Annotated in this window: 183 protein-coding genes, 2 tRNA genes, 3 rRNA genes and 27 pseudogenes (2 of these 215 only partly in view); 112 read left to right on the forward strand and 103 right to left on the reverse strand. The window is 63.1% G+C overall.

Annotated elements, in window-relative coordinates; all coding sequences use genetic code 11:
• The 16 genes and pseudogenes from phnS to tnpC (OKW45_RS04730) form a co-directional block, all read left to right on the forward strand.
• A protein-coding gene (gene phnS / locus OKW45_RS04655; protein ID WP_429466254.1) for a 2-aminoethylphosphonate ABC transporter substrate-binding protein crosses the window boundary here: on the forward strand, nucleotides 1-363 show its 3' end. Its footprint begins 729 nt before the window's first position; the window shows 363 of its 1092 coding nt (coding positions 730-1092); its start codon lies beyond the left edge, outside the window; its stop codon occupies nucleotides 361-363.
• A 73-nt stretch (nucleotides 364-436) separates the two neighbouring features.
• Nucleotides 437-1537, forward strand: a complete 1101-nt coding sequence (gene phnT, locus OKW45_RS04660; protein ID WP_018425040.1) for a 2-aminoethylphosphonate ABC transport system ATP-binding subunit PhnT — start codon at nucleotides 437-439, stop codon at nucleotides 1535-1537.
• On the forward strand, nucleotides 1515-2477 hold the full coding sequence (locus OKW45_RS04665; RefSeq protein ID WP_429466255.1) for a 2-aminoethylphosphonate ABC transporter permease subunit: 963 nt from the start codon (nucleotides 1515-1517) through the stop codon (nucleotides 2475-2477). The genes phnT and OKW45_RS04665 overlap by 23 nt, the downstream gene beginning before the upstream one ends.
• The gene (gene phnV / locus OKW45_RS04670) at nucleotides 2467-3330 is read left to right on the forward strand and encodes a 2-aminoethylphosphonate ABC transport system, membrane component PhnV (protein ID WP_018425042.1); all 864 of its coding nucleotides are present in this window, start codon (nucleotides 2467-2469) and stop codon (nucleotides 3328-3330) included. The genes OKW45_RS04665 and phnV overlap by 11 nt, the downstream gene beginning before the upstream one ends.
• Before the next feature lie 96 nt (nucleotides 3331-3426).
• Nucleotides 3427-4182 (forward strand): phosphonate utilization associated transcriptional regulator, encoded by a 756-nt coding sequence (locus OKW45_RS04675; protein ID WP_429466257.1) that lies wholly within the window; start codon nucleotides 3427-3429, stop codon nucleotides 4180-4182.
• 118 nt (nucleotides 4183-4300) lie between these two features.
• On the forward strand, nucleotides 4301-5566 hold the full coding sequence (gene phnA / locus OKW45_RS04680; RefSeq protein WP_429466259.1) for a phosphonoacetate hydrolase: 1266 nt from the start codon (nucleotides 4301-4303) through the stop codon (nucleotides 5564-5566).
• 195 nt (nucleotides 5567-5761) lie between these two features.
• Nucleotides 5762-6048 (forward strand): annotated as a pseudogene (locus OKW45_RS04685) (aldehyde dehydrogenase family protein); the annotation flags it as partial.
• A gap of 3 nt (nucleotides 6049-6051) precedes the next feature.
• On the forward strand, nucleotides 6052-6612 hold the full coding sequence (locus OKW45_RS04690) for a phosphonate degradation HD-domain oxygenase (protein ID WP_429466261.1): 561 nt from the start codon (nucleotides 6052-6054) through the stop codon (nucleotides 6610-6612).
• Between the two features lie 501 nt (nucleotides 6613-7113).
• Nucleotides 7114-8646: ribosomal RNA gene (locus tag OKW45_RS04695) — 16S ribosomal RNA — on the forward strand.
• A 79-nt stretch (nucleotides 8647-8725) separates the two neighbouring features.
• Nucleotides 8726-8802 (forward strand) — tRNA-Ile (locus OKW45_RS04700).
• Nucleotides 8803-8855: 53 nt separating this feature from the next.
• Nucleotides 8856-8931 (forward strand) — tRNA-Ala (locus tag OKW45_RS04705).
• Between the two features lie 346 nt (nucleotides 8932-9277).
• Nucleotides 9278-12161: ribosomal RNA gene (locus OKW45_RS04710) — 23S ribosomal RNA — on the forward strand.
• Between the two features lie 225 nt (nucleotides 12162-12386).
• Nucleotides 12387-12500 (forward strand): 5S ribosomal RNA (gene rrf / locus OKW45_RS04715).
• Together the 16S, 23S and 5S rRNA genes with 2 tRNA genes alongside form the textbook arrangement of a ribosomal RNA operon.
• Before the next feature lie 159 nt (nucleotides 12501-12659).
• On the forward strand, nucleotides 12660-13088 hold the full coding sequence (tnpA, locus tag OKW45_RS04720; RefSeq protein WP_429466263.1) for an IS66-like element accessory protein TnpA: 429 nt from the start codon (nucleotides 12660-12662) through the stop codon (nucleotides 13086-13088).
• Nucleotides 13085-13429 carry an IS66 family insertion sequence element accessory protein TnpB gene (tnpB, locus tag OKW45_RS04725; protein WP_429466265.1) on the forward strand — a complete coding sequence of 115 codons (345 nt, stop codon included), beginning with the start codon at nucleotides 13085-13087 and terminating at the stop codon, nucleotides 13427-13429. The genes tnpA and tnpB (OKW45_RS04725) overlap by 4 nt, the downstream gene beginning before the upstream one ends.
• Before the next feature lie 30 nt (nucleotides 13430-13459).
• Nucleotides 13460-15016 (forward strand): IS66 family transposase, encoded by a 1557-nt coding sequence (gene tnpC, locus OKW45_RS04730; RefSeq protein ID WP_429466267.1) that lies wholly within the window; start codon nucleotides 13460-13462, stop codon nucleotides 15014-15016.
• 90 nt (nucleotides 15017-15106) lie between these two features.
• Here tnpC (OKW45_RS04730) and OKW45_RS04735 read toward each other — a convergent pair.
• The 5 genes and pseudogenes from OKW45_RS04735 to istA form a co-directional block, all read right to left on the reverse strand.
• Nucleotides 15107-16341: pseudogene (locus tag OKW45_RS04735) on the reverse strand (IS66 family transposase).
• A 152-nt stretch (nucleotides 16342-16493) separates the two neighbouring features.
• Nucleotides 16494-16715, reverse strand: a complete 222-nt coding sequence (gene tnpB / locus OKW45_RS04740; protein ID WP_018420754.1) for an IS66 family insertion sequence element accessory protein TnpB — start codon at nucleotides 16713-16715, stop codon at nucleotides 16494-16496.
• The gene (locus tag OKW45_RS04745; protein ID WP_429466269.1) at nucleotides 16712-17104 is read right to left on the reverse strand and encodes a transposase; all 393 of its coding nucleotides are present in this window, start codon (nucleotides 17102-17104) and stop codon (nucleotides 16712-16714) included. The genes tnpB (OKW45_RS04740) and OKW45_RS04745 overlap by 4 nt, the downstream gene beginning before the upstream one ends.
• A gap of 211 nt (nucleotides 17105-17315) precedes the next feature.
• Entirely contained in the window at nucleotides 17316-18086 is a 771-nt protein-coding gene (gene istB, locus OKW45_RS04750) for an IS21-like element helper ATPase IstB (protein ID WP_429466271.1), read from the reverse strand.
• On the reverse strand, nucleotides 18083-19699 hold the full coding sequence (gene istA / locus OKW45_RS04755; RefSeq protein ID WP_429466273.1) for an IS21 family transposase: 1617 nt from the start codon (nucleotides 19697-19699) through the stop codon (nucleotides 18083-18085). The genes istB and istA overlap by 4 nt, the downstream gene beginning before the upstream one ends.
• Nucleotides 19700-19853: 154 nt before the next feature.
• Here istA and OKW45_RS04760 point away from each other — a divergent pair.
• The 3 genes and pseudogenes from OKW45_RS04760 to tnpC (OKW45_RS04770) all read left to right on the forward strand — a co-directional run.
• Nucleotides 19854-19985: pseudogene (locus tag OKW45_RS04760) on the forward strand (transposase); the annotation flags it as partial.
• Complete coding sequence (gene tnpB, locus OKW45_RS04765; protein WP_162633968.1) at nucleotides 19961-20227, forward strand: IS66 family insertion sequence element accessory protein TnpB; 267 nt, start codon at nucleotides 19961-19963, stop codon at nucleotides 20225-20227. The pseudogene OKW45_RS04760 and the gene tnpB (OKW45_RS04765), both read left to right, overlap by 25 nt.
• A gap of 113 nt (nucleotides 20228-20340) precedes the next feature.
• A pseudogene (gene tnpC / locus OKW45_RS04770) lies at nucleotides 20341-21651 on the forward strand (IS66 family transposase); the annotation flags it as partial.
• A 183-nt stretch (nucleotides 21652-21834) separates the two neighbouring features.
• On the opposite strand, the gene OKW45_RS04775 reads toward tnpC (OKW45_RS04770), so the two are convergent.
• Nucleotides 21835-22812: a LysR family transcriptional regulator gene (locus OKW45_RS04775; protein WP_018420759.1), complete on the reverse strand. Its 978-nt coding sequence runs from the start codon at nucleotides 22810-22812 to the stop codon at nucleotides 21835-21837.
• A 199-nt stretch (nucleotides 22813-23011) separates the two neighbouring features.
• Here OKW45_RS04775 and OKW45_RS04780 point away from each other — a divergent pair, with 199 nt between their 5' ends.
• The 3 genes from OKW45_RS04780 to scpC all read left to right on the forward strand — a co-directional run bounded on the left by OKW45_RS04780 (nucleotide 23012) and on the right by scpC (nucleotide 27259).
• Nucleotides 23012-25225: an FUSC family protein gene (locus tag OKW45_RS04780; protein WP_429466275.1), complete on the forward strand. Its 2214-nt coding sequence runs from the start codon at nucleotides 23012-23014 to the stop codon at nucleotides 25223-25225.
• A gap of 138 nt (nucleotides 25226-25363) precedes the next feature.
• The gene (locus tag OKW45_RS04785; protein WP_429466277.1) at nucleotides 25364-25582 is read left to right on the forward strand and encodes a hypothetical protein; all 219 of its coding nucleotides are present in this window, start codon (nucleotides 25364-25366) and stop codon (nucleotides 25580-25582) included.
• Nucleotides 25583-25759: 177 nt separating this feature from the next.
• On the forward strand, nucleotides 25760-27259 hold the full coding sequence (scpC, locus tag OKW45_RS04790; protein WP_018420762.1) for a succinyl-CoA:acetate CoA-transferase ScpC: 1500 nt from the start codon (nucleotides 25760-25762) through the stop codon (nucleotides 27257-27259).
• Between the two features lie 104 nt (nucleotides 27260-27363).
• Here scpC and OKW45_RS04795 read toward each other — a convergent pair whose 3' ends face one another.
• From OKW45_RS04795 to OKW45_RS04805, 3 genes are all read right to left on the reverse strand, one after another.
• Complete coding sequence (locus OKW45_RS04795; protein WP_018420763.1) at nucleotides 27364-27618, reverse strand: GlsB/YeaQ/YmgE family stress response membrane protein; 255 nt, start codon at nucleotides 27616-27618, stop codon at nucleotides 27364-27366.
• 162 nt (nucleotides 27619-27780) lie between these two features.
• On the reverse strand, nucleotides 27781-28488 hold the full coding sequence (locus tag OKW45_RS04800; RefSeq protein WP_429466279.1) for an MgtC/SapB family protein: 708 nt from the start codon (nucleotides 28486-28488) through the stop codon (nucleotides 27781-27783).
• A gap of 476 nt (nucleotides 28489-28964) precedes the next feature.
• Nucleotides 28965-30128: a metallophosphoesterase gene (locus OKW45_RS04805; RefSeq protein ID WP_018420765.1), complete on the reverse strand. Its 1164-nt coding sequence runs from the start codon at nucleotides 30126-30128 to the stop codon at nucleotides 28965-28967.
• Nucleotides 30129-30520: 392 nt separating this feature from the next.
• On the opposite strand from OKW45_RS04805, the gene OKW45_RS04810 reads away from it, so the two are divergent.
• Entirely contained in the window at nucleotides 30521-30868 is a 348-nt protein-coding gene (locus tag OKW45_RS04810; RefSeq protein ID WP_018420766.1) for a hypothetical protein, read from the forward strand.
• A gap of 58 nt (nucleotides 30869-30926) precedes the next feature.
• Here the strand turns inward: OKW45_RS04810 and OKW45_RS04815 are convergent, their stop codons facing one another.
• Nucleotides 30927-31511: a malonic semialdehyde reductase gene (locus OKW45_RS04815; RefSeq protein WP_429466281.1), complete on the reverse strand. Its 585-nt coding sequence runs from the start codon at nucleotides 31509-31511 to the stop codon at nucleotides 30927-30929.
• A gap of 140 nt (nucleotides 31512-31651) precedes the next feature.
• Here OKW45_RS04815 and OKW45_RS04820 point away from each other — a divergent pair, with 140 nt between their 5' ends.
• The 5 genes from OKW45_RS04820 (at nucleotide 31652) to yjfF (ending at nucleotide 37447) form a co-directional block, all read left to right on the forward strand.
• On the forward strand, nucleotides 31652-32254 hold the full coding sequence (locus OKW45_RS04820) for an alpha-ketoglutarate-dependent dioxygenase AlkB family protein (protein ID WP_018420768.1): 603 nt from the start codon (nucleotides 31652-31654) through the stop codon (nucleotides 32252-32254).
• A gap of 181 nt (nucleotides 32255-32435) precedes the next feature.
• A complete protein-coding gene (locus OKW45_RS04825) occupies nucleotides 32436-33422 on the forward strand; it encodes an ABC transporter substrate-binding protein (RefSeq protein ID WP_184008341.1) in 987 nt (328 codons plus the stop codon).
• Nucleotides 33423-33675: 253 nt separating this feature from the next.
• Nucleotides 33676-35313: a sugar ABC transporter ATP-binding protein gene (locus OKW45_RS04830; RefSeq protein WP_429466283.1), complete on the forward strand. Its 1638-nt coding sequence runs from the start codon at nucleotides 33676-33678 to the stop codon at nucleotides 35311-35313.
• Nucleotides 35310-36353, forward strand: a complete 1044-nt coding sequence (locus tag OKW45_RS04835; RefSeq protein WP_018420771.1) for an ABC transporter permease — start codon at nucleotides 35310-35312, stop codon at nucleotides 36351-36353. The genes OKW45_RS04830 and OKW45_RS04835 overlap by 4 nt, the downstream gene beginning before the upstream one ends.
• Entirely contained in the window at nucleotides 36350-37447 is a 1098-nt protein-coding gene (gene yjfF, locus OKW45_RS04840; protein WP_429466285.1) for a galactofuranose ABC transporter, permease protein YjfF, read from the forward strand. The genes OKW45_RS04835 and yjfF overlap by 4 nt, the downstream gene beginning before the upstream one ends.
• A 98-nt stretch (nucleotides 37448-37545) precedes the next feature.
• Here yjfF and OKW45_RS04845 read toward each other — a convergent pair whose 3' ends face one another.
• Complete coding sequence (locus OKW45_RS04845) at nucleotides 37546-37884, reverse strand: phosphatase PAP2 family protein (RefSeq protein ID WP_429469248.1); 339 nt, start codon at nucleotides 37882-37884, stop codon at nucleotides 37546-37548.
• A gap of 416 nt (nucleotides 37885-38300) precedes the next feature.
• Here OKW45_RS04845 and OKW45_RS04850 point away from each other — a divergent pair, with 416 nt between their 5' ends.
• Nucleotides 38301-39248 carry a polyphosphate kinase 2 family protein gene (locus OKW45_RS04850; protein ID WP_184008592.1) on the forward strand — a complete coding sequence of 316 codons (948 nt, stop codon included), beginning with the start codon at nucleotides 38301-38303 and terminating at the stop codon, nucleotides 39246-39248.
• A 44-nt stretch (nucleotides 39249-39292) separates the two neighbouring features.
• The gene (locus tag OKW45_RS04855; RefSeq protein ID WP_429466288.1) at nucleotides 39293-42046 is read left to right on the forward strand and encodes an HAD-IC family P-type ATPase; all 2754 of its coding nucleotides are present in this window, start codon (nucleotides 39293-39295) and stop codon (nucleotides 42044-42046) included.
• Nucleotides 42047-42069: 23 nt separating this feature from the next.
• Here the strand turns inward: OKW45_RS04855 and OKW45_RS04860 are convergent, their stop codons facing one another.
• Nucleotides 42070-42879, reverse strand: a complete 810-nt coding sequence (locus OKW45_RS04860) for a class I SAM-dependent methyltransferase (protein ID WP_429466290.1) — start codon at nucleotides 42877-42879, stop codon at nucleotides 42070-42072.
• 518 nt (nucleotides 42880-43397) lie between these two features.
• Between OKW45_RS04860 and OKW45_RS04865 the strand changes: the two genes are divergently transcribed.
• Together OKW45_RS04865 and OKW45_RS04870 are read left to right on the forward strand one after the other, a co-directional pair.
• Entirely contained in the window at nucleotides 43398-43823 is a 426-nt protein-coding gene (locus tag OKW45_RS04865; protein ID WP_018420777.1) for a ribbon-helix-helix domain-containing protein, read from the forward strand.
• A 45-nt stretch (nucleotides 43824-43868) separates the two neighbouring features.
• Nucleotides 43869-44966, forward strand: coding sequence for an extracellular catalytic domain type 1 short-chain-length polyhydroxyalkanoate depolymerase (locus OKW45_RS04870; RefSeq protein WP_429466292.1), 1098 nt, complete (start codon nucleotides 43869-43871; stop codon nucleotides 44964-44966).
• Between the two features lie 740 nt (nucleotides 44967-45706).
• Here OKW45_RS04870 and mdcH read toward each other — a convergent pair.
• The 8 genes from mdcH to OKW45_RS04910 are packed head-to-tail and all read right to left on the reverse strand — an operon-like array spanning nucleotide 45707 to nucleotide 52794.
• Nucleotides 45707-46639, reverse strand: coding sequence for a malonate decarboxylase subunit epsilon (gene mdcH / locus OKW45_RS04875; RefSeq protein ID WP_429466294.1), 933 nt, complete (start codon nucleotides 46637-46639; stop codon nucleotides 45707-45709).
• Entirely contained in the window at nucleotides 46639-47337 is a 699-nt protein-coding gene (locus tag OKW45_RS04880; RefSeq protein ID WP_429469250.1) for a malonate decarboxylase holo-ACP synthase, read from the reverse strand. Before OKW45_RS04880 ends, mdcH begins: the two co-directional genes overlap by 1 nt.
• Entirely contained in the window at nucleotides 47337-48158 is an 822-nt protein-coding gene (gene mdcE, locus OKW45_RS04885) for a biotin-independent malonate decarboxylase subunit gamma (RefSeq protein WP_018420781.1), read from the reverse strand. Before mdcE ends, OKW45_RS04880 begins: the two co-directional genes overlap by 1 nt.
• Nucleotides 48155-49039: a biotin-independent malonate decarboxylase subunit beta gene (locus OKW45_RS04890; RefSeq protein ID WP_429466296.1), complete on the reverse strand. Its 885-nt coding sequence runs from the start codon at nucleotides 49037-49039 to the stop codon at nucleotides 48155-48157. The genes mdcE and OKW45_RS04890 overlap by 4 nt, the downstream gene beginning before the upstream one ends.
• On the reverse strand, nucleotides 49036-49359 hold the full coding sequence (locus OKW45_RS04895) for a malonate decarboxylase subunit delta (RefSeq protein ID WP_429466298.1): 324 nt from the start codon (nucleotides 49357-49359) through the stop codon (nucleotides 49036-49038). The genes OKW45_RS04890 and OKW45_RS04895 overlap by 4 nt, the downstream gene beginning before the upstream one ends.
• A gap of 5 nt (nucleotides 49360-49364) precedes the next feature.
• Complete coding sequence (locus OKW45_RS04900) at nucleotides 49365-50330, reverse strand: triphosphoribosyl-dephospho-CoA synthase (RefSeq protein ID WP_429466300.1); 966 nt, start codon at nucleotides 50328-50330, stop codon at nucleotides 49365-49367.
• Between the two features lie 2 nt (nucleotides 50331-50332).
• Nucleotides 50333-52003 carry a malonate decarboxylase subunit alpha gene (gene mdcA / locus OKW45_RS04905; protein WP_429469253.1) on the reverse strand — a complete coding sequence of 557 codons (1671 nt, stop codon included), beginning with the start codon at nucleotides 52001-52003 and terminating at the stop codon, nucleotides 50333-50335.
• Between the two features lie 20 nt (nucleotides 52004-52023).
• Complete coding sequence (locus tag OKW45_RS04910) at nucleotides 52024-52794, reverse strand: GntR family transcriptional regulator (RefSeq protein WP_429466302.1); 771 nt, start codon at nucleotides 52792-52794, stop codon at nucleotides 52024-52026.
• Nucleotides 52795-53000: 206 nt separating this feature from the next.
• Between OKW45_RS04910 and OKW45_RS04915 the strand changes: the two genes are divergently transcribed.
• Nucleotides 53001-54299, forward strand: coding sequence for an MFS transporter (locus OKW45_RS04915; protein WP_184008596.1), 1299 nt, complete (start codon nucleotides 53001-53003; stop codon nucleotides 54297-54299).
• Between the two features lie 21 nt (nucleotides 54300-54320).
• Here OKW45_RS04915 and OKW45_RS04920 read toward each other — a convergent pair whose 3' ends face one another.
• Nucleotides 54321-55253, reverse strand: a complete 933-nt coding sequence (locus OKW45_RS04920) for a DMT family transporter (RefSeq protein WP_184008382.1) — start codon at nucleotides 55251-55253, stop codon at nucleotides 54321-54323.
• A gap of 102 nt (nucleotides 55254-55355) precedes the next feature.
• On the opposite strand from OKW45_RS04920, the gene OKW45_RS04925 reads away from it, so the two are divergent.
• Nucleotides 55356-56213, forward strand: a complete 858-nt coding sequence (locus OKW45_RS04925) for a LysR substrate-binding domain-containing protein (RefSeq protein ID WP_018420789.1) — start codon at nucleotides 55356-55358, stop codon at nucleotides 56211-56213.
• A 99-nt stretch (nucleotides 56214-56312) separates the two neighbouring features.
• Here the strand turns inward: OKW45_RS04925 and OKW45_RS04930 are convergent.
• Both OKW45_RS04930 and OKW45_RS04935 read right to left on the reverse strand, forming a co-directional pair.
• A pseudogene (locus tag OKW45_RS04930) lies at nucleotides 56313-56642 on the reverse strand (hypothetical protein); the annotation flags it as partial.
• 9 nt (nucleotides 56643-56651) lie between these two features.
• On the reverse strand, nucleotides 56652-58175 hold the full coding sequence (locus tag OKW45_RS04935) for a carbohydrate porin (protein ID WP_429466304.1): 1524 nt from the start codon (nucleotides 58173-58175) through the stop codon (nucleotides 56652-56654).
• 327 nt (nucleotides 58176-58502) lie between these two features.
• On the opposite strand from OKW45_RS04935, the gene OKW45_RS04940 reads away from it, so the two are divergent.
• The 4 genes from OKW45_RS04940 (at nucleotide 58503) to hutC (OKW45_RS04955) (ending at nucleotide 61709) form a co-directional block, all read left to right on the forward strand.
• Nucleotides 58503-59180, forward strand: a complete 678-nt coding sequence (locus OKW45_RS04940; protein ID WP_429466306.1) for a hypothetical protein — start codon at nucleotides 58503-58505, stop codon at nucleotides 59178-59180.
• Nucleotides 59181-59271: 91 nt separating this feature from the next.
• Nucleotides 59272-60108, forward strand: coding sequence for an arylamine N-acetyltransferase family protein (locus OKW45_RS04945; RefSeq protein WP_429466308.1), 837 nt, complete (start codon nucleotides 59272-59274; stop codon nucleotides 60106-60108).
• Nucleotides 60109-60131: 23 nt separating this feature from the next.
• Nucleotides 60132-60812 carry a methyltransferase family protein gene (locus OKW45_RS04950; RefSeq protein ID WP_026225859.1) on the forward strand — a complete coding sequence of 227 codons (681 nt, stop codon included), beginning with the start codon at nucleotides 60132-60134 and terminating at the stop codon, nucleotides 60810-60812.
• A gap of 111 nt (nucleotides 60813-60923) precedes the next feature.
• Nucleotides 60924-61709 carry a histidine utilization transcriptional repressor HutC gene (gene hutC / locus OKW45_RS04955; RefSeq protein WP_018420796.1) on the forward strand — a complete coding sequence of 262 codons (786 nt, stop codon included), beginning with the start codon at nucleotides 60924-60926 and terminating at the stop codon, nucleotides 61707-61709.
• A gap of 27 nt (nucleotides 61710-61736) precedes the next feature.
• Here hutC (OKW45_RS04955) and hutC (OKW45_RS04960) read toward each other — a convergent pair whose 3' ends face one another.
• The 5 genes from hutC (OKW45_RS04960) to OKW45_RS04980 all read right to left on the reverse strand — a co-directional run bounded on the left by hutC (OKW45_RS04960) (nucleotide 61737) and on the right by OKW45_RS04980 (nucleotide 65704).
• Nucleotides 61737-62549, reverse strand: a complete 813-nt coding sequence (gene hutC, locus OKW45_RS04960; RefSeq protein WP_429466310.1) for a histidine utilization transcriptional repressor HutC — start codon at nucleotides 62547-62549, stop codon at nucleotides 61737-61739.
• On the reverse strand, nucleotides 62546-63433 hold the full coding sequence (locus tag OKW45_RS04965; protein WP_429466312.1) for an amino acid ABC transporter ATP-binding protein: 888 nt from the start codon (nucleotides 63431-63433) through the stop codon (nucleotides 62546-62548). The genes hutC (OKW45_RS04960) and OKW45_RS04965 overlap by 4 nt, the downstream gene beginning before the upstream one ends.
• Nucleotides 63434-63446: 13 nt before the next feature.
• Nucleotides 63447-64109, reverse strand: a complete 663-nt coding sequence (locus OKW45_RS04970) for an amino acid ABC transporter permease (RefSeq protein WP_429466314.1) — start codon at nucleotides 64107-64109, stop codon at nucleotides 63447-63449.
• A 28-nt stretch (nucleotides 64110-64137) separates the two neighbouring features.
• Nucleotides 64138-64788 (reverse strand): amino acid ABC transporter permease, encoded by a 651-nt coding sequence (locus tag OKW45_RS04975; protein ID WP_018420800.1) that lies wholly within the window; start codon nucleotides 64786-64788, stop codon nucleotides 64138-64140.
• Nucleotides 64789-64876: 88 nt separating this feature from the next.
• A complete protein-coding gene (locus OKW45_RS04980) occupies nucleotides 64877-65704 on the reverse strand; it encodes a transporter substrate-binding domain-containing protein (RefSeq protein WP_026225860.1) in 828 nt (275 codons plus the stop codon).
• 241 nt (nucleotides 65705-65945) lie between these two features.
• On the opposite strand from OKW45_RS04980, the gene OKW45_RS04985 reads away from it, so the two are divergent.
• Complete coding sequence (locus tag OKW45_RS04985) at nucleotides 65946-66920, forward strand: isopenicillin N synthase family dioxygenase (RefSeq protein ID WP_429466316.1); 975 nt, start codon at nucleotides 65946-65948, stop codon at nucleotides 66918-66920.
• Nucleotides 66921-66931: 11 nt separating this feature from the next.
• Nucleotides 66932-68374 (forward strand): FAD-binding oxidoreductase, encoded by a 1443-nt coding sequence (locus tag OKW45_RS04990; protein ID WP_429466318.1) that lies wholly within the window; start codon nucleotides 66932-66934, stop codon nucleotides 68372-68374.
• Nucleotides 68375-68601: 227 nt separating this feature from the next.
• Here the strand turns inward: OKW45_RS04990 and OKW45_RS04995 are convergent, their stop codons facing one another.
• The gene (locus OKW45_RS04995; protein ID WP_429466320.1) at nucleotides 68602-72018 is read right to left on the reverse strand and encodes an alpha/beta fold hydrolase; all 3417 of its coding nucleotides are present in this window, start codon (nucleotides 72016-72018) and stop codon (nucleotides 68602-68604) included.
• A 253-nt stretch (nucleotides 72019-72271) separates the two neighbouring features.
• The gene (locus tag OKW45_RS05000) at nucleotides 72272-73063 is read right to left on the reverse strand and encodes a hypothetical protein (protein WP_184008402.1); all 792 of its coding nucleotides are present in this window, start codon (nucleotides 73061-73063) and stop codon (nucleotides 72272-72274) included.
• A 404-nt stretch (nucleotides 73064-73467) separates the two neighbouring features.
• On the opposite strand from OKW45_RS05000, the gene OKW45_RS05005 reads away from it, so the two are divergent.
• Complete coding sequence (locus tag OKW45_RS05005; RefSeq protein ID WP_429466323.1) at nucleotides 73468-75360, forward strand: ATP-binding response regulator; 1893 nt, start codon at nucleotides 73468-73470, stop codon at nucleotides 75358-75360.
• A 46-nt stretch (nucleotides 75361-75406) separates the two neighbouring features.
• Here OKW45_RS05005 and OKW45_RS05010 read toward each other — a convergent pair whose 3' ends face one another.
• The 4 genes from OKW45_RS05010 to OKW45_RS05025 form a co-directional block, all read right to left on the reverse strand.
• On the reverse strand, nucleotides 75407-76186 hold the full coding sequence (locus tag OKW45_RS05010; protein WP_429466325.1) for a response regulator: 780 nt from the start codon (nucleotides 76184-76186) through the stop codon (nucleotides 75407-75409).
• Between the two features lie 331 nt (nucleotides 76187-76517).
• A complete protein-coding gene (locus OKW45_RS05015) occupies nucleotides 76518-76715 on the reverse strand; it encodes a hypothetical protein (RefSeq protein WP_429466327.1) in 198 nt (65 codons plus the stop codon).
• Nucleotides 76690-77694: a cytochrome d ubiquinol oxidase subunit II gene (gene cydB / locus OKW45_RS05020; protein ID WP_429466329.1), complete on the reverse strand. Its 1005-nt coding sequence runs from the start codon at nucleotides 77692-77694 to the stop codon at nucleotides 76690-76692. Before cydB ends, OKW45_RS05015 begins: the two co-directional genes overlap by 26 nt.
• A 24-nt stretch (nucleotides 77695-77718) precedes the next feature.
• Nucleotides 77719-79143, reverse strand: a complete 1425-nt coding sequence (locus OKW45_RS05025) for a cytochrome ubiquinol oxidase subunit I (protein WP_018420810.1) — start codon at nucleotides 79141-79143, stop codon at nucleotides 77719-77721.
• Between the two features lie 762 nt (nucleotides 79144-79905).
• Here OKW45_RS05025 and OKW45_RS05030 point away from each other — a divergent pair.
• The 3 genes from OKW45_RS05030 (at nucleotide 79906) to OKW45_RS05040 (ending at nucleotide 83224) form a co-directional block, all read left to right on the forward strand.
• On the forward strand, nucleotides 79906-80727 hold the full coding sequence (locus tag OKW45_RS05030) for an alpha/beta fold hydrolase (protein WP_018420811.1): 822 nt from the start codon (nucleotides 79906-79908) through the stop codon (nucleotides 80725-80727).
• A 358-nt stretch (nucleotides 80728-81085) separates the two neighbouring features.
• Nucleotides 81086-81880, forward strand: coding sequence for an NAD-dependent epimerase/dehydratase family protein (locus tag OKW45_RS05035; RefSeq protein WP_018420812.1), 795 nt, complete (start codon nucleotides 81086-81088; stop codon nucleotides 81878-81880).
• A 45-nt stretch (nucleotides 81881-81925) separates the two neighbouring features.
• The gene (locus tag OKW45_RS05040) at nucleotides 81926-83224 is read left to right on the forward strand and encodes an MFS transporter (RefSeq protein WP_429466331.1); all 1299 of its coding nucleotides are present in this window, start codon (nucleotides 81926-81928) and stop codon (nucleotides 83222-83224) included.
• 243 nt (nucleotides 83225-83467) lie between these two features.
• Here the strand turns inward: OKW45_RS05040 and OKW45_RS05045 are convergent.
• A pseudogene (locus OKW45_RS05045) lies at nucleotides 83468-84781 on the reverse strand (IS5 family transposase).
• A gap of 568 nt (nucleotides 84782-85349) precedes the next feature.
• Here OKW45_RS05045 and OKW45_RS05050 point away from each other — a divergent pair.
• Nucleotides 85350-85568 carry a hypothetical protein gene (locus tag OKW45_RS05050; protein ID WP_429466333.1) on the forward strand — a complete coding sequence of 73 codons (219 nt, stop codon included), beginning with the start codon at nucleotides 85350-85352 and terminating at the stop codon, nucleotides 85566-85568.
• Nucleotides 85569-85645: 77 nt separating this feature from the next.
• Here the strand turns inward: OKW45_RS05050 and OKW45_RS05055 are convergent, their stop codons facing one another.
• Nucleotides 85646-85816 (reverse strand): hypothetical protein, encoded by a 171-nt coding sequence (locus OKW45_RS05055; protein WP_429466335.1) that lies wholly within the window; start codon nucleotides 85814-85816, stop codon nucleotides 85646-85648.
• A gap of 71 nt (nucleotides 85817-85887) precedes the next feature.
• Here OKW45_RS05055 and OKW45_RS05060 point away from each other — a divergent pair, with 71 nt between their 5' ends.
• The 9 genes from OKW45_RS05060 (at nucleotide 85888) to OKW45_RS05100 (ending at nucleotide 96439) form a co-directional block, all read left to right on the forward strand.
• A complete protein-coding gene (locus OKW45_RS05060; protein WP_429466337.1) occupies nucleotides 85888-87879 on the forward strand; it encodes an iron-containing redox enzyme family protein in 1992 nt (663 codons plus the stop codon).
• Nucleotides 87880-87916: 37 nt separating this feature from the next.
• Nucleotides 87917-89758: a carbamoyltransferase family protein gene (locus tag OKW45_RS05065; RefSeq protein WP_429466339.1), complete on the forward strand. Its 1842-nt coding sequence runs from the start codon at nucleotides 87917-87919 to the stop codon at nucleotides 89756-89758.
• A 51-nt stretch (nucleotides 89759-89809) separates the two neighbouring features.
• Nucleotides 89810-90031 carry a hypothetical protein gene (locus OKW45_RS05070; protein WP_429466341.1) on the forward strand — a complete coding sequence of 74 codons (222 nt, stop codon included), beginning with the start codon at nucleotides 89810-89812 and terminating at the stop codon, nucleotides 90029-90031.
• A gap of 20 nt (nucleotides 90032-90051) precedes the next feature.
• The gene (locus tag OKW45_RS05075; protein WP_429466343.1) at nucleotides 90052-90717 is read left to right on the forward strand and encodes a hypothetical protein; all 666 of its coding nucleotides are present in this window, start codon (nucleotides 90052-90054) and stop codon (nucleotides 90715-90717) included.
• A complete protein-coding gene (locus tag OKW45_RS05080) occupies nucleotides 90714-91145 on the forward strand; it encodes an SGNH/GDSL hydrolase family protein (RefSeq protein WP_429466345.1) in 432 nt (143 codons plus the stop codon). The genes OKW45_RS05075 and OKW45_RS05080 overlap by 4 nt, the downstream gene beginning before the upstream one ends.
• A gap of 267 nt (nucleotides 91146-91412) precedes the next feature.
• Complete coding sequence (locus tag OKW45_RS05085; protein WP_429469256.1) at nucleotides 91413-92966, forward strand: carbamoyltransferase C-terminal domain-containing protein; 1554 nt, start codon at nucleotides 91413-91415, stop codon at nucleotides 92964-92966.
• A gap of 78 nt (nucleotides 92967-93044) precedes the next feature.
• Nucleotides 93045-94394: an ATP-grasp domain-containing protein gene (locus OKW45_RS05090; RefSeq protein WP_429466347.1), complete on the forward strand. Its 1350-nt coding sequence runs from the start codon at nucleotides 93045-93047 to the stop codon at nucleotides 94392-94394.
• Between the two features lie 23 nt (nucleotides 94395-94417).
• Nucleotides 94418-95620, forward strand: a complete 1203-nt coding sequence (locus tag OKW45_RS05095; protein ID WP_429466349.1) for an MFS transporter — start codon at nucleotides 94418-94420, stop codon at nucleotides 95618-95620.
• Nucleotides 95621-95683: 63 nt separating this feature from the next.
• The gene (locus OKW45_RS05100; RefSeq protein WP_429466351.1) at nucleotides 95684-96439 is read left to right on the forward strand and encodes an alpha/beta fold hydrolase; all 756 of its coding nucleotides are present in this window, start codon (nucleotides 95684-95686) and stop codon (nucleotides 96437-96439) included.
• 1715 nt (nucleotides 96440-98154) lie between these two features.
• Here the strand turns inward: OKW45_RS05100 and OKW45_RS05105 are convergent.
• Nucleotides 98155-99084, reverse strand: coding sequence for a 2-hydroxy-3-oxopropionate reductase (locus OKW45_RS05105; protein WP_429466353.1), 930 nt, complete (start codon nucleotides 99082-99084; stop codon nucleotides 98155-98157).
• Nucleotides 99081-99881, reverse strand: coding sequence for a 2-dehydro-3-deoxyglucarate aldolase (garL, locus tag OKW45_RS05110; protein ID WP_429466355.1), 801 nt, complete (start codon nucleotides 99879-99881; stop codon nucleotides 99081-99083). The genes OKW45_RS05105 and garL overlap by 4 nt, the downstream gene beginning before the upstream one ends.
• 232 nt (nucleotides 99882-100113) lie before the next feature.
• Here garL and OKW45_RS05115 point away from each other — a divergent pair, with 232 nt between their 5' ends.
• Entirely contained in the window at nucleotides 100114-101697 is a 1584-nt protein-coding gene (locus OKW45_RS05115; RefSeq protein ID WP_429466357.1) for an aldehyde dehydrogenase (NADP(+)), read from the forward strand.
• A gap of 141 nt (nucleotides 101698-101838) precedes the next feature.
• Here OKW45_RS05115 and OKW45_RS05120 read toward each other — a convergent pair whose 3' ends face one another.
• The 3 genes from OKW45_RS05120 to kdgD all read right to left on the reverse strand — a co-directional run bounded on the left by OKW45_RS05120 (nucleotide 101839) and on the right by kdgD (nucleotide 105233).
• The gene (locus tag OKW45_RS05120; protein WP_018420817.1) at nucleotides 101839-102582 is read right to left on the reverse strand and encodes a FadR/GntR family transcriptional regulator; all 744 of its coding nucleotides are present in this window, start codon (nucleotides 102580-102582) and stop codon (nucleotides 101839-101841) included.
• Between the two features lie 184 nt (nucleotides 102583-102766).
• Nucleotides 102767-104125, reverse strand: a complete 1359-nt coding sequence (locus tag OKW45_RS05125) for an MFS transporter (protein WP_429466359.1) — start codon at nucleotides 104123-104125, stop codon at nucleotides 102767-102769.
• Nucleotides 104126-104315: 190 nt separating this feature from the next.
• Nucleotides 104316-105233: a 5-dehydro-4-deoxyglucarate dehydratase gene (gene kdgD / locus OKW45_RS05130; protein WP_018420819.1), complete on the reverse strand. Its 918-nt coding sequence runs from the start codon at nucleotides 105231-105233 to the stop codon at nucleotides 104316-104318.
• Nucleotides 105234-105487: 254 nt separating this feature from the next.
• Between kdgD and garD the strand changes: the two genes are divergently transcribed.
• The 7 genes from garD to OKW45_RS05165 all read left to right on the forward strand — a co-directional run bounded on the left by garD (nucleotide 105488) and on the right by OKW45_RS05165 (nucleotide 113932).
• Nucleotides 105488-107077 (forward strand): galactarate dehydratase, encoded by a 1590-nt coding sequence (garD, locus tag OKW45_RS05135; RefSeq protein WP_429466361.1) that lies wholly within the window; start codon nucleotides 105488-105490, stop codon nucleotides 107075-107077.
• Nucleotides 107078-107177: 100 nt separating this feature from the next.
• Nucleotides 107178-108032 (forward strand): NAD-dependent epimerase/dehydratase family protein, encoded by an 855-nt coding sequence (locus OKW45_RS05140; RefSeq protein ID WP_429466363.1) that lies wholly within the window; start codon nucleotides 107178-107180, stop codon nucleotides 108030-108032.
• Nucleotides 108029-108958: an SMP-30/gluconolactonase/LRE family protein gene (locus OKW45_RS05145; protein ID WP_018420822.1), complete on the forward strand. Its 930-nt coding sequence runs from the start codon at nucleotides 108029-108031 to the stop codon at nucleotides 108956-108958. Before OKW45_RS05140 ends, OKW45_RS05145 begins: the two co-directional genes overlap by 4 nt.
• Before the next feature lie 611 nt (nucleotides 108959-109569).
• Nucleotides 109570-110562, forward strand: coding sequence for a TRAP transporter substrate-binding protein (locus OKW45_RS05150; protein WP_429466365.1), 993 nt, complete (start codon nucleotides 109570-109572; stop codon nucleotides 110560-110562).
• A gap of 177 nt (nucleotides 110563-110739) precedes the next feature.
• Nucleotides 110740-111249 (forward strand): TRAP transporter small permease, encoded by a 510-nt coding sequence (locus OKW45_RS05155; RefSeq protein ID WP_035470962.1) that lies wholly within the window; start codon nucleotides 110740-110742, stop codon nucleotides 111247-111249.
• Nucleotides 111250-111262: 13 nt separating this feature from the next.
• Nucleotides 111263-112615, forward strand: coding sequence for a TRAP transporter large permease (locus OKW45_RS05160; RefSeq protein ID WP_018420825.1), 1353 nt, complete (start codon nucleotides 111263-111265; stop codon nucleotides 112613-112615).
• A 78-nt stretch (nucleotides 112616-112693) separates the two neighbouring features.
• Nucleotides 112694-113932, forward strand: a complete 1239-nt coding sequence (locus tag OKW45_RS05165) for a porin (RefSeq protein ID WP_429466367.1) — start codon at nucleotides 112694-112696, stop codon at nucleotides 113930-113932.
• 231 nt (nucleotides 113933-114163) lie between these two features.
• Here OKW45_RS05165 and OKW45_RS05170 read toward each other — a convergent pair.
• Together OKW45_RS05170 and OKW45_RS05175 are read right to left on the reverse strand one after the other, a co-directional pair.
• Nucleotides 114164-114292: pseudogene (locus OKW45_RS05170) on the reverse strand (tautomerase family protein); the annotation flags it as partial.
• 143 nt (nucleotides 114293-114435) lie between these two features.
• Nucleotides 114436-114738 (reverse strand): annotated as a pseudogene (locus OKW45_RS05175) (urea transporter); the annotation flags it as partial.
• 186 nt (nucleotides 114739-114924) lie between these two features.
• Between OKW45_RS05175 and OKW45_RS05180 the strand changes: the two are divergent.
• The gene (locus tag OKW45_RS05180; protein ID WP_429466369.1) at nucleotides 114925-115479 is read left to right on the forward strand and encodes a putative glycolipid-binding domain-containing protein; all 555 of its coding nucleotides are present in this window, start codon (nucleotides 114925-114927) and stop codon (nucleotides 115477-115479) included.
• Here the strand turns inward: OKW45_RS05180 and OKW45_RS05185 are convergent.
• From OKW45_RS05185 to OKW45_RS05195, 3 genes are all read right to left on the reverse strand, one after another.
• A complete protein-coding gene (locus OKW45_RS05185) occupies nucleotides 115476-116063 on the reverse strand; it encodes a GNAT family N-acetyltransferase (protein WP_429466371.1) in 588 nt (195 codons plus the stop codon). The two genes, OKW45_RS05180 and OKW45_RS05185, sit on opposite strands and share 4 nt — an antisense overlap.
• A 76-nt stretch (nucleotides 116064-116139) precedes the next feature.
• Nucleotides 116140-117060, reverse strand: coding sequence for a sap1 transcriptional regulator SapR (gene sapR / locus OKW45_RS05190; protein ID WP_429466373.1), 921 nt, complete (start codon nucleotides 117058-117060; stop codon nucleotides 116140-116142).
• Between the two features lie 118 nt (nucleotides 117061-117178).
• Nucleotides 117179-118066 (reverse strand): DMT family transporter, encoded by an 888-nt coding sequence (locus tag OKW45_RS05195; protein WP_429466375.1) that lies wholly within the window; start codon nucleotides 118064-118066, stop codon nucleotides 117179-117181.
• A gap of 111 nt (nucleotides 118067-118177) precedes the next feature.
• Here OKW45_RS05195 and OKW45_RS05200 point away from each other — a divergent pair, with 111 nt between their 5' ends.
• A complete protein-coding gene (locus OKW45_RS05200) occupies nucleotides 118178-119617 on the forward strand; it encodes an aminotransferase-like domain-containing protein (protein ID WP_429469259.1) in 1440 nt (479 codons plus the stop codon).
• Nucleotides 119618-119662: 45 nt separating this feature from the next.
• Here OKW45_RS05200 and OKW45_RS05205 read toward each other — a convergent pair whose 3' ends face one another.
• The 3 genes from OKW45_RS05205 to OKW45_RS05215 form a co-directional block, all read right to left on the reverse strand.
• Nucleotides 119663-120736, reverse strand: a complete 1074-nt coding sequence (locus OKW45_RS05205) for a TAXI family TRAP transporter solute-binding subunit (RefSeq protein ID WP_184008452.1) — start codon at nucleotides 120734-120736, stop codon at nucleotides 119663-119665.
• A 256-nt stretch (nucleotides 120737-120992) separates the two neighbouring features.
• Nucleotides 120993-122168 carry a hypothetical protein gene (locus tag OKW45_RS05210; protein WP_429466377.1) on the reverse strand — a complete coding sequence of 392 codons (1176 nt, stop codon included), beginning with the start codon at nucleotides 122166-122168 and terminating at the stop codon, nucleotides 120993-120995.
• Nucleotides 122169-122600: 432 nt separating this feature from the next.
• A complete protein-coding gene (locus OKW45_RS05215) occupies nucleotides 122601-124136 on the reverse strand; it encodes an MDR family MFS transporter (protein ID WP_429466379.1) in 1536 nt (511 codons plus the stop codon).
• A 117-nt stretch (nucleotides 124137-124253) separates the two neighbouring features.
• Here OKW45_RS05215 and OKW45_RS05220 point away from each other — a divergent pair, with 117 nt between their 5' ends.
• Nucleotides 124254-125024: a TetR/AcrR family transcriptional regulator gene (locus tag OKW45_RS05220; protein WP_429466381.1), complete on the forward strand. Its 771-nt coding sequence runs from the start codon at nucleotides 124254-124256 to the stop codon at nucleotides 125022-125024.
• A gap of 48 nt (nucleotides 125025-125072) precedes the next feature.
• Here the strand turns inward: OKW45_RS05220 and OKW45_RS05225 are convergent, their stop codons facing one another.
• Entirely contained in the window at nucleotides 125073-125804 is a 732-nt protein-coding gene (locus OKW45_RS05225; protein ID WP_429466383.1) for a ribonuclease activity regulator RraA, read from the reverse strand.
• Between the two features lie 515 nt (nucleotides 125805-126319).
• Here OKW45_RS05225 and OKW45_RS05230 point away from each other — a divergent pair.
• Nucleotides 126320-126844 (forward strand): response regulator, encoded by a 525-nt coding sequence (locus OKW45_RS05230; RefSeq protein ID WP_018420838.1) that lies wholly within the window; start codon nucleotides 126320-126322, stop codon nucleotides 126842-126844.
• Nucleotides 126845-126927: 83 nt separating this feature from the next.
• Here OKW45_RS05230 and OKW45_RS05235 read toward each other — a convergent pair whose 3' ends face one another.
• Together OKW45_RS05235 and OKW45_RS05240 are read right to left on the reverse strand one after the other, a co-directional pair.
• A complete protein-coding gene (locus tag OKW45_RS05235; protein WP_429466385.1) occupies nucleotides 126928-127527 on the reverse strand; it encodes a Fur family transcriptional regulator in 600 nt (199 codons plus the stop codon).
• Nucleotides 127528-127732: 205 nt separating this feature from the next.
• On the reverse strand, nucleotides 127733-128359 hold the full coding sequence (locus OKW45_RS05240; RefSeq protein ID WP_018420840.1) for a glutathione S-transferase family protein: 627 nt from the start codon (nucleotides 128357-128359) through the stop codon (nucleotides 127733-127735).
• A gap of 181 nt (nucleotides 128360-128540) precedes the next feature.
• Between OKW45_RS05240 and OKW45_RS05245 the strand changes: the two genes are divergently transcribed.
• On the forward strand, nucleotides 128541-130208 hold the full coding sequence (locus OKW45_RS05245; protein WP_429466387.1) for an ATP-binding domain-containing protein: 1668 nt from the start codon (nucleotides 128541-128543) through the stop codon (nucleotides 130206-130208).
• Nucleotides 130209-130248: 40 nt separating this feature from the next.
• Here the strand turns inward: OKW45_RS05245 and OKW45_RS05250 are convergent, their stop codons facing one another.
• Nucleotides 130249-131196 (reverse strand): phosphoribosyltransferase, encoded by a 948-nt coding sequence (locus OKW45_RS05250; RefSeq protein WP_429466389.1) that lies wholly within the window; start codon nucleotides 131194-131196, stop codon nucleotides 130249-130251.
• Nucleotides 131197-131466: 270 nt separating this feature from the next.
• On the opposite strand from OKW45_RS05250, the gene OKW45_RS05255 reads away from it, so the two are divergent.
• Nucleotides 131467-132036, forward strand: a complete 570-nt coding sequence (locus OKW45_RS05255; RefSeq protein ID WP_429466391.1) for a putative pterin-binding protein — start codon at nucleotides 131467-131469, stop codon at nucleotides 132034-132036.
• Entirely contained in the window at nucleotides 132006-133853 is a 1848-nt protein-coding gene (locus tag OKW45_RS05260; protein ID WP_429466393.1) for an ATP-binding response regulator, read from the forward strand. The genes OKW45_RS05255 and OKW45_RS05260 overlap by 31 nt, the downstream gene beginning before the upstream one ends.
• 51 nt (nucleotides 133854-133904) lie before the next feature.
• On the opposite strand, the gene OKW45_RS05265 is transcribed toward OKW45_RS05260, so the two are convergent.
• The 3 genes from OKW45_RS05265 to OKW45_RS05275 all read right to left on the reverse strand — a co-directional run bounded on the left by OKW45_RS05265 (nucleotide 133905) and on the right by OKW45_RS05275 (nucleotide 136761).
• On the reverse strand, nucleotides 133905-134759 hold the full coding sequence (locus OKW45_RS05265) for a helix-turn-helix domain-containing protein (protein ID WP_429466395.1): 855 nt from the start codon (nucleotides 134757-134759) through the stop codon (nucleotides 133905-133907).
• Nucleotides 134760-135164: 405 nt separating this feature from the next.
• On the reverse strand, nucleotides 135165-136505 hold the full coding sequence (locus OKW45_RS05270) for a type II toxin-antitoxin system HipA family toxin (RefSeq protein WP_429466397.1): 1341 nt from the start codon (nucleotides 136503-136505) through the stop codon (nucleotides 135165-135167).
• A 1-nt stretch (nucleotide 136506) separates the two neighbouring features.
• The gene (locus tag OKW45_RS05275; protein WP_018420847.1) at nucleotides 136507-136761 is read right to left on the reverse strand and encodes a helix-turn-helix domain-containing protein; all 255 of its coding nucleotides are present in this window, start codon (nucleotides 136759-136761) and stop codon (nucleotides 136507-136509) included.
• A 218-nt stretch (nucleotides 136762-136979) separates the two neighbouring features.
• On the opposite strand from OKW45_RS05275, the gene OKW45_RS05280 reads away from it, so the two are divergent.
• The 5 genes from OKW45_RS05280 (at nucleotide 136980) to OKW45_RS05300 (ending at nucleotide 143096) form a co-directional block, all read left to right on the forward strand.
• On the forward strand, nucleotides 136980-138320 hold the full coding sequence (locus tag OKW45_RS05280; RefSeq protein WP_429466399.1) for an NAD(P)/FAD-dependent oxidoreductase: 1341 nt from the start codon (nucleotides 136980-136982) through the stop codon (nucleotides 138318-138320).
• 47 nt (nucleotides 138321-138367) lie between these two features.
• A complete protein-coding gene (locus tag OKW45_RS05285; RefSeq protein WP_429466401.1) occupies nucleotides 138368-139000 on the forward strand; it encodes a cysteine peptidase family C39 domain-containing protein in 633 nt (210 codons plus the stop codon).
• Nucleotides 139001-139129: 129 nt separating this feature from the next.
• Nucleotides 139130-140062: a bifunctional Delta(1)-pyrroline-2-carboxylate/Delta(1)-piperideine-2-carboxylate reductase gene (lhpI, locus tag OKW45_RS05290; protein ID WP_429466403.1), complete on the forward strand. Its 933-nt coding sequence runs from the start codon at nucleotides 139130-139132 to the stop codon at nucleotides 140060-140062.
• Between the two features lie 236 nt (nucleotides 140063-140298).
• Nucleotides 140299-141780: a glucose-6-phosphate dehydrogenase gene (gene zwf, locus OKW45_RS05295; RefSeq protein WP_429466405.1), complete on the forward strand. Its 1482-nt coding sequence runs from the start codon at nucleotides 140299-140301 to the stop codon at nucleotides 141778-141780.
• 170 nt (nucleotides 141781-141950) lie between these two features.
• Nucleotides 141951-143096: a nucleoside hydrolase gene (locus OKW45_RS05300; RefSeq protein ID WP_429466407.1), complete on the forward strand. Its 1146-nt coding sequence runs from the start codon at nucleotides 141951-141953 to the stop codon at nucleotides 143094-143096.
• Nucleotides 143097-143129: 33 nt separating this feature from the next.
• Here the strand turns inward: OKW45_RS05300 and OKW45_RS05305 are convergent, their stop codons facing one another.
• Nucleotides 143130-144086, reverse strand: a complete 957-nt coding sequence (locus OKW45_RS05305) for a LysR family transcriptional regulator (RefSeq protein WP_026225868.1) — start codon at nucleotides 144084-144086, stop codon at nucleotides 143130-143132.
• Between the two features lie 740 nt (nucleotides 144087-144826).
• Nucleotides 144827-145879, reverse strand: a complete 1053-nt coding sequence (locus OKW45_RS05310; protein WP_018420855.1) for an NAD(P)-dependent alcohol dehydrogenase — start codon at nucleotides 145877-145879, stop codon at nucleotides 144827-144829.
• A 337-nt stretch (nucleotides 145880-146216) separates the two neighbouring features.
• Between OKW45_RS05310 and OKW45_RS05315 the strand changes: the two genes are divergently transcribed.
• Nucleotides 146217-147185, forward strand: coding sequence for an AraC family transcriptional regulator (locus OKW45_RS05315; protein ID WP_429466409.1), 969 nt, complete (start codon nucleotides 146217-146219; stop codon nucleotides 147183-147185).
• Here the strand turns inward: OKW45_RS05315 and OKW45_RS05320 are convergent.
• The 3 genes from OKW45_RS05320 to OKW45_RS05330 are packed head-to-tail and all read right to left on the reverse strand — an operon-like array spanning nucleotide 147182 to nucleotide 149320.
• Complete coding sequence (locus tag OKW45_RS05320; RefSeq protein WP_429466411.1) at nucleotides 147182-147988, reverse strand: molybdopterin-dependent oxidoreductase; 807 nt, start codon at nucleotides 147986-147988, stop codon at nucleotides 147182-147184. The two genes, OKW45_RS05315 and OKW45_RS05320, sit on opposite strands and share 4 nt — an antisense overlap.
• The gene (locus OKW45_RS05325; RefSeq protein ID WP_429466413.1) at nucleotides 147985-148635 is read right to left on the reverse strand and encodes a cytochrome b/b6 domain-containing protein; all 651 of its coding nucleotides are present in this window, start codon (nucleotides 148633-148635) and stop codon (nucleotides 147985-147987) included. The genes OKW45_RS05320 and OKW45_RS05325 overlap by 4 nt, the downstream gene beginning before the upstream one ends.
• Nucleotides 148636-148678: 43 nt before the next feature.
• The gene (locus OKW45_RS05330) at nucleotides 148679-149320 is read right to left on the reverse strand and encodes a hypothetical protein (RefSeq protein ID WP_429466415.1); all 642 of its coding nucleotides are present in this window, start codon (nucleotides 149318-149320) and stop codon (nucleotides 148679-148681) included.
• A 232-nt stretch (nucleotides 149321-149552) separates the two neighbouring features.
• Here OKW45_RS05330 and OKW45_RS05335 point away from each other — a divergent pair, with 232 nt between their 5' ends.
• The 3 genes from OKW45_RS05335 (at nucleotide 149553) to OKW45_RS05345 (ending at nucleotide 152043) form a co-directional block, all read left to right on the forward strand.
• Nucleotides 149553-150224 (forward strand): heavy metal response regulator transcription factor, encoded by a 672-nt coding sequence (locus OKW45_RS05335; RefSeq protein ID WP_018420860.1) that lies wholly within the window; start codon nucleotides 149553-149555, stop codon nucleotides 150222-150224.
• Entirely contained in the window at nucleotides 150221-151621 is a 1401-nt protein-coding gene (locus OKW45_RS05340) for a heavy metal sensor histidine kinase (RefSeq protein WP_429466416.1), read from the forward strand. The genes OKW45_RS05335 and OKW45_RS05340 overlap by 4 nt, the downstream gene beginning before the upstream one ends.
• Before the next feature lie 119 nt (nucleotides 151622-151740).
• Nucleotides 151741-152043: a putative quinol monooxygenase gene (locus tag OKW45_RS05345; RefSeq protein WP_018420862.1), complete on the forward strand. Its 303-nt coding sequence runs from the start codon at nucleotides 151741-151743 to the stop codon at nucleotides 152041-152043.
• Between the two features lie 46 nt (nucleotides 152044-152089).
• On the opposite strand, the gene OKW45_RS05350 is transcribed toward OKW45_RS05345, so the two are convergent.
• On the reverse strand, nucleotides 152090-153568 hold the full coding sequence (locus OKW45_RS05350; protein WP_429466418.1) for a sensor domain-containing diguanylate cyclase: 1479 nt from the start codon (nucleotides 153566-153568) through the stop codon (nucleotides 152090-152092).
• A gap of 123 nt (nucleotides 153569-153691) precedes the next feature.
• Complete coding sequence (locus OKW45_RS05355; protein ID WP_429466420.1) at nucleotides 153692-154450, reverse strand: GntR family transcriptional regulator; 759 nt, start codon at nucleotides 154448-154450, stop codon at nucleotides 153692-153694.
• A 269-nt stretch (nucleotides 154451-154719) separates the two neighbouring features.
• Between OKW45_RS05355 and OKW45_RS05360 the strand changes: the two genes are divergently transcribed.
• The 5 genes and pseudogenes from OKW45_RS05360 (at nucleotide 154720) to OKW45_RS05380 (ending at nucleotide 160371) form a co-directional block, all read left to right on the forward strand.
• Complete coding sequence (locus tag OKW45_RS05360) at nucleotides 154720-155061, forward strand: UxaA family hydrolase (protein WP_018420865.1); 342 nt, start codon at nucleotides 154720-154722, stop codon at nucleotides 155059-155061.
• Nucleotides 155062-155071: 10 nt separating this feature from the next.
• A pseudogene (locus tag OKW45_RS05365) lies at nucleotides 155072-155431 on the forward strand (Ldh family oxidoreductase); the annotation flags it as partial.
• Nucleotides 155432-155651: 220 nt separating this feature from the next.
• Nucleotides 155652-158603, forward strand: a complete 2952-nt coding sequence (locus OKW45_RS05370; protein WP_429466422.1) for a molybdopterin-dependent oxidoreductase — start codon at nucleotides 155652-155654, stop codon at nucleotides 158601-158603.
• Between the two features lie 21 nt (nucleotides 158604-158624).
• A complete protein-coding gene (locus OKW45_RS05375; protein ID WP_429466424.1) occupies nucleotides 158625-159395 on the forward strand; it encodes a 4Fe-4S dicluster domain-containing protein in 771 nt (256 codons plus the stop codon).
• A gap of 19 nt (nucleotides 159396-159414) precedes the next feature.
• Nucleotides 159415-160371, forward strand: coding sequence for a dimethyl sulfoxide reductase anchor subunit family protein (locus OKW45_RS05380; RefSeq protein WP_429466426.1), 957 nt, complete (start codon nucleotides 159415-159417; stop codon nucleotides 160369-160371).
• Between the two features lie 58 nt (nucleotides 160372-160429).
• Here OKW45_RS05380 and OKW45_RS05385 read toward each other — a convergent pair whose 3' ends face one another.
• Nucleotides 160430-163015 (reverse strand): adenosylcobalamin-dependent ribonucleoside-diphosphate reductase, encoded by a 2586-nt coding sequence (locus OKW45_RS05385; protein ID WP_429466428.1) that lies wholly within the window; start codon nucleotides 163013-163015, stop codon nucleotides 160430-160432.
• A gap of 284 nt (nucleotides 163016-163299) precedes the next feature.
• A complete protein-coding gene (locus OKW45_RS05390; RefSeq protein WP_013091570.1) occupies nucleotides 163300-163587 on the reverse strand; it encodes a DUF3331 domain-containing protein in 288 nt (95 codons plus the stop codon).
• A 342-nt stretch (nucleotides 163588-163929) separates the two neighbouring features.
• Here OKW45_RS05390 and OKW45_RS05395 point away from each other — a divergent pair, with 342 nt between their 5' ends.
• Complete coding sequence (locus tag OKW45_RS05395; RefSeq protein WP_429466429.1) at nucleotides 163930-165024, forward strand: AI-2E family transporter; 1095 nt, start codon at nucleotides 163930-163932, stop codon at nucleotides 165022-165024.
• A 57-nt stretch (nucleotides 165025-165081) separates the two neighbouring features.
• On the opposite strand, the gene OKW45_RS05400 is transcribed toward OKW45_RS05395, so the two are convergent.
• Entirely contained in the window at nucleotides 165082-165954 is an 873-nt protein-coding gene (locus tag OKW45_RS05400) for an alpha/beta hydrolase (protein ID WP_429466431.1), read from the reverse strand.
• A gap of 212 nt (nucleotides 165955-166166) precedes the next feature.
• A complete protein-coding gene (locus OKW45_RS05405) occupies nucleotides 166167-167276 on the reverse strand; it encodes an OpgC domain-containing protein (protein WP_429466433.1) in 1110 nt (369 codons plus the stop codon).
• Nucleotides 167277-167802: 526 nt separating this feature from the next.
• On the opposite strand from OKW45_RS05405, the gene OKW45_RS05410 reads away from it, so the two are divergent.
• Nucleotides 167803-168981 carry a porin gene (locus OKW45_RS05410; protein WP_018420875.1) on the forward strand — a complete coding sequence of 393 codons (1179 nt, stop codon included), beginning with the start codon at nucleotides 167803-167805 and terminating at the stop codon, nucleotides 168979-168981.
• A 429-nt stretch (nucleotides 168982-169410) separates the two neighbouring features.
• Nucleotides 169411-170331 (forward strand): peptidoglycan DD-metalloendopeptidase family protein, encoded by a 921-nt coding sequence (locus tag OKW45_RS05415; protein ID WP_429466435.1) that lies wholly within the window; start codon nucleotides 169411-169413, stop codon nucleotides 170329-170331.
• 250 nt (nucleotides 170332-170581) lie between these two features.
• Here OKW45_RS05415 and OKW45_RS05420 read toward each other — a convergent pair whose 3' ends face one another.
• Nucleotides 170582-170980 (reverse strand): hypothetical protein, encoded by a 399-nt coding sequence (locus OKW45_RS05420; RefSeq protein WP_018420877.1) that lies wholly within the window; start codon nucleotides 170978-170980, stop codon nucleotides 170582-170584.
• 361 nt (nucleotides 170981-171341) lie between these two features.
• Here OKW45_RS05420 and OKW45_RS05425 point away from each other — a divergent pair, with 361 nt between their 5' ends.
• The 4 genes from OKW45_RS05425 to OKW45_RS05440 all read left to right on the forward strand — a co-directional run bounded on the left by OKW45_RS05425 (nucleotide 171342) and on the right by OKW45_RS05440 (nucleotide 176970).
• Nucleotides 171342-171797 carry a (2Fe-2S)-binding protein gene (locus OKW45_RS05425; RefSeq protein ID WP_018420878.1) on the forward strand — a complete coding sequence of 152 codons (456 nt, stop codon included), beginning with the start codon at nucleotides 171342-171344 and terminating at the stop codon, nucleotides 171795-171797.
• A gap of 1 nt (nucleotide 171798) precedes the next feature.
• Nucleotides 171799-174051 (forward strand): xanthine dehydrogenase family protein molybdopterin-binding subunit, encoded by a 2253-nt coding sequence (locus OKW45_RS05430; protein WP_429466437.1) that lies wholly within the window; start codon nucleotides 171799-171801, stop codon nucleotides 174049-174051.
• Between the two features lie 17 nt (nucleotides 174052-174068).
• Nucleotides 174069-175373 (forward strand): c-type cytochrome, encoded by a 1305-nt coding sequence (locus OKW45_RS05435; protein WP_429466439.1) that lies wholly within the window; start codon nucleotides 174069-174071, stop codon nucleotides 175371-175373.
• Between the two features lie 274 nt (nucleotides 175374-175647).
• Nucleotides 175648-176970, forward strand: a complete 1323-nt coding sequence (locus tag OKW45_RS05440) for an MFS transporter (protein WP_429466441.1) — start codon at nucleotides 175648-175650, stop codon at nucleotides 176968-176970.
• A gap of 25 nt (nucleotides 176971-176995) precedes the next feature.
• On the opposite strand, the gene OKW45_RS05445 is transcribed toward OKW45_RS05440, so the two are convergent.
• The 7 genes from OKW45_RS05445 to OKW45_RS05475 all read right to left on the reverse strand — a co-directional run bounded on the left by OKW45_RS05445 (nucleotide 176996) and on the right by OKW45_RS05475 (nucleotide 183459).
• Nucleotides 176996-177652, reverse strand: a complete 657-nt coding sequence (locus tag OKW45_RS05445; RefSeq protein ID WP_429466443.1) for an amino acid ABC transporter permease — start codon at nucleotides 177650-177652, stop codon at nucleotides 176996-176998.
• A 2-nt stretch (nucleotides 177653-177654) separates the two neighbouring features.
• Nucleotides 177655-178419, reverse strand: coding sequence for an amino acid ABC transporter permease (locus tag OKW45_RS05450; RefSeq protein ID WP_429466445.1), 765 nt, complete (start codon nucleotides 178417-178419; stop codon nucleotides 177655-177657).
• A 62-nt stretch (nucleotides 178420-178481) separates the two neighbouring features.
• Nucleotides 178482-179303, reverse strand: a complete 822-nt coding sequence (locus tag OKW45_RS05455; RefSeq protein WP_429466446.1) for a transporter substrate-binding domain-containing protein — start codon at nucleotides 179301-179303, stop codon at nucleotides 178482-178484.
• A gap of 62 nt (nucleotides 179304-179365) precedes the next feature.
• A complete protein-coding gene (locus OKW45_RS05460; protein WP_429466448.1) occupies nucleotides 179366-180460 on the reverse strand; it encodes an ABC transporter ATP-binding protein in 1095 nt (364 codons plus the stop codon).
• Nucleotides 180461-180485: 25 nt separating this feature from the next.
• A complete protein-coding gene (locus OKW45_RS05465) occupies nucleotides 180486-181379 on the reverse strand; it encodes an ABC transporter permease (protein WP_429466450.1) in 894 nt (297 codons plus the stop codon).
• Entirely contained in the window at nucleotides 181376-182359 is a 984-nt protein-coding gene (locus tag OKW45_RS05470) for an ABC transporter permease (RefSeq protein WP_018420887.1), read from the reverse strand. The genes OKW45_RS05465 and OKW45_RS05470 overlap by 4 nt, the downstream gene beginning before the upstream one ends.
• A 5-nt stretch (nucleotides 182360-182364) precedes the next feature.
• A complete protein-coding gene (locus OKW45_RS05475) occupies nucleotides 182365-183459 on the reverse strand; it encodes an ABC transporter substrate-binding protein (protein ID WP_429466452.1) in 1095 nt (364 codons plus the stop codon).
• A gap of 492 nt (nucleotides 183460-183951) precedes the next feature.
• Between OKW45_RS05475 and OKW45_RS05480 the strand changes: the two genes are divergently transcribed.
• Nucleotides 183952-184845: a LysR substrate-binding domain-containing protein gene (locus OKW45_RS05480; RefSeq protein ID WP_429466454.1), complete on the forward strand. Its 894-nt coding sequence runs from the start codon at nucleotides 183952-183954 to the stop codon at nucleotides 184843-184845.
• Between the two features lie 35 nt (nucleotides 184846-184880).
• On the opposite strand, the gene OKW45_RS05485 is transcribed toward OKW45_RS05480, so the two are convergent.
• A complete protein-coding gene (locus OKW45_RS05485; protein ID WP_429466456.1) occupies nucleotides 184881-185963 on the reverse strand; it encodes a calcium:cation antiporter in 1083 nt (360 codons plus the stop codon).
• Between the two features lie 312 nt (nucleotides 185964-186275).
• Nucleotides 186276-186635 carry a BON domain-containing protein gene (locus OKW45_RS05490; protein WP_429466458.1) on the reverse strand — a complete coding sequence of 120 codons (360 nt, stop codon included), beginning with the start codon at nucleotides 186633-186635 and terminating at the stop codon, nucleotides 186276-186278.
• Between the two features lie 369 nt (nucleotides 186636-187004).
• On the opposite strand from OKW45_RS05490, the gene OKW45_RS05495 reads away from it, so the two are divergent.
• Both OKW45_RS05495 and OKW45_RS05500 read left to right on the forward strand, forming a co-directional pair.
• Nucleotides 187005-187634: a DNA-3-methyladenine glycosylase gene (locus tag OKW45_RS05495; protein ID WP_429466460.1), complete on the forward strand. Its 630-nt coding sequence runs from the start codon at nucleotides 187005-187007 to the stop codon at nucleotides 187632-187634.
• Nucleotides 187635-187936: 302 nt separating this feature from the next.
• Nucleotides 187937-188278, forward strand: coding sequence for a DUF4148 domain-containing protein (locus tag OKW45_RS05500; RefSeq protein WP_429466462.1), 342 nt, complete (start codon nucleotides 187937-187939; stop codon nucleotides 188276-188278).
• 254 nt (nucleotides 188279-188532) lie between these two features.
• On the opposite strand, the gene OKW45_RS05505 is transcribed toward OKW45_RS05500, so the two are convergent.
• Nucleotides 188533-188976, reverse strand: coding sequence for a CBS domain-containing protein (locus OKW45_RS05505; RefSeq protein ID WP_018420894.1), 444 nt, complete (start codon nucleotides 188974-188976; stop codon nucleotides 188533-188535).
• A gap of 338 nt (nucleotides 188977-189314) precedes the next feature.
• Here OKW45_RS05505 and ribA point away from each other — a divergent pair, with 338 nt between their 5' ends.
• The 3 genes from ribA (at nucleotide 189315) to OKW45_RS05520 (ending at nucleotide 192248) form a co-directional block, all read left to right on the forward strand.
• Nucleotides 189315-189965 (forward strand): GTP cyclohydrolase II, encoded by a 651-nt coding sequence (ribA, locus tag OKW45_RS05510; RefSeq protein ID WP_018420895.1) that lies wholly within the window; start codon nucleotides 189315-189317, stop codon nucleotides 189963-189965.
• 221 nt (nucleotides 189966-190186) lie between these two features.
• A complete protein-coding gene (locus tag OKW45_RS05515; RefSeq protein ID WP_429466464.1) occupies nucleotides 190187-191461 on the forward strand; it encodes a tyrosine-type recombinase/integrase in 1275 nt (424 codons plus the stop codon).
• Between the two features lie 553 nt (nucleotides 191462-192014).
• Nucleotides 192015-192248, forward strand: a complete 234-nt coding sequence (locus tag OKW45_RS05520; RefSeq protein WP_429466466.1) for a helix-turn-helix transcriptional regulator — start codon at nucleotides 192015-192017, stop codon at nucleotides 192246-192248.
• 659 nt (nucleotides 192249-192907) lie between these two features.
• Here the strand turns inward: OKW45_RS05520 and OKW45_RS05525 are convergent.
• The 3 genes and pseudogenes from OKW45_RS05525 to OKW45_RS05535 all read right to left on the reverse strand — a co-directional run.
• A pseudogene (locus tag OKW45_RS05525) lies at nucleotides 192908-193137 on the reverse strand (IS6 family transposase); the annotation flags it as partial.
• A 102-nt stretch (nucleotides 193138-193239) separates the two neighbouring features.
• Nucleotides 193240-193483 (reverse strand): annotated as a pseudogene (locus OKW45_RS05530) (hypothetical protein).
• Between the two features lie 210 nt (nucleotides 193484-193693).
• On the reverse strand, nucleotides 193694-194431 hold the full coding sequence (locus OKW45_RS05535; protein WP_018420919.1) for an IS6 family transposase: 738 nt from the start codon (nucleotides 194429-194431) through the stop codon (nucleotides 193694-193696).
• Nucleotides 194432-195071: 640 nt separating this feature from the next.
• Between OKW45_RS05535 and OKW45_RS05540 the strand changes: the two are divergent.
• Together OKW45_RS05540 and OKW45_RS05545 are read left to right on the forward strand one after the other, a co-directional pair.
• Nucleotides 195072-195504 (forward strand): annotated as a pseudogene (locus tag OKW45_RS05540) (transposase); the annotation flags it as partial.
• A 177-nt stretch (nucleotides 195505-195681) separates the two neighbouring features.
• On the forward strand, nucleotides 195682-196338 hold the full coding sequence (locus OKW45_RS05545; protein ID WP_429466468.1) for a TetR/AcrR family transcriptional regulator: 657 nt from the start codon (nucleotides 195682-195684) through the stop codon (nucleotides 196336-196338).
• A 100-nt stretch (nucleotides 196339-196438) separates the two neighbouring features.
• On the opposite strand, the gene OKW45_RS05550 is transcribed toward OKW45_RS05545, so the two are convergent.
• Nucleotides 196439-196720 carry a transposase gene (locus tag OKW45_RS05550; RefSeq protein ID WP_162633971.1) on the reverse strand — a complete coding sequence of 94 codons (282 nt, stop codon included), beginning with the start codon at nucleotides 196718-196720 and terminating at the stop codon, nucleotides 196439-196441.
• A gap of 53 nt (nucleotides 196721-196773) precedes the next feature.
• Entirely contained in the window at nucleotides 196774-197178 is a 405-nt protein-coding gene (locus tag OKW45_RS05555; RefSeq protein WP_429466470.1) for a hypothetical protein, read from the reverse strand.
• Nucleotides 197179-197385: 207 nt separating this feature from the next.
• On the opposite strand from OKW45_RS05555, the gene OKW45_RS05560 reads away from it, so the two are divergent.
• The 4 genes and pseudogenes from OKW45_RS05560 to OKW45_RS05575 all read left to right on the forward strand — a co-directional run bounded on the left by OKW45_RS05560 (nucleotide 197386) and on the right by OKW45_RS05575 (nucleotide 201574).
• Entirely contained in the window at nucleotides 197386-197952 is a 567-nt protein-coding gene (locus OKW45_RS05560) for a cupin domain-containing protein (RefSeq protein ID WP_429466472.1), read from the forward strand.
• Nucleotides 197949-198953: a fumarylacetoacetate hydrolase family protein gene (locus OKW45_RS05565; RefSeq protein ID WP_429466474.1), complete on the forward strand. Its 1005-nt coding sequence runs from the start codon at nucleotides 197949-197951 to the stop codon at nucleotides 198951-198953. Before OKW45_RS05560 ends, OKW45_RS05565 begins: the two co-directional genes overlap by 4 nt.
• Nucleotides 198950-199902, forward strand: a pseudogene (locus OKW45_RS05570) (NAD-dependent epimerase/dehydratase family protein). Before OKW45_RS05565 ends, OKW45_RS05570 begins: the two are co-directional and overlap by 4 nt.
• Before the next feature lie 679 nt (nucleotides 199903-200581).
• Nucleotides 200582-201574, forward strand: a complete 993-nt coding sequence (locus tag OKW45_RS05575) for an IS5 family transposase (RefSeq protein ID WP_018422560.1) — start codon at nucleotides 200582-200584, stop codon at nucleotides 201572-201574.
• Between the two features lie 132 nt (nucleotides 201575-201706).
• On the opposite strand, the pseudogene OKW45_RS05580 reads toward OKW45_RS05575, so the two are convergent.
• From OKW45_RS05580 to OKW45_RS05590, 3 genes and pseudogenes are all read right to left on the reverse strand, one after another.
• Nucleotides 201707-201818 (reverse strand): annotated as a pseudogene (locus OKW45_RS05580) (carbon-nitrogen hydrolase family protein); the annotation flags it as partial.
• A 119-nt stretch (nucleotides 201819-201937) separates the two neighbouring features.
• Entirely contained in the window at nucleotides 201938-207352 is a 5415-nt protein-coding gene (locus OKW45_RS05585; RefSeq protein WP_429466476.1) for an AAA family ATPase, read from the reverse strand.
• A gap of 263 nt (nucleotides 207353-207615) precedes the next feature.
• Nucleotides 207616-208372: pseudogene (locus OKW45_RS05590) on the reverse strand (site-specific integrase); the annotation flags it as partial.
• 160 nt (nucleotides 208373-208532) lie between these two features.
• Between OKW45_RS05590 and OKW45_RS39625 the strand changes: the two are divergent.
• Entirely contained in the window at nucleotides 208533-209063 is a 531-nt protein-coding gene (locus OKW45_RS39625) for a reverse transcriptase domain-containing protein (RefSeq protein WP_503129147.1), read from the forward strand.
• A 430-nt stretch (nucleotides 209064-209493) separates the two neighbouring features.
• Here the strand turns inward: OKW45_RS39625 and OKW45_RS05600 are convergent.
• Nucleotides 209494-209757, reverse strand: a pseudogene (locus OKW45_RS05600) (DUF4148 domain-containing protein); the annotation flags it as partial.
• Between the two features lie 78 nt (nucleotides 209758-209835).
• On the opposite strand from OKW45_RS05600, the pseudogene OKW45_RS05605 reads away from it, so the two are divergent.
• The 3 genes and pseudogenes from OKW45_RS05605 to OKW45_RS05615 all read left to right on the forward strand — a co-directional run.
• Nucleotides 209836-209976, forward strand: a pseudogene (locus tag OKW45_RS05605) (IS6 family transposase); the annotation flags it as partial.
• 124 nt (nucleotides 209977-210100) lie between these two features.
• Nucleotides 210101-211120, forward strand: a complete 1020-nt coding sequence (locus OKW45_RS05610; RefSeq protein WP_187639731.1) for an IS110 family RNA-guided transposase — start codon at nucleotides 210101-210103, stop codon at nucleotides 211118-211120.
• Nucleotides 211121-211394: 274 nt separating this feature from the next.
• Nucleotides 211395-211972 (forward strand): annotated as a pseudogene (locus tag OKW45_RS05615) (IS6 family transposase); the annotation flags it as partial.
• A 104-nt stretch (nucleotides 211973-212076) separates the two neighbouring features.
• On the opposite strand, the gene OKW45_RS05620 reads toward OKW45_RS05615, so the two are convergent.
• The 10 genes and pseudogenes from OKW45_RS05620 to OKW45_RS05665 form a co-directional block, all read right to left on the reverse strand.
• The gene (locus OKW45_RS05620; RefSeq protein WP_429466478.1) at nucleotides 212077-213906 is read right to left on the reverse strand and encodes an ABC transporter ATP-binding protein/permease; all 1830 of its coding nucleotides are present in this window, start codon (nucleotides 213904-213906) and stop codon (nucleotides 212077-212079) included.
• A 5-nt stretch (nucleotides 213907-213911) separates the two neighbouring features.
• Nucleotides 213912-214802, reverse strand: a complete 891-nt coding sequence (locus OKW45_RS05625; RefSeq protein ID WP_018420950.1) for an extracellular solute-binding protein — start codon at nucleotides 214800-214802, stop codon at nucleotides 213912-213914.
• 360 nt (nucleotides 214803-215162) lie between these two features.
• The gene (locus tag OKW45_RS05630; RefSeq protein ID WP_429466480.1) at nucleotides 215163-217409 is read right to left on the reverse strand and encodes a xanthine dehydrogenase family protein molybdopterin-binding subunit; all 2247 of its coding nucleotides are present in this window, start codon (nucleotides 217407-217409) and stop codon (nucleotides 215163-215165) included.
• Nucleotides 217410-217880 carry a (2Fe-2S)-binding protein gene (locus OKW45_RS05635; protein WP_429466482.1) on the reverse strand — a complete coding sequence of 157 codons (471 nt, stop codon included), beginning with the start codon at nucleotides 217878-217880 and terminating at the stop codon, nucleotides 217410-217412.
• Nucleotides 217877-219130, reverse strand: a complete 1254-nt coding sequence (locus OKW45_RS05640) for a cytochrome c (protein WP_429466484.1) — start codon at nucleotides 219128-219130, stop codon at nucleotides 217877-217879. Before OKW45_RS05640 ends, OKW45_RS05635 begins: the two co-directional genes overlap by 4 nt.
• Nucleotides 219131-219167: 37 nt before the next feature.
• Nucleotides 219168-219551 (reverse strand): annotated as a pseudogene (locus OKW45_RS05645) (glutathione binding-like protein); the annotation flags it as partial.
• On the reverse strand, nucleotides 219467-219907 hold the full coding sequence (locus OKW45_RS05650) for a heme-binding beta-barrel domain-containing protein (RefSeq protein ID WP_429466486.1): 441 nt from the start codon (nucleotides 219905-219907) through the stop codon (nucleotides 219467-219469). The gene OKW45_RS05650 and the pseudogene OKW45_RS05645, both read right to left, overlap by 85 nt.
• A gap of 204 nt (nucleotides 219908-220111) precedes the next feature.
• Entirely contained in the window at nucleotides 220112-221065 is a 954-nt protein-coding gene (locus OKW45_RS05655) for an IS5 family transposase (protein ID WP_018418938.1), read from the reverse strand.
• Between the two features lie 968 nt (nucleotides 221066-222033).
• Nucleotides 222034-223104, reverse strand: a complete 1071-nt coding sequence (locus OKW45_RS05660) for an SDR family NAD(P)-dependent oxidoreductase (RefSeq protein ID WP_429466488.1) — start codon at nucleotides 223102-223104, stop codon at nucleotides 222034-222036.
• A gap of 599 nt (nucleotides 223105-223703) precedes the next feature.
• On the reverse strand, nucleotides 223704-224696 hold the full coding sequence (locus tag OKW45_RS05665) for an IS5 family transposase (RefSeq protein WP_018422560.1): 993 nt from the start codon (nucleotides 224694-224696) through the stop codon (nucleotides 223704-223706).
• A gap of 441 nt (nucleotides 224697-225137) precedes the next feature.
• On the opposite strand from OKW45_RS05665, the gene OKW45_RS05670 reads away from it, so the two are divergent.
• Nucleotides 225138-225332 (forward strand): hypothetical protein, encoded by a 195-nt coding sequence (locus OKW45_RS05670; protein WP_429466489.1) that lies wholly within the window; start codon nucleotides 225138-225140, stop codon nucleotides 225330-225332.
• A gap of 81 nt (nucleotides 225333-225413) precedes the next feature.
• Here OKW45_RS05670 and OKW45_RS05675 read toward each other — a convergent pair.
• Nucleotides 225414-225611, reverse strand: a pseudogene (locus tag OKW45_RS05675) (IS6 family transposase); the annotation flags it as partial.
• Nucleotides 225612-225650: 39 nt separating this feature from the next.
• Between OKW45_RS05675 and OKW45_RS05680 the strand changes: the two are divergent.
• A pseudogene (locus OKW45_RS05680) lies at nucleotides 225651-226169 on the forward strand (IS6 family transposase); the annotation flags it as partial.
• 258 nt (nucleotides 226170-226427) lie between these two features.
• Here OKW45_RS05680 and OKW45_RS05685 read toward each other — a convergent pair.
• The 4 genes and pseudogenes from OKW45_RS05685 to OKW45_RS05700 all read right to left on the reverse strand — a co-directional run.
• A pseudogene (locus OKW45_RS05685) lies at nucleotides 226428-226812 on the reverse strand (IS6 family transposase); the annotation flags it as partial.
• Nucleotides 226811-226964: pseudogene (locus OKW45_RS05690) on the reverse strand (IS110 family transposase); the annotation flags it as partial. The pseudogenes OKW45_RS05690 and OKW45_RS05685, both read right to left, overlap by 2 nt.
• Nucleotides 226965-227035: 71 nt before the next feature.
• Nucleotides 227036-227419 (reverse strand): hypothetical protein, encoded by a 384-nt coding sequence (locus tag OKW45_RS05695; RefSeq protein WP_429466491.1) that lies wholly within the window; start codon nucleotides 227417-227419, stop codon nucleotides 227036-227038.
• 72 nt (nucleotides 227420-227491) lie between these two features.
• Nucleotides 227492-227848: a DUF4148 domain-containing protein gene (locus OKW45_RS05700; RefSeq protein ID WP_084754120.1), complete on the reverse strand. Its 357-nt coding sequence runs from the start codon at nucleotides 227846-227848 to the stop codon at nucleotides 227492-227494.
• A 299-nt stretch (nucleotides 227849-228147) separates the two neighbouring features.
• Between OKW45_RS05700 and OKW45_RS05705 the strand changes: the two are divergent.
• The 4 genes and pseudogenes from OKW45_RS05705 to OKW45_RS05720 form a co-directional block, all read left to right on the forward strand.
• Nucleotides 228148-228287: pseudogene (locus tag OKW45_RS05705) on the forward strand (IS6 family transposase); the annotation flags it as partial.
• 124 nt (nucleotides 228288-228411) lie between these two features.
• A complete protein-coding gene (locus OKW45_RS05710; RefSeq protein ID WP_187639731.1) occupies nucleotides 228412-229431 on the forward strand; it encodes an IS110 family RNA-guided transposase in 1020 nt (339 codons plus the stop codon).
• A 310-nt stretch (nucleotides 229432-229741) separates the two neighbouring features.
• A pseudogene (locus OKW45_RS05715) lies at nucleotides 229742-229927 on the forward strand (DDE-type integrase/transposase/recombinase); the annotation flags it as partial.
• A gap of 126 nt (nucleotides 229928-230053) precedes the next feature.
• Nucleotides 230054-230221 (forward strand): annotated as a pseudogene (locus tag OKW45_RS05720) (IS110 family transposase); the annotation flags it as partial.
• A gap of 37 nt (nucleotides 230222-230258) precedes the next feature.
• Here OKW45_RS05720 and OKW45_RS05725 read toward each other — a convergent pair.
• Nucleotides 230259-230686 (reverse strand): annotated as a pseudogene (locus OKW45_RS05725) (IS3 family transposase) (it continues 806 nt past the right edge of the window).

The raw sequence follows: 230686 nt of genomic DNA on the forward strand, positions 1-230686 counted from the left end.
TCGCTGAAACCGGTGTTCCTCGCCGCCACGCCCGGCGGTCAGCCGACCACGTTCCAGCTGCCGTACGCGATCGCGCTGATCAAGAACGGTCCGAACCAGGCCGAGGGCAAGAAGCTGATCGACTATCTGATGTCGACGCAAGTGCAGTCGAAGGTGCCGGACATCTTCGGCATTCCGGCTCGCAGCGACGTGCCGCTCGCCGGCAAGAACGGCGAAGCGGTCAAGCAGGCGATCAGCGGCGTCAAGCTGATTCCGGTCGACTGGAACCACGTGATGGCGAAGAAGGCCGACTGGACCGCGCGCTGGAAGAGCGACGTGATCGGTTCGTCGGGCAAAGAGATCGAAGTGGTCAAGCCGAAGTAAGTCGATTCAGTCGGCGCTTCGCACGTAATGCGCGGCGCCGCATCAGCATTAATCCTGTTGGAGGACGACTCCGGTGAATACGGCCAGTCTCGCTCACCCCACTGCGCCTGGCGCTCCGCTGGATGCGCTCGACGCCGCGCGTTCGGACGCGCCCGGCGGCGTGCAGATCGATCACCTGACGGTGCGCTTCGGCGCGCGCACGGTGCTCGACGATCTGTCGTTGACCATCCGGCGCGGCGAGTTGCTCACCGTGCTCGGGCGCAGCGGCTGCGGCAAGACGACCTTGCTGCGCTTCATCGCGGGCTTCATCGAGGCCGACGGTCTGGCCGGCACGCTGACGGTGGCCGGCCGCGATCTGACGCACATGCCCCCGCACAAGCGCAACCTCGGACTGCTGTTCCAGAGCTACGCGCTGTTTCCGCATCTGACGGTATTCGAGAACGTCGCGTTCGGGTTGCGCGCGCGGCGTATTCCGGCGCGCGACGTCGCGCGCCGCGTCGCCGAGGTGCTGAAGCTCGTGCAGCTCGGCGATGCCGGTCACGTGATGCCCGCGCAACTGTCGGGCGGCATGCAGCAGCGCGTGGCGCTCGCCCGCGCGCTCGTGATCGAGCCCGACGTGCTGCTGCTCGACGAACCGCTGTCCGCGCTCGATGCCAATCTGCGCGCGTCGGTGCGCTCCGAACTGAAGGCGCTGCATGAACGTCTGCCGAATCTGACGATCGTCTGCGTGACGCACGATCAGGACGACGCGCTCGTGCTGTCCGACCGCACGCTGCTGATGCGCGATGGCCATATCGCGCAGCTCGGGACGCCGCAGCAGCTGTACGACTCGCCGGCCGACGGCTTCGTCGCGCGCTACCTCGGCGCGGCCAATCTGCTGCCGCCGCAGGTCGCGTTCGGCATGGACGACGCGCGCTACAACGAGCGCGAACGTGTCGCGTGTCTGCGTCCGGAGGCGCTGCGCATCGTGCCGCTCGGAGAGGGGCAGTTGCACGGCGCGATCGCGTCGGTCGAGTGGTACGGCGCGGCCTTGTCGGTATCGGTCGTGCTCGATGCGCTGCCGAACGACCCCGTGCTCGTCACGATGCAGCGTGGTCTCGGCATGACGCCGGAGAAGGGCGCGCGTGTTTCCCTGCGTTACGAGGCTGGCGATGTCGTCCTTATCAAGCCCTGATACGTCCAACCCGCTCGACCTTGCCACGCAAGCCGAGGTCGAAGCCGCCGCCGCGCGCCGTCTCGCGAGCGCGGCGGCGCACGCGGCCGCCGTCAAGCGGCGCGAGCGCCTCGCGCAATGGCATCTGCTGTTCATTGCAGTCGTGGTGCTCGGACCGCTCGTCATCTATCCGCTGGTGCGGCTCGTGATGCTGAGTCTGACCGGCGCGCATGGCCTGTCTGGCCACGCGTACGTAATGTTCTTCGGTAACCCCGAAACGCGCGGCGTGATCGGCACCACGCTCGGCATCCTGTTCGCGAGTGCGAGCCTGGCGTCGCTGCTCGGCGTGGCGCTCGCGTCGCTGCTGTTCTTCAAGCCGTTTCCGGGCGCGCGCCTGGTCACGCGCTTTCTCGAACTGTTCGTCGCGTTCCCGTCGTTTCTGGTCGCGTTCACGCTGATCTTTCTGTACGGCTCGCAAGGCTCGGTCAGCATCGGGCTGCAGCGGCTGTTCAATCTGCAGGCGCCGCCGCTCGATTTTCTGTTCGGCATCGGCGGCGTGATTCTCGCGGAAGTCGTGTTCTATACGCCGTTCGTCGTACGTCCGACGTTGGCATCGTTCGCGCTGCTCGACCAGCGACTGATCGAAGCCGCGCGCAGCCTCGGCGCGAACGGCCTGATGGTCGCGTTCAAGGTGATCCTGCCGCTCGCGTGGCCGGGCATCGCGGCCGGCACGATCCTGTGTTTTCTGCTGACGCTCAACGAGTTCGGCATTCTGCTGGTGCTCGGCAGCGCCCATCTGATCACGCTGCCGGTCGCGATCTACAGCGCCGCCACTGTCGATCTCGATCTGCCGACCGCCGCCGCCGGCGCGGTCGTGATGCTGTTGATGTCGTTGTCGTTGTACGCGTTGTACCGGCGCGTCAATCGTCGCAAGGTGAAAGGAGCCGGTCATGGCCGTTGAACTCGATCCGACCGTGCTGCCGGTCATGCACAAGAAGGGCCGGCCGGTGCGGCACAGTCTCGCGGTGCGACTGCTCGGCGGTCTGTTTCTCGGCTTTGCCGCGCTGCTGTGCTTCTGGCTGTTCGTGCTGCCGGTGTTGGTCGTCGCGCTATCGAGCGTCGCGTCGCACTGGTCCGGCACGATCCTGCCCGACGGCTTCAGCATGCGCTGGTTCGAGCGCCTCGGTTCGAGCGACTTCGACGCGCTGACCACCAGCCTCGAAGTCGGCATGGGCGTCGCGGTGCTCGGCACGATCCTCGGTTTGTGGCTGGCGCTCGCGCTCGAAGGACGCGACCGGCGCGGCCTCGGCGCCGTCGTCGACACGATCGCGATGATGCCCAACGGCGTGCCGAGCGTCGTGCTCGGCCTCGCGGTGCTGATCGCGTATCACAAACGGCCGCTCGATCTGTCGAGCTCGGCGGCGATCGTGGTGTTCGTGCAGCTCGCGCTGGTACTGCCGTTCTGCTACCGCTGCGCGGCCGCCGCGCTGCGCCCGGAGCTGACCGTGTTGCGCGAAGCGGCCGCGAGCCTCGGAGCGCCGCCGTCGATGGTGCTGCGTCGCGTCGTGTTGCCGCAACTGGTGCCGGCGATACGCGCGAGTCTCGCGCTCGGCTTTGCGCTGTCGCTCGGCGAACTCGGCGCGACGTTGACCGTATATCCGCCAGGCTTCGCGACGGTGCCGATCGTCGTCGTCGGGCAGGTGGAACGCGGCTATTACCTGCCGGCTTCCGCGCTGTCGCTGATTCTGCTGCTGGTCTCGCTGGTCGCTCTGCTGCTGATCGCGGCGCGCGCTCCGCGGCGCCGGATCGACTGAGCCGACTGAGCCGACTGATCGGCGAACGATTTGGTTGATCCGAAGCACGCGCGCGAACCGGTGAGCATCGATGTAGATGTGGCAAAAGTTGCCAAAATGACCGAATATATGCACTCTGCTTCCGTCGATCCGATCGAGGTCGTGCGCCGCCACTCGCTGACGACGCTGGTGCGCGACGAGATCGAGCGGCATATCGTCGGCGGCATGCTGGCGCCGGGCGACAAGCTCAACGAAGCCGACTGGGCGGCGCGATTGCTGGTGTCGCGCGGGCCGGTGCGGGAGGCGTTTCGCGCGCTAGAGCAGGCGGGTCTGGTGCGCACCGAGAAGAATCGCGGCGTGTTCGTGCGGACGGTGTCGCTCGCGGAGGCGGACGAGATTTACGCGGTGCGCGCGGTGCTCGAAGAGGGGGCGTGCCGGATGCTCGCGTCGAGCATCGATGCGGGCAAGCTCGCGGTGCTGCGCGACTGGGTCGACGCGATGCGCGCGGCGCTCGCGTCGCACGATCACGATGCGTATGCGCGCGCGAACCTCGCGTTTCACGATGGGCTGGTCGCGGCGGCGGGCAACACGAAGTTGTACGACACGTATCGCAGGCTCGTCAGCGAGTTGAGCCTGTTTCGGCGAGCGGCGCTAAACGTGCAGGCCGACGCGATGGCGCGCTCGCTCGCCGAGCATCGCGCGATTCTGACAGCGCTCGCGTCGCGCGATGCGGAGCAGGCCGCGCAGTCGATGCGCGCGCATGTGCAGGGCGGGTTGCAGCGCGCGCATGCGGCCTGCGAGGCGGCGGGCGATGCGGCGCACGAGCAGCGCCTCCCGGCGGGCACGCGAGCGGCCGGCTCGCGCGGGCGATGACGGCGCGGCGATGAAGCCGAGGCAAGCGCACCGGCAAACGCCGCGGCAGCTTCGCCCCACGAACAGACAGCCCGGCGATGAAGCCTTCAATGACAACCCGGCAATGGAAAACCACGCGATGACACACCCCGAGCAACGCACGATCGAAGTCAACGGCCGGAGCTACCGGCTGCCTTCGCAACCGACGGTCGTCGTCTGTGTCGACGGCTGCGAGTTTGCGTATCTGGAAGCGGCGGTCGCGGCCGGCGTCGCGCCGTTCATCGCTTCGATGCTCGAGGGCGGCGCGGCGTTTCGCGGCGACTGCGTGATCCCGTCGTTCACGAACCCGAACAACCTGTCGATCGTGACCGGCGTATTGCCGTCCGTGCATGGCATCTGCGGCAACTACTTCTGGGACACCCACGCGAACGACGGCGCGGGCGCGGCGGTGATGATGAACGATCCCGCCTACCTACGCGCGCCCACGCTGCTCGCGGCCGCCGCCGACGCGGGCGCCGCGGTCGCCGTCGTCACCGCGAAGGACAAGCTGCGCGGGCTGCTCGGCTCGCAGTTGAAGGGCATCTGCTTTTCGGCGGAGAAAGCCGACAAGGTGACGCGCGAGGAAAACGGCATCGACGACGTGCTCGATCTGGTTGGCCTGCCATTGCCCGACGTGTATAGCGCGGGGTTGTCGGAATTCGTGTTCGCGGCCGGCGTGCGGCTCGCGCGGACACGCAAGCTCGACCTCATGTATCTGTCGACGACCGACTATATCCAGCACAAATGGGCGCCCGGCACCGAAGGCGCGAACGCGTTCTACGCGATGATGGACGGCTATCTCGCGAAGCTCGACGCGCTCGGCTGGGTGATCGGCCTCACCGCCGATCACGGTATGAACGCGAAGCACGATCCGCAAACCGGCGAGCCGAACGTGATCTATCTGCAGGACTTGCTCGACGACTGGCTCGACGCCTCGACGGCGCGCGTGATTCTGCCGATCACCGATCCGTACGTCGTGCATCATGGCGCGCTGGGTTCGTTCGCGACGGTCTATTTGCCGCGCGAGGTCGATGCTGCGTCCGTGATTGCGCGGATCGGCCGCCTGCCGGGAATCGAAGTCGTGCTCGATCGACGCGCCGCGTGCGCGCGCTTCGGGCTGCCTGAGGATCGCATCGGCGATCTGGTCGTGATCGGCACGAAGCATGTGGTGCTCGGCACGCGGCGCGACGAGCACGACCTGTCCGGGCTCACCGTGCCGTTGCGCTCGCACGGCGGGATTTCCGAGCAGGAAGTGCCACTGCTGTTCAACCGGCGCGTTCAGCCATCAGCCACCGGCAGCGAAGGCAAACGGCTGCGCAATTTCGATATCTTCGACGTCGCGCTCAATCGCGTGTCGACATCATGAACACGGCGCCGCGGGACCATCCTGAGTTCCGCGCCGAAGCGCTGCGGTTGAGCGGCGAGCGCGCGACGCGCGCCCGGACGCTCGACGTGTTCGATCCTTATACCGGCATGCGCGTCGGCACGGCGCCCCTCGCCAGCATCGACGTTCTCGCAGCGCGAGCCGCTCGCGGGCGTGATCGGCCGCGTCGCCGACTTGGTGTCGCCGGTCATCGCGTTCGACACGCTCGACGATGCGATTCGCATCAGCAACGGACGCCGTTCGGGCTGTCGTCGTGCGTGTGTACGAACCGGCAGGACGCGATCACGCGGTTCATTAATGAGCTGCGCGTGGGCACCGTCGACGTGTGGGAAGTGCCGGGCTACCGGATCGAGATGACGCCGTTCGGCGGCATCAAGGATTCAGGGCTAGGCTAGAAGGAAGGCGTTCAGGAAGCGATGAAGAGCTTTACCAATCTGAAGACGTTTTCATTACCTTGGGAGTAACAGGTGGCATTGAGTCTCGACGATATCCGTGTGCTCTTCGAGCGACACGGCAGCCTCGCGTATAGCGGCGAGCCGGTGACGCAGCTCGAACACGCGTTGCAGAGCGGCGTGCTCGCCGAGGCGGAAGGCGCGAGCGACGAACTGGTCGCCGCGGCGTTCTTGCACGACCTCGGCCATCTGCTGAACCTTCAAGGGGAGACGCCGACGGAACGGGGTGTCGACGATCTGCATCAGTATTTCGCCTTGCCGTTTTTGCGGCCGGTGTTGTCGGATGCGGTGCTGGAGCCGATTCGTCTGCACGTCGACGCGAAGCGCTGCCTGTGCGCGATCGACGCCACCTATTTTGGCCAGCTGTCCGCCGACTCGGTGCGCAGCTTGCAATTGCAGGGCGGGGTCTTCAGCAGGGAAGAGGCGCAGGCGTTTATTCAGAAACCGTACGCCGAAGACGCGATGCGTTTGCGCCGATGGGACGATCGCGCGAAAGAGCAGGATCGCGCGACGCCGGGGATCGACCATTATTTGGCCGTGGTCGAACGGGCGATGCGCGCGCATGCGACTGCATGAGTCGAGGTGATTTGGGTCGCGGTAGGTTGCGCGCCGCGCGGTCAAAATATCGCTTGCAAGTCCCGATGTCGGCGACTAGAATTCCGCTCTTTCGTGCTCCGGACGCCGGGGTGCGGAGAAGCGGGAAGCCTTTGATGGCGAGGGTTTCAGCGGGGTGGGCAGGTAAGCGGGTGATAAAAACCTGTTGACGATCCGGCGGAAGTTCTCCATAATCCCGTTTCTCTGCTGCAGACGCAGCGACGCAAACGAAGCAGTGCCGGGCAGGAGTGGTTCAGGCGCGGCGGGTTTGGCGGACCGATCTTTAAAAACTAACAGCCGATAAGTGTGGGCGCTTGATGCGGAATGCGGCGGCGGATTCTCCGGAGTCTGCTGCCAGGCAGAAGTATCAGCAGCCTCACACAGTATTAGAGGAAGGTTTGTCTGTCGGAAGGCGGACTGATCATCGTCAGTACGTTGAGTGAGCGACCGGGTTCGAGAGAGCCCGAAAACAGTAACAGGTTTGAACTGAAGAGTTTGATCCTGGCTCAGATTGAACGCTGGCGGCATGCCTTACACATGCAAGTCGAACGGCAGCACGGACTCCGGTCTGGTGGCGAGTGGCGAACGGGTGAGTAATACATCGGAACGTGTCCTGGAGTGGGGGATAGCCCGGCGAAAGCCGGATTAATACCGCATACGCTCGGGAGAGGAAAGCGGGGGATCTTTCGGGACCTCGCGCTCAAGGGGCGGCCGATGGCAGATTAGGTAGTTGGTGGGGTAAAGGCCTACCAAGCCGACGATCTGTAGCTGGTCTGAGAGGACGACCAGCCACACTGGGACTGAGACACGGCCCAGACTCCTACGGGAGGCAGCAGTGGGGAATTTTGGACAATGGGCGCAAGCCTGATCCAGCAATGCCGCGTGTGTGAAGAAGGCCTTCGGGTTGTAAAGCACTTTTGTCCGGAAAGAAAACCTCGTGGCTAATATCCGTGAGGGATGACGGTACCGGAAGAATAAGCACCGGCTAACTACGTGCCAGCAGCCGCGGTAATACGTAGGGTGCGAGCGTTAATCGGAATTACTGGGCGTAAAGCGTGCGCAGGCGGTGCTGTAAGACCGATGTGAAATCCCCGGGCTTAACCTGGGAACTGCATTGGTGACTGCAGCGCTGGAGTATGGCAGAGGGGGGTGGAATTCCACGTGTAGCAGTGAAATGCGTAGAGATGTGGAGGAACACCGATGGCGAAGGCAGCCCCCTGGGCCAATACTGACGCTCATGCACGAAAGCGTGGGGAGCAAACAGGATTAGATACCCTGGTAGTCCACGCCCTAAACGATGTCAACTGGTTGTCGGGCCTTCATTGGCTTGGTAACGTAGCTAACGCGTGAAGTTGACCGCCTGGGGAGTACGGTCGCAAGATTAAAACTCAAAGGAATTGACGGGGACCCGCACAAGCGGTGGATGATGTGGATTAATTCGATGCAACGCGAAAAACCTTACCTACCCTTGACATGTATGGAATCCTGCCGAGAGGCGGGAGTGCCCGAAAGGGAGCCATAACACAGGTGCTGCATGGCTGTCGTCAGCTCGTGTCGTGAGATGTTGGGTTAAGTCCCGCAACGAGCGCAACCCTTGTCCCTAGTTGCTACGCAAGAGCACTCCAGGGAGACTGCCGGTGACAAACCGGAGGAAGGTGGGGATGACGTCAAGTCCTCATGGCCCTTATGGGTAGGGCTTCACACGTCATACAATGGTCGGAACAGAGGGTTGCCAAGCCGCGAGGTGGAGCCAATCCCAGAAAACCGATCGTAGTCCGGATCGCACTCTGCAACTCGGGTGCGTGAAGCTGGAATCGCTAGTAATCGCGGATCAGCATGCCGCGGTGAATACGTTCCCGGGTCTTGTACACACCGCCCGTCACACCATGGGAGTGGGTTTTACCAGAAGTGGCTAGTCTAACCGCAAGGAGGACGGTCACCACGGTAGGATTCATGACTGGGGTGAAGTCGTAACAAGGTAGCCGTATCGGAAGGTGCGGCTGGATCACCTCCTTTCCAGAGCTATGCATTCATTGCACTCAAGTGCTCACGCTTATCGGCTGTGGTTAATGGCAGCAACGCAGACAGACAGCAGGGGTCTGTAGCTCAGCCGGTTAGAGCACCGTCTTGATAAGGCGGGGGTCGATGGTTCGAATCCATCCAGACCCACCAGTGTCGTGTCGGGTGAGCTGAAGGGCTGGGGCCGCTGGAATGGCTGTGGGACTGGGGGATTAGCTCAGCTGGGAGAGCACCTGCTTTGCAAGCAGGGGGTCGTCGGTTCGATCCCGTCATCCTCCACCAATCCTCAATGCGCAGTGTTCTGCCTGCAGGCAGAGCGTTGCGCATTGGCGATTGAGCCAGTCAGGGCGGTATGAGGCAGAGGCTTCATACCGGCTGTCGTTCTTTAACAATCAGGAAGAAGTAGTAAAGAGATTCACGAAAGCATGCCTGGAGATGGGTGTGTGAGTAGGTGAATCAGGGTTGTGATTGTATCGATGTATTTTAAAGGTGATCGAGAGATCGCTTTGGAATACGGCGCAACACGAATACTCAACCTGTAGCGAGTGCGTCTGTCCCCTCCGGGGATGGGACCCACGTAAGCGCTAAAGCGCTCACGTGGGTCGACCCAGAGACACACCCGTTATAGGGTCAAGCGAACAAGTGCATGTGGTGGATGCCTTGGCGATCACAGGCGATGAAGGACGCGGTAGCCTGCGAAAAGCTCCGGGGAGCTGGCAAACGAGCATTGATCCGGAGATGTCCGAATGGGGAAACCCACTCCTAATGGGGAGTATCCGCAGCTGAATCCATAGGCTGCGTGAGGCGAACGCGGTGAACTGAAACATCTAAGTAACCGCAGGAAAAGAAATCAACCGAGATTCCCAGAGTAGTGGCGAGCGAAATGGGATCAGCCGGTACACGTTATCTGTATTGTTAGTCGAACGCTCTGGAAAGTGCGGCCATAGCAGGTGATAGCCCTGTAGACGAAAACAGCATGGAAGAACTGGGTGTACGAGAAGTAGGGCGGGACACGTGAAATCCTGTCTGAAGATGGGGGGACCATCCTCCAAGGCTAAATACTCGTGATCGACCGATAGTGAACCAGTACCGTGAGGGAAAGGCGAAAAGAACCCCGGGAGGGGAGTGAAACAGATCCTGAAACCGCATGCATACAAACAGTCGGAGCCTCTGCGAAGGGGTGACGGCGTACCTTTTGTATAATGGGTCAGCGACTTACATTCAGTGGCGAGCTTAACCGATTAGGGCAGGCGTAGCGAAAGCGAGTCCGAACAGGGCGTCCAGTCGCTGGGTGTAGACCCGAAACCAGGTGATCTATCCATGGCCAGGTTGAAGGCACGGTAACACGTGCTGGAGGACCGAACCCACTAACGTTGAAAAGTTAGGGGATGAGCTGTGGATAGGGGTGAAAGGCTAAACAAACCTGGAAATAGCTGGTTCTCTCCGAAAACTATTTAGGTAGTGCCTCGTGTATCACCTTCGGGGGTAGAGCACTGTCATGGTTGTGGGGTCCATTGCGGATTACTACGCCATAGCAAACTCCGAATACCGAAGAGTGCAATCACGGGAGACAGACATCGGGTGCTAACGTCCGGTGTCAAGAGGGAAACAACCCAGACCGCCAGCTAAGGTCCCCAAATATGGCTAAGTGGGAAACGAAGTGGGAAGGCTAAAACAGTCAGGAGGTTGGCTTAGAAGCAGCCATCCTTTAAAGAAAGCGTAATAGCTCACTGATCGAGTCGTCCTGCGCGGAAGATGTAACGGGGCTAAGCCATATACCGAAGCTGCGGATGCACAGTAATGTGCATGGTAGGAGAGCGTTCCGTAAGCCTGCGAAGGTGCACTGGAAAGTGTGCTGGAGGTATCGGAAGTGCGAATGCTGACATGAGTAGCGATAAAGGGGGTGAAAGGCCCCCTCGCCGTAAGCCCAAGGTTTCCTACGCAACGTTCATCGGCGTAGGGTGAGTCGGCCCCTAAGGCGAGGCAGAAATGCGTAGCTGATGGGAAGCAGATTAATATTTCTGCACCATTGTGAAATGCGATGGGGGGACGGATCGCGGAAGGTTGTCCGGGTGTTGGAAGTCCCGGTCCTTGCATTGGAGAAGGCGCTTTGGCAAATCCGGGCGCGTAATTCAAGGGTGCGAGGCGAGCCACTTCGGTGGCGAAGCAACTGGAAGGGGTTCCAGGAAAAGCCTCTAAGCTTCAGTTTCACAGTGACCGTACCGCAAACCGACACAGGTGGGCGAGATGAGTATTCTAAGGCGCTTGAGAGAACTCGGGAGAAGGAACTCGGCAAATTGGTACCGTAACTTCGGGATAAGGTACGCCCTGGTAGCCTGACTGGCCTGCGCCAGAAGGGTGAAGGGGTTGCAATAAACTGGTGGCTGCGACTGTTTAATAAAAACACAGCACTCTGCAAACACGAAAGTGGACGTATAGGGTGTGACGCCTGCCCGGTGCCGGAAGATTAAATGATGGGGTGCAAGCTCCTGATTGAAGTCCCGGTAAACGGCGGCCGTAACTATAACGGTCCTAAGGTAGCGAAATTCCTTGTCGGGTAAGTTCCGACCTGCACGAATGGCGTAACGATGGCCACACTGTCTCCTCCCGAGACTCAGCGAAGTTGAAGTGTTTGTGATGATGCAATCTCCCCGCGGCTAGACGGAAAGACCCCATGAACCTTTACTGTAGCTTTGCATTGGACTTTGAACCGGTCTGTGTAGGATAGGTGGGAGGCTATGAAGCGTGGACGCCAGTCTGCGTGGAGCCGTCCTTGAAATACCACCCTGATCTGTTTGAGGTTCTAACCTTGGCCCGTGATCCGGGTCGGGGACCGTGCATGGTAGGCAGTTTGACTGGGGCGGTCTCCTCCCAAAGTGTAACGGAGGAGTACGAAGGTACGCTAGGTACGGTCGGAAATCGTGCTGATAGTGCAATGGCATAAGCGTGCTTGACTGTGAGACTGACAAGTCGAACAGGTGCGAAAGCAGGTCATAGTGATCCGGTGGTTCTGTATGGAAGGGCCATCGCTCAACGGATAAAAGGTACTCTGGGGATAACAGGCTGATACCGCCCAAGAGTTCATATCGACGGCGGTGTTTGGCACCTCGATGTCGGCTCATCTCATCCTGGGGCTGTAGCCGGTCCCAAGGGTATGGCTGTTCGCCATTTAAAGAGGTACGTGAGCTGGGTTTAAAACGTCGTGAGACAGTTTGGTCCCTATCTGCCGTGGGCGCTGGATATTTGAAGGGGGCTGCTCCTAGTACGAGAGGACCGGAGTGGACGAACCTCTGGTGTACCGGTTGTCACGCCAGTGGCATCGCCGGGTAGCTATGTTCGGAAGAGATAACCGCTGAAAGCATCTAAGCGGGAAACTCGCCTTAAGATGAGATATCCCCGGGGCTTCGAGCCCCTTGAAGGGTCGTTCAAGACCAGGACGTTGATAGGTCAGGTGTGCACGTACAGTAATGTACTGAGCTAACTGATACTAATTGCCCGTAAGGCTTGATCCTATAACAGGTGTGTCTCGACCCGCGTTAGTGCTTCAGCACTTGCGCGGGTCCGATCCCCGAAGGGGATTGGTGTGAACTCCCGCGGGAGCTAACAGAAACGCACGGTTGGGATTCAGTGTTGTGCCAGAAACAACACAACCCCCCACACGAATCCTTTACGCTTCTTCCCGATTGGCTGTGGCGCAACCGGTTGACTCCAACCCTGCGACGCAGCAACCCGTCATGCCTGATGACCATAGCGAGTCGGTCCCACCCCTTCCCATCCCGAACAGGACCGTGAAACGACTCCACGCCGATGATAGTGCGGATTGCCCGTGTGAAAGTAGGTAATCGTCAGGCTCCCCCCCACGTCAGAAACCCCACCCGCCGCGGTGGGGTTTTTGCGTTTACGCGGCCCAAATCAACAGCAACATCGACAGAGATGATTGTAAGGTAAGCGCCCGGTGAGTAAGCACCTCACGACGACCGTCGTAGACGGCGGCGAGAACCGACATCAAAGTGGTGCCCATCATTTTCGATTTGATGGACATCACTGTGACAGAGTCGGAAGCCAGGCCGGGTAGCCGCAAGGGACGCCCGAATTATGATCGCGAGTTTCGACGCCGGCTTGCGGCCGCGGCATGTGAGCCTGGTGCGTCGGTCGCGAAGCTGGCGCGGGACAATGGCATCAATGCAAACATGCTGTTTGCCTGGCGGCGTCGCTATCGCGAGCAATTGCAGGCGGAAACGACGTGCCTGATTCCAGTGGCGGTGGTTCATGAGACGCCGCCGCAGCGCGTGGCGATGCCCCCAGATGCAAGGGACGTCTGCAACCGGACTGCACGAGCCGGGACGATCGAGATCCGGTTCGGTGACGTGGTAGTCAAGGTCAACGGCGTTGTCGACGCCGACACGCTACGCGTCGTCCTGGGGAGCGTGCGATCGTGATCTCTCTACCCACGGGTACACGCGTCTGGCTGGTGGCAGGCGTCACCGACATGCGCTGCGGGTTCCAGGGGCTGGCGGCAAAGGTGCAGACGGCGCTCGAGGACAATCCGCTGGGTGGCAACGTGTTCATCTTCCGGGGCCGGCGCGGCGATCTCGTGAAGGTCATGTGGGCGACCGAAGACGGGCTCTGGCTTCTTGCGAAGCGGCTTGAGCGTGGTCGCTTCGTCTGGCCACACGCCGATGGCGGCAAGGTCCATCTGACGGCGGCGCAACTGTCGAGGTTGCTCGAAGGCATCGATTGGCGGCAGCCGCGTCGTACGGCTGCGCTGTCGATGTTGTAAACCGCGAGGAAGGCTCGTAAACTGCGCCACATGTCGAACGGCGCTGAACTTCCTGACGATGTTGCAACCCTGCGGGCCTTGCTGGTCGAGGCGCGTGCCCAGCTTGCCGAACGCGATCTGGAGATCGGGCAGCTCAAGGCGCAGATCGACAGGCTCAAGCGCATGCAGTTCGGACGCAAGTCCGAGCAGTTGGACCGGGAGGTCGCGCGGCTCGAAACCGCGCTCGAGGACTTGACCGGTGAGCGTGGTGTCGCTGACGTGCGACGCGCCCACGAATCAGGCGCGAGCACGCCTGTGGGCGACGCATCGCCGAAAGAAGCGCTGCCGCCGCATCTGCCACGCGAAGAACGCGTACTCGACGCCGACGCGACCTGCCCGAAGTGCGGCAGCGCCATGCAGCCGCTCGGAGAAGACGTGTCCGAGCAGCTCGCCCGCGTCGCGGCAATGTTCAAGGTGATCCGCACGATCCGGCGCAAGACGGTCTGTCCGTGCGGCCACCACTTCTCGCAGCCGCCCATGCCCGGCCTGCCGATCACGCGCAGCATTGCCCATCCGAGCCTGCTGGCCGACATCCTCGTCTCGAAGTACGCTGACCACGCGCCGTTGTACCGGCAGTCGCAGATTGCCGCGCGCGACGGCGTGAAGCTGGATCCGGCCAGCATGGGACGCTGGGTCGGCCAGTGCGAGGCCCTTTGCGTGCCGCTGACCGAGGCGCTGCGCCGCCACACGATGGCACCGTCGAAGCTGCACGCGGATGACACGCCGATCCCGGTGCTCGAGCCGGGCAGGAAGAAGACAAGGACCGGGCGACTGTGGGTGTATGTGCGCGATGACACCCGTTCGGGCTCGACCGAACCGGCCGCGGTGTGGTTTGCTTACTCGCCCGACCGCAAAGGCATCCACCCCCAGACCCATCTCGCTGGATTCGAGGGCATCCTGCAGGCCGACGCCTACAGTGGCTTCAACGAACTGTACGAGAGCGGCAAGATCCGTGAAGCTGCATGCTGGGACCACGCGAGACGGTACCTCTACGACGTGCATGCCCGAACGCCTACCGAGGCGACCCGAGAGGTGCTCGAACTGATCGGTGGACTTTACGGCATCGAGGCGGACATCCGTGGCAAACCCGCTGCTGAACGGCTGTGCGTGCGGCAGGAGAAAAGCGTGCCGCTGCTCGCGACCATCAGGACGTGGATGACGGACAAGCTCGCAACGCTGTCGAAGAAATCCGAACTGGCCAAAGCGATCCGTTACTCGCTCAACCAGTGGGACGCGCTCGCGCTGTACTGCGAAGAGGGTCGTGCTGAGATCAGCAACGCCCTGGCCGAAAACGCGCTGCGCTGTGTGAGTCTGGGCCGCAAGAACTTCCTGTTCGCCGGCTCCGACAGCGGAGGCGAGCGGGCAGCCGCGATGTACGGTCTGATCGGCACATGCAAGCTCAACGGGATCAACCCGCGCGCCTACCTCGAATACGTCCTGACCCATATCGCTGACCATCCCATTAACCGCATCGACGAACTGTTGCCCTGGAACGTGGCCACGAAGCTGCCTCGGCAGTCTGGCCCATCGGCGTCTGCTGACACGTAACCCGATTCCCGATCATGCCTCACGCGGGCGCCGCGTTGCGGACGGCCGTCGCGAGGTGCTTACCCCGGTGAAGGCCCGGGAGCGAGCTGGCTAGCTGCTGCGATCAGGCAACGCGGGAGTCCAGCGGTGAGGGAGTAACTGTTCAATATCAGCAGCGCGATGTGTTGGCAGGCGCGTGAGCACGTCCTTCAGATAGGTGAGCGGTTCATGCCCGTTCAGTTGCGCCGACCGGATCAGGCTCATGATGGCAGCGGCACGTTTGCCGGCACGAAGTGAGCCCGCGAACAACCAGTTTTTTCTCCCAGTTGCCCAGGGCCAGATCTGATTTTCCACCCAGTTATTGCACATTGGCACATCTCCATCGTCGATGTAGCACGTGAGCGCCTCCCAGCGATTGAGGCTGTAGTCGATGGCTTTCGCGATTCCTGAACCTTCTGGAACCAGACGCCGCTGCGCACTCATCCACACGTGCAGCGCATCCATGACCGGTCGAGAATGGGCCTGCCGCAGTGCACGGCGTGCATCGGAATCTAGCACTGCTGCTTCACGTTCGACTTCACAGGGCGCCAAAGTATTTCAACGATTGCCCGCCGATCTCGCTTTGATAGTTTGCATGCAGCTCGAAGAACGCGCGACGCGCGTGCGCACATGCGCTCAATCCGCTACAGCGGCAGATGATCGGCGAACTTCGATACCAGCACCAAAGCGAGCAGCGCGGCAGTGGGAATGCCCTTGTCGATGACGTGCGCGGGCACGGGCACGGGCTCCTGTGTCAGCGTCTCGCATTGACGGCACACCCACTTGCCGCGGATATGCCGCTCGACCGTGAACACGCCCGGCATGTAGTCAAGCTTCTCGCTGATGTCTTCGCGAACGCGCTCAAGCTCGCAGCCGCATTGGCACGTCGTGGCATCCGGATCGTGATGAATGTCGGTTCGTGGCAGATGCGCGGGCAACGGCGCGCGTCGGAGACGTTGCTGTCGTGATTTGCGCTCGGGCGTATCCGGCTGAAGCTGCTCGAGCTCGGCTTCGATCGCGGCCAGATCCGTATCGCTCGCCTCGTCAAGCAGGCTCATCTGTTCTGTATTGAGCTGCTCGCTGCGCTTGCCAAACTGTTGCCGTTTGATGACTGAGAGCTCATGTGTGAGCTGGTCGATGCGGGTTTGCCGATCCCGCAACTCCCGTTCCTTCTCACCAACTTCGTGTTCCTTGTCCGCGAGCTGAACAGCCAGATGCGCAGCCAGTGCGCGAAGCGGGTCGGCGCTGAGCGTGGTATGGCGAGGCCGACGGGCAGGTCCATGACACCAAGTCTGCCAGACACGCAACGCATCACAAAGCAAAGCTGTTTTCGTCCGCGTCGGCCTCACATCACGGTAATCGCGTGATCGTTGGCCAGCGTGCGTCACGGCAGTCCCGTCACCAGTGCCCGTAACTGTTCGTCATTGAGTGGCAGTGAAACGGACTGCTCGCCGTAGCTTCAGATGAATCGCCCGCGATTCAGGCGCCGGGTGGCCAGCGAGATCCCCAGTTCATCGTAGGCCAGCACCTTCATTCGCGTCGAATGCCGGTTGGCAAACAGATAGGCATGGTGGGGGCGCGCCGCGCCGAATATCTTGACCACACGCGCAAGCAGCGTATCGGCGCCCGCGCGCATGTCCACGGGCTCGGTCGCCAGCCAGATCGCGTCAATGCGGATCATCGCAACCACCCCTGTAGCCATGCCGCGCATTCATCGGCCGCCGCCAGCGGCCAGTAGAGCGTAATCGTGGCAGCAGCGCGGCGAATCTCGATGCGGATCTCGCCTCGATCAGTCGGAACAGCTGGCGCTTGCAGTTGTAGTGGCACGAATGCCGCCGCAGGTGGCGGCTGCGCTTCGTCCGGCGCCGGCTGGCCGCTCGCACGCTCTCGCGCTGCCACCACCCACCGGCGCAGCAGGTTTGCGTTCAGGCGGTAATGCAGCGCCACCGCCGCGAACGACACGTGCGGCTGCATTGCCGCCCGTACCGCCATCTCCTTGAATTCCCGGCTGTGTTTGCGACGCTCTATTGCCGGCACCACTCCATCATCAACCCGATCGTTGTCCGCCATTGTGTACACGTGTCCAACATTCCGGGGTCGGTTCATTTTTTGATGGACACGATGCTGCTATGGCACACCACTGACCTCAACGTGACTTCACCGGACCCTTACCCGGTGTCGCCGTCGACACCGTCTATTCCATCCCGGACGGTCAGTTGAAACTCCCCCACTTATGGTCGCGCAAATTCCCCCACCCTGTGCAGCAGGACTAAGGGTTTATTTAGCTGGTTTTCGTTTTTCTCGCAAGCGTTTCAGCGGCCTCTTTAAGGCGATAGCTGCGACCATCGAACTCGAGCAGATGGCAGTGATGCATGAGCCGGTCGAGGATCGTGGTGCTCATCGTGTAGTCGCCCAGGTATGCGCCCCAATCCTGCACAACGCGGTTGGATGTGACGACAACGCTGCGATGCAGTTTGTAGCGTTGATGGATCAGGGTTTGCAGCAGCGCGCCCGCGGCATCGGGGATCGTGCGCGACAGGAACAGGTCGTCCAGTACGAGCAGTTCGCTCTCGAGAGTGGCTCGCAGCCGGGCTTCGCGCTGGGCAGTCGGGCTCAGCGCGTAACGGTTAAAGAAGTCGTCGGTCTCAAGATACTGAACCTTGTGGCCTTGCAGGACGGCCTGGTAGGCGACGGCCTTCGCAACGTGCGATTTGCCGGTGCCAGGTTTGCCGATGATCAGCGCGTTGTCGCCGGCCGCGATGAACTTTAGCGTGTGTAGCTGGAAGCAGGTCTGGCGAGGCACTTTGGGATTGAAGCCCCAGTCGAATTCCGCGAGCGTGAGTTTCTCTTCGAGGCCGGAGAGCTTGTAGCGGCGTTCGATGAGCCGTGACTGGCGGCGATCCAGTTCGTCCTGCAGGATCAGTGCAAAGGTTTCAAGGAACGGCTGCTGGGAGCCTTGTGCCTGCAGCACGCGCGTTTCGAGCGTGTCACGCACGCCGGACAGGCGAAGCTGTCCGAGCGCCCGTTCGATTTCCGGTAATGTCATGGTCATGCCTGCGTTTCTCCCGTCGGAGGTTGAGGTTCGGCGCCGTGCTGCGCACCGAGGGTAAAGAGTTCGCCGTATTCGGCGGCAGGACGGATCAGCGGGTGGTCCTGCGTGAGAGGCAGTTCGAGTTGCGGTGCCTGATCGAGACGCTCGAGTGCCTGTTCGAACAGCTGCTCGACGATCGCGCGCACCTGTTTGTACCGGTAGACGTGATGACGTAACGCGTGGTCGCAGGCCTGTTCAACGAGCCGGGCTGGATACTTCTTCGCCAGACCGACGATGCCCCACATGGCGCGATGGCCGACGCGACCTTCGCTGTCGAACATGTGTTGGCAAAGCGCCTTTGTTTGCGGACCGATGTCGCCAGCGCTCGCGAGCAGGAAGGCGCTCTGGCGGGACGGATTGAACGGGCGTTCGTCTTCGGGCAGTTCAAGCGAACCGGCCTGCAGGGCGCGGGGATGGGTGCGCAGCAAGGCCTGCGTACGGCGATCGCGAATCTCGATGGTGGAATCGTAGATCCGCACTGAAACGAGACTACCGATCGGTGCGGGTCGTGCCGCATAGTTGCTGCGATCGATGTTGACAGTGGTGTCGTCCCAGACGGTACGCACGACCTCCATGAAGTAGCGAAAGCCGGTGGTCGGCAACGCCCGCAGATGCGGCCTCTCCTCCTGGAACATGGCCTCGACCTGACGCCGGGTGCTGCCATGAATGCGTTTGGCCGCCCAGTTCGCCTCCCAGTGCATCAGGAATTCGTTCTGGGCTTCGAGCGACTCGAAACGGCGGCCGGCGAGCGCGGTGCCCTGCGTATGTTGAATCGCGTTCTCGACGGTCCCCTTTCGATTCGGGTCGCGCACTCGGGCAGGGTCGGCGACGACGCCGTAATGCTCGAGCATCGCCTCATAGAGCCGGTTGATCTCGGGTTCGTACAGATCGGGCGTGATGACGCCCTCCCGGAGATTGTCCAGGACGACATAACTGACAGCGCCGCCGAAGTAGCGGAAGGCTTCTTCGTGAAGCTGGGCCCAGACCTGCTTGCTGGACTTCCAGACCACGCGCCGGAAACTGCGCCGCGAATACCGCAGGGTCATCACGAACAACCGCGGGCGTCGGTAGCGGCCGGTCTTCGGATCGCGGGTCAGTGCGCCTTCGCCATAGTCCACTTGAGCTTCTTCGCCGGGGGCGAACGCGAGACGATCGAACTGCTCGGGATCAATGTGGCGCAAGGCGCGCACGAAACGCTTGACGCTCCCGTAGCTCGCGGTGAATGCGAACTGATCGGCCAGATCCTGATAGATCGCCTGCGCGTTGCGCCTCAGGCGGACCTGCTGCTCGATCCATTCGCGGTGTGGTTCGCTTGCCGAGCGGGCGAAATTGAACGTTGTGGCCGCGCTGGAATCGGCGGTTGCCGGTGGTCGCGACGGTGGGGGAGTTTGCGGTTCAGCGGTTTCAGAGCCGGTGGTCGCCGTGGGGGAGTTTGCTGCAGCGGACTTCTCGGACTCGAAGATCGCCTGATAGCGACGGATCGTCTTGCGGTCGATGCCCGTGAGCCGCTGGATCTTGTTACGCTCTAGTAGTGTGAATACGGTGCTTTGCAGGTGCGGCTTCAAGACGTTCACTCCCTGAACTCCTTCTTGTTCAAAGGAGACGAAGATAGACGTCCTGCAACACCTCTCCCGGCAGCTTTAGTGGCTCAGCCGACGGTCGTCAGGTGGGGGAGTTTGAAGTGACCATACCCGGGGGAGTTTGACCGACCGCCGGGGGGTTCCATCGATGACGCTCGCGCTGCATGTTCGGTTACCTAACGGTGTCGAACTCAACTTCGGCGAGGCTGGAGTCGAAGAGATCACGACGATCATCCAGGTGCTGGGGAGGCTGCCGTGTTCCGGTTTGACGAAGGTCTGAACGTCTATCTGCACCGCGATCCCGTCGATTTCCGATGCGGAATGAACAGCCTGTCGATTCTCGTGGAGCAGGCGATGGGCCTCAACCCCATGGATTCGTCGCTCTACGTGTTCACGAATCGGCGATGTGATCGTATCAGGATCTTGGGCTGGGATCACAACGGGTCCTGGCTATTGCTCAGGAGACTCGAAGAGAAGGAGTCTGGCCCGAAGGTAGCACCGGGGTCGTCACGCTGGACGTAGAGCGGTTGCAGTGGCCACTCAAGGGCGCTGACGTTGCCGCGCTTCGGCGCCATCCGAAACGACATTATGCCCGTGTGAGTTGAACACGACATTGGCATGCCGGTCCAAGCGACATGCCGATCAACATCACCCTCTCTGCCGACGAGTTCAAGGCACTCCCGGCGACGCGCGAGGAGCACGCTGCGCTTCAGGGGGAACGTGACGGGCTGCGCAGCACGCTGCGACTCGTGACAGCAGAGCGTGACCTCGCCGGGGAGCACATACGGGCCTACCGCCGTGAGCTGTTCGGTGCCGAGTGCGAAGCGCGGGATTCTGATCAATTCGGCTTGTTCAACGAAGCCGAAGCGCTCGGTGCGAACGCCACGCCCGCGCGGGAAGACACACCGGAAACGACGGTTGGCGCGCACATGCGCAAGAAGCGCGGCCACCGCAAGCCGCTCGATCCGAGTCTGCCGCGCGATGTCGTGCGGCACGAACTGCCCGCAGCCGATCGTTTCTGCGCCAACGACGCTCACGCGCTTGTAGAGATCGGAGTTGAAACCAGCGAGCAGCTCGACGTGATTCCAAAACAACTCCGCGTCATCCAGCACCAGCGCGTCAAGTATGCCTGCCCGTGCTGAGATCCTGGCATCAAGGTCACGCCAGCGCAGCCGCGCATCATCCCGCGCGGACTCCTGAGCGAATCGGCGCTAGCGTGGATCGCTGCCAGCAAGTATCAGTTCGGGATGCCACTCTACCGTCAGGCCGGCCTGCTGCGACGCTTCGGCGGTGACATCTCGTCGAACACCATCGCCGCGAGCATCGTCCGTGTCGGACTCGCGACGCAACCTGTGATCAACCTGATGCGCGATGCACTGCTCGATGCGGAGCTGATCTACTGCGACGAGACGACGTTCCAGGTCCTGAAGGAGAAGGGCCGCAAGCCTCAGACGAAGAGCTATCTCTGGTCGCAGATGACGGATGCGGGGAATCCGATCCGTGGCTTCACCTATACGCCTGGATGCGGCGCGCAGTTGGTAGACAAACTGTTCACGGGCATCCGTAAGGGCGCTGTCCTGATGACCGATGGCTATGGACCCTATAACGGTATCCGCCGAGCGATACCAGCTCGTGCACCTTGGATGCCGGGTTCACTGCCGGCGCTACTTCGTCAAGGCAGAGGAAAATGTGCCCAAAGCTGCGCACCCGCCCGATCTGCTCGCGACGCGCTTCATCAAGCTGATCGGAAAGTTGTTCGTTGCCAAGGCGGGAGCGCGAAATGGAACCTGCGCGAGCAGTGGCCGAAGCTGATCGTTTATGTCGGGAATGGTGACTGGCCCATATCGAATAGCGACTGTGCAAATTCGATCCGTCCGTTTGTGATCGGGAGGCGCGGCTGGTTGTTCAGCGACACGGTTGAAGGCGCGACTGCGAGCGCCAATCTAATCGTTCGTGAAGATCGTGAAGCGACAATTGCGCCGCCTGTATGGACAAGCCTGACGCGCCAGGCTCTTGCATTTGAACACTACAATGAGCGCCATCCGCTCAAAGCCCTGGAATACCGCTCGCCGCGTGTTCAGGCGTGCTGCCGCGACTTCATTGACCTAACGGTGTCCGCGTGTCCTGAATTACAGGGGAACTCCAACCAGCTGCACTGGGTCATCTCCGCCCCCCAGTTGCCCGACCTCAGCAAGTAATGCTTCGTCGCGCGCAATCACCTTTGGCAGATGCGAGCGCAAGAACTCGACCCACGTGCGCGTCTTTGCATCGATGAATTTGCGCGACGGATAGAGCGCATAAACAGTCGTCTTCTGCAGCGTATATTCTGGCAACACGCGCACCAGCGTGCCATCGCGCAACCCGGAAATGGCCGCGTAGAGCGGCACCATGCCGATGCCCATGCCTTCGCGGATCGCCACGATCAATGATTCCGCGATGTTCACATGCACGGGGCCGTCGACTTCCATCAACTCACTGCCGTTCGGGCCGTCGAGCGTCCATTCATGTGGCGGGAACGCCGGCGTATGCAGGATCAGACATTCGTGATGCGCAAGGTCAGCCGGTTCTTGCGGCGCGCCGTGCGCCTGCACGTAGGCCGGCGATGCGCACAGGATGCTGAACGTCGTCCCCAGCGGAAACGATACGAGGTCCGAATTCGGCAGCGTCGATGCGCCGATCACGGCCACGTCGGCGCTGCCCTCGAACAGATCGGGCATGCGCTGCGATAGCGTCAACTCGACGGTCACATCAGGATAAAGCTCGCGGTAACGCGAAATGGCCGGCAGGACGTAGTGCTGGCCGATGCTCGCAAAGCTATGCATGCGCAGTGCGCCGGTTGGTCGCTCGTGTGCGCAACTGGCTTCTTCTTCCGCAATATCGACATCCGCGAGGATCTGCTGCGATCGCTTCAGATAGCGCTCGCCGGCCGTGGTCAGCGCAAGCCGACGTGTCGAGCGATTCAGCAGGCGCGTGCGCAGATGTGCTTCGAGCTCCGAGACCGCGCGAGACATCGCGCCGGTCGTTGAATTGAGCGATTGCGCGGCCGCGGTGAAGCTACCGGCTTCAACCACGCGCACAAACACTCGCATATTTTGTAGCGTGTCCATCAAACCTTCTGTTTCATGATCAAGATCATATTTTCCGTCAGTCTCAGAACTCTATTGTTGTCCGTTCTGGAACAGATGTTCTGCACCTGTCGGCTTAATGTACACATCGCGGACTCCTACAATCGGCGCCTCGCCTGCCGGTGTCGGCCATTCTGTCCGGAGGCTCTCTCAGCGACCACGTGGGGTGCACTGTTTTCGGATGAAACCCGATCATGCGATCGAACCGTCGGCGGATTTCTTCGGTCCGGGCGGCGTCATGCGTCGACGACTCAGCCGAGCCAAACTCAATCGCGCCGCGCGCGACTGGGCTAGCAGCGACGGCCTGACCTGGCTGCATCTGCTGAAGACGGTCACCGCCGGTCTGCTGGCGCTGGGCATCGCGATGCTGCTCGATCTGCCGCAGCCGCGCATTGCGATGACCACTGTCTTTGTGTTGATGCAACCGTTCAGCGGCATGGTGCTCGCGAAGAGCTTCTACCGGATTCTCGGAACGGCAGTAGGGACCGTGGCCGCGCTCTTGCTCGGCGGGCTGTTCGTTCAGCAGCCCGAACTGTACATGCTCGGCATGATCGTGTGGGTGAGCGCCTGTATTGCTGCGGCGGTCCGGTATCGGCATTTCAGATGGTACGGTTTTGTGCTCGCGGGTTACACCGCCGCGCTGATCGGCATTCCAAATGTGACGACGCCTCAGGGACTGTTCCTCGCCGCACTCACGCGTGCGGCGGAAGTGGCGGTCGGCATCGTGTGTTCGAGCGCGGTCAGCGCGTTGCTGCTGCCCCAGCGCTCGATCCTTGCGCTGCGACGTAACCTTCAGCTCAGGTACGCGAATTTTACTGCGTTTGCTGTCGACGTGCTCGCACGCGGGCTCGAGCGCAATCAGTTCGAACGGCGTTTCGCGGATTTCGTCGACGAAATCGCTGGCTTCGAAGCAACCCGCACGTTCGTCGCATTCGAAGATCCGGCGATGCGCTCGCGCAGTGCGCATCTGGCACGTCTGAACCGCGAATTCATGGATGCGTGCGCGCGTCTGCATGCGCTGAATCAGTTGCTCAAACGGTTGCGCGCCAGCCACGCTGTGTCGATACTCGCGGCCGTCGGTCCGTACCTCGACGAACTGCGAGCCTTGTTCGAAGCACAAGCTGAAGCCGGCGTCGAAGCATCGCGCGCAGCAGCCGACCTGCGCCACTTTCGAGCGAGCTTGCCACGCCGGGTACGCGAAACCAGGCGGCCGCTCGAAGCCGCGTCCGCGGAATCGCTTGCGGACTTCGACTCGGCAGCCGAATTGCTGTATCGATTCGTGGGCGAATGGATAAACTATTCGCTAACCTATGCATGCTTGTGGCGAAAAACAGCAAGCCGGGAGCACCGCCTACGATGCAGTTCAAGCCCAACTAAGAGCCACCGCGCAAGCAGACCTATAAGCCGCACAAACCACTTCGTCGTACTGTTCACGTTCCTGCGCTCGGCTGTCGTCATCGGAATCGCCGGTGCGTTCTGGATCGCGACCAACTGGCCGAGCGGCGGCCTCGCCGTGATTGGCGCGACGCTGGCCTGTGCGTTGACGTCCACTGCGCCAGGCGCCACCAGAATGGCCATTCAGATGGCGATCGGCGCGGTGCTCGCGACGCTGGCCGGCTATGTGTTCATGTGCTACGTGTATCCGAACATCGATGGTTTCCCGCTGCTTTGCGCGGTACTCGCGCCGGTGCTCGCGCTCGGCGCATTCATTGCGACCCGTCGCGGCGCGGCGGGGCTTGGCATCGGCTTTTCGGTGTTCTTCTGTCTGCTGGCCGGGCCGGACAACGTCGTCGGCTACGTGCCCGATCTGCTGATCAACAACGGCATCGCGCTGAGCGCGTCGATGCTGCTCGCAGCCGTTGTTTTCGCGGTGGTCTTTCCCGCCGATATGCGCTGGCTCATCGACCGGATCAAGGGCGACCTGCGAGCGCAAACGGTGTCGGCATGCAAGGACGCGCTGCCGGGTCTGAACCTACGTTTCCAGGCGGGCACGCATGATCTGACTTCGCAACTGCGCGTGCTGTTGACGCACCGTTCACGACGACGGCGCGACGCACTTCGCTGGATGCTCGCGACGATCGAAGTAGGTCACGCCGTCATCGATCTGCGCAACGAAACCGCACGCGCCGATCATGCCGACATGCTTCAGCCGCGTTGGCGCGGCGTGATCGAACACACGTGCGACGATCTCGCCCGGCTCTTCCAACGCCCAGGTCCACGTTCGCTCGAACGCGCACTCGTCGCCGTGCGCTCGGCCACCTGGCTCGCGCAAGACATGCTGCAGGCAGTGCACGCCGAGCGCGACCGGCATCACGATCTGCAACGTATCTTGAGCTGTCTGCACTTCATTCGCAGCGCGTTGCTCGACAAGGACGCGCCCTTCAATCGTCGCTGAGCAATGCTGCGTGGATCTTTCTGCCAGATGGAAAGATCCCTTCCGGGCGGCCCCGTTTATTCGCGTAGGTGGTGGTCATATAGTTTCGTCACTGCCTCGCAGTATTCGTCGCAGTAGTCGTAAGTCCTGGAGAACGAGATGAAAGTGTTGAAGATGGTCCTGATTGCCTGTTCTTTGTCCACCGCTGCTGCCGCCTATGCACAGACGGCGCCGGCCGCGCCGGAGCAGCAGGTTGCGCAAGCGGATGGCCAGCGCGTCGATAAGGTTGTGCCGCGCAAGCATGCGGAAGCGCCGAAAGCGAAGGCTGATGAATGTGTCGGCCCGATGAGCTTCTGCAACATCTACTTCGGCAGCTGAGTCCGGCTGCCTCACGCGGAACACCTGTCGCGGACCCTATCGCGCGACCCAACACCTGCTCGCGACGCCGTCCGATCGAGACGCCGCGGCGGGTGCGGCAACCGTCTATTGAGCGAAGCACACCGCAGACGTGCGCACCAGTAGACGGAGCTGGCGACTATGGAGAGACTCCCTTTCATGTACGAAGACCGAATTCGCTGCGCCGCGCTGCGCGGAAAAATCACCACGGCAGCCGACGCGGCGCTTCTGATTCACGACGGCATGCGGGTTGGCACAAGCGGCTTCACGCGCGCGGGCGACGCGAAGGCCGTGCCGGTCGCGCTCGCCGAGCGTGCGCGCCGGCTGGGCGAGCCGCTGCGCATCACGTTGATGACTGGCGCCTCGCTCGGTCATGACGTTGACCGCATGCTGACCGAAGCGCATGTGCTCGCGCGCCGTCTGCCGTTTCAGGTAGACAAGACGCTGCGCGACGCCATCAATCGCGGCGAAGTGATGTTCGTCGATCAGCATCTGTCCGAGACCGTCGAGATGCTGCGCGCAAACCAGCTCGGCAAGCTCGATGTCGCGATCATCGAAGCCGCCGCGATCACGGAGAGCGGCGGTCTCGTGCCGACGACGTCGGTCGGGAATTCGGCGAGCTTCGCGATTCTCGCGGACAAGGTCATCGTCGAGATCAATCTTGCGCAGCCGCTCGGGCTCGAAGGCTTGCACGACATCTGGATTCCGGGGCGCCGGCCGCATCGCGAGCCGCTGCCGATCGTGCGCGCGCGGGATCGCGTCGGCACACCCGCTATCAAGATTCCGCCCGAGAAAATCGCGGCGATCGTGATCACGGACATGGCCGACAGCCCGTCCACGGTCTTGCCCGCGGATCGGGAAACCGCGTTGATCGCCGGTCATTTGATCGAATTTTTCCAGCACGAAGTCACGCGTGGCCGCATGCCGAAGCAGTTGCCGCCACTGCAGGCAGGCATCGGTACGATCGCCAACGCGGTGCTGGCGGGATTCGTCGATTCGCCTTTCGAGGTGTTCGAAATTTATTCGGAAGTCCTTCAGGATTCGACGTTCGATCTGATGGACGCCGGTAAGGTCGCGTTCGCGTCCGGCGCGTCGATCACGTTGTCGGCCGCGCGGCAGGCGCAGGTATTCGGCGATATCGAGTGCTATCGCGACCGGCTCTTGCTGCGTCCGCAGGAAGTCAGCAACCATCCCGAGGTGATTCGGCGGCTCGGTCTGATCGCGCTCAATACCGCGCTCGAATTCGATATCTACGGCAACGTCAATTCGACGCATGTCGGCGGCACGCATATGATGAACGGCATCGGCGGTTCGGGCGACTTTGCGCGCAATGCGTCGTGCGCGGTGTTCGCGAGCAAGTCGACCGCGAAGGACGGCCGCATTTCGAGCATCGTGCCGATGGTGCCGCATTGCGATCACAACGAACACGACGTCGACGTCGTCGTCACCGAGCAGGGTCTGGCCGATCTGCGCGGCCTAGCGCCGCGCGAACGTGCGACGCTGATCATCGAGCATTGCGTGCATCCGCGGTATCGCGAGCTGTTGCGCGACTATTACCGCGATGCGTTGCTTTGGGGAGGGCAGACGCCGCATTGCCTCGATCAGGCGTTTGCATGGCATACGCGGCTGCGCGATACGGGGTCGATGCTGCCGGCCTGATTCTGCGGCGGCCACGACCGCGGCGATAAAAGCAGAAGCAACAGACCATAAAAAAGCGCCAGCGATTCGAACCCGCTGGCGCTTCATGACGTCGGATGGCGTGCTCAGGACCCTCGTCGCACGAGCCGGATAATAAACAGCAGAATGACCGCGCCGATCAACGCGGTGATGATCGAGCCGATCCAGCCGCCGCCAAGCGAGATATGCAGCACGCCGGCGAGCCACCCGCCGATGAACGCGCCGATGATCCCGACGATGATGTCGACGATCAGGCCGAAGCCGCCGCCCCTGACCAGCACACCCGCGAGCCAGCCCGCAATCGCGCCGATGATGATCCATGCGATGATGCCGTGTTCCATATTCGAGACTCCCTGGTTGAGTGTGAACAATTCACGGTGACAGAGCTTAGTCGAAGGTTATGGGACCGTCCACGTTCACGACGCGGAATTAACATTATCTGAATCTGCTGCCAGCTAAGTGTAGACGATGCGCGCGAACAAATGAGACTTACGCGCCGCGCTTCACTCGGGCGTCGGCTCCGCTTCCCGCGCGGTCCAACTGACGCTGGACACGCTCTTTTCCATGCTCAGGCGGCTCGCCATCTGTTCGAGCTTCGATTGATCCTTCGGATGCATCGTCAGCGTCGCCGTCACTCGAATGCGCGCCGGTTCGTCCTCGACATCCTCGCTCGTGAGGCTCTGGAACGACAGCGGCGCCGAGTACATCGAGTTGGAAATCGCGGCGCGAATGTTAATCTCGTCGGCTTCGCGGCAGACGATCGTCAGCACGTACTCGCGTACGAGGTCGGCGTTTGAAACCGGCGTCGAGTTGATCATCCGGCTCACTTCACGCAGCGCGGTGTTGGCCAGCAGCACGACCGCGGTGCCCGCGAGCGCCGGTCCGTAATGTCCCGCGCCGCTCAACACGCCGACGGCCGCCGAGCACCACAGCGTCGCCGCGGTGTTGATCCCCTGGATCGAGCCTTTGTCGCGCATGATGACGCCGCCGCCAAGAAAGCCGACGCCGGACACCACATAGGCGGCAATCTGCGTGACGCCGCTGACGCCGTTGCCGGTCAGCATGCCGAGCGTGACGAACAGGCACGCGCCGCTCGCCACGAGCGTGATCGTGCGCAGGCCCGCAGTGCGCTGGCGCATCTGTCGTTCGAGGCCAATCGCGACGCCGCAAGCAAAAGCGGTCAGAAGCCGCAGAAAGAATTCGAGTGTCATCGTTCAGAAAGGTTGGCGTGCGTGCTGCCGCAGGGTGAAGCCTACGCGTGCGAACGTCAGGTCGTCTACCTCGTGCACGCTAAGCGCATGAGGGTGGAACGAAATACGCGCGCACACTCGTGCAGTGGCCGGAAGCGTGCGGCATCGGCATGGCATCGAGCCACGCTGCGCTTCACCGACAGTACGCGAATGACAATGAAATGAGAGCGACGTGCGCCATCGAGCCCGAGGGCAGGACGGCGACAGGGACACCTGACGCGGAAATCCTGCCGCTCAGGCGAGCGGGCAAATCGATACTCGGCTGGTACAGCTGCTACTGTCCAAGATCGTGATTCCGGTTAAAAGAATTGCGCGGATTGTAGAGGGGGGCGCAAAGTTCAGTCAAGCCGCGATCGGCGGAGAGTGCGCATGTGGGTTTGCTACAGCCGTATCGTAGACAGGCCGTAATTAATTGCTCCGGACTGCGAATGTTGAGTTCAATCCGGTTCGCCCGGCACGAGTCTCAAGCGCGTGATTTCCGAAGGTGCACCGAGTCGTTTCGGCGGACCCCAATAGCCCGTACCGCGACTCGTATAAACCCAGAGTCCGTTCAGGCGCGCGAGGCCTGCCGTGAACGGCTGTTGCAGGCGCACAAAGAAATTCCACGGAAAGAACTGACCGCCGTGCGTATGACCCGACAACTGCAGCGTAAAGCCGGCCGCCGCGGCCGCTTCGGCCGAACGCGGCTGATGCGCGAGCAGCACCCTGATCAGCACGTCGCCAGGCGCGCCGGCGAGCGCCGCGACCGGGTCGCTGCGATGCGCGGGGTCGTGATGACCCGCCGAGTAATCGGTGACGCCGGCGATGACGGCGCGCGCGCCGTCATGGTCGACGATCACGTGTTCGTTCAGCAGCACCCGCAAGCCGAGCCGGCGGAATTCGGCGATCCACGAGTTCGCTCCGGAGTAGTACTCGTGATTGCCGGTCACGAGAAACGCACCGTGCCGCGCGGCGAGCCGCGACAGCGGCTGCGTATGCCGGCTCAGCTGCGGCACGCTGCCGTCGACGACGTCGCCCGTCACCGCGATCAGATCCGGCTTGAGCCGGTTCACCGCGTCGACGATCGCATCGACATAACGGCCCTTGATCGTCGGGCCGACGTGGATGTCACTGATCTGCACGATCGTGAAGCCTTCGAGCTCGGCAGGCAGATCGTCGATCGGCACGTCGATTGTGACGACGCGCGCGCGACGGCGCGCGTTGAACAGGCCGATCAGCGTCGACAGCAGCGCGAGCAGCGGCACCGCCGCCGCCGAGCCGGTGCGCCAATGCGCGATCGTGAGCGTGTTCGGCCAGATCGCGTCGATCGTCAGCAGCGACGCCAGCACCAGGTCGCGCGCGAACGTCAGTACCAGCAGCGACGAGAAGAAGCCCATCGCGAGCAGGCCAACCCACGCGAGCCGGTCCCCGAGCGGCTGGCGCTTGAAGCCGCGCGCCATCATGCCGACCGGGATCAGGTAGATCGACAGCACGAGCCACAGCGCGCACAGCCCGCGGCCGGCCGCGGTGATCGGCATGTCGGGAATCAGGCGCAAGCCGACGTAGATATGCAGCAGGATGCCAATCAGGATGATACGGACAAGAAACGATGAACGTCGCATAAAAAGGATCAGGGCGGGAAGGGGCCGAAGGGCAGCGATAGCGCGGCGGCGATCGGGTTGACGGAACGCGGCGAATCATTCTACCGACATGTTCAGCCCCTTGCCGTAGCACGCAAAATTCGTGCTCCCGCACCGCAAGACACGCCGGCCCCGAAGCCGCCGGGACGAGCCACGAAAGTGTTCGCCGGGGCAGGCGCATTCCCTGCTCAGCACATACTTACAGGGCCGCGCGCCACGCATTCAATGCCTATGCAAGCGAATTAAATGGGCTTTGAATTGTATTCATGCGTGGAGTATGCTTGAAACAAGCCAGCTTGTTGTCGGGGCAGCGTAGGGCGCTTCGGCCATGACTGGTTCTGTCGCCGGGAAAGATCGGGCGGGGGAGGCACACCATGAAGCTGCTCAAATCGGGCCACCTGTGGCATCACGCGCACGACGTGCATCATGTGCATCATGAGCATCATGTCGGGCACGAGGGCAGCCACGTGATGCTGCCGCTCGTCGGCATCTCGCTGATGGCGATTGCGCTTTACGTCGGCGTACGCAACATCGATTTCTCCGAACTCGGCAAAAGCGCGCTGTTCGACGTCGTGATGGTGTGCGTCGCGCTCGGCATCGCGGGCCTGTTCGGTGCGGTCGGCGCGTGGCTGCGCTCGAATGGCGACGAAGCCGAAGAGGGCTTCTGCTTCATCGGCGCGCTGATCGGCACAGTGGTCTTTTATGTCGCGGTGCTGACCTGACGCGATCCGATCCGGCGCGTGGTGCGCACCCGCCGCGCCATCCATCATCAACGCCCCGTCACACTATGCGCGCCGCTTCGTCGAACGAAAAACGCGGGCTGCGCGCAAACAGCTTTGACGGATCGCCGTGGCCAAGATTGATCAGGAAGTTCGACTTCAGCGTCGTGCCCGCAAAAAACGCTTCGTCGACCTTGGCCTGATCGAAGCCCGACATCGGCCCAGTGTCGAGACCGAGCGCACGCGCCGCGAGAATCAGATACCCGCCTTGCAGCGTCGAATTGCGAAACGCCGTGTCCGCAATCAACCGCTCGTTGCCGTCGAACCAGTTGCGCGCATCCGCATGGGGAAACAGTTTCGGCAGATACTGGTAGAAGGCCATATCCATGGCGACGATCACCGTGACGGGCGCGGCCATCGTCTTCTCGAGATTGCCAGCCGACAACGCCGGGCGCAGTTTCTCCTTGCCCTCCGGCGTCCTGACGAACACGAAGCGGCCCGGACTCGAATTGGCCGAGGTCGGGCCGAGCAGTACGAGCTCCATCAGTTCGCGCAGCACGGCGTCGTCGATCGGCTTGTTCTGCCAGCCATTGTGCGTACGCGCGTCGCGAAAGAGTTGCGCGAGCGCCTGATCGGAAAGTGTCATGGAAGTAGTCCGTGCGAAAGAACAGAGGGAACGCGGAGAGCCGCGTCGAATGAAAGAGCAACGCGCGTGAATCAGCGGGTGAGCCGGTGTCGCCATAATAGTCAAGGTTTTGACTTGTCCGCTTGCATCCAGACATTCCGATGAGCACTGATTTATTCAACGACCTGCCGACGCCCGACGTCGACTGGTATCCAGACTGGCTCGCGGCGGCCGACGCCGAACGCCTGCTGGCCCGACTGATCGACGAAGTGCAATGGCGCCAGGACATGATGGGCACGCCCGCCGGCCGTGTTGCACTGCCGCGTCTGACCGCCTGGCAGGGCGAGCCGGACGCGGTGTACGTCTACTCGGGCATCCGCAACGTGCCGCAAGCATGGACGCCCGCCGTCGCCGAACTGAAGGCGGCCGTCGAGGCGACCAGCGGCGCGCGTTTTAACAGCGTGCTGCTGAATCGTTACCGCAGCGGCGCCGACAGCATGGGCTGGCACGCGGACCGCGAGCTCGAACTCGGCAAGCAACCGGTGATCGCGTCGGTGAGCCTCGGCGTCGCGCGCAGGTTCGATCTGCGGCACAACCGCAGCGGCGTCGTGCAATCGTTCTCGCTGAAGGGCGGCAGCCTGCTCGTGATGAAGGGCGACACCCAGGCGCAGTGGCGTCATCGGGTGCCGAAGGAGCCGCGCGTGAGCGGCGAGCGCATCAATCTGACGTTTCGCTGGGTCACTCCGAGAGTGACGCCGACCTGAGGCAGCGAGCGGCAATGCTCTGACCGGCGCGCCATACCAGAATTGATATCGAGGGCGCGAATCATATGATTGGACGGTTAACGCCTCGCACAGTACGCTACATCACGATCCATGCGCCGTGAGGGCCGCGAGGGCCGGGCAGACCGCTGGGTCGTCTACACAACAACGATTGGAGACTGTCATGGCGAATACACGACGTGCCGCGTGTCGCGCTCTGGGCGCGCTCGCGCTTTCCGCGAGTCTCGGAGCGCTGACGCTGGCCACGCCCGGCGCGCATGCCGAGGACAAGAAAATTACGCTCGGCTTTGCGCAGGTCGGTGCGGAAAGCGCATGGCGCACCGCGAATACCGAATCGGTGAAGTCCGCGGCGACGGACGCCGGCATCAACCTCAAATTCTCCGACGCTCAGCAGAAGCAGGAAAACCAGATCAAGGCGATCCGCTCGTATATCGCGCAGAAGGTCGACGTGATCGCGTTCTCGCCGGTCGTCGAATCGGGCTGGGAACCGGTGCTGCTCGAAGCCAAGGCCGCGAAGATTCCGGTGATCCTGACCGACCGCAACATCGACGTGAAGGACACGTCGCTGTACGTGACGATGATCGGCTCGGACTTCCTCGAAGAAGGACGGCGCGGCGGCCACTGGCTCGCGGATCACTACAAGGACGATAAAGGTCCGGTCAACATCGCCGAGCTGCAAGGCACGGTCGGCTCCGCGCCGGCCAACGACCGCCACGCGGGTCTGATCGAAGTGATCAAGAGCGATCCGAAGTTCAAGATCATCGCGTCGCAAAGCGGCGACTTCACGCTCGCCGGCGGCAAGCAGGTGATGGAAGCGTTCATCAAGACCTACGGCAACAAGATCAACGTCGTCTATGCTCATAACGACGACATGGCGCTCGGCGCGATCCAGGCGATGGAAGAAGCCGGCATGCATCCGGGCAAGGACGTCGTGGTGGTTTCGTTCGACGCAACCAAGGGCGGCTTCCAGGCGATGGCCGCCGGCAAGATGAACGTCGACGTCGAGTGCAGTCCGCTGCTCGGACCGCAGCTGATGTCGGCGGTGAAAGACGTGGTGGCTGGCAAGCCGCTGCCGAAGCGCATCCTGACTCAGGAGACTGTCTTCCCGATGAGCGTGGCCGCGCAAACTCTGCCGTCGCGTAAGTACTGACGCGGCGCGCAACGTCGCCGCGGCAGCGCTCGCGCAAGCGCCGCGGCGTGTGCGGTGTTCAGGCGCCGGGGCCAACGGGCTCACGGCGCGAAGGAGATGTGTAGTACGGACGCATCGAACAGGTTTCTCCAGTGGTGCCTGACCGCCCGGGCTGCTTTCTTCCGCAGCGGGCGGTCTCTTTTCAGGAGCATGCGCCCGCCGGAGCATGTCACTGGGGCCTGCCGAACCATGCATAGCCGATCGAGCGAGGTCCATGACCCATTCCGCTACCGAACCGAATCAGCCGGACCAGCCGCAGCGCGGCACGCCGCCGGGCGCGCCAGGCCAACAGAATGACATGAGCGCGCGCGAACCGATTCTGGCGACCTCCGGCGTCAGCAAGACATTTCCGGGCGTCAAGGCGTTGCAACACGTCGACTTCCGCCTGTTTCCCGGCGAGGTCCATACGCTGATGGGCCAGAACGGCGCCGGCAAATCCACGTTGATCAACGTGCTCACCGGCGTGCTCGCACCCGATGCCGGCACGATCCGCCTCGGCGGCGAGGTGGTCGCGTTCGCGTCGCCGCAGGAAGCCGAGGCGGCCGGCGTGCGCACGCTGTACCAGGAAGTGAACCTGTGCCCGAATCTGTCGGTGGCGGAGAACATCTTCGCGGGCCGGCAGCCGCGCCGCTTCGGCGCGATCGACTGGCCCGACATCAAGCGGCGCGCGCAGAAAGCGCTCGCGCGCCTCGACGTGTCGCTCGACGTCACGCGCTCGCTCGACGCCTATCCGATTGCCGTGCAGCAGATGGTCGCGATCGCGCGAGCGTTGTCCGTCGATGCGCGCGTGCTGATTCTCGACGAACCGACTTCGAGCCTCGACGACAGCGAAGTCGCGCAGCTATTCAAGATACTTGGACATCTTAAGCAATCGGGCATTGCGATCCTGTTCGTCACGCATTTCATCGAGCAGACTTATGCGATCTCCGATCGCATCACGGTGATGCGCAACGGCGAGCGCGAAGGCGAATATCTCGCGCGCGATCTGTCCGCGGATCAGCTGGTCGCGAAGATGGTCGGCCACGAGCGCATGAGCGCGCGTCTGCGCGAAGCGGCGCACGAAGGACAGGCCGCCGACGATCTGCAGGAGGTCCCGCAAGACCACACGGAAGCAACGGCCACGCAGCCGTTCATCGAGCTGCGCGGCGTCGGCCGCCGCGGCACCTTGCAGCCGATCGATCTCGAGATGCAGGCCGGCAAGATTCTCGGCCTCGCGGGTCTGCTCGGCTCGGGCCGCACCGAAACCGCGCGGCTTCTGTTCGGCGCGGATCGCGCGGACAGCGGCACGATCCTCGTCGAAGGGCGCGCCGTGCGGCTGCGCACGCCGCACGACGCGGTGCGCCACGGTATCGGCTATTGCGCGGAAGACCGCAAGAAGGAAGGCATCGTCGCCGAACTGTCGATCCGCGAGAACATCATGCTCGCGTTGCAGGCGCGGCGCGGCTGGTGGCGCAAGATCAGCCGGCAACGCGCGCGCGAGCTCGCCGATATGTGGATCGAGCGGCTCGGCATCAAGGCGTCCGACGCCGAGCAGCCGATCGCGCTGCTGTCCGGCGGCAACCAGCAGAAGGCGCTGCTCGCGCGCTGGCTGGCAACCGATCCCAAACTGCTGATCCTCGACGAGCCGACCCGCGGCATCGACGTCGCCGCGAAGTTCGACATCATGGACCGGCTGCTCGCGCTGTGCGCGAACGGCCTCTCCATCCTGTTCATCTCGTCGGAGATCAGCGAGGTGCTGCGCGTGAGCCATCGCGTCGCGGTGCTGCGCGATCGCCGCAAGATCGCCGAGGTGGCCGGTAAGGCATCGAACGAGGACAACATCTACCGACTCATCGCAGGGAGCGGCGAATGAAGCTATCGAACTGGTTCGCGCGCGACGGGGTGGAGCGTCCGCTGCTATGGCCATGCGTGACACTCGTGTTGCTGTTCGGACTGAACCTGCTGGTCAATCCGCATTTTCTCGCGCTGCGCACGCTCGACGGCCACCTGTTCGGCGCGCCGATCGACATCCTGAATCGCGCGGCGCCGCTCGTGCTGGTCGCGATCGGCATGACGCTCGTGATCGCGACACGCGGCATCGACATTTCGGTCGGCGCGGTGGTCGCGATAGCGGGCGGCGCGGCCGCGACCATACTCGCGACCCAGGCCGTGCCGAGCGGTGCGCTGATCGCGCAGGCGCTGCTGGCCGCGCTCGTCGTCGGCATCTTGAGCGGCATGTGGAACGGGCTGCTCGTCGCGTTCGTCGGCATGCAGCCGATCATCGCGACGCTGATCCTGATGGTCGCGGGCCGCGGCATCGCGCAACTGCTGACCGCCGGGCAGATCATCCCGATCGGCGCGCCCGGCTATCTGTTCGTCGGTGGCGGCTACTGGCTCGGCGTGCCGTGCTCGGTATGGATCGCGACCGTAGCCGTGCTGGCGACCGCCGCCCTGGTGGAGGGCACGGCGCTCGGTCTGTTCATTCGCGCGATCGGCGTGAACCCGGTTGCGACACGGCTCGTCGGCTTGCGCTCGAAGGCGATCGTATTCGCGGTGTACGGCTTCTCGGGCTTGACCGCGGCGCTGGCCGGCATCCTAATCAGCTCGAACGTGCGTAGCGCGGACGGCAACAACGCGGGCTTGCTGCTCGAACTCGACGCGATTCTCGCCGTGACGCTCGGCGGCACGTCGCTGCTCGGCGGCCGCTTCAGTTTCGCGGGCACGGTGCTCGGCGCGCTGATCATCCAGACGCTCACGTACACCACGTATTCGATCGGCGTGCCGCCGGAAGCGACGCTCGTCGTGAAGGCGGCCGTCGTGCTCGCGGTCAGCGTGATCCAGTCGCCGGTGGCACGCGCGCTCGCGGTGTCGTTCGGCGCGTCGCTCGTCAAATCGCGCGGGGTGGCACGATGACGCGCGTTCTCGAAGCACTCGCCCGCGTGGTCGATCCGCGCACGCTGCCGATCGCTGTGACGGTCCTGCTGTTCTGCGCGCTGTTCGGCTTTGGTTCGGTGATGTACACCGGTTTCTTCGCGTGGCAGGTGTTGCTCGATCTGCTCGTCGACAACGCGTTCCTGCTGATCGTCGCGATCGGCATGACGTTCGTGATCGTGTCGGGCGGCATCGATCTGTCGGTGGGCTCGATCGTCGCGCTGACGACGATCGTCGAAGCCGTGCTGTCCGAGCACATGCATGTGTCGGTGTGGCTCATCATTCCGATCGTGCTCTTGATGGGCACGGTGTTCGGCGCGGTGCAGGGCGCGCTGATTCACTACTTCCGCCTGCAGGCGTTCATCGTGACGCTGGCGGGGATGTTCTTCGCGCGTGGCCTGTGCTTTCTGATCACGACGCAGTCGATCACGATCACCGATCCGACGTTCAAGGCGATCTCCGCGTTTCGTCTCAGCGTCGGCGTCGGTTCGGTATCGGCGAACGTGCTGATCGCGGCCGTGACGCTCGCGGCCGCGATCTATGTCGCCCATTTCACGCGCTTCGGACGCAACGTGTATGCGGTCGGCGGCAATTCGCGCTCGGCGCTGCTGATGGGCCTGCCGGTCGCGCGCACGCGGGTCGGCGTGTATGCGTTGAGCGGCTTCTGTTCGGCGCTCGGCGGCGCGGTGTTCACGTTCTACGTGCTGTCGGGCTATGGGCTGCAAGGGCAGGGCATGGAACTCGATGCGATTGCGGCCACGGTGATCGGCGGCACGCTGCTGACTGGCGGCGTCGGTTATGTGGTCGGCTCGCTGTTCGGCGTCGGAATTCTGGGCACGATCCAGACGCTGATTACGTTCGACGGCACGCTCAGTTCGTGGTGGACGCGGATCGTGATCGGCGCGCTGCTGTGCGCGTTCTGTTTGCTGCAGCGATTGATCGAGCGGCACGCGAAGTCGGTGCGTCGGCCCGGCGGCACCAATGCGGTCACGACGACGGGGCATGGGCACGGGCGTGACGAGACGTCGACGACGGCGTCCTCGGATTCGCAGGTGTTGGGGCGGGCGCCGGGCTAGCGCGCGGTCTTCCAGTCGCTTCGAACCACGGCGGCGCGGCGCAGCGCACGCCGCGCCGCGTTCACGTTAGTCCGCGCGGCCGCTTCCGAGCGTCCAGTTCATGCCGTTCGCACCGGCATAGACCGCGAGCTCGGCGCATTCGCGGATTTGCGCGTCGCCAGCAGGTGCATGCAGCGCTTGAGCGCTGCGATCGTCGGCGCACTGAGCAGCAGACTCGCAAACACATCGGCGAGATAGTGACCGCCTTGCGTCGGCGTCGACAGGATCATCGTCACGTTGAGAGGAATCGCAAACAGCAAAAGCCGTGGCATGCGACGCAGCGCATAGATAAAGACAATAGCGAGCGTCGTGTGAAATGAAGGCATCGACACCATGCCTTGCGCGAGAGATTGGCGACGCCGTCGCCCGGCACGGCGTAGCCCTTGCCGGCGACCCAGAACGAGTCGAGCGCGGTGACGAGGGCCACGCGGCCCAGCCGCTCAGGTATCGGTTCAGGTAACGCCACTTCTCCGCTGTTCCTCGTGTTCGTGTTCGTGGCTCGACCTTGTGCTCGGCAATTTTTGTTGGCGCTGTCTGATGAAGGATAAGCACAGGTAATGCCTATCGTCTGACGGCCTTGTCGTGACTGGGTCTACCGGGCCGACAGGCTGTGATCGACTGGCTCGGCTGTCTGGAACGTTGCAGCGTTGAGACGTGTGTTTCCCGTCGCTACGCGGGTGCGCAGCGTCGTTGCCGATGAGCACGTTTCCGTCTGCGTGACCTATTATCAGAAAGAGTTGTGAACTGTACGACTGCGGTTGCGATGCAATCCGCGAATCGTGCAACTGAATGCAGGTGCCGTGGAGAAAGAGCGATGGTTCGCACGGAAATACTCAACGCGCTGCGGGGATACACCGATCCGTTCCGCGTCACGAGCGGCAAAGATTTCTTCCTGAAGGATTTCGATCCCGGCGAGACGCTGGGACTCAGAATGCATAAGGAAGAGGCGCAGCAACTACTCCAGCGCGGGTCGAAATGGCTCGCGATGGAGCAGGAGATCCTCTACGCGCAGGATTCCTGGTCCGTGCTGCTGGTGTTCCAGGCCATGGACGCCGCGGGAAAGGATGGGACGATCAAGCATGTGATGTCGCGCGTCAATCCGCAGGGGTGCGATGTCATCTCGTTCAAGCAGCCGTCGGATGAGGAACTCTCCCACGACTTCCTTTGGCGCTATTCCAGGAAAGTGCCCGAGCGTGGGCACATCGGCATTTTCAACCGCTCGTATTATGAAGAGGTGTTGGTGGTGCGCGTGCATCAGCACTTACTCCATGCGCAGAAGATCCCGCCACTACGGGTCGGCAACAACATATGGGACGAGCGGCTCGCCGACATCGCGCGCTTCGAGGACTATCTGACGCGCCAGGGCGTGGTCATTCTCAAGTTCTATCTGAACCTGTCGTACGGGGAGCAGAAGAGGCGATTCATGGATCGCCTCGACAATCCCGACAAGCACTGGAAGTTTTCCGCAGCCGACGTTCGCGAGCGTCGCTACTGGAACGACTACATGCACGCCTATGAAGTGGCGATCCGCGCGACGGCCTCCGAAGCGGCTCCGTGGTTCGTCGTGCCCGCTGACAACAAGCCTTTCACGCGCCTCATCGTCGCGGCCGCGATCGTCGAGGCCGTCGAGAAGCTCGACCTCGAATATCCGAAAGCCACGCGAGAGCACATGAAGGATCTCGCCGCCGCGAGGGAGGAACTCGACGCTGAAGCGGTGGACGCGACGAGACCCGATCAACCCGGGGACGATCCAGATCATTGAGAGCGGCCCCTGACCCGAAATCACTGGAACCGGGAGACACGAGGATGAGCTCAGTTGAGAGTGCGACGCCGTGGCATGCGATGCCGGCCGGTGACATCGAACGGCAGTTCAGCGTCGATCCCGCGCAGGGCCTCGATGCATCGGAAGCGACCGGGCGGCTGGCCACCTATGGGCCGAACCGCCTCCCGCAGGGGAAGAAGAGGGGGCCGGTCGTACGCTTCCTGATGCAGCTCCACAACGTTCTGATCTACGTGCTGCTCGCGGCCGGTTTCGTCAAGTTCATGATGGGCCTGTGGCTCGATGGCTCGGTCATTCTGGCCGTCGTCATCCTCAACTCGCTGCTCGGCTTCCTGCAGGAAGGACGCGCCGAGAAGGCGCTCGACTCGATTCGCAACATGCTGTCCGCGGAAGCGCGCGTTATGCGTGGCGGAGCGGTTCGCTTGATCCCCTCCGAGGAACTCGTTCCTGGCGACATCGTGCTACTGGAATCGGGCGACAAAATCCCGGCGGACATGCGTCTCGTCGACGCCAGGAACCTGCGCACGGAAGAAGCGGCACTCACGGGCGAATCCCTCCCGGCCGAGAAGGGCACCGCGCCGGTACCCGCCAAAGCCACGGTCGGCGACCGCGAGAACATGGCGTTCTGCGGCACGATGGTCTTGTCGGGTCGGGCAACCGGCGTCGTGGTGACGACCGGGAGCCAGACGGAACTCGGCCGGATCAACCAGATGCTCGCCGAGGTCAGCGTGCTCGAGACGCCGCTGCTGCGCCAGATCAAGAAGTTCGGCTACGTCATCACGGCAGTGATCGCCGTTGTCAGCGTGCTGCTCTTCTCCTGGGGGCACTGGCTCGGACACATGACTTTCGTTCAGCTGTTCCAGGCCATCGTGGGGATTGCGGTATCGGTCATCCCGGAAGGCCTGCCGGCGCTCATCACCATCACGCTCGCCATCGGCGTGCAGCGCATGGCCCAGCGCAACGCCATTATTCGCCGCCTGCCGGCGGTCGAAACACTGGGCGCCGTCTCGCGCATCTGCTCGGATAAAACGGGCACGCTGACCCTGATGGAGATGATGGTGACCTCCGCCGTAACGGCCGAAGCGGCCTATGCCGTTACGGGCGACGGCTACGCCAGCGAAGGAGAGGTCAGCGCCGATGGCAAGCCGCTCGGCGCCGCGCCGGACGTGCTCAAGCTGATGGGCCGCGTGTCGCTATTGTGCAACGACGCCGAGCTCTTCGAGGAAGACGGAAAATGGAAAGTGGAGGGCGATCCGACCGAGGGCGCGCTCTATCCGTTCGCTTCCAAGCTGGGCATGGACCGCGCCGCAGAGACGGCCGCCGCGCCGAGGATCGACGCGATCCCCTTCGAGTCCGAGCACAAGTTCATGGCGACGCTGAACCGTTCGACGGGCGGCGAGATGCTGCTGGTCAAGGGCGCGCCAGAGGTGATTCTCGACCACTGCGACCGGCAGCAGACGGCGCAAGGTCCGGCGCCGCTCGATCGCGAGCACTTCGCGAGGGAGGGCGACCGGCTCGCCGCGCAAGGCGAGCGCGTGCTCGGGCTCGCGTGGCTGTCGGAGCCGGGCCTGCGTACGGGCGGCCTCGGGCCGCAGGACCTGCCGCGTACCCTCGTACTGCTCGGCCTCGTGGGCCTGATGGACCCGCCGCGCAAAGAGGCGATCGACGCCGTGCGCGAATGCCACGGCGGCGGCATTCGCGTGACGATGATCACGGGCGACCACAAGATCACGGCGGCGGCAATCGCAAGAATGCTGGGCATCGGCGACGGCAAGACCGCCGTGTCCGGCACCGAGATCGAGGCGATGAACGATGCGGCGCTGCAGGAATGCGTGCGCGGCGTCGACGTGTTCGCGCGCGCGAGTCCCGAGCACAAGCTGCGGCTCGTCAAGGCGATCCAGGCGAATCGGCAGATCGTCGCGATGACGGGCGACGGCGTCAACGATGCGCCGGCGCTCAAGAAAGCCGACATCGGTGTCGCGATGGGGATCAAGGGCACCGAGGTGACGAAGGAGGCGGCGGGTATGATCCTCGCCGACGACAATTTCGCGTCGATCTCCGCGGCGGTGAAGGAAGGGCGCACGGTCTACAACAACATCGAGAAAGCGATGCTGTTCATGCTGCCGACCAATGTCGCGCAAGGCGCGGTGATCGCGGTGGCGATCCTGTTCGCCTTCACGCTGCCGATCACGGCGCCGCAGATCCTGTGGGTCAACATGGTTACTTCCGTCGCGCTCGGCCTGACCATTTCGTTCGAGCCGCACGAGGCAGACGTGATGCGCCGCTCGCCACGCGCAATCGACCGGCCGATCGTCACGAGCTTCGGCATCTGGCGCATCCTGTTCGTCGGCGCGGCGCTCGTGCTCTATACGCTATCGACGTTCTTCTGGATGAAGTCGCAAGGGGCGTCGGATCAGATGGCGCGCACGGCCGCGGTCAACGCCATTACGCTGGGCCAGGTTTTCTATCTGCTCAACATCCGGTATCTGCTCGATTCGTCGCTGTCCGTGCGCGCCCATATAGGCAATCGCTATCTCTGGTACGGAATAGCCGGCGTCGTGGTCTTGCAGCTTCTGTTCACCTATACGTTCCCGTTCCATGCCATTTTCCACACCGAGGCTCTGCCCTTGTCGGCGTGGGGGTGGCTCGTCGGTGGTGGCGTCCTGTTTTTCCTCGTGGTGGAGATCGAGAAGCTTGTTTTCCGGCTCACCCCTGCATTGAGAGGATTTGTGACGTCGCAACAGGAGGGCGCGGCCTTGCGCAATGATGCCGCGAGGTAGGCCGCCGCCATGGCGGCCGCCTGCTACATCTCATGCACGCGGCGAAGGATGAAAAACAGGTTAGCCGAGACTGCATTCACGATCGGTATCCGCTCGAGAGGCCGGTTCAGCTTCATGCCGATATTGGCCAGGGCGTTGAGCGCTCCGCCGCCCTTTATGCCTTTTGCGAAGGTGGGAAAGACCTGGTGATAGCCGCATTCTTCCAGTACGAATCCCGACCGGAGAAACACGCGCTTCGCGTCGCTGAGACTGTACAGCCGATTATGGCCCGTGTACTTCTTCATGACTCTGCACGCGTTTTCGGTCACCGATAAGCGGTTAGGTAAAAATGTGATTATCAGCAAACCGTCGTTTTTCAGCACGCGCCATAGCTCATCGAGGCTCTTTTGCTCGCGGGCCACGTGCTCGAGTACACCGCTTCCGATCACCACATCGAATTGACTGTCTTCGTAGGGCAGCAGAAATTCATGATCGAGCGATGCGAAAGATAACCCGGCGTACTCATAGAATTCCGCGAATTGCCCATCCTTGCAGATGTCGCAGCCATATATATCGATGTCATGGTAGAGCGTGCGAAGCATGCACGAATCTGGCGCGTGCCGGCATCCCCAGTCGAGCACTTTCATGCCACGCTTGATATACGGTGCGTAAATTTCGAACGCGCGCACGTGGCGATCGAGACTCGCGTTGTTGGCAATGACCGATTGCACGTAGTCCCGGTATTCACCATCGCTACGATGTGCAATGTAGTCCTCGCAAAGCTTGGCATAAGTCGCCTTGACCTGCTGCAATTCATTGCTCGGGATCGTTTCAGTGTCGATGGGTTTATGCATATCTCCCTCATGGCGGTGCGAACGATACGACGAATTTCAGGCTCTACCGGGCCAGTATGCTGGTAATCCTTGGTCCATGTTGAGCTCTGCGCAATCCGTTTCCGCAGTACCGGCTTTCGCCGCCCGAGTGACATCGGGGTTGAGAAGTTCGCGGGATGTTGACTACTCCGATTTTGAGCGCTGATGGACTGCGTTTGGCGAGACCTGCGGCAGGAACTACCTGGATAAAGTCGCGATAGTGAACGGGTTCAAGTTTTGAAGGATAGCAGTTGAATTTGTCAAAACTGGTCGGGGAACCTCTCCATTTCGCGCCTTATTCTGATGGTTTTGCGCCTTGACGCTCATCCGCTGTGTTCGAGCGAACATCGTGCCACCCGACCGGCGATAGCGCTCTATCTAGCCCGCACGCGACCAGCGATGCGGCGAGCCCAGAAGGCGTCTCGACCCCAAATTTTTATGTTGCGGTGCATCTAAAACCATCCTATAACCATCCACATGGATGGTGCAAGGATGGTGTGATGAAGAAACCCGCGGTATTGGACACCCCCCGCTCGAAAGGCGGCGACTCGGAAAAAATCACGATCAACCTCGGACCCGTCGACCTCGGGCAGATCGATCTCCTGGTTGAAGAAGGCTTCTATGCGAACCGGACCGACCTGATCCGAACGGCGATTCGCAACCAACTCGCGCTACATGCGCGGGTCGTCCAGGAAACGGTTGCGCGTCGTTCGCTCGTGCTCGGGCTGCAGCATTTCTCCAGGCAGGATCTCGAGGCGATTCGAGCCGCGCGCGAGCGTCTCAACATTCAGGTCCTGGGATTGGCCAGCATTGCCGCCGATGTCTCCCCGGAACTCGCGCTCGCGACTATCGAAAGCGTCGTGGTGCTGGGAGCCTTTCACGCTTCGCCCGCAGTCAAGACGGCGCTTGCCGGCAGAATCCACTAGCCGCGCGAGGCCCACCCCCTCAACACCGGTAATCGGACAAATGTGATGAAACTCAACGAAGGCTTTCTGAACTCAATGCACGAAGCGATGACTTTGCTGCGTACCCGCGGCGTTGCCGAAGCGACAGAAGCGATACAACGCGCACTGCGAGGGGAAAGCGTCGGTGCAGTGAACGAAACTGCGTCGCGGGACAAGACGCCAGAGCCCGTTGTTTTCCCGTTTGCAAAGACAAAGGAAGCTACCGCGCACAAGGCGCGAGAAGACTGCCTTGACGTGGAGGAACGAGGACATTTCATCACGCTTGCGTATGCGAATGCCGCCGGTCGCCGTCAATATCGGCTGTATGTGCCGGCGGGGGGCGCCGGCGAGCCGCTGCCACTGATTGTGATGCTGCACGGCTGCACGCAGGACGCCGACGATTTCGCAGCAGGCACGCAGATGAACGCGCTTGGCGAGCGGCATCGATGTCTCGTAGCTTATCCGGTGCAACCGCAGCAGGCGAATCCGTCGAAGTGCTGGAACTGGTTCAAACCTGACGATCAGCATCGCGAGCGCGGCGAGCCGTCGCTGATCGCCGGCATCACGCGCGAAATCATCTCGGCCCACAACGTCGATCCTGCGCGCGTGTACGTCGCGGGGATGTCCGCGGGGGGCGCGATGGCGGCGATCATGATCGCCGAGTATCCCGAACTGTATGCCGCGGTCGGCGTGCATTCCGGTCTTCCGGCACGGTGCGCGCACAATTTACCCTCCGCGCTCGCGGCGATGAAAGGCGGCAAGCACCCCCGAAATGCACGGCGCGTGCAAGGCGATACAGACTTGTCACCGACACGGCCCATGATCGTCTTTCATGGTGACGCGGATGCCACCGTGCACGTAGCGAATGCCACGCGGCTCGTGCAGAGGTTCGACGCAGGGCCGGACGCCGGCAGCGAACGGCGTCGGGTCGACGCGGGCCGACGCGCCTGTACCGTCTCGCGGCTGGTTTCCGGCGACGGTATCGACGCCGAGTTGTGGACCATTCATGGCGCAGGGCACGCTTGGGCAGGCGGCAATGCACGAGGCAGTTATACGGACGCTACTGGTCCGGATGCGAGTGCCGAAATGCTGCGCTTCTTTCTTGATCATCCGCAACGACAATAGTGCACGCCTCTCTTGTGGTTACTATGATTGCGACGGAGCGGCGTCCGCTGTGCATGTAGAGCAAGTCCGCTTGCTCAACTGCATAAAAGGCTGCCTGATGAATCACTTCCGGGGCGAATCCTCGGCGGCAGGTCGGCGAAGCCGGATTTGCGCCGCAATCAACGTACGGCGGGTTGCCATTCAATTGGAGACATCCACGCGTATTCGTCCATCGTCAACTACGGGTCGCGTGTCGCCGATCGCGGCCTTGCGAAGTTCGAGCGATGTGTGCCCATTGCATGGGGTAGTCATCGGCCAACTCCGGTCTGTGGACACGGCTTCGAATATCGCTAACAATCCACCTTCGCTTTAGTCCGCAGACTACGGGATAAAAACATGACGTGGAATTTGCTGCTATTGCCTCGCCGGTTCTTCTGATTGTTTGGATAGTGCTTTATCGCGCGGGATATTTCAAAGACCCGACGAGCGAAAAAAGTATGAAAGCCCTTCGAAACGTCATAGTGGTATGCGCAGTGATTTCGGTGTGTATGAGGCAGTATGCCAAGATGAAGCGATGATTTTGAAGCGTCACCCCAATGACTGCTTCCGGTAGTCGCGGTCGTCCCTTGTGGGTCGGGAAGACTCATTCCACATCGGTGAGAGCGACCATTCGCCGACGCCGGCTTGCGAGAGCGGCGTCTGGCCGAAGCTCCCAGACGCCCCTGGCCCAGCCGCATTCGCACACCGCAAAGCACACCCCGTCAGCCACGCTCCAACCGCCTGCGTACCGTCCCCACCAACCTGTCGAACGGCAATGTACTCGCAGCCAACGCACTGACCGCAGAAAAATTCTCCCTCACGATATCTGTCAACACCTGCCCCGGCGGCGCCTCGACCAGCACCTGCGCGCCCATTTCCTGCATCACGGTCAGCGCATCGAACCAGCGCACGGTGTAACGCATATTGGTCGCAAGATCCTCGCGAATCGCATCGGCCGTATATAACGGGCGTCCACCGCGATTGCCGATATAAACGCCGCGTGGTCTTTCAAAATGCAACGTGCGCGAGTACGCCAGCAGGTCGTCGCTCGCACACGCAAGCAATTCGCAATGGGACGGCACGCTGACCGCGAGCCGCGTGGCCTTGCGCGCGCCGGCCGCGAGCGCGCGTTCGATGAACCCGTCGAGCGCATCGTCCGCGCCGGCCATCACGATCTGGCGCGGTGCATTGACGTTGCCGATATACACGCGTTGCCGTTGCTCCGCGGCCTGCTGTGCAACGAGCGTTTCCGCCTGCTGCTCGCTCAAGCCGGAGACGGCCGCGAGACCATAGCCCGCCGGATAAGCGGTTTCCATCAGCTCGGCGCGTCGCTGCACCATCTTCAGCGCGTCGCGGAACGCCACCGCGCCACAACTGACCGCCGCCGCATACGCGCCGATCGACAGTCCCGCGCTGATCTCCGCCACCAATCCTTCATCGGCGAGCGCGCGCATGATCGCGACGCCCGCGACGGTCAAGCCCAGTTGCACCGCGACCGTCGAATCGAAAGCGTCGGACGAGTCGAGCGTCAGCACGTCGATGCCAAGTGTGTCGCAGGCTTCAGCGAGCGTGTCCTGTACCGCGCGATGCTGCGGCAGTCGATGCAGAAAGCCTTCGCTCTGCGCACCTTGGCCGGGGAACAGAAGCGCGAGCATCAGGCAATGCCATTGTGAGCAACCGCCGCCCACGGATCGGCGATCAAGCGGGGGCCGCTCGCATCGCGGGCAAGCACGCGCGCCTTGCCCGCGGCCCATTCCGCGAGCGCCACGCCACCCGCGGGCGTTTCGAGTTGCGCATCGATGCGGATACCGATATGCGCCGCGAGCGTTTGCAGTTGCTCCAGCAAAGCACTCGCGACATTCAGCGCCAGCGGTTGCGGCACGCGGATCAACAGATCGAGGTCGCTCGTTTCGTTGACAGTCGGCACGTGCGTCGCCAGTTCAAAGCCGGTGCTGCCAATAGGTCCCCAAGCGAATCCACCAAGCGGACCGCCGGAATCACGTTGCAACGAGAGCAGTGCAACGAACGAGGGCAATGCATCACGTCCGGTATCGGCTTGCGTCTGCGCGAGCGATTCCGGCGGCACGGCACCGACGATATCGTCCGCATGCACCCATGTGCCGTAGCGTTGCGCTCGCTTCGCACCGCGTACGCCGATCGCGACGAAACCATCAGCGGCGAACGCGCGTCGGACGACCGCATACGGCGCGCGTTCGAACGCGTCGCGAACCCACGCTGGTTCGTCATCGGGCGAGTCCAGCCGCCGCAAGTGCAGCAGATCATGCGGCCGCCACCGCGCGTCGCACGACGTGGCGTGCACGGTGGAGAAGGGCGCGGCCGCACACACGCGCATCACACGGCATCCCATTGTTCGGCAAGGCGCCGCCGCACCTCGATCGACGCCGCACGAGTCTGCCGCGCTGCCGCCGATTCCAGCCGACGCGCGAGCGTACGATCCCCGTCGCGCGCGCTGCGAATCTGCTCGACCAGTACCGTGCGCACGCGCTCGATCTGTGCCGCGTCGGGCGCGTCCGCGTCGATGCCTTCGATCAACTGATCGAGCAGCCCCAACTTCGCGAACGACGCCATCGAATACGACATCGGCACGATCGTGTCGCCGAGTTCGTCGAGTTCTTCGACCGTGCGGCGCGTGACGCGCGCGGCCGCTTCCTTGCCCATCGCGTGGACCATCGTGCCGGGCGCGTCGAGCGCGACGATGCGGTTCGCCTGATAGCCGTGCGCGAGGAACGCGCCGGACATCGCCGGACCGACGATCAGCGCGATCACCGGATGGCCGGCGTCGCGCGCGCTCGCATAGGCGTCGACGGCGGCCGCGCAGGCGAGGTGGATGCCGAGCATTTCCTCGCGATAGCCGTACGCCTGGCTCTTCACGTCGACAATGGCGACGATCGGGCGCCGCGTGCCGGCGTCCACACCCGCATCCGCTTCGATCGCTTCGCGCACCGCGCGCGCGAGTTGCCAGCCTTGTTCGAGCCCGACCACGTTGGTGGTCGCGCGCGGAAAACGGTTCGCGGGATCGGGCACGACCGTGATGAAGCGCGCGGTGTCGCCGCCGAGCGGCGCATCGCCGCTCCAGACGGGCGCCGCGCTCGATGGTTCACCGGCAAGTGCATTGAACCAGCGCGTGCCGCGCGTGAGTGTCGTGTCGTTCATGCCTGCTCCCTGTTCGACGCATCGCGCCCTTGCGGGTTGTACACAACACGCAGCGTGTCGGGCGTGACGCTTGCCGGATCGATCCGCGCGAGCCTCTGCAAGAACATGTCGACCTGCTCGCTGCGATGCGTGGCCGGCACGCCTTGCGCGAACGCGGCGCGTACGGCAGCGCGCACGGCCTCGGCATCGTCGTCGACGAGCATGTCGGCGAGCGCGCTCGCGACGCGCTGCTCGCCGCCGATCAGTTGCCATACGCGGCGGCGGTCGCTCGCATCGAGTTCTTCGATACCGGCTTCCTGCTCGATTACCTCAGGTCCGTTCATGCCGAGCCGTCCCTGCTTCGTCACGATCAGATACGAGCACAGCGCGGCCGCGAGCGACATGCCGCCAAAGCAGCCGACCATGCCCGCGATCACGCCGAGCACCGGCACGCGCCGGCGCAGCGCGACGATCGCCGCCTGAATCTCGGCGATGACCGCAAGCCCAAGGTTCGCTTCCTGAAGCCGCACGCCGCCGGTCTCGAACAGCACGACCGGGCGCACGAGCTTGCCACGCTCGCAGTCGCGTAGCGCCATCTCGAGCGCCGCGGCGATCTTGCTGCCCGACACTTCGCCGATGCTGCCGCCCTGGAACGCCGATTCGATCGCGGCGACTACGGCCGGTTCGCCGTCGATCGTGCCGCGCGCGATCACGCAGCCGTCGTCGGCCTGGCAGACGATGCCCTGCAAGGGCAGCCACGGCGATTCGATGCGATCGAACGGTCCGAGCAGTTCGCGGAAGCTGCCCGCGTCGAGCAGCGAGCGGGCGCGCTCGCGTGCGGGCAGTTCGATGAAGCTTTCGCGCAGCAGCGGCGCGCTATGTACGCTGGCGCTCGTGCTCATACGCTGTCTCCTTCCTCGGCCGCTTCGACCGCTTCGGCGAGCCGCAACGCGACCACGCCCGGCGTCGCGCCGAAGTCGTTGATCTCGATATGCACGGCGCCGTCGTAGCGCGTGAAGAAGCGGTCGAACACGCTCTTCCAGATGTGGCTATAGCCGTCGACGCTGGTGCGCACCACCACGTGCGCGGCGAGCGCCGAACCGCCTGGATCGGCGGCGGCAGGCGACAGCAGCACTTCCAGGTCACCCGAGCCGACCACGCCGACGTGCGCGCGGGTCGTGACGGCGCGTTGCGCCGGATAGTCGAAGGTCAGATGTTCCATGAGGCTCAGCTCCGGCTGGCGTCGCGATGCGCCAGCATGTCGAGAAAGAGGGTGGCGGCGAGCAGATCGGCCGCGCCGCCCGGCGATGCGTTCAGCGATAGCAGTTCGCGTTCGAGCGCGTCGAGCGCGACGCGGCCCGCGACTGTCGAACTGCCGCCCGCGTCGAGCACGCGCCGCGCGCCGCGCTGCCCCGCATGCAAGCCGGCGAGTCCCGCGCGATGCAGCAGGCAGGTATCGTCGAGCGTGCTCATGATCGCGAGCAGCGCATCGATGCGCGCGGCGTTTTCGTCGAGGCCGCGCGCGCGGGCCGCGTGCAATGCCGGCAGGCCGACGTCGAGCGCGTGCGGAAAGCCGTCCTGCGCTTCGCGCCGCGCGCCGCCGACCTGATAGCGTCGACGCGCGCGTTCGCCGTGGCTATCGGACGAAGCGGCGAAGCGATCCGGGAAGCAGGCGATCTGCGCGGCCAGCGTGCAGATGCGCGAGGTATCGAGATGGTCGGGATCGCCAGGTCTGTGCGCACGCATGGAGGAACTCGAAGCCGTTTCGAGCGCGACGCCCGCAACCAGCAAGCCGATGATCCAGATCGCGCCGCGATGCGCATTGCTCCCTCCCGTCGCCTGCATCATGTCCTGTTCGCCCGCGCGGCCGATCTGCGCGAGCTCGGCGCGCAGCAGCGCCGAGGGTTCGCCGCGGCGACGCGCCGTGCGCGCCAGCGCCGCGAAGGTCGGTTCGAGCGCGTGCGCGGAGCGCCGCATGATCGCGAGATCGAGGTCGCGATGCGCGCCGCTGCCTCGCCGGTCGACGAGCGCGGGCTTCGGCGTGAGCTCCGCCTCGTCGATCAGCGCGATGATCGCGTCGCGCGCGAGTTGGGCGTCTGAAAACGGCGCGACCGGCGAGGTGCCGCACGCATCGTGTAGGACCGAAGCATGCGGCGCGTCCAACCGGTCAAGAAGAACAGCAGCGGACGCCATCGTCACCAGCTCCGGAAGCGCGCGGGCGGCGCGTACAGTCCGCCCGACCACGTGACCAGATCGTCGATGCTGCGCGCCGCGAGCAGCGAACGCTTCGCTTCGCCGCGCCGGATGCCGAGATCTTCCGGGTACGCGACGATGCCGCGCCGACGCAATTCCGCGGTTTTCTCGGGCTTCGCGCGCAGACCGATCGGCGTGACACCGGCCACCGCCGCGACCGCCGCGCGCCGCTCGTCGATGCCTTCGGCCTTGTGCAGATGCGCGATGCCTTCCTCGGTGACCACATGGCTCACGTCGTCGCCGTAGATCATCACCGGCGCGATCGGCATGCCGTTTTTCGCGCCGACCGCGACCGCGTCGAGTTCATCGACGAAGGTCGGCTCGCCGCCTTTCTTGTACGTTTCCGCGAGTTGCACGACGAGCTTCTGGCCACGCGACACCGCGCCGTCGCCCTTCAACAGCTTCAACCACGCCTCGCTCGAATGACGCCGGCCGCGCGGATCGTGGCCCATGTTCGGCGCGCCGCCAAAACCGGCGAGCCGTCCGCGTGTGACCGTCGACGAATTCGCGTCGGCATCGATCTGCAGCGTCGAGCCGATGAACAGGTCGACGCCGTATTGCCCGGCCAACTGACACAGCACGCGGTTCGAGCGCAGGCTGCCGTCGTTGCCGGTGAAGAACACATCGGGGCGCGCCTCGATATACGCCTCCATGCCGACCTCGCTGCCGAAGCAATGGATGCTGTCGACCCAGCCCGATTCGATCGCGGGGATCATCGTCGGGTGCGGATTGAGTGTCCAGTTGCGGCAGATCCTGCCCTTGAGACCGAGCGATTCGCCGTAGGTGGGGAGCAGCAGTTCGATCGCCGCGGTATCGAAGCCGATGCCGTGATTCAGCGAAGTGACGCCATACGGCTCGTAGATGCCGCGTATCACCATCATCGCGGTCAGCACCTGCAAGTCGCCGATATGGCGCGGATCGCGCGTGAACAGCGGCTCGACCGCGAACGGACGGTCCGCCTGCACGACCACGTCGACCCACGAGCCCGGAATGTCGACGCGCGGCAATTCGTCGACGATCTCGTTGACCTGCACGATCACGATGCCGTGACGGAACGCGGCGGCCTCGGCGATCGTCGGCGTGTCCTCGGTATTCGGGCCGGTGTACAGATTGCCGTGACGGTCGGCCTTGTCCGCGCACAGCAGTGCAACGTGCGGCGTCAGGTCCACGAACATGCGCGCATACAGCTCGACATACGTATAGATCGCGCCGATTTCGAGCTGGCCGTCTTCGAGCAGTTGCGCGACGCGCAGACTCTGCGGCCCTGCGAACGAGAAATCGACCTTGTGCGCGATGCCGCGCTCGAACAGCGTCAAGTGCTCAGGACGACTGATGCTCGAAATCAGCAGATGCACGTCGTGCAGCTTGCGCGGATCGACCCTGGCGAGCGAGCGCGACAGGAAGTCGGCCTGCTTCTGATTGTCGCCTTCGAGCGCCACGCGCTCGCCGGGGTGGATCAGCGTTTCGAGCGCATCGACGATGCGGTGCGTGGGCAGCACGCCGTCTTCGAGCCACGGCGCGATGGCCGCGAGGCGGCGGTTCTTTTCGTCGCGCCGGGTCGTCCACGAGCGGGCAGTGGACCGCGATGCGGCGGCTTCGGCGGGGTGGTTCATCGGCTCGGTCATCGGTTCGATCAGCTCCCGGTGGTGACGCGCGGACGTCGGCCGCGCGGCTTCGGTTGATGCGCAAGCGCTTCTTCGCGCGCGCGCTCGGTCAGGAAACGATGCAGAAGCTCGCCGGTGCCGAGCAGATGCGCGACCACCAGCGACTGCGCGGTCGCGATATCGCGGCGCTCGACGGCTTCGAGCAGCGCGGCGTGCTCACTGTCGGACTCGCCCTTGTACGACGGCAAGCCGAACTTCAGGCGCAGATAGCGTTCGCCGCGCCGGTGCAGCAAGCCGATCATGTCCGCGAGCTGCGGCCGGCCGGCGGGCGCATAGAGACACATATGGAACGCGGCATTGCGCGTGACGTATAGCGACGGATCTTCTTCGCGCTCGGCGGCGCGGCACAAGTCCCTGGCTTCGCGCAGCGTCGCGGCGGTGTGATTCGGAATCGCAAGGCCGAGCGCGAGACTTTCGAGCGCCGAGCGGATCTCGTAGATCTCGCGCGCTTCGTTGGCGGACAGCGGCGCGACGGTCGCGCCTTTATGGACCGCCGCGCGTGCCCAGCCCTCGCTTTCGAGCTGGCGCAGCGCCTCACGCACGGGAATCGCGCTGACCAGGAAATGCCGGGCAATCGCGTCCTGGCGCAGCGGGGCGCCAGGCGCGAGCGTGCCGTCGACGATCGCCGCGCGCAGCGCCTCAGCAATCATGTGCGAGGTACTTTCGCGCGGCGCGGCGGCCGGAAGAAACGAACCGGACATAGCCGCGTCCAGGGGAAAACCTTCAGTTGCGTCGGTCATGATATCAAATATTATATATGAAAAGACGCGCATTTCAGCGCGGGCAAACCCGGAAGTGTTGAACCACATTCCAGGCGGGTGCTCGCGCCGTCCTCTGAATGATTTGGTACGAGGACATCGCCGATCAATCAACGTCGTCGAGCCATCCCCAAGCGCGCCCGTCCTTTTCTTCGTTACGTTCAACTATCGTAGGCCGGAGGAGCATGATGAATACAGTAACCGACCGACGAGCGGTCGCGCGTCAGCGCACACCGCTCAATCGTTCGCAGATCGCAGGGTTCTGGGGAGCGTGGGCCGGCTGGACGCTCGACGGCATGGACTCGTTCATTTACGCGCTGGTGCTCACGCCCGCGCTGACCGAGCTGTTGCCGCGTTCGGGCTTCGCGGCGACGCCGTCGAATGTCGGCCTCGCGGGATCGATCCTGTTCGCGCTGTTTCTGGTCGGTTGGGGACTGTCGTTCATCTGGGGACCGCTCGCCGATCGCTTCGGCCGCACCAAGGTGCTCGCCGCCACCATCTTCACGTTCGCGATTTTCACCGGGCTCGCCGCGACCTCGACCAACGTGTGGCAGCTCGGTATTTATCGCTTCATCGCGGGCGTCGGGATCGGCGGGGAATGGGCGCTCGCGGGCACCTACGTTGCCGAGGCCTGGCCGGAGGATCGTCGCAAAATGGGCGCCGGTTATCTGCAGACCGGCTACTACGCCGGCTTCTTTCTCGCGGCTGCGCTCAATTACACGGTCGGCGTGCATTTCGGCTGGCGCGCGATGTTCCTGACCGGCGCGGTACCGGTCGTCGTCGCGATTCTGATTCTGCTGCGCGTGAAGGAGCCGGAGAAGTGGCAGAAAGCCGACGCAAAGACGGTGCGCGTGAAGCCGTTGCGCGAGATCATGGGGCCGGCTTACCGGCGTCGCACATGGGTCGCGTGCATTCTGCTGACGATCGCGATCATCGGGCTGTGGGCGGGCGCTGTCTACGAGCCGTCCGCGGTGATCCAACTGGCGGCGCGCGCCGGCATGTCCAAGGGCGATTCGATTCGCACCGCGTCGCTCGCGACCGGCCTGCTGTCGATCGGCACGATCCTCGGTTGTCTCGCGCTGCCGCCACTGGCCGAGCGCATCGGCCGCAAGATGACGCTCGCGGTGTACTTCGCGGGGATGGCGGTGTCAATCGCGGCGAGCTTCGGTTGGGCGTTCTATCTGCCGAACGGGCTCGCGCCGTTCATCGCGTGGCTGTTCGTGCTCGGCTTTTTCGGCGGCAACTTCGCGTTGTTCAGTCTGTGGCTGCCCGAGCAGTTCGAAACCCGTGTACGCGCGACGGCGTTTGCGTTCTGCACGTCGTTCGGGCGCTTCGTCGGCGCCGGTGTCAACTTTCTGCTCGGCGCGGCGGTGCTGCATATGCAGACGCTCGGCGTGCCGATCGCGTTGACCGCGCTCGTGTTCGTGCTAGGCCTGTTCGTGATTCCGTTCGCGCCGGAGACGAAGGGCGAAACGCTGCCGCAGTAAGAACAGGGCGGGCGGCGCGCTTTACTTCGCGTGACTGCGTGTCCGCCCACCCGGATGCAGCAGTGTCAGCAACGGCCAGCCGAGATTGACGCCGAGACTCGCGGCGACGATCAGCGCCATGCCCGCCAGTTGCGACAGCGACAGCGCACGGCCATACACGAGCGCATCAACGACGATCGCTGTCAGCGGATACACGAACAACAGCACCGCGATCACTGGCGTGCTGAGCTTGGGCAGCGCGCCGTAAATCAGCACATACGACAATCCCGTGTGCAGCACGCCCATGCCGATCAGCCAGAACCACTGCATCGGACCGATATGCGTGAGCGTCAAAGGCGCGATGAGCGGCGCGATCAGCGGCAGACAGATCACGCCGACCGCGCATTGCGTGAGCGTCAGCAGATGCGGGCGCATTTCGCCGAGGCTCTTCGCGATCAGCGTGACGCTCGCATACAGCAGCGAGCCGAGCAGCGCTTCGCTCAAGCCGATCAGATAGCTGCTGTGGCCTTGCAGGTTTCCGGCCGCGATCACACCCGATGCGAGCACGAGCCCGACGAACGCCGTCGCGATCCAGCCGAGCCGGTCCGCGCCGAGCCGCTCGTTAAAGAGCGCCGCGCCGATCAGCACGACCCAGAACGGCTGCACATGAAACACGACGGTCGCGACCGCGATGCTGGTGCGATGAATCGCATCGAAAAAGCCGACCCATTGCGTGACCATCAGCACGCCGGAAATCAGCGCGAGCGCGACCGTGCGGCGCGTGAACTGCGCGTGCGTGAAAAAGCCCTTCCATGCGCAATAGGCGGCGAGCGAGAGAAAGCCGAACAGGCAGCGGAAGAATACGAGCGTCAGCGCATCGAGCCGCGCCTCCTCGACGAAAACGCCGATCGTGCCCATCAGCAGGCCGCCGCTCGCCAGCGTGATCGCGCCTTGTTGACGTGAGGTGAGAGACATGCGCAATGACTCCGTAACATGATGCCTGCGAGTATTGCGCCGCTTGCGACCTGTTCACAAACGAATTAAATTGAGCAATTCCATAAGCCCGGTTGATAAATCGTGAACCCTGAATTCGACGTCGATCTGTTGCGCAGCTTCGTCGCGGTCGTGGAGGCGGGCAGCTTCACAAAGGCGGCGGCGAGCGTGCATCGCTCGCAGGCGGCGGTCAGCATGCAGATCAAGCGGCTCGAAACGATGCTCGGCACGACGCTGTTCGCACGCAACACGCGCAACCTGTCGCTGACGCGGCCCGGCAGTACGCTGCTCGAATACGCGCGGCGCGCGCTTGCGTTGCAGGAGGAGGCGTGGTCGGCGATCGTGCGGCCCGAGGTGACCGGGCGGGTGGTGCTCGGCGCGCCGGACGACTATGTGTCGTCGCTGCTATCGCCGGTGCTGCGGCGTTTCGCGACGTTGTACCCGCGCGTCGAGATCGAGATCGTCTGCGCGCAGAGCACGGCGCTCGCGCCGATGCTCGCCGACAACAAGATCGACCTCGCATTCGTCACGCGCGACCCCAGGATGCGCGGCGAATTCGTGCGCAGCGAACCGATGGTGTGGGTGGGGGCGTCGGTCGATACGCCGGTGTTGAAGGCCTCGCCGTTGCCGGTGGGGTTGTACGAGCCGGGCTGCGTCGCGCGCCAGCACACGCTGGCTGCGCTGGATGGCGCGCGCATCCGTTATCGCGCGGCGTTCAGCAGCGCGAGCCTGATGGGGCTCGTCGCGACCGTGGATGCCGGTTTGTCGGTGATTGCGCTGACGCGATGCAGCGTGCCGCCGCGGCTCGCGATACTCGGCGACGCGCAAGGCCTGCCGAGAATCGCGCCGCTCGAAATCGTGGTCGCGCGCAGCGCGAAATCGGATCGGCCGACCTGCGATTATCTGGCGCAGCAGATGGTGCAGGATCTGTCGCTGCGGTAGCCGAGCGTGCCAGCCTTAGTCGTTCAGGCGCGCGAATAGGCGGTCACTTCACCCTCGACCGCGAGCCGCACGCGCTCACCCGGACGCGGGCGCAGATAGCGGGTCGATCACGATCAGGCAGCCAGCGCCCTTGGTGCCGGTCGTGCCGTCGTTGCTCGGCGTGCTGCCGACGATCACCCAGCCCGACTTCAGCATCGTCATCGCGGTCGATAGGCCGATGCCGCCCGGGCATTCCTTCAGATCGCGCGGCACGGTCGCGAACACCGTCATCTGTCTGGTGTCCGGGTGATAGTCGATGATCGTGCTGCCGGTGCCCTGAAGGTTCGTCGAGTTGTTGAAGTTGCCGACCAGCACGTCGTCTTTCTTCACGGTGCCCTTGCTGACCGGCGCGACCACGAGCGCGTACGGATTCTGGTCGCCAGCGCGCGGCGGGCGGCGTCAGAAGTTGATATTGGTCCGCACGCCGACGACGAAGGTGTTGCGCAGCGGCTGCGTCGGGTCGTTCGGGTTCTGGCCCGCGCCGGCGTTGAACGTGTATTGCGCGTCGGCCTGCAACTGCCACCACGGATTGACCTGATATTGGTAGGTCGCCTCGAGCGTGGTTTCGCTGGTGCGCACGCCGTAGGGGCTGCCGTTGAATGCCAGGAAGTCCTTGTCGAGTCCGTTCACGTGACTGCCGACCTTGATGTAGGTCAGCGCGAGACCGGCGCTGTCGTTGTCACGGCCCTTGAACGGCGCCTTCAGCACGACGCCGAGGTTGGCCGCGACTTGCACGAGGTTGCGGTCGCCCGGCGCGCCCATCACGCGCGCGAACACGCCGAGGCTGCGTGGTTCGTCGGGGTCGGGGCGCCACACCATCTGATCGGCGACCGCATAGAAGCTGTAGTTGCCGCTGTGATTCGTGGGAATGCCGGTCGACGCCGGATTCGCGAGCGACAGCCCCATGTTGTCGTAGCGCTGATCGGCGAACTTGTTGGTGTTGTACCAGACGCCGAGCTTGTAGGTGCCCGGCAGGCCGCGGCCGCCCGTACCGACCATTTCGCCTTCGGCCGGCTGGTTGATCGAATACTGCAACTCGCCGATCCACAACGCGCCGTTATGCAGGTTGAAGTTCGTGCCGCTCATGTTGTCCGGGTCGTTGCCGAGCGGGTCGCCCGAATACACGCCGGCAAGCGCGGTCAACGAAGGGGTGATCTGGCCGCGCACGCGCACGCCGAGACCCGCGAGCGGATAGGCGGGACCGCCCGACGGCATGTCGTACGAGGGCAGCGCGGGCCAGCCGAACATCGTGTTGAGGAACAGGGCCGCATACGTGCTCGTGATGAATTCCTGGTCGAGGCTCTGCTGACCGATCTTCACGTCCACGCGCTTGTTCAGGAACGACTGCTGATACCAGAGCTCCCACAGACGCGTCGCGTCGTCGGCCTCGATGCCGCTCGCGGTATTCAACGTGCCGAGCTTGTTCGCGCTCAGGTTCGCGCCGTGAATTTGCAGTGCGCTGACGTTGAAGAGGCCGCCCGGCAGGCCGAACGCCTTTTGCGTATCCATCTGCAAGGTGGCGGTGGTCAGGCCGTCGTAGTTGGCGCCGCGCGCGAGACCGCCGCGCAGATTGGCCAGCACTTCGCTGGTTTCGGTCAGCGTGAAGGTCATGCCGTACTTGCCGAGCCACGGACGCAGGCCGCCCATGTCGCCAAGCAATTGCTGGCGGTTCCAGAGGCCCGTCCACTGGTTGGTCTGCGTCGCCTGAATGTTCAGGTCGGCCTCGGGCGCTTCCGGGTTCGCATCGGGATTGGCTTCGGCCAGCGCCGCGTGGGCGGTCAACGAGGCCCACGCGAAAGCCGTGCACAGCGCGACGCGCCGCATCGAAGGCAAACGCGTACGATGAGTTGCGCCGGGACCTGCGGAAGCGTCGCAAACCGGGCGCGCATTGGTACGCGATCCATTGAATGGGGCGAACTTCATCGAAATCCTTATTAGTGTCGTTTCGACCGATGTGATCAATCGGCGATTGCCTGGCGCGACATCGCATGTTGTCCCAGGCTGCCAAAGCGGCTGATGGCGTGATCGTACGCAGGCGTATTGCGGCAGTCAAAAAAATGAGAACGATTCGCAACAATATTGCTGGCATGTAATTCCCGGATTTACGGGCTGCTCCTAAACTTTATGAGGGCGTAAGAAGGTATTAATTAACGCGTAATTAAAACGTATTGATGTAGTCAGGCGAACGTGCGAAATGGCGAGGTGTCGAAGCGCACGAGTCACCCCGAAAGTCAAAGTAAGGAGGTAGAAATGGGCAAGCGCAGTCTTCTGGTTTCGTTGCTGGTGAGTGGTGGTCTGTTGCTGGGCGGCGCAGCGCACGCGCAGTTGAATCTGAAGCAGTTCGGCATCGGCGGGGGCGGCGATAGCGCGGCGGGTGCCGGGGCGTCGTCGGGCGGCGTGTCGCAGTTGCTGCAGAGTTACGTGGGCGCGAACCAGCAGGTGCTGAGCGGACAGTCGAGCCTCGCGTCGGCGATGGGCATGACGAGTGCCGCCGGCCAGGCGCAGCAGGCGGCGGGGCTGCTCAGCGGCGGCACGCCGTCGGTCAGTCAGTTGACGCAGGTCGGCAGCACCCAGCAGTCGCTGTCGCAGAAGCTGACCGATGCGTTCGCGAATCATGCAAGTGGCGGCGCGTCTGCGACGCCGGTCAACAAGGAAGCGTTCACGCAAGGTCTGTCGTCGCTCGGCAAGGGTGTGAGCCAGTATTCGAGCTTGCAGTCGGGGCTCGGCAGCCTCGGTCAGATGAGTCCGTCGTCGCTGCTGCAATCGGGCCTCAATCCTCAGACCGCGCAAAGCGCTTCGTATATTGCGCAGTCGGCGCCGGGGCAGTTGCAGTCGCTGATGTCGACGCTGAGCTCGGCCGTGCAGTTCGCATCGAGCCACGGCATTACGGTGCCGTCGATCGCGACGTCGGCGTTGAAGGGGTTGTAGGCGCGTTTTCGCTTCGTCCCGCGCGCGGTCGATTCAGCGCCGAAAGCCGCTATGATCGCGTCGAACCCGCAGTCCAACCGGAATTCCGCCGATGTCCCACACCATCAATCTGGAAAACTACTTCGCCCGGATCGGCTATCAGGGCCCGCGCGCCGCCACGCTCGACGTGCTGCGGGCGATTCACCGGCTCCATCCCGCCGCGATCCCGTTCGAGAACCTGAACCCGTTGACGCGCCGGCCCGTCAGGCTCGAGCTCGAAGCCGTCGAACGCAAGCTCGTGACCGAAAAGCGCGGTGGCTACTGCTTCGAGCAGAACATTCTGTTCGCGAACGTGCTGATGCAACTCGGCTTCCGGGTCACGCCGATGCTTGCGCGCGTCGTGTGGGGCCGCGAGCCCGGCACGATTGCGCCGCGCACGCATATGGTGCTGCGCGTCGATATCGAGGGCGACGCATGGATCGCCGACGTCGGCTTCGGCGCCGTGACGCTGACCGCGCCGCTGCGGCTGACCGCCGGCCTCGCGCAGCCGATTCCGCTCGGCACGTTCCGTCTCGCCGACGCCGGGCGCGACACCGTCTATCTCGAGGTGCTGACGCCGGACGAGAGCTGGACCCGCGTTTATCACGTCGATCTGCGCGCAGTCGAGTGGATCGACTACGAAACCTCGAACTGGTACACGTCGACGTCACCGGATTCGAAGTTCGTTCATAACCTGCTGGCGTGCCGCGTGTTGCCCGAACGGCGCCTGGCGCTATTCAACGATCAGTTCAACGAGCGCGACGCACAAGGGCAGATCGTCAACGAACGGCGCCTCGCGAGCGCCGCCGAACTTGCCGACTGTCTGCGTGAGCGCTTCGGCTTAAACCTTGAGGACATCGATATCGCCGACGTGTTCGAGCGCGTGCGTACGCGCGATGACGCCGCATGAGCCGACCGCTCAAGGGCACCGCGATGATCGCACGTCTGATCCTGCAATCGCTGGCGTGGCTTGTTTTCATGGGCGTGCTGCTGTTCGGCGCGGCCGGCACGCTCGCGTGGCCGGCAGCGTGGTGGTATCTGTTCGAGCTGGCAGTATTGAGTCTGTGGCTCGGCTTGTGGCTCGCGCGTCATGATCCCGCGCTGCTCGCGGAGCGGCTCGCGCCGTTCGTGCAGGCGCAGCAGAGCCGCTGGGATCGTGTGTTCATGGCCGCGATCGGGGCCGCGTGGTGCGGCTGGCTGATCCTGATGGGTTTCGACGCGATGCGGTTTCGCTGGTCCGCGCCGCTGCCGTCGTGGCTCATGGGCCTCGGCGCGTTGTGCGTGTTCCTGTGCATCTTCACGTGCCGGTTCGTGTTTCGCGCGAACAGCTATGCCGCACCGGTGGTCAAGATTCAGTCGAGCCGCGGGCACAAGGTCGCCGACACCGGGCCCTACGCGTACGTCCGTCATCCGATGTACGCGGCCGCGCTGGTGTTCTTCGTCGGCACGCCGCTGATGCTCGGCTCGTGGTGGGGGCTCGTGGCGCTGCCCGTGATGGCGTACGGGATGGGCTGGCGCGCGGTGCGCGAGGAACGGCTGCTCGCCGGGCAGCTCGACGGCTACACCCAATACATGGCTCGGGTGCGTTACCGTTTCGTGCCGTTTATCTGGTAGCGCGTTCCAGCCGTCTCCCAGCGTCGAACCGGGTAAGATTGGGCCCGGCCGTCGGAGAACCGGCCACGGTGTACTTCATGTACCACCGGCGAACCACCGATGAGGTTTGGAGTGAAAACAACTACCCAGGCGCGCATAGCGCCCGCCGCACAGGCCGAGCAGAAACAGCATTCCGCCGAACGCGATCGCGATCGCGACACGCCGGTCAAGGCGATGCCCGCCTACGAGCAGATCAAACGCTACGTGCTTCAGCGCATCAGCGAAGGCGCATGGAAGCCGGGCGGGCTGATCCCTTCCGAAACGGAACTGGTCAAGGAGTTCGGCGTCGCGCGCATGACGGTGTCGCGCGCGCTGCGCGAGCTGACCGCCGAGCGCGTGCTCACGCGCGTGCAAGGCTCGGGCACCTTCGTCGCGCCGCAGCGGTATGAATCGACGGTGCTGGAGATCCGCAATATCGCCGATGAAATTGCCGCGCGCGGACATCGTCATTCGGCGCGCGTGCTGACGCTCGAACCGAGCGACGACGCCGATGCGCTCGAAGCGCTCGGTCTCGCGAGCGGTCCCGCGTTTCACTCGTGCATCGTGCACAGCGAGGAGGCCGAGCCGATCCAGTACGAGGACCGCTTCGTCAATCCGAAGGTGTTCCCTGAATATCTGCAGCAGGACTTCTCGGTCGAAACGCCGAATCACTACATGGTGCGGCTCGCGCCCGTGCAGCGCGCCGAGTTTCGCATCTACGCGCAAAAGCCCGACGCTTATGTGCGGCGTCATCTGATGATGGATATCGGCGAGCCGTGTCTGCTGCTGTGGCGGCGCACGTGGGTCGGCGAGAACGTCGCGACGTCGGTGCGGCTATGGCATCCGGCGTCGCGTTTTCATCTGGCGGGGACCGTCTAGGCCCTAGTACGGTTGCTGAAGCGCGCGTTATCCCTGGCGCTGCGACGTATTCGGCGAAAAGCGGCAGCCGAGCCGATAGCGCGAACCCGGATGCACGAAACGCGCGAACGTCACGGCGACGCCGCCCGTCCACGTGCGGCGCGTCAGCGTCAGGCACGGTTCTTCAGCGTGAATTTCGAGCAGCTCTGCTTCGGCAGGCGTCGGCAGCGCCGCGTCGACCACGTGTTCGAGATCGTGCATCGGCACGACCGTCAGCAGATACTCGGACGGCTTCAGCGCCGAGAAATCGTGCTGCAGAAAATCCGGCGCGACGGCCGGATTCACATAGCGATCTTCGAGCTGCACCGGCAGACCGTTCTCGCGATGCACGCAGATCACATGAAACACCGAAGCGCCCGGCGTCAGCCCCAAGGCGTTCGACACCGTGACCGACGCGGTCTCGCGCTGCAACAGCACCATATCGCAGCGATAAGCGTGGCCGCGCGAGCGGATCTCGTCGCCGATATGGGCGATCATCAATAGCGTGGACTGCGGCTTGTTCGGCGCGACGAAAGTACCGACGCCCGACACGCGCGTGACGAGCCCCGCGTCGGCGAGTTCGCGCAGCGCGCGGTTGACCGTCATCCGCGATACGCCGAGCGTCGCGACGAGGTCGAGTTCAGAAGGCAGACGGTCGCCCGCCTGGCGTCCGCCCGAGTCGATGATCTGGCGAATGTGCTGTTTGACCTGCTCGTAGCGCGCGGCCGGCGCCTCGTCGCTGCCGCGCGCGATTTTGGCCGCGGCGCTGGCCGCGTTGGCGGACGATTTGCCATGAGGCTTGTTGCGAGCGGTGGCGCTCATAGGGGCGGGGTGTCGTCCGGGCCGCGCGTCCAGAACGCATTGCGGTCGAAATAGTTTTGCAGAAACTGCCGCAGACGCGGCTGCGCGGCATCGTGAAACACGTCGCGCGGTTTGCCCTGCACGGCGATGCGGCCTTGATCGATGAATACGACCTTGTCGGCAACCTGCGCGGCAAAGCCCATTTCGTGCGTGACCACGGCCATCGTCATGCCGTCGCGCGCGAGCTGCTTCATCACCTGCAGCACCTCGCCGACCAGTTCCGGGTCGAGCGCCGAGGTCGGTTCGTCGAACAGCATGATGTGCGGCTCCATCGCGAGTGCGCGCGCAATCGCGACGCGTTGCTGTTGACCGCCCGACAGTTTCGCCGGATACGCGTCGCCCTTGTGCGCGAGGCCGACCGTCTCCAGCATCGCGCTCGCGCGGCGGCGCGCTTCGTCGTACGAAAGGTGCCGCACGCGCAGCAGCGCCTCCATCACGTTGCCGAGCGCGGTCATGTGCGGCCACAGGTTGAACTGCTGGAACACCATGCCGACGTTGCGGCGCACGCGGTTGATCTCGCCCTGCGAGGCGCGCACGCGTTTGCCGTTGCGCTCGGTATAGCCGAGCAGTTCGCCTTCGATGCGCACGTCGCCGTGATTGTAGGTTTCGAGCGCGGCGAGGCAGCGCAGCAGCGTGCTCTTGCCCGAGCCCGACGGCCCGATGATGCAGACCACTTCCGAGCGCGCGATCTCGAGATCGATGCCGCGCAGCACCTCGACATCGCCGAAGCGTTTGCGCAGATCGCACACTTCGATCAGCGGCGCGGCATTCGATGCGTTCGCCGTTGCACTGGCGGCCGGCGCGGCAGATTGCGCGTTGGAGGACATGTCGGCGATGGCGTTCATAGGTGTTCCGGAATCATGCCATGAAGCGTGCGAGGCGGGCTTCGGCCCACATGCCCGCGCGCGAGGTCAGCTCGACCAGCGCGAGATAGCACACGCACAGCACCAGCAGGGTTTCGACGAAAGCGAAGGTGGCCGAACCGATGCCGGTCAGCACGAACGTCAGTTCGGGCACGGTGACGATCGACAGCACGGCCGTCTCCTTGCTCAGCACGATGATCAGATTGGTCAGCGCGGGCACGATCAGCACCAGCATCTGCGGCGCCTGGATGCGTACGATGGCCTGCCAGCGCGTGAGCCCGAGACACGACGCCGCTTCGAGATGGCCTTTGGGCACCGACTGGAAGCCGGAGCGGAACGCCTCGGCAAAATACGCGCTGCCGTAGAGACCGAGGCCGACGATGCCAGCCGTCATCGGTTCGAGCGTGAGGCCGATGGACGGGCCAGCGTAGTACAGCAGAAACAGTTGCACGAGAAACGGCGTGCCGCGCAGCAACTCGATGTAGACACGCAACACGGCGCGCAGCCAGCGTCCGCAGAACAGTTGCAGCACCGCGATCAAAAAGCCGACCGCGAGACCGATTGCGACGCCCGCGGCCCAACTGGCGAGCGTCGTCGCCAGGCCGGCGGCGATCGGCTGCAGGTTGTGCGTGATGACGGTCGGGTCGAACGTTTGCATGGCGAGGTTCGCTTAAACGTGAGTCGATTCAGGCGTGCTGCAAACGGTGTTCGGCCGCATGCGCGACGAGCGCGAGCGAACCGCAGATCACGAAGTAGATGAGCCCGGCCGCGACATACGCTTCGAGCGGCCGGTAAGTGCTCGCGGCGATGTTCTGCGCGGTGCGCGTCAACTCGGCGACGCCGACCACCGAGATCAGCGAAGAAGCCTTGATCAGCAGCACCATTTCGTTGACGAGCGACGGCAGCGTCAAACGGAATGCTTGCGGCACCAGAATGCGCCGCAGCGTATCGAGCGGGGAAAGCCCGAGCATGCGCGCGGCTTCGAGATGTCCGGGCGGAATGCTCAGAAAACCGCCGCGCAGAATTTCGGCGATATACGACGCGGAGCACAGCGACACCGTGCTGATCGCGGCGACGATCGGCGACACGTTGATGCCGGCGAACGGCAACAGGTAGTACACGAGCAGCAGTTGCACGAGCATCGGCACGCCGCGAAAGAAGAACACGTAGGCGCCGCCCGCGAGGCGCGCGGCGCGATGCTGCGACAGCCGCGCGGTGCACACGCCGATGCCGACGAAGAATCCGATCACGAGCCCCGTCAGCGAAATGCCGACGGTGGCGAGCGCCGCATGCAGCAGCAGCGGCAGGCCCTGAACGAAGACGGTCGTGTTGAACATGGATCGCGGCCGGTGGAACGGGAAGGGCGACGCGCGCCGCGCTACGGCGAAACTATTGCCCGACGCGGGACGCCCACGTTGAAGACGCTCAGTAGTTCGGCGTGGGCATCGTGGACGGCATCTCCATCGCGACACCGAACCACTTTTTCTGCAACGCGGCGAGGCGGCCATCCTTCTGCATTTTCACGAGCGCTGCGTTGAACGCGTCGGCGAGCGGTTTGCTGTCGGCGTCCTTGCGCAATGCATACGCGAAGTACACCTTCGCACCGAACGGCGGCTGCACGACCGCGAACATCTCGGGGCGCTGCTTCGCGACATACGCGATGTTGGTCATCGAATTCGCTGCCGCGGCGATGCGGCCCGCCGCGAGGTCCGCGTAAGCCTGATTGTTGTCGACGTACTCGCGGATTTCAGGCTGCTTCGGCAGCGTGGCCGCGTAGCTCTTAAGCTGGTCCAGCTGCGCGGTGCCTTTGCCCGCGCCGACCGTCTTGCCCGCGATATCCGACGATTGCTTGATCGACGCATCGTTCGCGCGCTTGAGCAGCGCGTCGGTCGCATCGGCGACGGGCAGCGTGTACGTGTAGCGTTCCATGCGCGCCTTCGTGACCGTCAGCGGGCCGCCGACCATATCGAACTTACCCGCTTCGAGACCGGGCAGCACGCTCGGCCACGGCAGATCGATGAAGCGCACCTTGACGCCGATTTCCTTGCCGATCTCCGCGAACAGCTCCTTGTTGAAGCCGGCTTGCTGACCGTTCTCGAGAAAGTCGAATGGCGCGAACTGCATTTCGGTGCCGACCACCAGTTCGCCGGCTTTCTTCACTTTGGCGAGCTGGTCTTCGGCGTGCGCGGCGACGCTTGCAGCGCACAGCGCCAGCATGACCAGACGACATTTCCAGCCTGCAAGGATACGCATGGGGTTCTCCGGGGGCGAATTGGTGTTAGGTTGCCGGCGTGTCGAAGTGTTCGTTCCAGACCCGCCGCGTCGGCAGCGCGTTGCGGGGCCTCGCTGGGCAGTATATACCGCGCTGCCGGCGAAAAATAAATGCTCGCGTGAGTAGAGAAAAGCCCTGATATCGAGGGCGTGCGAAGCAACTTGCGGTGCTGCTTTTGGCGGTATATACCACTGCAATACCGATCCTCGAAGGAGCCGCGCGATGCCCGTGAGCCGCATTCCGATCATCGATGTCGCCGGCGTGCGTGCGGGCGATCAGCAGGCGCTCAGACGCGTCGCGAAGGAAATTCATGAAGCGTGTACGACGATCGGTTTTTTCTACATCGTCAATCACGGCGTGCCGCAAGCGAAGATCGATGCCGCCGCGCAGGCTGCCCGCACTTTCTTCGCGTTTCCAGTCGACACGAAACGACGCGCGGCGGTCAATCATCGGCATCGCGGCTTCAATGCGCTTGGCGACGCGACGATGTATCAGGCGAAGCGGCCCGATTACAAGGAGTTCTTCAGCATCGGCCTCGAACTGCCGGAAGACGATCCCGACGTGCTGGCGGGCCAGGCACTACGCGGGCCGAACAATTGGCCGGACTTCATGCCCGGGTTGCGGCCGGTGCTGTATGACTATTACGAGGCGGTCGGCGCGTGCGGGGCCGAGCTGCTGCGCGCGGTCGCGGTGAGTCTCGGCATCGAGGAAAATTTCTTCGCGCCGCGCTACACGAAGCGCATGCAGCGCACGCAAATGGTCTATTACCCGCCGCAGCCGCCGCAGTCGGACGAAGATCAGTTCGGCGTCGCGCCGCACACCGACTACGGCTGCATCACATTGCTGTGGCAGGATCAGGTCGGCGGCCTGCAGGTGCGCGAAATCGCCAACGATACGTGGGTCGAGGCGCCGCCAGTCGAAGGCAGCTTCGTCGTGAACGTCGGCGATCTGCTCGCGCGCTGGACCAACGACCGCTTCCGCTCGACGCTGCATCGCGTGATCAATGCATCGGGGCGCGAGCGCTATTCGATCGCGACGTTCTACGATCCGACCTACGGCGCGCTCGTCGATCCGCGTGAGCTCGGCGCAAGCGACGCGCAAAGCAAATATCAGCCGGTCGCCGCGGGCGACTATATCCTCGGCCGCATCAACGATTCGATGGGCTATCGCAAGAAACTCGCCGCTACGGCACAGTAAGGAACGCCTGCATGACAGAGCAGAGCATCACTGACGACAAGACGACACCGACCGCAACCCCAGCCGCAACCGCACCGCTCGCGATGACACTCGAGGCCTTGCGCGCCGCGCTCGGCGTCGACGCGGTGCGCGTCGGCGATCAGATCGGCGAACGCGCGCTGACCGACTGGACGCGCCACGAGCCGACGCGTCCGGCCGCACTGCTGTTGCCGCGCACGACCGACGAAGTATCGCGTGCGCTCGCGATCTGCCACGCCGCGCATCAGCCGGTGGTACCGCAAGGCGGTATGACCGGACTCGCGGGCGGCGCGATCGCGCGCGCCAACGATATCGCGTTGTCGCTGGAACGCCTGAGCGGCGTCGAAGAACTCGACGCGGCGTCGGCCACACTGACCGTACGTGCCGGCACCACGTTACAGGCCGCTCAGGAAGCTGCCGAAGCAGCCGGCTTCGAACTCGCGCTCGACCTCGGCGCGCGCGGCTCATGCCAGATCGGCGGCAATCTCGCGACCAACGCGGGCGGCAATCGCGTGATCCAGTCCGGCACCGCGCGCGACCAGGTGCTCGGGCTCGAAGTGGTGCTCGCCAATGGCGACGTGCTCAGTTCGCTCGGCAAGATGGTCAAGAACAACACCGGCTACGACCTGAAGCACTGGTTCATCGGTTCGGAGGGCACGCTCGGCGTGATCACGCGCGCGGTGCTGCGGCTGCATCCGCGACGTGCGGCGCGTCATACGGCGCTCGTCGCGCTCGACGATTACGATGCCGCGGTGAGCCTATTGCGTCGTCTCGCGACGCTCTTCGGCAACGACATCGGCGCGTTCGAGATCATGTGGCCGGACTTCTACGACTTCGGCGTGAAGCTGACGGGCGCGCGCTCGCCGTTCGACGCCGCGCATCCGCTCTATGCGTTGATCGAGCACGCGGGCTTCGATGCCGACGACGCTGGCGAGCGCTTCGCCCTGGCGCTGACCGATGCGCTCCAAGCGGGCGCATTGCGCGACGCGGTGGTCGCGCAGTCGGTCGCCGATGCGCGCGCGCTATGGGCGATCCGCGAATGCACGGCGGAGTTTCCGCTCAAGCTCGATCCGATCAACTTCGACGTGAGTCTGCCGATTGGCGAGATCGGCACGTTCGTCGACCATTGCCGCGCGGCGCTGGATCAGCGCTGGCCGGGCAACGAAGCGTATTTCTTCGGGCATATCGGCGATTCGAATCTGCATCTGACCGTCGATGGTCATTCGATCCCCGGCGTCGATCATCACGCGGTTTATGCGTTCGTCTACGAGATGCTCGGACCGTTGCGCGGGTCGGTGTCGGCGGAGCATGGCATCGGTTCGCTGAAGCGCGAGTTCCTGCCGATTTCGCGCTCACCGGCCGAGCTTGCGGCGATGATCGCGATCAAGCACGCGCTCGATCCGCACGGCATTTTGAATCCGGGCAAGCTGTTCTGAGTTTCGATGAGAAGCAAATCAACGACTTCTACCTCGCGTGCAAGTCCGCCATATTTTCACGATCAGCACATAAATAACGATCGCCACAATCAGATCTATAGCCGTCATTGCGCCGATGTAAAGCAGTTCATAGTCGGCCACTTCGACACGCCGGCTTCTATCAAAATCTCTTGTTTTATGCCTGGCTTTATTGTCCGAATGCGTGGCGCATCGGCCATGCTCCGCCGTCAATGCGCATTCAGATAACCGACGATCAACGGATAAACATCGACCGCCGCGTTCTTGCCGAAGATGCAGTCGATATGCCCATACCCCGGAATCAGATGCCGCTCGTACGGCTGCTCGGGGAAGCGCTCGCGCAGCAGCTCGTAAGTGCGCGCGGTGCTGACCGGCAGATAGGTTTCGTTCTTCTCGCCGTGAATGAAGCCGATCGGCAAACGCATGCCCTCGAGTCCTTTCATGCCGTCCGCGCCGGTCAGATACACGTCGTCGCCGCGCGCATCGACGACCTGGCCCGCGCGCACCATCGTGGCCAGATGCTGGAACACGGCCATGTCGTGAATGCCGAACAGTTCCTGCAGGTTCGCATGCAGCGTCTCGTTCAGCTTGTCGTGCTCGTAGAGCAGGCCATACAGGAACGTCGCGCGATGACAGATCGGATTGCCGCAGCCCTCGCCGTGATCGAGCGGATAGAGACGCAGCGCTTCGTCGTACAGGTTCGCGGGCCACGAATCTTCCTGCGTATAGGCGGTGAGGTCGCGTATGCGCAGATGCTGCATCAGATCGGGAATATGCAAGCCGGCCTTGATCCGTTGCAACGTCCCCGGCACCGGATGCGCGGACACCTGCGAAATCACCGCCGAGCGCACGCCGTCGAGTCCATGGAGAAGCGACATGCTGAGCGCGAGGCCGCCCAGGCAGTGGCCGAGTACCTGAATGTTCGGCGCGCCGGTCACTTCGCGAATCTTCGCGACGGCGGCGGGAATGTCCTCGCGCGCGACTTTGTCGACGTTGGTCGGCACGAGCACGCTCGGCAGTTCGATGCTGACGCGCAGATCGACGAGCCACACGTCGTAGCCCGACGCGTACAGATATTCGACGAGGTTGGTCGTTATCAGATCGGTCGAGAAGATGCGGCTCGATACGCCCGAGCCGTGGATCAGCAGGATCGGCTTCGCGGCTTTGCCCACGGCCGGATCGCAGTAGCGCGTGAGCTTGAGCCGCGTGCGGTCGGGTGTGTCGAAGTACGTGATCTGCGGCGCCGGCGCGCGCAGCGTGCGTTTCGCGCGCGGCGGTATGTATGGATCGTAGAACTGCAGCGGCGCGGCCACGCCGCCGTATTCGGTGAACAGCACGCCCGCGAAGAACTTGCCGAACTTCAGCGTCCATTCGAGGCGCGTCATCAGGTCGGGCGCGTGGGTGACTTCGAGCGTGCGCTGCTGCTTCAGGAAGTTTTCGGGCGTGATGATCAGCGTCGCGGTGCCGACGACGGGCGCATCGTCCTGCGCCGCGGCGCGAATCTCCGCATACAGCGTGTTGGTCTGCTCCCACAGGTTGATCGGCGACGTGCGCGTGATGATCTTCTTGCCGGTGAGATACCAGGTGTTGCCTTCGACCGCGGCGAGCGTCATCCGGTAGTTCATGTTGCGTTCGTCGACGTCGGATTCGTCGACGACGAACAGGTTGAACGTGCCGTCGCTGATCGTCAGCGGTTGGGCGGACAGGGCGGGGCAGGTCAGTGTGCCGGCGGTGCGCGCGAGGTGATTCGGGTTGCTCAGCATGTCGGCGAGATCGTCGGACTCGACCGTCAGCGTGAATTCGATCGGGCTCTTCGCGGCTTCGCCCGCCACGCTGGGCGTGTAGGTGCCGACCATCGTCTCGGTGAAGCGCAGGCCGATCTTCTGTGCGGGCGGCGCGGCGGCGGTGCCCTTCGACATGTAGTCGATCGACCAGTCGTGCGCTTTGGCCAGCAGCGCGCAATTGCGCTCTGCGAGCGCGGAGATGGTCAGGAGCGGATTGACGCCGAGCGACATCGGCATCACCGCGCCGTCCATCACGTAGAGGCCGTCGTGCACCGCGATGCCGACCGTGCCGCTGAACACGCGGCCCAGATGATCGACTACGCCATGCGCGGCGTCCTCGCCCATGCCGCAGCCGCCGAGCGGATGCACGGTGACGGTGTGCCGGCCGGCGATCTTCGTCGAAATCGGGTTGCGCAGATATTTGCCGCCGAGCGGTTTGGTCGCCTCGATCAGCACGTTCTCGATGGTCTGGAGGATCGGCTGGCGTCCCGCGTTTTTCCATTCGATGCGCGCACGGCCTTTGTCGCCGACCGTGATGCGGCCGCTTTCGTCGTCGTGCGCCATCACGAGATAGCTTTGCGTGTGATTCATCGCACCGTGGTACGGGCCGCGGATCAGGCTTTCGAGCGCACGCGCGTCATAACTCATGCGCTCGAGCAGCGACGGGGCCCCAGCCGCATCCACGCCTTCGAGCGGCGCGACCGCGCCGAGCATGCCGACGAGCGCCTCGCCGACCGCACCGGCCAGCGAGCCTTCCTCGATCACGTAGCCATCCCTGACGTTTTTCCCGTCGGCGCGATTGTCGATCAGGCCGGTGATGGTCGGTCCGACCGGCGGAATCTGCCCCGGCTTGTGCTCGCCCCAGCCGACGCCGTTGATCGTGTCCCTGGTGTTGTACGCGAAGGCGAGCACGTCGCCGTTGCCGGTGAAATGCTGGCCGAGCGTCTCCGACATGCTCAAGCCCGCGTCGCGCGAGCGCAGCAGCAGCGCGGTCGAGCCGATCGTGCCCGCCGCGACGATGACGATGTCGGCCAGCACGAACAGATCGGGCGCGTCGTAGCTTTCGCGGCCGAGCTTCACGAGCTGGAAGTTGACCTTCCATTGCTGCGTATCGGGATCGCGCAGCACCGAATGCACGGCCGTGCCGGTGAAAATCTGCGCGCCGTGGGCGACCGCGTCGGGCAGATAGTTCATGTGGGTCGAATTCTTCGCCTCGTAGTTGCAACCGGAGTTGCAATCGCCGCAACCGACGCAGCGCTGCTGCTCGACGCCCGCCGCGTTCGGACCGTCCTTGAACGTGACCGTGATCGGCGGACGGCTGAAGCGGTCGGCCATGCCGAGCGCCTGCGCCGATTTTTCGAGCGCCTGGAGCTTCGGCAGCGGCGGGAAATCGTCGGGCACCGGCGACGGTGACAGCATTTTCCAGGCGAGCGCATAGCCGTCGTCGCGTCCGGCTTGGTCGGCGCGCAGCGCGGCCGGCCAGCGCGGGTCGTCCCACAGGCGCGGATCGGCTTCGAGCGCGACGTTCGCATTGATCAGCGACGTCCCGCCGAGCCCACAGCCCACCACCGCGTTGACGTCTTCGTTCACGTGCACTTCGAGCAGCGCGAGCGGCGAACCGATCTGCGCCTCGGCCGTGTTGTACTGGATCTGCTCGACGCCCTGCAAGGGGGTGCGCGGAAACTCGCCGGCCATGAATTCGCGGCCGCGCTCGAGCACGCACACGCGACGGCCCGCGCGCGCCATGCGGCTCGCGGCGATCGCGCCGCCGTAGCCCGAGCCGATCACGACCACCTCGTAATGCCGTTGCAGCGCCGTCGGCGCGCTCGATAAGCGGTTCATCAGGACCACCTCGTCTGGAATCGGATGCGGGGAACGGAAGGTCGACTTCGAAACAAAGACGGCGTGCTGCGGGAGCTTTTTTATCGTAGGCGGAATATCGGCGCAAAAAAAGCGCGCCGTGGAGGGCGCGCCGAAGTCGTAGCGTGCGACGTTCAGGGCGGCACGACCGGCCGGCCGTTGCCGGGGTGTACCCGGCCGTACGGGCATGCGCACTTACCGCACTTCTTATGTGGCCTGTTGGTTATCCGAACTATTACGCGGCCACTTCATTGAATTCGCTATCGCTCGATTCCGCCGCGAGCAGATTCAGCGCAACCAGAATCGCCGCGCGATTGTCGACGTCGATCTCGATGCCGAGCGCGTCGGTGAGCCAGCGGCCGAGCTTGGTGTTGGAAAATTCCTCGGCGCCGGCCGTCTTTTTCGTGGTGACGCCGAGTTTGACGGCGCGATAGTGATAGGAGGGCACCCGATGCTGAGCCGCGACCGCCGAAAGCCCGCCTTTGCCTTCGGAGCACCAGCCGAGGCTGCCGGCCAGCACGATCCGCTCGGGTTCGTCGAGCCCTTCGATGAACTCGCGCGCCGCGCGCCGCACGCGCTGTTCGTCGAGGCCGTATTGCAGTAGCACGCTTTCCACCGGGTCTTCGAGCGCGTGCGCGTGCAGATCGATTTCCTGCGCGACGCCCTCGGTCTCCATCGACACGTTGCGCTGATGGCACGCGCTGCGCAGGCAGTCGATCAGATAGCGGCGGAAATACGCGCATACCGCGTAGCTGTTGGACGGCGCGCTGTCGGCGCGCGCGTTCGTTTCAGTGTGGCCGGGCGCGAGGCGCAACACCTTCGCGTAGATGAACTGAGCGACCAGTTCTTCCTTGTCCTCGCCAAGCGCCTGCAATTCGAGCGGGTGGTAGGTCCGCAACGCGCGCTTGACCAGTTCGACCATCGACACCATTTCGTCCGCTGAGAGCCGGGTGCGCCTGCGCCACAGATCGGGGAGGATCGCGTCGTCGAGTTGGCGGGCGAACTCGTAGCTCGGGACTGCGCCCATGGAAAACCTCCGTCGGTTGGCAGGGAGCGCGGCGAGCCGCGGCGCGTGGGCCGCGAGTCGAGGGAAGGTGGCTGAAATGCCGCGCTGAAACGTGAATGCAGTATGGTTCGCGGCAAGGCCCTCGCCTATATGGATTAAGTGTTAGCCGATGGGTAAACTGCCCGGGTAAACCTTCTGATGGATTGCTGACGATTCGTCTGAAGAGCGGGCATTCGCCGTAGAATAGACCGCGGGGGCGGCGCGTTCGGTCGCCCGATTCGACCCGCGGTTGCCACGAAGTGCCGGAGCGCCGCCGCTTCGTCAGTGTTTCGTCTCAACGAAGTTGCCATGCCCGCGCGATAAAGCTGCGTGGGATCGGCGTAAGCGCTAAAGCGCTCACGCCGATCGACAGAGGAGACCGCCCCATGCGGGCCGACCCGATCCAGCGTGCCATCGACGAAGACCTCGTGCGCGTGCTCTACGCGCAGGATCCGATCGCGTTCTTTTCGCACTGGTTTTCGATCGCGGTGCTGGTGGCGATCTACTGGCCGCATGTGCCGGCGCCGCCGCTGTTTATCGCGTGTTTCGTTTTTTATGCGCTCGCCAATTGCGCGGGCCTGGCGCTGTGGATTTGCAATCGCCGCTATCCGCAGCTCGTCTCGCCGCGCGACTGGATCTATCTGCACGCGCTGCGCGGCGTGCTCCTCTATAGCGGGCCGGGGTTCGCGGTGTGGTTCGCGTTCCAGAGTCCGCAAACCGATCTGCCGTTATTGCATACCGTACTGCTGGTGACGCTCGCGGCCGGCGTGTTCATGTCGAATGGGTTCGATCTCCTCAATTTTTCGACGTCGATTCCGTTTCTGCTGCTGCCGTCGATCGTGCTGCATTTCGGCTCGCATACGTTCGATCGCACGATTCTCGCGATCGTGCTCGCGTTCTTCTTCTGCGCGATCAACGTCTACGCGATGAGCTATCGCAAGCTGTTTCGCCAGGTCGTGCAGGCGCGTGTCGATCAGCAATACCTCGCGGAATCGCTGGCCGCGCAAAAGCGCGTCGCCGAAGAAGCGAGCCTCGCGAAGACGCGCTTTTTCGCGGCGGCAAGCCACGATCTGCGTCAGCCGCTACATGCGATCGGCCTGCTCGCGGCATCTCTGAACGATCCGGCGGCGACGCCCGCGCAGCACGCGAAGACGGCCGGGCACATCGTCTATAACGTCGAGGCGCTCAATCAGCTGTTCAACCAGGTGCTCGATCTGGCCCGGCTCGAAAGCGGCGTGACCCAGGTGATCCGGTTGCACTTCCGGCTCTCCGAGCTGTTCGACCGGGTCGGTAGCCAGTATCGTCCGCAGGCCGCGGCGAAGGGGCTCGCGCTGCGCATCGCGCCTACGACGATGGTCGTCTACGACGATCCGGTGCTGCTCGAACGCGTGTTGAGCAATCTGCTGTCGAACGCGGTGCGTTATACGGAGCAAGGCGCGATCTGGCTCGGCTTCCGGCGCGCGGGGCGACAGAAGGGCGGCTATATCGAGGTGCGCGATTCGGGCGTCGGCATGGCGCCGCAAGAGCACGAGCGCATTTTCGAGGAGTTTTACCAGGTCGAGAATCCGCAGCGCGACGCGCGTCAGGGGCATGGGCTCGGGCTGCCGACCGTCAGGCGGCTCGTCGGCCTGCTCGGCGGCGAGTTGCAACTGCGCTCGGCGCCGGGGCGCGGCTCGGTGTTCCGCTTTGCGGTGCAGGCGGGTGACGCGAGCGGCATCGTCGCGAGTCTGAACGATTCGGTCGCGGGCGGCCCGGCCGCGCAGGGGCGGCGCGTGCTGTGCATCGACGACGAGCCGTCGATACTCGAAGGCCTCGCGAGTCTGCTCGAGCGCTGGGGCTGCGACGTGCGCGGCGCGCGCGACGAAGCCGGCGCGCTCGCCGCGCTCGCGGACGGCTTCGTGCCCGACGCGGTGCTGTGCGACTACCAGCTCGCCAATCACCGCACCGGCGCGCAGGCGCTGAGCGCGATACGGGGCGTGCTTGCGCGGGAGGGGCACGGCAATGTGGTGACGCTGCTGATCACCGGCGATATGGCGTCGGCGGAGCTGACGGCGCTCGCGTTGCAGGGGATTCCGGTGCTGCACAAGCCGGTGACGCCGGCGCGGTTGCGACGCACGCTGGAAATGCTGTGGCAGCAGGCGGAGCTCGATCAGGGGCGGCCGGCGGGTGCGGTGGTGTTGGGGGGCGGAGCGGCGGACGACCCAGCGCCGCCGCCCGCCGCGGCCGGCTCGCCGCAAGCTGAAGCGGGCTCAGGGGCGCAAAGCGAAACGCAGCCTTAGAGGCGGGAAGCAAAGACGGGTTGGGCTTGCGGCGCAGCACAAAGCGCTACAACGTCTTCCCGGCCTCCAGCCATCCATTGATTACGGCGATCGCCGTCGACCGGTTATGCACACCGAGCGCCCGAAAGATTACCGATAGATGCACCTTCACCGTGCCTTCGGCGACGCCGAGATCGCGCGCGATCATCTTGTTGGTCCAGCCGCGATGCACGAGCCGCATGATGTCCTGCTGACGTGGTGACAGGTTCTCCAGCAGATGCTGCTGATGCGGCTGCAGCGACGGTACCTGCGTGACCGGTTCGATCTGGGAGACGGTGCCGGGGCCCGGCCCGCGGACGGCTTGCGCGGCGGCGCTCGGGGCCGGCACACGTGCCGATCCATCAGCATCGGCGCCCGCGCAGCTGGCCGCCTGCGTCTCGCGCGAGCCGAGCAGACTCAGCGCCTCCATCGGCACATAGGCACCGCCGGACAGCACCAGCTCGATCGCCTTCAGCATCACGCTGGCGGGCTGGCGCTTGGGCACGAAGCCGAGCGCGCCGGCCGCGAGCACCGCGCGCATCTCGTTGGGCGATTCCTCTGCGGACAGCACCACGACCGGCAGCGCCGGATTCGCCTTCAGCAGCGTTTCGAGCGAGCTCGCGCCGCTCATGCCCGGCATATGCAGATCGACGATCGCCAGATCGTGATTCGCGTCGGGTCGCGCGGCGGTCGCAAGGGTTTCCCAACTGTCGGCTTCGTCGAACTGGGCGTCGGGATCGAAGCCGCGCAGCATGCCTTTGACGCCTTGCCGGATCAGTTCATGGTCGTCGGCTACAAGAAACTTCATGATGTCTCCGCGAGTCGAGCCTGTCCGTTGAGGGCTGCCGCCGTTGCACATGCCGCAGTTGCAGCATGCGCAGTTGCAGTGTGACTAACTGCTGTACTCGTGACACGCACCGCGGTCGTCGCCGAAATCGTTGCCTCGGTTCTCGCCGCGTGGAGTGTCGCACTTACCGCCGCAACCGGCATCGTTCGATGCGCTTCGTGATGTTAAGGCAGGTCTCCCGCGCATAGGTTCCGGCTTGCTACGTAGACGAGCCGCGCGCCCCGTTTTTGAAGCGCTGACGCGCACGATCCGGAAGGTTATGCCCGCCGGATCGACACGGGTTCGGGCGCCGCTATCTGACCGCGAACAGCGTCGCATTCATCAGAAGCTTGAAGGCGAAGCCGAGCGACATCGCCGCGGTCACGCCGAAGCACCATAGCGCGATGAACCAGAGCCAGCCCGGCAGTTTGCGGCTGGGCGTTGCCGCAGTGGCGGTGGGAGCCGACGCACTGGCATCCCGCGTTTCAGTGATAGTGATGTTGGTCGCCATGACGCACCTTGCCTCGAAAGACCCAGTAACCCATCGCCGTATAGGCGACGATGATCGGCAGGATCACCGCCGCGCCGGCCAGCGTGAACGTCTGGCTCGCGCGTGGCGCGGCGGCTTCCCATAGCGTGATGCTCGACGGAATCGCATACGGCCACAGACTCACGAGCAGCCCGAGATAGCCGAGCAGCACGAGCGCCAGCGCGAGCACGAACGGTGTCTTGTGATGGCGCGCGTGCACCGCGCGATGCATGAAGAACGCGCAGATCGCGACGAGGAACGGCACCGGCAGCAGACGATAGAAGATTCCGTCATGGAACCAGCGTTGTGCGATACCCGCATCCATCAGCGGCGTCCACAGGCTCACGAGCGCGATGAAGCCGAGCAGCACCAGCGTCAGCGGCCAGAGCACGCGATGCAGCCTTCGCTGCAGATCGCCCTCAGTCTTCGCGACGAGCCAGCAGCAGCCGAGCAGCGCGTAGGTCGCGACGAGTCCGAGGCCCGTCAGCAGGCTGAACGGCGTGAGCCAGCCGAACGCGTCGCCGGCATAGGCGCCATCGGCGACCGGAATGCCTTGCAGGAACGCGCCGAGCACGATGCCCTGGAAGAACGCCGCGCCGGCCGAGCCGCCGATGAATGCGAGGTCCCACAGATGCCTCGTGCGACGCGACTTCGCGCGGATCTCGAACGACACGCCGCGAAAGATCAGGCACACGAGCATGAACACGAGCGGCAGATAGAGCGCCGACAACACGGTCGAGTAGACGACCGGAAACACCGCGAACAGCGCGGCGCCGCCGAGCACGAGCCAGGTTTCGTTGCCGTCCCACACTGGCGCGACCGTGTTCATCATCAGGTCGCGTTCCTTTTCGTCGGGGAAGAACGGAAAGACGATGCCGATGCCGAGGTCGAAGCCGTCCAGCACCACGTAGATGAAAAGGCCCAGCGCGATAATCGCGGCCCATACGACGGTTACGTCCATTTTTTCTTTCTCTCGAAGCGTAGGTTAGACGGCGTCGATCATCCGATCGGCGGCGGACAGCGGGCGGCGCGCGGTCTGCGCGGTCATCGGCTGCGGCAGGCCGAGGGACATGTCGTGCGACTTGCCGCCAGGCAGCGCAGGACCGGAGCGCATCAGCTTCAGCATGTAGTAGATGCCGGTGCCGAACACGAGGAAGTAGACGGCCACGAACGTCATCAGTGACAGACCGACCTGCTGCGTGGTCAGCGGCGATACCGCCTGCGACGTGCGCATCACGCCGTACACGACCCACGGTTGACGGCCCGCTTCGGTGGTGACCCAGCCGGCCAGCAGCGTGATGAAGCCGCTCGGCCCCATCGCGACGCACAGCCGCTGGAACCACTTCGCTTCGAACAGGCGCCCGCGCCGGCGCAGCACCCAGGCCGCGATCGACATCGCGATCATCAGCACGCCGAGGCCGGCCATGATGCGGAAGCTCCAGAACACGACGGTCGAATCCGGTCGGTCCTGCGGCGGGAATTCCTTCAGGCCGCGGATTTCGCCGTCCCAGCTATGCGTGAGGATCAGGCTGCCGAGGTGCGGCACCGACACCGCGTAGCGCGTGGTTTCGGCCTTCATGTCGGGGATGCCGAACAGGTTCAGCGCGGTACCGCCCTTTTCGGTATTCCACAAGCCTTCGATTGCTGCGATCTTCGCCGGCTGATATTCGCGCGTGTTCAGGCCATGCTGATCGCCGACGAATGCCTGGATCGGCGTCAGAATCAACAGCAGCCACAGCGCCATCGAGAACATCTTCTTGACGGCGGGATCGCGCCGGCCGCGCAGCAGATGCCACGCGCCGACCGCCGCGACCACCAGCCCCGCCACGATGAACGCCGCGAGCGCCATATGCGCGAGCCGGTAGGGGAACGAAGGATTGAAGATGATCTTGAACCAGTCGAGCGGCACGACGTGACCGTCGACGACCTTGAAGCCCTGCGGCGTCTGCATCCAGCTATTGGACGCGAGAATCCAGAAGGTCGAGATCAGCGTGCCGATCGCGACCATCAGCGTCGCGCCGAAGTGCGCCCGCGGACTCACGCGCTGCCAGCCGAACAGCATGATGCCGAGGAAGCCCGCTTCGAGAAAGAATGCGGTCATCACCTCGTACATCAGCAGCGGACCCGTGATCGGCCCGGCGAAACTCGAGAAGCCCGACCAGTTGGTGCCGAACTGATAGCTCATCACGACGCCCGAGACGACGCCCATGCCGAAGGCCACCGCGAAGATCTTCGACCAGAACAGACAAAGATCTTTGTAGTAGGCCTTGCCGGTTTTCAGCCAACGCCATTCGAGAACGGCGATGAAACTGGCGAGACCGATGCTGAGCGCGGGGAAAACGATGTGAAAAGAAACGGTGAACGCGAATTGAATGCGCGCGAGATCGAATGCCGATAGTGCGGAGTTCATGATCCTGTTGTGCGTGATGGCCGCGTGAACGGACTTACGCGCGTCGACCGATGTCGGTGCGCACTGCGCTGGGCAGATGGCGCAAGAGTAGGGGATCGAAACAAAAAGTGTTGCGATGCGATGTGCGTCAAAAAACCGCCTTGTTTTATGCGAAATACGCTTATCGATGAGCCAAGCCGTTGTTGAGTATCAAGTTTCTTTTGGCGGCCGATACGTGGCCGTGTGTGCCTCGTCGCGTGAGCTGCGTCAATCGACCGCGTTGCAGCAATGCGTTTCGCGCAGCCTTGCGCCGCAAGGTCGCGGGCGGTGTCTGTCGCCAGCCGACAATCGATCCATCCAAACCGACTTCGTCTGTGGGCGTGCTGGTCGGGCGATCTTTTTACTTCTACGATGCACGCTGCCGCGTGGCCGTTTCAGCTTTTTCTCTTCACTTTTTCGTTGCATTATCGGTTCATCATTGGTTTGGTAATCGCTGGGTTTGCGTGAACCGTCTTGCAGCGTATTGGATGGCGTTCAGTGGCGGTGCTATTTCGCGGCGGCTTTTCTCGATAGCCAATTGCCGCGAGGCGATTGCGCGGGCCGTCGTGGCCGCTTTTCGCCGTACCATGTCTTGCCCAGGTATTGCGGCCGTTTCCGTCGTTTCCTTTATTCATTGCCACATTCGCACGGCGTTCTGTCATGCGTCGCGCGCATGCTTCGTGAGCAGCTTCCGCTTCATCCACCTGCCGGCGACGGCAGACTTCATCGACAAGGAGTCAGCAGATGAGCACGATCAGGACGAAAGACGGTACCTCGATTTTCTACAAGGACTGGGGCCATGGTCGCCCGGTCGTGTTTTCGCACGGCTGGCCGCTGACCGCCGATGCGTGGGATGCGCAGATGCTGTTTCTCGGCAGCAAGGGCTTCCGCGTGATCGCGCACGACCGGCGCGGTCACGGCCGCTCGGAGCAGCCGTGGGACGGCAACGAGATGGACACCTACGCCGACGACCTCGCCGCGCTGATCGAACATCTCGATCTGCAGGACGCGACGCTGGTCGGCCATTCGACAGGCGGTGGCGAAGTTGCGCATTACATCGGCCGGCATGGCACGGGGCGCGTCGCGAAGGCCGTGCTGATCGGCGCGGTGCCGCCGCTGATGCTGAAGACCGCCGATAATCCGCTCGGCCTGCCGATCGACGTGTTCGACGGCATCCGCAAGGGCGTCGCGGACGATCGCTCGCAGTTCTTCAAGGATCTGGCCGTGCCGTTCTACGGCTACAACCGGGAGGGCGCGAAGGTGTCGCAGGGCGTGATCGATTCATTCTGGCGCCAGGGCATGGCCGGTTCGATCAAGGGGCTATATGACTGCATCGAGCAGTTCTCCGAAGTCGACTACACCGAAGATCTGAAGAAGATCGACGTGCCGACCCTCGTGCTGCACGGCGACGACGACCAGATCGTGCCGATCGACGCAGCAGGCCGACGCACCGCGGAGATCGTCAAAAACGCAACGCTGAAGGTTTATCCGGGCGGCCAGCACGGCATGTGCACGGTGGAGGCCGACAAGGTCAATGCCGATCTGCTCGAATTCATCGGCGCCTGAGCGAACGTAACGACGTGATCTGTTGAGGACGCGGGCGGCATACGGACGCCGCTCGCGTCGGACGCCCCGCGCCCGCGGGCGTCAGGTAAAGCCACTTCTGGAACAAAAATCCACTTTCAGTTATACGATGTCGCACGAATGCGATGTCCTTATGTCTTTGTTTTTTAAAGGGCTACGAAACTGTCGCGCAGTAACTTAAGGGTAAATGCGGAGTTGAAATCCGCTTGTTCATCGCCGATAGTACGTTATCGTACAACTTGGGTGTGTTATGTGACGCGCACAGCGCGATTCGCCGGCCGCTCAGATCCTCTGTCTGTTCTCTGAAGACCTCGCGCGCGGCGCAGTAAAAGGAACCCCTATGAAGAAGATTGCCCTGAGTGGCGCCGGCGGCCAGCTCGGCTCCGTGGTACGTGCTGAATTCGTCGCGCGCGGCGTGCCGCTGCGCTCGGCCGCGGGCTCCAAAGTACTGACGCCGCTCGTCGACGGCGAAGACGTGATGAACGGCGACCTGCGCGATCCGGCGGTGGTCGACCGTCTGCTGAACGGCGTGGACGTGCTGATCCATTTCGCCGGCACGAGCGTCGAGCGTCCGCTGCCCGAGATCATCGAGAACAACCTGCGCGGCCTCGTCGAAGTCTACGAAGGTGCGCGCCGCAACGGCGTGAAGCGCATCGTGTTCGCGAGCTCGAACCACGCGATCGGCATGTATCCGGTCACCGAGCATCTGAGCCTCGACTGCGAACTGCGCCCAGACGGCTTCTACGGCTTGTCGAAGGTGTGGGGCGAAGCGCTCGCGCGCATGTACTGGGACAAGCACGGCATCGAAAGCGTGTGCGTGCGGATCGGCAGCTGCCTCGAGCGCCCGACCGAGCAGCGCCATCTGAGCACCTGGTTCGGCCACAAGGACCTGATGCATTTCCTCGACCGCTGCATCGAAGCGGAAGACGTCGGCTTCCTGACCATCTGGGGCGTGTCGGCCAATACGCGCAGTTGGTGGGACAACAGCGGCGCCGCGCGTCTCGGCTACGAGCCGAAGCAGAACGCCGAGGACTACGCGCAAGACATCCTGTCGCGCCCGAATCCGCTCGATGAGCTGTGCCAGCGCTACCAGGGCGGTAGCTTCGTCGGCATCGACTATTCGCGCAAGGCTTGAGTCCCGTTCGGCTTGACGGGCAATGCATCACGAGGAGTAGCAGCAATGAAGATCAAGGGTATTCGCTGGTGGATGGTCGCGCTGGTCGCGGCCGGCCTGATCATCAATTACCTGGCGCGTAACACGTTGTCGGTCGCGGCTCCGACGATGATGAAGGAGCTCAACATCACGACCGAGCAGTATTCGCACGTGGTCGTGGCGTGGCAGCTCTGCTATGCGTTCATGCAGCCGGTCGCCGGTTTCGTGCTCGACACAATCGGCACCAAGGCCGGCTTCGCGGTGTTCGCTCTGGTGTGGTCGGTGGCTTGCGCGGCGGCTGCATGGGCGACGGGCTGGCGCAGCCTCGCGGTGTTCCGCGGTATCCTGGGTCTCGCCGAATCGGCCGGTATTCCGGCTGGCGTGAAGGCGACCAGCGAGTGGTTCCCGGCGAAAGAGCGTTCGGTTGCGATCGGCTGGTTCAACATTGGCTCGTCGATTGGCGCGCTGCTTGCGCCGCCGCTCGTCGTGTGGGCACTGTTTCACGGCCGCTGGCAACTCGCGTTCGTGATCGTCGGCGTGGCGGGTATCGTATGGAGCGTGCTGTGGATGATCATCTACAAGCATCCGCGCAATCAGAAGCTGCTGGCCAACGCGGAGCGCGACTACATTCTGAGCGGCCAGGAAGCGAAGCATCACGATGACATCAACATGCCGAAGCGCAACTGGCGCGCGATGCTGGCGAGCCGCGATTTCTGGGCGATCGGTATTCCGCGAATTCTGTCCGAGCCGGCCTGGCAAACCTTCAACGCGTGGATTCCGTTGTACATGATGACCGAGCGTCACATGAACCTGAAGGAAGTCGCGATGTTCGCGTGGATGCCGTTCCTCGCCGCCGACATCGGCTGCGTGCTCGGCGGTTATCTGAGCCCGCTGTTCCACAAGTACGCGAAGGTGTCGCTGTTCGCGTCGCGCAAGATGGTGTTCGTGGTCGGTGCGCTGTTCATGATCGGGCCGGCGTGCATCGGTCTCGTCGAGAGCCCGTACATGGCGGTGGCGCTGCTGTGCGTCGGCGGCTTCGCGCACCAGACGTTGTCGGGCGCGCTGTACGCGATCACGTCGGACATGTTCGGCAAGCACGAGGTCGCGACCGCGACCGGCATGGGCGGCATGGCCGGCTATCTGGGCGCCGCTGCGTTCACCGCACTGTTCGGCGTGCTCGTTACGCAGATCGGCTACAGCCCGCTGTTCGTCGTGCTGGCGGTATTCGATCTGATTGCCGCGGCCGTGGTCTGCCTGATGGCCAGGAGTTCGGACAAGATGCCGGAGCCGAAGTGGACGTTGCCGGATGCGGTGACGGCGAAGTAATGTGAGGTGCGGTCGGCTCTGGTGGGCCGATCAGGTGAAAGAAGCGGCGCCCGCGAGTGGGCGCCGTTTTTTGTCGGTTTTCGGCCGTTTGCAGGATGGCGGTGTTGCGCCGCGAGCGTTGCAGCCGGCAAGCAGATTAATCGGCGCTGAACAATTCGTTTTGCTACGCGGTCAGGCGATGCGACGAGTATTGCCGCTCTCAGATGAGGCGATGAGGCCGTGTTGACGGAATGTCTAACCGGTTCAACTCTTCGTTTCAGAAGCGCAATAGAGCATCGCAAGAATGAGAGCGCAAAAAACGCTCAGCTTCCTGAGGATCATGCGCAGGTTGCGACCAGCGCCGCACAGCACGGCATGCAGCGCAACGCCTACGGCGCCCTTTAACCAGTTACGCCCGAGCTTGCCGTCGCTCTTCATGTGCCCGATGGCCGGCTCGATAGTGCTGCGCCGCCGGATCATTGCACGCAACGCACGCGTCACGCCGCGACGCAATCCCGGATGCCAGATCTTCATACAATCAATCTCGACACCCCGGTAGCCGCGATCAAAGAAGACCGTCTCGGGCTTCACCTCGCACAGCATGTGGCTTTGTTCAAGCGCTTCGGCCAAGGTATGGCCATCGTAGGGATTGCCCGGCATCGAGCGAATACCGATCACCAGTCCTTCGCGGTGGGTCGTGACGATCGACACCTTGACGTCAAACTCGTACGGCTTGCGCGCCTTGCCCTTCGATATGCATTCGACTTCTGGCGCATGTAACGGGTACAGCTTGTTGCTGTCTTTGGGGCTTTTGCGTGAGGATGCGCTTCGCACGGTGGATCAGCTCGTCCAGTGCAGCGCGAGCAGTTTCACCAACCTGATCCAGTCGCCGCTCAACATCACGCATCACACGTCCCACGCGCGAACGCAACGTGCGCAGTGACTTCTTCATGCGGCGAAACTGCTTCGCATGCGCGTAGCGGCCGTCTGAGCGGCCAGCCGCGGTGCTTCGCGGTTGTAGTTCTGCCTCAGCTTCAGCCCGTGGCGCGCAGCGGCCTTCAACAGGTGCTGCCGGCAACGCTCAAGCAGGCGTGAGTCGGTCGGGTGCGCGATCGCCTTCTCCATGACCGTTGTATCGACAATCACCCGCTTCGCGCTGCTGGGCTTGAGCACGCCCGCCCGTTTGGCCGCCTCGATCGTCTCGGCCAGCAACTCCTCCACGCCAGCTTCACCCAGCCTCGTGCGCCAGCGCGTCAGACTCGAAGGATCAAGAGGCGGCTTCGTCTGCAGGTACGTCTCGCGAGTAAAAACCTGCCAGTTCGGGTTTTCTACCCATTGCCAGATGACCTCTTCATCGGACAAGCCGAAGGCATGCTGCAGGTACCGTAGTCCCGCGATCAGCCGCGTGTCCGTTGCGGGGCGCCTGCGACGCGAGCGAAAGCTTGCGCTCATCACTTCCTGCAAGTGCTCCCACCGAATCAGATCGGCCAGCCTGATCAACGGATGCTTCAGGTTGATCTGCTCACGAAGCGGTTGACGGAAAAAGTCACCTTCGTTCATCGGCGTCTTCGGACCCATCCAGACCTCGACAGAATTTGCAGGAAACAACCATCAATCTGCCAGGTTCCTGCAATTGCATCAACCGCTTTCTGCGTCAAGCCCTTGCTGTACAAGGCACTTCGGTTTGTTCAGGACGGACTATCTTAGTACCAAGATTCTCGTAGCACCTTTGTCGACATCTTTATCCTGCAAGTCCCGAGGTGTCTCCCTTCTCATTATCGAACTGCCACTCAAAAAATGACGGCACCATTTCATGCATTTTTCATAAAATTACTTTGTTTGCGTCGAGATTTTATATGTAAAGCGCATGGGTACAGATAAGAATTTCGAGAGGTGCCGACGTTTTGGTAAATCCGGAATTGTGAATAATCGTTAAATTTTTCTTAACTGATACATAACGCTTGACGAGATCAAAACTTCATACGAAAATAAATCGCGTTATATCTTGCTATATTCGATTAATAAATAAATGCGCCCAATTTTAGTGAAACCTACCGGCGGCACATGTTTAAGGTCTCTGTAGATATTCTGTGTGGTGCGATGACGCAAAGAGATGGGATTTGCTCTTAAGGCGACGGAGAAGAATGTGAATTTTGCAAAGCAGCTTGTGGGTTGTCCCGAGCACTTCGTAGAAAGCAAGTTTTTTCGATCGAATAATCGAGTGGACGCTGGAGGCGAATCCCCAGTGGAATCAGAACTTGATTTAGCAAGTATCTCCACGGCAGGTGTTAATCCCGCGTTTAGTGAGGGCGACGAATTCTGCGATGTTCATCCGTTTAGCGGGTTTGCTGCATTCATGGATTGATCGTGTTGATGGCGCCCGAGAATCGTCGGTTAGGCGGGATAGATATTTTCTTTTGAATTGAATGAACCTGGCACATTTCAATTTAACAGGGCATCGATAAAATCGAAGCGGTCTTTTTGTTGCGTGAAAGCTTGATAAATAACAAGCTCGTTTGCGATAAAATTGAAATATGATGAGTGCACGCCTCTATTATCAAATAGTAAATCTGGAGCAGGCGCATATCGAGGTGCGCGGCGCAGCAAAAGCATATATCGAATCGATTTTTGAGGATGACGATGCAGCGCTGCGGTCCGGTTCTCGCGACACAACAGTTCCCTGCGTGGATGCAAGCGATCTGATCGCGCGGCTGAACGCGCGCGCTGCGCACTGGCAGTCCGATCAACTGGCCCGCCATCCGATCGAGTGCGCGTCTGCTACAGTTCGCTTCGTCTCAGCGCAATATGCGCCAGTGGGACTCGCACCGGGCTGCGTGCTGCAGAACGTGGTGCACGTAGCAAACTGTCATGAGGCGTTGCCTGCGCATGCGCATGCGGCGCACCTGTGGCATGCCGGCGATTTTTCCCTCGCGCGCAATCATGCTTGCCTGTACCGTCAATTGCTCGAACATACCGGCCAGTATCTGCCGACGATCGATTCGCCGATGTTCGCGGAGCAGGCCGAACTGCTGTCGACATCGACGGACCTAGCGGCTTGCTGGCTGGCGTTGTCGCTCAGCCCCGGCGCATATGGTCCTGAAATTCTCGGCGCGGCGCTGTTTGAGTTGCAAGTCCCGATTTCGCCGGTCGTCGACGCATTGCTACGCGTCAGCGACGCCACACGTGGACACCCGTACCTAACGGCGCGGCATGATGCATCGAGGCAGGCCGCGCAACGCCACATCGAGCAGGCGATAGGCCGGATGCTCGGCGAGCCGAGCATCGACTCGTCGGCCGCGGTGGCGCGCATCGAACGCGGACACCGCATGTCGATGGATCTGCAGGGCGCGTGGCACGCCGCAATCGCTCGCCACGTGCGCGAGCGTCTGCTCGATCCGACGGTCGCGATGGTCGAACTGATCCGCCGAAAATCCCGCTTCGCGGTGGGTTACCACAATCGGCTCAAACTCGCGGACCGTCCATTCGACGACTACGTAGTGCAGGATCCCGAGCATTTTGTCCGCGATCTCGCACACTCGCGCTGGATTGTGCGCGGCCATCCCGAACAGAGCCTGTTGCTGACCAAGCTGGTCGCATTTGGCGGCCCGATGTTTCGTGTGTTTTCCGATAAAGAACTTGATGTGATGCGCGCGTGGATCGCATCGCTGCCTGCCGGCGCGTCGGCAGGGCCCTCCACGAATAGCTCGCGAGTTACAACATCAACTCCGTACGCCCAATCTGTGCCGCGCGAGCATCGCGTCGCCGAAAGGGAACCCGTGCGCGCCGCGAGTGGGAAGGTGGGTCCGCGCGAGCTGTATCACCGGCTGCTTAACCACGAGAACAACTCGACAGTATTCGACGATGCCCGAGCATTCGCGGAAACTTGGCTCGCGCGTGCAGCCGGGATCGCCGAATGCGGTCCGGATGCGCTGCCATTCGCGGACTACACGCATGAACGTCTGCGGCATTGGTTCGAGGACCGGGCGCTTCATCAGGCGCAGTCGTATGCAGGCCCCGGACAGGACATCCACAAGCCGCGCGAACAGGTGATCGAGGAGGCCGTACAGCTCTGCCCGATGATCTTTGTCGACGGCGGCTGGGTGCAGCGTTGGACCAACGCCGGGCATGTGGAGACGGGCATCGGCACGTTGCTCTACAAGATCTTTTCTGACGAGATCGGCAACGGCGACACGCAACTGAATCATCCGAATATCTATCGCGACTTGATGCGGCAGATGCGTATCGATCTGCCTGATTTCAGGAGCCGCGCATTCGCAATGAGCGAGCTGTTCAGCGAGGCTGCTTTCGAAGTGCCCGCGTTCTGGCTGTCGATCTCTCAGTTTCCACGCCGCTTTTTGCCGGAAACGCTCGGGCTGAATCTGGCGATGGAGCTGTCGGGCGTCGGAGGCGCGTACCGCACCGCGCGCGACGAACTTCGCCACTACCAGTTCGATACCCGCTTCGTCGATCTGCACAACACGATCGACAACGTTTCCACCGGGCACTCCGCCATGGCACTACAAGCGATCGAACTATATATGGACGCAGCGCTGGCCACGGCCAGCCTGGCAGCATCGAGCACGCAGTGGCGACGTGTATGGACCGGCTTCCGTGCGCTCGCGATTCCGCGACGCAGATGGAAGGAAGTGTTCGCGAAGTCGACGTATACCGTTTGACGATTCACGCGTCGCACATCGAAAAAGGGATCTGAGAGTGAGTTCATATGTCATTGGCGTTTCGTTCGGTTATCACGATAGCGCGGCTGCGATAGTCCGCGACGGCGAGATCATCGCCGCGGCGCAGGAGGAGCGCTTCACGCGGGTCCGGCACGATCCGGGCTTTCCGCTGAATGCGCTGCGCTACTGTCTGCGCGAGGCCGGCGTCACGCTCGCGGATGTCTCGGCGATCTTCTACTACGAGAATCCGGTCAAGAAGCTTGGCCGCATCGTGTCGACCTACTTCGCCTTCGGTCCGCGCGGCTTCGGGTCGTTCATTTCGGACGTGCCGAACTGGATTACCGGCAAGGTGTTCGTCAAACAGCTAATTCGTCGGGAACTGGAGAGGGGCTTTGGGGAGTCCGCGCGTGTACCGGCGGTCCATTACATCGATCACCATGTGTCGCATGCATCTGCGGCGTTCTTCCCCGGTCCGTTCCCGGAAGCAGCCGTGCTGTGCGTGGACGGCGTCGGCGAATGGGCGACCACCAGCGCGTGGGTTGGCGAGCGGAACACACTGCACCCGGTCTGGGAGATCCGCTTTCCTCACTCGCTCGGCCTGTTGTACTCGGCGATGACCTACTTCTGTGGGTTTAAGGTCGATTCGGGCGAATACAAGTTGATGGGACTCGCGCCGTATGGTGAGCCGGTCTACTACGAGACGATCCTTGACAACCTGATCGACCTGAAGCCGGACGGTAGTTTCTGGCTGAACATGAAGTACTTTGACTACGCAGTCGGCAACTGCATGGTCACCGACGAGTTCGCTACGCTATTCGGCGGGCCCCGCCGCGAATCCGAGAGCCGCATCACGAAGCGGGAGTTCGATCTCGCCGCGTCGGTGCAGCGTGTGCTTGAGGAAGCGATGCTGCGCATCGGCCGCACGATACGAAAGCAGACGGGCCAGCGCAATCTGTGTCTTGCGGGTGGCGTCGCGCTGAATTGCGTCGCGAACGGTAGGCTGCTCAAGGCGCAGGTCTTCGACCGAATCTGGGTGCAGCCCGCCGCCGGCGATGCAGGTGGCGCGCTTGGCGCGGCGCTCGCGGGCTGGCACATGCAGATGGGGCATGCTCGTACTCTCGGATCGACGGACCGGATGAAAGCGACGCTGCTCGGCACGTCGTATAGCAATGCGGAGATCGAAGTCGTTCTCAACGGCCACGGTGCGGTGTTCGAGCGGCTCTCCGACGAAGCTCTGCCGGCTCATGTCGCCGGGCTGCTCGCGGAGGGCAATGTGGTCGGTTGGTTTCAGGGCCGCATGGAATTTGGGCCACGTGCACTGGGCGCGCGTTCGATTCTCGGCGATCCGCGCAACCAGGCGATGCAAAGCGTGATGAATCTCAAAATCAAAAACCGCGAGTCGTTCCGTCCGTTCGCGCCGGCCGTGCTCGAGGAACACGCGAAAGAGTGGTTCAGTCTGGACAGCGCGAGCCCGTACATGCTGTTCGTCGTCGATGTCCAGCCCACGCATCGTAAGCCGGTCAGCGCGTCGCAGCAAACGCTGACTGGCATCGATCTGCTTAACTGCGTGCGCTCGTCGATTCCTGCCGTCACGCACGTCGATTTCTCGGCGCGCGTTCAGACGGTGGACAAGGACGCGAATCCGCGCTTCAGGCAGCTTCTCGAAGCGTTCCACCAACAGACGAACTGTCCGGTCCTCGTCAACACGTCGTTCAACGTGCGCGGGGAGCCGATCGTCGAGACGCCGTCGAATGCTTACCTCTGCTTCGTGCGCACACAGATGGATTACCTCGTGGTGGGCAACTACGTGCTGCGCAAGGCCGATCAGCCGGAACTGGTGGAGGAGGGCGACTGGCGCACCGAATTCGCACTCGACTGAACCGGGGCGACGTCGCCCTGTATCCACACACTGTTATTCCTCGAGACATCCATGAAAATGGTCTTCAGATTTGTGTTGCTTGTCGTTCTCACGTTGTCGTTTTTCATCTTCGTCGTTCCGGTCGGAGCATGTGCGCGGCTGGTCTCGGACAAGCTCCGTTTGCGCAAGCACGAACGAGCGTCAACCTACTTTCATCTGTTTCCGACCGCCCGGACGAACGGTGCGCGCCGTCACCAAGGCAGCGTAGAGCAGTTCACGAGCCGCAATTCCTGACATCGAGACGAGGAGGCTGAATGGACAGGCGCGCATTGACGCACGACGAGGCGGTTCGCGAGGTGTACCGGTTGACGCCGCAGATCCGCGAGTATGACGAGTTTATGTATCTCGGCGTGCGCTGGTTGCCGTACACGATGTTCTTTCATCACAAGAACTACCGGTCGGATGTGATCAACACGGACGATTTGGGCTTCCGGCTCAGCACATTCGACGACGTCCGCGACGTGAGTGTGGCCAATCTACCGAAGGGGCGGCCGGTCAACCTGCTGGTCGGTGGCTCGACCGCGCTGGGCACGGGCGCGACGGCAGATTCGCATACCGTCGCCTCACGGCTCGCGGCGTGGACCGGCGAGCCATGGTTGAATTTCAGCGGACGGGGCTATAACGCGGTCCAGGAGGTGCTGATGTACATGATGCATCAGCACCGCTTCGAGCAGATCAATCACATCGTGGTGTTGAGCGGCATCAATACACTCGCGCTCGAAGGGCAGCCCGACGAACTCGCCACCGACCACGGACGTTACTACTACTCGTTCGAGTACCAGCACTACATGAACCGGTACAACGATGACCTGAAAAGGCGCGCGCGAACTTACGCGTCGACGCTGGACGGCCGCGAGAAGAACTTCATCTCCCGATATATCAACCGGTTGCTGCGGAGGACAACCCTGCGGACGTCGTGATCACCGACGACGGTACCGACACCGATGCGCGGGTCAAACGTGCGGCTTGGGTCGTGTCGAACGCGATGAAGCAGTGGCAGCAGTTACTGGCCGGAACGGGCACGAAGCTGAGTTTCGTTTTACAACCGATGTCGTCCTGGACCCGTGATCACCTGACGTTGGACGAGGCGGACATCTTTCACGCGATTGACAGTTGCCCGAACAATTTCTGGCGACTCTTTGCGAGGATCCTCGGCAAGGAGATTCACGCCCCGTTTGCCGACGGCATACACGAGGTCTGCGAGACGCGGAAGATCGGTTTTGCGGACATGAACGTGCTGCTGCGCGACTCGCCGGTCATCGACGACTACCTGTTCGTCGACCGCGTGCATTTCAACGACAAAGGCTACGACGAAGTAGCGCGCCTGATCGCCAACAAGGTGCTTTAACGGCTTGCCTGAAGTTGCAACTGGAGGAATTCATGAAACAGCAGACGAAGAAGGCTGGCCCGCTCGCGATTATTGCCGCGTTGTTCCGCAAGCTGTTCCGGAAGAGAAAGAAGAAGCAGGAAAGTTCGATCTATCCGCTTCGCTGAGCGCACAGAACAGGCTGGCGAGGCGCCTCCGCGACCGACGGGGCGCCGCGATGCTCATTTCATCCGGGGACAGTGAGCGCCCCATGTCAACAAGGACAGGAGTCCCGTGAAGATTTTTGCTATGAAGCCAGGCCATGATGGCGCCATCGCGCTGGTCGATGCTGCGAGCGGCAAGCTGGAATGGTCGTTCGAGCCGGAGAAGGACAGCTTTCCGCGCTATGAGGTGTTCAATCCGTCGCAGTTCGTGTTTGCTGCCGAGCAACTTGGCGCGATGCCGGATGTATTTGCCGTGAGCGGTTGGGGCAAGGGCTCGATGGCCGCGAACGCGCCCATCGGCGCCGGCTACTACGGACACGGCAGCGGAGCGGTCCAACATCACCGTACGACGATGTTCGGTGCGAACGTAAACTATTTCACCAGCAGCCATGAACGCTCGCACATCTGGTGCGCGTATGGCCTGTCGCCTTTCGAGCAGGGCAAGCCGTGCTATGTACTCGCATGGGAAGGCGCGCTCGGCGACTTCTATCTGGTCGACGAAAAGCTGGACGTGCATCACGTCGGCCGCGTAATGATCACGCCGGGCAACAAGTACGCGTTTCTGTACGCGCTCGCGGACCCCACGTTCACGTTGCCGAAGGGCAAGCTGCGCAACGAGGACCCGGGCAAACTGATGGCGCTGTGTGCGTACGGGAAATCTGGCGAAATGACGCCCGACGAGCGCGAGATCACAGATTTCCTGCTGGAGCGCGACAGCATCCTCGCGACGCTGTCGAAGGACGATCTACGCAAATCGAAGTATTACAACATCGGCTTGCAGCATCCGGATTTCACCCGGCTCGCGAAGCGTTACTCTGATGAGATCTTCAACCGCTTCTATTTGTACGCAAAAGAGCATCTGACCGATGGCTATCCGCTGTTGATTTCCGGAGGATGCGGGCTCAATTGCGACTGGAACACGATGTGGCGCAGCAGCGGACTGTTCGAGGACGTATTTGTACCACCGTGCACGAACGACACGGGCTCCGCGATCGGCACCGCCGTCGACGCGATGAGGGAGTTCACAGGCCGCGCGAAGCTTGAGTGGTCCGTCTATAGCGACCGTGCGTTCATTGATGATCAGCCGGACATGCCGGACGTCGATACCTATCCGCTGGATCTTGGGCGCGTCGCTGGCTTTCTCGCACAGGACAACATCGTCGCGTGGACCCAGGGACGGTGCGAGATCGGCCCGCGCGCGCTCGGCAACCGCTCGATTCTCGCCGCGCCGTTCGCGCGATCGACATGCGATCGCCTGAACCGCATCAAGAAGCGCGAGGGGTTCCGTCCCGTGGCACCGATCTGCCTAGAGGAAGAGGTGTCGCGTCACTTTGACTGGACCGGTCCTTCGCCGCACATGCTGTACTTTCAGAAAGTGCGCAATCCCGAACTAGCTGCTATCACGCACGTCGACGGCACCGCGCGTGCGCAGACCGTGAACGCGCAGCAGAACCCACGGATGCACGAGTTGCTCACGCAGTTCCGTGCTCAGACCGGTTCGGGCGTGCTGTGCAACACGTCGCTGAACTTCAACGGCACTGGCTTCATCAACCGCACGAGCGACCTCTACCAGTACTGCAAAACCACGGGGATCGACGGCTTCGTCTACGACGAGCGGTTCTGTGTGATCCGCAAGTAAGCTCCCATCGGGCGGCCAGACGGTCGCCCCGACCGGGTTCCCGAATCGCATACGTTTTGCCTGAGGCATTCCGCAACCATGACCAAGAAGATTCTCTACGTATACGCGCCGGCTGGGCCGCCGCTCGATTACTTCTTCCCGAAAGTCGCGAGCCGCGGCGACGTGCATACCTGCATCGTCAGCAAGCCGTCCTCCTACAACCACGAGATCCTGTGCAAGCACAGCGCCACGCTGCACGATTTCAGCGGGCTGCGGCCGGACGACGGTTTCGCGCGCGTTGCCGAAATCGCGCATGCGCTGAAGCCGGACGTCGTGTTCACGTTTTCCGAGTTCCTGCTAAAGTCCGTGTCGGAGCTCGCGGTGCAGCTGGGCGTGCGCGGCGTAGGCCCGAATATCAACCTCGCGCGCAACAAAACACTGATGCGCCAGCGCTGGCAGGAAGCTGGTCTGCCGCAGCCGGCGTTCCGCGCGATCCGGCGGCACGACGACCTGCATCGGGTCGCGGAATTGCGCTTTCCGGTGCTAATCAAGCTCGCCTATGGCGCAGGTTCGATCGGCCAGCAAATCGTCCATGGCATGTATGAACTCGACAGCGCCGTCGCGCGTCTGCTCGAGGCCACCGAAGCGGCGCGTCGCGCCGGAAAACATGAGTTCTCGGAGCAGTCCGGCTTTCCGCAATTGGTCGCTGAGGAGATCATCGAGTCGACTACCGAGTCGTGGTACGCCGAAGACGGATACGGCGATTATCTCAGCGTTGAGGGGCTGGTGCGCGACGGCGAGTATTTTCCGCTTGCGATGACAGGCCGTCTGCGTACCATCGAGCCGTTTACCGAACTGGGAAACGTAGCGCCATGCGTGCTGAGTCGCGACAGGAAGGAGCAGATCGTCGCGCTGGTCCGGACCGCGGTCGACGCGCTCGGTTTCGAGAACTGCGCGACGCACACTGAGATGAAGCTGATGGCGAACGGCGGTGTATCGTTCCTCGAAACTGCGGCGCGGATGGGCGGCGTCGCGATCGCAAAGGAAGTGGATGAGGTGTTCGGCATCGATTACATCAACCTGTTCCTCGACGTCATGCTCGGCGAGCGGGGGCCAATTCCTTCGTTCGAGCAGAACCCGCCGCGCTGCGCGGCGGCGTCAGTCGCGCTGATCGGCTGCGACAGCAATGGCACGCCATGGCGTGGCGCGAAGACCTTCAAGCCGGAACAGGTGGACTGGCGCGCACTCGTCGACGAGCGCGCCAACGTGAGGATAGAAGCCGCTCAGTCGGTGGAACCGGGCAGCCGCATGACGCCCTACGACGGTGCAGGCGGATTGCTGAACTATGCCGGACAGGCGTTCCTTGTCAGCGCCACGCCGGCCGATCTCAAACGTGCAGCCTATAGCCTGATCGACGGGCTCGAGGCGCGCCTGGCCGACCACACGTGAGCACCGAGCGGAGTATCCACACAATGAACCCGACCCGCTCGCGAGTCAGCCTGCTGCTCTGGATTGTCAATCTTTCGTCCATCGCGGCGAGCGTCTTTAGTTATGTCTATCTGTCGTACATTGTGTATCAGAAGACCGGCTCGATGTTGCTGTCCGAGGCGGTTCTTCTGGCACCGATGGTGATTCCGGTCTTGCTGTGTCTTGTCATCAACGCGGCAGCAGGCCGGCACTCCCCGAAGGCTATCCTCGTCTGGTTCAACCTCGCGGGCGTGCTGGTCGGGGCGGCGACCTACGCGCTGGTCGACCACTTTGTCGCTGCGGCGGTTGTCGGCACCCTAGTGATCGGTTTCCTCGACGCGACGCAGCGAATCGCGCGAACCGTCGCGATCAAGCGCTATTTCTCGACCGACGACATTCGTTATGCATTGCCGATCACGCTGACCGCGCAGTTCATCGCAGGCGCGATTGCGGGTGTCGCGTTGTCGTTTTACAAGAGCGAAATCACGTCGGAGATGGCGGGAGCGATCACGATCGCGGCATATGGTCTAGGCGCACTGGCGGCGGTGTTGTTGCCCGGCGCGCCGGCCCAGCCCACCCCCGCTGTGTCGGCCAGCGCTTTCGGTACGCTTGTGCAGGTGCTGCGGACATCGCCCGCGTTGCAGCGTCACTTCTTCGCGTTCTTCCTGTTGGTGTCGGTCTACCAGGGCTTCTTCAACGTGTCGCGGGTGACGCTGCCATCGTCGGTGTTTGGCCTGTCGCAGACCTATGTCGGCTATCTGCAGATCGTCAGCGCAACGTCAGCGCTGATCGCGGCATTGCTCTTTGCGTTCGCGAGCCGGCGTGGTGTCACTCCGGGCAAGGTGGCCATGCTCGCAATGAACGTGATATGTCTCGGCGCGATGGCGGGATCAGCGGCGTTCCGGGACGTAACGGTCAGCTACACGCTCTATTTCGTCTACATGTTTTTCTGGGAGGTGCTGTTCTTCAAGCATCAGGCGGACGTCGTCGCAGCGACACCGCCCGAGCATATGGCGCTCGTCGCCACGTTCCAGTACGCGAGCGTCTATCTTGGGATGATCGTCGCTGGCTTCGCGGGCAGTTGGGTCGCGCAGGGGTACGGTTTGTTCGTCGCGGCGCTTGCGTTCGTCGTGTTCTACGTGGCGAGCATGACGTGGAACGCAGTGCGGGACATCGGCGCCGTGCGCGAATCGGCTTATAGCCGCTGAAGTGGACAACGTCGTCGTCGTTGCCGGGGACATTGCTGCATTCCCATTGCCAGGTGAAACACCATGAGTAAAGCTATGCCGCTTGTCATGATTCACGGCCTGTTTGGGTCACAAAGCTTCTATGCGCCGAACCGGCGCATTGCCGCCGTCGATGTTCATACCCCCGATCTGGTTGGCTACGGCGCGCTGAAAGACAGCGCGGTCGAGCCGATCACACTGGCAGGCCAGGCGGCGCATGTGATCCGCTATGTGCAAGAGCACGTCGGCGCACCGAGTGTCCTGCTTGGACACAGTGTAGGCGGCGCAGTCGCAATGCTCGTTGCCGCGTCCGCGCCCGACCTTGTGTGCGGGGTGATAAATGTCGAAGGGAATTTCACGCTCAACGACGCATTCTGGTGTCGGAAAATCGCCGGTCTGGACGCCACCGCGTTGCAGGCGGAGCACGCGCGCCTCGTCGCCGATCCGGAGGGCTGGCTGAAGAACGGCGGCATTGCCGTCACGCAGCAGCGTCTCGAGTGGGCACGCACCGCACTCGCGAACCAACCGCGCGAAACGATTCAGGCAATGGCGCGCGCGGTGGTGGCGGAAACCGGCGCGCCCGATTTCCTTTCGCGCATTCGCACGGTCGTCGAGCGGGGCACTCCCCTCTTCATGCTCGCTGGCGAAAGGTCGGCGGCTGGATGGGACGCGCCGGACTGGGCGCACGCTGCGGCGCTGTCCTACGTGGTCCAGCCGGAAGTCGGCCACATGATGATGCTCGAGGAGCCCGACGGGTTCTGCCGAATCGTCAGCGGGATGGTCGCCCAGATCGCGGCCTGACCGGAGGCGCCATGTCGTTTGCGGAAACAGGCGCGGTTCCGTACTACGCCGTTATTTTCACCTCGGTGGGTACGGAAGGCGATCTGGGCTGTCAGGCGATGATCGTCGATGTCCGGTCTCGCGACACGACAGCTTGGGTATCTCGTTGTCGAATTGGTAGGGGAGGATTTCGGCGATATCGTAGCGTGCCGGACGAGCCCCAGGGCCGTCGCAGCGTGGAAGGCGGATGCCACACATCTGGCGGCACAGTGGCTTGGACGCGACGTCCGGTACAGCATAGACCGGGCACGGATCTGCCGGGTGGCGCGAGACTATGGATACGGCAGCGAGCGTGCTGCGGACTGAGCTCGATCTGATCGCGGCGCGGCGGCCGCATCACGTGATGATCGATGGAGAATGGCGTGTGAAAAATGGGCTGTGATGGACGATCGTGCTGCGAGACGTCAGACGGCGTCGAGCCTCGCTTGCGGACGGGCAGACGAAATGCGCAGCGCGCCGGCAAATCACGAAACGTGCAGGGTCGTGCTAGCGCAACTGCCAGACCAAGCCCATCGTCGGCGCGAGGGCGCTTGACGGAGCTGGTCGAAGACGGGACGACGACGGTAGTCTATCCGTGATCTTGACCCACCACCGGAAGCTGCGCAACGACCTGTATTTGCCGAAGCAGTGCTTAACGAGGTGTTTGAAAAACGCGTTCCTACAGATCCCGCCGTATCGATCGGCCAAGGGCATCACGGGTCACGTATGCACCGCATTCGGTTGGCATAGCGGCCGAGTACGCCAGCTATGCCTTTGTAAGCTTGTCCGGATGCCAACGCAACTGCGCCAGTTCAGAAGGGCGTGCGAGTCGTCCGTTCAGCAGATATTTTCCTTTGGCTTGCATGAATAGCGCTATGCGTGACCATGCCCAAGCCGATGTCACCAGGTCTCCCGATAGCGAGACGAACATCTGCTCCCGCCAGCCACCAAGTTCAACGTCGACGGGCCGGTGCGGTGTGTGGGCAAGCCAACCCGTCAGACCAACGGCTGGCATGGATGGCGTATCGTCTGGTGCGCATGTCCGCGAGAAGCCATACCAGCTGACCGATCAGCCGAGTGTTGCCGCCTGATCTGCGTCAATGTCCCGGGTGCGGACGACAACTCCATTGTCGCGATTCGCTCCGTTCAGGCATATGGGGGTAATTTGGCGCGTATCTCCGAACAGTCCAGCCCCGACACGCTTCAGAAGGTGTTCGTATACCAGAAAATCATCTCCGAAATGCGGCCAGTCGCTTCGGACGTACGGCATGTCGCCAGTTTGCCGGGTACAGAGAGAGGGAATGGGCGAAGGATGATTCTTGCGTCCCCGATGGTTCGCCCGATCGGACGTTAGTCGGATTGGATGGCACAAGGGCATGGAGGCGAATGCCATGGCAGCGCGGCCACTACCTAAGCCGTGTGCTGCGCACAGACGCAAGATCGGCGAGTAGCTCGCAATGGAATTGCGAAAGCAACTGCCGTTACTGAGGGGAGACTAAAGGTCGCGAGCCATGCTCACGCGTTGATGGTCCTACGCTGGTCCGAAGCGCTGGGTCAGGCGGCAATTCAGAGCGATGCCGCGAAATGAGCGTCGCTCTTGATCAGACGACGAATTGCGATCGAGCCGGCCATCGGTCACATGCGGACAGACGGAAAACCCGATCGCAACTGCGAAGTGGCGCCGTGCGACAGCGCGCTTACGCGCTCTTCTGACCGATCTCGTGATTCGCGAGCACTTCGAGCGCGCGCACCATCGCCGAGTGGTCCCACGCCTTGCCGCCGTGCGCGACGCACGCGTTGAACAGCGCCTGGCAGGTGGCGGTGTTCGGCAGCGACACGCCGAGCGCCTGCGCGGTCGACAGCGCGAGGTTCAGGTCCTTCTGGTGCAGTTCGATGCGGAAGCCCGGATCGAACGTGCGCCTGGTCATGCGCTCGCCATGCACTTCGAGAATGCGCGACGATGCGAAGCCGCCCATCAGCGCCTCACGCACGCGCGCCGCATCGACACCCGCCTTCGACGCGAGCAGCAGCGCTTCGCCGACCGCCTCGATGGTCGCCGCGACGATCACCTGGTTGGCGACCTTGCACACCTGGCCCGCGCCGACCGCACCGATCAGCGTGACGTTCTTGCCCATCATGTCGAACAGGGGCTTCACGCTGTCGAACGTGGCCTGTTCGCCGCCGACCATGATGGTCAGCGAGCCGGCCTTCGCGCCGACCTCGCCGCCCGACACCGGCGCGTCGAGATAATCGGCACCGGTTTCGCGCACGCGCGCCGCGAAATCGCGGGTCGCCATCGGCGAGATCGAGCTCATGTCGACGACGGTCTGGCCGGCGCGCAGCGCGCTCGCGAGGCCGTTCTCGCCGAACAGCACGCGTTCGACGTCCGGCGTGTCAGGCACCATGATGAAGATCACGTCCGCGTCGGCGGCGACCGCGGCGGGGTTGTCGGATGCGACGGCGCCGGCCTGCGTGAGCTCGGCGGGCACGCCGCTACGCGTAAAGGCGGCGAGCGAGACGCCGTTTTTCAGAAGGTTGGCGGCCATGGGCTTGCCCATGATGCCGAGTCCGATAAAGCCTGCTTTTTGCATGGAATGCTCCGAAGATGTCGTGGCGGCCGCGTTCAAGCCTCGCCCGCCGGTTTCTGCATGAAGTGTTTCTGTGCCGCCTGCGCGGCGCCCTTGAGCAACCCGAGATCCGCGCAGACGGCGACGACGCGCGCGCCCATCGACAGATACCGTTCCGCATCGGCCTGCACCGGCGCGAGAATGCCGCTCGACTTGCCGGCCGCCTGCGCGCGCGCGAACACATGCGCGATCGCCTGCTGCACGTCCGGATGGCTCGCGTTGCCGAGGCGGCCATACGACGCCGCGAGGTCTGACGGACCGATGAAGACCGCGTCGATGCCGTCCACCGCGAGGATGCTGTCGATATTCTCGACCGCCCTGCGGCTTTCGATCTGCGGGATCACGCAGACGTTGTCGTTGGCGATCGCGAAGTAGTCGGGCACGGTGCCATAGCGGTTGCCGCGATGGCCGACCGACACGCCGCGAATGCCCTGCGGCGGATAGCGCGTCGACGCGACCGCGCGGGCCGCGTCGTCGGCGCTGTCGACGAAGGGCACGAGGAAGTTCGAGAAGCCGCTGTCGAGAAAACGTTTGATCACGACGCTGTCGTTGGCCGGTGGTCGGACGACCGGTGCGCTGCCGCTGTCCTTGAGCGCCATCAACTGCGGGATCAGCGTGAGCACGTCGTTGGGCGCGTGTTCGGCGTCCAGCAGCATCCAGTCGAAGCCGACCGTGCCCAGCAATTCAGTGGCGATCGGGCTGGCGAGCGACGCCCAGCAGCCGATCTGGGTTTTTCCCTCGCGCACCGCGCGCCGGAAGCGATTGGGCAACGATTCGTAAGGCGTGACGGCGGGCATACGGTGTCTCCTCGAACGGCGATGGATCGGGAAAAGCTGCGACAATGCTCAGCCTCGCAAAATGCGAGTTATAAGTCGTCGTATGACTAGGCCAGATTAGCACCGCACGGCGCAGTTGTAACGGGCGAGTATACCCGTATGCCCCTGTCAGACAAGCGTTTCGGGTTGCATAAGGCCCCCATGGTGTTGTAGGATGACTTATATCTTTAGCCTTTATAAAGGAAAGCCAAAAATGCCTATTACCGGCGAAATGCTGATCGGTCGCAAAGCCGTGCGCGGCGAAGAAAAACCGCTGCGCGCGTTCAATCCTGCCACGGGTTCCGAGATTGCCGAGCCGGTGTTCGGCAGCGGCACCGTCGAGAACGTCGAGCAGGCCTGCGCGCTCGCGCGACAGGCGTTCGACGCCTACCGTCAACTGCCGCTCGCAGTGCGCGCCGAGTTCCTGGACCGTATCGCTGACGGCATCACCGCGCTCGGCGACGAGCTGATCGAGCGCGCGCAGGCTGAATCGGGACTGCCGAAGGCGCGTCTGGAAGGCGAGCGCGGCCGCACCACCGGCCAGCTGAAGCTATTCGCGCAGACGGTGCGCGCGGGCCAGTGGCTCAACGCTACGCTCGATTCGCCGCTGCCGGAGCGCAAGCCGCTGCCGCGCTCGGATCTGCGCATGCAGAAGATCGCGCTCGGCCCTGTCGCGGTGTTCGGCGCGAGCAACTTCCCGCTCGCGTTCTCGGTGGCGGGTGGCGACACCGCCGCGGCGCTGGCTGCTGGCTGCCCGGTCGTCGTGAAGGCGCATCGCGCTCACCTCGGCACGTCGGAGCTGGTCGGTCGCGTGATCCAGCGCGTCGCGCAGGAAATGGATCTGCCCGAGGGCGTGTTCTCGATGATCGTCGGCGCGGGTAACTCGGTCGGCGAGGCGCTGGTTGCGCACCCGGCCATCAAGGCGGTCGGCTTCACCGGTTCGCGCGCGGGCGGTACCTCGCTGATGCGCGTCGCGGCGGCACGTCCGGAGCCGATCCCGGTGTACGCGGAAATGAGCAGCATCAACCCGGTGTTCCTGCTGCCCAACGCTCTTGCAGCACGCGGCGACAGCATCGCGCGCGGTTTCGTCGACTCGCTCGTGCTCGGCGCGGGCCAGTTCTGCACGAACCCGGGCCTCGCCGTCGCGGTCGACAGCGACGCGCTGAAGGGCTTCGTCGCGACGGCATCGGAAGCGCTCGCGGCGAAGCCGGCGCAGACCATGCTGACCTCGGGCATTCACGCCGCGTATGAAGACGGCGAAGGCAAGCTGGCCGCAACGAAGGGTGTCGAAGTCGTGGCACGCGGCGTCGCCGCAACCGGCCCGACCCAGGCTTGCGCGACGCTGTTCGTGACCGACGCGCAGACGTTCCTCGCGAACCCGGCGCTCGAAGACGAAGTGTTCGGCCCGGTGTCGACGATCATCCGCTGCAAGGACGAGCAGGAAATGCTGAAGGTCGCCGAACACTTCGCCGGCCAGCTGACCGCGACGCTGCAGATGGACAGCGCCGACGTGGCGGCTGCGAAGAAGCTGGTGCCGATTCTCGAACGCAAGGCCGGCCGGATTCTGGTCAACGGCTTCCCGACCGGCGTCGAAGTGTGCCACGCGATGGTCCACGGCGGCCCGTTCCCGGCAACGTCGGATAGCCGCGCGACCTCGGTCGGCACCACGTCGATCGACCGCTTCCTGCGTCCGGTCTGCTACCAGGACTTCCCGGCCGAGCTGCTGCCGCAAACGCTGGCCGACGGCAATCCGCTGGAACTGTGGCGTCGTCGCGATGGCGAACTCACGCGCGGTTAATCGCGTGAGGCCGTCCTGAACGGATGCGCGCCCGGGCCGGTTGGCCGGGCGCGGATCGAAGGGAAGTGCGGACGCAATCGCAAGATAAAAAAATGGCCGGGAGATTCCCGGCCATTTTTTCGCCCGCGAGCTTCGTGAGAATCAGCTGTTCGCTTCGCTCGCTTCATTCGCGCGACGCAGCCGCTCGCGGCTATTCGACAGATGCATGCGCATCGCGGCGCGTGCGCCTTCGGCGTCGTGCCGGCTGATCGCCTCGAGGATGCTTGCATGCTCGAGGTTCACGAGCGACAGATACGCATCAGGATCGGCGCGCGCGATGCCGGCCGAGTCGAGCCGGTTGCGCGGAATCAACGCGCTGCCCATTTGCGACAGGATGTCGACGAAATAGCGGTTGCCGGTTGCGCGTGCGACCGAGATGTGGAACTGCAGGTCGGCCTGCACGCTGTCGAGCCCGTTGTGGCGCGTGGCCTCGATCGCGTCCAGCGCGGCGCGCATGCGCGCGAGGTCGTCCGGTTTCGCGCGTTGCGCGGCGAGACCGGCGCATTCGGTTTCGAGGCTGATGCGCAGCTCCAGAATGGACAGGACGTCGCGCAGCGTGGTGGCGGGCACCATGTCGATGCCGAGTTTTTCGCGCTGCGGCTCGAGCACGAAGCTGCCGATGCCGTGCCGCGTCTCGATGACCTTGCCTGCCTGCAGGCGCGAGATCGCCTCGCGAATCACCGTGCGGCTCACGCTGAGTGTGTTCATCAGCTGCGATTCGGTGGGGAGTTTGTCGCCCGGCTTCAGCAGGTTGGCCGCGATCTGCTCGGTGACGTAGTTGACGACGAACTCGGCAAGATTGCGAGCGCGTCGTGGCGGTGCCGCGGATGCTAGTGGTGTAGCCATCGAAAACGCTCCTTGTTTGAAAGATCGCTGGGGATCGTGCATTTTTATTATATCGTCGTCTGACGACTGATTATATAAGCGCAGGCCCGAAGTTTGGCGCCTCGGCGCTGATAGATTGCGCGAGGCGCCGGGTCGGCCGGCCGGAAGTACGATAACCACGACGATAACCAAGCCTATAACGGGCTCACGCCGGGCGCAACTCGACCCGCCGGATATCCTTGACGATCACCAGATAGCTGATCACCGTCAGCAGCGCGTTCGCGCCGACGAACACCAGTGCGCCATTGAACGAGCCCGTGCGCGCGACGAGATAGCCGATCACGATCGGCGTCACGATGCCGGCGACGTTGCCGAACATGTTGAAGATCGCGCCGGACAGGCCGAGCGCTTCCTTCGGCGACGTATCGGCGACGACGGCCCAGCCGAGCGCGCCGATGCCCTTGCCGAAGAACGCGAGCGACATCAGCGCGACGACGACCCAGTCGGTCGACACGTAGTTGCAGCCGATGATGCAGGTCGACAGCAGCATGCCGCCGACGATCGGCACCTTGCGTGCGACCGTCAGCGAACAGCCGCGGCGAATCAGCCCGTCCGACAGCACGCCGCCGAGCACGCCGCCGAGAAAACCGCAGATCGCCGGAAGCGAGGCCACGAGGCCCGCGTGCAGGATCGTCATGCCGCGCGCCTGCACGAGGTAGATCGGAAACCACGTCAGGAAGAAGTAGGTCAGCACGTTGATGCAGTACTGCGCGAGATAGACGCCGAGCAGCATGCGGTTGCCGAGCAACTGACGCACGAGCGTCCAGCCGCCGGCCTTCGACACGTCGTCCGGGCCCGTCTTGCGCGCACCGTTGACGAGTCCGCCGCCTTGCTCGATGTACTCGAGCTCGGCGCGCGACACGCGCGGATGGTCGGCGGGATTCTTCATGACCTTCAGCCACGTCAGCGCGAGCAGCAGCCCGACCACGCCCATCACGACGTAGACCATCTGCCAGCCGAACGCGTGCGTGAGCCACGCCATCAGCGGCGTGAACACGACCGCGGCGAAGTATTGCGCGGCGTTGAAGATCGCCGACGCGGTGCCGCGCTCGTTGGTCGGGAACCAGCTCGCGACGACCTTCGCGTTCGCCGGAAACGCCGGCGACTCGGCCGCCCCCATCACGAAGCGCAGTACGAACAGCGCGGTGATCGCCGCACCGGCGCTGCCGAGCAGGCCGACCGAGCTCTGCAGCAGCGTGAACAGCGACCACGAGAAGATGCTCGCCGCGTATACGCGGCGAGCGCCGAAACGGTCGAGCAGCCAGCCGGCCGGCAGTTGCGACAGCACGTAGGCCCAGCTGAATGCGGAAAAGATATAGCCCATGCGGATCGCGTCGAAGCTGAACTCGGTGCGCATCGCGGAACCGGTGACAGACAGCGTCGCGCGGTCGGCATAGTTGAGGGTGGTGATCACGAAAATCAGCAGCAGGATCCCGTAGCGGACCTTGGTGCGTGCCGCGCTAGAAGCGGCGTCGGTGGAACTGGCCATGCGGCTCAAGTCCATGGGTCATCTCCTGTATTGTCGGGCGAGGTGTGGTCTGCGCGCCGGCCGGCCCGCAGACCACCTGTCTGTCGTGCAAAGACGCGAACGCCCGGCGACGTTGCCGTGCCGGGCGTTCACAACGGGGCCGTCTATGCGGCCCTCGTCGATGAGGCTCGCGAGCTTCTTCGCTCGAAGCCCTGACGCCGGTGCCTTACTGCGGTCCGAGCTTCTTGATCAGCGCGTCGAGCTGCTCCATTTCTTCCGGAGTCAGGTCGGTCAGCGGTGCGCGCACCGGACCTGCGTCGTGGCCGACCAGCTTCGCGCCAGCCTTGACGATGCTGACCGCGTAGCCTGCGCGGCGGTTGCGGATCTTCAGGTACGGCAGGAAGAACTCGTCGATCAGCTTGCCGACCGTCGCGTGATCGTCAGCGGCGATCGCGCGGTAGAAGTCCATCGCGGTCTTCGGGATGAAATTGAACACCGCCGACGAGTACACCGGCACGCCCAGCGCCTTGTAGGCGGCAGCGTAGACTTCCGCGGTCGGCAGGCCGCCGAGGTACGAGAAGCGCTCGCCGAGGCGGCGGCGGATCGTCACCATGTTTTCAATCTCGCCCACGCCGTCCTTGAAGCCGATCAGGTTCGGGCAACGGTCTGCCAGACGCTCGAGCATGTCGGCGTTGAGCTTCGAGTTCGCGCGGTTGTAGATGATCACGCCCATGCCGGGAACAGCCTTGCAGACCTCTTCGGCGTGGTCGGCGATACCGTCCTGGCTTGCTTCGGTCAGGTAGTGCGGCATCAGCAGGATGCCGTGCGCGCCGAGGCGCTGCGCTTCCTTCGCGTAGGCGATCGCCACGCGGGTCGGGCCGCCGGCGCCGGCGAGGATCGGTACCTTGCCCTTGCAGACTTCGACCGCGGTCTTGACTACTTGCGTGTAGTCGTCTTGCGTCAGCGAGAAGAATTCGCCCGTGCCGCCGGCGACGAACAGCGCCGAAGCGCCGTACGGAGCGAGCCATTCGAGACGCTCTGCGTAGGTGTCGGCGCGGAAGTCGCCTTTAGCATCGAAGTCGGTGACGGGGAAGGACAGGAGGCCTTCCGAAACGATCTGCTTGAGTTCCTGCGGTGTCGTCATGATCAAATATCCAGGCGTCGGATTGAGTCGTTGTTGGTTTCAACCAGTACAACGGACGTCGTACTAGTAGAAAATCTTTGGAAATCAGATTTCTTATACGTCATCGTACAACAACAAATCCGGTAACTCAACGGGGTTTTCACGGCATAATGCACTCTATAGGGTAAATACGGAACATCCGCGCAAAACTTCATGTTGTAGGATGACGTATGATTAATGGCGAAGCAGGCCTATCACGCCTCAAGGATCGATCAATGGAACAAACTCCGCTCTACATCCGCGTTCATCCCAATGACAATGTCGCGATCGTCGTCAACGACGGCGGTCTGGGCGAGGGCGCGGTATTTGCCGATGGCCTCAGGCTGCGCGAGCGTGTGCCGCAGGGCCACAAGGTCGCGCTGGCCGATCTCGCCGAGGGCGACGAGGTCATCCGCTATAACGTCGTGATCGGTTATGCGCTGAAGCCGCTGCCGAAGGGCAGCTGGATCAACGAACACGTGATCCGCATGCCGAGCCCGCCGGGACTCGAAGACCTGCCGATCGCCACCACCAAAGCGCCGGACATGCCGCCGCTCGAAGGCTACACGTTCGAGGGCTACCGTAACTCGGACGGCTCGGTGGGCACGCGCAACATTCTCGCGATCACGACCACCGTGCAGTGCGTCGCCGACGTCGTGCAACACGCGGTCACGCGCATCAAGGCCGAGCTGCTGCCGAAATATCCGAATGTCGACGATGTCGTCAGCCTCGGTCACACCTACGGCTGCGGCGTCGCGATCGACGCGCCCGACGCGATGGTGCCGATCCGCACCGTGCGCAACATCGCGCTGAACCCGAACTTCGGCGGCGAAGTGATGATGGTGAGCCTCGGCTGCGAGAAGCTGCAGCCCGAGCGTCTGATGCCGCCGGGAACGATTCCGATCGCGGCGGCAGCGGTCGTCGACGACGTCGCGGACATCGGTGATGTCGCGCTGGACCAGAACGGCGACGTCGTGGTGCTGCAGGACGAATCGCACGTCGGCTTCCAGTCGATGATCACGTCGATCATGAGGATGGCCGAAGGGCATCTGAAGCGCCTGAACAATCGCCGTCGCGAAACCTGTCCGGCGTCGGATCTGGTGATCGGCGTGCAGTGCGGCGGTAGCGACGCGTTCTCGGGCCTGACCGCGAACCCGGCCGTCGGATTCGCGACGGACCTGCTGGTGCGCGCCGGCGCGACCGTGATGTTCTCCGAAGTCACCGAAGTGCGCGACGGCGTCGATCAGCTGACCGCGCGCGCTGCCAATGCGGACGTCGCACAGGCGATCATCCGCGAGATGCAGTGGTACGACGATTACCTGAAGCGCGGCGGCGCGGACCGCAGCGCGAACACGACGCCCGGCAACAAAAAGGGCGGCCTGTCGAACATCGTCGAAAAGGCGATGGGCTCGATCATCAAGTCGGGCAACTCGGCGATCTCCGGCGTGCTGTCGCCGGGTGAGAAGGTCAATCAGAAGGGCCTGATCTACGCGGCGACGCCGGCCAGCGACTTCATCTGCGGCACGCTGCAGGTCGCCTCGGGCATCACGGTGCACGTGTTCACGACCGGCCGCGGCACGCCGTACAGCCTCGCCGAAGTACCGGTCATCAAGGTCGCGACGCGTTCGGACCTCGCGCGTCGCTGGCACGATCTGATGGACCTCGACGCCGGCACGATCGCGACCGGCCAGTCCAGCATCGAGGAGGTGGGCTGGGAACTGTTCCGCCTGATGCTCGAAGTCGCGAGCGGCCGCAAGGAAACCTGCGCGGAGAAGCTCGGACTGCACAATGCGTTGACGCTGTTCAACCCGGCGCCGGTGACCTGAGCAGGCACCTTGCCCCGTCCATACTCAGGCGAGCGCCGGTCCAGCCGGCGCTCGCTTTTCCGTTCAGAAGACCCGATCGCAATCACAACATCAAAGAGACATGACCGATTTGAACGTTGACCGCTCCGCGGCAAAGAAACCCTTCCGCCGTCTGCTGCTCACCGGCGCCGCGGGCAACCTCGGCAAGCAACTGCGTCCCGCGCTCGCGCAATGGGCCGACATCGTGCGCGTGTCCGATATCGCTGCGCTCGGCGAAGTCGCCGCGCACGAGGAAGCGGCCGTCGTCAATCTCGCCGATGAAGCAGCCGTGCACGCGCTGCTCGAAGGCGTGGACGCGGTGGTGCATCTCGGCGGCATCTCCGTCGAAGCGCCGTTCGAGGACCTGCTCGAAGCGAATATCCGCGGCCTTTACAACGTGTACTCGTCGGCGCAAAAGCATGGCGTGAAGCGCGTCATCTACGCGAGCTCGAATCACGCGGTGGGTTTCCATCCGGTGACGTCGGTTCTCGATACCGAAGTGCCGCTGCGTCCGGACGGCATGTACGGCGTGACGAAGTGTTTCGGCGAATCGCTGTCGCGCTACTACTTCGACCGCTTCGGTCTCGAGACCGTGTGTTTGCGGATCGGCTCGTCGTTCGAGCAGCCGAAGACCGCGCGCATGCTCGTCACGTATCTGAGCTACCGCGATTTCATCGAGCTCGTGCGCTGCTCGCTGTTCACGAACCGCGTCGGTCACGCGATCGTCTACGGCGTGTCGAACAACCGCATTTCGTGGGTCGACAACACGAACGCCGCGTTTCTCGGCTACCGTCCGCAAGACAGCTCGGCGCAGTTCGAACACCTGTTCCCGCCGAGCGCCCCCGACACGCGCTTCGACGACCCGACCCAGCTGTACCAGGGCGGCCCGTTCGTGCTGGCCGGTCCGATGGAGCCGAAGCGGGAGCCTGAACAATGAGCGCGAATCCGCAAGTGGAGCGCTTCGAAGCGGCCGGTCCGTTGCCCGCGGCCACCGGTGAAAGCCCGGTCTGGCGCGCGGCCGAGCAGGCGCTGTATTGGGTCGACATTCCGGCGAAGAAGATCGTGCGCGGCTCGCTCGAGACGGGCAAGCGCACCGCATGGCTGCTGCCGGAGCAGGTTGCCTGTATCGCGTTCGATCGCGCCGGCACGGTGCTCGCCGGCTGCGAGACCGGGTTATTCGCGGTCTCGCTCGAGGACGCGTCGAAGGCGGCGAGCGGCGAGCCGCTGACAGCGTCGCTGCGCAAGCTCGCGGCGCCTGAATTCCCGCACGGCGGAATGCGTTTCAACGACGGCCGCTGCGACCGGCAAGGGCGATTCTGGGCCGGCACAATGGTGATGGACATGGCCGCGGCGATCCCGGGCGGCGCGCTGTACCGCTTCGACGAGAAGGGCGTGCTGTCAGCGCCGGTCGTCGATTCGCTGATCACGCAGAACGGCCTCGGCTGGTCGCCGGACGGCACGACGATGTATCTGTCCGACTCGCATCCGCTGCGCCGGCTGATCTGGGCGTTCGACTACGACGTCGACACCGGTGAGCCGCGCAACCGCCGCGTGTTCGCCGACCTGCATCACTATTCGGGCCGTCCGGACGGCGCGGCGGTCGATGCCGACGGATGCTACTGGATCTGCGCGAACGACGCCGGTCTCCTGCTGCGTTTTACGCCGCAGGGCAAGCTTGACCGGCAGGTTCCGGTGCCGGCCATCAAGCCTGCCATGTGCGCGTTCGGGGGCCGCGATCTCGATACGCTGTTCGTCACTTCGATTCGTCCCGCCAACGGCGCGAGCGAGCACGACGGCCACGTGTTCGCGCTGCGGCCCGGCGTGAGCGGGCTGCCTGAGCCCGAATTCGCAGGGCAACTGTAACGTTCCTTGCATGAAGCATGCGCCGGGACGAAGTTTTTGTGCCGGCGTTTTCATTTTTTGGGATCCCTCTGTGGCCCTTTATTTGTCACTCGTCGTACAACATGTTGCGCGAAGGCCACGACGCCACGCATTTCTTCAGCAAAAATACAACAGCTTCAGAGACTGTACCGATGTCGTCCCCATCCAATGCCAGACGGCGAGAGGCCCTGTGGCATGGCACGCCGGTCATCCGTACCGGCGCTTTTCTTGATGCGGGTAAATACCGTCTGTACAAGATAAAACCCCTTTTATAGACTTCGTATGTTGTCGTACAACATATAAGCCCAAACAAATGGCTTTCTATGTTGGTGTGCCAGTGCAATTCGGTGGGTTTTCAGGGCATTCGTGCCGCTGCGGTCGATGCGGCATGCATGTCCGAAACCGGCCGGCGTGATTGAAGTAAGTAGTCGAGTTGTCGACTGGAGTGCTGGGTCAACTGTGCCGGGGAAGTCGCGCAGCCAGTACGGCCAACGCCCGCACCTGCGAGGGCAGTGAGCGTGAAGCCGGAGACGCGTCAAAACCATGTCACATCCGCTGTTGCTGGGATGGTCTATTTTTCAAGGAATGTCACGATGAACAAGAAGTTTGCCTCTTCCCATGTTTCGATGATCGTCGCGGCCGCGGCGTTGGCGTTCAGCACGATGTCGGCTGAAGCGCGCGTGTTCCGCGTCGCCGATGTGCACGGCGACACCTTCCCGACCAACATGGCCGTGAAGTACATGGGCGAGGAGATCAACAAGGCGACCGGCGGCAAGGACTCCGTGAAGGTGTTCGGCAACAGCGCGCTCGGTTCGGAAAACGACACGATCGACCAGGTTCGTATCGGCGCGCTCGACATGGCGCGTGCCAACGGTGCTGCGTTCAACGAAATCGTGCCGGAATCGATGATCCCGTCGCTGCCGTTCCTGTTCCGCGACGTCGACCATTTCCGCAAGGTCATGTACGGTCCGGAAGGCCAGAAGATCCTCGACGCCTTCACGGCGAAGGGCATGATCGCGCTGACGTTCTACGAGAGCGGCGCACGCTCGATGTACGCGAAGAAGCCGATCAAGTCGCCGGCTGACATGAAGGGCCTGAAGGTTCGCGTGCAACCGTCCGACCTGATGGTCGACGAAATCAGGGCAATGGGCGGCACGCCGACCCCGATGCCGTTCTCGGAAGTCTATACGGGCCTGAAGACCGGCCTCGTCGACGGTGCCGAAAACAACCTGCCGTCGTACGAAGAAACCAAGCACTTCGAAGTCGCTCAGGTCTACTCGGAGACCCAGCATTCGATGACGCCGGAAGTGCTGGTGTTCTCGAAGAAGGTGTGGGACACGCTGTCGCCGCAAGAGCAGCAGATCATCAAGAAGGCCGCGGCTGACTCGGTGCCTTACTACGAGAAGCTGTGGACCGCGCGCGAAGCCGACGCACAGAAGGCCGTCACGAAGGGTGGCGCAACGGTCATCGCGGCTTCGCAGATCGACCGCGCGGCTTTCGTGAAGGTGATGCAGCCTGTGTGGGCGAAGTACGAAAAGACCCCGCAGATGAAGCAGATCGTCGACGAGATCGAAGCAATCAAGTAAGTCTCGCGTCCCGGACGCAATCAGCAATTGCAGCGCTTGTCGCAACAGCGGCGTGAATGGTCCCGCGAGGAAACTCGCGAGACCTTCCGCCGCGCGATTTCGCGCGCGCGTGCGGATCGCGTCGCATCGGGACGGCTGAATCTCAAGCACAGGTCGGTCGTAAGCAAGGACAGGGTCATGAGTTTCCTGAAACGCCCAAATGATTTTCTTTTTCGCGTGCTGCTGGTCGTGGCGTCGCTTAGCCTCGCCGTACTTTGCCTGCTCGTGATTTATAGCGTGGTGATGCGCTACGTGTTTAGCGACGCGCCCGATTTCGTTGAGCCCATCGCATTGCTGCTGGTGATCCTGATCGCGATGTTCGGCGCCGCGCTGAAGGTTCGCGAGGGCGGTCACATCGGACTCGACTCGCTCGTCAAGAAATTGCCCGAGAAAGGCCAGGTGATCGCGAAAGGGATTCAGCACCTGTGTCTGGTCGCTTTCGCGGTGGCGGTCTTCGTCGGTTGTCTCGAGATGGCGGAAACCACGATGGGCGACCGCATTCCGATCATCGGCGTGCCGGAAGGCGTGCGCTACTGCATCCCGATCTTCGCGAGTGTGTGCATCGCGTTGTTCTCGATCGAGCATCTGCTCGAGCTCTTCGCGGGGAAACGGGAAGAGCCGGCGCTCGAACTCTCCGCCACGGAATAAAAGTAGAACCATCATGGAACTTGCCCTTCTTACCGCCAGTTTTCTAATCTTCCTCTTCCTCGGGGTTCCGGTTTCATTCGCGTTGGGCCTGTCCTGCGTTCTGACGTACCTGTTCGAAGGCTTGCCGACCGCGACCGCGATGCAGTCGATGATCTCGGGCATGAACGGTTTCTCGTTCCTCGCGGTCCCGTTCTTCATCTTCTCCGGCGAGCTGATGCTCCACGGCGGCATCGCTGATCGCATCCTGCGTTTCGCGCAGGCCACGGTCGGCCATTTCCGTGGCGGCCTCGGCATGGCCAACGTAGTCGCCTGTACGCTGTTCGGCGGCGTGTCGGGTTCGCCGACCGCGGATACGTCGGCCATGGGCGGCGTCGTGATCCCGCTGATGAAGCGCGAAGGTTATAGCGCCGCATACGCGGTCAACGTGACCACGCACTCGTCGCTCGCCGGCGCGCTGATGCCGACGTCGACCAACATGATCATCTACGCGTTCGCCGCGCAAGGCGTGAGCGGCGTGCTGAACGGCAAGCAGATGAGCGGCGTGTCGATCGGCGATCTGCTGTTCTCGGGTCTGTTGCCGGTGCTGTGGGTGATGGGCTTCGTGCTGATCGCCGCTTACTGGCAGGCCGTCAAGTTCGGCTATCCGCGCCGTCCCGACGGTTCGACCGAACTGCAGCGTTTCCCGGGCTGGATGGCGGTGCTGCGCACGTTCATCGGCGCGGTGCCGGGTCTGATGGTCATCGCGATCATTCTGTTCTGCGTGGCGCGCGGTATCGCCACCGCGACGGAGGCGGCCGCGATCGCCGTGGGTTATTCGCTGATATTGACCATCGTCGTGTATCGCTCGCTGTCGATGAAGAAGCTCGGCCATGCGCTCGGCAAGGCCGCGAAAACGACCGGCGTGGTGTTGCTGCTGATCGGTGTGTCAAACATGCTGCGCTTCCAGATGGCCTATCTGGAGATCCCGGAGGCGATCGAACGCATGCTCGACGGCGCGACCTCGCTGCCGTGGCTGATGTTGTTGTACATCAACGTGATTCAGGTGTTCCTCGGTACATTCGTCGACATGGCGGCGCACATCCTGATCACAACCCCGCTGTTCCTGCCGATGGCCATGCACAACGGGGTGGGCCCGGTTCAGTTCGGCATCATGATTCTGCTGAACTGCGCATTGGGTCTCGTGCATCCGCCGATTGGCTCGGTGCAGTTCATTGGTTGCGCAATTGGCAATGTGTCGATAGGTGAAACTACTAAGGTGGCTTGGCCGTATTACCTCGCTATCTTCTCGGCGATCAATATTGTCACCTATGTCCCGTGGTTCTCGACGTGGTTGCCGAGCATCATCAACGGTCACCCGGTGTTCTGATCTAAATAAAAACGTATTTCCCACACTCAGCGGCGCTCGCATAGGCCGCATTAGAAAGTTTTTAACAGAGGAGTAGAAATGAAAAAGACTCTCTTAGCTTCGGCCTTGGGGTTGGTCGCCCTGAGCGCACATGCGCAAAGCAGCGTGACGCTTTACGGTATTGTCGATACGGGGTTGGGTTGGCAGAACAGTTCGACGACGCTGAGCCCGACGTCCGGCGCCGCATCGGCCCGTCCGTCGCCGGGCGGTGCTGCGCAAGTCAAGATGATCAACGGCATTTGGGCTGGTAGCCGTTTCGGCCTGAAGGGCTCGGAAGACCTGGGTGGCGGCACCAAGGCCATCTTCCAGTTGGAAGAAGGCTTCAACAGCGCAACCGGCGCGCAAAGCGTGTCGGGTCTGATGTTCAACCGTCAGGCATGGGTCGGTATGACGAACGCGCAGTTCGGTACGCTGACGGCTGGCCGCCAGTACACGTCGTACTACACGATGCTGTCGCCGTACAGCCCGACCACGTGGCTGACCGGTGCATACGGTGCGCACCCGGGTGATATCGACTCGTTGGATACGGTGTACCGCGCGAACAACTCGCTGGTCTACACGTCGCCGAGCTTCGGCGGTCTGACGGTCAGCGGTTCGTACTCGATCGGCGGCACGCCGGGCAGCTTCAGCGCCGGCCAGACGTGGAGCGTGGCAGCACAGTACCTGAACGGCCCGATCGGTATCGCTGCAGGTATCCAGCGCATCGACAACGGCAACTCGAACGGCGGCCTGTGGGGCGCGAACTCCACGCTGATCAACAGCACCACCGCCCCGATTGCGGCGCCGGCCAACTCGGCAATCAACAACGGCTTCCAGACCGCAGCGAAGCAGCAGCGCATCGCAGTCACGGGCGGCTACGCGTTCAACTCGGCGTGGGACGTCTCGTTCGCATACTCGAACGTTCAATACGCTGCGGGTACGGGCTCGTTCTTCCACGACACCCAGATCTGGAATACGGGTGGTGCAGTGCTGCACTGGAAGCCGATCTCGGTGCTGGACCTGGCCGCTGGCTATAGCTACACCCGTGCAACGTCGTCGAACGGCATTTCGAGCACGGCTAGCTACAACCAGTTCAACCTGTCGCAGTACTACACGCTGTCGAAGCGTACCGGCCTGTACGCGCTTGAGGCGTTTCAGCGCGCTGGTGGCCAGACGCTGGCAGGCAACGGTAAGACGATCATCGACGCAACCGCAAGCATCGGTGACGGTCAGAACGGTTCGCCGGCGTCGTCGCGCAGCCAGGTCGCTGTCGGCGTTGGTATCATTCATAAGTTCTAAACAGTTACTGAATACGTGGCGGCACGTTGTTTTGCCGCCACATCGACGCGGTTTTTTTCGCATCGTCAGTCTCGCAAAGCTGCGCACATTACGTGCGCAGCTTTTTTTTTGGATGCTTCATTTTGATGCATCGAAAGCGCTGCGCTCGCCAGCGCTGGCAGATCATCGCGACATCAGGGACTTCGGCGTGCAGTTCGCGACGTCGCCCCGACGTCGTTGTCTTCGGGCCGATCAGGCCTCCGACCACAAACGTCCACTCGTTGCGCAGTTTTCGCGCTTCACGTCGGTGAGGATGATGTCGACCGCCGACATTGCGGCGCAACTCGCGCAGCCGTTCGGCATCCTCGTCAAGGCGCTCACGCCTGGCATGCTGCACCCGCGGTGTGCCTGAATGTCGGCGAATCGCCGTATGCCGTCATCGACCGTCTGTGCAAACTCGTGCAGGGCCAGAGATACAGCAAAGGCGACTCAATGCCCGTCGCGGCAAGAATCGCGACGGCCTACGCGCTTGCCGGATCGCCCATGAAGCTGAACGCGACGAGACCCGCCAGCGCGCCGTTGAAGCCGAGCAGGCCAGCGCGCAGGTCGGCGTCGGCCGAACCGACGAGCATCGGGCTGATGTTGGCCGCGAACGCGCCGAGCAGCGCGGCACACATGAGACGCGGCTCGCCGAGCAACCACGCGCCGATCCTGCACGCGCCGGTCGCGGCGTTCGATTGCAGCACGATCTGGCCGAGACTGCGCAGCAGCGTCCGCAGCGGGGCGCTGGGCGAGGGGGAGGGCGCACCGGTCGCGGCGGCGTGCATTGGGGCGGGTTCGGAACCACCGCAACCGCGAGCATAGTCGAGCGGCAGGCGTTGAGGCCGCTGGCGCGTCGATACTGGCTATTTGCCGGCCGCAAGCGCCTGAGTTGGGATTGCCTCGCGCGCGGGCTTTCGCGTTACGATGAGAGCCCGGCGCGCTTTCCCGCGCCGTTTCGCGAGGAGACGCCGATGCGTGAATTACGATGGGCTTCGGAAGAGGGCGATGGCATCGAACATCTGGTATTCGATGCGCGCGACGATGGCTTCGCCGTTGAAAGCGTCGTGATCGGGCAGCGCTACGGCAAGGCGTACGGGCTGCATTACGCGGTGCGCTGCGACGCGCGCTGGCGCACGCGCTACGCGCGGCTAAAGATCGTCGGCGGCGGCGAGCTGGAGCTGCATGGCGATGGCGACGGCCACTGGCACGACGGGCACGGCCTCGCGCTCAGCGCGATCGAAGGCTGTATCGACATCGATATCGCGGCGACGCCGTACACCAATACGTTGCCGATCCGTCGGCTGCAGCTGGCGCAAGGCGAACGTCAGCCGATCGAAGTCGCGTATATCTCGACGCCGGACTTGCAGGTCACGCGCGCCGAGCAGGCATACACGTGCATCGAGTTGAATGGCGAGTACCGCTACGAAGGCATTTTTCGCGAGTTCACCGCGAATTTGCGCGTGGATAGCGATGGTCTCGTTATCGACTATCCGACCTTGTTCACGCGTTTGCCGCGCGCGCGTTAGGTTTTGCGTTCGGCGTTGCCTGCTGCGTTTGAATCGTCGTCGGGCCCGGTCGACGCGCCGCGGCCGAGCGGGCGTTGCATCAGCGTCGTGTCGAGCCAGCGACCGTGCTTGTAACCGACAGCCTTCAACGTGCCGGTCAGCTCGAAGCCGAGTTGCGCGTGCAACGACAGTGAGCCGCCGCTTCCGCCATCGGCGATCACCGCGATCATCTGACGCCACGGTCCGGTCTCGCAACGTTCGATCAGCGCCTGCAGCAGCACGCGTCCGACGCCGCGTCGGCGATACGCGTCGTTGACGTAGATCGAGTCTTCGATCGTGTTGCGATAGGCGGCGCGCGGGCGATATGGCGTTGCGTAGCAATAGCCGGCCACGTCGCCTTCGATCTCCGCGACCATATATGGCAGTCCGTGGCTGCGCACGCTTGCGAGCCGCGCGCGCAGATCGTCGACGGACGGCGGGGCTTCTTCGAACGACGCGACACCGGTCAGCACGTGATGCGCGTAGATCGCCTGGATCGCGGGGAGGTCGGCTTCGCTGGCGTCGCGGATCAGCGGGGGGTCGAGCGGAGGGCGGGGTGAACTCATGCGGGGTCCTGTCGAGGCGGGCGCAGTTTAGCGAACGTCTTCACTATGCCTCTCGCCGGGGCGGATTTGAAGCGGGTCAAAGGTCGAATTGATCGAACTCGCTCTGCAGCTCGCGATTACGCGCCACGCGTTCGTCGATAGCCGGTCCACGCCGTTCGACGACCGCCGAGATCAGCAGATTGAACAGGCACGTCAGCGGCGCGAGCGAATCCCAGAACTGACCGACGTCGGTCTTCACCTGCAGCAGATCGCCGCCGAAATCGCGCGCCCACGGACAGTAGATATCGGTGACGAGCGCGAACGGCAGGCCGCGGCGCGAGGCCGCCTGGCAATAGCGTCGCGCGATCGTCGAATAGGCGCGCGTGTCGGTGACGATCAGATATGGCGTGCTGAATTCCGAGTTCAGCGAATCGACGTAGGAACCCGACATGCCGTCCGAATAGAACACGCGTGGGCGGATGTATTCGAGATAGCTGTAGAACGCGTTGCTGATGCCGCGCGTCGATTGGATGCCGAGGATGTAGACCGCATCGGCGTTCGTAATGCGCTCGGCGACGCGCGCGAAGGCCGGCGAGCGCGCGAGTTCGTACACGTGCCGGATCGCGCCGATCTCGAGTTCGAGCGACTGGGCAAGCGATTGGGCGAGCGCGCCGTCGCGCGGCGAGGAGCCATCAGCGACGCTGGGTTCATGAAGCTCACCGGTTTGCGCGCTGTCGCTCGGGCCACGGCGGAACGCGTGGAGCCGGTCCGTGATCAGCCAGGGCCGCTGCTGCGTGCCGCGCAGCTCGCGTTTCAGATCGTCGAGATTGCGATAGCCGACGCTACGTAGAAAGCGGCCGACCGAAATGCCGCTGGTGCCGGCTTGCTGCGCGATCTGATCGGCGGTCTCGAGGCCGAGCCGGTCGAGATTCGCGAGCATGTAGCTGGCGACGCGTTTCGACGTCGGCGTGAGTTCGGCAAAACGGGCTTCGACGGTTTGGGCAAAAGCGGTCGTCATCGTCAGTCGCGGCGCGGGGCGCTGGTTGTGCCAATCTGCGAAATGATGACATATCGATCCACGGCTCGCGCAATTCGATCCTGAAAAAGTCTGCTCGCCGTGCGACGGTCGAGCCGCGTCAGACCGGCCGCCGCACCGGCGCGGCGCGCGAAAAATGCCGTGCGCCAGCCACGCAGGCGACCACGATCACGGTGACGATGATCATCGATGGCGGTACCTGCTCGTGCAGCAGCACGCCGGCGAGCAGCAGTCCGAAAAACGGCTGCAGCAGCTGCAGTTGGCCGACCGCCGCGATGCCGCCGAGCGCGAGCCCGCGATACCAGAACACGAAGCCGATCAGCATGCTGAACAGCGACACGTACGCGAGTCCCCACAGCGCGGCGGCGCCGACACCGTCGAACGACACGGGCCGCGTCCACCATGCGAGCGGCAGCATCAACGGCAGCGACAGCACGAGCGCCCACGAAATCACCTGCCAGCCGCCGAGATGACGCGACAACCGCGCGCCTTCCGCGTAGCCCAGCCCGCACACGACGATCGCCGCGAGCATCAGCGCGTCGCCGAGTGGCGAGGCGTCGATGCCGTGACGCAGCGCGAACGCGGCCACCGCCGCGCTGCCGAGCGCCGAGAACAGCCAGAACGCCGGCTGCGGGCGCTCGCCGCCGCGCAACACGCCGAAGATCGCGGTGGCGAGCGGCAGCAGGCCAATGAACACGACCGCGTGCGCGGCACTCACATGACGCAGCGCGAGCGCGGTCAGCAAAGGAAAGCCGACCACGACGCCGAGCGCGACCACGACGAGCGGCAGCAGATCGCGCCGCTCCGGGCGCGTCTCGCGGAACACCAGCAACAGCAGCAGACCAAGGATGCCCGCGATCGTCGCGCGCGCCACGGTCAGAAACACCGGATCGAAGCCCTGCACGGCAAGCCGCGTGGCCGGCAGCGAGCCGCTGAAAATCAGCACGCCCGCGAAACCGCTGAGCCAGCCATTGGTGGTTTTGTCCATGGCAAACGTCCCTGCGCTGAAAGAGTCTCATGATGCGCGCCGCGGCCGTAAACGTTAAGCTACAGATCAGTACAGTTCGCCCAAACTGTACCGAACATGGGAGCAGTACAGATGGCGGAAAGCGAGAACAACGAGACGGTGCCGGGCACGCGTGTCGGCCTCGTGATGACCAATCTGCGGGAGCGTATCGCGAGCCGCTCGCTGATGCCGGGCGCCCGCGTGCCGTCAATCCGCGCGATGACCGACACGCTCGGCGTATCCAAGTCGACCGTGGTGGAAGGCTACGACCGTCTCGTTGCGGAAGGGGTGATCATCGCGCGGCGCGGCTCGGGCTTCTTCGTGTCGGGCCATGCGCCGCCGCTCGCGCTTGCCGATCTCGGGCCGCGGCTCGATCGCGAGGTCGATCCGCTGTGGCTCACGCGGCAGTCGCTGGAGACCGGCTCGAAAGCGCTGAAGCCCGGCTGCGGCTGGATGCCGGCTTCGTGGTTGCCGGAAGATGGCGTGCGGCGCGCGCTGCGCGCGGTCGCCCGTGATCCGCAATCGCTGCTCGCGGATTACGCGAGCCCGGCCGGCTTGCCCGCGCTGCGTCAGCAGCTTGCGTGGCGGCTTTCCGCGCACGCGGTCGATGCGCCGCCCGAGCAGATCCTGCTGACCGACGGCGGCACCCATGCGCTCGATCTCGTGTGCCGCTTCCTGCTCGAACCCGGCGACACGGTGCTGATCGACGATCCTTGCTATTTCAATTTCCAGGCGTTGCTGCGCGCGCATCGCGTGCGGATCGCGAGCGTGCCGTACACGCCGCAGGGACCGGATCTCGCGGCGTTCGAGCGCGTTCTGGTCGAGCAGCGTCCTCGGCTCTACGTGACGAACTCGGCGATCCACAATCCGACCGGCGCGACGCTCGCGCCGGCCGTCGCGCACCGGCTGCTGAAGCTCGCCGGCGAGCACGATCTGCTGATCGTCGAGGACGACATCTTCGCGGACTTCGAAGACGAAGCCGCGCCGCGCCTTGCCGCATTCGACGGCCTCGCGCGCGTCGTGTCGATCGGCAGCTTTTCGAAGACGCTGTCGGCGGCGGTGCGCTGCGGCTATATTGCGGCACGCGCCGAATGGATCGAGCCGTTGATCGATCTGAAGCTCGCGACATCGTTCGGCAATGGTCAGCTCGCGGCGAGCGTCGTGCATCGGATGCTCGTCGACGGTACCTATCGGCGTCATCTCGAGTCGATGCGCGCGAAGCTGGCCGATGCGATGGGAGAGACCATCAGGCGTCTCGGCTATGCGGGCCTCGATATCTGGACCCGGCCGCGCGCGGGCCTGTTCGTATGGGCGCGCTTGCCCGGGGCGCTCGATGCCGCCGACATCGCCCGTCATGCGCTGGCGGCGGGCGTCGTGTTCGCGCCGGGCAACGTGTTCAGCGCGTCGCAAGCGGCGGCGGGCTTTCTGCGTTTCAACGTGTCGCAATGCAATCGCCCGAAGGTGTACGAGGCATTGCAACGGGCGATGGAAGCGTGCACGGTGTCGGCCGACGCGGGACGCGAGCGGGTCTGAGACGAACCCAAGCGAAGCAGGCGTTCGCGGTCCCCCGCTGCAGCGTTATTTGCACAGCAGAAGCATCCGTTCTTCTTCCGAGCAAGGCGTGTGCGGTTTCGGCGCGGGTTGCGCGGCCGCCGCGCTCATCGCCGCGCTGCGGTTCGCGAGACACGCGCGCAGATGCTTCTCGACCGGACCGTAGTACTTCCACCCATGAACGAGCGTCGGCAATTCGAGCTTCACCTGTTTCCATTTCGGATGGCCATGCTCCTGCAGATTGTCGAAGTTCGCGCACAACGAGTCGGCGAAATGATTCAGATTGCTGACTGTGTCGCGCAAGCCGTAATCGTAAGTGACCAGAAACGCTTTGACGGTCAGACCCGGCACGTCTTCCTTCAACCAGCCTGGGTAGCTGCTTTGGCGGATCGTAGTCGGAAAGTAGGTGTGCTTCGCGCGATTCGTCTCCGGCGCGTTGGGATCGACGGGCAACAGACGCAACTGTGACAGCAGGTCGGGTTTCATGTCGTTGAAAAGCTTTGCCGGCTGCCCGACCACGATGATCGCGACGTCGATCTTCTTCACGATCAGCGCGGCGAGCGCGTCCTCGTTGCTCAGATGCACGACGTTCTGCTCGGGAATCGGCTGGCCGAACATCAGGCGGTAGAGCGTCGTCGCAGACTGCGCGGTGCCGCTGCCTAGCAGGCCGACGCTGATGGTCTTGTCCTTGATGTCGGCGAGCGTTTTCAGCGGCGAATCCGCCCGCACGACGACGTTAATTTCCTCGTCGTAGAGCGGCATGATCAGTCGCAGCGGCCGGATCGTCGTGCCCGCATCGGGGTTGCCCGAGTTGGCCATGTCGATGAACGCCTGGTACACGTCGGACTGCACGAGCGCGAGCTTCACGCCGGGCTCGAAACGCATGCGCTGCACGTTTTCGGCCGAGCCTTTCGACGCCACCACTTCGAGGTCGATGCCAACCGGCTGGGCCACCCATTTCGACAGGTCATTGCCGATCTGGATATAGGTGCCGCGCTCCGGCCCGGTGACGATCTTGTAGTGCGCCGGCTCCGCGCCGGCCAGCGAACATACGACCAGTACCACCAGGCCCAGCCAGCCCGCGAGAAGTCTCTTCAGCATGGTCTTTCTACCTATCGGTCAGGTTGATCCCGCTTCACGCGTGGCGCGTGGAAGCACCAGTGATCCGGTTGCCATGTCATGTTCAAACTGCTGCCAGGGCCGCTCCGTCTGTTTCCGCTCAGAGGACGCACGATAATGTGCGAATCGGCACAGACGGCGGCCATTTGATCTGGTATGCGAAGCAATGTTTTTGCGCGACGGCGCAGCAGTTTGCGTCTCCGGGACCCTGTTCGGACCGTCGCGTCGCGGGTGAGCGCTAGTTGCTCCGCGGTGTCGCGGTTCTCACGACGCCGACGTTCGTTGCAGTTACGACCAGTTCGCCGGGCGCTTGCATGCCGACGGGCAGCGGTGCCTGCGCTTGCGCGAGCGGCGCGGCGTCCGTCGTCGCCGCATGCGGCGGAGTCAGCGGCGCCCAGCCGGTCTCGCGAATGACGCGCTCGAGGATCACTTTCGCCGCGTCGTTGCCGCTGTCGATCGCGAGCGCCTCGTTCGCGTGCTGGCGCGCGCACGGCCACGACTGCTGCGCGACGCAGGCCTGCGCGGCCTGTAGCGCAGTATCGCGACGCTGGACGAGCGGCCGCATCTGATCGGCCAGACCCTGCGCGTCGCTGTTTCCAGGTTGTAACGTTTGCGCGGTGGCGAGAGCGGCTTGCGCGGCGGACAGATCGTTCGCGCGGAACGCTGTCCTCGCGACCTGCAATGCTTGTCCGGCGTCGCGGAATTGCGGCGCGGGCAGCATGGGCGTCGCGGCCATCGGCGGCGCGGCAGGCGGCGCAGCTGGTGTCGCTGGAATGACGGGAGCCGCGGGCGCGACGGGCGCGGGCTTCGCCGCCAGTTCGGTCACAGGCGGTGGCGCGGGCTTGGCCGCGGCCGGCGCGTGCGTGGTCTGTGCTTGAGCAATCACCGGCGCGGAAGCGAGCGGCGCGATCATGCCGGTCGTTGTTCTGGCATCCGTCGTAATCTGCTCCACGCCTTTATCTTCCGATTCGCCGCCGTCGCTGAATAGCGTATAAGCGACATACGCCAGGCCGATTGCGACAAGCGCGCCGATCACGTATAGCACGCGCCAGATCGTCTGCGCAGTGTTGGGCGGCGCATACATCGGATCTTCGTAAGGCGGGATACTGGTGTCGGTCGACACGAGCGCCGTGTGCATGACCGGCTCGGTCTGCAACAGGGGTTCGGACGTCATCGCGGCAGCGGCGATGGCGGGCTGGTCCCGTCTGCCGAGCTCGTCGTCGAAACGGGGCAGGGGCTTGTGCGTGGCGCTCGCGCGGCTGCCTGGAATACCGGTGCGGATGTGCGGATCGTCCTGGTCGAACGGATGCGCAGCGCCACAGTAGGGGCAGGCGTCGACTTGTCGGTACAGTGCGCCACCGCAGCGTTTGCAGGGCGTGGGGAAACTTTGGCCGGTTGCTGTCTGGGTGGACATGCCGTGGACCCACCTTTGGAAAACGATGCCGTAAAGGCATGCTTCGGATCGTGTTGAGGCAGGAGCCTTGTCCGCGGAATCACAATCCACATGCGCCGGAGGTCGCGGAGACGTAGGCAGCGGCTGCGTTTCCACGGTTTCCAATATGTGGTGTTTCACGGGGGACGTCAACGCGGATGGCCCCTGGATTGTGTGCGCTACCGCTCATTTGGAGGTATGAAGAAAACCCTGGCCATACAATCGAAACGAGTGTATGTGCCTGTTGTTTCACGACAAATGGAAGACAACCGGAAGCATCGCGCTGCATGAAGTGAGCGCGACAAAAAAACAACGAGGCCGACGCGTCGTGCGTGCGCCCTCGTGATCAACCTGCGATCTGGCGCTTGCCGGTACGCATTTGCATCAGCTTCCCGATCAGGCGTCGAAGTACGCTCAGTGCTTGCGCAACGGATGATCCTTCAGCAGCCATGCGAGCACGAAGGCGAGCACCACGACGCAAGCGGCCGACAGATACACGGTGTGCAACGCACCCGAGAACGCATGCAGATAATCGTTGCGCAATGCTTCGGGTAGCTGATGAATCGCTGCGGGACCCAATGCCTGCGGAAGTTCGGTGTCGGGCGGGATCAGCTTTTCGAGGCGTCCGGCGAGGCCGTTCGAGAACACCGCGCCGAAGCCGGCCACGCCGATCGAGCCGCCGATCGAGCGAAACAGCGTCACGCCCGACGTCGCGACACCCATATGCTTGAACTCGACGGTGTTCTGGACCGCGAGGACCAGCACCTGCATCACCATGCCGAGGCCGCAGCCGAGCAGACCCATGTACAGATACATCACATGAATCGGCGTATCGATCTGCAGGCGCGCGAGCAGCAGCATCGCCACGGAGACGAGGAACGTGCCCATGATCGGGAACAGCCGGTACTTGCCGATCCTGCTGATCACGCGGCCCGTCACCATCGACAGGATGAACAGGCCGCCCATCATCGGCAGCATCTGCATGCCGGCTTGTGACGGCGTGGAGCCCTTCACGACCTGCAGATAGAGCGGAATGAACGTCACGGAGCCGAACAGCGATACGCCGATGATGAAGCTCACGAGGCTGCTGATCAGAAACGTGCGCTGTTTGAACAGTCCGAGCGGCATGATCGGTTCGACCGCGCTGCGTTCTTCGTGAATGAATCCCCAGATCGCTACGAGGCCCATGCCGAGCGTGAACCACAGTTGCGGCGACGACCACGGCAGGATCGTGCCGCCCTGACTCGTGAACAGGATGATGCAGGTCAGCGCGCCGGCGAGAAACGCCGCGCCCATGTAATCGACCGTGTGCTTCACGTGGCGCACGTGCGGCTTGAACACCGCGCCGATCACGATGAGCGACAGGATGCCGAGCGGCAGGTTGATATAGAAGATCCAGCGCCACGTCAGATGCTCGACCAGAAAGCCGCCGAGCAGCGGACCGATGACGGTGGCGAGGCCGAAGATGCCGCCGAACACGCCTTGGTAGCGGCCGCGCTCAGCGGGCGGAATCACGTCCGCGATCGCCGCCATCGTCACAACGAGCAGGCCGCCGCCGCCGAACCCTTGCAGCGCGCGCAGCACGATCAACTGACTCATGTTCTGCGCGATGCCACACAGCGCCGAGCCGACGAGAAAGATGACGATCGCCGTCTGCAGCACGATCTTGCGGCCGAACAGGTCGCCGAACTTGCCGTACAGCGGCACGACGATGGTCGAACTGAGCAGGTAGGCGGTCACGACCCACGACAGGTTATTGAGCCCGCCCAGTTCGCCGACGATGGTCGGGAGCGCGGTCGAGACGATCGTCTGGTCGAGGGCGGCGAGCAGCATGACCAGCAGCAGCGCCGGAAACAGCAGCCGGATCGGCGGATGGTCGGCGGCGGGCGCCGCCGTGCGCGGATCCTCGGGCGCGGAATCGACTGACAGGGTCGTAGCGGGTTGTTCCATGGCGGCAATGCATTGAAATTAATTAACTGAGAGATTAATATATTCGACATCGCCCCTCACGTCAAATTCCATGCAATGACAAGGATCTCGTCTGACGACGCCGCGACGCACAATGCCGTGACAGATACGGAGCCGCCCGCGCGAATTGCCGCGAAAGAGCGCGACGCGTCGAAGCCCAAACTCAAGGCAGCGCCAACGGATATTCACGCCGCGAATTTCGGAAGCAGCGCGCCGGCTGGGTCGGCCGCCCGCCGCCCCGGCCGACCGTCGGGCGCCGCGCGCGGCCCGGAGCAGCGTGCGCGCTTGCTCGACGCCGCGCTGACGCTGTTCGCGAGGCAGGGGATCGTCGAGACATCGCTGGGTGAGATCGCCCGCGAGGCCGGCTTCACGCCCGCGATGATGCACTACTACTTCAAGACGCGCGATCAACTGCTCGACGTGCTGATCGACGAGTGTTTCGCACCGTTGCGCGCGAGCCTCGGGCTGCCGTTTCAGGAGAATCCCGACGATCCGGTCGCGGCAATCACGCAACTCGCGGAGCGGCTCGTGCAGATCGCGAGCGACAACCCGTGGTTCGCGTCGCTGTGGGTGCGCGAAGTGATCAGCGACGGCGGGCTGCTGCGCCAGCGCATGCATGAGCGCTTTGGTTTCGAGCATCAGAAGGCGTCGCTGCTGGCGATCGCGCGCTGGCAGAAGGAGGGGCGCCTGAATGCATCGCTCGAACCCGCGCTCGTGTTCGTCACGCTGCTCGGCATGACGATTCTGCCGCTTGCCACTTCGAAGCTGTGGCGCAACGATCCGTTGCGCCGCAGTATCGGCGGCGCGGAGATTGCGCGGCACGCGGTGGCGTTGCTGGTTCAGGGCATTGGGCCCGGCAAGGGCGATTGAACTGGCGCCCGGTGTGGCACACCGGTCGCCGCATCCTTTGAAAACGCCCTAGATTTTGCGATTTTTCTTCCACTCGTCGAACGCCGCCTTCGTCTCGTCGTTCGGCGGATAGGTGCCGGGCAGCGCCGCGCCGGCACGAATCCTTTCGGTGAGAAACGCCTCGAGTTGTTCCTGCCCGGCTGCGGCTTGCGCGACGTCGTCGGCCATCTTCAGCGGAATTACCACAACTCCATCCATATCGCCGACGATCACGTCGCCCGGAAACACCGCGACCCCACCACAGCCGATCGGCACGTTGATATCGACCGCGTGATGGCGGATCAGATTGGGCGGCGCGCTCGCGCCGGCGCAAAACACCGGCATGTCGAGCGCGGCGATCGTCGCGCTGTCGCGCACCGGGCCGTCGGACACCATGCCGACAACACCGCGCACCTGCAAACGAAGCGACAGAATCGAACCGAACGACGCGCTGCCGCGCTCGCCGCGGCAATCCTGCACGAGCACGTGGCCCGGCGGAATGGTCTCGACGCATTTGCGTTGCGCGTACTCAGGGTCCGCGAATAGCTCCAGTACGTCGATGTCTTCGCGCGATGGGATGTTGCGCAGCGTGAACGCCGGCCCGACCAGATTCGCGCCGCGCCGCGGACCGAGCGGCGCGACGCCCTGCATGAAGGTGTTGCGCAGACCGCGTTTGAATAGCTGCGTGGTCAGCGTGGCGGTGCTGACGTGACGAAGGATGTCGAGCGTCGCGGCGGAAAGCGCTGGCGATGTGGCGGACATGGTGTCGGTTGACCTCGGGTTGAGATGAGGGGGCATCGATAGGCGCGCGTGCGCGCCCACGATGATAGCGCCGCGACATCACCGGTTAGCAGGCCAGCGCCATTCATCGCCGCGACATCGGCAACCGCGACCGAGCCCTTCTTTACGTGACGCGAACCGCTGCAACGAGGCACGCGACGTGCTTACAGTGTCGTCGGATGCGAGCGACGCAAAACGAACGACAGCGCCGCGTTGCGCGAACAATACAAAGGACAGAATCGATACCGGGCGGAGAAGGCCGTACGAACCGGGTTCGTACGAACGGCGCCGGAACATCGGGTGCCGGCGATCGGCGAGCCGCGGATAAACTGCGGAAACTCAGCAGCTCAAGCGCGGTATGCGTCGAGCGTCGTTTTTTCATCGACGTGCAATTTTGGCGCGTTACCGTGCGCAGGCGTTGTACTCGGGAAGATGTTAAGCAATGTTTTACATCGCGGACCTGTCTGCAACCCGGCGTGCGAAATCGAGTCGGAATCATGGACAGCAACACCCTGGCCGCGCGAATCAGCGGCAATCAGCAAAATGAAATACAAGGTGAAACCTTGGCCTCCTCGGACGGCCTAACCGGTTTTTCAGAGCAACAACATACGATGAACGCAGCAATGAGGCTCGATCAGGCCACGATCGTGCTGGTGGAGGACGACCCGGACAGCCGGGAATCGTTGACCTTGTTACTCGAGGCGGAAGGCGCGAAGGTTTGCGCGGTCGCCGATGCGGAAGAGGGCGTCGTGGCGGCAATGCGTTTGCTTCCCGACGCGGTCGTCTGCGACCTCGACTTGCCGGCCATGGATGGCTTCTATCTGATCCAGCGGCTGCGCGACCACGAGATTTGCGGCGGTCATTCCCCCTCGGTGGCGGTGGCCCTCACCGGCCATACCGACGACGCATACCGCCTGCGCAGCATCGGCGAAGGCTTCCAGCATTTCATGACCAAACCCGCGTTACCCGAAGCGCTGGTGACGCTGCTGCACGACGCGATCGACGCCCGCGCGGCGGGTTGATCGACGCTTCGCAGCGGCTCGCACGGCCGTCGACGCTTCGCAGCGCGTCATACAGCGTTGCGCACGCGACGCGTGGCGCGCCGCTATTTCGCCGCGGCCACCGGCGCGGCCGCGCTGGCCTCTTTGGCCGCCTGACAGGCTGCACACAATCCCTTCAACTCGATTTCGTCGCTCGCGAGCCGGTAGCCCGCGTCCTCGATCTGCGCGACCAGGGCCTGGCGCAACTTCGGTTGATGCAACTCGGTGACGCTGCCGCATTGCTGACATACGACGAGAATGCCGTGCTGGCATTGCGTCAGATCATGGCAGACAGTGAACGCGTTGATCGATTCGATCCGATGCACTAGCCCCACGGACAGTAAAAAATCCAACGCGCGATAGACGGTCGGCGGCGCCGAGCCGGCGTGGATCTGGCGCATTTCGTCGAGCAGCGAATAGGCCTTGGTCGCGCGTCCCGAGTTCAGCAGCAGTTCGAGCACCTTGCGCCGGATCGGCGTGAGTTTTTCGCCGCGTTCGCGGCAATATTCCTCGGCAAGTGCGAGAGCCGCTTCCTGCGACGGGCCATGTGCGTGCGACGGCTCGTGCACGTCGTAATGCGCTTGATGATCGCGTGCATCGGCGGCGGGGGCGGCAGGTGTGGAAGCGACCGGACGGCCGGTCGCGGCGGGCTTGGCGGTTTTCATGCGTCGATTATAGAGGCAGGCGGGATGCAGGTGCCGCGCCGGTTGAAGCGTCGCGAGAATCGGGATTCCCGTTCATCGAGAAAGTGGCCCCGTCAGGTTTGCTCCGCCCGGCCGATGGCGTTCCCCCAGATATGGTTTACGACGGACAACAAGGGTCTTTACCGGCAAAAAAATGCCTATTCCTTTCCGCCGACCCGCGCCATGCTCAGGTCAACGGAAAATCCACATACTTCTTGAACCCGGAACGCGTCGTGAGACGCGAATACCAGCGCTCCAGATTCGGCAGCGGCGGCCGCTGCAAACCGTCGAGGCCGAACCAGCGCTTCGCGTACGCGCCGATCACGATATCGGCGAGCGTGAACTTGTCGCCTTCGAGAAAGAAGCGGCCCTGCAGATGCGTGTCGAGCAGGCGCCACAGGACGGTGACCGCCTTCGCGTCGGCGGCGAGTTTGGCGGCGTCGCGCTCGGCCTCGGGCGTGCGCACGAGGGTCCAGAACACAGGACGTTCCACTGGCTGCAGCGTCGACAGCGACCAGTCCAGCCAGCGGTCGATGCTCGCGCGCAGTTTCGGGTCGGCCGGATACAGCAGGCTCGATTCGCCGTATTGCATCGCCAGATAGCGCAGGATCGAGTTGGATTCCCACAGCACGAAGTCGTCGTCGACCAGCGTCGGAATCTTGCCGGTCGGGTTCATCGCGAGATAGTCGGGTTCGTTGTTGCGGCCGAATTGCAGGCCCGCGTCGATGCGGTCGAACGGCAGCACGAGTTCGTCGCAGCACCACAAGACCTTCTGGACGTTGACCGAATTGGCGCGTCCCCAGATCGTAATCATCCGGTAAATCCTTTTCTCTTACAGTTGGCAAGCCGCGCAGCGTGCGCGGCGTTCAGCCAGTAACGATACACGATCCGCGCGGCTTTGCGCGAGGGCCGCCCGGCCGACATTGCGTTGCGTACAATGACCGCACTCCGGATTGCCCGCTGAAACCACGCATCCCAACTCATTGAGGCATCGCATGGCCCGCATTGTTCCCGACGACTGGAAAAGCCTCGAAGCGACCGGCGCGGCGGCGCGCGAACGCGAAACGCTCGCGCTTCTAGAGAAGGCACTGCCCGCCGACTACACCGTCTACCACGGCGTGCATTGGACGCGCCTGAACCAGAACTTCTCCGTGTTCGGCGAGGCCGATTTCGTGATCGTGAGTCCCGCCGGCCGCCTGCTGATCATCGAGCAGAAGACCGGCTTTCTGCGCGAAACGCCGAAGGGGCTCGTCAAGGTGTATCTGCAAACCGAGCGCAACGTTGCGATCGCGCTCGCGCATACGATCGAGAGTCTGCACCGGCGTTTTACCGCGGCGTTCGGCGCGGGCGCGTATTTCATCGAGGAACTGCTGTACTGTCCCGATCACATCGTCAAGGATGCGGCGATCGCCGGCGTGAATCCCGCGCGCATCGTCGACGCTACGCGGCGCGAGCGTCTCGCCGCGATCATTCGCGAAGCGCTGCCGGCCGATGAACCGCGGCTTCCCAGCGCGTCGAAAATCCACCACTTTCTCGCCGACGAACTCGCGTTGACGCCCGACACGAGCGCGCTCGTCGGGCAGGCGGGCACGCTCGTCACGCGCCTTTCGGGCGGACTCGCGACATGGGCCCGGCGGCTCGAATTCGCGCCGTTCCGTTTGCGCGTGATCGGCACGGCGGGCTCCGGCAAAACGCAACTCGCGGTGCAGGTGATGAAGGACGCGGTCGCGCGCGGCGAGCGGCCGTTGTACGTGTGCTTCAACCGGCCGCTCGCCGATCACATCGCGCGGGTCGCGCCGCCGGAGGCGAAAATCGCGAACTATCACCAGCTCTGCGACTGGATCGCGCGCGACGCGGGCCGCGCGCCCGATTTCCGGTCGGCGCAGGTGTTCGATCAACTGGAGGCCGTATTCGCCGACACGCCGATCGAACCGCGCTGGCAATTCGACGTACTGATCGTCGACGAAGGGCAGGATTTCCAGCAGCCATGGGTTGCCGCGCTCGAGCGGCTGCTGCGGCCGGGCGCCGCGTGGTGGTGGCTCGAAGACCCGCTGCAGAATCTGTATATGCGTGAGCCGGTCTCGTTGCCCGGCTGGACCACGCTGAAAGAAACCACCAATTACCGCAGTCCTCGCGACATCCTCGATTATCTGCGCGATGTGCTGGGCGCGTCGGTGCCGCTGGCCGCGGCACTTACGTCGGGCAGTCCGTTCGACGGCTCCGAGGTTTCGGTGTCGGTCTACGACGAAGCGCTGGGCGCCGATAGCAGTATCGACGCAACCAAGCGCGCCATCACGCAGGCGCTATCGCTCGGTTTTCGCAAGCAGGACATCGCGGTGCTGTCGTTCCGCGGCCGCGAGGGCTCGGCGATGAGCGCGCTCGATCATCTCGGACCGCATCGGCTGCGCAGTTTCACCGGCAAATACGATCTGTTCGGCAACCCGGAGTATCGTGAAGGCGACGTGCTGTTCGAGTCGATCTACCGCTTCAAGGGGCAGGCGGCGCCGTGCGTGATCTTCACCGAGATCGACTTCGACGCGTTCGACGAACGCAGCGCGCGCAAGCTGTTCGTCGGCGCGACGCGTGCGACGATGAAGCTGATCGTCGTCGCGTCGCAGCGGGCCGCGCGGCATTTGCAGTTGCGCGAGGCGAAGGACAAATAGCGGCGGCGTTCGGGCGCTGCGCCCACCCAGAACGTTGCGCTCAACTCCACGCCCTTGCGCTCACCAGCATCCCCGTGCGCGTCAGCGCATCCCACCAGATCACGCGCAGCAGCGGCGCTTGCTGCGCGATCAGCAGCGCCTGCACCGGATCGCTTTCGACGAAGTGCGTGACACCCGCCCGCAGCGCCGCGCTCGCCTTGTGCGCGGCCGCGCCGGCGGGGCTGTCGTCGTGCAGGCCGGGCGTTCGCATCGCCAGCTGCATGTGAGCGAAGCCGTGTCGCGCGAGCCACGCTTCGGTGCGCGCGCGATCCATCTCCGGGCGGCCCGTGATGATCGTGCGCACCTGCTGCAGGTCGATGCCGGGCAGCACCTCGAACGGCAGCAGCGCGTCGCGCTCGGCGAGCGCGGCGGCGAGGTCCTCGTCGTAGCTCGCGAGCGGTACGTCGGGCAGCAGGATGCCGTCGAGGTCGATCGCGTAGGCCGCGTACTCGTGGTCGTTGGCCATCGCGGGCGCGGCGCCGGCTTCGACGCGCGCCCAGTCGTCGCGGTAGCGCTCGGTGTACGCCTGGCGCTCCCATGGAAAGAGGGCGAAGTAGCCGCGCGCATCGATCGCGTAGTCGGGCTGCGCGCGGCTCAGATCATCGACCGCGGCGGTCAGGGTTTTGACTTCGAGCCCGTGCCCCTGCAGAAACGCGATGCAATCGACGAGCGTAAAACCGCGTCCCGCGATGTCCTCGCACAACAGCACTTTCGATCCGGCGGGCGGGATCGGCAGCGTCGAATCCCATGCGACCGCGCGAGTCTGGCGGTCGTAGCGCAGGAACGCGACCGGCGCGCCGACCGCGTGCGACACCATCAGCGCGAGCGGCGCGCCGCCGCGCAGAATCCCGAGCGCCATCGCGAAACGCTCGGCGAGCAACGCGGGTTGCAGCGATTCGATCCAGTGATCGAGCTGTTCGTACGTCAGAGGCAGGACCGGCTTGTTCATGACTATCGAGGCGCCGCGTGGCGCGATGGAAGGCAATGGTCCGCGGGGATGCGCGCGCGGCGCGCGCTGACGCACTGGCGCGACATAGCGGGTCCTCGCTTTTGAGTCAGCGCATTTTGGCGATATTATGCATGCGGGTCAAAGGTCGCGTGTCGGGGTGGCACGCGTTTGACGGCTCGGCACGGCGCAACACTTCGCGTGGCATGAGATCGGCTGACCGTGGTGGCGCCCGCGGTCCGGCGAATCAACGAAAACGGATAAAAAAAGTAAATGGCCAATCTGATTGCAACGCTGCGCAACGCAGCCAGCGGAACCGGTGCGCCCTGGCGGATGCGTTGGCTGACGGGGCTGGCGGGACTGATCGTCGGGCTTTCCGTCTGTTGCGCGCATGCGCAGCCGGGCGCGCGGCAGTCGCCGGCGCTGGCGCTCGACGTGCAGGGCAAGATCGCCAATACCAACGACGCCGCGCATCGCACCTATCACTTCAACGAGGCTCAACTGCTCGCGCTGCCCGTGCATACGATCACGACCTCGACCACCTGGACGCCGCGCTCGACGTTCACCGGGCCCAGGCTCGCCGACATCCTGAAGGCCGTCGGCGCGCACGGCACCCAGATCGAGCTCCACACGTTCGACGACTACACCTACACCGTGCCGGTGTCGGACTGCGAACGCTACGGCGTGATCGTCGCGTACAGCATGAACGGCCAGCGCCTGAAACTCAGCGACTTCGGGCCGCTGTTTCTGATCTATCCGCGCGACGCTTTTCCCGATGAACTGACTGGCGCGGTCGGCGACTCGAAATTCGTATGGCAGATCAAGGCCCTCATCGTCAAATAGCGCGCCGTCCGTGGCGGCGCGCGTTGTACGTGCTGATCTGGCTGATGGCGCTCGCGGCGCCCGCCGGCGCGATCGGCTACCTGCTCTATGCGAACCTGTTGAACCCGCGCGCGACCGAGCAACTGACCGGTACCTACGACGGTTTCTACTGGGACGCCGCGCAACTGCAGATCGCGTACGCGCGCTTCGAGAACCAGCTGCTGCTGTATCAGTCTGGGGCCGACGACGATTATCAGCGGTTGCAGCTGCGCTTCCAGCTGCTGCAATCGAAGCTGCGCGTGATGGCCGGCTCGACGCAGCGGCTCTCCGCGCAGCTCGCTCTGTTGCAGCGGCAGCTCGACGAAATCAAGACGCTCGAGACTGTGCTCGACGACATCCAGCCCGAGGTCGACGTACTGCAGCGCGACCGTGCGGGTGCCGCGCGGATCGACGCGCAGCTGCGCCAGCACTGGAGCGAGGTCAACGATCTCGCGCTGTCGCGCCGTTTCGCGGACGTCGCCGACCGCGAGGCGATGAACCGCGATTTCATCGACAAGCGCCGCTTTCTGTTCGCGGGCGGTCTGGTGCTGCTATTGCTGTCGGCGGCGGCGACGCTGCTGCTCGTGCTCAACGCCCGGCGCCGCACGCGGCTCATGCGCCAGCAGCGCGCGGCGCTGGAAGCCGAGCATCAGGCGAGCCGCGCGGCGCGCGAGGCGAGCCTCGCGAAGGATGCGTTTCTCGGCATGATCGGCCATGAGCTGCGCACGCCGCTGCATGCGATCGTCTCGTCGGTGGAACTGCTCGGCTTCAACTATCACTCGGATGCCGACCGCAAGGTGATCCAGCGGCTCGAAACCGCGGCGCGCCATCTCGAGGCGCAGATGAAGGACCTGACCGACTACGCGCGCCTCGGCGCCGGCAAACTCGAACTGCGGCACCAGCATTTCGAGCCGCGCGAGCTGCTGGCGTCGATCCTCGATGAACACACGATGTCCGCCAGGACGCGCGGGCTCGAGCTCGAAGGCGAGGCGAGCGGCGCGAGCGGGCTCGTCGAGTCGGACCCGCACCGCATCCGGCAGATCGTCAACAACCTCGTCACCAACGCGATCCGCTACACCGAGACCGGCACGGTGCGCGTCGAACTGCGGCAAGAGCCGGCGCTGCTGGTTTTCGTCGTCAGCGATACAGGGCCGGGCGTGTCGTCTGAACAGATCCCGTTGATCTTCGAGGAGTTCACGCAGCTCGACGCGTCGCGCACGCGCCGCTTCGAAGGCGCGGGGATGGGGCTCACGATCGTGCAAGGGCTCGTGAAGCTGTTCGGCGGCACGGTGGATGTTGCGAGCACGGTCGGCGAGGGCACCAGCTTCACGGTGACGATCCCGGTCGTGCCGGTCGCAAGCGTCGAGCCGGCCGACGTCGCGGAGCAAGCCGAGCCGGACGGCGCGCAGCCGTGCGTGCTGATCATCGACGATAACCGGCTGATTCGCGAGTCGCTCAGCGAAATGGTCGCGCACATGGGCTACGACTCGCTCGCACTCGGCAATGCCAACGACGCGCTCGCGTGGCTCGACACCCACCGCTGCGAAGTGGTGCTGCTCGATCTGCACATGCCGGAGCGCGATGGCTACACGTTTCTCGAAGACTTCGCGACGCGCGATGGACCGTCGGCGGGCGTGCCGGTGATCGTGGTCAGCGCGTACGCGCCGGAGGTCGTGCGGAATGGCGAAAGTGGCGCGACTGGCGCGCCGTCGGTGTTCGAGGCGCTGTTAAAGCCAGTCCATTACGAGGATCTGAAGCACGCCCTGCAGCGGGCGCTGGCGGCGCGGCATCAGGCGTGAGCGCGTGAAGGCGGCGCTGCCGCGAACGGGGCGCGCATCGGCGCCCGCGCTTCAGGGGCGGTTCAGCCGCTTCGACAGATCGGCGACGAGGATCGCCATGCGCGCGGGCTTCTCGTAGCACGCGACGTCGTAATCGCGGATCACCTCGCTGATCTCTGATTCGCTGGCCTTGCCGGTCAGCAGTTCGCCGGTGAGCACGAAGATCGGCGCGTCCGGGTTCTCCGACGCGCGCACCGCGCGAATCGCGGCCGCGGAGGTCTGCGAGCCGAACAGCCAGTCGATGATCACGCCGTCGAACACCTGCGTCTGCAACTGCTCGCTGAAGGCCGCGAGCCCATAGATCGCGATCGCCGTGAAGCCGCTGCGCTCCAGATAATCCCGCAGGTTATCGGCGCTTGCACGATCGTCGTCGACCACCGCGATGGCCGGCTTGTCGCTCTCGGCGCGGCGCGGATAGATCTCGATCTTGTGGACCTCGTACGCGCTCTGATACAGCGCGCCATCATGACGCGAGACGCGCCATTGACCGAGCCGCGAATAGGCGACGAATTCCGGGCGGCTACCCGGTTCGAGCGCCGCGCCGACCCACGCGGTGCAGGCGATTTCGGTCGCGCCGATGCAGAACACCGCCTCCTGGGCGATCGCGCCGACGACGCCGGGATCGAGCGACTGCGCGCCGAACAGCTGCGCCGCGGGTTCGTCGAATACCTCGGCGACTTTCTTGATCTGCGACAGCGTCCACGGACTATTGCCGCGCAGTTTGCGGTGCCCCTGAGAAAAACTCAGGTCGAGGATGCGGCATAGCTCCGTGGTTTGCTGTCGCTTGCCGATTCCATGCCTGCTCATCAACTCGCGCACGCGCTCGGCAACCGCGATGGAGTCGGGTGAGTGTGTTTCGTTGGCCATGCTGCGTGAAAATCCGCCGGGTTAAAAGGTACATGGGGAGCGCGGTCGACAGGCGCAAGCTGACCCTGCGCATGCTATGCGCATGAATCGGTCACGCGGGGACAGCAAATGTACCGCAAAAAAATTCACCATTATGATTTTGTCAGACCGGCCGCCGAGTCCGCTGATGCAAGCGACGCCATGGCCGTGCCGGTGACTTTGATGCATTGAGCATCAAAAGGCATTCTACCGGTGAATCGATGACGAAACCGTAGGGAATCCACGAATGAGTAGTGCGCAAGGCGACGGATCCGGCCGCTTGCCGCAAAGCCCGGCAGGTCCGCCCTTGCGGAAAAGCCAGGCGAGAGGCGCAATGAAAAGTGTGTCCGGAGGGATCGGATTTGCGCCGGCACGCGCGGTCCGCGTTCAGCTTGCCGGCATCGTGTCGAGCCGGGCCGCCGAATTTTGAAGTCCTTTGAAAATCCGCTCGGCGACCTTGCCCGGAAAGCGCTCGGGCAACTCCGCCGACACCCGCTCGATCACGCCAGGTGTCTGCTCGATCAGACGCTGGAGCAGCGGCTCGGCGTCGGCGCCGTACGAGCATTTCAACGCCATCGCGTTGAAGTGTCGCCGCTGCACGTCGCGAAACGCATCGTGCTTGCTGCGCGACCATAGACCCATCGCAAGCCGCGCCTTGTACCACGACCACTGGTTCGGGCCGTTGCCCTCGACCGGCCAGATCGACATCACGTCGTAAAGCGGCGTCAGACGGTACTGGCCACCGGCGAGCAGGCGGATGCTGAAGTTCTTCGCGTGGCCGTCCGGCGCGGCCAGCATCCAGAACAGGATCTGGCTCGCGAGCAGGGTCTCGATGTCCTGCCGCGCCTCGACCGATTGCTGCAGAATCCGCGCGAGGTCGAGCACGCCGGGGCCGCCCTCGTTTTCGTACTTGCGATGCGACGGCACGCCGTACACCTGGCAGAAATCTTCCTGCGGCAGACGCAGCAGCCAGCTGCCGCTCGAATGCATCTGCCGGTCGAAGCGTTCGACGGCGAGCACGCGCTGCTTGCCGAACCTGAGCATCTCGGTGTTCGCGACCGGCAGGCCGAACGCGCGCAGAATCCGCAGACACAGCCACTCGTTTTCGACCGACGTGCTGAGATCGGCGAGCCGGTTGCCGACCAGCCCGAGCGGCAGCTTGAAGATATGCGTGGTCGGCGTCGCGCCGTGCGGCCGTTGCCATTGGCCGTCGTGCCACAGCAGCGCGGTTTTCTCCTGCGCGCCGGCGAGCGAGATGCGGAAGTCGTCGGATTCGTCGGGCGCGCCGAGCGTCGGTTTGCCAACCGTCTGCGCGAGCAGCGCCTCGATGTCGTCGTCGGAAAGCGGCGTGCCTTCGATGCGCTGGACCCCGGCCGGCACGTCGTCTTCGGCGAGCAGCTGGACCGCGCCTACGCAGTCGCGGCCGATGGCCTGCAGCAGCTCGAACGCGTCGAGCGTTTCGGTCCGGTAGCGCTGCGCGATGCGTTTGCGGATGACGTCGCTGTCGGGCAGCAGGTTGTCGAAGTAGTTGAGCACCCGCGGCCCTTTGTGCGTCATGTTGCCGGGCGTGAACGGCAGCGACAGCGACAGCGGACGACCCGCGGGCGACGCGATCCAGGCGGCGTCGTAGGCGAACTCCATCGGGCCGCGCGCGGGCAGCCGCCAGAGCCCGACGCGCTCGCCGTTGGCCCACACCGACAATGCCTTCGAAGCGGTTTGCCGGGCCATCTCACCACTCGACGTTCGGTGCCGGCTCGGAGCTCGGCTGATTTTTGTCGCGCAACTGCAGTTGCAGGCCGTAGGCGCCGCACAGCGCGAGCAGCTGGGTGAGCGTGAGCCCGCTTGCATCGGTTTCGAGCGTGGAAATGCGGCTTTGGCTCACGCCGACGCGCGCGGCGGCCTCGGTCTGCGTGAGGCCGGCCTGGCGGCGGCTGGCCGCTAGCAACTGCGCGAGCTGGTCCGAAGTGGCGATCAGATGGAGCATGGCGGATTATCTGCGAGACGAATAAATGCAATTTATGCGTGAGACGAATATTTGTCAAATATTTGCGTGACGCATAATCGACGAATATTCGTGTGACGGATAATCGGGGCATTTCGGCAGGCGCCGGCTGCTACCAGCCGCGTTGCCGACGTCGCTCGTCATTGCGGACAATGGCCCGCACTGCGAAGATGACGCCCACCTCTCCAACCCGCCCACCAATGACCACGACTTACCCGCTGCACTCGACCTTCACGCTCGCCGACCAACCGTTTCCCAGCCACGCCGACGTCGTGATCGCCGGTGCCGGCATCATGGGCTGCGCGGCCGCTTATTACCTGGCGCGGCGCGGCCTGTCGGTGGCGGTGCTCGACAAGTCGCGGATCGCCGGGCAGCAGTCATCGCGCGCGTGGGGCTTCGTGCGTCAGCAGGGTCGCGAAGCCGCGGAGGTGCCGCTGATGATGGCCAGCATTCCATTGTGGAAAGAACTCGAACGCGAGCTGAATTTCGATCTCGAATGGCGCCAGGGCGGTTGCCTGTATGTCGCCACCCACGACGAAGACTGGACATCGTTTCAGCAATGGATCGAGGTCGCGCGTCAGTATGGCCTCGATACCCGCACGCTCGACCGCAGGCAGATCGACGCCGTGGTGACCGGCATGCAGGGCCCCGCGCTCGGCGGCCTGTACACGCCAAGCGACGGTCAGGCCGAACCGCGCCGCGTCGCCGCGGCCTTCGCGGCACGCGCGGCCGAAACCGGCGCGCTGTTTTTCGAGGGCTGCGGCCTGGTCGGCGTCGAACGCGCGGGCGGTGCGATCGCTGGTGTGGTCACCGAGCGCGGCACGATTCGTACCTCGCGTCTGATCTGCGTGGCCGGCGCGAGCAGCTGGCGGCTGCTCGGAACGCTCGGTCTCGAACTGCCGCAGCAGGCCGTGCGCGGCACCTGCATGCGCACCAACCCGCTGCCGCCGATCACGGCGTCGACGTTCTGGGGCCACGGTCTCGGCATCCGGCAACGCGCGAACGGCGCGATCAATCTCGCCGACGACATGCAGGTCGACGTCGACATGACGCTCGGTCATTTCCGCGCGCTGAAATGGTTTTTGCCCGAACTGTGGACGCAGCGCGAGAAGTTCAGCTTCCATCTGAACGGCGCCTGTTTGCACGATCTGCGCGAACGTCTGCCGGGCGGGGTGCCCGACGCCGAACGCGTGCTCTATCCGCGCGACCCGCATCCCAAGCCGAACGCGCGCCACGCGCCGCGCGCGCTGACAAAGCTGCGCGCACTGTTTCCGGCGTTGCGCGACGCCCAGGTGGTCGAGGCGTGGGCGGGGCTGATCGACGTGTTGCCCGACGGCATTCCGGTGATCGATGCGCCGCCGCAGGTCCCGGGCCTGACGATCGCGACCGGCTTCTGCGGTCACGGTTTCGCGATGGGGCCGATCGTCGGCAAGCTGCTGGCTGAACTCAACGATGGCGGCGAGGCGTCGCTCGATCTGTCGGCGTTCCGTTTGCAGCGTTTCTTCGACGGCACGATGAAGCGGCCGCGCAGCATGCTGTAACCCCCCGCAACCCGACCCGATACAACCCAATCCGACCGATACCACCGATGACCGAACCCGTCCTCCGCCGCGCCGACGTCCCGTACTACACGCAATGGGGCAGCCCCGAGTGGGTGCGCGACATCGTCGAACAGCAGCGCGACCCGTGCGACGATCCGCACTGGCAGCGCAGCGGTTTCGCCGACCCCGAGCGCTATCGCTTCTGGGCGCAACGCCTGTGCGGGCTGACGTGCCTCGAGTCGGCTCTCGACTACTGGGGCATCGATCACGCGCCGCGCGCCGCACTGCTCGACGACGCGCTGCGGCACGGCGTATACCGGTTGCGCGACGATGGTGGCGTCGACGGTCTGATCTACCGGCCGTTCGCCGACTGGGCCGGCCCGGCGTTCGGCCTCGATATCGACGTGCTGCCGCAGGCGTCGATCGAGGAGATCGCGGCGCGGCTCGACGACGATACGCTCGCGATCGTGTCGGTGAGTCCCGAGATCCGCTATCCCGAGCGGACGAACCGGCGGCGGGGCGGTCATCTGATCCTGCTGCACGGGCGGGATCGCGGCGGCGTGTGGTTTCACAACCCGTCGGGCGTCGCGCCGCATCAGTCCGACGTGTACCTGCCGTTCGCGACGATGTCGCGTTTCTATGCAGGGCGGGGGATGACGCTCAGCCGCGGCACGAGCTAGCCGGCGCGCTGGGCACGAAGCGGAGTCGCGATTCGGCGGGCAGTAGACGTCCACACGACTGGTCAATTTTTTCGCGCTCGGTTACGGTGACGTCATGCCCACTCCATCCCCCATTGGATCGTTCCGCCCATGACCCGCCCGACCACGCAGATCTTCGACGCCGCCACCACCGCGCGGCTGATGCCTTACGCAGCGCTCGTCGACGCGTTGAGGCGCGCTAGCATTGACTACGCGCAACGACGCATCGTGAGCCCCGAGCGGCTCGTCGTGCCGCTGAACGCCGGTGGCGTCATGCTGTCGATGCCCGCCACCGCGCCCGATCTCGCGATCCACAAGCTCGTCAATGTGTGCGCGAGCAACGGCGCGCGCCATCTGCCGACGATCCACGGTCAGGTCATGGCCTTCCATGCCGATACCGGCGAGACGCTGTTCATCCTCGATGGTCCGACAGTGACGGGGCGCCGGACCGCGGCGATGTCGATGCTCGGCATCGCGACGTTCGCCACGGGCGCGCCACGTGAATTCCTGTTGATCGGCACCGGCACGCAGGCGCTCAATCATCTCGAGGCGATCGGCGAACTGTTTCCCGACGCGCGCGTGTGGGTCAAGGGCAGCGCGCCCGCGCGCGCCGAAGCGTTCTGCGCGGCGCAGCGCGGCAAGGTGCGTGAGCTGCGGCCGCTCGCGGATGCGGGCGCGACGATTCCCGTTTCGGTCGACGTCGTGATCGCGTTGACCACGAGCAAACAGCCGGTCTACGACGAAACGGCGCGCGCCGAGCGGCTCGTGATCGGCGTCGGCGCTTTCACGCCGCAGATGGTCGAGATCGGCGCGACTACGATCGCGGGCAGCGCGCTGTTCGTCGACGATCAGGCTGGCGCAATGCACGAGGCCGGCGATTTCATCCAGGCCGGTGTCGATTGGGCGCGGGTGGGCGGGATCGCCGCGGTGCTCGAGCAGACGCAGCCCTTGCCGGCGGGGCCGGTGATGTTCAAGAGCGTCGGCTGCGCGGCGTGGGATCTGGCCGCGTGCCGGGTCGCGCGCGACGCGCTGGCGCGCGGCTGAGCGTCAGCGGCCCAACCGGCAAATAATCGCGCAAAATATCCCGAAAAAACAACTGTCTGGCGCGCAAGATTGGCAACTTGCGCTAACCTGCGGCAGATGTTGCCGTGCAAACTATCTCAAAACGTTGCACCATAGATGTTTGCCGGAAAAAGCGCCATAGCGGACGTGAGCCGTAGCCCGTCCGCCCGCCGCCGATTCCTGATCGACGCCTTCCCCCTAGACGCTGCGACCGTGCCATGACGACCCAACAAGCTCCTGCCACACCCGACCTGCCGCTCGACATGATCATCTTCGGCGGCACCGGCGACCTGTCGTTCCGCAAGCTGCTGCCCGCGCTGTACATGGCGCATCTGCACTGCAACCTCCCGCCCGACACCCGCATTCTGACGATCGGGCGCAAGCCCTGGTCGCGCGAGGAATACATCAGTGAATTCATGGAGCAGAAGGCCAAGCCCTTCATCGACGAAAAAGCGTTCGACGCGTCGGCGTGGGACAAATTTCTCGCGATTTTCGAATACGTGCGGATGGACGTCGATGCGGCCGAGGACTACCTGCGCCTGAAGGAAGCGTCGCGCGACGGCGTGAACCGCGTGTTCTATCTGGCGACGTCGCCGGATCTGTTCACCCATATCTGCGACAACCTGTCGTCGGCCGGGCTCGTCGACGGCAATTCGCGGGTGGTGCTCGAAAAGCCGCTCGGCCACGATCTCGCGTCCGCGCAGGAGATCAACAACGCGGTCGGCAAGCATTTCGAAGAAGCGCAGATCTACCGGATCGACCACTACCTCGGCAAGGAAACCGTGCAGAACCTGATGGTGCTGCGCTTCGGCAATCCGATTTTCGGGCCGCTGTGGCAGGCGCCGTACATCAAGAGCGTGCAGATCACGGTGGCCGAAACGGTCGGCGTGGGCAGCCGCGCGGGGTTCTACGACAAGACCGGCGCGCTGCGCGACATGGTGCAGAACCACCTGCTGCAACTGCTGTGCATCGTCGCGATGGAGCCGCCGGTGTCGCTCGATCCCGACGCGGTGCGCGACGAAAAGCTGAAGGTGCTGCGCTCGCTGCGGCCGATGACGCCCGAGGAGATCGCGCGCGATACGGTGCGCGGCCAGTACACGGCGGGCGCGGTGGATGGCGAGGCGGTCAAGGGATACCTCGAGGAAGACAACGTGCCGGCGGGTAGCCGCGCCGAAACCTTCGTCGCGTTGCGCGCGCGGATCAACAACTGGCGCTGGGCCAACGTGCCGTTCTTCCTGCGCACCGGCAAGCGGATGCAGAAGAAGCTGTCGGAGATCGTCATCGAATTCTCCGATCTGCCGTTCTCGATCATCCCGAGCGGTGGACGAACCTACGGCAATCGTCTGGTGATCCAGTTGCAACCCGAAGAGTCGATTCAACTGCAGGTGCTCGCGAAAGAGCCGGGCAGCGGCATGCACATGCTGCCGGTGAGCCTGAACCTCGACCTGCAGCAGGCGTTCACCGAGCGTCGCGCGGAAGCCTATGAGCGGCTTCTGATCGACGTGATCCGCGGACGTCTGACGCACTTCATGCGCCGCGACGAACTCGAAGCGGCATGGGCGTGGGCCGAGCCGATTCTCGAAGGCTGGGCGAAGTCGGGCGAGCGGCCGCGCTCATATTCGGCGGGCACGTTCGGACCGGCGGCATCGACCGCGTTGATGACGCGGGAGAACGCCGTGTGGGCGGAGGAATCGCAGTAACTGGCTTTTGACAGCGCGCTTTTCGAAGCGGCTCGCGACGTTGCAGTGGCGTCGCGAGCCGCTTTTGCGTGTGCTGTCGTTGCCGCGTGCATTATTCGTCATTGATACGGCTTGCGCCTATGATGGTTTCCTTGTCCGCGTCACTCAGCGGCATTCCAAACGGGGCATCGATGAGGCGAATTCTCGTGGCATTGATCTGGGCGGCAAGCGTGGCAACCACACTCGATCTCGCGGCTTGCGCCAGCAGCAGTCTCGATGCCCGGAGCGATCCGCCGAAGGTGATCATCGACAGCGACTACAACACGCTCGGCGACGACGGCCAGCTCGGGGTGATGGCTGCGCAATTGCAGGCGCAGGGCTCGCTGAAAGTGCTCGGCATTACCGTGGTGTCGGGCAACCAGTGGTTGAAGCAAGGTGTTGCCGATGCGCTGAAATCGGTCGAACGACTCGGCGTCGAACAACAGATCGGCGTCTATGCGGGCGCCAACTACGCACTGACGCACGACTTCAAAACGATCCAGCGGGAACTGAAGGAATTCCCCGGCGGCGATGGCTATATTGGCGCATGGAGCAAGCCCGAGCCGAAATCGGCTAGCGACCTCGTCGCGCCGCCGGACGGCTTCGCGACGCACACGAAGGTGCAGAGCCAGAGCGCGATCGACTTCATCGCCGAATCGGTCAAGCGGTACCCTGGCGAGGTGACGATCCTCGCGATCGGCCCGCTGACCAACATCGCGTTGGCCACGCGCGAGCATCCCGAGATCGTGCCGCTGATCAAGCAGATCATTTACATGGGCGGCGCGATCGACGTGCGGGGCAATACCACGCCCACCGCCGAATTCAACTGGTGGTTCGATCCCGCAGCGGCGAAAGCGGTGCTGCGTCTGCCGATCAAACAGACGGTGATTCCGCTCGACGTGACGGATACCGTGAAAATGGACAAGGCACTGTACGACCGCGTCGCGCACGATCCGGCGAAGCAGACCATCATCACGCAACTGTTCAGGACGCTGAACGGCTACGGATACGACGGCAAGGACGGCTTCGAGACCGATCCGAACTACACGACGAACATCTGGGACACGCTGACGCTCGCCTATCTGATGCATCCGTCGTTCGCGACGCAGACCGTCGAGGAGTGGGTGGATGTGGATACGGGCTTCGGCGCCAACGATGGCAAGGCAAGGGGCTACACGAGTTCGCCGCCGCCGGGTTTGCAGAAGATGACGGTCGTCAAACGATTTGATAATCCGGCGTTTTTTAATTTCTATGTCGATCTGTTGACGCGGCCGGTGCCGGTGCGGCCGTTGGACTAGTCAACGCGCGAGCGCCGCGCGCCCGCACCCGCTTCACGCGGGATGCAAGCCGCGCAGCAACTGACGCACGCGCGACAGATCCTGCTCGACGTGCCCGGCTTTCTCGAACAGCTCCGCGAGCCAATCGACGAACGCGCGCACGCGCGGCGACACGCGGCGGTTCTTCACATACGCGACCGAGACCGGCATCGGCACGGGTTTCCATTGCGGCAGCACTTCATGCAGCAAGCCCGAATCGAGGTAAGGCTGCGCGGCGATGCGCGCGGGCTGGATCATGCCGAGGCCTTGCAGTCCGCAGGTCAGGTACGCTTGTTCATCGCTGACTTGTACGAAGCCGTTGAGCTTGACCTTGCGCGCTTCGCCGTCCACTTCGAAATCGAAGTCGCATTCGCGGCCGCTATGCGGCGACACGCAGTTGACCGCGACGTGCGCGCGCAGATCGTCGAGATCGGCGGGCGTGCCGTGGCGGGCCAGGTAGGCCGGACTCGCGCAGGTGACGTGATCGAGCGTGCCGAGTTGCCGCGCGACGAGATTGGAATCGGGCAATTCACCGAGCTGGATGCTGCAGTCGATTGCTTCGGAGACCAGATCGACGGTGCGGTTGCTGACGCCGATCGCGAGGTCGAGTTTCGGGTAACGGGTGTGGAACTCGTCTAGCGACGGCAGCACGATTGCACTCGCTACCGCGCTGGGCATTTCGATGCGGAGGCGGCCGGTCAGGTTGTCGGTCGAATTACGGAGGCTGGCTTCCATTTCGTCGATGTCGGCCAGGATTTGCGCGCAGCGTTCGTAGTAGGCAGCGCCCTCCGGCGTGATGCTCAGGCGGCGCGTCGTGCGGACTAACAGCGCTGTGCCCAGCAGGGCTTCCAGGTTCTGGACGATCGTCGTCGCCGTTGCACGCGGAATGTTTAATGACTCCGCTGCGCGGGTGAAGCTGTTGGTGTCCACAATTCGGATGAATGTGCGCATTGCAGTTATTCTGTCGATCACTGGGATGCTCCAAATGGTTTTCTGTTTTTTTGCCTGCGGTGGATTTGTCTTTGTTCTTGTGGTGTTGGCCTTTCCTTGCTGACTTGTCGGTCTATTAGCGTTGCCCCTGTGCGGGGCGGCACCTACTTTCTTTGCTGCTGCAAAGAAAGTAGGCAAAGAAGACAGCTCAAACCGCTAATTCTTAAGCGGGCACCGTGCTCCACGAATGGCAGTGGTGCATCTGGAATCCGTGCCCCGGCACATTCCACGGCAGTGACAAAGCCGTCATCCATCCCACTCCGCACTACGTGCGTCGCGGACGGGTATGCAAGGGAAACCAGAGTGTTTTTTTAGGTTAGTGGGGCCATCGGCTGCGCCTCGGCGACGCGCCGAAACGACCAATGGTTTGAGACCAGTGCTTCGGCGCGCGCAGCGCCGCCGGAAGAATGACGGCCTTGTCACTAACGCGGAGTGTGCGGGAACACAGATTCCAGATGCACCACTACCCGCGGTATACAGAGGGACCCGCTTAAGAGTTAGCGGTTTGAGCTGTCTTCTTTGCCTACTTTCTTTGCAGCAGCAAAGAAAGTAGGTGCCGCCCCGCACAGGGGCAACGCCAATAGACCGACAAGAAATCAAGGAAAGGCCAACGCCCTAAGAACACAGAAAAAAGGGCGAAGGCAAAAAAAACACAACAACAAAACAGAACCCCGCGCCGCAGGCGCAAAAAAACCACCCGCTGCGCGGCCAAAAAGTTGCCATTACTTCCGCATCGAATCCATATCAACCACAAACCGATACTTCACATCGCTCTTGAGCATGCGCTCATAAGCTTCATTGATCTTCTGCATCGGAATCATTTCAATATCAGAAGTAATGCCATGCTCGCCACAGAAATCGAGCATTTCCTGCGTCTCGGCAATACCGCCAATCAGCGAGCCAGCAAGGCGCCGCCGCTTGAAGATCAGATTGAACACCTGCGGCGACGGATGATCGTGCTCCGGCGCACCCACCAACGTCATCGTCGCGTCACGCTTGAGCAGATTCAAAAACGGATTCAGATCATGCTGCGCAGCCACCGTATTGAGAATGAAATCGAAGCTATTCACATGCGCTTCCATCTCCTGCGGATTCTTCGAAACCACGACTTCGTGCGCGCCAAGCCGCTTCGCGTCCTCGATCTTCGACGGCGAGGTCGTAAACAGCACGACATGCGCGCCCATCGCCCGAGCCAGCTTCACACCCATATGGCCGAGTCCACCGAGGCCGACAATTCCGACCTTCTTGCCCGGACCCACGCCCCACGTGCGTAGCGGCGAATACGTGGTGATGCCCGCGCACAGCAGCGGCGCGACACCCGCGGGGTCGAGATTCTGCGGCACGCGCAGCGTGAAAGCCTCATCGACGACCAGTTGCGTCGAATAGCCACCGTAAGTGACCTGTCCGTCGACGCGATCGACACCGTTATACGTGCCCACCCAACCGTTCTCGCAATACTGCTCGAGACCTTCCGCGCAGCTCGAACAGGTGCGGCACGAATCGACCAGACAGCCGACCGCGACCAGTTCACCGACCTTGTACTTCGTCACGTTCGGACCAACTGCGGTCACACGGCCTACGATCTCGTGGCCCGGCACGACCGGGTAGATCGTGTTCTTCCATTCGTTGCGCGCCTGATGCAGGTCGGAATGGCACACGCCGCAGTACAGCACTTCCATCTGCACGTCATGGGCGCGGGGTGCGCGGCGCTGGATTTCAAATGGGGCGAGCGGCGCGGTGGCGTCGGTCGCTGCATAGGCATACGTCGTGCTCATGGATGGCTCCAGCAAAGAGGGTGATGGCGCAACATGCGACGCGCCGGCGATGCGCAACACTGGGTTGCGGATGCGGCGGGCCGCAGCATGAACCGGGATCGGGGCGCGAGCGTTGGGGGCCGCCGTTGGCAAGCTGTCGGCGCATGGCGGTCGATGACCGCGCACGCTGCGCGCGTCGAAAAAGGCGATCCGGCAGGGTTCCCATGTTAGGAGTCCGGCGCCGCCCGTGGAATACCTGATCGTCTTGAAGGTTTGCCTAAAACTCTGGAGGGGCAGCGCGACAGGTTGTTTGATGCTAAATTTCAAGCATTATTCTCTTGGCCGTCGCCATATCGTCATGTCCACTCAAGCTGTCGGTTCCATTCCGGAAGACCCCGCGCAACGCCGCTTGCTCGAACTGTTCAACCTGCTCGCGCCGAATGCCGGCATGACGCGTTCGAGCCTCGAAGGCGTCAGCCTGCTGCGCGCGAATCGTCCGATGCCACGCATGCCGGTCATGTACGAGCCGAGCATCGTGATCGTCTGTCAGGGGCGCAAGCGCGGCTATCTCGGCGATCAGGTGTTCCAGTACGACGCGCAGCAGTACCTCGTGCTGTCGGTGCCGTTGCCGTTCGAATGCGAGACCGAGGCAAGCGAACAGGAACCGTTTCTCGGCATGTCGGTGCGCGTCGATCTGACGATGGTCGCCGAACTGCTGATGGCGCTCAACGAAACCCAGGGCCTCGCGCAATACGAACCGGCCGGCATGTATTCGACGCCGCTCGATGCCGCACTGAGCAGCGCGGTGCAGCGTCTGCTGGAGGCGCTCGCGTCGCCGCTCGACGCGCAAATCCTGGCGCCTGGCATCGTCCGGGAAATCTGTTATCGCGTGTTGACCGGCGAGCAGGGCGGCGCGATTCGCGCGGCGCTCACGCATCAGAATCACTTTGGCCGCATCGCGAAAGCGCTGCGGCGCATTCATGCGGACTACCACGCGTCGCTCGATGTCGATACGCTCGCGGCCGAGGCCGGCATGAGCCTCGCGGTGTTTCATGCGCAATTCAAGGCGGTCACCGCGACCTCGCCGATGCAGTACGTGAAGACCACGCGTCTGCATCACGCGCGTCTGTTGATGGTGCAGGATGGCTTGAATGCGGGCGCGGCCGCCGTGCGGGTCGGTTACGAAAGTGCGTCGCAGTTCAGCCGCGAGTTCAAGCGGCTGTTCGGCCTGAGTCCCATCGACGAGGTCAAGCGCATGCGCGTCGCTCACGATGCGCCGCCGCCGCGCGCGCACAAGCCGGTGCCGCGTTATGTGACCGCGGTCTAAAGCCCGCTGAACCAGTTGTAGCCCTGATCTTCCCAGTAGCCGCCCGGGTTCGTGTTGGTCACGAAGATCGCGGCGATGTGCTTCGGGTTCTTGAAGCCGAGCTTGGTCGGCACGCGCAGCTTCAGCGGATAGCCGTATCTGGCCGGCAGCGGCGCGTTGCGGAAATCGAGCGTCAATTGCGTTTGCGGATGCAGCGCGGTCGCCATGTCGAGGCTCGAGTAATAGCGGTCCGCGCATTTGAAACCGACGTAGCGCGCGCTCAGATCGGCACCGATCAGTTCGAGAAACGTGCGAAACGGCACGCCGCTCCATTGTCCGATCGCGCTCCATCCTTCGATGCAAACGTGACGCGTGATCTGCGAGACCTGCGGCAACCTGCGCAGCTGCTCGAGACTCCAGCGGCGTTTATCCGCGACGAGCCCCGATACTTCGAGCCGATAGGTCGAGCCGTCGATATCGGGCGCGTCGAACTCGGGATAGAACGCGTTGAACGGAAACGGATCGGTGATATCGCGCGTCGACCAGGTCGGCGCGAGTTTGTTGCGATTGAACAGCCACGCCTGCACGCGGTCGTTCCAGCGCGACATCGCCCATAGCACCTTGTCGACGGAATCGTTGTCCTGCAGGTTGCAGCCGGACAGCATCGCGAGCGCGCCGATCGATAGCGACGAGCGCAGAAACAAGCGGCGTTGCAACTGCTCGATTTGCGGCCGGTGCTCGGCAAGCACGATGCGTGAGCGGCGCGCGTCTTCTGTATTGGCACGCGTATCGTTCGCCGTGTCGGTTCGTTGCGGGGCGCTCATGCGCGAGTCCTCTGGGAGGCGTGATCGATGCGCTGCGCGCCGCGCCGGACGCGTCCGGTGAACATCGGCGGCAACGTGCGCGGCACCAGCAGCACCAGCAGCAGATGCACGACGACAAACCCGACCACGCCGGCCATCGCGACGAAATGCACGCGGCGCGCAAAATCGAAGCCGCCGAACAGCGCGGTTAGCCACGACAATTGCACCGGCTTCCAGATCGACAGTCCCGATGCGACCAGCAGCACGCCGAGCAGCACTACCAGCAGATACAACGCGCGCTGCACGGCGTTGTACCTGCCGGTTTCGTGCGGCAATCTGAGGCGCAACGCAAGCGCCGCATCGCGCGCCAGCTCGCGGGCACGCACCGGCAGCAGCTTGCGACGCAAATGGCCGCTCGCGACGCCATGCGCGAGATACAGCAGGCCGTTCGCACACAGCAGCCACATCGCCGCGAAGTGCCATGCGATCGAGCCGCCGAGCCATCCGCCGACCGTCGCCCACACGGGGAACCGGAACGGAAAGATCGGCGACGCGTTATAGATCGCCCAGCCGCTCATCACCATGCAGGCCATCGCGAACGCGTTGATCCAGTGCGTCACGCGAACGACGAGGGGATGAACGACCAGAAATGCTTGCGAGTCGGGCATTGGCTTCAAAGACGAGGGGGATGAAGACGAACGACGGGCCGCTTTACATCGGCGGCGTCACGCCATGCTCGCCGGCCGAAATGAAATTCGCCGCCATCGCGCCGTCCGCGTCCTTGTGCGCGAACAGCACGACCTTCGTGCCGGGCGCGAGCAACGCGCGGCTGCCCGGCTCCAGACTGACGATGGGCACGTCTTGCGGAATCACGATCCTCTTCTCGCCATCCTTGTACTTGACGGTGATCGTGCGGCCGTTGCTGACCACGAGCGAGCCGACCGTGCCGTTCGTCATCGTGCTGTTCGCGCCGAGATCCCACGGCCGATGACCTTCGCCCGAACCGCGCATGCTCGGCGGGAACACATGCACTTCGAGCGCCTTCAACGTGCCGTCGGGCTGCGGAATCGCGGCGGTGCCGACGTAGCGGTCCGGCTTGATGTCGCTGACGTTGGCGAGCGTGACGCCGCGAATCGGCGTGTCGGCGGCGAGCTTCACGTCGAGGTCCTGACCGTCGCGCGTGTGGACTTTGAGCAGATCGCCCGACAGCGACGTCACCGTGCCGCGCACGCCGGTCGGCGCGGCGGTCTGGGCCGAAGCCGGGAACGTCGTCGCGAACAGCGCGGCGGCGAGCGCGGGAACGGCGAGGGCACGCAGCGTTCGTGCGCGGGCGATCTTCATGCGGGTCTTCATGAGGCAACTCCAGGAAGGGATGCAGCGTGGTGGACGGTGGGTTCAGACTAGCCGTCGCATCGGCTCGTCAGAGTGACGGGAGGATGACAAAAACGTCATCAAGGGTCGAGGGCGGCCACGTAGAATGGCCGCCGGGAGCGCTGCGGTTCTTCTCGAGCGCTGTCATCAGGCTTTTTTGCGCGTGCGAGCGCGGCTTTTACGGTCGCATCGCGCGAGAGGAGCAGCGAGCATCATGAGCATTCTGGTCATCGAAGACGATCCGAAAACCGGCGACTATCTGAAGAAGGGCCTGCGCGAGAATGGCTACGCGGTCGACCTCGCGCGCACCGGCACGGACGGCCTGCATCTGGCGCTCGAGCATGAATACGAACTGATCGTTCTCGACGTGATGCTGCCCGGCATCGACGGTTGGGAAATCATGCGGGCGTTGCGTGCGCGGCGCGATCTGCGGGTGATTTTCCTGACCGCGCGCGATCAGGTCAGCGACCGCATTCGCGGTCTCGAACTCGGCGCCGACGACTATCTGGTCAAACCGTTTTCGTTTACCGAGCTGGTGCTGCGCGTTCGCACGCTGTTGCGTCGTGGCGTAATCCGCGAGAGCGACGTGTTCGAAGTCGCCGACCTCAAGCTCGATGTGTTGCGCCGCCGGGTCACGCGCGAGGGCGTCGACATTGCGCTGACCAACAAGGAGTTCATGCTGCTGCATCTGCTGGTGCGCCGCGAGGGCGAAGCGCTGTCACGCTCGCAGATCGCGTCGGAAGTGTGGGACATGAACTTCGATAGCGACACCAACGTGGTCGACGTGGCGATCAAGCGCTTGCGCGCAAAGGTCGATCACCCGTTCGGGAAGAAGCTGATTCACACGGTACGCAGCATCGGCTACACGTTTGGCGACGGCGCATGAAACTCTGGAGCGAACGCTCGCTGATCGCGCGCACCACGTTGCTGTTCGCGCTGATCGCCTGCGCGGTGATCGGCTCGCTCGGCGCGTATTTCTATCATTCCGCCGAAGTCTCGCTGCAACGCCGCGCCGACGTCGTGCTGAGCGGCCGTGTCGAGCATTTCAGCCGCATCGCGCACGACCTTTATTCGGTTAGCGAATTAAAAAAGCGCCCGCTGCTGTTCGAGACGATGCTCGGCGCGGAAGAGGACGTATTGATCTTCCGGCGGCCGGGAGAAGCACCGTTCGTCGACGTGAATCCGGGCAGGCTCGCGGTGCCTGAGCTACCGGCCGGCCCGGCGGGCAATCCCCCGCGTGCCGCCGACGTGCGTCAGACGCGCCTGCCCGACGGCGTGCCGGTGCATTGGGCGATTGCGACCGCGACAGCACGCGAGGATGGCGCCGAAGTCGAGGTGATCGCAGGCCATCCGATGACGCACGAAATGCGCATGCTGGCCGAATACCGCAACCGCATCGTGCTGGCGACGCTGACCGGCATGCTGGCCGCGACGCTGCTCGCTTACTGCGTGCTGCGCCGCGCGCTGCGACCGGTTCGCGAGATCGCCACGCGGGCCGCGCAAATCAGTCCGACGAACCTGGCGGTGCGGCTCGACGACGAAGCGGCGCCGGTGGAACTGCGTCAACTCACACACGCGTTCAACGCGATGCTCGATCGTCTCGCCGACGGCTATCAACGCCTGCAGCAGTTTTCCGCCGATCTCGCGCACGAGATTCGCACGCCGGTCGGCGCGCTGGTCGGTCAAACCCAGGTGGCGCTCGCCCAGCCGCGCGAAGCCGACGAATATCAGCAACTGCTCGAATCGAATCTCGAGGAGTTGAATCGCCTGAGCCATATCGCGGAGAACATCCTGTTTCTCGCGCATGCGGATCATGCGGCGTTGTCGATTGAGCGGCAGCCGGTCGATCTGCATGGCGAGCTCATCAGGATCGCCGACTATTTCGAAGGCCTGGCCGACGAACGCGGGATGCGTTTCGAAGTCGACGCGGCGGGTGTCGCGTCTGCCAATCCGATGCTGTGCCGCCGCGCCATCAACAATCTGGTCGTCAACGCCGTGCGTTACGGCGCGGGCGACACGATCGTGCGCCTGCGCGGCGCGCAGGACGAAGCAGGCGCGCTGGTGACGGTCGAAAACGAGGGCGAGCCGATTCCCGCCGTGCAACTCGACCGGCTGTTCGACCGCTTCTATCGCGGCGACGCGGCGCGCAGCGCGTTCACCGAATCGAACGGACTCGGGCTCGCGATCGTGAAGGCGATCATGCACCTGCATGGCGGCAGTGCGCGCGTGGTGTGTCCGCTGCCAGGCGTCGTGCGCTTCGAGCTGCGCTTTCCGGGTGCGTGACTTGCTAGCGGGGTAGGTCCGGCGCCGCCTCAGCCGGCGCCGCCTCAGCCGACGCCGCCTATACTTTTCAAAGCGCTTTGAAAGGACCGTTCGCTGCCGAACTCACCAGGAGTCGCATCATGGTCAAGCTCGCTTTGTATGTCCGTCTGGAAGCCAAGCCCGGTAAGGAAAAGGAAGTCGAGGCGTTTCTGCTCGGCGCCCTGCCGCTCGTCGAGCAGGAGCCGGCCACCGCCGCGTGGTTCGGTCTGAAGCTCGGTCCGTCGACATACGCCATTTTCGACGCGTTCGACGACGAAGCCGGCCGCGACGCGCATCTGACCGGCAAGGTCGCGGCCGCGTTGATGGAGAAGGCGGGCGAGCTGTTCGCGTCGCCACCGAGCATCGTCAAGGTGGATGTGCTGGCGGCCAGGCTGCCGGGCTGAGGTTGAGCGTTGCGTTGGCGTGGTGAACGCCTGACGCCGGCGAGCGTTACTTCGCCGCCGCGTCCGCCCCCGGCTGCGCCCCGTAGTGCGCGCGCTTTTCCTCGTACATCAGCAGGTCGGCGCGCTGCACGCCCGCTTCCAGCCGATCGCCGCGCTGGCAGGTTGCCGCGCCCATCGAGAAGCTCAGCGGCGAGCCCGCATAGAACTGGTTGTTCATCTCGACGAGCTGGCGGATCGCGTCGATCATCGCCGCGCCGCCGCGCTCGTCGGTATCGGGCATCAGGATCGCGAACTCGTCGCCGCCGATGCGCGCCGCGTGGAACGGCGATTCCATCGCCTTCGCGAGCACTTCGCCGGCACGCCGCAGCAGCGCGTCGCCGGCCGCGTGACCGAGCTGATCGTTCACGCGCTTCAGGCCGTTCAGGTCGGCCATGATGATCGTCACGGGCCACGGTCCCTTGCGTTCGAGCCGGTTCAGCTCGTCGACGTAGAACGAGCGGTTGCGCAGCTTGGTCAAGACGTCGTGCTTGCCGAGGAATTCGAGGTAGGCCTCGGCCTTCTTGCGCGCGGTGATGTCGGTCAGCGCGACGAGTACGAGGTCCCAGTCCTGTTCGTGGCCTGGCAGCACCGAGAATTGCAGGTGTACGTGCACCTCGTTGCCGTCGAGTGAATAGTTGAGCACCTCGCGCTGCTGGAACAGCTTGTTGTCCCACAGTTCGATCAACTGCTCGCGGAAATGCGGACGCATGTCGTCGCGGAACACGTCGGCGAGGCGCGCGAGCAGCGTTTTCTTGTCCTTCGCGCCGAACATCCCGAGCGTGTGATGGTTGACGTCGAGCACATGGATTTCAGCCATGCAGCGTTCGACGAACTCGGGATGGACGTCGGTAAACACGCGGAAATCGTTGATGCCGGCCGCGCGCGCGCCGTCGAGCAGGCGTTTGACGGCGCTGAAATCCTCGACCCACAGCGATACCGGCGAATGCTCGAAGAGCCCGCGCGCGTATTCCTCCGCTTGCGCGACGCGGCGCCGCGCGCCTTCGAGCTCGGTGATGTCTTCGGTCGACACCAGCACGCGGTCCCAGCGTTCCTCGTGACCGGGCAGCACCGCGCCTTTCAGCAGTACGTCGAGGCGCCGTCCACCGAGCGTGTAGTTGACCGTGTGGCTCGTGAAGTTCGACTGTCCGGCCCATAGCTGGCACAGCTCTTCGAGGTGCGTTTTCAGCATGTCGTCGCGGAACACCGAGGCGAGATTGCTCGTCAGCGTGTCGAAATCGGCGGCCTCGAATTGCGTGAGCGTCTGGCGATTGACCTTGATTACGCGGATGCGATGAGCGCATTCGGTGACGCGGCGCGGGTCTTCGGCGAAATGGGCGCGCAGATCGGTCACGCCGGCGGCTCGCCACGCGTCGAACAATGCGCGCACGCCGCTGAAATCTTCGAGCCACAGCGACACGGGCGCGAGGTCGAACATCCCGGAGTCGTCGTTGATGGGCGCGGAGCCGCTCGTGAGGGTATCCAGCATGAGTTTCTCGGAGGCGGAAGTGCGGCTATTTTAGACAGGTTGGCGCCGGCCGAAAATGAAAGACGATTGGCCTGTCGTTTTTGCGCAGATGTGATGAGAAGCGCAGGCAGCGACCGAGGTCCGCTATTTCTGATCGTCGCGCGCCGCGCGCGTGCCGATGTACTCGTACTCCTCGGTATTGAGCCGCGAAATGCGCAGTTCGACCGCCCTGCGGTGATACGAGTACGCGATGCGCCGGATCTCGAGCAGCGGCGCGCCGACTTCGACGCCTAGTTGTGTGCTTTCGAGCTCATTGGCGAGAGCAACGCTCACATGCTCATCGGTCTCGACCACGTTGATGCCGAAACCGTCCTGATAGAAGTTGTACAGCGTGTTCGGCCGGTTGCGCAGCTTGCTTTCCGTCAAGCCGGGAAACAGCGCTTCGGGCACGGTGATATGTTCGATCAGCACGGTCTTGCCGTGCAGCGCGAGCCCGTTGACGAACTGCAGAATGCGCGCGCCGGTGTCGATGCCGAGCGCGGCGGCCGCCTCGCGCGAGGCACGCGCCTTCCTGAACCCGATCAGCGTGACGACCGGGTAGGCCTTGTCGCCGTCGCGCCGCACGATGCGAAAGAAGCGGAAGAAGTGCCGGTCGCGCTGATGCATCGCCACGAACGTGCCGAGCCCTTGATGACGGATCAGAATGTTCTCGGCGCACAGTTCGTCGATGGCTTTGCGCAGCGTGCCGATCGACACGCCGAAGCGTTCTGCGAGGCGCTTTTCCGAAGGAATGCATTCGCCGCCCTTCCATTCGCCGGCCGCGAGCGCCGCGAGAATCGCGCTTTTGACCTCCTTGTACCGTGTGCCTCCCACTGCGGGCGCATTGATCGCGAGCGTGCTCATGAAAACCTCTGGGATACGCGAGTCGGGCCGCTCGCCGGGGTTGAACCTGCCCTGATTCTAAACGACCAGGTCATCTAATACATCTGGATGAATCGTATGTTGTCGGTGAATCGCGACAACGGCCCGGTTCTCGCCCAGTCGTCTAACACATATATATGACCTAGTTGACATTGGGTAAGTCGCCGCCTAATATCGATTCACCGCGGCGCACCTGGCTGCGCCGCCCCGGCGGCACCCTCACCGCATTCAAACTACGAATGGAGACGCTCATGAGCAATCCCACGGCAGACATCAACGACACCGCAGCGGGCGCGTCGGCGCCGCGCAGAACGATCCATATCGTGCTGCACGAGGCGAAAGACACGGTCGGCGTGGCGGTGGTCGAGGGCATCAAGGCGGGCACGCTGCTCAACGCATGGATCATGGACGACGACGAAATCGTCACCGTGCCGGCGAAGCAGGACATTCCGATCGGTCACAAGGTCGCGCTGAAGGACATGGCCGTTGGCGACACGGTGTTCAAGTACGGTGTCGACATCGGCAAGGTGGTCGCGCCGATCAAGGCCGGCGAGCACGCCCACGTGCACAACATCAAGACGAAGCGCTGGTAGGCACAGCAGCGCCGCGCTCGACGGCATGATGCTGCCGTTCGGCGGCGCGAAAGGCGCGATGCTGGCGCTGGTGGTCGAACTGCTGGCCGCCGCGCTGAGCGGCGCGAACTTCGGCTACGAAGCGGGCTCGTTCCTGACCGAGGAGGGCGAGCGCTCGCGCATCGGCCATCTGTTCTGGGCGATCGACCCGGGCGCGCTGGCTGGCGACGACGCGTATCTGTCGCGTGTCGAGGCGCTGATCGAGATGATGCTGATGGATGACGACGTGCGCCTGCCCGGTTATCGCCGGGAGCAGCTTGCGCAGGCGGCATACGAGGAGGGCGTCGACATTCCGGATGCGCTGATCGCGCAACTGGAGGGCCGCGCTTAAACGAGCGTCCCAGCGCACCCAACCGATCTCACCCGACTGGACACGCCGTCGAAAAAAGCGCATAGCTGAAAGCGAAACCGAAACTATCGGTGCGCCAGATAGTTTTGCTCGCAAATCGCGATTTCCCTTGTGAGGCAGGTGCGAATACGATGGCCGGTATCGTATGAGCAGCGCGTATGACGCGCGCTTCGGCCCACCAGAAGCAACGACGGAGATGGCCATGGAGCACCACGCCCGCACGCAGAACGAACGGCTCGATGTCAAGACCACCACCTGCTACATGTGCGCGTGCCGCTGCGGCATCCGCGTGCATCTGCGCGACGGCGAGGTGCGCTATATCGACGGCAATCCGGAGCATCCGCTCAATCAGGGCGTCATCTGCGCGAAGGGTGCCTCCGGCATCATGAAGCAGTACTCGCCCGCGCGCCTTACGCAGCCTTTGATGCGCAAGGCCGGCGCGCAGCGCGGCAGCGCGCAGTTCGAGCCGGTCTCGTGGGACACCGCGTTCGACGTGCTCGAAAAGCGTCTCGCCGCGATTCGCTCGACCGATCCGAAGAAGTTCGCGCTGTTCACGGGCCGCGACCAGATGCAGGCGCTGACCGGCCTGTTCGCCAAACAGTTCGGTACGCCGAACTATGCGGCGCACGGCGGCTTTTGCTCGTCGAACATGGCGGCCGGCATGATCTATACGATCGGCGGTTCGTTCTGGGAATTCGGCGGACCGGATCTCGACAGCGCGAAGCTGTTCTTCATGATCGGCACCGCGGAAGATCATCATTCGAATCCGCTGAAGATCGCGATCTCGAAGTTCAAGCGCGCGGGCGGCCGCTTCATCGCGATCAATCCGATTCGCACCGGCTATGCGGCGATCGCGGACGAATGGGTGCCGATCAAGCCCGGCACCGACGGCGCGCTGTTCATGGCGTTCCTGCACGAGTTGATCGCCGCCGACGCGTGGGATCACGAGTTCGTGCAGCGCTACACGAACGCGGCGGAGCTGATCGATCTCGACGAAGCGAGCGAAAACTTCGGTTTGTTCGTGCGCGATCCCGAACGGGCCGAAGGCAATCCGCTGTTTCCGCAGAACCATCTGTGGTGGGACCCGGCCACCCAGCGCGCGGTGCCGCATCATGCGAGCGGCGTGACGCCGGCCCTCGATGGCCGTTACACGCTCGACAACGGCAAGCCGGTCACGCCATCGTTCGCATTGCTGCGCGAGCGCGTCGCCGAGTGCACGCCCGAATGGGCGGCGCAGGTCACTGGGATCTCCGCCGATACGATCAGGCGGCTGGCCGGCGAGATGATCGAGACGGGCCGCCGCCACCGCATCACGCTGCCGATCCGCTGGACCGACGCGTGGGGCGAAACACACGAGACGGTCACGGGCAACCCGGTCGCTTTTCACGCGATGCGTGGGCTCGCCGCGCATTCGAACGGCTTTCAGTCGATCCGCGCGCTCGCCGTGCTGATGTCGCTGCTGGGCACGATCGACCGCCCCGGCGGCTTTCGTCACAAGTCGCCGTTTCCGCGCGCGGTGCCGCCATCGGCGAAACCACCGAACAGCCCCGCCGCGGTGAAGCCCAATACACCGCTTGCGACGGGCCCGCTAGGCTGGCCCGCCGCGCCCGAGGATCTGTTCATCGACGAACACGGCGGTCCGGTGCGCATCGACCGGGCGTTCTCGTGGGAATATCCGCTCGCGGTGCACGGCGTCATGCACAGCGTGATCACCAACGCGTGGCGCGGCGATCCGTATCCCATCGACACGCTGATGATTTTCATGGCCAACATGGCGTGGAATTCGTCGATGAACACGATGAAGGTGCGCGAGATGCTCGCCGACAAACACGCGAACGGCGACTACAAGATTCCGTTTCTCGTCGTGTGCGACGCGTTCCAGTCCGAGATGACCGCGTTCGCCGATCTGATCCTGCCGGACACGACTTACCTCGAACGTTACGACGCGATGTCGATGCTCGACCGGCCGATCTCCGAGTTCGACGGTCCCGTCGATTCGGTGCGTGTACCGGTCGTGCCGCCGACCGGCGAATGCAAGCCGTTCCAGGAAGTGCTGATCGAACTGGCGTCGCGCCTGAGGTTTCCGGCGTTCACCAATGCGGATGGCGGCCGGCGCTTTCGCGACTATCCGGACTTCATCGTCAATCACACGACGTCACCCGGTTCCGGCGTCGGCTTTCTGATCGGCTGGCGCGGCAAGGATGGCGACAAGGCGCTCGTCGGCGAGCCGAATCCGAATCAATGGGAGCAGTACGCGAAGAACAACTGCGTATTCCATTACCGCTTGCCCGAGACCTTGCAGTACATGCGCAACTGCAACGGACCGTATCTCGACTGGGCGGTCAAAAACGGTTTCCGAAAATTCAGCGAACCGATTCTGATCCAGCTTTACTCGGACGTGATGCAGAAGTTCAGGCTCGCCGCGCAAGGACGCACGAGCGGCCGGCAGCCGCCCGACCATCTGCGCGCGCGCGTCGACAGGTACTTCGATCCGCTGCCGTTCTGGTACGCACCGCTCGAAAGCGCGGCGACGGACCTCGCGCGATTCCCGCTCGCCGCGGTCACCCAGCGGCCGATGGCGATGTATCACTCGTGGGATTCGCAGAACGCGTGGCTGCGGCAGATTCATGGGGAAAACTACCTTTATGTGAATCCGGAAACGGCGAGCGGGAACGGCATCGCCGACGGCAGCTGGATCTACGTCGAATCGCAATGGGGCCGGGTGCGCTGTATGGCGCGCTACAGCGAGACCGTCGAACCGGGCACCGTATGGACGTGGAACGCGATCGGCAAAGCGGCGGGCGCATGGAATCTCGGTCCCGACGCGAACGAGTCGCAGCGCGGCTTCCTGCTCAATCACCTGATCACCGACGAGCTGCCGGGCCGCGACGACGCACCCGCGCGCATGTCGAACTCCGACCCGGTGACGGGCCAGGCCGCCTGGTACGACGTGCGCGTGCGCATCTATCCGGCCGAAGCCGACGCGCGGCACACGCTGCCGCAGTTCGAGGCGATGCCCGAATTGCCCGGCGCGGTTGCGCAGAAGAGTGTCGTGTCGCGCATCGTCCAGACCTATTTCGCGGGACGCGGAGAATTCGCGGCTCGCCTGCGCGGGACGTTGCGCCGCGCCGAACATAACGGCGACGATAGTTGAAGCCACGGCAAGGAGCTTGCAATGACCCAGATGGCGCTGGTAATCGATCTGAACGTATGCGTGGGATGCCAGGCGTGCGTGACGAGCTGCAAGGAGTGGAACACGTCAGGCGAATCGGGCAGCCTCGCCGATTTCAATCCGTACGACGCGGACCCGTCCGGCACGTTCTTCAACCGCGTGCAGAGTTTCGAAGCGGGCAGCTTCCCGGACACGGAGATGATCCATTTCCCGAAGTCGTGCCTGCATTGCGAGGACCCGCCGTGCGTGCCGGTGTGTCCCACGGGCGCGAGCTACAAGCGCAAGGAAGACGGTCTCGTGCTGGTCGATTTCGATCGCTGCATCGGTTGCAAGTATTGCGCGTGGGCGTGCCCGTACGGCGCGCGCGAACTCGACGAAGCGCGCAAGGAGATGACCAAGTGCACGCTGTGCGTCGATCGCATTCATGACGAGCATCTGTCCGAGCGCGATCGCAAGCCGGCCTGCGTGCTCGCATGTCCGACATCCGCGCGGCTGTTCGGCGATATACACGATCCGGAGTCGGAGGTGTCGCAAGCGATCCGCGAGCGCGGCGGCTATCAGTTGATGCCGGAGTGGGGCACGCGTCCAGCGAATCACTATTTGCCGCGCGTGCCGATCGCGTCCGCGAGTTGCGGCGGCGACGGGTGCTCGTGCAAATCGTCAGGAACGACCACCGGCGATGCCATGCACACGTCGGGCTCGCCCGACTCACAGCTCGAGGGGCAGCTCGCGCATGGCGAAATGCATCTCGCGTCGATCGCGACGCGCATTTGAACGACAACGAGGCCACACGATGAATCCGGCTTTTTCCGTAGTCTTCCTGACCACGCTGAGCGGCGCGGCGCAGGGGCTGTTGATCGCGCTCGTCGGCGTCGAGAGTGCGGCGTGCCTGGGCGTCGTTGCGCAACCCGCCGCGACCACCGCGTTCTACGTGAGCGGCGCGGCGCTGGCGGTGCTGCTGGGCGGTCTTGGTCTGATCGCGTCGTTCTTCCATCTGGGCCATCCGGAACGCGCGTGGCGCGCGATCGCGATGTGGCGCACCTCGTGGCTGTCGCGCGAATGTCTGTGCCTGCCGGCGTTTCTGGCGTGCGCGTGCCTGTATGGCGTCGCGCACTGGCTCGGCTCGCCGTGGTCGCTCGCGCTCGGCTGGCTCGGCGTGCTCGCGAGCGCCGCGCTGTTCGTCTGCACCGCGATGATCTATGCGTGCCTGCGCTTTCTGCAGGAGTGGGCGACGCCGCTGACGCTGGTGAACTTCGTGCTGCTCGGCTGCGCATCGGGCTTGACGCTCGCGACCGCACTGAGCGCATGGTTCGCGCCCGCGCTGACGGCGGGACTGGCGATCTGCGCGTGCCTGCTGACGCTCGCCGGATGCGCGAGCCGCTACGCGTCGCTCATGCGCAATGCGCGCTTGCGGCCGAAATCGACGGTGCAGAGCGCGACGGGCATTCGCAATCCGAAGCTCGTGCAGGTGTCACGAGGCTTCACCGCCGGTGCGTTCAATTTGCGCGAGTTCTTTCACGGCAAATCGGCGCGGACGTTGCGTGGCGTCAAATGGGGCTTTCTCGCGGGTGCGTTCGTCGTGCCGGTCGTGTTGATCGTGCTGGGCGCGGGGCTGCGTTCGCCTGGCGGCTCGTTCGGCTTGCTGGCCGCGGCTTGTCTCGTGCAGTATGCGGGGCTCGTGGCGGAGCGCTGGTTTTTCTTTGCGGAGGCGAAGCATCCGCAGAATCTTTACTACGCGAGGGTGGGGTGAGGCATCGCCTTCAATGAGCGCGTTCGGCCTAGGGTGTCAGCGCGCTCGTCGCCTCATACTACCCGCACGCCCCCACTTCCCCACACGCGGTGCAAAAATCGCAGCCGTCCTTGCGAATCACCGCATTCGCGCCGCACGAACCGCATTTGCGTCCGAGCATCGTGTGCAGACCTTGCGTGCCGTTCGGCTGCAGCAAGGTGTCGGCGCTATCCGCTGGATTCGGACGGATGCCGAAATCGGCGGACAGCGCCATGTCGGTTTTCATGTGCCCGCGCGGCAAACGCGCGAGCATCCGCGACGCGACCTGATTGCCCTCGGCGTCGAGAAAGCCGCGTCGATACAGGATTTGCTGGATCGCGAACGCGAGCGCCGCCACTTCGGAATCGTGCCAGCGCGGCGCGCGATGACCGTCGAGACGCTGCACGTCGCCAAGCCGCACCTGTCCGCGATCCCATGACACCTTGCGCATATCCTGCAGATTGCGCGCAACGAAGCCGCCGCGCGCGGCCAGCGACAGCGAACGCATCGTCGCGGTGATCCACTGCTGCGACTCGTCGCGCTGACCGGTCGGAATGAAGAACTCGATCGGCCGCTCGATCGTGACGTCCTCGCCGCCGAGCCGCCCCGTCACCTCGATGAAGGACGCCGCGACATACAGCGACTTCTTGCCCGCCTGGGTCAGATACTCGACCTTCTCGATGATCGCCGGCAACTCGCCTCTGGGCCGATGATCGATCGCGATACGCAGCGGGTCCTGGTCCATCTCGGCGAGCGTGTCGTCGGCCTGCGCGGGCGTCACGCTCAACACCGCGCCGAGCGTGTCGTTCGGGCGATAGGTGGCAAGGCCCTTCAGCCCGCTTTTCCATGCATCGAAGTAGAGGTTTTCGAACGCGTCGAACGGATAGTCGGCTGGCACGTTGACGGTCTTCGAGATCGACGTGTCGACGTACGGCTGGACGGCCGCCATCATGTCGAGATGATCGCGCGCCGACATCTGCAGCGCGCTGACGAAATAGTCGGGTAGCCGGCTCACGTCGCCGCCGAGCTCGCGATAGAGCCGGTACGCGTAGTCCTCGACGTCGAACGATTCGCGGCCGCCGTCGGCCATCACTTTCATGCGCGTATAAGTCCACGAGAACGCCGGCTCGATGCCGTTCGACGCGTTGTCGGCGAACGCGAGGCTCACGGTGCCGGTCGGCGCGATCGACAGCAGGTGGCTGTTGCGAATGCCGTCGCGGCGGATCGCCTGCTGAATGTCATCGGGCAGGCGCGACGCGAACGTGCCGGCTTCCAGATAGCGCGCGGCGTCGAACAGCTCGAACGCGCCGCGCTCCTTCGCGAGCTCGACCGACGCGCGATACGCCTCGTCACGCATCAGCCGCGCGATGCGCACCGCGAAATCGCGGCCTTCCTGCGAGTTGTAGCGCAGGCCCATCATCACGAGCGTATCGCCGAGGCCGGTGAAGCCGACGCCGATGCGCCGCTTCGCGCGCGACTCGTCGTATTGCTGCGGCAGCGGCCACAGCGTGACATCGAGCACGTCGTCGAGAAAACGCACCTGCGTGCGGGTGCGCCGCGCGAGGCCGTCCCAGTCGAACGAGGGCTGGCGGGCCTGCAACTGCGCAAACGGATCGACGACGAAGCGCGTCAGATTGAGCGGACCCAGGTTGCAGCAGCCGTACGCGGGCAGCGGCTGCTCGCCGCACGGATTGGTCGCGCGGATCGTTTCGACGGCGCGCAGATTGTTGTCCTCGTTCATCCGCGAGATGAACACGATGCCGGGCTCGGCGACGTCGTACGTCGAGCGCATGATGCGGTCCCAGATCGCGCGCGCCCGGTGTTCGCTGTAGACCCACCGGCCGTCTTCGCGCTGTCGCACGTCGCCGGCCGCGCGCAGCGCCGGCGACGGCTCGGCGCGATGGACCAGTTGCCACGGCTCGTCGTTTTCGACCGCGCGCATGAACTCGTCGGTGACGCCGACCGACACGTTGAAGTTGTTCCAGCGTCCCTTCGAATGCTTGGCCTCGATGAATTCGAGCAGGTCGGGGTGGTCGCAGTCGAGCACCGCCATCTGCGCGCCGCGCCGCGAGCCCGCGCTTTCGACGGTACGGCACGACGCGTCGAACACGTCCATGTAGCTGCACGGACCCGAGGCGGCCGAACTCGTGGTGTGAACGCGCGCGCCCTTCGGCCTGATCGCGGAGAAGTTGTAGCCGACGCCGCCGCCGCGCCGCATCGTTTCGGCCGCCTGCAGCAGGGCCACGTAGATGCCGGGCAAGCCCTGTTCATCGACACCCTGGATCGAATCGCCAACCGGCTGCACGAAGCAGTTGATCAGCGTCGCGGCGATGCCGCTGCCCGCCGCGCTCATGATGCGGCCCGCGCCGAGCGCGCCGTGGCGCATGTTGTCGACGAACTGTTCCTCGACCGACGCGCGCAACTCGGGCGGCTCGGCCTCGACGACGCCGCGCGCGACGCGGCGATATACATCGTCGGCCGATTGCTCGTCGCCTTTCGCATACTTTTCGAGCAGCACGTCGAGAGAGAACTGCTGCGGCGGGATCAGCAAAGCGGGAGGAGCGGAGGAGGCGGGAGGCGTGGAAGCGGCGTTGGCCGCGCGGGTTTGCGGCGTGTCTTCTGCCATGATCGGCCCTCAAACGGCGTCGCGGCGGGCGCGGCGCGGTGGTGGAAGGCGCGCCGCCGGCGCCGGATAGCGAGGCCGGCGGTCGGGCGGGCGCAACGAGTCCACCTTAACGCACGAGGCGCCGGGCGGCAACCGGCAGCGGGGCGGGCGCGGCGCCGCATTTTGCGATTCCGCGGCCGCTGGGCGCGCGGTCGCTAAGGGCACGTGGACAGTAGGGAGATCGACCCGGGAACAACGGGTTGAAACCCGCGCTTCGTTCGCGGGACTCGGGAACGTTCCGTGCGTCAGGCCGCTTCAAGCAGCGGTTCGAGGATTTCCGCGCAGATCATCGCGGACGCATTCGACGGCGCCGGGCGCTCGGCCGGCTTGAACACCGGGTCACCGCGACGGATCTTGCGGCGCGACACCGCGCAGGTGCCGGAAGAATGCGCCGAGCGACGGCGCCAGCGCTGCTCACCGTAGTGGCAGCGGCCCGGCTCGACCCAGCGGATCACCAGCGTCGTGTCGGAGCTCTCGAGAATTTCGATGCGTACGCCATTGCTACCGTCGAGGGGGATGGACTCCAGGGTCATCATCGGCTCCGTGTTGTGGAGTGCCGAATTTAGTCCCACGCGCGCCGGATAGCTATTGTGTCACCGTTGAAACACCGTTCCGGAATTAGCAATAAACAGACTTGACATTTGCGATTCGCCGAAAAGACAGGCGTTGCAGGCGGGTTTTTATGTGATCTTTTAATAGTGCCCATTTTTGCAACGCTGTGTTGCCTGTGGCGCGACGAGGAGGCGGCCCGGAAAGGAGCGGCAACGCTTCCTTTAAGATGTCGAATGTCGGGCCGCGAACTGAGCCGTCAGTGTAGCGGGTTTGAATTTTTCAGGTCGGCTCGCGCGCGCACCGTTCAAAAACAAAGAGTTCACATGATTCCACGCCCTCCCGCAGTCCCTCCCAACTCTCCCGAAGCGTCGTCAGTCGCCGCCGAGCGCCTGAAAAAGCAGAAGGCGGCATCGGTCGTGCTCTATATCGGGCTCGCGCTGCTCGCATTGTGGGTGGTGCGCGATTTCATCGTGGTGGTGGCGTGGGCCGGGGTCGTCGCGATTGCGCTGTGGCCGCTGCTGCACAAGGTGGCGGGCAGCCACTGGTTCAAGGGGCGCGCGACCTTGCTCGCGACGGTCTTCACGCTGGTGATCGCCGTGCTCGTGCTGCTGCCGGTCGGGCTCGGCATCGCCCAGGCGCTGCACGAGGCGCACGAACTGAACGACTGGTTCCGCAGCGTGCAGGAGAACGGCATCGCGCTGCCGGACTTCATCAACCGTCTGCCGTTCGGCGCGCAGCAGATCACTTCGTGGTGGCAGGCCAATCTTGCTCAGCCGCTGCGCGACTCGGCCGCGATGAAAGGCTTGCACAGCAATACGGTGATGACGCTCGGCCGGCATTTCGGCGCGCGCGCCGCGCATGCGGCAATGGTGTTCGCGTTCATGCTGGTCACGCTGTTCGTGATTTTTCAGGCGGGGCCGCGGCTGTCCGGCTCGCTGCTGAAGGCCGCGCGACGCGGTTTCGGCGATAGCGGCGCGGACCTCGTCGCGCATATGGGTACCGCGGTGCGCGGCACCGTGTCGGGGTTGATCGTGGTCGGCGTCGGCGAAGGCCTGTTGCTTGGCGTCGCCTACTTCGTGACCGGGATGCCGCATGCGGCGCTGCTCGGCTTCGTCACGGCGATCGCCGCGATGCTGCCGTTCTGCGCGCCGATCGTGTTCGGTCTTGCGGCACTGTGGCTGCTCATGCAGGGCTCGATGGTCGCGGCGGCCGGGCTGCTGGTATTCGGCGCGGTCGTCGTGTTCGTCGCCGAGCACTTCGTGCGTCCGGTGCTGATCGGCAGCTCGACGCGCCTGCCGTTTCTGCTCGTGCTGTTCGGCATTCTCGGCGGCGCGGAGACGTTCGGGCTGCTGGGGATTTTCATCGGCCCCGCGTTGATGACGGTGTTGATGGTGCTGTGGACCGATCTCGTGGAGTAGCGCGGGTGTCGAGGGACTCGGGGCTGGGCGGCCGTGCGCCTCGCGTGCCGCGCCGGCTCAAGGGCGCTGATTCGACGGATGCTCCTGCGCCGGCGGCTTCACGCAGCCGAGCGTGTATTTGAGCGCGGCGGGCAACAGCGCGCTCCACACGTCCCACGTGTGGCCGCCGTCGATGATGCGCAACGCCGCCGGATTGCCCGCTAGCCGCAGATGCGTGTACAGCAGCGACGCGTCGGCCTGGATGTCGAGGTCGTCGTCGCCGGATGCGATGAACATCGGCAGGCGATACGCCTGGCTCATGTAGCGGTCCCACTGCGCCGGATAGTTGAGCTCGTGCCACACGCGCGGATCGAACTGGCGCTCGCCGAACACGCCGACCCGCCGCGCCGCCGACGCTCGCGGCGGCTCGTTCGCGTAGATCGCCGGGCTGAGCAGCAGCGCGCCGCAAAACATCTCGGGCCGCGTCAGCGCGTAGCGCAGCGCGCCGAAGCCGCCCATCGACACGCCGCCGATCATCCGGCCTCCGCGCTGCGTCGCGACCGCGTAGTGCGTTTCGATCTCCGGCAGCAGATCGTCGAAGAACGCGCTCTCCATCTTTTCCTTGCGGTCGACGTACCAGTCCGTGCCGCCTTGCGGCATCACGATGACGACCGGGGCAATCTCCTTGTGCTCGATCAGCGCGTCCGCGGCGTTCTGCAAATGACCTTGCGTGAGCCAGTCGTTGGCGTCGCCGTTATTGCCGTGCAGCAGGTAGAGCACCGGCAGGCGCGGACCGTCCGCGCGATAGCCGCCTGGGAGGTAGATCGTGTAGTTCCAGTCGCGGCCGAGCGCATCGGAACGGAAGCTGCGGCTCGCGACCGTGCTCGCGAACGCGGGCGCGCCGACGGCGAAAGCAAGCAGTGCGAGGACGAAACTGAGGAATCGACGCATGTCAGTAGGGAAGGACGGCGGGCGCGGGACTCGCGCGCGGCCGTCATGCTATCAGCATTGGCGCGAGATTTGAGATGGAAAGCGGCGCAGAGAAGGACGGCGCTTTATGCGCGCAAAGTTCTTCGGGCGCCAGGGGTACGTCAAGTGCACCGAGAATCGCGACACGTCAGGGACACGCTCGAAGGGCGTTCGAAACGTTGCCGAAAAGTTCTTCAGCCCGACGTCCGCAGCCGCCCGTCCACGAGCCGCCCGACGAACCGCTTCAGCGGCTCCACGCCCAAGGCGACGGCACACAGCGCGCCGACCGCGGCGGCATCGGCGAGCAGTCCGAGCGGATAGTTCAGGTAACCATCGGTCGCCGCGTAGAGCACCGAGTCGATCACCAGCGAAATCACCGCGCCGGCAATGAAGCACAGCAAGCCCTGACGCCCGATCGCGCCGACCCACGGCAGCCGCCGCGCGACCTTCTTCGCCCAGCCGAGCTCGACCAGATTGGCGACGAGCCACGCGATCGCGAGGAAGTTCCCCGCGCGCAGGTAGGACAGGTTCTGCTTGAGGCTCGCGGCAAGTGGCGCGTGCAGCAGAACGAGCTTGTAGTACGCGGCGCCCACGACCACCGCGAGCGCCAGCACGCTGACGAGCCACCCGGATCGATGCGCGCTGGTGCGCTGATACACCGGCTGGCAGCGCGCGAGCACGCCGAGCACGAACATCAGTTGCCACGCGAACGGGTTGAAGTCCCAGTGCATGTCGGGCGCGGCGGGAAGGTACTTGCTGACCGCCGGTGCGCCGGCCCACAGCGCGACGCTGCCGGCGACCAGCAGCCAAGGCTTGCTGCGCGCGAGCGGCAGGATCGCGGGCACCAGCAGCGCGAAGAACGCGTACATCGGCAGCACGGACGCGAGGTACGGCTGGCGGCGTAGCAGCACGATGTCGCGCAGCGCGGCAAGCGGCGTGTCGATCAGGTCGTCGAGATCGGTCGTGGCGAGATTCGGCCCGTCGATGCTGAATGCGGTTAGCACCGCGCTGACCAGCAGCATCAGCCCGGCGGTGACGAGAAACGCGCGATAGATCTCGAACGAGCGGCGCAGGAAGCGGCCGCGCGCGATCGTCTCATTGCGCCGCTCGGCGAGCGTCGCATAGGCGGTAGCGGTCGCGAAGCCGCCGAGGAACACGAATACTTCCGCGGCATCGCACAGCGCGTACGCATGCAGCGTCACGCGCGACAGAATGCTGCCGCCGATGTGATCGACGACGATGATCAGCAGAACCAGTCCGCGGAAAAAGTCGAGCTCGATCAGGCGGGAAGATGACTTGGCCATTGTTTGCGTCAAAAGCAGCCCCGTGCGACGGCGCGCTGATCCAGCGCGGCGGGCGTCTCACAAGGCTTTTTAATATGGGATTGGGTGCTGCGGCGGTGAGGTGATCCGTGCTGGCGTCGCCTGTGGCCCATCTCGCCACGCTCGACCGGTATCGCAAGGCGGCCGTGTCAGCGGGCTGTGAAGATGACCTTCGCTGTGACGCCGAGTTCCGTTGCATCGCAGCAAAGCGCAGGATTATATTTCTTTTCATGACAATGACGCAGCGGGACCGGCAGCAGCGGCTGCTGTTTACCTGAAGCGACGTTACGAAAAAAGAGGCAGCAACACGCAGTGGAGAATTAGCAACATTCTCGATGCTTGGCGCATCCACTCATGGACGGCCGGACGATGTCGTGTGACGATTTCCGGAAAAGCGTAGCCATTGGAGCAGTCTTCAGAACTGCTGGAAAGTGACGAGAACAAAGAGCAAAGAGAACAAAGCGGCCGGATCGAGTTGTCCTATCACTCGAGGTGCAGGGAGATCATCATGAACAAGCAAGTGTTCGCGCTGGCTGTCTCCGTTGCTGCGTCCGCCGTTCTTGCCGCGCCTGCCGCCGCGCAGACTAGCGTCACGCTGTACGGCGTGATCGACGAAGGCATCAACTACACGAACAATGTCGGCCACGGCCATGTTTATGAACTCGCCAGCGGCCTTGCGCAGGGAAGCCGCTGGGGCCTGAAGGGTTCAGAAGATCTCGGCGGCGGCCTGAAGGCGATCTTCCAGCTCGAGAATGGTTTCGATCTGAATTCCGGGCGGCTCGGGCAGGGCGGCCGCCTGTTCGGCCGGCAGGCTTTCGTCGGACTCAGTTCACAGGCGTACGGCACGCTGACGTTCGGCCGGCAATACGACTCGGTCGTCGATTATCTCGCGCAGACCACGGCCAACGGCAATTGGGGCGGCGAGCTGTTCTCGCATCCGTACGACAACGACAACACCGACAACACGTTCCGCCTCGACAACACCGTCAAGTACACGAGCGCGTCGATCTCGGGCTTCCAGTTCGGCGGCACCTACAGCTTCAGCAACGACACCAACTTCGCCAACAATCGCGCCTACAGCTTCGGCGGCCAGTACACGTACGGCGGGCTGCTGGTCGCGGCGGCCTATCTGCAGGCCGACAATCCGGGCAACGGCTCGAACGGGGCGATCACCGCGAACGACGCCGGCTTCGTCGCGACGCGCCTGCGCGTGTTCGGCGGCGGCATCACCTATACGTTCGGACCGGCGACGGCGGGCTTCGTCTATAGCAACTCGAACTACCTGGAGCCGACCGCAAACGGCTATCTCGGCGTCGAGCCGCTGGTGCCGCTCGTGCCTGTCACACCGCCGGGCGTGCTGCTGAATTCGCTCAAGTATCAGAACTTCGAGATCAACGGCAAATATCAGATTTCGCCGGTGCTGTTCGTCGGCGCGCAGTACGTGTACACGATGGAAAACTACGACGCATCGAACGGCGGCGTGAAGCCGCGCATCCATACGTTCGGCCTGATGGCCGACTACAACCTGTCCAAGCGCACCGACCTCTATCTGCAGGGCGCCTATCAACAGGTCACCGGCGATTCCACGCTGTCGATCCTCGATTACGCATTCATCCCCGGCACGCAGTCGCCGTCGTCGACGTCGAAGCAGGTCGTCGTACGCGCGGCGATCCGGCATAAGTTCTAGTTCGCTGTCCGTCAAACGCAGATCGGCCAGCCTTCGGATTCCGAAGGCTGGCTTTTTTTTGCGCCCTCCGACGCAACGCATGGCTATTCAAGTTCCTCTCGCGCCTGCCGATAAGTCGAACGTCAACAAGTCTGAACGCGCCGCGGCGAAGCGGTGATGTGTACGTCGTTGGCGTCCCAATATACGTGCGGTCGTAACGCGGAAATACGGCTCGTAACGTCTGTATCAGAGTGTGTGGGGCAGGGCGTTTTTATTAAACGACACTTTAGAATTCCGCGAGAAATTTCATCGGCAAGCAGGCAGGAAATGAGCGCCATACGAGGCGGCTTCGCCGTGCCGTCGGGAAGGCCGCGCGGTCGAAGATCGCGCACCCCGTCCGCGGCATCGGGCTATCCGGCTTGCGCATCCATACAGCAGGAGTCGAACAGGATGAGAAAGCGTTTCGACAGAACGTTATTGGCCAGTCTCGCCGGCGCGTGGGTCGCGCTGGCCGTCAGCGGTTGTGCGAACGTCGGGCAGCCGAATGCGCAGAACGGTGCGGCAACCAGCGCCAACGCGGCGTCCGGCGTGCCGGCGGCGAATGCGACGGGAGCGGCGTCTGGCGACCCGGCGGCAGCCGCGCCGCTGTCGATCGGCGCCAGCGATAACACGCCGCTGAAAAAGTCGCCGCCACTCGTGTATCGGGTCAGGCGCGGCGACACGCTCGCGCGGGTTGCGCAGCATCATCACATCAGCGTCAAGCAGTTGCAGGCATGGAACGGATTGAAGGCATCGGCGCGGCTGAAGCCGGGGCAGGTGCTGCACGTTGCGTCGCCGGAAACGGTGCGCGCCGCGACGGCGGCGGCGCAATCCGCGGCGCAGCGTGCGTCACAAGCGACAGCGCAAACGTCGGCGCAAGCTTCGACACAGTCGGCCGCGCCGGCTCCGGATCCCACCGAAGTCCGCGAAGTCACGCAGGAAACCCGCCGGCACGCGAGCAACGTGGCGCTCGCGTGGCCTGCCGCGGGCAGCGTCGTCGAAGCGTTCCAGCCCGGCGAAACACGCGGCATCGAAATCGGCGGCAAAGCGGGCGATCCGGTGCGAGCCGCCGCCGACGGCAAGGTGATGTACGCGGGCACCGGACTGAACAGCTACGGCAGTCTGATCATCGTCCAGCACAACAAGGATTTTCTGACCGCGTATTCGCACAACCGCAAGCTGATGGTCAAGATGGGCGACATCGTCCGCAAGGGACAGCAGATCGCGGAGATGGGCGACGAGAACAACTCGCGTGTGTCGGTGGGGTTCGAAGTGCGGCGGGACGGCAAGCCGGTCGATCCGCTGCCTTATCTGCCGCAGGGGCGCGGCTGAGCTTCGACGTTCCCGCAAAAGCTCACCTTGGATTTATTCAGCTAAACCAGGTAATTTGATCGACCGCGCATTCCGGCGGTCGACGAATCATTGCAAAAGTACCTTCATGTAAAAGCATTCCTCTCGATCTGCGCAATAGTATCGACAATCAACCATGCGGCCATGACCCGCAGCCGTTTATGAACGGTGAGGCGATGCAGGAGCCGGCAGGCAGCGCACGCGCCGCCGCCGTGCCTGGCGCGAATCGCCGTTACGTCGTTTGCACTCCGCGCAGCAGCCGCGATACCTCGCCGTGGTAGTGCAGGATCGCGGGATCGGCCTGCAAGAGCGGCAGATAACGCGGCAGAAAGTGATTGTGCGGTTGATCGGGCGCGAACAGGCCGACCACGGCCTCGGCGGTCGCGAGACGGTCGCCGGCCTCGGCTTCCGCGTCGTCGAGAACTTCGTCGACGCTCGCGATCACCGTCGACAGCGGCGTCAGCCAACGAAACCCCGAGCCGTTGATCAGCACCTGCAGGAATGCCGCCGGCGTTACCGGGCCGAACTCCTTTTCGTACGCGGCGCGTTCGTGATCGAGAATCGCCTTGTGCAGCGCAAGCAATGGTCGGCGAATGTCCGTGAGGAATTGAGTGCATTGCGGGTCGTTCATCGGCGGCTCCAGCAGCTGAGGTGATTCGACGGAATCGTGCGTCGCAACACCACAAAGTGCGATGCAGCGGGTCGCGCGATCACGCTAACGGATCGATCCGTCGATGGTAACGCATCGCTCCAGCCGACACATGCGATCCACCGCGCACAGCATGCGACGTGCCGCCTGACACCGCCAAAGCGAACTTCTTTCGACACCGCTACAATCGGCCGGTTTTCTTGCGACACCCGCTCGCTCACAGGCCGCATTTCATGGCTTATTAGCGCGACACGCCGAACAAAACCGGTGCATGTCCGCGGTCTGGCGCGGTGTCGCGATCTAAACCGCGTGACCACAACAACATCCCCACCCGGAGCCGCTCATGACAACGCTCAATATCAACGGCGAAACCCATACCGTCGATGCCCCGCCAGACATGCCCCTGCTGTGGGTGCTGCGTGATCTCGTCGGGCTGACCGGCACCAAGTTCGGCTGCGGCATCGCGCAATGCGGCGCATGCACCGTGCATCTCGATGGCGTCGCGGTGCGTTCGTGCGTGTTCCCGGCGGCGGCGGTCGGCGACCGCAAGATCGTCACGATCGAAGCGCTCGGCGCCACGCCCACGGGCCAGAAAGTGCAGCAGGCCTGGCGTGAGCTCGACGTCGTGCAATGTGGCTACTGTCAGTCGGGACAGGTGATGTCGGCGGCGTCGCTGCTCGCGCGCAATCCCAATCCGAGCGACGCCGACATCGACGCCGCGATGGCGGGCAACATCTGCCGCTGCGGAACCTATCACCGCGTGCGCGCGGCGATCAAGCACGCCGCGAAGGGGGCCTGACATGTCCCAGGGATTGCTCGATGCACAGAACGGCGCGCAGCCGGCTGACACCGACACGCGGCATGCGCGCGGCATCTCGCGGCGCGGCTTCCTCAAATTCGGCGTGACGGTCGGCGCCGCGGCCGGCGGCGGTCTGCTGCTCGGCTTCAGCATGCCGGCCGCGAGCCAGGATCAGAAGGCGGGCAAGAGCGTGATCGGCGGCGATGCGAACGAGGCGCCGCAAAGCGGCGTGTTCGCGCCGAACGCGTTCATCCAGATCGACAACGCCGGCAAGGTCACGCTCGTGATACCGAAGGTCGAGATGGGTCAGGGCGTCTATACGTCGATTCCAATGCTGATCGCCGAGGAACTCGAAGTGCCGCTCGGCACGGTCACGCTCGATCACGCGCCGCCCAACGAAAAGCTCTTCATGGACCCGCTGCTCGGCGGGCAGTTGACCGGCGGCTCGACGTCGATCCGCTTCGCGTGGGAGCCGATGCGCCGCGCGGGCGCGACTGCGCGCGTGATGCTGATCAACGCGGCCGCGCAGCAGTGGCAGGTCGATCCGGCGAGTTGCCACGCGCAGGCCGGTCAGGTGATCCACGCGGCCAGTAATCGCAGCGCGAGCTATGGTCAGCTCGCGCAGGCCGCCTCCGCGCTGCCCGTGCCGCAGAACGTGCCGTTGAAAGACCCGAAGGACTTCAAGCTGATCGGCACGCCGGCGAAGCGTCTCGATTCGCCGGAGAAAGTCGACGGTACCGCGCAGTTCGGCCTCGACGTGCGCTTGCCCGACATGGTTTACGCGGCGATCGCGAACTGTCCGGTGTTCGGCGGCACGCTCGCGAGCGTCGACGATACGCATGCGAAGACGATCCCCGGCGTGCGCGAGGTCATCAAGCTCGACAACGCGGTCGCGGTGATCGGCGCGCACACGTGGGCCGCGAAGCGTGGCCTGCAGGCGCTCGACATCAAGTGGAACGAAGGCGCGGGCGCGCAGGTATCGATGAAGCGCATCGTCGACGATCTCGCGGCGGCCTCGCAACATGGCGGCGCGGTGGCGCGCAAGGACGGCGACGTCGGCCGCGCGTTCGGCGCTGCGAAGTCGCGCGTCGACGCGGTATACCAGCAGCCGTTCCTCGCGCACGCGACGATGGAGCCGGTCAACGCCACGGTCCACGTGCGCGGCGACGCCTGCGAAATCTGGCTCGGCTCGCAGGTGCCGACGCGGGTCGTCGATGCGGCGGTCGCGGTCACGGGCTTGCCCGCCGACAAGATCATCGTGCACAACCATCTGATCGGCGGCGGCTTCGGACGGCGGCTCGAAACCGACATGGTCACGCAGGCCGTGAAGGTCGGCAAACAGGTGTCGACGCCGGTCAAGGTGCTGTGGACGCGCGAGGAGGACATCCAGCACGACATGTACCGACCGTACTACTACGACACGATCTCGGCCGGGCTCGACGCGAACGGCAAGCCGATCGCGTGGCAGCATCGCATTGCCGGGTCGTCGATCATGGCGCGCTTCGCGCCGCCCGCGTTCAAGAACGGGCTCGACCCCGATGCGGTGGAGGTCGCCGCCGATCTGCCGTACGACCTGCCGAACCAGCTGGTCGACTACGTGCGCGTGGAACCGCACGCGGTGCCCACCGCGTTCTGGCGCGGCGTCGGGCCGACGCGCGGCACGTTCGTCGTAGAGAGTTTCATCGACGAACTCGCCGCGCACGCGAAGATCGATCCGGTGCAGTACCGGCGCGATCTGCTCGGCAAATCGCCGCGCGCGTTGAACGTGCTCAACCTGGCCGCGCAGGCCGGCAACTGGGGCAGCGCGCTGCCCAAGGGGCAAGGGCGCGGCGTCTCGGTGATGCACGCGTTCGGCAGCTTCTTCGCGATCGTCGTCGAGGTCGCGGTCGAGCAGGGCGAAGTGACGGTCAAGCGCGTCAACTGCGCGGTCGATTGCGGGATGTTCGTCAACCCGAACACGATCGAAGCGCAGGTGCAGGGCGGCATCATCTTCGGCATCACGGCGGCGCTTTATAGCGAGATCACGATCAAGGACGGTCGCGTCGAGCAGAACAACTTCACCGACTACCGGATGCTGCGCATCAACCAGACGCCGCCGATCGACGTGCATATCGTGAAGAGCGGCGAGGCGCCCGGCGGCATCGGCGAACCCGGCACCGCGGCGCTCGCGCCCGCGCTGACCAACGCGATCTATGCGGCCACCGGCACGCGGCTGCGGCAATTGCCGGTTGGCCGCCAACTGCACAACGCCTGACGCGAAAGGAGCCCGACATGAAAAACATGCTGAAGGGTCTTGGCGCGGCGCTATGCGTCGCATTGCCGTTTATCGCCCAGGCACCTGCTGATGCCGCAACTCCGGCAGCCACCGGCGCAGCCGATCAAACGCTCGTGCAACGCGGCGCTTACCTCGCTCAACTCGGCGATTGCGCCGCTTGCCACACCGCGCCGAAAGGCAAGCCGTTCGCCGGCGGCCTGCCGATGAACACGCCGATGGGCCGCATCTACGTGACCAATATCACGCCCGACGCACGGACCGGCATCGGCGGTTACACGGAAGCCGACTTCGCGCGGGCGCTGCGTGAGGGCGTCGCGAAAGACGGCCACAACCTGTATCCGGCGATGCCGTATCCGTCCTACGCGAAGGTCAACGACGACGACGTGAAGGCGCTGTACGCGTTCTTCATGCACGGCGTCGCGCCAGTGCAGCAGGCGAATCGCGAGTCCGACATCAAGTGGCCGTTGAACATGCGCTGGCCGCTGATGTTCTGGAACATGGCGTTTCTCGAGAAGGGTGCGTATCGCGACAAGCCAGGCAAGGACGTCGCGTGGAATCGCGGCGCGTATCTGGTGCAAGGGCTCGGACATTGCGGGTCGTGTCACACGCCGCGCGGTATCGCGTTCCAGGAAAGCGCGCTCGACGAAAGCGGCAGCGCATTCCTGAGCGGCGCGCTGCTCGACGGCTGGTTCGCGTCGAACCTCACGGGCGAGCACAACACCGGGCTCGGCCGCTGGAGCGACGAGGATCTGCGCACGTTCCTGAAGACCGGCGCGAACCGCCATGCATCGGCGTTCGGCGCGATGACGAGCGTGATCAACAACAGCACGCAAGCGATGAGCGATCAGGACGTCGCGGCAGTCTCGACGTATCTGAAGTCGCTGCCGCCGGCCGGCGGCACCGGCGCGGCGGCCTATACGTACGATCCGCAGGCGACGAAGGTGTCGCTCGATCGCCCCGCGAACGATGCCGGCGCACGCGTCTATACGGCGTATTGCATGCATTGCCACGGCGTCGACGGGCACGGCTTCGCGCCGATGCTCGCGCCGCTCGCCGGCAATCCGAACGTGCTCGCGAAGGACGCGTCGTCGCCGATCAACGTCACGTTGAACGGCACCGGCGATCTCGTGATCGACGGCGTGCCGTCGCCGTTTCCGATGCCCGGCTTCGCCGCGGTGCTCGACGATCAGCAGATCGCCGACGTGCTGAGCTTCGTGCGGGTTGGCTGGAACAACGGCGCGCCGGCGGTCGGTGCGGCGGAGGTGGCGAAGTTGCGGCAGTCGACGCAGGCGGGGCGTTGATCGGTCGCTAAGTGCGGCGCAGAGGCGCGCTTGCCGACCTCGCGCCGTTTCAGGTTGTGGGCCAACCGACGGCAGCTATCATAGTGGGACGGCCACACCGTGCCTTCGTCGATGGACTCGCCGTCGGCCAATGCCGACATTTGCATCACGACCGATACAGGCGCATTGGTCCTATGGGAGTCCCCGTCGCGTTCGAACGGCTCTCAGAATTGGCCACGACCTTCGTCCGCCGTGCGGCGTCGAAGTCTCTGCGCGAAGCTCATGGACTTCCGACATGACCCTGCCCAGTGAAGCCCGAAACGTGTCGGTCACACCGTCGGCTTCTCGCCTGTCGACGCTCAGTCACATACAGATCGCGTCGCTGTGGTTTGCGCTCTTTACCCAATGGATGACGGTCGTTCCGGTGCTCGTGCCGGCACAGGTCGCCGAGATGCTCGGACGCGAAGCCGCGTTGAAGGAAGGCGTGGCCGGCTCCGTCATTGCGTCCGGCGCATTCATTGCGATGATCGTGGCGCCGCTGGCCGGCGCGCTTTCAGATCGCTGCTCTGCAAAACATGGACGTCGGCGACCGTTTCTCGTCACCGGCGTGTTCGGCATTGCGGTTGCACTGGTATGGCTTGGTTCATTCAACGGCGGGGGGAGCGTAGGGATGTATACGCTCGCGTTCCTGCATCTCCAGTTCTGGTGGAACTGGGCGGCGGGGCCGTACGCCGGGCTGGTGCCCGATGTCGTGCCAAAACAGGAAAGCAATCGCGCGAGCGCATGGCTCAACGTGATGACCGTGCTCGGCACGATCACTGGCAACGTGGTGCTCGTTGTCCTCTATTCGCCGGGGCACCTGTATCCTACGGTTGCCGCGTTCATTGCGATCATGTTGCTCTGCCTTTGGCTGACGATTCGCGGCTCGCGCGAGCCGACACCTGTCAGATCCCGACAACGGTTCGAACTCGTCGCGTTCATGCGCTCGTTCTATCTCGATCCACGCCTGCACCGAAACTTTTACTGGGTGCTGGTAACCCGTCTGTTCGGCAACATGGGAATCTGGTCGATCTTCACCTTCTTGTTGTACTACCTGCAGGACGTGATCGGCATTCGTCATCCGACCAGTCTCCTGAATGGGCTGCTTGGCGTCGGCGTGGTGCTTGCGATCCCGGCCAGCCTGCTGGGCGCACGGCTGGCCGACCGGCACGGCGTCGTTCCCGTCGTCCGCCTGACCAGCTGGATCATGGCCGGAGCTGCGATCGGCTTTGTCCTGCTGGCGTTGCATCCAAACCTGTTGCTGGTGATCGCAGTCGGGCTGGTTTTCTGCGCCGCTTACGGAACCTATCAAGCCGTCGACTGGGCACTCGCGCTGCAAGTGTTGCCAGACGATGCGTCCAGCGGCAAGGACATGGGCATCTGGCAAGTGTCGATGGTGCTACCGCAGATCCTCGGCCCTGCCGCGACCGGGTGGATGCTGTCATGGGTCAAGGCGTTTGCCGGTGCCGGACCCGCCTATGTCGTCGCGTTCGTCGTCGCAGCGGGGTGGTTCGTGCTCGCGGCGTGGTTCGTCTCGCGCATCAAGATTGCTTCCCGGCAGCACGTATCCGTGACTTGACCTACAGACCGCGAATCGCCTCAGCTCACCGATGCTGTCCCACCTTCTGCCGCTTTTCGAGCACGCGAGCATACCAGGTCAGCGGAAAACACATCGCGAAGTAGATCATCGCGACCATGCCGTAGATCGGAAACGGCCGGAACGCGGCATTCGTGATCATCGTGCCGGTCTTCGTCAGTTCGGCGAAGCCGATGATCGACGCGAGCGCGGTGCTCTTGACCACTTGCACGAGAAAACCGACGCTCGGCGCGACCGCGATCTTCAGCGCCTGCGGCCACACGATATAGCGCAACTGCTGGCCGAACGTCATACCGAGGCTCGCACCCGCGGCCCACTGACCGCGCGGCACCGCTTCGACGCAGCCGCGCCAGATGTCGACCAGATACGCGCTCGTATAGAACGTCAGCGTGACGGTCGCGGCGGCCCACGGCGACACGTCGATGCCGACGAGCGGCAAGCCGAAGAACGCGAGAAAAAGCTGCATCAAGAGCGGCGTGCCCTGAAACACCTCGACGTACAGCACGACGAGGCGGCGCAGCCACGCGATCGGCGACACGCGCATCGCGAGCAGCACTAGCCCGACTATCCCGCCACCGACGAACGCGATCAGCGACAGCAGCACGGTCCAGCGTGCGGCGAGCAGCAGGTTGCGGGCGATGTCCCACAGCGTGAATTCGACCATGATCAGCGCTCCGTCGGCAGGGTGCGCGCGCCGCGCCACATCAGGCGGCTGCGCCAGTCGCGCGGCAAGCCGTCGTTGCCGCTACGGCTGTTGTTACCTCGTGCCGCGCGGCCCGCGAACAGCCCGCGGCCGAAGCGGTTCAACAGCTGCCGCAACACGATCGACATCAGCAGATAGGCCGCCGTGATGATCACGTAGCTCTCGAACGAGCGGAAGTTGCGCGACTGGATGAAGTTCGCCGCATAGGTCAGGTCGGGCACCGAGATCTGCGACACGACGGCCGAGCCGAGCATCACGATCAGCACCTGGCCGAGCAGCGCGGGAAACACGTTGGCGAGCGCCTGCGGCAGCACGACGTAGCGGAACACCTGGCGTCCATGCAGGCCGAGCGCCTGGGCGGCCTGTACCTGGCCGCGCGAAATCGAATCGATGCCGGCGCGCACGATCTCGATTGCGTACGCGCCGAGATTGACGGTCATCGCGAGAATCGCGGCCTGGATCTCGTCGATATGAATGCCGAGGCTCGGCAGGCCGAAGAACACGAAGAACAACTGCACCAGAAACGGCGTGTTGCGGATCAGCTCGACGTAGCTCGCGACCAGCCAGCGCGCCCACTTCGGCCCGGCCGTCGCGATGCTCGCGCCGGCGATACCGACGAGCCCGCCCGCCAGGGTCGACACGGCGGTGAGCCCGAGGGTCACGGCGGCGCCGCGCGCGAGCATCCCCGCATACAGGCCGAAGCCGCTGAAATCGAACGCGTAAGTCATGGCCTCGTGCCCATCGTAGGATCAGATCGCGGCGCGGCCTTCACGGCGCCACGCCACAGGTTTCAAAGATCGGCCGGCAGCGGCGCGCGCAGCCACTTCTGCGAGATCGCGTTCATCGTGCCGTCCTTGCGGGCCTTGGCAATCGTTTCGTCGACCTTCGCCTTCAGGCGCGGCTCGTTCTTGTTCAGACCGACGTGATCGGGCGAGCTGAACAGCGCGAACTTCTGCTCCGGATCGTTCGCCGGATGCCGCGCGAGAATCGTCGCGCCGACGTCGTTGCCGACCACCATCAACTGTACCTGACCAGAAAGAAACGCCGAAATAGCACCGTTAGGATCGTCGAAACGTTTGATGTTCGCCGACGGCGGCGCGATCTTCGTCACGCTCAGGTCTTCGAGCGTGCCGCGCGCGACCGAGATCGACTTGCCGCCGAGGTCAGCGGCGTTTTTCACCGGCAGCGACTTCGGGCCGAACACCGCGAGGTAGTACGGCGCGTAGGGTTGCGAGAAGTCGATCACTTTTTCGCGCTCGGGCGTGTGGCCGACCGACAGCAACATATCGGCCTTGTGGTCGGCGAGGAAGGCCATGCGGTTGTCGCCGGTGACCGGCACCAGTTCGACCTTCGCGTTGAGCGCCTTGCCGATCAGATTGGCGACGTCGATGTCGTAGCCGACCGGTTTCATGTCCGGACCGATCGAGCCGAACGGCGGATAGTCCTCGAATACGCCGATGCGCACGGTGCCGGACTTCGCGATGTCGTCGAGCGCGTCGGCATGCGCGGCCGACGGCAGCGCGCACAGCGCGCCGAGCGCGGTCATCGCGAGCGTCGCTGCGAGCGTCGCGAACACGCGGCGGGTCGATTGGAGAGCGGGGCGCTGGTTCATGATGTGTTCCTCTGTCGTAATACGGTAGTTATTCAGGCAAAGCCGTGTGATGGGTTCGGGTATCAGGCGGCGCGCGCGGCGATCAGCTTGCACGCGTGCGGCGGCAGCTCGGCGAGCACCGGCATGCCGAGCGCGAGCCCGGGCGTTTCGCGCGGCGTGGTCGCGGCGGTCAGCGTGAAGCCCGCGCAATCGATCGTCGCTTCGAGCGAGGCGCCGACGTCGCGAATGAACGTGACGGTACCGGGCAGCCGGTTCGGGTTCGGTGCTTCCGTGGCCGCCTTCACGCAGATGTCCTCGGGGCGAATCAGCAGGCGGATCGCGTTGCCGGCCGCACCCGGCTGTCGCGCATCGGCGAGCGGCGCGCTCGGGTGCGGCGTCACCGCGATGCGCCGTCCGCCCGGCAGGCTCACGACGCCCGCGCCGTCGTACCGCACCGGCAGAATGTTGCCGAGCCCGATGAAGTCGGCGACGAACTCGCTGACTGGATCGCGGTAGATGTCGAGCGGCTTGCCGACCTGCGCGATGCGGCCTTTCTCCATCACGACGATCTCGTCGGCCATCGTCATCGCTTCGCGCTGATCGTGCGTGACCATGATCGTCGTGATGCCGAGGCGTTGCTGCAGCAGGCGGATTTCGACCTGCATCGCTTCGCGCAGCTTCGCGTCGAGCGCGGACAGCGGTTCGTCGAGCAGCAGCAGTTGGGGCTCCGAAGCGATCGCGCGAGCGATCGCGACGCGCTGACGCTGGCCGCCCGACAGTTGCGTGACCGGCCGGTTCGCCATATGCGGCAGCTGGATCAGTTCGAGCAGCTCGGCGACGCGGCGCGTTTGCCTGTCCTTCGCGACCTTGCGCAGCTTCAGCGGATACGCGACGTTCTGCGCGACCGTCATATGCGGAAACAGCGCGAGCGACTGGAACACCATGCCGAAGTCGCGCCGGTTGGCCGGCAGTCGCGTGATGTCGCGGCCGGCGAAATGGATGCTGCCTTCGGTCGGCGTTTCGAGGCCTGCGATCATCCGCAGCAGCGTGGTCTTGCCGCAGCCGGACGGGCCGAGAAAGCACACCAGCTTGCCGTCGGGCACGCTCAGGTCGACGTCGTCGACGGCATGCACGGCGCCGAAGCGCCGCGTGACGGCCTGCAAGGTCAGATGGGTCATCGTAAGCTCCAGCAAGGTGACGGGTTCACAGCGCGACGCCTTCGTCGCCGATCAGCTTTTCGAGCAGCCAGATCAGCGCGAAGTCGATCGCGACGATGACCACCGCGAAACAGAACACGGTCGGATCGAGCGACGACACCGTGCGGCTATAGAGCCATACCGGCAGCGTCATCGTGTCGATGCTGTACAGGAAGAACGTCACCGTAAACTCGTTGAACGACACGATGAAGGCGAACAGCATGCCGGCGAGAATGCCGGGGCGCATCAGCGGCAGCACCACGTCGATGAGCGCGCGGCCGGGGCTCGCGCCCATCACGAGCGCGGCTTCCTCGAACTCGGGGCCGATCGACGCCACCGACGCCGCGCAGTTCTTCACCGTGAACGGCAGCGCCAGGATCACATGCGCGATGATCAGCCGGCCGACGCCAAGCTCGACCGGCAGCACGTTGAACACCAGCAGCAGCGACAGGCCGAGCATAACGAGCGGATAGACGAGCGGCAGCGCGACCAGTTGCTCGACCATCGGCTTGCCGCGAAAACGGTAGCGCGACAGCGCGTACGCGGCGGGCACGGAGACCAGCGTCGCGATCAGCATCGTCGCTAACGCGACGACGAGGCTCGTGGTCAGCGCGGCGCCCATCGACAGCGTATCGGTCGCGTCCGGTGACACGAAGCTGTGCCACGCCGCGCGGTACCAGTGCAGGCTGTACGCGTGCGGGGGGAATTCGAGCGTGTCGGCCGCGCTGAACGACATCGCAATCATCGTGAGGATCGGCAGCGCGGCGAGAAACAGCACGATGCCCGCGACGAGCGCGGTCGCGCGGCCGAGCTGGCCGGGCATCGTATGAGGCAGGCGCGGGAAGCGCGGCAAACGAGGTTCGGTGCGCGGCAGGCGCGAGGTCGGCAGCGGCGTGCTCATGCGTGAGGCTCCCCGGTCAGACGTTGGGTGCGGCGCACGAGCCGTTGCGACAGCGCCATCACAGCGAGCGTCGCGATCATCAGCACCACGCCGGAAGCGGAGGCGGCCGGCCAGTTCAAGAGCGGCGCGACCTGATCGTGCACCAGCACCGCGAGCATCGGCACGCGCCGGCCGCCGAGCAGCAGCGGCACCGCGAAGGCGCTCGCGTTGTACGCGAACACCAGCAACGCGCCCGACACGAGGCCCGGCATCGCGAGCGGCAGCAGCACGTGACGCAGCGTTTGCCAACGGGTCGCGCCGAGCGTCGCGGCGGCTTCCTCGTACGAGATCGACACCGCGCGCATCGCGCTGGACAGCGGCAGCACGGCGAGCGGAAACGCGGTCTGGATCAGCCCGAGCAGCACGCCATGCTCGCGATACAGCCACATTACCGGACGCTCGACGAGTCCGCTCGCGAGCAGCGCGTGATTGAGCAAACCCGCCGGGCCGAGGATCACGAGCCAGCCATAGCCTTGCAGCAGCAGATTGACGAGCAGCGGCAGCAGCACACCCGCGAGCAGCAGCCGGCGCGCGAGCCGCGATGTCGTGCGCGCCATCGCGAGCGCGACCGGAATCGCGAGCACGACCGCGCACAGCATGCTCTGGAACGCGAGCCGCATCGTCAGCCACAACGACTTCAGGAAGTAGCCATCGAGCAGGTCCGCGTAGTTTTGCAGCGTGAAGCTGCGCCATTCGTTGCCGGACGTGCCGAAGCTCATGCGCAGCACGACCAGCGCGGCCGCGCCGAGTATCGCCAGAAACAGCAGGATCGGCGCAAGTAGCAGCCACGGGCGCGCTTTCGCGAGCGTCGTTGCGCCGGCAGCGGGGTCGGTCACGGCCGTCTCGACGACTGCGGAAGCGGAAGCAGCGCCGCCGGGCGTCGGGCCCGGCGCAGCTTCGTCCGGCATCATCGCGGCACGCCGCGGGAAGCGCGCGAGCATCGTGGTTACGCCGAGAAGATTTCGGTGTAGCGCTTGATCCATGCCGGCTGCACGGCGGCGAGCGCCTTGTCGTCATGCAGCACGGCTTTCTCGGCGATCTGCTGCGGGCTCGGCACGAACGCGCGGCTCTCGGCCGGAATCATCGCTTTCGAGTTGACTGGGCCGTTCAGCACATCGGCCGCCATGCGGCCTTGCACGCCGGCGTCGAGCGAGTGATTGATGAACGCGTGGATCAGGTCGGTGTCGCCCGGATGCGCTTTCGGAATGACCGTGAACATCAGTTGCGTCGCGAAGCCTTCCTTCATGCCGTAGGTCACGCCCATCTTGTATTCGGGCTTGCGGATCTGATCCGGGAAAAACGCGGGCGAGTAGATGCCGCCGATGTCGAGCGAGCCCGTGCGGAACAGATCGGCAACCTGGTTCGGGTTCTCGCCGAGCGTCATCACGTGGTCTTTGAGCTGCGCGAGCTTCTTGAAGCCGGGCTCGATGTTCTGCTGCGAGCCGCCGTTCATCTTCGCGGCGATGATCGCGAGATCGACCGCTTCGGCCCACTCGGGCGGCGGCAGGAAAACGCGGCCGGCGTATTTCGGGTCCCACAGCGCCTCGTACGACGAAGGCGGCGCCTTGACCGTCGCGGTGTTGTAGATGAGGCCGTCGGACCACAGCAGATAGCCGACGCCGAAGCCGTTCGCGCCGGTGCGGTATGGCGGCGCGACTTCTTTCAGGTTCGGCAGGCGGTCGAGGTCGGGCTTCATCAGCAGGCCCGCGTCGGCGAGGCCGGAGGCGCCGACACCGGCGAGCGTGATCACGTCATAGGTGGGGCGCTCGCCCGCTGCCTTGACTTTGGCGACCATGCCGGAGGTGCCGTCTGCGCGATCGGCGATGACCTTCGCGCCGGTCTTCGCGGTGAAGGTCGCGGCGATGTTGCGCAGCGCGGCCGTGCCGGTATCGTCCGACCACGTCAGGATGCGCAGCGTCTTGCCGCTGAAGTTGTGCTCCTGCGCGCGCAGGTTGAGGAACGGCATCGGCAGCGCGGATGCCGCGAGCGCCGTACCGATCGTCTTGATGGCCTGCCTTCTACCCCGTTTGATTTGCTGCATGGCGGTCTCCTCTGTTGAACGCCCATTGCCCATGATTCACCGTGACCGCTGCCGGATATACCGTGCGTGGATGCACTGTAGGTTTGCCAAAATCACGCAACAATCGAAATATGCGCATGGATGGCATGACGTGCGCTCATGGCTCGCCGCCAGCGAACGCGGTGGCGAGCGATTTGGCGACGCGCCGGGAAGCTACGGGCGATGGCTTATGCGGGTTAACGTCCATATCTGGCTGAGGAATTCCAGCGTGCGTCGAGGTATGAGGAAAGCTCGGTTCTGGTGCGATTGCTGAAGGCTTTTTTGCACCGGGCCGGTGCGACATTCCTCAGTACGGGCGTTTTTCACGCATGCCATGAGTCGAACGCATGCGGGTTTGCCCGCGCGCCTGCTCGTGCGCGCATAGCCGATCGCGTATGCTGTGGGCTTGACGGGCAGGGCGGCGAGGGGCGCTGCCGCAGCCACGCAATGATTTTTTCTGATCCTGGACATCCGATGCGACGCCTACCGCCGCTCAACGCGCTGCAGATTTTCGAAACCGTCGCGCGCCATCGCAGCTTCACGCGTGCCGCCGATCATCTGTGCCTGACGCAAGGTGCGGTCAGCCGGCAGATCATCGCGCTCGAGGAGTACTACAAGTTTCCGCTGTTCAAGCGGCACGCAAAGGGGCTGACGCTGACCGCCGAGGGCGAAATGCTGCTTCCGGCGGTCAAGGAGAGCTTCGCGCGGATCGAGGAAATGTCGTTGCGCTTGACGAGGCAGCGCACCGATCTCGCGCTGAAGGTGCCGACCTGCGTGATGCGCTTGATGCTGCCGAAGATCATGCGCTTCCAGTCCGACTATCCCGATCTGCACGTGCAGATCACGACCACCTGGCAGCACGACGTCGATTTCCAGAGCGAGCCGTTCGACGCGGCGATCATCTACGGTTCGTCGCCCGGTGCGGACGTGCAGGCGGTGTCCCTGTTCGAGGAGCGTCTGACGCCAGTCTGCACGCCCGAGCTGCTGAAGGACAAGCCGCTCGCGCAGGTGGCCGATCTCGGGCGCCACACGCTGCTGCATCCGACGCGCGATCATCGCGACTGGAAGATGTGGCTCGCGAAAGTCGCGGAAGCCGATTCGGCGGGCGCCGCGACGATCGACGCGGAGCTCGGCCCGAGCTTCGATACGCTCGACATGGCGACCAACGCCGCCGCGCAGGGCTTCGGTGTCGCGATCAGCGACCTCGCGCTTATTGACGAGGACGTCGCTGCCCGGCGCCTCGTGCGGCCGTTCGATTCCGTGCTGAAGACCGGCTGGCGCTATTACTTCGTGTATCCGGACTCAGTCGCGCAACAGCAGAAGCTGAATCTGTTCCGCGACTGGATCGCCGAGCATTGGGAAGAGTGAGGTTGCCGTCCGCCCGCGCCGGATAAGGCATCGCGTCAAGGCGCGAACGACAGAAACAGATAAGCCGCGAACAGCGACAGATGCACGGCGCCTTGCAGAATCGTCGTGCGCCCGGTGCTGAGCGTCAGCGTGGCGACCACCAGCGTGAGCGCGAGCAGCACCATGTCCTTGCCATCGATGCCGAGCACGATGGGCTGACCGATGTACAGGAACACGCCGGCGACGGTGGGAATGGTCAGGCCGATACTCGCCAGTGACGAGCCGAGCGCGAGGTTCAGGCTGGTCTGCAGACGGTCGGCGCGCGCTGCGCGCAGCGCCGCGAGTCCTTCCGGCAACAGCACTAGCGACGCAATCACGATACCGACCACCGCCGGCGGCGCGCCCGCGCTCAGCACCGCTGACTCGACCACCGGCGACAGCACTTTCGCGAGCAGCACGACCGCGACGAGGCTCACGAGCAGCAGCGCGCCGCTGATGGCTGCGAGGCGCGCGCCGGGTGGCTCGGCATGGACGTCTTCGTCGGGCACGCCGGCGAGGAAGTAGTCGCGATGGCGCACCGTCTGCACGAACACGAACACGCAGTACAGCACCAGCGACGACACGCCGGCAAACGCGAGCTGCGACGGCGACAGGACAGGGCCGGGGCTGGTGGTCGTGAAATTCGGCATCACGAGCGTCAGTACCGACAGCGACGCGAGCACCGCCAGCGCGGCCGCCGCGCCGCGGCTCTGGAAGTCCTGTTCCAGATGGCGGATGCCGCCCACCAGCAGACACAACCCGACGAGGCCGTTGCAGACGATCATCACGGCCGCGAATACCGTATCGCGCGCGAGGGCGGCTTTCTCGGGACCGGACGTCAGCATCACCGAGACGATCAGCGCCACCTCGATCACCGTGACGGCGACCGCGAGCACCAGCGTGCCAAACGGCTCGCCGACGCGATGCGCGACCACTTCGGCATGATGCACGGCGGCAAACACGGCCGCGCATAGCGACATGCCGGCCAGTGCGAGCAGCAGCGTATTGCCCGGCATCGCGTAGGCGGCGCCGAGCACGATCCAGCTAGCGATCGGCGCGACGAGAGTCCAACGAGGCAAGACGGTCGCGGACGAAGTCATGCGGCCTTCCTTTCGGTGCGTGTGCGAACTTGAAGTAATATCTTAACAAGTGACGTTAAGCTATTAAATTATTGGAGATAACTCGTTACGAGAAGCCGTCGCCACGCGGCCGGGTCGTCATCGCGACCCGCGTCGCGCATTAAAAATATGGCGGGGGCACGGGGAATCGCCGCGTCGGATGGTGCGACGGCCGCACCGTGAGGCAATGGTGTCGAGCGCTGGATCGGAGGGGAATTGGCGTCGCGGCGGAGCTTTCCGCCGTCGACGCCAGCTTGCTGCTATTACCGCAACTTCTTCGGCCGTTCGACCGGATTACTGGCCCATCGCGCGGATCGACAGTGCGCTCTTCACCGACGTCACGCCTGCCACGCCTTGAGCGGCGTTGGTCGCGAGTTCGATCTGAGCCTGTTCCGGCACCGAGCCTTCCAGCGTGACGGCGCCGTCGCGTGCGCGCACGGTGATGTTGCCGACGGTCAGGCCCTTCGTACGCGCGAGCGCCGCGCGGACCTTCTTCTGCAGCGCGCGATTAGCCGCGCGAGTCTGCTTGGCGGTCGGTGCCGTTGCCGCCGGCGCTGCGGTCGCCGCCGCATCGCTGCTTTGCGCGTACGCGTTGAGGGAAGCGAGAACGACCAGCGCGCCGCCGATCATCTTGATTGCCGAGAATGCTTTCATTCAACTATCTCCTGTTGTCGTAGAACGTCGATCCCCGGATGGGGTCGATTTTTTTACACCAGCGGGTACAGCGGGATTCAATGCCAATGGAACAGGTACAGCAGTCTGCGAACGCTTTCAGCCGACACGCGGTTTCAGCGAGCCGCGAAGCGCGCGCCGAAACATGCAAACGGCCGTGTGACCGGCCGGATGCTCACAATACAACAATTGGTGCCATGTTGACTTCCGTGGCGCAGAAAATGAGGCTTCGGTACAACGAATTTGTCGATCGCAACCGGTCGATGACGTGGGAGTGGGGCGATTGCGCGCTTGTCGCGAGGCCATAGGTTTCAGCACCGATTTCAGCACCGACTCAAGGACACCCAGCGCATGCGAAACGAAGCTCTTCCGATCCAGCCGTTGCGCCGCGAGGATCTGCCGATCGATACCGTGGAACTGGCGCGCTTCATGGTCGGCAAATATCTCGTGCACGATCTGCCCGAAGGACGCCTGAGCGGACGCATCGTCGAGACCGAGGCGTATCCGCTCGGCGACTCGACGAGCCATGCGTTCATCGGACGTCGTGTGTACAACGGGTCGATGTTCCTCGCGCGCGGTCATGCATATGTGCGGCTGACCTACGGCGTGTCTTACATGCTCAACATGTCGTCCGAAGCGGAGGAGGTCGGCGCCGGCATCCTGCTGCGCGCGATCGAACCGCTCGAAGGACTCGCGCTGATGGAAGCGCGCCGTCCCGGCGTGCCGCTGCGCGATCTCGCGCGCGGACCCGGTCGGCTGACGGTGGCGTTCGGCATCGGCCAGGCGTTCGACGGGCGCGATTTGTGTACGGGGCGGGGGCTATGGATCGGCGTGATCGAGACTGGCGACGCACCGATCGGCGTGACGACGCGCATCGGCCTGTCGCGCGAGATGCACCGGCCGTTGCGATTTTTCGAGCCGGGCAGCGCGTTCGTCAGCGGCCCGCGCAAGCTACTGACGATTCCGCATTCGGGCGCATGACGTCGCAGCTACGCGCGTAGATCGATTCAGACGTTTCGGCGTGCGGGCGGGCGAATTCTTTCTTCGATCAGACGTATTTCGCAAATATCAGACGCAAAGGTGACGATCCGGGCAATTGTTACCCGGAAGATCATGCTAACGGAGGCGGTTCCACGATATTGCCCGACATCGTTGCGAACTGTGCAATTTTCTATCTCGTAATTAAGGGTTTTCCCTTGGCCGTGCGATGACTAGACTTAATTCATTCGCCGGACAGCAAGGTGTCGGCGATGCAGTTAAAACCACATTGGAGGGAAGTCATCATGAAATCGCTGATCAAGGCAGTTGCCATTGCAGCCGTTGTCGCCGCGCCGGTCGTATCGTTCGCGCAGTCGAGCCAGCAGCCGGTCACCCGCGCGGAAGTCCGTAGCGAACTGATCCAGCTGGAGCACGCGGGCTATAACCCATCGACTGCGAGCGACCCGAATTATCCGGCCGACGTCCAGGCCGCCGAGCAGCGCGTGCAAGCGCAAAATCCGGCCGTCGCGCAAACCCAGCGGACCGCTGACACCAGCGGTTACGGCGCGCCGATGAGCGGATCGACCCAGGCGGGCGGCATGAAGGAGCCGATGAGCGGCCCGAAGAGCGTCTATTTCGGTAACTAAGCAGGCAGCAGAATCTGTGTGCGCGTCGCTTGAACGCGCACACAGCGTTTCATACCCGGTACTGTTTCAAACGAGCGCGCCGCACTCATGCGCCTGCGAGCGTGTCAACCGCGCGCGTTGCGTTCCTCTTTCCAAAGGAACCTCCGCTGCCGTAAGGTAGCTTGGCCCAAGCCCTTCGAGGTTTGGGCCTTTTTTGCGTCTGGTCCCGCGCGGATGATGGATGCGGTGTCGCTCAGCGAAAGCCGTGCTGCCTGTCAGAGCCGTTCGCCGTGAATATAGAACTCGAGTTGCTGAATCGTGAACTGCTGTTCCGCGATGATGTCCTTCACGAGGTCGCCAATCGACACCATGCCGACCAGCCGCTCGTTGTCGATGACAGGCAGGTGACGCATGCGCCGCTCGGTCATCAGCGCCATGCAGTCTTCGGTCGTCTGGTCCGGACGAACGAAGCGCACCGCCTTGCTCATGATGTCGCGCACCGGCGTCGCCTTCGACGACCGGTCCATCAGCACGATCTTGCGCGCGTAGTCGCGCTCCGTGATGATGCCGGCGATGCTGTCGCCGTCCGTCACCACCAGCGCGCCGATGCTTTTCTCGGCCATCAACCGGATCGCCTCGTAGACAGAATCGTCGGCGCCGATCGTATAGACGTCGGAGGGGTTCGGTTTCGTTTTAAGAAGCTGTGCAACGCTTGTCATGGAGCGGCTCCGTTTCGCAGTGCAGCACGCCGAAGTGGCGCACGGTCGTGAGGGACAGGCGATACCAGTATAGGCGCGACGTGCGCCCGCGGTACACCGGGAATACCTCGGGCGCGCCGGACGATGCGCGCTGGATTGGCGCGGTTCGCGCGGGCTTGTTTCGGGTCTCGGGCTCGTGTTTCGCGTGATCCGCGTGTGCCAGGTGTGGCTTGTCGCGGGTCAGCGTCCCGTGCCCGCAAAGGGGCATCCACGTGCTGCATGCGGATTAGCGGTAAACTCGCAGTCCACACCTTATCCCCGGCTCGACCGGGTTCATGCCAGCACCATTGTTCAACGCCATGCTCACGTCTCAGGATCCATTGCCCGCAGCGGACGGCGCCGTCACCGGCGAATGCGTCGTGCTCGACGCCACCGCCACGCTGCCCACGCGCTACGGCACGTTCACTTCCTATGTGTTTCGCGTGGTCGACAGCGGCGCCGAACATCTCGCGCTCGTGATGGGCGATGTCGCCAACCAGTCGTCGGTGCTGACGCGCCTGCATTCGGAATGTCTGACGGGCGACGTGCTCGGCTCCTATCGCTGCGACTGCGGCGAGCAGCTCGATCTCGCGCTGCGCTATATCGCGGCGGAGGGTTGCGGCGTACTGCTGTATCTGCGCGGCCACGAAGGACGCGGCATCGGTCTGTCGAACAAGATCCGCGCGTATGCGTTGCAGGAGCAGGGGCGCGATACCGTCGAAGCCAACCTCGATCTCGGCCTGCCAGACGATTCACGCGAATACGATTCGGCCGCGGGCATCCTGCGCACGCTGAAGGTCACGTCGGTGCGGCTGATGAGTAACAATCCCGAAAAGTTCGACACGCTGTCGAAGCACGGCATTCCAGTGTGCGAGCGTGTCGCGTTGGCGATTCCAATGCGCGAGGAAAACGAGCGGTATATCCGCACGAAGCAGCTGAAGTTCGGGCATTACTTCGACGAGAACGAATAGCACGAAGCCAGGATGTGTCTGCGGTCTCCCAAGGAGAGCCAAAGTAGTCCGCAAGTGGTTGAAAATAAAACAGAAAGCACTCCTATTGGCGGCGCCAGTCGGCACATCGAAGCTTGTCTCCGTATGCCTAAACTTGCAACGTCGGCGTAGGTTTTTTCGGCGTTGCCAAGGAAACCTACGCCGGATATTCTTCCCTCAGAAAAACCTACGCCGAGGGAAGAATGCGCTTCGATGCACGTGCCGCAGCCACACTGCCGAGCGGCGATCACATGACCTTTGATGGATTTCCCGGACTGCGCTTGCAAGCGTCTACGAGCCGGAAATCGTGGACGTATCGCTACAAGTCACCGGTCGATAGCCGCATGCGGCAAGTGAAGCTCGGTGAATGGCCAGCAATGTCGTTTGCCGGAGCCATCGCCGCGTGGGAGAAGAGCCGCATCGAGAGAGACTCGGGCGCCGAGCTCTCCGCACTGCGTCGAATGACGGAAGCAGAGGCTACTCGTCCATCACCGAACAATTACACCGTCGAACAACTGTGCCGCGACTATCTGCGGGGGCATGTAGAAGTCAACCGGAAGACCAAAGGTGCAGTCGAGGTCGCACGTATCTTCAAAGCGATGTTAGGGCCTATCGCGGATAAGCCTGCGGCTACCATCACGCGCGCCGCGGCTTTCGATCTGCTCGAATCATACCGGTCGACTCCAGTGCTCGCAGCTCGCCTTCGCATGGAGCTTGGCGGTGCCTGGCACTACGCGCTCGATGCTGGTCGTCTTCCTGAAAACACCGCTAACTGGTGGAAGGAAGTTCTAAGAGGGCGACTGAAGAGCAAAGGGCGCAAGGTCGAGGGCCAATATACCGGGACACAAAAGAGGGTGCTCTCGGTAGAGGAACTGAGCACATTGATGCGATGGCTGCCGAATTTCAGCTTGACTGTCGCCGATGCATTGACGCTCTACCTGTGGACTGGCACAAGAGGGGGCGAGATTGTCGCTATGGAGAGCACCGAGATCGCCGACGAAAGCGATGGTCTTTGGTGGACGATTCCCAAACAAAAGACAAAGGGGCTTAATAACGAGAAAGCAACGGATCTGCGAGTGCCGCTCGTGGGCCGCGCCGAAGTAATTGTGCGGCGACGGCTCGATCAGGCAAAGGGGACGGTTCTGTTTCCTTCGGCGCGTGGGAAGACGATGGGCCAGACCGTAGTCCAGCACGGCGTCTACTATCATCAGCCGTACTGCAAAATCGCACCGAACCATGATCGCCCGCGACTACCCGTGACGCATTGGTCCGCCCACGATCTTCGACGCACGACCCGCACACTGCTTGCAACACTTGGTTGTCCGAACGAAATCGCCGAGGCCGTCCTCGGTCATGTCCAGCCTGGAATCATCGGTATCTATAACCGGCATACCTACGATAGAGAGCGGCGCGAGTGGCTCACGAAACTGTCGCATCGCTTGGAAGAGATCGCGGCGACATATCCTCCAAGGAAGTAACACGGTCTCTATGCCGGTCTTCGACGCAGGGCAAAATTGCACGCTGGTGGTTAGACGATGTTACGACTCGCGAGTAAATATGCGACGTCGCGGCGGGCGCTTCACCAGCTCGAGTCTTTCCCGCGGCCGCCGTGCACCTCTCGTGGATTCCGATCGAACAATTTCACGAACCGCTATCATCGGGTATGGGCTGGCGATCAGTCTGGAAATGCGGTGAACAGCGCGAGCCTTCGTTCTTCCAACGCAGCCCGACGAAAGTGAAGCGCCGTTGAACATCGAAATAAGAAGGATCAACGCCAGGAAACGAGCGTTAAGCAGTTTTCGACCTGGCGTCGTGTAGCGTATGGTATTTCCCGGTAGTCTCGGGAAGCGCCTCATTTGGCAATTGGGCGGGAAAATGGCATTTCTATTTCTCCGGTGCGTTTGCTACACCTAACGCCGCGTATTAAGTTTTGAAGTACACCAAGCGCAAAGATGAATCGCCGCACATCGTCAGTTCGGTCCTATTGACGGTAGTCAAGATCCAACGGAAACCGATGAAGGCTAAGCCGCCATGAAAATCTGTCTCTCTCTGAAAGAAGTGGCTCAGGCCCTCTCTCTGTCACCGTCGACCGTACAGCAACTGGTTCGCGAGAAAACGTTTCCAGAGCCACGGTTGCTATCGGGGCGGAGGATAGGGTGGCTCGCACGTGAGGTTCAGTACTGGGCTGACACACGCCCGGTCGCTAAGCTCCTGCCGCCAGAAAATTCAGGTGCTAAGAAGCGGCAGGTTGCTGGAAAATGTTGACGATATGCGTCGTAAATCGTGACACGTCCGGTTGCCGGCTGCCAAGCCAAGGGCGTGAGCGCAAATTCGTCGTTTGTTTTGTAGATGGCACTCGCCGGGGATGGGACAGATGGGGGTCGCCGATCTGCGCCGAAACGCTGCGCGGGCACGCAGGTCCGCCAACCTTGCGACGGGCAGGAATCACCCATGGCTCGTCGCCTCAGCCTCGCAAGCGCTTTCGAATGCTGCCGGGCGAACCTGAGAGCAGATAAGCATTGAAGCGTCTTTCGGGAGAGCGCAGGGGGCGGGACTCTCGCGGTTTCCCGCGAAAGCGTTGCATGGCACCCACCCACCCCGTGTCCGATCCGTGTCCAAAAATCGCTAACTTCGCATCGAACCTGAAGGAAAAGCGTCTCTTGGCCGGAACTGAGACGGCGGTGCGATCCAGGCGGTCGTCCTCACGATACTCTTGACGCGATGAACAGCGCCTCATCTGCCGACCAGTGTCGTGCCATCGCAGCATGGTTTGCTCGACCTCGAACTAGCCGAGCGCGTTCCGCTTATCCATGGCCGTCGTACGAGACCTTTGCCGCTGGGCTCAGGAGAGGACTCGAATGTGAAGTTCAAGTGTTTGATTTTGAATCAAAAAGATAGTTGATTTATGGCGTATATGCTGTCGAACGGATACGCTTCGCGACCGCCAGACCGAACTTCGTCGCCCAGCACCGCACCGTTTCGTACGTAAGCTCGATTCCCCGTGCCGCCAGCATCTCCTCAACCATGCGCAGGCTGAGCGGGAACCAGTAATACAGCCACACCGCGTAGCTGATGATGTCCGGCGGAAATCAATAGCCCTTGAACGAATCGGCGCCTCCGACGACAGCAAAACGGAAACGGAAGCTTTCTTCATGCCCCATTATATTCGTCGACCCCGGCGCCAACTTGACAATACCTGCGGCACTGTGTTTGAAGCGTCATCGAGCATGGGCGTCTCCCTCGGCTTGCTGAACGGTCAGGCCGCTTTGCGGCTTATCCCCGCCAGACGGCGCTGGCCCGGCGGAAACACGTGCCACGTGCCGTCGGCATGGCGAAAAAAAGAAAAGTGAAAACGTCCCGGTCGGCCGGTCGATCTGAATGCACACGCGGCAGGTGCCGCCCGAGCGGGTGCGCTCCAGCAGGCGCACGCGCGCCGCTTGGCCACGCGTCGAGCCAATCAGTTTTTCGACCTGAGAACGCAGCGATCTGTCGCCCGCCATGACTTTCCCCGCGATGCACGATGAATCGATGCTATGGCGATCGGTGTGCGCGACCAATCGGCTTTGGCGGAATGTCATATCAGGAAGCGCTGATTTCGGCCGTCAGGATTTCCTGAACCGCGAGCAGCATGAAGAATGGCATACAAGGGTTTTCACGGCGTTGTCACATTACCGATTACCCGGCGAATTATGGGCAGGTGAGTCAATCACTCAGAAGACTGCAGAGGGATTCTGGGCAGTCTCGGTGAATTCGCGCCATGCGACAAACCGCGCGGCGAGCTGCTTGCAATAAAGCGAAGCGCGAAGCAAATGACGCTTGAGCGCAAAGTGTTGCCGGATTGGCCCGAAGCACGAGAGGAAGACCTGCGTGCGTTCGGATAGCCGGAACCCTCTCATGCGTCGCTCGCGTTCACGCGTCGGCTGATGGCCGTTCTCTGCACGGTTGTTGACGCGGGCAGCCGCCTTGACGAACACATGCTTTACGTTCGCGAGTTCCGGGATTTCGGCCTTTGCCGCGGGGTAACTGCGCAGTTGGTCGGTGACGATTTTCTTCGGCACCTTATGACAGGCCGCCAGTACACGTTTGAAGAAGCGTTTGGCCGCCGCCTTGTCGCGGCGCTTTTGCCGGAGGATGTCGAGTTCGATGCCGTGCCGGTCGACCGCGCGCCACAGCACATAAGGCTCGCCGCGCAATGTCACGAACATCTCGTCAAGATGCCAGGTGCCGCCCGGCTGGCGCCGCGCAGCCTTGACGCGATGCGCGAAGCCGGCACCGAACTTATCGGCCCACCTGCGGATCGATTCATGGCTGACGACCACGCCACGCTCGAACAGCAACTCCTCGGTGTCGCGCAGGCTGAGCTGGAAGCGAAAATACCACCGAACGGCGTGGCTGATGATTGACGCCGGGAACCTGTGACCGTAATAGAGCGATATCGTCTTTTTCATCACGACATCTTAGTCGACCGGCCCCGCGAACGTGACAACGCCCTCATGCCTGTTCGCCGGTTTTCAAATAGGGTTCTCCCGGCCGGCTCATATCGTGCCCGCCCGATACGTTTCGGGCAACAAGGCCGTTTGCAAAGACGCAGTCTGTTCCTGGTATTGCTTTCGACACGACAGCGGCAGCCGACTTGAGGACAGTGAAATGACTACGCCAACAGGCCCACCTGCAAGTAGGCATCCAGTCTCTGTGCGCATCGAAAAAAGATCAAAGCCCGCTCTTGACTCTCGGGGGAAGTCCTTGCAAACAGTATCCGTCGATTTCCGGTCAGTGGCACTAAGAAGAGTACTGATTTAACAAGGCGGGCAGAATCATGTAAATGGTGGCTGACTATAAGGTCTCCGCAGCAGTTTACAACGTCTGTTCTAACCCATTGTGCGTGAACAATTCTTCATGCGATTGTTTTGCGGCTGCAATCCATCATACGAAGATTCGCTGTACTGTAGCAACTTACGCGATGGGTCGCGTAGCCGGAGCTATCACCATGAACCAATACTTTTCTACGACTGTGCTCGCCGCTTTGCTGCGTACCAGTTCCACACTGCTGTTTGCTGAAGCAATCGCGAACGCCCTACCACTAACAAGATGGAACCCGTTGAGGTTCTGACCCAGCCGGAGCGGCGCCGACGCCGCTCGGTTGAAGAGAAACTGGCGATTGTGCGTGAAACGTTCGAACCCGGAGCCACCGTTTCTGGCGTAGCGCGTCGTCATCAGGTAAATGCGAACCAGGTGTTTGCGTGGCGCAAGCTCTATCGGGACGGCAGCCTGACCGCAGTGAGTGCACGTGAGCAGGTGGTGCCGGCAACGGACTTCGCCGAAGCCATGAAGCGGATTCGTGAACTGCAGCGACTGCTGGGCCAAAAGACAATGGAAGTGGAAATCCTCCGCGAAGCAGCGGAGTGTGGTCGGCCAAAAAATTGCGCGCCCACCATTGCGGCCGGGGGGTAGGCGACGACCGATGAAGCCGGTCTGTGAAGTCCTAGGTGTGTCGCGCTCGAATCTCGCACGCCGCCGATCAATTCCACGAACTGGGAACATAGGTACTACTTCGCATAGCGATCACTCAGAGTCCAGCGTCACTTAGACCGGACTATGGGTCCGATACTCCTTTTGACCGAACCATTTCGAAACGCGTCCGCTGACATGCGCGCCGATTGGCGGCAACGCAGATGGCGCCTGACCAGTACGCTATGCCATGAAGCGCGAACGCCTGACACACTCGCAGCGCAGAGAAAAGACTCAAGAGTTCCTGTTCGAGGCTGCACGGAGGATGTTCATTGAAAAGGGACTGGCCGCAACAAGCGTGGAGGAAATCGCTGAAGCGGCTGGCTATACGCGCGGCGCGTTCTATTCAAATTTCGGCGGAAAACTCGAACTGCTGATCGAGCTACTGCGCCGCGATGACGATAGGGCGCTAGCGAATCTTCAGCAGATCATGAAGGAGCGTGGCACGCCCGAGGAAATGAAGGAGCGCGCCGTCGCGCACTACAGCCGTTCTTTTCTTGAGAACGATTGCTTTCCGCTGTGGGTCGAGGCCAAATTACTGGCGTTCCGAGACACCGCGCTTCAGCAGCGCATCAATGCCTTCCGGCAAGAAAAGCTCGAACAGATTAGCGCGTACATCCGTAGGATTTCGGAGTGCGATGGCGCCCCGATGGCGCGCCACACCGATGCTCTCGCGCTTGGATTGATGAGCCTGTGCGATGGTGTGCAGCTTTTTAGAATGTGCGATCCGCAATTGATGAGCGACAAGATGGTGCAAACAGTGCTTACCGGATTTTTTTCATGTGGATTGTGGGCATCGCCGCACGAAATACCTTTGGCCGATCATCTGGCGGGCATGCCCGACTGAGTCGAGGGACGTTGGACAGCCACCCCGTGGCGTATTGGATCCGCGGGCGTTGTCAGATTAAAGTGTTCGCGTCGCAGTAGTGCGATGAACGGAGCTTTTCTCAATGAAACTTGCGTCCGGTGTTCGAAAGAAGCCGGCACATCTCCGCAAGGGCGCCGCTCGAACGCCACGTCTCGAACCGGTGCCGGCACGTCGGCGCCGACGGATAGTGGCTCGGGAGCATAGACCAGGATTTGCCGGTCGTCAGTACCCACAGCACGGCATTGGCCACGACGCGAACCTGTGCGCGCGGCCGGCCACGCTGCCGTTGAGGAATGGGGGTGTCCGCCAGGACGGGCGCGATCAGCAGCCACTCTTCGTCACTGATTTCGTTGAAATGCACGCTGTCCTCCACATACCCATTGCATTGCGCGGGCCAGGGTATCTTCGCTCGCGCTACCAGCCGCTCATCACCCACGTTGACGGGGACGACGGAGCAAGCAATTCCTCGACACAATCCGATAGCTCGCAGCTTTCCTGAAACGAGGCATCGTTGGAATCGTGCAGATGTTGCCGTCTGAGGTCGCGTAATGCGGTTCCAAGACGCCGGAGAGTCTCGGGATCGCTGTTCATCAGCGGCCAGGCTCTTAATAGATACGTCAGCGGCACGACGCTTCTCGTTTCGCACCACAAATTGAAGAGGTGTAAGCACATTGCATTGATATGCTCGATCGAATCTTCTCTCTGAGACAAATGGGGAACCATGGCAACACTCAGATAAAGGACGATCGACGTGCATTCATCGTATGCGACCAGTTTTCGTGTTGCTGTCAGGAGATCAGGAAAATAAGGGGGATCCATGCTGAATTTCCGGTAAGGGAATCCTTATGGGGTAGTCGCACTCTTCGTAGTATTGTCGACTTGTTGAAGGGCGCGCAGGCGAAAGCACTTAACATAAGGATCACTAATTTATGCGGCAGTGCGATCCAGCCATGTAGCTGCGGTAGCCGACTACGACGCCGATCATTTCAAGGGTTATGAAGCGCCCCGGGAATCCCGGAGACTGTTTTGCTTGAGTCATGCCGCGATGGCGCCATCGTCGCCTCCGATGGTCCATTGCCAAGCGTCGTCGATATCAAGGCCATTCAAGGCACGGTCTTTCACGAAGTCTGGTCGACGGCAGGCAGCCCGGCCTGCGTGGACAACGGGCCGGACCCGACCGCCGGACCCTTGATGCTGCCGCCGCCGGAACAAGGCACGCGTTTTCGCTTTGTCGACATTCCGCCGGATACGCAGGAGTTTCTCGCGCAAGGCGCGTCGAAAATGCAAGCGGCGTTCAGCGAAACGGGCGATGCCAATGTGTCGACGGTGCAGAGCGATTCTCCGCATCCGCTGATGCATCGCACGGAGTCGATCGACTACGGCGTGGTGATTGATGGCGAAATGACGTTGATTCTCGACGAAGGCGAAGTGGCGCTCGCGTCTGGCAGCGTCGTGATCCAGCGCGGGACCAATCACGCGTGGGCCAACCGCTCGAACCGGGTCTGCCGGATGTTGTTCGTGCTGATCGACGGCACCTATAACAGCGCCATTGCGGCGGCGCTCAACACGTCGATGGAGACCGAAACACGATGAAACTGGCCACTTTGCGCGGTCATCGCGACGGCACGCTGCTCGTCATCTCGCGCGACCTTTGTCATGCCGTGAAGGCAGCGGGAATTGCCGACACGATGCTCGATGCCATCGAGCACTGGACGGACGTCGCGCCTCGCTTGCAAACGCGTTACGAAGAACTCAATGACGGCCATGCCGCCGATGCTTTTGCGTTCGATCCAGCCGCCTGCTCTGCGCCGTTGCCACGCAGTCCGCAATGGTGCGACGGTTCCGCGTTTCTCAATCACGGCCGTTTGATGGAGCGTGCATTCAACACGCCGCCGATTCCCGAATTCGATACCGTGCCAGTCATGTACCAGGGCGCGAGCGACGACTTCCTGGGTCCGACCGAAGACGTGCGGCTGCCGGATGAGCGCGACGGCATCGACTTCGAAGGCGAGTTCGGCGTGGTTGTCGACGGCGTGCCGATGGGTGTGTCGGCGACTGACGCAATGAAGCATATTCGTCTCGTCGTGCAGATCAACGACTGGAGCCTGCGCGGGTTTGGACCGCGCGAAATGAAAAGCGGCTTCGGGTTTCTGCAAGCCAAGCCTTCGACCAGCTTCGCGCCCGTCGCGCTCACGCCCGACGAACTGGGTAATCAGTGGCGCGATGGCCGCGTGCATCTGCGCTTGCACGTCGAGTGGAACGGGCAGTGGTTCGGGCACCCGTGCGGAAGCGAGATGAACTTTGGATTTGGCGAACTGATCGCACACGCGGCGCGTACGCGCAAGTTGTCGGCGGGGACGATCATCGGCTCGGGCACGGTATCCAACGTTGACCGCGCGGCGGGGTCAGCATGCATCGCGGAGCGCCGCGTGATCGAGATCGTCGATGAGGGGCAGGCGAGGACGGCCTTCATGCGCTTCGGCGACCGGGTCAACATGACAGCGCGCGACGAAGACGGCGGTGCGCCCTTCGGCACGATCGATCAGCGCGTGATGCGGGCGGCGATGGCCGGCAAAGGCGAGGCGCAACAATGAGAGTCCTCGTAACGGGGGCCAACGGTTTTGTCGGTCGCGCGCTGGTTCAGCGGCTATTGAGTGAAGGCGTCGCCTGCGCCGGCGACGTGTCGCAACTTCTGCTGGTCGATCAGGCGTTCTACAACGCTCCCGAACACGCTCGGGTCAGCCTTCTCGCCGGCGATTTCGGTGCGCCGCGCACGCTTGATTCGCTGCTGTCGGAACCTGTCGATATCGTCTTTCATCTGGCAAGCGTGCCCGGGGCCCAGGCCGAAGCCGACCACGCTCTCGGCGACCGCGTCAATCTGTGTGCGACGCTCGCGCTGTTCGAGCGGCTCGCGCAACAGGCGCAAGCGCATTCGCGGGTGCCGCGGGTCGTATTCGCGAGCAGTGTGGCCGTGTACGGCGCGCCGCTCCCGCCGCTGATGGACGAACACACTCTGCCCAAGCCGACGACCAGTTACGGCGTGCACAAGCTGGTCGGCGAACAGCTTCTGTCGGACTGGACGCGCCGCGGCAAGCTCGATGGCCGTTCGCTGCGCCTGCCCGGAATTGTCGCGCGGCCGGGTCTGTCGGCGGGGCATGGCTCCGCTTTCATGAGCGCGATCTTTCGCGCGGCGCAACTCGGCCAGCGTTACACGTGTCCGGTTTCGCCGTCGGCGAGCGCATGGTGGATGTCGCGTCCGTGTTGCGTCGACAATCTGTTGCATGCGGCGCGCCTGTCAGCCGACGGACTGCATGCCCAACGTGTGTGGACACCTCCCGTGCTGCACCTTGAAGTGAAGAGGATCTCGTCGACGCGCTCGCGGTTCGCTTCGGCTCGGCCCGCGTCGACTATTCTCCCGACGACCGGATCGAGCGCCTGTTTGGCCGTCAGCCGCCACTGATGGACCGGCGCGCAGTCGAGGCCGGTTTCCAGCACGACGGCACCGTCGATTCCCTGATCGCTCGCGCGCTAAGCGACGATTGAAACGCAACGCTGTGGGCGGACACAAAACGTCGTTTCACGGCGGCCGGTTCTGCCGACACGTTCGCGGTGTCACCGCCGAGTTCCATAAACCTGGGTGAATACACGGAGCTCGCAGCGACGATCGGCAGGTTGGTGCCGCTGCCGCATCGTGCGCATGCCATGGCACCGTGGCGAACTGACTAACACTCGGTCGATTCGGCAGCCCGATTGAGAGAGGGCTTTGCTGCGACGGACGCCACTTGACGCTCCACTTCTGCCTCGTCCTTGAATGTCGCTGGGCTGAGTCGTCGACGGTCGATGACGAGGTCAAAGACGTCAAACTGGTTGTAATAGCCGACGATGTCATGAAACTGTTTTGGCTCCGCACACTGTTCAAGTTTGAAGGTCGCGTAGCCGATTCCCTCTTCTTTTTGCAGTGTGTCGCCAATCGCAGCTCCGGTCGGGTAGAGGAACTGAGTCGCCGTTGGAAAGCAACGCGTCGAGCGTCGTCTTGTCCATGAACCCTGCGTTCAAGATGCCGAAAGCCTCCCTCGAGCGAATGACTCCCTGCGAGAGGTTCGATTCGCCGCAAGATTGTCGAAATTCGCCCTAGGGAAACACTGATTTATCAGGCTTGGCCGTCATCGCTGAGGTGTCCGAGTGCGTTGTAGAAGGAAGCTCACGGAACGGACCCATAGTGATGAAGCGGCAGATCAGCTTTGCAGAAGCGGAAAGTGCGGGCAAGAAGCGGGTGACCAGGCGTCAGCGCTTCCTGACAGAGATGGAGAGGGTCGTCCCATGGCCGCGGTTGCTGTCGGCGATCGAGCCGTACTACCCGAAGGGTGAGCGTGGCCGTCCGCCGATTGGTCTGGAGCGGATGCTTCGAATCTACTTTCTGCAGCAGTGGTACGGCCTGTCGGACGAAGGTCTGGAAGACGCGATGTACGACAGCATCGCGATGCGAGCCTTCGCCGGCATCGATCTGGCGGTCGAGGACGTTCCGGACGCGACCACGCTGTTGAAGTTCCGGCGCCTGCTGGTCGAATATGACCTGACGCGGAAGCTGTTCGACGAGATCGGCATTTCGCTGTGCGAACGCGGATTGATGATGAAGGAAGGCACGCTGGTCGACGCGACGATCATCGAAGCGCCGTCGTCGACCAAGAACGCCGGGAAGAGTCGCGATCCGGAAATGCATCAAACGAAGAAAGGTAACGAGTGGCACTTCGGCATGAAGGCGCACATCGGCGTCGATGCCGATTCGGGACTGGTTCACAGCGTGGTCGGCACGTCCGCCAACGTGTCGGATGTCTCGCAAGCCTATGCGCTGCTGCACGGGCATGAAGAGGAAGCGTTCGGCGACGCGGGCTACATCGGCGTAGACAAACGCGACGAAATGAAGGGCAAGTCGGTGAAGTGGCGCGTGGCGGCCAAGCGCGGAAAGATCAAGGCGATGCAGGACGGTCCGCTGAAGGACCTGGTGGTTGCGGTCGAGCGAACCAAGGCGCAGATTCGCGCACGGGTCGAGCATCCGTTTCATATCGTCAAGAACCTGTTCCGTCATCGCAAGGTGCGCTACAAGGGACTGGCCAAGAACACGGCGCAACTGTTCAGTCTGTTCGCCCTGGCGAACCTGGTGATCGCGCGAAACCGGTTGCGGTCGGTTCATGGGAGCAGTCCGTCATGCGTGTGAAAAATGCGAGAAATGAGGCGCATCCTCAGGTCAAAACTCACCAGAATTGCCAACGCTTCATTTCGGCATCCGGAAATTCCGAACCAGCGCCGCCGACAACCTCGCGGGATGGCCTATTAATCAGCGATTCCCTAGAATTCGGCGGACGGGTCGGCCAAATGGCCGGCCATGCCGAGATATGAATCTGTGCGCCCTGTGCAGCAAGGGCGTACCGGGCGAGCGGGTTCGTGTTCTCACCGCAGATCCATTACCCAGTAAGGCTCGAACACCGTTGCTGCGTAGGAGTGCGTTGCATCCAGCGGTTCGATCCGCCCTCCGCAGCCGGACCTTCATGTGTACATCATGTCAGTCGCGTACCCGGTCTCATGGAAAAACAGGAAGGTGCACGGTGATCGCGCAGCCGTTTCCCGGTGAACTGACAACAACGATCCGGCCACCCAGCATCAGGACGCGCTCCTCCATTCCCGCCAGTCCGAACGATCTTTTTCTGGTCGCCAGAGGATCGAATCCTTGACCGTCGTCCCGTACTTCCAGCAGACAGGAATCCGGCGTTCGCTCGAGCGTGATGATTACCTGGCTGGCCGCAGCGTGACGGGCAACATTGGTCAGCGCCTCCTGGACTACGCGAAACAGCACGATGGCGCGGTCCTCGCTCAGTACAAGGTTTTCGTCCCGCACGCGGAGGAGACACACCGTGCGCGGGTTGCGGTTGAATTCTGCAGCGAGCCACTCGAGCGCAGCCCCAATGCCTGCGTCCAGTGCTGCAGGGCGTAGCGACGCGATGACACCCCGGACAACCCGCATGGTGTTGTCCACCAGCGCCGTCAGTGCCTGGGCCTGTTCGGCCAGCGCTGGGACGTCCTTGCCAAACTGCAGGGCTAACATCGACGCCCTCATGCGAAGCGCGGTAAGGTGTTGTCCCAGTTCGTCGTGCATTTCCCGTGCAATGTGCTTACGCTCTTCCTCCCGAGCCGTCTCCCGACGGGAGGTGAGCTCTCGCAGCATCTCGTAGGACTCACGCAAGCGGTGCTCTGCCTCCTTGCGTTCCGTCAGATCGAGCACGAACGCGACACCCTCGTTTCCGCCCTCCTCGAACGTGGCGACGCCGATCAGCACGGGCACGCGGCTGCCGTCTTTGCGGAAGTACTCCTTTTCGAAGGGTTCCAGACGCCCAGTCACTTTCTGCTGTGGTATCCATTGACTCAGGTCACGGGCGAGCCATTCCGGTGGCGTGAGGTCCATCCAGCGTAGCCGGCCCGCCATGAGGTCATCGCGGTCGTAACCCACGATGCGCAGAAACGCGTCGTTGGCCTCGAGAATGTGACCCTCGAGATCCCATATGAAAATACCAATGATATTGGCGTCGACCAGGCGCCGGATCTTGGCTTCGCGGTGTTCGAGGCCGCGGTACAAACGGGTATTCTCGAGTGAGGTCGCCGCCTGCGAAGCAAGGAGCCGGAGCACCACAACCCGGGCCGGCGCGAAGACGCGCGTGGTCAGATTGTTTTCGAGGTACAGCGCGCCGATGAGCGTGGCCTGATTGATCAAGGGCAGGCAGAGAACAGAACGCGCCCTCCGCTGGCGGAGGTAGGGGTCCCCCGCAAACGATGGCTCGAGTGCGGCATCGTCAAAAACGAGGCTCTCCCGGGTGCGCAGGACGTGGAAGAGGACTGACTCTGGCAACAACGCGGTGCTCACTGGAACGTCGCACAGTTCCACATGAGTCGAGTCGAGGCGGGTCGTAGCTTCTGCGGCAACGTGCTGTTCACCGCCGCACAGCAAAATTAGCAGCCCACGCTCAGCTCCGGCCTGTTCAATCGCTGTTCGCATCAGCGTTTTAATCAGCTTCTCAAGCACGATCTCGCCCGACACAGCCTGCGATACCTTGATCATGGTGGCGAGGTCGAGGTGTTCGACCGGCGCCGAGATTGTGCTCGTCGGGGTGGGCGCGGACTCTTCCGTCCTAAGGTACGGATACTCCTCGTCTAGTTGCCGGACCTTCCCGTCGGCTCCCCAACGCAGGTAGCCGTAGCGGGCGTCCTGCAAATACACTCGGGCAATTTTCTCAAGACCGTGCGCCGCGTAGAAGCGGGACGCGAGTTCATTGGCAAGCGCCTCATGGTGGACAAAATCGTTTGCCTGCGCCGAGTGGATGGCCTGCTCGTAGAGCCGCATCGCGTCACCATCGCGCCCTTCGAGGCGGGCGATCTCGGCACCGACCAGTGCGGCGCGGTTCTCGAAATTCTCCGGACCATTCTCCGCCCACAGTTGAAGTTGCCTGTGATGCGCGACCACGGCGTCCAGGTGCTGCTGCCGCTCGCCCGCTGCTGCGCAGTCGCACCATGCGGCTCGCGCCAGTGCGCCGTAAAAGTGATATTCGGCCTCCTCAAAGAGTGAGGATGAGGTCCAGAGCAGCCGTTGCGCCTTCGATGCGGCGTCTAAAGCCGTCGCATAGTCGCCGGCGATATAGCGTGCCTGCACTTTCCGGATCCAGTACCAACATGCAGCGATCGCCAGAACCGGGTTGCTGGACAGATGGCATTCGGTGCGAAGTTCATTGAACTGCCCGTCGTCAAAGCAACCGAATTTCGGCGTCAAGCCGCGCAGCGTGCGGATCAGCGAGAGTTGCGTGGTGATGATGTCAATGACAAGGCCGAACCGCGCCTTCTCCGCGAACGCAAGGCTATGTTCGGCTTCGCCTTGCACGTCAGGCAGCGGCTCGCCGGCGAAAAGCAGGTCCGAGTTGAGGCTGCTGCACGTGTATGCCCCATGCGTGAGGTCTCCGATCCGGTTAGCCGCGTCGAACGCGCGGCGCATCAGATCACGGCAAGCCCGCACGTGTTTTGTCCAGAACACGACAAAAAGCGCGAAGCAAAAATAGGTGCTCGCCTCGAAGCGGTTCAACTCGCGTTGTTCGACCAGTTCGTAGCCGAGCTGGCCGAATCGAAATCCGGCCTGATAGTCGCCAAAACGCGGTCCGGCAATCCTGCTGAGCTGGACATAGGCGAAACACGATGCATCGCAGTTGCCACGCTCAAGGCAGAGACTGACCGCCTTGCAGACCGTCAGCGAAGCCAGGTTCGCATCCGTAAACAAGGCTGGCGGCAAGACCCTAACCAGGACAGTGACGGTCGCGAGGGATGCCGGGTCTTCCATCGGCGGCAAATCGATGAGTTCCCCGATTGTCCGGCCCGCAAGCCGTGACCCGATGCGCTCGTATTCGCGTCGTACCTCATCGTCTTGCGGATGGGGGGCCCACTCGATACCGACGTGCCGGAGGTAGTCGAGACAAACAGCGACCGCGCGGCCGCTTTGATCGAGGGTCGTGCAGACATCCATGTGCAGGCACGCGACGCTGGCCTTTTCGACCGTTGTCATGGCGCGATTGGACAGCGCCGCCAATCGCGCCTCTGCGACCAATAACTGGCCGGTCAAAAATTCGCATTCGGCCCGGTTCAGCTCCAGCGCAAAGATCAGTTCGCGCCGGCGCGCCCAGCCATCTTCCGCCAACAGCGCCGCACCGGCATTGAGATAGGTGAGCGCCGCGGTGTAGGCGGTAGACCCCTTGGCGCGCTGGCCGGCGAGCAGGTTGAGCTCGGCGAGGTGCTCACGTTCTTGTTCAGTATTCAGCGCGGTGCCGCGGTTGAGCTGACCCACGATCTCGAAGATCGACGCGTCCCGTTTCTCGGCAGGCGTGTGCGTCAGCAGCAGCCTTCCGATTCGAAGATGGACCTCAGCGCGGGACGCTTCCCGGATCAGCGAATAGGCGGCTTCCTGAACCCGGTCGTGAACAAACCGGTAGGAGCCGTCCGACCGCTCAACCAATCCCTGACGAAGCGCCTCCCACAGGACCGCGTGGACCTGATCCTCCGAGGTTCCCAGAACGATCGAAAGCATCCCGATCGCGGCAACGTTGCCGAGGCAGGCGAACTGCTGCAACGCCTGCTGCGTGTCGGCCGGCAGGCGAGTCAGCTTGCCGACCATCAGGTCGATGACATTCTCCGTGTAACCCTTGGCATGGATGCGATGGAGATCCCAGCACCAGCACGCCTCCTCATGATCGAAGGTGAGTAAGTCCTCGTCAGCGAGCGCATACAGAAACTGAATCACGAAGAACGGATTGCCGGCGGTCTTCTCCTGCACCAGTCGCGCGAGCGGCGCGGCGCGCTCCGGCTCGCAGTGAAGCGCATCGCCCGTCAACCGTTCGATGTCCTCCTCGGCGAGCGGCGCAAGCGTGATCTCCTCGATCTTGGCGCCGGCGTTCTTGATCGATTCAAGCTTGCGCATCAGCGGATGGCTGGCATCGACCTCATTCTCGCGGTAAGCGCCGATCAACATCAGGTGTTGCACATTCGACTGGGTCAGCAGATCATCCAGAAGGTCGAGCGTCGCTGCGTCGAGCCACTGCAGATCATCGAGAAACAGCGCCAGCGGATGGTCCGGTCGGGCAAAGACGCTCATGAATCGGCGGAACGCGAGCCGGAAACGGCTTTGCGCCTGCTGCGGCTCAAGTTGCGGGACCGGTGGCGGCTCACCGATGATGAGTTTCAGTTCTGGGAGGAGGTCGGTCATGAGCCGTGCATTCGGGTCCAGCGCCTCCAGGAACGCGCCGCGCCAGCTCGCCAGCTCGGCGTCGCTCTTGCCAAGCAGCGGTCGCACGAGACCCTGAAAAGCCTGCACCAGGGTCGAATAGGGAATGTCGCGCTTGTACTGGTCGAACTTGCCGGAGGCGAACAGCCCCCGCGACGGCACCAACACCTTGTGCAGCTCATTGACAACCGAGGATTTGCCGATGCCGGAATAGCCGGAGACGAGCACCAATTCGGGCGCGCCGCCCGTCACCACGCGGTCGAAGGCCGCAAGCAGACTGTCGACCTCGCGTGCCCTCCCATACAACTTCTCCGAGACCAGCAGCCGGTCGGGCGTGTCGTGTTCGGCCAGTTGGAAGTCATCGATGCGGCACTGAGGCTGCGATTCGGCCATGCAGCGCCGAAGATCATGCTCCACACCGGCGGCAGTCTGGTAGCGCTCGTCGGCGGTCTTGGCGAGCAGCTTCATGACGAGCTGGGAGAGGGCAGCGGGGACGGTATCCAACCGCGCGCTGGGCGGCACCGGCTTTCGGGCGATGTGGCAGTGCACCCATTCCATCGGATCAGCGGCCGTAAATGGCAGCTCGCCGGTGAGCATCTGATAGAGCGTAATGCCGAGCGAATAGAGGTCGCTACGCGAATCGATTGAGCGATTCATCCGACCAGTCTGCTCGGGCGCCATATAGGCGAGCGTACCGGCAATGGTGTCAGGCGCCTCGGGTGCCTGTCGCTCACGCAGGAGCCGCGAAGCGATGCCGAAGCCGGTGAGCCGCGCCTGACCGTCCACGCAGTTCGCGAGGATATGGGCGGGCTTGAGGTCCTTATGGACGAGGCCACGCTGGTGCAACTTGCCGAGCGCTGCAGCGATGCCGACCGCGAGGCGCAAAACACTTTCCACCGGCATGGGCGCGCCGAGCAGCCGCGCGAGTGGCTCACCGCCCGGATCCTCAAGCACCAGCAGCATCCGGCCGCCTTCGCGCACCAGCTCCAGCGGACGCACGGCCCACGCGCCGTCGAGTTCGTCCTTCAGCCCGAATTCGTGAGCGAGGCGATCGAGGCTGGCGGGTGGCGGATGCTCGGCGGCGGGCCGCGCAACCAGTACGCTGTGGCCGCCGCCATGGCCCGGATGCCACCCTCGACACAGGATGCGCTCGCCATCCTCCCAAAGAATCTGAAGGCTATTACTCATCGGCACCCATACCGTCAGTGGGGTTCGTCACCGCACTCCGCTTTCACTCTGCTGCCGCTCAAGAAGGGAACACCGCTACTCGGCTGCGGCTAAAAGGGAAGGGCGTGCTTGAAAACACAGGTTACAAGGCCGCATCACGTCAGAGACGTACAGAAACCGATACCCGGTCAGCATACACTTCGGCGGTCTTAACGCCATAGGGAAAGGTCGGGGTATGGTCAGGGAGACTTCGGTCAGCGATCACTGAGACCATCCGAAGCAACTGCGGGCACCAGCCGCTCCTTGTTACCTTTGCCTATCACTTCGAGCCACCAGCGATCCTTGCCGTTTTCGTCGCCCCGACGGAAAAACCGGCCCATCGTATTCGTGCCGACCTCCGTGATACGCAAGCCACCCAGATAGAGCAGGGTGAAAAGCCAGCGCACACGTGCGTCATGTTCACGCTCGCGATCGGTCTGCGTGGACATGCCCTGAATGTAGGTTTTGACTTCGAGCCACAGTTCGGGCGACAGATACCGGACGATGCGCGGCCTGGCCCGGCGTGCGCGCTGGCGCGATAGCGACAGGGGATTGCCGGCCAGATAGCCCGCCTGCACGAGCCACGCAAACATGACGTTGAGGATCACCATGGCCTGTCGCTGGCTCGATTCCGACAGGGCGCCATAGAACGGTCGCCAGCGCGGATCGCTGCGTGGATGCTTGCGTCCGCCGTCAGCGGTCCACCGTGCCACGGGTTGCGGATCGGCGAGAAAGTGCTGATAGACAAGCAGGTCCTCGTGCGTGAGCGAGGAAGAGCGGTTTCGCCATCTGCGGGATAGACCACAGCAGCAACCGTTCGGCTTCCTTGCGGTAGTTGTCGAACGTCGTCTTCGTCTCGACGAAACGGGCAAGCCACGCGCGGACTGCGTCGAGATCGGTCGCCGCGGCGACCTGCATGTGGCCGGTTGCGCGGTTCGTGCCGTGGCGGCCATCGAGACCGGCGGGCAGTTCGACCGAATCAATTGGATGCAGGGCGGGCACAAGTGCAGCAACATCGTGAAGCGCGTTTTGCGCGCCACCAGCGTGCCGATGGCAGACTTGTCCAACCCTAGAATCAGGTCGTGGATTCTGTATTCCGACATCTGGAGCTTTTTCGACTCCGTTAACCGGCAATGGTTGATCCGTTTTCGTGAAGCATCGGGTGGCAGACCTGCGAGTTATTCGCCTGACCGGTAAATGGCTCGATGCAGGTGTGCTGGACGACGGCAGATTGACTTCCGTACAGGCTGGTACACCCCAGGGTTCGGTGATTTCACCATTGCTCACCAATATCTACCTGCACTACGTATTCGATTTGTGGATAGAACGTTGGCGGCGCCAGAGGGCACGCGGCACAGTCATTGTGTCGCGTTACGCTGACGATACGGTGGTGGGCTTCCAGTACGAGACCGATGGGTCTGCTGATGAAGCACCTGCACTCCCAGAGCGCGTGCTGTGTTTCGTCTACGGCGGCGATTGGGAGTTGTTGCTCGAGCTGGTTGAGGAATTGTCCCCGGCTGGTTGGCGTTTCAAGTCAGGGGACTGCTCGATTTCGCGCGGATGGAAGACTATTGCCGTATACACGGTGGGCGACATCATGCGTTTTCCGACGCGAGGGCCAACCGCTATGCGATGGGAGATGCCGACCCTGCGCGTTACAATTGAATTGATCCCTGATAGCGACAAAGCGTAAGCGGCCACGCGTGCTACTCACACATCCACAGGTATGGATGGGACATCTCGATGCCTGAGCTTCACATTACGACAGCAATGGTTGGGGCCTCGGCACGCTTTGGGTATCCACACGAAAAATCCAAAAAACGCTAGCGCTTCCTTTCCCCTTGAATCGAACGTCCTATTGCCTCCGCATGACACAAGGTAGCCCCGCGGCGCCAAAAACTTCGGCTCTTGTTCGCACGCTAACGCTTATTCGGACCACGAAGCTTCTGCAGATTAGCTAGTCCGAAATTTTACAGATCTGACGCGTACTCCCGCCAGCCGTCCGTATAAAGTCATACTGGCCAGATGTTCGCGATACTTTGCGCCGACCCAAAACGATGAAGCACGGCCTCGCCCCGATGGGAATACGCAAACCGTGCGTGCACCTCCGTCAGAATACGAAGTCAATTGCCAAAGTGAGTATCGCAGGAGTCGACGGTACCGGTGCAGACCGGCTTGACGGCATGTTTCAGCGTCGCCGACGACGCGCTTGAACCGGATTCCGACGTGCCGCCCACCGCACTGGCGACGAGGCTAGCCGCTTGGCTCGCTGCGACCTTGCTTTCGGCGGTCTGAATGTCGGCGCGGTAATTCCAATCGTTACCGCCGACGCTGTACCCGGCACTTTCTAGTCGCACGAGGTCCGCGCTTACCTCGGCACGGGTTACCGGGCCGTTGGTGGTTGTGTCGCGCTAAGGACGCGGGAGTAAAATTCAGGCGGACATTTTCCTGAAGTGAAGCGTGATATGAAGAATGCGACTGCGAGGAAAGCCCTGCCTGCCGGCGTAGCGAATGTACTCAAACGCCTGCACTATCCGCTGGACGTGATCCTGCTGTGTGTGCGGTGGTATGTGGCCTACTCGCTGAGCTTGCGAAATCTCGAGGAATGAAATGAACGCGTCCCACCCCGTGACCGAGTGAGCAAATCAAGGTGGATCCTCACCGGCCAACGGCATCGATGTACGCACGTGGAAAATAGGAAGTTTCCCAAGGCAACCGGAGGATCCAGTCGTGAATCGTACAGCAGTCGGCGTGGACATCGCGAAAAACGTGTTCCAGGTGCATTACATCGATCAGGAAACCGGCGAGATCGTGAACAAGCCGATCAAGCGGGCAAAGTTCCTTGAACATTTCGCGAACCGTGCGCCGTGCCTGATCGGGATAGAAGCGTGTGGTGGTGCGCACCACTGGGCCCGGCAACTGACGAAGATGGGCCACGAGGTGAAGCTGATGCCGGGGGAGTTTGTGAAAGCGTTCAATGTCCGCAACAAGAGCGATGCGGCGGACGCCCGGGCGATCTGGCTGGCAGTACAGCAGCCAGGCAAGCCGGTAGCGGTAAAAACTGAGATGCAGCAGGCGATGCTTGGGCTGCACCGGATGAGGCAGCAACTGCTCAAGTTCCGAACGATGCAGACCAATAGCCTGCGAGGACTGCTGACGGAATACGGCGAGGTGATGAGCAAGGGGCGAAGCAAGCTGGACAAGGAGATACCAGTGGTGCTCGAACGGCTCGCTGAGCGTCTGCCTGCTGTGATCATTGACACGTTTCGCGAGCAGTGGAACGGACTGGCGAAGCTGGACGAACAGGTAGCGCAGATTGAGCGCCGCATGCGCGAGTGGAAGAAGGAAGACAAATCGGTAAAGGCAATCGGCGAGATTCCCGGCGTCGGACTGCTGACGGCAACGGCGGCAGTCGCGATGATGGGCGATCCGAAAGCGTTCAGTTCGGGGCGGGAGTTTGCCGCGTGGGTTGGGATCGTACCGAGGCAGACGGGTTCGGGCGGCAAGGTGAATCTGCACGGGATCAGCAAGAGGGGTGACACGTATCTGCGCACACTGCTGATCCACGGTGCGCGTAGCGTCCTTGAGCACGCAAAGGAGCCGGGTGAGTGGGTCGAGCAGATGAAGAAGCGGCGGCCAAAGAATGTCGTGGTCGTCGCACTGGCCAACAAGATGGCGCGAACGATCTGGGCCGTACTGGCCCATAACCGGCCATACCGGAAGGACTATGTCAGCGTGAATCCGGCCTGAATGGCTCACGCGATGTAGAAGATCAACGTTTGACACAGGGTGAACGTCGAAAGGTTGCGCAGCAAACGAGTGTGATGACAAGCCAGGTAGGACCGGGGCCCGCCAAGCCTGAATCATTTCCAGAGCTTCGAGCTCGTTTGAGGAGTGAGGCGCGGGCCAGCGGATTTCATAGGGGGCCGTAGCCTATTGGGCTGCAACAAGCCCGGATATAGAGCAGCAGCCCATCCTGTCTGTCACACAAGCGAGAACTAGCGCAAAGGGACGCGTTCATATAGAAATGATGGCCGAACGGGGTTTCGAGATCGACTATTCGAGCGTGCATCGCTGGGTGATCAAACTCGTACCGTTGTTCGAGAAGGCCTTTCGCAAGCACAAACGTCCGGTCGGCAAGAGCTGGAAGATGGATGAGACCTACGTCAAGGTGGGCGGCCAGTGGAAGTACTTGTATCGCCCGGTGGACAAGGCCGGTAATACGGTGGATTTCCTGTTGCGGGCGAATCGCGACAAAGCTGCCGCGCGCCGTTACTTCGAGAAAGCCATCGATCGGAACGGGACGCCCGAGACCGTGACCATGGATAAAAGCGGGGCGAATCTGGCCGCCCTCCAGGCCATCAACGCCGAGCGGGAAACGCCCATCAAGGTCCGGCAGGTCAAATATCTGAACAACATCGTCGAGCAGGATCATCGGGCGATCAAACGACGAACCAGGCCCATGATGGCTTCAAGGATTTCCGGTGCGCCCGCATCATCCTGTCAGGCATTGAGACGATGCATATGATCAGGAAAGGCCAGATGAAGGACAGCGGCGTCCCCCGAACCGCCGCCGATCAGTTCTATTCGTTGGTGGCGTAAGGACTCCTTGTCATTGCGGAACTTTCTTGCCTTGCCAATCTTATCGCGACACAATCTTTTTGTCGCTCGCAAAGTCAAAATCAGAACTCGGCTTGGCGTAGAGGCTAGCCGGGCCACGCCGACACACCAGCGGCGGCGAGGAAGAACCGGCATTCTTGTCCCTCGCCGAGTGAGATATCGCCGAGCGCGACATCGATTTTCACGCCGCAAACGTCAAGGTACGCGAATCGCTCGCCGCGGCGCAGCTCAATTGCATTGATGGTCGCCGCATATGGGCCATCCGACGCCAGCACGAAAGCATGCGAGGCAAGCCGCCACATCACCGGTGAAGCAATTGGCAGGTCCGCGCAGTTCGCTTCCACGACCCATCCAGGCGCAAGCTCGATGCGCTGCGGCGCGCGCACCGTGCCACAACCGACGTTCGAGAGACCGAGGAGTTCAGCCACACGCATCGTCACCGGACGCGCTAACACCTCTGCGGTGGTGCCGGCCTGCAATACCCGACCCCGATCGAGGACGAGTATCTCGTCCGCAAGCAGCGCGGCCTCGTCCGGATCATGAGTGACGATTATGGTGACCGCTTCGATCTCCCGTTGCAGCGCCCTTAGCGATTGCTGAAGCCGTCGACGTCGTGGCGTATCGAGCGCGGAGAATGGCTCATCGAACAACAGCAACCTACTATGACGCGTGAGCGCGCGGGCGAGCGCCACGCGCTGCCGCTGGCCGAACGACAGCTGGTTCGGCAAACGGCTGGCGAGCGTAACGATCCCGAGATGGCCGAGCCAATAGCGCGCGGCAGCGGCATCTGCATGAACCGGAAACGCAAGCTGCTGAGCCACCGTCATATGCGGGAAAAGCCCGTAGTCTTGAGGCATGTAGCCGATCTGACGCGCTTCGGGCGGCAAGGCGCCGATGTCCGCCGTGCCGAGCATAACTGAGCAAGCCTCGTTGGATTCCAGACCCGCAATCAGCCGCAGCGCCAGCGATTTGCCTGAACCGGACGGCCCGATGATGGCAAGGCGCCGCGTGGCCGGCGTCCATGCGATGTTGAGCTCGAACGCGCCCAGGCGCCGTTGCAGATGGAAAGAGAGGCGCACAGCCGCGGTCGCGCCGTGCCTAGCCGTCAGGTCCGGCTTTGGTTCCAGCACGTCGTCGTCGTTTTCGATCTTCTCGAGCGCGGTCTTTTGCCGAACGCTGCAAATCGACAGTGCCGCGCAGACGATCGCGATGGAGAGCGTCGGCAGCAATAGCGGCATCATCGCCGGCAGCCCCTGGCCGCCGAAGACGACGTACGTATAAACCGGCAACGAGTAGGGATGATAGGCGACCATTACGGTTGCGCCGAATTCGCCGAAGGCGCGCAGCCACGCGAGCGCGAGTCCTGCGCGAATAGCCGGCCATGCAACAGGCAGCATGACGCGCAAAAAGCGACTTCCGGCATGATGGCCGAGCGTCGCGGCGACATCGTCGAGCACGGGGTCGACCGCGGAGAACGCGGACCTTGCGGCAATGATCAGAAACGGCGCGGCGACAAAGACTTCCGCGAGCACGATGCCAGCGAACGAATCCGTCAGTACACCATGGGTCATGCGGCCGGCCCATCCATACGGGCCGAGCAGAAAGAGCAGCAGCACGCCGCTGGTAAGCGGCGGCAGCGCCAGCGGCAATTGCACGACAAACCCGAGCAGCGCGACTTTGCGCGATTTCGAGCGCGCAAGGAAATAGCCGAGCGGCACGCCACCTAGCAGAACCACGAGCGACGTCACGCTGGCGCTCGCCGTCGAGATCCCAACCGCCGACCATGTCGCGCGCCAGTCGACATTTGCCCAATCCGCTGCCCCAAGCTGCGGCACACTCGCGACAAACGGCGCGCACAGGTAGGCGGCCAGCAGCGCAGCCAGCCACAGCAGCGGGCGAGCAGCGACAGGATTCACCGCCCTTACTGCGCGGCGGCGTCGATCACGGCTTGCACCGACGGCGGCACGGCTTGCAGGTTGCCGCTCACCGTCGGTTTGATGACGTCCACGCGATGTTGCTTGAGAAGCGCGCGACCTTGCGCATTCAGCAGGAAGTCGACAAAGCTGCTTGCGCCGTCACGGTTCGGCGCGTCACTGAGAATGGTCAGCGTGTAACTGGCCTTCGCCTGCAATTCGGGCGCCGGACGGATCGCCGGAATCTTCAGGTCGGACGTCTCTGTGGAATAGAAAAAGCCGGCATCGAGCTGTCCGGATTGTAGGCGGCCAACCAGCGTTTCCTCGGGCAAAACCTGTTCGGAATTTTCCGTCGCGCCGAGTGTCTTCTCGACGAGGTCCGGCTGATGATAGAGCTCAGCGGCCCTGGTCACCATTGCGACCGTGAACGCGCCCTTCGGATCGAGCTTTGGATCGGTCCGGCCAATGCGGATGCCCGGTTGCTGTAGCACCTGGTCCCAGCGCCTGCTCTTGAACTGCGGCGCGAATCTGCTTTGCGGGTTGTAGCCGATCATCAATGGCGATTCGGCGAAGTTCACATACCACGTGACGTGATCGCCGTTTGCCGCGCCGGTCAAACTGTCATTCACCTTGGGACTCGCGCTGATGAACACGTCGCCGCGGCGCAGCTTGCCCTTGATTTCGTTGGCGATCTTGTTGGAACCCGCCGCATAGCCGCGGAAGTGCAGCCCTGTGGCTTTCTCGAAAGCAGGGCCGATGCTGCGCTCCATTACATTGACGAGCGAGCCGGCATACAACACGTTGACCGTGTCGCCTTGCGCGAAAACGGGCGAGGCCGTAACGATCCCGGCGATGAGCACAATAGGAGTGACGGTAGAAGCGAGCAGTTTGCGAATCATGCGATGACCGGATGCGTTGTTAATGGCGCTATATTACGACGACGTCGCCGCCTGTTGGGCGACGACATGGTTGAATTTCAATTGAGCGGGAAGCTCCGCACATAGCCGGTGCCGCTGGCGGCGCGATCGATCGCGTACAGCCGACCGCGCGGTCCATCGACGGCGACCCCGCGGGCGTTCGGGAAGTCATTTGCGTGCCGCAAATAGTTCAAGGCGATGCTTCAGGTGGGCTTTACCACGCGCGCTGCCTCAGGTGGCGTGTTCTCGCCCATGTCTGCAGTGAGGTGTCCAACCTTGTGCCTTGCGGCGACAAATCCTCGCATTCCCAACGGTTCTCTTCGACGGCGACGATCTTGGGCCCTATGACTGCAACAACTCGAGCAGCGAACTCGGGGTGAAGGGAACAGACCTGGGGCGAACCCCGATGGCGTCGTAAATGGCGCTAGCTATTGCCGAAGGGATCACTGCACATGTCGGCTCACCGGCCCCCACAGGTGGCTGATCCGGACGATCCAGCAACACCACGTCGATCTCGGAGGGCAATTCCGGAAATTTCAGCAAGCGATAGGTAAGCCAATCAACGCTTGTCACCGCCGAACGTGAGAAGCTAACGTGCTCGAACAGCGTCCTGCTGATCGTCTGCACGACCTCTCCTTCAACCTGGTTGCGCACACCGTCAGGATTGACGATCAAACCGCAGTCGTGAGCGATCGTCACTTTCCCGATCTTCAACACGCCTGTCCTTTGGTTCAGCTCGATCTCGATGACAGACGCGACGTATGCATGATTGGGCTCGTAACGCACGCACGCCATACCTCGCCCACGTGCGATATCCGAGGTGGACCGTGTCGGAAAGAGAGGGCGACGCTGCCAACCTGAACGTGATTCGACCGCGCGCAGAACGGCCTGCGCGCGCGAATCGTCGAAGTGACGGAGCCGAAACTCGAGCGGATCTTCGTTGGCGGCAACTGCCAGTTCATCCATGAACGATTCGTTGGCGTATGTGTGCTGCAGTCTACCTGGACCTCGCAACCACGCGGGCCGCAAGAACGTCGTCGAAGTTCGATTGACCACCACGCTCATGTTGGGTACGTCGTATGGCGCGATCACGTTGAACTCCATGCCGCCGGCGTTGTTCGGCTCATCGACCATGGTTGAGGAGCGCACAAGCTCGGCGGCGAGCAACGGCACGTCTGCGTTGCCCGACACACGATAGGGAACCCACGTCGTGTACTTCCACGCCTGAATACGACCGTGACTATCAACCACGCCTGCAACATCACATACCACCGGGGCGCCCTTCGGATCCCAGCCGTGCTCGTCTTGCCGCATCCACTGTACACGGACTGGTTGCCCGACAGCTTTGGACAGTATGGCTGCTTCGGCCGTCGCATCTTCATGACCATTGCGGCCATAACAACCAGCACCTTCGACGTATATCAACCGTATGTCGCTCGTGCCCATCTTCATCATCGCGGCGATCTGATCTCGAGTCATATGTGGCGCCTGCGTCGACGACCAGACTGTCAATTTTCCGTCCCGATAATCTCCAATTGCACAAGACGGTCCGATTGATCCGTGCGTTTGCATCGGCCAGCAATAGGTCGCGTGGACCACCTTACCAGCTTTCGTGATTTCAGCATCAGGCTCCCCACGTTCGAGCAACTTCCCCTGCTCGTGGATGGGAAGCGCTCTGACCGCGTCGAAGAGCTTCGTTTCTTCAGGCAGGCCGGACCACGAAGACCACGTTGCACGTATTGCGCGCGCGCTGCAGATTGCCGACCACTCATCCGTCGCGATCGCAGCCAGCAGATTTCCAATGCGCACCGTACGGAGAAAGCCTGGCACCTTTTGGGCGTGTTGATCATCGACCGCCGACAGTCGGGCGCCGTACGCGTCCGGATGCAGGATGCGGGCATGAACCATCCCGTTGATACGTACATCATGCATGTAGGTGAACTCTGCGAACACCTTCGATCGAACGTCATCGCGTTTGACCGGCTGACCAACTACCCTGTAGTTCCTGGGTGATTTGAGTGGCGCCTTCGGATCGAGACCGAGTGTTTCGGGTTGCGTGGCGAGTAGCTGATGGTATGCGATCCCCTCCAAGTGATCGGTTCCCCGGAAGGCGAGGCCGTTCTCCATCCGAACCTCTACCTCTGGAATCCGGAACGCTCGTGCCGCCGCTCGACGGATCGCAGCGCCCGCCGTCGCCGCTGCCTGTCGCAGCTGAATCCCGGCGCCTTGAACAGACATCGAACCATTCGTCGGCCCCTGATCGACAGTCATTGCAGTGTCGCCCTGAACGACTCGGACCCGCTCGAGCGGAAACTCCAGTTCTTCGACCACCATCTGCGCCAGTGCGGTGGTGTTGCCTGTACCCAGATTCACCTTTCCGGTATATAGCGTGAGCGTCCCGTCAGCGCCGAGGACGAGAAATGCGTCGACGCGAGCAGGATCGACTGACTTCGTGAGTGCAGCCGGAACGGCGTCCTCGCCCGCAATCTCAGCGAAGGAAAGCCGGGATAGCGAGAAGCCAACCACAAGAGCGGCGCCTTGAAGGAAGAAGTGCCGTCGGGAGATGGAGGTTGGGTCGGAGATACGCATTCATGCACCACTAGCTTTAAGGATGGCCCGGACGATCCGCATGTGCGTTCCGCAGCGGCAGAGATTGGAGGCAAGCGCCTGCTTGACCTGCTCTTCGGTGGGCTTCGGATTGGTATTCAACAGTGAGCGCGCTGCAATCAGCATTCCGTTTATGCAGTATCCGCACTGAACCGCTTGCTCCTCGATGAACGCGGTCTGCAGGGGATCTGGCGATGCTGGATTTCCCATCCCTTCAAGGGTCGTAATCTTCCGGTTCACCGCAGACGAGACTGGCATAACGCATGAGCGTCGGGCGGTGCCGTCAACCAGAACGCCGCAGGCGCCGCACTGACCAAGTCCGCAGCCGAACCGGGGACCTTTCAAGGACAGCTGGTCGCGAAGAACATAGAGCAGCGGTGTCTCGGGCGTAGCCTTCACCTGGACGGTGCGTCCGTTCACGTGCAAAGTTATTTCGATTGTCGTGGCGGTCATTTGTCGTTTCCAGTTTGCCTGCGCACCTTTTCGACATCGCTCGGGCTCACCGCTGGTGCGTGATTACCCCAGCTGTCGCGCATGAAGGTGAGCACATCGGCGACGTCGGTATCGCTGAGCGCACCTCGTTGAGCTGGCATGGGATAGGGAGCAGGTTGGCCGTCGATTACCAGTGGCTCAGCACCATTGAGGGTCACGTTAATGAGTGACAGCGGATCCTTTTCCTGCACGTTCGGATTGCCCGCGAGCCGGGCCAGATACGGCGCCGTACCACTGCCATTCGCAAGGTGGCACGCGACGCAAAAATTCCGATAGATTTGCGCGCCATGTGCCTTGGCGGCGGAATCCGCATCGGTTTGAGTTGCGTCGCGCCTGGCGGTGGCCGCGCCCGGCAGCGATTTCAGATAGATAGCGATCGACTCGAGATCGCTATCACTCAGCCACTGAGTGCTATGGTTGACGACGGCAGTCATGGGGCCGAACGCGGTCGCGTGCGCGTTTGCACCGGTCTTCAGGAAAGTCTCGATATCCTCGGCAGTCCATTCCCCGATGCCAGTCGTCCGGTCTGCCGTCAGATTTGACGCGAACCAGCCGTCAAGCGAAGCGCCGGACAGGAACGCATGGCTGCTTCCGTCAAGTGCCTGCTCCTCGAACGCCGCACCTCGTGCAGTGTGGCACGCGCCGCAGTGGCCCAGCCCCTGCACCAGATAGGCCCCTCGATTCCATTCGACACTTTTGTCCGGACGCGGCTCAAAGCGATGAGCATCCAGAAACAGAGCGTTCCAGACCCTCATGGGCCACCGCATCGACAGCGGCCAGCGAATGTCAGGAGTAAGGTTGACCTGATGTGCCGGCTTCACGCCACGCATGAAGTACGCATAAAGCGCGTCGACGTCCGCATCGGTGATCTTGCTGTACGACGTATAGGGCATCGCCGGGTAGAGGTTGCGCCCATCCTTTGCAACGCCTTCGCGAAGAGCGCGAGCAAACTCAGCTTCGGTATACTGCCCGATACCAGTCTTTGAATCAGGCGTTATGTTGGTCGAATAGATGCCGCCGATAGGCATATTCATTCTCAGACCGCCCGAGAACGGCATGCCGCCCTTGACTGTATGGCATGCGGCACAGTCGGCTGCCTGAGCGAGATAGCGCCCACGGACGAGAAGAGTCTGATCCGGCTCAACTTGGGCGGCCTTTGCTGCACCTATGGCGCTCAATAGCGCCAGTATTGCGAGGATTCCTTTTCTCACCTGCATATCCTTTTATCGAGACGCGCAAAGCGAAACTTCATCGCTCGCCGAACATCGCCTTGCGTGCCTCCTCGTCCATCTCAGCCTTGAAGGCGTGACGTGCCTTCAGCGATTCGGCGCGCTGCGCCGCTGGTCGGAGGTTGATTTCGTCGAGCAAACGCTTGACGTTCGGCAGCTTCTCCCACGCTTCGGCGCCGAGTATGAAGGGCACAGCCCATGCCCATCCCCATACGGCCATGTCCACCACGGTGTATTCGTCGCCGAGCATGTAGCGATGCTTCGTCAACTGAGCGTCAACGATGTGCCAGTGACGCCACGCCTCATAGTCGTAACGATTCACCGCGTAGTCCTTAGGCTCGGGCGCAAAGTGTTTGAAATGCACCGCCTGGCCCGAGTATGGGCCAATGCCCATCGCAACGAACGCTGCGAGCTTGCCTTGCTGAGGGCGCTTGACTCAACGTGCGTGAACGACTTGCCGTAGACATGTAGTTGCGTTTTTTGCACGTATCTCAATGTATCGCCCGTCAGATCGAACGTGATCGAGAAAACGCTTGTCGCGTCGTTTTTCGCCATGTACTGAGATTCAGCTATGCCTTTGGATTGTGACGTTAAGGTCATCTTATTCCCGGCTTTTCCTTCCGCCACGACACAGACAGCCCTGGGAATACAAAACGAGTCATAGACAATCTGTTTCTTCTTGTCGTAAATCAGATAGCCGCGTTGGTCATGGAACTGTTTGTTGTCCCTTTTACGGAAGACCTGAAGCGTGTAGGCCATTGCCACCGGTATTGATCACTGGCGTTCGTCGCGTCCGCTGCTGGTTCAAAGGTTAAGGAAGGTCTGCACAACCCGCTTTTCACGCGTTATTTTTCACATCCAGCGCAGCCTCTGCGTTCAGATATTTTTTGGTGAGTTGATCGCCGTTTTTTTCGCGCGCCGGAGCTCTTCAACCAGACATACGACCCTTATCGACCCGGTGTTTCAAGCTTTGCGCAAAGCTCTACGCGCCATCCATAGATTGCCCAAAGCAAACAGCGTGGTGATCTGGGCGGTGTTCTTCATCAAACCACGATAGCGGGTCTTCATGTAACCGAACTGCCGCTTAAGGATGCGAAACGGGTGTTCGACCTTGGCTCGAATACTCGCCTTCAGGCGTTCGATTTGATCGTATATCGCGTCCAACGAATCACTCATATCCAGTTTCCTGCGCTTTGCCGGTCGCATTGCAACATGCCAACGAACCGCGCCTGCCTCACAGCGCTTTTCGATACCCTGATATCCGGCGTCCGCGTACACGTCCGTTTCTTTACCATGTAGCAATGCCTGGGCTACGTTGATGTCGTGAACGTTGGCCGCCGTTCCAATGACCGTATGGACCAGGCCCGACTCGGCGTCCACGCCGATATGCATCTTCATCCCGAAGTACCAGTTGCCACCTTTCTGCGTTGATTGCATTTCCGGATCACGTGTGCCGGAGCCATTTTTTGTCGAACTGGGTGCGGCAATCAGAGTGGCGTCGACTGCCGATCCAGTCTTGAGCATCAGGCCTTTCTCCGTCAGGATTTCATTGACCAGCGCCAGCATTTGCACTGCCAGTCCGTGCGTTTCCAGCAGATGGCGGAACCGGAGAATCGTGCTTTCATCCGGCAAGCGAACCATCCCGCCGTCGAGACCCGCGAACTCGCGATACAGCGGAACGTCATAGAGTGCCTCTTCCATGGCAGGGTCTGACAGACCGAACCATTGCTGCATGAAATGAATCTGCAACATCGTCGCAATCGGGAACGGCGGCCGACCGGTTTTGCCCGTGGGATAGTGCGGCTCGATCAGCGCAATCAGCTTCAACCAGGGCACAACACGCCGCATCTCATCGAGAAATTCCCGTTTGCGCGTGCGCTTCGTTGACAGATCCAGACCAAGACCAAGTTGCGCCATCACACTGCTCCTCGCCTAATTCGCTCTGTTTCCAGGATAGCTCAGCAGCAACGCAATGCCAGGACTTTTGCAGACCTTCCTTAACTGCTCGTAATAAGGTTCCATCGCGGGATTGCCTGTGCCTACTTTGGAACCTACGTGACCGGGCGCCACATCCACGCCGCCGGTCGCAATGGTTCTCCAGGTGCCGACCAGCTTGGCTAAGGGACCGAAATCCATTCCTTTAATGACGGTTCCTTATGCATACGCTGTGGACATAGTCGAGAGGGCGATTGCAAGAGAGACAAAGTATTTATTCATCATCTGCGTTACATTATTCGAGGGGAGTTTTCTTATGGCAATTATTTTACATGGGAACGGAGTTGGAATTGTTTTATGTCTCGCAATTCTATATTTCGTCTCCCTGTGCAGACTGTCTTCCTGCGAACCGCGGGTCAAGGAATACGAGTGGTTGGAGTGCGATGATCATTGCGCGTTGGACGTACGGGAGACCGGACCTTTGATCTTTTCCCTTCGCCGCTCGCTCTGTCGTCTGAGACCTCAACCGGTCGCCGATCGACCCGCCCAGGTAGAGAGGGCTGCGGACGGGTCGCCGATATCCGTGCCGCGCGCCAACGGTGGAAAAAACGTCAAACGCGTCGGCCGCCTCGACCGAATCGCGAGCGTGGCGGCAACACTGACATCAAGGATCTCTCAGATGTAACCCGGATTTTCCTCCGGGTTACATCAAGCGCTCGGGCTTTTAGATGGGCGATCGGCACTTGTCTGAGTCCTACCGTTCCCGACGCTAATTCCTTGAATGTGATCATTGGTCGTAATGCAGCCTGACGCGCTGTCCATTTCGATTGCGTCGCAAAATCTGATCTCGCCATCGTCGTGGTTGATGATTGTGTGGCCTGCTTCGCAGTGCAGCGACTGGCACCGTAAGCTGTGACTGGCGGGCGCCCCTCAACCGAATTAAAACCGTTCTATAGGCTTTTCGCGCTATCGCCGCCCGTCACTTCGATTTCCGAGCCGGTGATCATTGCAGCCGCATCCGAAGCGAGAAATACCGCCGCAGGCGAGACGTCTTCCGGTTGCACCCATCCGACGCCAAGCGGCATCGTTGCCGCGCGGCGGTCCCACGCTTCTTGCGGCGTCAGGAGGCCGTTCGGTTTGTGGTAGCCGGTTTCACCGACGCTTTCCGTCAGTCGCTTTTCATACAGCGTCAAAGCGGTGGCGACAAGCCCTGGTACTACGGCGTTGACTGTGATGTTGTAGCGACCGAGTTCGAGTGCTGCCGACTTCATCAGACCAAAGATGCCCCACTTGGACGCCGCATAACTTGCTGCGTCCTTCGTACCGTGCCGTCCCTGCATCGAAGAAATCACGATGATGCGTCCATAGTTGCGGGTCACCATCATTGGTGCAAATGCTCGGATAGTATTTGCGGTACCGTTCAGATTATTGTCGATGACGTCCGTCCACTCTGTGTCCTGAAGGTCCAGAAGTGGCTTCCAGTACTGAATGGCTGCGTTGGCAACGACGATGTCGATCTTTCCGTAACGCTGTTCGATGCGGTTCGCAGCGGCGCGCAAGGCGCCTATGTCTCGGATGTCCGCGCGAATACCTTCGGCGCGGCGCCCATACGCCTCGATCATGCTGACTGTCTCAGCAAGCTCTTGCGGCGTGGCGGCCGCTGCATCAGAGGCGGTGCTGACCGGTCCTGAAATATCGAGCGCAATCACGTCCGCTCCATTTGCTGCGAACTCGACCGCAATGGCGCGACCGATTCCGCGGGCCGCCCCGGTAACGACCGCAACACGCCCCTGCAGCCTGGAATCGCGGCCAGCGATGATTGGCCCCGCGGTCTTGGCCGCCGGCGGAACTGGCACGGGCAGCCCGTCCATAGTAGGAGCGCCGCCGGGCGTTTTCTGGGCATGCGCGACGCCTGACAGCAATATGCCTGCGGCGGCGGCACCACCGCCAACGATCAACTTTCGTCGCGAGCGGTCCGGCTCAGCCTGGTCGACGTCACATTTTCTTTCTTGGGTTACCAATTCGATGCTCCTTTCAGTTCTGGGGTTAATGAGCCCGCCGAGCTTGACGGCAGGCGACCACGCTGGGATATGCGGAGCCCTGATGCGAATTGCACAGGCCCCGGGGGCGTCGCCCGACTCGCATTCGATAGACGATACTTCGATGTTGCCTAGCCAGAAAGCGCCTCGCCGAGCAGTTCACGCGGGCGTAGGCGGCGCCAACCGGTCAGGAGCTTGCCCGGGCATCCTCGCTACCCTTCGCGGACAATTGCGATGTCGGCCCGCAATCGGCAATGAACTTTGCATGCAGACGCCTCCCCGCCCGCGTGAGCTCCCCGGGATATTGCAGATCATTCCGGGCCGGTTCATACCCCACCGATTCAAGCTCCGACAATTCCCGAATGAGGTCGCCATGTGCAATCCCGCCTTCGGTCGCTACAAAGGGATACGGGTGACATTCCTTTGCCGACAATTTCTCCTCTGCGCTAGGGAATCGCTGATTAATAGGCCATCCCGCGAGGTTGTCGGCGGCGCTGGTTCGGAATTTCCGGATGCCGAAATGAAGCGTTGGCAATTCTGGTGAGTTTTGACCTGAGGATGCGCCTCATTTCTCGCATTTTTCACACGCATGACGGACTGCTCCCATGAACCGACCGCAACCGGTTTCGCGCGATCACCAGGTTCGCCAGGGCGAACAGACTGAACAGTTGCGCCGTGTTCTTGGCCAGTCCCTTGTAGCGCACCTTGCGATGACGGAACAGGTTCTTGACGATATGAAACGGATGCTCGACCCGTGCGCGAATCTGCGCCTTGGTTCGCTCGACCGCAACCACCAGGTCCTTCAGCGGACCGTCCTGCATCGCCTTGATCTTTCCGCGCTTGGCCGCCACGCGCCACTTCACCGACTTGCCCTTCATTTCGTCGCGTTTGTCTACGCCGATGTAGCCCGCGTCGCCGAACGCTTCCTCTTCATGCCCGTGCAGCAGCGCATAGGCTTGCGAGACATCCGACACGTTGGCGGACGTGCCGACCACGCTGTGAACCAGTCCCGAATCGGCATCGACGCCGATGTGCGCCTTCATGCCGAAGTGCCACTCGTTACCTTTCTTCGTTTGATGCATTTCCGGATCGCGACTCTTCCCGGCGTTCTTGGTCGACGACGGCGCTTCGATGATCGTCGCGTCGACCAGCGTGCCTTCCTTCATCATCAATCCGCGTTCGCACAGCGAAATGCCGATCTCGTCGAACAGCTTCCGCGTCAGGTCATATTCGACCAGCAGGCGCCGGAACTTCAACAGCGTGGTCGCGTCCGGAACGTCCTCGACCGCCAGATCGATGCCGGCGAAGGCTCGCATCGCGATGCTGTCGTACATCGCGTCTTCCAGACCTTCGTCCGACAGGCCGTACCACTGCTGCAGAAAGTAGATTCGAAGCATCCGCTCCAGACCAATCGGCGGACGGCCACGCTCACCCTTCGGGTAGTACGGCTCGATCGCCGACAGCAACCGCGGCCATGGGACGACCCTCTCCATCTCTGTCAGGAAGCGCTGACGCCTGGTCACCCGCTTCTTGCCCGCACTTTCCGCTTCTGCAAAGCTGATCTGCCGCTTCATCACTATGGGTCCGTTCCGTGAGCTTCCTTCTACAACGCACTCGGACACCTCAGCGATGACGGCCAAGCCTGATAAATCAGTGTTTCCCTAGCGGATACGCTAACTATCATCAAGGCGATGACCGAGGCCATCTTGAATCGGCTGTTCATGTGGGCTCCTGTTTTGAGAGATTTGAAGAAATCCCAAGCCGCCACCGACATTTACCACGCGAGACCACCGCGCGACGACGAGAGTGCGTGCCAACACGATATCTAGTCGATCAGCGCCTTTATGCATCCGGAAAGTGAAGGATAGTTAATCAAGACGGACTGCGATTCAGCCGCGTGGCACCGGTTTTCGGGACGGGCCGGCTGCAGGAGCGAGAGACATCACATACGACACGCTATGCAGCACCAGCATCCGACGACAGAACGAAGCCGCGGAGGGCTCGGCGGGAGGTATATGAAAACAATCCGGGCGCTCCTCCTGCCGCAAGTACTCTGCATGGTGGTGCCGAGCATGCTCACGCAGTCCGTTTGGAAGAAAGTAAGAGACTTCGTTCCTTACATCATCTACATCGACGGACTGTGTCTGCTCGTGAAGCCCCGCGAAAGGGGGCGCTTCGTATGGCCGCAGGCGACAGGTGGCATCGGTTAAACGCTTTGAACAATGAGTACTCGAAAGGGCGCTGTCACGTTGCTGACTCCATGACGAGATATCGGCAAGGACAGTCGTGTCTCAGAACACGGTGGACGGAGCTTGGGCAATGCCGGTGAAGAGACGCCAGGCTTCAAATCGCGCGGCGAGCTGTTTGTGATAGAGCGAGGCGCTCAGCAGATGACGCTTGAGCGCGAAGTGCTGGCGGATCGGACCGAAGCACGACAGGAATGACTGCGTGCGTTCGGGCAAGCGAAGCCCTCGCATCCGGCGCTCGGGCGTAGTCACGTTCGCGGACTGGTCAGCTAAGTTGAAGTGATGAAAAAGACGAAATCGCTCTACCACGGCCATCGATTCCCGGCATCGGTCATCAGTCAGGCAGTTCGGTGGTATTTCCGTTTTCAACTTAGCCTGCGCGACATCGAGGAGTTACTGTTCGAGCGCGGCGTGGTTGTCAGCCATGAATCGATCCGGCGTTGGACGGACAAGTTCGGTGCCGGTTTTGCGCGTCAGGTCAAGACTGCCCGGCTCAAGCCGGGCAGCACATGGCACCTCGACGCGATGTTCGTGACACTACGCGGCGAGCCCTGGCTGCTGTGGCGCGCAGTCGATGAGCACGGCATTGAACTCGACATCCTGCTTCAGAAGCGCCGCGACAAGGCCGCGGCCAAACGCTGCTTCAAACGGGTGTTGGCGGCCTGTTCTGTCGCGCCGAAGAAAATCGTCACCGACCAGTTGCGCAGCTACCCGGCCGCGAAAACAGAGATCCCTGAGCTGGCGAATGTGAAGCACGTTTTCGTCAAGGCCTGCGCGCGCGTGAACAACCGCGCTGAAAACCGCGATCGCGCTGTGGCGCTACTTGAAGGACAGCGTGATACCCGAAGGCGCACAATTGAAGTTAGTCTGAGCCCGAAAAGGTATCGCGACAACGCAATCAAGGGAGGAACGATACCTGTCGATAGAGAGTTTGAAGTGAACATGCCCGTGTTGATGGCGGGTTGCTAACGCGACCGATTAAACAGATGGGGCATGCTCCCGGAACGGTTCTGTCGCGCAAGGCGATTTTGGCGAACGATCGCGATATGATAAGAATCGTTACATCGCCAGCGAGTAGAATTGCCGGGCGGCCGATGGCTTGAGTTTGCCTGCGTTTTTCGTCTGCCCCTTGGCGATCATATGCATGAGTTCAATGCCGCTCAGCAAGATGCGGGCACAACGGAAATCCTTGAATCCCAACATGGGTCGGGTACGTCGCTTGATCGCCCGATGGTCTTGTTCCACGATATTGTTGAGATACTTGGCCTGGGCGGATCTTGATGGGCGTCTCACGCTCGGCGTTCACGGCGTGCAGCCCAGCCAGATTGGCACTGCTTTTATCGATGGTTACGGTTTCGGGCGCGCCATTCTGATCGATGGCCTTCTCGAACTACCGTTGGGCCGCTTCCTTGTCCCGCCTGGCTCGCAGCAGGAAGTCAACCGTCTTCCACGAAACATTTTCGCGTCTGATGCATGGAAAAGCGTTGCCTGATGATGTCCGTCCTCCAGCGGCACGAAACGCATACTCGGATGCGTCACTGCTTCGCAGATCGCAGCAGCATCCGCCGCGTCGTTCTTGCCGCGCTTGCCGGACAGGCTATCTTCAGTTATTCGTTCCGCGAGTTCTATAACCCACCATCGAACTGCATCCCCAAGCCAAGCCGAGCCTATCGAGCCGGCGCGGCCCTGCCGGTCATATTTGGCGCGCGTGGGTCGGGGTTCATATACAGGCTCGTGCCGTTTGCCCGCATGTTGTTAAGCGCCGGCCCGGAGCCGATGCCTCTTGTGGCGGCGAGCGAGGTTCCCGCGCCCGGAATTAGGCTGGGGCCGGCCCCGGTGCCCACACTCGTTCCCGGTGCGGCGCCCGCACCGCTCATGCTGCCCCCGGTGTCGCCTGGCTGCTGAGCATAGGCAACGCCCGCCGCACCGAGCATCAGCGCCGCCACGAGCGCCGACATCGACACCCCAATACTGCCGGACACGGTCTTCATAGCCCACTCCATCACATTGTTGAATTGCCCGAGCGTGAGCCCGCGCAGCGAAGCGCTCAAGACGCATGACGTTGTGCGCGCTGCTTTGTTAAATCGAAATGCTTACCCTTGGTACATTGACGCTGACCCGCATCAACCGGCCGGCTGATGCGCCGCTTGCGCGGGCGCTACACCGGCCGACGTTTGCGGGGCGCTGGGGGAGAGGTGCGCTGCAGTGGGGACACAGTCCGCGCGATACTCGGCTTGCACCTTCTGTTGCGCCTGTTCCAGATCGTCAGGGTAGGTGTTGGCGTCGTCGGGATTGTAACCGGCCGCTTCCAGCTCGTTCAACTCCCGCATCAATTGCTGGTGTGTCACTTCGCCTTTCAACTGTTCGAATGGGTAGTCTTCGCATTGCTGTTGTGTCAGTCCCGGCGAGGCCATCGCCGACGCGCTGCCGATCAGAAGAAGGGCGGTGACAAAGGTTTTCGTTGTAAGCCTCATTTTCATTCCATCCACGAGAAGGTTCGAGTCGTCCCGCGAACAATGTAGCGGGATGGCATTAGACTAGCCGAGGCGACCTACCAGAACGGCGTCGGGAAAATGAAACTGCTTTTATCCTTGTCCCGGTTTTTCGGGTTCTGTTGCAATAGCGGAGGCTGGGTCTGCTGCGGGACCTAACAGAATGATGTGAACGGTAATGACAGCGCTGAGTCCGGCGGTAGCCAAAGTGCTGAAGCGGTGGTTGTGTCGCGCTAAGGATGCGGGAGTAAAATTCAGGCGGACATTTTCCTGAAGTGAAGCGTGATATGAAGAATGCGACTGCGAGAAAACCCCTGCCTGCCGGCGTAGCGAATGTACTCAAACGCCTGCACTATCCGCCGGACGTGATCCTGCTGTGTGTGCGGTGGTATATGGCTACTCGCTGAGCTTGCGAAATCTCGAGGAATGAAATGAACGCGTCCCACCCCGTGACCGAGTGAGCAAATCAAGGTGGATCCTCACCGGCCAACGGCATCGATGTACGCACGTGGAAAATAGGAAGTTTCCCAAGGCAACCGGAGGATCCAGTCGTGAATCGTACAGCAGTCGGCGTGGACATCGCGAAAAACGTGTTCCAGGTGCATTACATCGATCAGGAAACCGGCGAGATCGTGAACAAGCCGATCAAGCGGGCAAAGTTCCTTGAACATTTCGCGAACCGTGCGCCGTGCCTGATCGGGATAGAAGCGTGTGGTGGTGCGCACCACTGGGCCCGGCAACTGACGAAGATGGGCCACGAGGTGAAGCTGATGCCGGGGGAGTTTGTGAAAGCGTTCAATGTCCGCAACAAGAGCGATGCGGCGGACGCCCGGGCGATCTGGCTGGCAGTACAGCAGCCAGGCAAGCCGGTAGCGGTAAAAACTGAGATGCAGCAGGCGATGCTTGGGCTGCACCGGATGAGGCAGCAACTGCTCAAGTTCCGAACGATGCAGACCAATAGCCTGCGAGGACTGCTGACGGAATACGGCGAGGTGATGAGCAAGGGGCGAAGCAAGCTGGACAAGGAGATACCAGTGGTGCTCGAACGGCTCGCTGAGCGTCTGCCTGCTGTGATCATTGACACGTTTCGCGAGCAGTGGAACGGACTGGCGAAGCTGGACGAACAGGTAGCGCAGATTGAGCGCCGCATGCGCGAGTGGAAGAAGGAAGACAAATCGGTAAAGGCAATCGGCGAGATTCCCGGCGTCGGACTGCTGACGGCAACGGCGGCAGTCGCGATGATGGGCGATCCGAAAGCGTTCAGTTCGGGGCGGGAGTTTGCCGCGTGGGTTGGGATCGTACCGAGGCAGACGGGTTCGGGCGGCAAGGTGAATCTGCACGGGATCAGCAAGAGGGGTGACACGTATCTGCGCACACTGCTGATCCACGGTGCGCGTAGCGTCCTTGAGCACGCAAAGGAGCCGGGTGAGTGGGTCGAGCAGATGAAGAAGCGGCGGCCAAAGAATGTCGTGGTCGTCGCACTGGCCAACAAGATGGCGCGAACGATCTGGGCCGTACTGGCCCATAACCGGCCATACCGGAAGGACTATGTCAGCGTGAATCCGGCCTGAATGGCTCACGCGATGTAGAAGATCAACGTTTGACACAGGGTGAACGTCGAAAGGTTGCGCAGCAAACGAGTGTGATGACAAGCCAGGTAGGACCGGGGCCCGCCAAGCCTGAATCATTTCCAGAGCTTCGAGCTCGTTTGAGGAGTGAGGCGCGGGCCAGCGGATTTCATAGGGGGCCGTAGCCTATTGGGCTGCAACAAGCCCGGATATAGAGCAGCAGCCCATCCTGTCTGTCACACAAGCGAGAACTAGCGCAAAGGGACGCGTTCATATAGAAATGATGGCCGAACGGGGTTTCGAGGTCGACCATTCGAGCGTGGATTTCCTGTTGCGGGCGCATCGCGACAAAGCTGCCGCGCGCCGTTACTTCGAGAAAGCCATCGATCGGAACGGGACGCCCGAGACCGTGACCATGGATAAAAGCGGGGCGAATCTGGCCGCCATCCAGGCCATCAACGCCGAGCGGGAAGCGCCCATCAAGGTCCGGCAGGTCAAGGCAGTATGACTTTCCGTGAGGCAGGGGCTGGCCAGCCGTGACGAATCAGACGCGGGTTAGCATTGCTGCCAGAGCCGCACGGTGTGGACAGCGCCACACCCGGCGATTTCCGGCACGGAGGCCAGCATGGAAAACGATAGCACGGTGTACGTCGGTCTGGATGTTCACAAGGATTCGATCACGGTCGCCTACGCGATCGGCATGGGCGACGTGGAACTGCTCGGCAAGATCGGTACGACGAAGGCCGATATCGACCGCCTGTGCAGGCGCCTGCAGTCAAAGGGGCCACACGTGTGGACTCGCCCCTGCATAACCGGACACGCGGTTACGCTTAGGTTAGTGAATTTGCTTGCTGGCGAAACTCGCGTGGCGAGCGGTATTTCAGAGCGCTGTGCGGATGCGATTCGTTGTAGTGGTCGAACGCGATGGCCGGGTTTTGCAGCGCCGTCCTGGCGTCAGGCTTGGGCATCCACGAGACATAATCGCGCTTCATCGTTTTGACGAAGCTCTCGGCCATCCCGTTGCTCTGCGGACTTCTGACGGGTGTCGTGACGGGCTTCAGGCCGATTGCCCGCGAGAACGTCAGCGTCTCATCGGCAATGTAGCAGGAACCGTTGTCACTAAGCCACTCGATTTCATTGTCGGTTCTCAGCGCTCCGTGGAAGCGGTTCTCGACGGCCTGAAGCATCACGTCACGCACCATGTCACCGGTGTAGCCGCCCGTGCTCGCCACCCAGCTCATGGCCTCGCGGTCGCAGC

It is taken from the genome of Paraburkholderia lebeckiae (assembly GCF_050436225.1).
Taxonomy (GTDB): domain Bacteria; phylum Pseudomonadota; class Gammaproteobacteria; order Burkholderiales; family Burkholderiaceae; genus Paraburkholderia; species Paraburkholderia tuberum.

Bases quoted from the DNA above. Each gene is read 5' to 3' on its own strand.
- OKW45_RS04665 (WP_429466255.1), top strand. From the start codon at position 1,515: ATGTCGTCCTTATCAAGCCCTGATACGTCCAACCCGCTCGACCTTGCC.
- phnV (WP_018425042.1), top strand. From the start codon at position 2,467: ATGGCCGTTGAACTCGATCCGACCGTGCTGCCGGTCATGCACAAGAAG.
- OKW45_RS04675 (WP_429466257.1), top strand. From the start codon at position 3,427: ATGACCGAATATATGCACTCTGCTTCCGTCGATCCGATCGAGGTCGTG.
- phnA (WP_429466259.1), top strand. From the start codon at position 4,301: ATGACACACCCCGAGCAACGCACGATCGAAGTCAACGGCCGGAGCTAC.
- tnpC (WP_429466267.1), top strand. From the start codon at position 13,460: ATGTCGAACGGCGCTGAACTTCCTGACGATGTTGCAACCCTGCGGGCC.
- tnpB (WP_018420754.1), bottom strand. From the start codon at position 16,715: ATGATCCGCATTGACGCGATCTGGCTGGCGACCGAGCCCGTGGACATG.
- OKW45_RS04745 (WP_429466269.1), bottom strand. From the start codon at position 17,104: ATGGCGGACAACGATCGGGTTGATGATGGAGTGGTGCCGGCAATAGAG.
- istB (WP_429466271.1), bottom strand. From the start codon at position 18,086: ATGACCATGACATTACCGGAAATCGAACGGGCGCTCGGACAGCTTCGC.
- OKW45_RS04775 (WP_018420759.1), bottom strand. From the start codon at position 22,812: ATGGACACGCTACAAAATATGCGAGTGTTTGTGCGCGTGGTTGAAGCC.
- OKW45_RS04780 (WP_429466275.1), top strand. From the start codon at position 23,012: ATGAAACCCGATCATGCGATCGAACCGTCGGCGGATTTCTTCGGTCCG.
- OKW45_RS04785 (WP_429466277.1), top strand. From the start codon at position 25,364: ATGAAAGTGTTGAAGATGGTCCTGATTGCCTGTTCTTTGTCCACCGCT.
- scpC (WP_018420762.1), top strand. From the start codon at position 25,760: ATGTACGAAGACCGAATTCGCTGCGCCGCGCTGCGCGGAAAAATCACC.
- OKW45_RS04795 (WP_018420763.1), bottom strand. From the start codon at position 27,618: ATGGAACACGGCATCATCGCATGGATCATCATCGGCGCGATTGCGGGC.
- OKW45_RS04800 (WP_429466279.1), bottom strand. From the start codon at position 28,488: ATGACACTCGAATTCTTTCTGCGGCTTCTGACCGCTTTTGCTTGCGGC.
- OKW45_RS04805 (WP_018420765.1), bottom strand. From the start codon at position 30,128: ATGCGACGTTCATCGTTTCTTGTCCGTATCATCCTGATTGGCATCCTG.
- OKW45_RS04810 (WP_018420766.1), top strand. From the start codon at position 30,521: ATGAAGCTGCTCAAATCGGGCCACCTGTGGCATCACGCGCACGACGTG.
- OKW45_RS04815 (WP_429466281.1), bottom strand. From the start codon at position 31,511: ATGACACTTTCCGATCAGGCGCTCGCGCAACTCTTTCGCGACGCGCGT.
- OKW45_RS04820 (WP_018420768.1), top strand. From the start codon at position 31,652: ATGAGCACTGATTTATTCAACGACCTGCCGACGCCCGACGTCGACTGG.
- OKW45_RS04825 (WP_184008341.1), top strand. From the start codon at position 32,436: ATGGCGAATACACGACGTGCCGCGTGTCGCGCTCTGGGCGCGCTCGCG.
- OKW45_RS04830 (WP_429466283.1), top strand. From the start codon at position 33,676: ATGACCCATTCCGCTACCGAACCGAATCAGCCGGACCAGCCGCAGCGC.
- OKW45_RS04835 (WP_018420771.1), top strand. From the start codon at position 35,310: ATGAAGCTATCGAACTGGTTCGCGCGCGACGGGGTGGAGCGTCCGCTG.
- yjfF (WP_429466285.1), top strand. From the start codon at position 36,350: ATGACGCGCGTTCTCGAAGCACTCGCCCGCGTGGTCGATCCGCGCACG.
- OKW45_RS04850 (WP_184008592.1), top strand. From the start codon at position 38,301: ATGGTTCGCACGGAAATACTCAACGCGCTGCGGGGATACACCGATCCG.
- OKW45_RS04855 (WP_429466288.1), top strand. From the start codon at position 39,293: ATGAGCTCAGTTGAGAGTGCGACGCCGTGGCATGCGATGCCGGCCGGT.
- OKW45_RS04860 (WP_429466290.1), bottom strand. From the start codon at position 42,879: ATGCATAAACCCATCGACACTGAAACGATCCCGAGCAATGAATTGCAG.
- OKW45_RS04865 (WP_018420777.1), top strand. From the start codon at position 43,398: ATGAAGAAACCCGCGGTATTGGACACCCCCCGCTCGAAAGGCGGCGAC.
- OKW45_RS04870 (WP_429466292.1), top strand. From the start codon at position 43,869: ATGAAACTCAACGAAGGCTTTCTGAACTCAATGCACGAAGCGATGACT.
- mdcH (WP_429466294.1), bottom strand. From the start codon at position 46,639: ATGCTCGCGCTTCTGTTCCCCGGCCAAGGTGCGCAGAGCGAAGGCTTT.
- OKW45_RS04880 (WP_429469250.1), bottom strand. From the start codon at position 47,337: ATGCGCGTGTGTGCGGCCGCGCCCTTCTCCACCGTGCACGCCACGTCG.
- mdcE (WP_018420781.1), bottom strand. From the start codon at position 48,158: ATGAACGACACGACACTCACGCGCGGCACGCGCTGGTTCAATGCACTT.
- OKW45_RS04890 (WP_429466296.1), bottom strand. From the start codon at position 49,039: ATGAGCACGAGCGCCAGCGTACATAGCGCGCCGCTGCTGCGCGAAAGC.
- OKW45_RS04895 (WP_429466298.1), bottom strand. From the start codon at position 49,359: ATGGAACATCTGACCTTCGACTATCCGGCGCAACGCGCCGTCACGACC.
- OKW45_RS04900 (WP_429466300.1), bottom strand. From the start codon at position 50,330: ATGGCGTCCGCTGCTGTTCTTCTTGACCGGTTGGACGCGCCGCATGCT.
- mdcA (WP_429469253.1), bottom strand. From the start codon at position 52,003: ATGAACCACCCCGCCGAAGCCGCCGCATCGCGGTCCACTGCCCGCTCG.
- OKW45_RS04910 (WP_429466302.1), bottom strand. From the start codon at position 52,794: ATGACCGACGCAACTGAAGGTTTTCCCCTGGACGCGGCTATGTCCGGT.
- OKW45_RS04915 (WP_184008596.1), top strand. From the start codon at position 53,001: ATGAATACAGTAACCGACCGACGAGCGGTCGCGCGTCAGCGCACACCG.
- OKW45_RS04920 (WP_184008382.1), bottom strand. From the start codon at position 55,253: ATGTCTCTCACCTCACGTCAACAAGGCGCGATCACGCTGGCGAGCGGC.
- OKW45_RS04935 (WP_429466304.1), bottom strand. From the start codon at position 58,175: ATGAAGTTCGCCCCATTCAATGGATCGCGTACCAATGCGCGCCCGGTT.
- OKW45_RS04940 (WP_429466306.1), top strand. From the start codon at position 58,503: ATGGGCAAGCGCAGTCTTCTGGTTTCGTTGCTGGTGAGTGGTGGTCTG.
- OKW45_RS04945 (WP_429466308.1), top strand. From the start codon at position 59,272: ATGTCCCACACCATCAATCTGGAAAACTACTTCGCCCGGATCGGCTAT.
- OKW45_RS04950 (WP_026225859.1), top strand. From the start codon at position 60,132: ATGATCGCACGTCTGATCCTGCAATCGCTGGCGTGGCTTGTTTTCATG.
- hutC (WP_429466310.1), bottom strand. From the start codon at position 62,549: ATGAGCGCCACCGCTCGCAACAAGCCTCATGGCAAATCGTCCGCCAAC.
- OKW45_RS04965 (WP_429466312.1), bottom strand. From the start codon at position 63,433: ATGAACGCCATCGCCGACATGTCCTCCAACGCGCAATCTGCCGCGCCG.
- OKW45_RS04970 (WP_429466314.1), bottom strand. From the start codon at position 64,109: ATGCAAACGTTCGACCCGACCGTCATCACGCACAACCTGCAGCCGATC.
- OKW45_RS04975 (WP_018420800.1), bottom strand. From the start codon at position 64,788: ATGTTCAACACGACCGTCTTCGTTCAGGGCCTGCCGCTGCTGCTGCAT.
- OKW45_RS04980 (WP_026225860.1), bottom strand. From the start codon at position 65,704: ATGCGTATCCTTGCAGGCTGGAAATGTCGTCTGGTCATGCTGGCGCTG.
- OKW45_RS04985 (WP_429466316.1), top strand. From the start codon at position 65,946: ATGCCCGTGAGCCGCATTCCGATCATCGATGTCGCCGGCGTGCGTGCG.
- OKW45_RS04990 (WP_429466318.1), top strand. From the start codon at position 66,932: ATGACAGAGCAGAGCATCACTGACGACAAGACGACACCGACCGCAACC.
- OKW45_RS04995 (WP_429466320.1), bottom strand. From the start codon at position 72,018: ATGAACCGCTTATCGAGCGCGCCGACGGCGCTGCAACGGCATTACGAG.
- OKW45_RS05000 (WP_184008402.1), bottom strand. From the start codon at position 73,063: ATGGGCGCAGTCCCGAGCTACGAGTTCGCCCGCCAACTCGACGACGCG.
- OKW45_RS05005 (WP_429466323.1), top strand. From the start codon at position 73,468: ATGCGGGCCGACCCGATCCAGCGTGCCATCGACGAAGACCTCGTGCGC.
- OKW45_RS05010 (WP_429466325.1), bottom strand. From the start codon at position 76,186: ATGAAGTTTCTTGTAGCCGACGACCATGAACTGATCCGGCAAGGCGTC.
- OKW45_RS05015 (WP_429466327.1), bottom strand. From the start codon at position 76,715: ATGGCGACCAACATCACTATCACTGAAACGCGGGATGCCAGTGCGTCG.
- cydB (WP_429466329.1), bottom strand. From the start codon at position 77,694: ATGGACGTAACCGTCGTATGGGCCGCGATTATCGCGCTGGGCCTTTTC.
- OKW45_RS05025 (WP_018420810.1), bottom strand. From the start codon at position 79,143: ATGAACTCCGCACTATCGGCATTCGATCTCGCGCGCATTCAATTCGCG.
- OKW45_RS05030 (WP_018420811.1), top strand. From the start codon at position 79,906: ATGAGCACGATCAGGACGAAAGACGGTACCTCGATTTTCTACAAGGAC.
- OKW45_RS05035 (WP_018420812.1), top strand. From the start codon at position 81,086: ATGAAGAAGATTGCCCTGAGTGGCGCCGGCGGCCAGCTCGGCTCCGTG.
- OKW45_RS05040 (WP_429466331.1), top strand. From the start codon at position 81,926: ATGAAGATCAAGGGTATTCGCTGGTGGATGGTCGCGCTGGTCGCGGCC.
- OKW45_RS05055 (WP_429466335.1), bottom strand. From the start codon at position 85,816: ATGCTTTTGCTGCGCCGCGCACCTCGATATGCGCCTGCTCCAGATTTA.
- OKW45_RS05070 (WP_429466341.1), top strand. From the start codon at position 89,810: ATGAAAATGGTCTTCAGATTTGTGTTGCTTGTCGTTCTCACGTTGTCG.
- OKW45_RS05075 (WP_429466343.1), top strand. From the start codon at position 90,052: ATGGACAGGCGCGCATTGACGCACGACGAGGCGGTTCGCGAGGTGTAC.
- OKW45_RS05085 (WP_429469256.1), top strand. From the start codon at position 91,413: ATGAAGCCAGGCCATGATGGCGCCATCGCGCTGGTCGATGCTGCGAGC.
- OKW45_RS05090 (WP_429466347.1), top strand. From the start codon at position 93,045: ATGACCAAGAAGATTCTCTACGTATACGCGCCGGCTGGGCCGCCGCTC.
- OKW45_RS05095 (WP_429466349.1), top strand. From the start codon at position 94,418: ATGAACCCGACCCGCTCGCGAGTCAGCCTGCTGCTCTGGATTGTCAAT.
- OKW45_RS05100 (WP_429466351.1), top strand. From the start codon at position 95,684: ATGAGTAAAGCTATGCCGCTTGTCATGATTCACGGCCTGTTTGGGTCA.
- garL (WP_429466355.1), bottom strand. From the start codon at position 99,881: ATGCCCGCCGTCACGCCTTACGAATCGTTGCCCAATCGCTTCCGGCGC.
- OKW45_RS05115 (WP_429466357.1), top strand. From the start codon at position 100,114: ATGCCTATTACCGGCGAAATGCTGATCGGTCGCAAAGCCGTGCGCGGC.
- OKW45_RS05120 (WP_018420817.1), bottom strand. From the start codon at position 102,582: ATGGCTACACCACTAGCATCCGCGGCACCGCCACGACGCGCTCGCAAT.
- OKW45_RS05125 (WP_429466359.1), bottom strand. From the start codon at position 104,125: ATGGACTTGAGCCGCATGGCCAGTTCCACCGACGCCGCTTCTAGCGCG.
- kdgD (WP_018420819.1), bottom strand. From the start codon at position 105,233: ATGACGACACCGCAGGAACTCAAGCAGATCGTTTCGGAAGGCCTCCTG.
- garD (WP_429466361.1), top strand. From the start codon at position 105,488: ATGGAACAAACTCCGCTCTACATCCGCGTTCATCCCAATGACAATGTC.
- OKW45_RS05140 (WP_429466363.1), top strand. From the start codon at position 107,178: ATGACCGATTTGAACGTTGACCGCTCCGCGGCAAAGAAACCCTTCCGC.
- OKW45_RS05145 (WP_018420822.1), top strand. From the start codon at position 108,029: ATGAGCGCGAATCCGCAAGTGGAGCGCTTCGAAGCGGCCGGTCCGTTG.
- OKW45_RS05150 (WP_429466365.1), top strand. From the start codon at position 109,570: ATGAACAAGAAGTTTGCCTCTTCCCATGTTTCGATGATCGTCGCGGCC.
- OKW45_RS05155 (WP_035470962.1), top strand. From the start codon at position 110,740: ATGAGTTTCCTGAAACGCCCAAATGATTTTCTTTTTCGCGTGCTGCTG.
- OKW45_RS05160 (WP_018420825.1), top strand. From the start codon at position 111,263: ATGGAACTTGCCCTTCTTACCGCCAGTTTTCTAATCTTCCTCTTCCTC.
- OKW45_RS05165 (WP_429466367.1), top strand. From the start codon at position 112,694: ATGAAAAAGACTCTCTTAGCTTCGGCCTTGGGGTTGGTCGCCCTGAGC.
- OKW45_RS05180 (WP_429466369.1), top strand. From the start codon at position 114,925: ATGCGTGAATTACGATGGGCTTCGGAAGAGGGCGATGGCATCGAACAT.
- OKW45_RS05185 (WP_429466371.1), bottom strand. From the start codon at position 116,063: ATGAGTTCACCCCGCCCTCCGCTCGACCCCCCGCTGATCCGCGACGCC.
- sapR (WP_429466373.1), bottom strand. From the start codon at position 117,060: ATGACGACCGCTTTTGCCCAAACCGTCGAAGCCCGTTTTGCCGAACTC.
- OKW45_RS05195 (WP_429466375.1), bottom strand. From the start codon at position 118,066: ATGGACAAAACCACCAATGGCTGGCTCAGCGGTTTCGCGGGCGTGCTG.
- OKW45_RS05200 (WP_429469259.1), top strand. From the start codon at position 118,178: ATGGCGGAAAGCGAGAACAACGAGACGGTGCCGGGCACGCGTGTCGGC.
- OKW45_RS05205 (WP_184008452.1), bottom strand. From the start codon at position 120,736: ATGCTGAAGAGACTTCTCGCGGGCTGGCTGGGCCTGGTGGTACTGGTC.
- OKW45_RS05210 (WP_429466377.1), bottom strand. From the start codon at position 122,168: ATGTCCACCCAGACAGCAACCGGCCAAAGTTTCCCCACGCCCTGCAAA.
- OKW45_RS05215 (WP_429466379.1), bottom strand. From the start codon at position 124,136: ATGGAACAACCCGCTACGACCCTGTCAGTCGATTCCGCGCCCGAGGAT.
- OKW45_RS05225 (WP_429466383.1), bottom strand. From the start codon at position 125,804: ATGTCCGCCACATCGCCAGCGCTTTCCGCCGCGACGCTCGACATCCTT.
- OKW45_RS05230 (WP_018420838.1), top strand. From the start codon at position 126,320: ATGGACAGCAACACCCTGGCCGCGCGAATCAGCGGCAATCAGCAAAAT.
- OKW45_RS05235 (WP_429466385.1), bottom strand. From the start codon at position 127,527: ATGAAAACCGCCAAGCCCGCCGCGACCGGCCGTCCGGTCGCTTCCACA.
- OKW45_RS05240 (WP_018420840.1), bottom strand. From the start codon at position 128,359: ATGATTACGATCTGGGGACGCGCCAATTCGGTCAACGTCCAGAAGGTC.
- OKW45_RS05245 (WP_429466387.1), top strand. From the start codon at position 128,541: ATGGCCCGCATTGTTCCCGACGACTGGAAAAGCCTCGAAGCGACCGGC.
- OKW45_RS05250 (WP_429466389.1), bottom strand. From the start codon at position 131,196: ATGAACAAGCCGGTCCTGCCTCTGACGTACGAACAGCTCGATCACTGG.
- OKW45_RS05255 (WP_429466391.1), top strand. From the start codon at position 131,467: ATGGCCAATCTGATTGCAACGCTGCGCAACGCAGCCAGCGGAACCGGT.
- OKW45_RS05260 (WP_429466393.1), top strand. From the start codon at position 132,006: ATGGCAGATCAAGGCCCTCATCGTCAAATAGCGCGCCGTCCGTGGCGG.
- OKW45_RS05265 (WP_429466395.1), bottom strand. From the start codon at position 134,759: ATGGCCAACGAAACACACTCACCCGACTCCATCGCGGTTGCCGAGCGC.
- OKW45_RS05270 (WP_429466397.1), bottom strand. From the start codon at position 136,505: ATGGCCCGGCAAACCGCTTCGAAGGCATTGTCGGTGTGGGCCAACGGC.
- OKW45_RS05275 (WP_018420847.1), bottom strand. From the start codon at position 136,761: ATGCTCCATCTGATCGCCACTTCGGACCAGCTCGCGCAGTTGCTAGCG.
- OKW45_RS05280 (WP_429466399.1), top strand. From the start codon at position 136,980: ATGACCACGACTTACCCGCTGCACTCGACCTTCACGCTCGCCGACCAA.
- OKW45_RS05285 (WP_429466401.1), top strand. From the start codon at position 138,368: ATGACCGAACCCGTCCTCCGCCGCGCCGACGTCCCGTACTACACGCAA.
- lhpI (WP_429466403.1), top strand. From the start codon at position 139,130: ATGACCCGCCCGACCACGCAGATCTTCGACGCCGCCACCACCGCGCGG.
- zwf (WP_429466405.1), top strand. From the start codon at position 140,299: ATGACGACCCAACAAGCTCCTGCCACACCCGACCTGCCGCTCGACATG.
- OKW45_RS05300 (WP_429466407.1), top strand. From the start codon at position 141,951: ATGAGGCGAATTCTCGTGGCATTGATCTGGGCGGCAAGCGTGGCAACC.
- OKW45_RS05310 (WP_018420855.1), bottom strand. From the start codon at position 145,879: ATGAGCACGACGTATGCCTATGCAGCGACCGACGCCACCGCGCCGCTC.
- OKW45_RS05315 (WP_429466409.1), top strand. From the start codon at position 146,217: ATGTCCACTCAAGCTGTCGGTTCCATTCCGGAAGACCCCGCGCAACGC.
- OKW45_RS05320 (WP_429466411.1), bottom strand. From the start codon at position 147,988: ATGAGCGCCCCGCAACGAACCGACACGGCGAACGATACGCGTGCCAAT.
- OKW45_RS05325 (WP_429466413.1), bottom strand. From the start codon at position 148,635: ATGCCCGACTCGCAAGCATTTCTGGTCGTTCATCCCCTCGTCGTTCGC.
- OKW45_RS05330 (WP_429466415.1), bottom strand. From the start codon at position 149,320: ATGAAGACCCGCATGAAGATCGCCCGCGCACGAACGCTGCGTGCCCTC.
- OKW45_RS05335 (WP_018420860.1), top strand. From the start codon at position 149,553: ATGAGCATTCTGGTCATCGAAGACGATCCGAAAACCGGCGACTATCTG.
- OKW45_RS05340 (WP_429466416.1), top strand. From the start codon at position 150,221: ATGAAACTCTGGAGCGAACGCTCGCTGATCGCGCGCACCACGTTGCTG.
- OKW45_RS05345 (WP_018420862.1), top strand. From the start codon at position 151,741: ATGGTCAAGCTCGCTTTGTATGTCCGTCTGGAAGCCAAGCCCGGTAAG.
- OKW45_RS05350 (WP_429466418.1), bottom strand. From the start codon at position 153,568: ATGCTGGATACCCTCACGAGCGGCTCCGCGCCCATCAACGACGACTCC.
- OKW45_RS05355 (WP_429466420.1), bottom strand. From the start codon at position 154,450: ATGAGCACGCTCGCGATCAATGCGCCCGCAGTGGGAGGCACACGGTAC.
- OKW45_RS05360 (WP_018420865.1), top strand. From the start codon at position 154,720: ATGAGCAATCCCACGGCAGACATCAACGACACCGCAGCGGGCGCGTCG.
- OKW45_RS05370 (WP_429466422.1), top strand. From the start codon at position 155,652: ATGGAGCACCACGCCCGCACGCAGAACGAACGGCTCGATGTCAAGACC.
- OKW45_RS05375 (WP_429466424.1), top strand. From the start codon at position 158,625: ATGACCCAGATGGCGCTGGTAATCGATCTGAACGTATGCGTGGGATGC.
- OKW45_RS05380 (WP_429466426.1), top strand. From the start codon at position 159,415: ATGAATCCGGCTTTTTCCGTAGTCTTCCTGACCACGCTGAGCGGCGCG.
- OKW45_RS05385 (WP_429466428.1), bottom strand. From the start codon at position 163,015: ATGGCAGAAGACACGCCGCAAACCCGCGCGGCCAACGCCGCTTCCACG.
- OKW45_RS05390 (WP_013091570.1), bottom strand. From the start codon at position 163,587: ATGACCCTGGAGTCCATCCCCCTCGACGGTAGCAATGGCGTACGCATC.
- OKW45_RS05395 (WP_429466429.1), top strand. From the start codon at position 163,930: ATGATTCCACGCCCTCCCGCAGTCCCTCCCAACTCTCCCGAAGCGTCG.
- OKW45_RS05400 (WP_429466431.1), bottom strand. From the start codon at position 165,954: ATGCGTCGATTCCTCAGTTTCGTCCTCGCACTGCTTGCTTTCGCCGTC.
- OKW45_RS05405 (WP_429466433.1), bottom strand. From the start codon at position 167,276: ATGGCCAAGTCATCTTCCCGCCTGATCGAGCTCGACTTTTTCCGCGGA.
- OKW45_RS05410 (WP_018420875.1), top strand. From the start codon at position 167,803: ATGAACAAGCAAGTGTTCGCGCTGGCTGTCTCCGTTGCTGCGTCCGCC.
- OKW45_RS05415 (WP_429466435.1), top strand. From the start codon at position 169,411: ATGAGAAAGCGTTTCGACAGAACGTTATTGGCCAGTCTCGCCGGCGCG.
- OKW45_RS05420 (WP_018420877.1), bottom strand. From the start codon at position 170,980: ATGAACGACCCGCAATGCACTCAATTCCTCACGGACATTCGCCGACCA.
- OKW45_RS05425 (WP_018420878.1), top strand. From the start codon at position 171,342: ATGACAACGCTCAATATCAACGGCGAAACCCATACCGTCGATGCCCCG.
- OKW45_RS05430 (WP_429466437.1), top strand. From the start codon at position 171,799: ATGTCCCAGGGATTGCTCGATGCACAGAACGGCGCGCAGCCGGCTGAC.
- OKW45_RS05435 (WP_429466439.1), top strand. From the start codon at position 174,069: ATGAAAAACATGCTGAAGGGTCTTGGCGCGGCGCTATGCGTCGCATTG.
- OKW45_RS05440 (WP_429466441.1), top strand. From the start codon at position 175,648: ATGACCCTGCCCAGTGAAGCCCGAAACGTGTCGGTCACACCGTCGGCT.
- OKW45_RS05445 (WP_429466443.1), bottom strand. From the start codon at position 177,652: ATGGTCGAATTCACGCTGTGGGACATCGCCCGCAACCTGCTGCTCGCC.
- OKW45_RS05450 (WP_429466445.1), bottom strand. From the start codon at position 178,419: ATGACTTACGCGTTCGATTTCAGCGGCTTCGGCCTGTATGCGGGGATG.
- OKW45_RS05455 (WP_429466446.1), bottom strand. From the start codon at position 179,303: ATGAACCAGCGCCCCGCTCTCCAATCGACCCGCCGCGTGTTCGCGACG.
- OKW45_RS05460 (WP_429466448.1), bottom strand. From the start codon at position 180,460: ATGACCCATCTGACCTTGCAGGCCGTCACGCGGCGCTTCGGCGCCGTG.
- OKW45_RS05465 (WP_429466450.1), bottom strand. From the start codon at position 181,379: ATGAGCACGCCGCTGCCGACCTCGCGCCTGCCGCGCACCGAACCTCGT.
- OKW45_RS05470 (WP_018420887.1), bottom strand. From the start codon at position 182,359: ATGCTCGCGCGCTTCCCGCGGCGTGCCGCGATGATGCCGGACGAAGCT.
- OKW45_RS05475 (WP_429466452.1), bottom strand. From the start codon at position 183,459: ATGCAGCAAATCAAACGGGGTAGAAGGCAGGCCATCAAGACGATCGGT.
- OKW45_RS05480 (WP_429466454.1), top strand. From the start codon at position 183,952: ATGCGACGCCTACCGCCGCTCAACGCGCTGCAGATTTTCGAAACCGTC.
- OKW45_RS05485 (WP_429466456.1), bottom strand. From the start codon at position 185,963: ATGACTTCGTCCGCGACCGTCTTGCCTCGTTGGACTCTCGTCGCGCCG.
- OKW45_RS05490 (WP_429466458.1), bottom strand. From the start codon at position 186,635: ATGAAAGCATTCTCGGCAATCAAGATGATCGGCGGCGCGCTGGTCGTT.
- OKW45_RS05495 (WP_429466460.1), top strand. From the start codon at position 187,005: ATGCGAAACGAAGCTCTTCCGATCCAGCCGTTGCGCCGCGAGGATCTG.
- OKW45_RS05500 (WP_429466462.1), top strand. From the start codon at position 187,937: ATGAAATCGCTGATCAAGGCAGTTGCCATTGCAGCCGTTGTCGCCGCG.
- OKW45_RS05505 (WP_018420894.1), bottom strand. From the start codon at position 188,976: ATGACAAGCGTTGCACAGCTTCTTAAAACGAAACCGAACCCCTCCGAC.
- ribA (WP_018420895.1), top strand. From the start codon at position 189,315: ATGCTCACGTCTCAGGATCCATTGCCCGCAGCGGACGGCGCCGTCACC.
- OKW45_RS05515 (WP_429466464.1), top strand. From the start codon at position 190,187: ATGCGCTTCGATGCACGTGCCGCAGCCACACTGCCGAGCGGCGATCAC.
- OKW45_RS05520 (WP_429466466.1), top strand. From the start codon at position 192,015: ATGAAAATCTGTCTCTCTCTGAAAGAAGTGGCTCAGGCCCTCTCTCTG.
- OKW45_RS05535 (WP_018420919.1), bottom strand. From the start codon at position 194,431: ATGAAAAAGACGATATCGCTCTATTACGGTCACAGGTTCCCGGCGTCA.
- OKW45_RS05545 (WP_429466468.1), top strand. From the start codon at position 195,682: ATGAAGCGCGAACGCCTGACACACTCGCAGCGCAGAGAAAAGACTCAA.
- OKW45_RS05555 (WP_429466470.1), bottom strand. From the start codon at position 197,178: ATGGATCCCCCTTATTTTCCTGATCTCCTGACAGCAACACGAAAACTG.
- OKW45_RS05565 (WP_429466474.1), top strand. From the start codon at position 197,949: ATGAAACTGGCCACTTTGCGCGGTCATCGCGACGGCACGCTGCTCGTC.
- OKW45_RS05575 (WP_018422560.1), top strand. From the start codon at position 200,582: ATGAAGCGGCAGATCAGCTTTGCAGAAGCGGAAAGTGCGGGCAAGAAG.
- OKW45_RS05585 (WP_429466476.1), bottom strand. From the start codon at position 207,352: ATGAGTAATAGCCTTCAGATTCTTTGGGAGGATGGCGAGCGCATCCTG.
- OKW45_RS05625 (WP_018420950.1), bottom strand. From the start codon at position 214,802: ATGATTCGCAAACTGCTCGCTTCTACCGTCACTCCTATTGTGCTCATC.
- OKW45_RS05630 (WP_429466480.1), bottom strand. From the start codon at position 217,409: ATGCGTATCTCCGACCCAACCTCCATCTCCCGACGGCACTTCTTCCTT.
- OKW45_RS05635 (WP_429466482.1), bottom strand. From the start codon at position 217,880: ATGACCGCCACGACAATCGAAATAACTTTGCACGTGAACGGACGCACC.
- OKW45_RS05650 (WP_429466486.1), bottom strand. From the start codon at position 219,907: ATGGCCTACACGCTTCAGGTCTTCCGTAAAAGGGACAACAAACAGTTC.
- OKW45_RS05655 (WP_018418938.1), bottom strand. From the start codon at position 221,065: ATGGCGCAACTTGGTCTTGGTCTGGATCTGTCAACGAAGCGCACGCGC.
- OKW45_RS05665 (WP_018422560.1), bottom strand. From the start codon at position 224,696: ATGAAGCGGCAGATCAGCTTTGCAGAAGCGGAAAGTGCGGGCAAGAAG.
- OKW45_RS05670 (WP_429466489.1), top strand. From the start codon at position 225,138: ATGAAAACAATCCGGGCGCTCCTCCTGCCGCAAGTACTCTGCATGGTG.
- OKW45_RS05700 (WP_084754120.1), bottom strand. From the start codon at position 227,848: ATGAAAATGAGGCTTACAACGAAAACCTTTGTCACCGCCCTTCTTCTG.